Annotated in this window: 211 protein-coding genes (2 of these 211 only partly in view); 124 read left to right on the forward strand and 87 right to left on the reverse strand. The window is 69.9% G+C overall.

All coding sequences use genetic code 11. The features are described 5' to 3' along the window. Nucleotides 1-587, reverse strand: partial view of a M23 family metallopeptidase gene (locus ACU6XJ_RS13875; protein WP_476310742.1) — the 5' portion only. The gene continues 196 nt to the left of window position 1, outside the view; only the first 587 of its 783 coding nucleotides appear in the window; its start codon is at nucleotides 585-587; the stop codon falls past the left edge of the window. Between the two features lie 659 nt (nucleotides 588-1246). Here ACU6XJ_RS13875 and ACU6XJ_RS13880 point away from each other — a divergent pair. The 4 genes from ACU6XJ_RS13880 to sucD all read left to right on the forward strand — a co-directional run bounded on the left by ACU6XJ_RS13880 (nucleotide 1247) and on the right by sucD (nucleotide 5791). Then, nucleotides 1247-3109: a hypothetical protein gene (locus ACU6XJ_RS13880; RefSeq protein WP_476310745.1), complete on the forward strand. Its 1863-nt coding sequence runs from the start codon at nucleotides 1247-1249 to the stop codon at nucleotides 3107-3109. Nucleotides 3110-3155: 46 nt separating this feature from the next. Then, nucleotides 3156-3560, forward strand: coding sequence for a cobalamin B12-binding domain-containing protein (locus tag ACU6XJ_RS13885; RefSeq protein WP_476310748.1), 405 nt, complete (start codon nucleotides 3156-3158; stop codon nucleotides 3558-3560). Nucleotides 3561-3727: 167 nt separating this feature from the next. Continuing rightward, the gene (sucC, locus tag ACU6XJ_RS13890; protein ID WP_476310751.1) at nucleotides 3728-4897 is read left to right on the forward strand and encodes an ADP-forming succinate--CoA ligase subunit beta; all 1170 of its coding nucleotides are present in this window, start codon (nucleotides 3728-3730) and stop codon (nucleotides 4895-4897) included. A 3-nt stretch (nucleotides 4898-4900) separates the two neighbouring features. After that, nucleotides 4901-5791 (forward strand): succinate--CoA ligase subunit alpha, encoded by an 891-nt coding sequence (sucD, locus tag ACU6XJ_RS13895; RefSeq protein ID WP_476310752.1) that lies wholly within the window; start codon nucleotides 4901-4903, stop codon nucleotides 5789-5791. A gap of 56 nt (nucleotides 5792-5847) precedes the next feature. Here the strand turns inward: sucD and ACU6XJ_RS13900 are convergent, their stop codons facing one another. Next, nucleotides 5848-7377 carry an alpha/beta hydrolase gene (locus ACU6XJ_RS13900; RefSeq protein WP_476310755.1) on the reverse strand — a complete coding sequence of 510 codons (1530 nt, stop codon included), beginning with the start codon at nucleotides 7375-7377 and terminating at the stop codon, nucleotides 5848-5850. A 220-nt stretch (nucleotides 7378-7597) separates the two neighbouring features. Between ACU6XJ_RS13900 and ACU6XJ_RS13905 the strand changes: the two genes are divergently transcribed. The 8 genes from ACU6XJ_RS13905 (at nucleotide 7598) to ACU6XJ_RS13940 (ending at nucleotide 19263) form a co-directional block, all read left to right on the forward strand. Next, on the forward strand, nucleotides 7598-8257 hold the full coding sequence (locus ACU6XJ_RS13905) for a DUF5336 domain-containing protein (protein WP_476310757.1): 660 nt from the start codon (nucleotides 7598-7600) through the stop codon (nucleotides 8255-8257). A gap of 74 nt (nucleotides 8258-8331) precedes the next feature. Next, nucleotides 8332-9642 carry a cell division protein PerM gene (locus ACU6XJ_RS13910; protein ID WP_476310760.1) on the forward strand — a complete coding sequence of 437 codons (1311 nt, stop codon included), beginning with the start codon at nucleotides 8332-8334 and terminating at the stop codon, nucleotides 9640-9642. 105 nt (nucleotides 9643-9747) lie between these two features. Then, nucleotides 9748-10389 (forward strand): phosphoribosylglycinamide formyltransferase, encoded by a 642-nt coding sequence (purN, locus tag ACU6XJ_RS13915; RefSeq protein ID WP_476310762.1) that lies wholly within the window; start codon nucleotides 9748-9750, stop codon nucleotides 10387-10389. After that, nucleotides 10386-11999, forward strand: coding sequence for a bifunctional phosphoribosylaminoimidazolecarboxamide formyltransferase/IMP cyclohydrolase (gene purH / locus ACU6XJ_RS13920; RefSeq protein ID WP_476310764.1), 1614 nt, complete (start codon nucleotides 10386-10388; stop codon nucleotides 11997-11999). The genes purN and purH overlap by 4 nt, the downstream gene beginning before the upstream one ends. A gap of 30 nt (nucleotides 12000-12029) precedes the next feature. Further along, the gene (locus tag ACU6XJ_RS13925; protein ID WP_476310765.1) at nucleotides 12030-12824 is read left to right on the forward strand and encodes a class I SAM-dependent methyltransferase; all 795 of its coding nucleotides are present in this window, start codon (nucleotides 12030-12032) and stop codon (nucleotides 12822-12824) included. A 293-nt stretch (nucleotides 12825-13117) separates the two neighbouring features. Further along, entirely contained in the window at nucleotides 13118-13990 is an 873-nt protein-coding gene (locus tag ACU6XJ_RS13930; protein ID WP_476310768.1) for a hypothetical protein, read from the forward strand. A gap of 86 nt (nucleotides 13991-14076) precedes the next feature. After that, nucleotides 14077-15714 carry a DNA polymerase Y family protein gene (locus ACU6XJ_RS13935; RefSeq protein WP_476310771.1) on the forward strand — a complete coding sequence of 546 codons (1638 nt, stop codon included), beginning with the start codon at nucleotides 14077-14079 and terminating at the stop codon, nucleotides 15712-15714. Nucleotides 15715-15897: 183 nt separating this feature from the next. Continuing rightward, nucleotides 15898-19263, forward strand: a complete 3366-nt coding sequence (locus ACU6XJ_RS13940) for an error-prone DNA polymerase (RefSeq protein ID WP_476314006.1) — start codon at nucleotides 15898-15900, stop codon at nucleotides 19261-19263. Nucleotides 19264-19270: 7 nt separating this feature from the next. Here ACU6XJ_RS13940 and ACU6XJ_RS13945 read toward each other — a convergent pair whose 3' ends face one another. Further along, nucleotides 19271-19840, reverse strand: a complete 570-nt coding sequence (locus ACU6XJ_RS13945; protein ID WP_476310772.1) for an NADPH-dependent FMN reductase — start codon at nucleotides 19838-19840, stop codon at nucleotides 19271-19273. 151 nt (nucleotides 19841-19991) lie between these two features. Here ACU6XJ_RS13945 and ACU6XJ_RS13950 point away from each other — a divergent pair, with 151 nt between their 5' ends. Together ACU6XJ_RS13950 and ACU6XJ_RS13955 are read left to right on the forward strand one after the other, a co-directional pair. Further along, nucleotides 19992-20882 carry a M23 family metallopeptidase gene (locus tag ACU6XJ_RS13950; protein WP_476310775.1) on the forward strand — a complete coding sequence of 297 codons (891 nt, stop codon included), beginning with the start codon at nucleotides 19992-19994 and terminating at the stop codon, nucleotides 20880-20882. Between the two features lie 110 nt (nucleotides 20883-20992). Continuing rightward, nucleotides 20993-21643, forward strand: coding sequence for a response regulator (locus tag ACU6XJ_RS13955; RefSeq protein ID WP_476310777.1), 651 nt, complete (start codon nucleotides 20993-20995; stop codon nucleotides 21641-21643). Between the two features lie 300 nt (nucleotides 21644-21943). On the opposite strand, the gene ACU6XJ_RS13960 is transcribed toward ACU6XJ_RS13955, so the two are convergent. Together ACU6XJ_RS13960 and ACU6XJ_RS13965 are read right to left on the reverse strand one after the other, a co-directional pair. Beyond that, nucleotides 21944-26005 carry a HAMP domain-containing protein gene (locus ACU6XJ_RS13960; protein ID WP_476310779.1) on the reverse strand — a complete coding sequence of 1354 codons (4062 nt, stop codon included), beginning with the start codon at nucleotides 26003-26005 and terminating at the stop codon, nucleotides 21944-21946. A gap of 234 nt (nucleotides 26006-26239) precedes the next feature. Continuing rightward, nucleotides 26240-27463 carry a hypothetical protein gene (locus ACU6XJ_RS13965; RefSeq protein WP_476310782.1) on the reverse strand — a complete coding sequence of 408 codons (1224 nt, stop codon included), beginning with the start codon at nucleotides 27461-27463 and terminating at the stop codon, nucleotides 26240-26242. Between the two features lie 240 nt (nucleotides 27464-27703). On the opposite strand from ACU6XJ_RS13965, the gene ACU6XJ_RS13970 reads away from it, so the two are divergent. The 5 genes from ACU6XJ_RS13970 (at nucleotide 27704) to ACU6XJ_RS13990 (ending at nucleotide 32180) form a co-directional block, all read left to right on the forward strand. Further along, nucleotides 27704-28936, forward strand: a complete 1233-nt coding sequence (locus ACU6XJ_RS13970; protein WP_476310784.1) for an MFS transporter — start codon at nucleotides 27704-27706, stop codon at nucleotides 28934-28936. A gap of 10 nt (nucleotides 28937-28946) precedes the next feature. Then, complete coding sequence (locus ACU6XJ_RS13975; RefSeq protein WP_476310786.1) at nucleotides 28947-29936, forward strand: DMT family transporter; 990 nt, start codon at nucleotides 28947-28949, stop codon at nucleotides 29934-29936. Between the two features lie 66 nt (nucleotides 29937-30002). Next, on the forward strand, nucleotides 30003-30857 hold the full coding sequence (locus ACU6XJ_RS13980) for a bifunctional methylenetetrahydrofolate dehydrogenase/methenyltetrahydrofolate cyclohydrolase (RefSeq protein ID WP_476310789.1): 855 nt from the start codon (nucleotides 30003-30005) through the stop codon (nucleotides 30855-30857). A gap of 19 nt (nucleotides 30858-30876) precedes the next feature. Continuing rightward, the gene (locus ACU6XJ_RS13985; RefSeq protein ID WP_476310791.1) at nucleotides 30877-31176 is read left to right on the forward strand and encodes a DUF3017 domain-containing protein; all 300 of its coding nucleotides are present in this window, start codon (nucleotides 30877-30879) and stop codon (nucleotides 31174-31176) included. A 32-nt stretch (nucleotides 31177-31208) separates the two neighbouring features. Then, nucleotides 31209-32180: an endonuclease/exonuclease/phosphatase family protein gene (locus ACU6XJ_RS13990; protein WP_476310792.1), complete on the forward strand. Its 972-nt coding sequence runs from the start codon at nucleotides 31209-31211 to the stop codon at nucleotides 32178-32180. 179 nt (nucleotides 32181-32359) lie between these two features. Here the strand turns inward: ACU6XJ_RS13990 and ACU6XJ_RS13995 are convergent, their stop codons facing one another. The 5 genes from ACU6XJ_RS13995 to ACU6XJ_RS14015 form a co-directional block, all read right to left on the reverse strand. Continuing rightward, entirely contained in the window at nucleotides 32360-32554 is a 195-nt protein-coding gene (locus tag ACU6XJ_RS13995) for a DUF1918 domain-containing protein (protein ID WP_476310794.1), read from the reverse strand. Between the two features lie 69 nt (nucleotides 32555-32623). Further along, nucleotides 32624-33013: a bacteriophage spanin2 family protein gene (locus ACU6XJ_RS14000; protein WP_476310796.1), complete on the reverse strand. Its 390-nt coding sequence runs from the start codon at nucleotides 33011-33013 to the stop codon at nucleotides 32624-32626. A 51-nt stretch (nucleotides 33014-33064) separates the two neighbouring features. Continuing rightward, nucleotides 33065-34063, reverse strand: coding sequence for an ABC transporter ATP-binding protein (locus ACU6XJ_RS14005; protein ID WP_476310798.1), 999 nt, complete (start codon nucleotides 34061-34063; stop codon nucleotides 33065-33067). Next, nucleotides 34060-34866, reverse strand: a complete 807-nt coding sequence (locus ACU6XJ_RS14010) for an ABC transporter permease (RefSeq protein WP_476310800.1) — start codon at nucleotides 34864-34866, stop codon at nucleotides 34060-34062. Before ACU6XJ_RS14010 ends, ACU6XJ_RS14005 begins: the two co-directional genes overlap by 4 nt. Beyond that, complete coding sequence (locus ACU6XJ_RS14015) at nucleotides 34859-35671, reverse strand: ABC transporter permease (RefSeq protein ID WP_476310802.1); 813 nt, start codon at nucleotides 35669-35671, stop codon at nucleotides 34859-34861. Before ACU6XJ_RS14015 ends, ACU6XJ_RS14010 begins: the two co-directional genes overlap by 8 nt. A gap of 89 nt (nucleotides 35672-35760) precedes the next feature. On the opposite strand from ACU6XJ_RS14015, the gene ACU6XJ_RS14020 reads away from it, so the two are divergent. Beyond that, nucleotides 35761-36435, forward strand: a complete 675-nt coding sequence (locus tag ACU6XJ_RS14020) for a spermine/spermidine synthase domain-containing protein (protein WP_476310804.1) — start codon at nucleotides 35761-35763, stop codon at nucleotides 36433-36435. A 14-nt stretch (nucleotides 36436-36449) separates the two neighbouring features. Then, the gene (locus tag ACU6XJ_RS14025) at nucleotides 36450-37331 is read left to right on the forward strand and encodes a Gfo/Idh/MocA family protein (RefSeq protein WP_476310805.1); all 882 of its coding nucleotides are present in this window, start codon (nucleotides 36450-36452) and stop codon (nucleotides 37329-37331) included. Here ACU6XJ_RS14025 and ACU6XJ_RS14030 read toward each other — a convergent pair. Both ACU6XJ_RS14030 and ACU6XJ_RS14035 read right to left on the reverse strand, forming a co-directional pair. Further along, nucleotides 37328-38365 carry an alpha/beta hydrolase gene (locus tag ACU6XJ_RS14030; RefSeq protein WP_476310806.1) on the reverse strand — a complete coding sequence of 346 codons (1038 nt, stop codon included), beginning with the start codon at nucleotides 38363-38365 and terminating at the stop codon, nucleotides 37328-37330. The genes ACU6XJ_RS14025 and ACU6XJ_RS14030 overlap by 4 nt on opposite strands. A 42-nt stretch (nucleotides 38366-38407) precedes the next feature. Next, a complete protein-coding gene (locus ACU6XJ_RS14035; protein WP_476310808.1) occupies nucleotides 38408-39214 on the reverse strand; it encodes a metal-dependent hydrolase in 807 nt (268 codons plus the stop codon). Nucleotides 39215-39453: 239 nt separating this feature from the next. Between ACU6XJ_RS14035 and ACU6XJ_RS14040 the strand changes: the two genes are divergently transcribed. From ACU6XJ_RS14040 to ACU6XJ_RS14055, 4 genes are all read left to right on the forward strand, one after another. Next, entirely contained in the window at nucleotides 39454-40671 is a 1218-nt protein-coding gene (locus tag ACU6XJ_RS14040) for an NADP-dependent isocitrate dehydrogenase (protein ID WP_476310810.1), read from the forward strand. A gap of 187 nt (nucleotides 40672-40858) precedes the next feature. Beyond that, the gene (locus ACU6XJ_RS14045) at nucleotides 40859-41206 is read left to right on the forward strand and encodes an SH3 domain-containing protein (protein ID WP_476310812.1); all 348 of its coding nucleotides are present in this window, start codon (nucleotides 40859-40861) and stop codon (nucleotides 41204-41206) included. A 32-nt stretch (nucleotides 41207-41238) separates the two neighbouring features. After that, a complete protein-coding gene (locus ACU6XJ_RS14050) occupies nucleotides 41239-42042 on the forward strand; it encodes an exodeoxyribonuclease III (protein ID WP_476310814.1) in 804 nt (267 codons plus the stop codon). Nucleotides 42043-42132: 90 nt separating this feature from the next. Further along, on the forward strand, nucleotides 42133-42474 hold the full coding sequence (locus tag ACU6XJ_RS14055; RefSeq protein WP_476310816.1) for a HepT-like ribonuclease domain-containing protein: 342 nt from the start codon (nucleotides 42133-42135) through the stop codon (nucleotides 42472-42474). 7 nt (nucleotides 42475-42481) lie between these two features. Here the strand turns inward: ACU6XJ_RS14055 and ACU6XJ_RS14060 are convergent, their stop codons facing one another. Further along, a complete protein-coding gene (locus tag ACU6XJ_RS14060) occupies nucleotides 42482-43741 on the reverse strand; it encodes an LCP family protein (protein ID WP_476310819.1) in 1260 nt (419 codons plus the stop codon). A 241-nt stretch (nucleotides 43742-43982) separates the two neighbouring features. Further along, the gene (locus tag ACU6XJ_RS14065; protein WP_476310821.1) at nucleotides 43983-45425 is read right to left on the reverse strand and encodes a S8 family peptidase; all 1443 of its coding nucleotides are present in this window, start codon (nucleotides 45423-45425) and stop codon (nucleotides 43983-43985) included. Nucleotides 45426-45647: 222 nt separating this feature from the next. Between ACU6XJ_RS14065 and ACU6XJ_RS14070 the strand changes: the two genes are divergently transcribed. The 4 genes from ACU6XJ_RS14070 to yhjD all read left to right on the forward strand — a co-directional run bounded on the left by ACU6XJ_RS14070 (nucleotide 45648) and on the right by yhjD (nucleotide 50816). After that, the gene (locus tag ACU6XJ_RS14070; RefSeq protein ID WP_476310824.1) at nucleotides 45648-48182 is read left to right on the forward strand and encodes a bifunctional FO biosynthesis protein CofGH; all 2535 of its coding nucleotides are present in this window, start codon (nucleotides 45648-45650) and stop codon (nucleotides 48180-48182) included. Between the two features lie 246 nt (nucleotides 48183-48428). Beyond that, a complete protein-coding gene (locus ACU6XJ_RS14075; protein ID WP_476310827.1) occupies nucleotides 48429-48692 on the forward strand; it encodes a hypothetical protein in 264 nt (87 codons plus the stop codon). Between the two features lie 32 nt (nucleotides 48693-48724). Next, on the forward strand, nucleotides 48725-49759 hold the full coding sequence (gene trpS / locus ACU6XJ_RS14080; RefSeq protein ID WP_476310829.1) for a tryptophan--tRNA ligase: 1035 nt from the start codon (nucleotides 48725-48727) through the stop codon (nucleotides 49757-49759). A gap of 28 nt (nucleotides 49760-49787) precedes the next feature. Next, the gene (gene yhjD, locus ACU6XJ_RS14085; RefSeq protein WP_476310832.1) at nucleotides 49788-50816 is read left to right on the forward strand and encodes an inner membrane protein YhjD; all 1029 of its coding nucleotides are present in this window, start codon (nucleotides 49788-49790) and stop codon (nucleotides 50814-50816) included. Between the two features lie 61 nt (nucleotides 50817-50877). On the opposite strand, the gene ACU6XJ_RS14090 is transcribed toward yhjD, so the two are convergent. Then, on the reverse strand, nucleotides 50878-52170 hold the full coding sequence (locus tag ACU6XJ_RS14090; RefSeq protein WP_476310835.1) for a D-alanyl-D-alanine carboxypeptidase family protein: 1293 nt from the start codon (nucleotides 52168-52170) through the stop codon (nucleotides 50878-50880). A gap of 61 nt (nucleotides 52171-52231) precedes the next feature. Between ACU6XJ_RS14090 and ACU6XJ_RS14095 the strand changes: the two genes are divergently transcribed. After that, nucleotides 52232-52477 carry an SCO4848 family membrane protein gene (locus ACU6XJ_RS14095; protein ID WP_476310837.1) on the forward strand — a complete coding sequence of 82 codons (246 nt, stop codon included), beginning with the start codon at nucleotides 52232-52234 and terminating at the stop codon, nucleotides 52475-52477. A gap of 39 nt (nucleotides 52478-52516) precedes the next feature. Further along, entirely contained in the window at nucleotides 52517-52870 is a 354-nt protein-coding gene (locus tag ACU6XJ_RS14100; protein WP_476310840.1) for a hypothetical protein, read from the forward strand. A gap of 79 nt (nucleotides 52871-52949) precedes the next feature. Here ACU6XJ_RS14100 and ACU6XJ_RS14105 read toward each other — a convergent pair whose 3' ends face one another. The 3 genes from ACU6XJ_RS14105 to ACU6XJ_RS14115 are packed head-to-tail and all read right to left on the reverse strand — an operon-like array spanning nucleotide 52950 to nucleotide 55787. Further along, nucleotides 52950-53297 carry a hypothetical protein gene (locus ACU6XJ_RS14105; RefSeq protein WP_476310842.1) on the reverse strand — a complete coding sequence of 116 codons (348 nt, stop codon included), beginning with the start codon at nucleotides 53295-53297 and terminating at the stop codon, nucleotides 52950-52952. Nucleotides 53298-53305: 8 nt separating this feature from the next. Beyond that, the gene (locus ACU6XJ_RS14110) at nucleotides 53306-55081 is read right to left on the reverse strand and encodes a hypothetical protein (protein WP_476310844.1); all 1776 of its coding nucleotides are present in this window, start codon (nucleotides 55079-55081) and stop codon (nucleotides 53306-53308) included. A 13-nt stretch (nucleotides 55082-55094) separates the two neighbouring features. Next, nucleotides 55095-55787, reverse strand: coding sequence for a hypothetical protein (locus tag ACU6XJ_RS14115; RefSeq protein ID WP_476310846.1), 693 nt, complete (start codon nucleotides 55785-55787; stop codon nucleotides 55095-55097). Between the two features lie 106 nt (nucleotides 55788-55893). Here ACU6XJ_RS14115 and ACU6XJ_RS14120 point away from each other — a divergent pair, with 106 nt between their 5' ends. Next, the gene (locus ACU6XJ_RS14120; protein ID WP_476310848.1) at nucleotides 55894-56769 is read left to right on the forward strand and encodes a tetratricopeptide repeat protein; all 876 of its coding nucleotides are present in this window, start codon (nucleotides 55894-55896) and stop codon (nucleotides 56767-56769) included. A 58-nt stretch (nucleotides 56770-56827) separates the two neighbouring features. Here ACU6XJ_RS14120 and ACU6XJ_RS14125 read toward each other — a convergent pair whose 3' ends face one another. The 4 genes from ACU6XJ_RS14125 to sdhC are packed head-to-tail and all read right to left on the reverse strand — an operon-like array spanning nucleotide 56828 to nucleotide 60225. Next, a complete protein-coding gene (locus tag ACU6XJ_RS14125; protein ID WP_476310851.1) occupies nucleotides 56828-57613 on the reverse strand; it encodes a succinate dehydrogenase iron-sulfur subunit in 786 nt (261 codons plus the stop codon). Continuing rightward, nucleotides 57613-59364, reverse strand: coding sequence for a succinate dehydrogenase flavoprotein subunit (gene sdhA, locus ACU6XJ_RS14130; RefSeq protein ID WP_476310853.1), 1752 nt, complete (start codon nucleotides 59362-59364; stop codon nucleotides 57613-57615). The genes ACU6XJ_RS14125 and sdhA overlap by 1 nt, the downstream gene beginning before the upstream one ends. A gap of 20 nt (nucleotides 59365-59384) precedes the next feature. Further along, nucleotides 59385-59804: a succinate dehydrogenase hydrophobic membrane anchor subunit gene (locus ACU6XJ_RS14135; protein WP_476310856.1), complete on the reverse strand. Its 420-nt coding sequence runs from the start codon at nucleotides 59802-59804 to the stop codon at nucleotides 59385-59387. A 1-nt stretch (nucleotide 59805) separates the two neighbouring features. Next, on the reverse strand, nucleotides 59806-60225 hold the full coding sequence (gene sdhC, locus ACU6XJ_RS14140) for a succinate dehydrogenase, cytochrome b556 subunit (protein ID WP_476310859.1): 420 nt from the start codon (nucleotides 60223-60225) through the stop codon (nucleotides 59806-59808). Between the two features lie 299 nt (nucleotides 60226-60524). Between sdhC and ACU6XJ_RS14145 the strand changes: the two genes are divergently transcribed. The 6 genes from ACU6XJ_RS14145 (at nucleotide 60525) to ACU6XJ_RS14170 (ending at nucleotide 67421) form a co-directional block, all read left to right on the forward strand. Beyond that, nucleotides 60525-61652, forward strand: coding sequence for a BMP family lipoprotein (locus tag ACU6XJ_RS14145; protein ID WP_476310862.1), 1128 nt, complete (start codon nucleotides 60525-60527; stop codon nucleotides 61650-61652). Further along, nucleotides 61645-63216, forward strand: coding sequence for an ABC transporter ATP-binding protein (locus ACU6XJ_RS14150; RefSeq protein ID WP_476310865.1), 1572 nt, complete (start codon nucleotides 61645-61647; stop codon nucleotides 63214-63216). The genes ACU6XJ_RS14145 and ACU6XJ_RS14150 overlap by 8 nt, the downstream gene beginning before the upstream one ends. Next, nucleotides 63209-64258, forward strand: a complete 1050-nt coding sequence (locus ACU6XJ_RS14155; RefSeq protein WP_476310868.1) for an ABC transporter permease — start codon at nucleotides 63209-63211, stop codon at nucleotides 64256-64258. Before ACU6XJ_RS14150 ends, ACU6XJ_RS14155 begins: the two co-directional genes overlap by 8 nt. Before the next feature lie 55 nt (nucleotides 64259-64313). Beyond that, nucleotides 64314-65585 (forward strand): ABC transporter permease, encoded by a 1272-nt coding sequence (locus ACU6XJ_RS14160; protein WP_476314008.1) that lies wholly within the window; start codon nucleotides 64314-64316, stop codon nucleotides 65583-65585. A 111-nt stretch (nucleotides 65586-65696) separates the two neighbouring features. After that, nucleotides 65697-66101 (forward strand): cytidine deaminase, encoded by a 405-nt coding sequence (locus ACU6XJ_RS14165; protein ID WP_476310870.1) that lies wholly within the window; start codon nucleotides 65697-65699, stop codon nucleotides 66099-66101. 24 nt (nucleotides 66102-66125) lie between these two features. Continuing rightward, entirely contained in the window at nucleotides 66126-67421 is a 1296-nt protein-coding gene (locus tag ACU6XJ_RS14170; RefSeq protein WP_476310873.1) for a thymidine phosphorylase, read from the forward strand. 335 nt (nucleotides 67422-67756) lie between these two features. Here ACU6XJ_RS14170 and ACU6XJ_RS14175 read toward each other — a convergent pair whose 3' ends face one another. Beyond that, nucleotides 67757-68872 carry a hypothetical protein gene (locus ACU6XJ_RS14175; RefSeq protein WP_476310876.1) on the reverse strand — a complete coding sequence of 372 codons (1116 nt, stop codon included), beginning with the start codon at nucleotides 68870-68872 and terminating at the stop codon, nucleotides 67757-67759. A 378-nt stretch (nucleotides 68873-69250) separates the two neighbouring features. Between ACU6XJ_RS14175 and ACU6XJ_RS14180 the strand changes: the two genes are divergently transcribed. Continuing rightward, nucleotides 69251-70369, forward strand: a complete 1119-nt coding sequence (locus tag ACU6XJ_RS14180; RefSeq protein ID WP_476310879.1) for an adenosine deaminase — start codon at nucleotides 69251-69253, stop codon at nucleotides 70367-70369. A gap of 69 nt (nucleotides 70370-70438) precedes the next feature. Here the strand turns inward: ACU6XJ_RS14180 and ACU6XJ_RS14185 are convergent, their stop codons facing one another. The 5 genes from ACU6XJ_RS14185 to ACU6XJ_RS14205 all read right to left on the reverse strand — a co-directional run bounded on the left by ACU6XJ_RS14185 (nucleotide 70439) and on the right by ACU6XJ_RS14205 (nucleotide 74197). Beyond that, nucleotides 70439-71692, reverse strand: a complete 1254-nt coding sequence (locus ACU6XJ_RS14185; RefSeq protein ID WP_476310882.1) for a primosomal protein — start codon at nucleotides 71690-71692, stop codon at nucleotides 70439-70441. Between the two features lie 121 nt (nucleotides 71693-71813). Continuing rightward, nucleotides 71814-72290, reverse strand: coding sequence for a YbaB/EbfC family nucleoid-associated protein (locus tag ACU6XJ_RS14190; protein ID WP_476310884.1), 477 nt, complete (start codon nucleotides 72288-72290; stop codon nucleotides 71814-71816). Beyond that, entirely contained in the window at nucleotides 72287-72685 is a 399-nt protein-coding gene (locus tag ACU6XJ_RS14195; protein ID WP_476310887.1) for a YbaB/EbfC family nucleoid-associated protein, read from the reverse strand. Before ACU6XJ_RS14195 ends, ACU6XJ_RS14190 begins: the two co-directional genes overlap by 4 nt. A gap of 5 nt (nucleotides 72686-72690) precedes the next feature. Next, a complete protein-coding gene (locus ACU6XJ_RS14200; protein WP_476310889.1) occupies nucleotides 72691-73839 on the reverse strand; it encodes a C40 family peptidase in 1149 nt (382 codons plus the stop codon). 22 nt (nucleotides 73840-73861) lie between these two features. Next, nucleotides 73862-74197: a type VII secretion target gene (locus ACU6XJ_RS14205; RefSeq protein ID WP_476310892.1), complete on the reverse strand. Its 336-nt coding sequence runs from the start codon at nucleotides 74195-74197 to the stop codon at nucleotides 73862-73864. 284 nt (nucleotides 74198-74481) lie between these two features. Between ACU6XJ_RS14205 and ACU6XJ_RS14210 the strand changes: the two genes are divergently transcribed. Next, nucleotides 74482-74997 (forward strand): SMI1/KNR4 family protein, encoded by a 516-nt coding sequence (locus ACU6XJ_RS14210; RefSeq protein ID WP_476310895.1) that lies wholly within the window; start codon nucleotides 74482-74484, stop codon nucleotides 74995-74997. A 180-nt stretch (nucleotides 74998-75177) separates the two neighbouring features. Here the strand turns inward: ACU6XJ_RS14210 and ACU6XJ_RS14215 are convergent, their stop codons facing one another. The 4 genes from ACU6XJ_RS14215 to ACU6XJ_RS14230 form a co-directional block, all read right to left on the reverse strand. Beyond that, nucleotides 75178-76065, reverse strand: coding sequence for an aldehyde dehydrogenase family protein (locus ACU6XJ_RS14215; protein WP_476314010.1), 888 nt, complete (start codon nucleotides 76063-76065; stop codon nucleotides 75178-75180). After that, a complete protein-coding gene (locus tag ACU6XJ_RS14220) occupies nucleotides 76058-77497 on the reverse strand; it encodes an aldehyde dehydrogenase family protein (RefSeq protein WP_476310898.1) in 1440 nt (479 codons plus the stop codon). Before ACU6XJ_RS14220 ends, ACU6XJ_RS14215 begins: the two co-directional genes overlap by 8 nt. Nucleotides 77498-77505: 8 nt before the next feature. After that, nucleotides 77506-78465: a deoxyribose-phosphate aldolase gene (gene deoC / locus ACU6XJ_RS14225; RefSeq protein ID WP_476310900.1), complete on the reverse strand. Its 960-nt coding sequence runs from the start codon at nucleotides 78463-78465 to the stop codon at nucleotides 77506-77508. Nucleotides 78466-78554: 89 nt separating this feature from the next. Then, nucleotides 78555-79211, reverse strand: a complete 657-nt coding sequence (locus ACU6XJ_RS14230; RefSeq protein ID WP_476310903.1) for a maleylpyruvate isomerase family mycothiol-dependent enzyme — start codon at nucleotides 79209-79211, stop codon at nucleotides 78555-78557. A 152-nt stretch (nucleotides 79212-79363) separates the two neighbouring features. On the opposite strand from ACU6XJ_RS14230, the gene upp reads away from it, so the two are divergent. The 3 genes from upp (at nucleotide 79364) to ACU6XJ_RS14245 (ending at nucleotide 83812) form a co-directional block, all read left to right on the forward strand. Continuing rightward, nucleotides 79364-79987 carry a uracil phosphoribosyltransferase gene (upp, locus tag ACU6XJ_RS14235; protein ID WP_476310907.1) on the forward strand — a complete coding sequence of 208 codons (624 nt, stop codon included), beginning with the start codon at nucleotides 79364-79366 and terminating at the stop codon, nucleotides 79985-79987. A gap of 695 nt (nucleotides 79988-80682) precedes the next feature. Beyond that, nucleotides 80683-82101, forward strand: a complete 1419-nt coding sequence (locus ACU6XJ_RS14240; RefSeq protein ID WP_476310910.1) for a glycoside hydrolase family 18 protein — start codon at nucleotides 80683-80685, stop codon at nucleotides 82099-82101. A 79-nt stretch (nucleotides 82102-82180) separates the two neighbouring features. Continuing rightward, entirely contained in the window at nucleotides 82181-83812 is a 1632-nt protein-coding gene (locus tag ACU6XJ_RS14245) for a glycosyl hydrolase family 18 protein (protein WP_476310912.1), read from the forward strand. 200 nt (nucleotides 83813-84012) lie between these two features. Here ACU6XJ_RS14245 and ACU6XJ_RS14250 read toward each other — a convergent pair whose 3' ends face one another. Then, a complete protein-coding gene (locus ACU6XJ_RS14250) occupies nucleotides 84013-84603 on the reverse strand; it encodes a TetR/AcrR family transcriptional regulator (RefSeq protein WP_476310915.1) in 591 nt (196 codons plus the stop codon). A 135-nt stretch (nucleotides 84604-84738) separates the two neighbouring features. On the opposite strand from ACU6XJ_RS14250, the gene ACU6XJ_RS14255 reads away from it, so the two are divergent. The 3 genes from ACU6XJ_RS14255 to ACU6XJ_RS14265 are packed head-to-tail and all read left to right on the forward strand — an operon-like array spanning nucleotide 84739 to nucleotide 86295. Further along, nucleotides 84739-84945, forward strand: coding sequence for a ribbon-helix-helix protein, CopG family (locus tag ACU6XJ_RS14255; protein WP_476310918.1), 207 nt, complete (start codon nucleotides 84739-84741; stop codon nucleotides 84943-84945). Nucleotides 84946-84952: 7 nt separating this feature from the next. Further along, nucleotides 84953-85339, forward strand: a complete 387-nt coding sequence (locus tag ACU6XJ_RS14260; RefSeq protein ID WP_476310921.1) for a type II toxin-antitoxin system death-on-curing family toxin — start codon at nucleotides 84953-84955, stop codon at nucleotides 85337-85339. Next, nucleotides 85339-86295 carry a threonine ammonia-lyase gene (locus ACU6XJ_RS14265; RefSeq protein WP_476310924.1) on the forward strand — a complete coding sequence of 319 codons (957 nt, stop codon included), beginning with the start codon at nucleotides 85339-85341 and terminating at the stop codon, nucleotides 86293-86295. Before ACU6XJ_RS14260 ends, ACU6XJ_RS14265 begins: the two co-directional genes overlap by 1 nt. A 63-nt stretch (nucleotides 86296-86358) precedes the next feature. Here ACU6XJ_RS14265 and ACU6XJ_RS14270 read toward each other — a convergent pair whose 3' ends face one another. Together ACU6XJ_RS14270 and ACU6XJ_RS14275 are read right to left on the reverse strand one after the other, a co-directional pair. Further along, the gene (locus ACU6XJ_RS14270; protein WP_476310927.1) at nucleotides 86359-87720 is read right to left on the reverse strand and encodes a sensor histidine kinase; all 1362 of its coding nucleotides are present in this window, start codon (nucleotides 87718-87720) and stop codon (nucleotides 86359-86361) included. Next, the gene (locus ACU6XJ_RS14275; protein WP_476310929.1) at nucleotides 87717-88400 is read right to left on the reverse strand and encodes a response regulator transcription factor; all 684 of its coding nucleotides are present in this window, start codon (nucleotides 88398-88400) and stop codon (nucleotides 87717-87719) included. The genes ACU6XJ_RS14270 and ACU6XJ_RS14275 overlap by 4 nt, the downstream gene beginning before the upstream one ends. Before the next feature lie 415 nt (nucleotides 88401-88815). Here ACU6XJ_RS14275 and ACU6XJ_RS14280 point away from each other — a divergent pair, with 415 nt between their 5' ends. From ACU6XJ_RS14280 to ACU6XJ_RS14300, 5 genes are all read left to right on the forward strand, one after another. Continuing rightward, nucleotides 88816-90060 (forward strand): serine hydrolase domain-containing protein, encoded by a 1245-nt coding sequence (locus tag ACU6XJ_RS14280; RefSeq protein ID WP_476310932.1) that lies wholly within the window; start codon nucleotides 88816-88818, stop codon nucleotides 90058-90060. Nucleotides 90061-90113: 53 nt separating this feature from the next. After that, nucleotides 90114-91292 carry a serine hydrolase domain-containing protein gene (locus ACU6XJ_RS14285; RefSeq protein ID WP_476310935.1) on the forward strand — a complete coding sequence of 393 codons (1179 nt, stop codon included), beginning with the start codon at nucleotides 90114-90116 and terminating at the stop codon, nucleotides 91290-91292. A 42-nt stretch (nucleotides 91293-91334) separates the two neighbouring features. Next, entirely contained in the window at nucleotides 91335-91730 is a 396-nt protein-coding gene (locus ACU6XJ_RS14290; RefSeq protein ID WP_476310937.1) for a MerR family transcriptional regulator, read from the forward strand. After that, on the forward strand, nucleotides 91727-92701 hold the full coding sequence (locus ACU6XJ_RS14295; RefSeq protein ID WP_476310940.1) for an aldo/keto reductase: 975 nt from the start codon (nucleotides 91727-91729) through the stop codon (nucleotides 92699-92701). The genes ACU6XJ_RS14290 and ACU6XJ_RS14295 overlap by 4 nt, the downstream gene beginning before the upstream one ends. 94 nt (nucleotides 92702-92795) lie before the next feature. Then, nucleotides 92796-93743: an aldo/keto reductase gene (locus ACU6XJ_RS14300; protein ID WP_476310943.1), complete on the forward strand. Its 948-nt coding sequence runs from the start codon at nucleotides 92796-92798 to the stop codon at nucleotides 93741-93743. Between the two features lie 30 nt (nucleotides 93744-93773). Here the strand turns inward: ACU6XJ_RS14300 and ACU6XJ_RS14305 are convergent, their stop codons facing one another. The 3 genes from ACU6XJ_RS14305 to ACU6XJ_RS14315 all read right to left on the reverse strand — a co-directional run bounded on the left by ACU6XJ_RS14305 (nucleotide 93774) and on the right by ACU6XJ_RS14315 (nucleotide 98952). Next, nucleotides 93774-95393, reverse strand: a complete 1620-nt coding sequence (locus ACU6XJ_RS14305; protein ID WP_476310946.1) for a phospho-sugar mutase — start codon at nucleotides 95391-95393, stop codon at nucleotides 93774-93776. Nucleotides 95394-95395: 2 nt separating this feature from the next. Further along, complete coding sequence (locus ACU6XJ_RS14310) at nucleotides 95396-96193, reverse strand: purine-nucleoside phosphorylase (protein WP_476314012.1); 798 nt, start codon at nucleotides 96191-96193, stop codon at nucleotides 95396-95398. A gap of 92 nt (nucleotides 96194-96285) precedes the next feature. Further along, the gene (locus ACU6XJ_RS14315) at nucleotides 96286-98952 is read right to left on the reverse strand and encodes a serine/threonine-protein kinase (protein WP_476310949.1); all 2667 of its coding nucleotides are present in this window, start codon (nucleotides 98950-98952) and stop codon (nucleotides 96286-96288) included. A gap of 188 nt (nucleotides 98953-99140) precedes the next feature. On the opposite strand from ACU6XJ_RS14315, the gene ACU6XJ_RS14320 reads away from it, so the two are divergent. From ACU6XJ_RS14320 to ACU6XJ_RS14335, 4 genes are all read left to right on the forward strand, one after another. Further along, entirely contained in the window at nucleotides 99141-99410 is a 270-nt protein-coding gene (locus ACU6XJ_RS14320) for a hypothetical protein (RefSeq protein ID WP_476310952.1), read from the forward strand. 167 nt (nucleotides 99411-99577) lie between these two features. Further along, nucleotides 99578-100795: a M20 family metallopeptidase gene (locus ACU6XJ_RS14325; RefSeq protein ID WP_476310955.1), complete on the forward strand. Its 1218-nt coding sequence runs from the start codon at nucleotides 99578-99580 to the stop codon at nucleotides 100793-100795. A 107-nt stretch (nucleotides 100796-100902) separates the two neighbouring features. Then, nucleotides 100903-102147 carry a M20 family metallopeptidase gene (locus ACU6XJ_RS14330; protein ID WP_476314014.1) on the forward strand — a complete coding sequence of 415 codons (1245 nt, stop codon included), beginning with the start codon at nucleotides 100903-100905 and terminating at the stop codon, nucleotides 102145-102147. Between the two features lie 291 nt (nucleotides 102148-102438). Next, nucleotides 102439-103329: a DUF559 domain-containing protein gene (locus ACU6XJ_RS14335; RefSeq protein ID WP_476310958.1), complete on the forward strand. Its 891-nt coding sequence runs from the start codon at nucleotides 102439-102441 to the stop codon at nucleotides 103327-103329. Nucleotides 103330-103693: 364 nt separating this feature from the next. Here the strand turns inward: ACU6XJ_RS14335 and ACU6XJ_RS14340 are convergent, their stop codons facing one another. After that, complete coding sequence (locus ACU6XJ_RS14340; RefSeq protein WP_476310961.1) at nucleotides 103694-104146, reverse strand: gamma-glutamylcyclotransferase family protein; 453 nt, start codon at nucleotides 104144-104146, stop codon at nucleotides 103694-103696. Between the two features lie 197 nt (nucleotides 104147-104343). Here ACU6XJ_RS14340 and ACU6XJ_RS14345 point away from each other — a divergent pair, with 197 nt between their 5' ends. The 3 genes from ACU6XJ_RS14345 (at nucleotide 104344) to ACU6XJ_RS14355 (ending at nucleotide 107390) form a co-directional block, all read left to right on the forward strand. After that, nucleotides 104344-105744 carry an NAD(P)H-quinone dehydrogenase gene (locus ACU6XJ_RS14345; RefSeq protein WP_476310964.1) on the forward strand — a complete coding sequence of 467 codons (1401 nt, stop codon included), beginning with the start codon at nucleotides 104344-104346 and terminating at the stop codon, nucleotides 105742-105744. 382 nt (nucleotides 105745-106126) lie between these two features. Next, nucleotides 106127-106789, forward strand: a complete 663-nt coding sequence (locus ACU6XJ_RS14350; protein WP_476310967.1) for a hypothetical protein — start codon at nucleotides 106127-106129, stop codon at nucleotides 106787-106789. Nucleotides 106790-106802: 13 nt separating this feature from the next. Beyond that, on the forward strand, nucleotides 106803-107390 hold the full coding sequence (locus ACU6XJ_RS14355) for a class F sortase (protein WP_476310969.1): 588 nt from the start codon (nucleotides 106803-106805) through the stop codon (nucleotides 107388-107390). Nucleotides 107391-107678: 288 nt separating this feature from the next. On the opposite strand, the gene glpK is transcribed toward ACU6XJ_RS14355, so the two are convergent. Both glpK and ACU6XJ_RS14365 read right to left on the reverse strand, forming a co-directional pair. Then, a complete protein-coding gene (gene glpK / locus ACU6XJ_RS14360; RefSeq protein ID WP_476310972.1) occupies nucleotides 107679-109187 on the reverse strand; it encodes a glycerol kinase GlpK in 1509 nt (502 codons plus the stop codon). A gap of 12 nt (nucleotides 109188-109199) precedes the next feature. Further along, nucleotides 109200-109940, reverse strand: coding sequence for an MIP/aquaporin family protein (locus tag ACU6XJ_RS14365; protein WP_476310975.1), 741 nt, complete (start codon nucleotides 109938-109940; stop codon nucleotides 109200-109202). A 133-nt stretch (nucleotides 109941-110073) separates the two neighbouring features. Here ACU6XJ_RS14365 and ACU6XJ_RS14370 point away from each other — a divergent pair, with 133 nt between their 5' ends. After that, on the forward strand, nucleotides 110074-111795 hold the full coding sequence (locus ACU6XJ_RS14370) for a glycerol-3-phosphate dehydrogenase/oxidase (RefSeq protein WP_476310979.1): 1722 nt from the start codon (nucleotides 110074-110076) through the stop codon (nucleotides 111793-111795). 384 nt (nucleotides 111796-112179) lie between these two features. Here the strand turns inward: ACU6XJ_RS14370 and ACU6XJ_RS14375 are convergent, their stop codons facing one another. From ACU6XJ_RS14375 to ACU6XJ_RS14435, 13 genes are all read right to left on the reverse strand, one after another. Next, entirely contained in the window at nucleotides 112180-112980 is an 801-nt protein-coding gene (locus tag ACU6XJ_RS14375; protein WP_476310983.1) for an ESX secretion-associated protein EspG, read from the reverse strand. A gap of 25 nt (nucleotides 112981-113005) precedes the next feature. Beyond that, the gene (locus ACU6XJ_RS14380) at nucleotides 113006-114226 is read right to left on the reverse strand and encodes a PPE domain-containing protein (RefSeq protein ID WP_476310986.1); all 1221 of its coding nucleotides are present in this window, start codon (nucleotides 114224-114226) and stop codon (nucleotides 113006-113008) included. Next, complete coding sequence (locus ACU6XJ_RS14385) at nucleotides 114208-114486, reverse strand: hypothetical protein (RefSeq protein WP_476310989.1); 279 nt, start codon at nucleotides 114484-114486, stop codon at nucleotides 114208-114210. Before ACU6XJ_RS14385 ends, ACU6XJ_RS14380 begins: the two co-directional genes overlap by 19 nt. A gap of 204 nt (nucleotides 114487-114690) precedes the next feature. Then, nucleotides 114691-115290, reverse strand: a complete 600-nt coding sequence (locus ACU6XJ_RS14390) for a DUF3558 domain-containing protein (protein WP_476310992.1) — start codon at nucleotides 115288-115290, stop codon at nucleotides 114691-114693. Nucleotides 115291-115342: 52 nt separating this feature from the next. Further along, nucleotides 115343-115888 (reverse strand): GNAT family N-acetyltransferase, encoded by a 546-nt coding sequence (locus tag ACU6XJ_RS14395; protein WP_476310995.1) that lies wholly within the window; start codon nucleotides 115886-115888, stop codon nucleotides 115343-115345. A gap of 6 nt (nucleotides 115889-115894) precedes the next feature. Then, a complete protein-coding gene (locus ACU6XJ_RS14400; RefSeq protein ID WP_476310998.1) occupies nucleotides 115895-117673 on the reverse strand; it encodes an acetyl/propionyl/methylcrotonyl-CoA carboxylase subunit alpha in 1779 nt (592 codons plus the stop codon). Between the two features lie 199 nt (nucleotides 117674-117872). Beyond that, nucleotides 117873-119180 (reverse strand): dicarboxylate/amino acid:cation symporter, encoded by a 1308-nt coding sequence (locus ACU6XJ_RS14405; RefSeq protein ID WP_476311000.1) that lies wholly within the window; start codon nucleotides 119178-119180, stop codon nucleotides 117873-117875. Nucleotides 119181-119389: 209 nt separating this feature from the next. Beyond that, on the reverse strand, nucleotides 119390-120007 hold the full coding sequence (locus ACU6XJ_RS14410; protein WP_476311003.1) for a Maf family protein: 618 nt from the start codon (nucleotides 120005-120007) through the stop codon (nucleotides 119390-119392). A gap of 93 nt (nucleotides 120008-120100) precedes the next feature. Then, nucleotides 120101-121678, reverse strand: coding sequence for a hypothetical protein (locus ACU6XJ_RS14415; RefSeq protein WP_476311006.1), 1578 nt, complete (start codon nucleotides 121676-121678; stop codon nucleotides 120101-120103). A gap of 121 nt (nucleotides 121679-121799) precedes the next feature. Then, nucleotides 121800-123740: a Xaa-Pro dipeptidyl-peptidase gene (locus ACU6XJ_RS14420; protein WP_476311009.1), complete on the reverse strand. Its 1941-nt coding sequence runs from the start codon at nucleotides 123738-123740 to the stop codon at nucleotides 121800-121802. A 128-nt stretch (nucleotides 123741-123868) separates the two neighbouring features. Further along, nucleotides 123869-124084 (reverse strand): acyl-CoA carboxylase subunit epsilon, encoded by a 216-nt coding sequence (locus ACU6XJ_RS14425; RefSeq protein ID WP_476311012.1) that lies wholly within the window; start codon nucleotides 124082-124084, stop codon nucleotides 123869-123871. A gap of 24 nt (nucleotides 124085-124108) precedes the next feature. After that, a complete protein-coding gene (locus ACU6XJ_RS14430) occupies nucleotides 124109-125749 on the reverse strand; it encodes an acyl-CoA carboxylase subunit beta (protein WP_476311014.1) in 1641 nt (546 codons plus the stop codon). A 389-nt stretch (nucleotides 125750-126138) separates the two neighbouring features. After that, the gene (locus ACU6XJ_RS14435) at nucleotides 126139-126669 is read right to left on the reverse strand and encodes a hypothetical protein (RefSeq protein ID WP_476311016.1); all 531 of its coding nucleotides are present in this window, start codon (nucleotides 126667-126669) and stop codon (nucleotides 126139-126141) included. A gap of 126 nt (nucleotides 126670-126795) precedes the next feature. On the opposite strand from ACU6XJ_RS14435, the gene ACU6XJ_RS14440 reads away from it, so the two are divergent. Genes ACU6XJ_RS14440 through ACU6XJ_RS14450 form a run of 3 tightly spaced genes read left to right on the forward strand, consistent with a single transcriptional unit; the run spans nucleotide 126796 to nucleotide 129150 of the window. After that, complete coding sequence (locus tag ACU6XJ_RS14440) at nucleotides 126796-127647, forward strand: biotin--[acetyl-CoA-carboxylase] ligase (protein WP_476311019.1); 852 nt, start codon at nucleotides 126796-126798, stop codon at nucleotides 127645-127647. A gap of 46 nt (nucleotides 127648-127693) precedes the next feature. After that, nucleotides 127694-128212, forward strand: a complete 519-nt coding sequence (locus ACU6XJ_RS14445) for a PH domain-containing protein (RefSeq protein WP_476311022.1) — start codon at nucleotides 127694-127696, stop codon at nucleotides 128210-128212. After that, nucleotides 128212-129150 carry a hydroxymethylglutaryl-CoA lyase gene (locus ACU6XJ_RS14450; RefSeq protein WP_476311024.1) on the forward strand — a complete coding sequence of 313 codons (939 nt, stop codon included), beginning with the start codon at nucleotides 128212-128214 and terminating at the stop codon, nucleotides 129148-129150. The genes ACU6XJ_RS14445 and ACU6XJ_RS14450 overlap by 1 nt, the downstream gene beginning before the upstream one ends. Before the next feature lie 2 nt (nucleotides 129151-129152). On the opposite strand, the gene ACU6XJ_RS14455 is transcribed toward ACU6XJ_RS14450, so the two are convergent. Next, the gene (locus ACU6XJ_RS14455; protein ID WP_476311026.1) at nucleotides 129153-129614 is read right to left on the reverse strand and encodes a MaoC family dehydratase; all 462 of its coding nucleotides are present in this window, start codon (nucleotides 129612-129614) and stop codon (nucleotides 129153-129155) included. A gap of 152 nt (nucleotides 129615-129766) precedes the next feature. On the opposite strand from ACU6XJ_RS14455, the gene ACU6XJ_RS14460 reads away from it, so the two are divergent. From ACU6XJ_RS14460 to ACU6XJ_RS14480, 5 genes are all read left to right on the forward strand, one after another. Further along, nucleotides 129767-130228 carry a YbaB/EbfC family nucleoid-associated protein gene (locus ACU6XJ_RS14460; RefSeq protein WP_476311029.1) on the forward strand — a complete coding sequence of 154 codons (462 nt, stop codon included), beginning with the start codon at nucleotides 129767-129769 and terminating at the stop codon, nucleotides 130226-130228. Then, complete coding sequence (locus ACU6XJ_RS14465) at nucleotides 130225-130554, forward strand: WXG100 family type VII secretion target (RefSeq protein WP_476311031.1); 330 nt, start codon at nucleotides 130225-130227, stop codon at nucleotides 130552-130554. Before ACU6XJ_RS14460 ends, ACU6XJ_RS14465 begins: the two co-directional genes overlap by 4 nt. Beyond that, a complete protein-coding gene (locus ACU6XJ_RS14470; protein WP_476311034.1) occupies nucleotides 130555-132972 on the forward strand; it encodes a glycohydrolase toxin TNT-related protein in 2418 nt (805 codons plus the stop codon). After that, a complete protein-coding gene (locus ACU6XJ_RS14475) occupies nucleotides 132969-133310 on the forward strand; it encodes a hypothetical protein (protein ID WP_476311037.1) in 342 nt (113 codons plus the stop codon). The genes ACU6XJ_RS14470 and ACU6XJ_RS14475 overlap by 4 nt, the downstream gene beginning before the upstream one ends. Before the next feature lie 65 nt (nucleotides 133311-133375). Further along, a complete protein-coding gene (locus tag ACU6XJ_RS14480) occupies nucleotides 133376-134956 on the forward strand; it encodes an acyl-CoA carboxylase subunit beta (protein ID WP_476311040.1) in 1581 nt (526 codons plus the stop codon). Nucleotides 134957-135000: 44 nt separating this feature from the next. On the opposite strand, the gene hisN is transcribed toward ACU6XJ_RS14480, so the two are convergent. Further along, nucleotides 135001-135798, reverse strand: coding sequence for a histidinol-phosphatase (gene hisN / locus ACU6XJ_RS14485; protein ID WP_476311042.1), 798 nt, complete (start codon nucleotides 135796-135798; stop codon nucleotides 135001-135003). An 81-nt stretch (nucleotides 135799-135879) separates the two neighbouring features. Between hisN and ACU6XJ_RS14490 the strand changes: the two genes are divergently transcribed. Together ACU6XJ_RS14490 and ACU6XJ_RS14495 are read left to right on the forward strand one after the other, a co-directional pair. Further along, nucleotides 135880-136554 (forward strand): response regulator transcription factor, encoded by a 675-nt coding sequence (locus ACU6XJ_RS14490; RefSeq protein ID WP_476311045.1) that lies wholly within the window; start codon nucleotides 135880-135882, stop codon nucleotides 136552-136554. A gap of 15 nt (nucleotides 136555-136569) precedes the next feature. Continuing rightward, the gene (locus ACU6XJ_RS14495; RefSeq protein ID WP_476311048.1) at nucleotides 136570-137874 is read left to right on the forward strand and encodes an ATP-binding protein; all 1305 of its coding nucleotides are present in this window, start codon (nucleotides 136570-136572) and stop codon (nucleotides 137872-137874) included. Here the strand turns inward: ACU6XJ_RS14495 and ACU6XJ_RS14500 are convergent, their stop codons facing one another. Beyond that, entirely contained in the window at nucleotides 137875-138414 is a 540-nt protein-coding gene (locus tag ACU6XJ_RS14500) for a GtrA family protein (RefSeq protein ID WP_476311051.1), read from the reverse strand. It abuts the gene before it with no gap. A 110-nt stretch (nucleotides 138415-138524) separates the two neighbouring features. On the opposite strand from ACU6XJ_RS14500, the gene ACU6XJ_RS14505 reads away from it, so the two are divergent. Beyond that, the gene (locus ACU6XJ_RS14505) at nucleotides 138525-139676 is read left to right on the forward strand and encodes an acyl-CoA dehydrogenase family protein (protein WP_476311054.1); all 1152 of its coding nucleotides are present in this window, start codon (nucleotides 138525-138527) and stop codon (nucleotides 139674-139676) included. Nucleotides 139677-139679: 3 nt separating this feature from the next. Here the strand turns inward: ACU6XJ_RS14505 and ACU6XJ_RS14510 are convergent, their stop codons facing one another. Further along, nucleotides 139680-141899, reverse strand: coding sequence for a sigma-70 family RNA polymerase sigma factor (locus ACU6XJ_RS14510; protein WP_476311057.1), 2220 nt, complete (start codon nucleotides 141897-141899; stop codon nucleotides 139680-139682). 199 nt (nucleotides 141900-142098) lie between these two features. Between ACU6XJ_RS14510 and ACU6XJ_RS14515 the strand changes: the two genes are divergently transcribed. The 6 genes from ACU6XJ_RS14515 to ACU6XJ_RS14540 all read left to right on the forward strand — a co-directional run bounded on the left by ACU6XJ_RS14515 (nucleotide 142099) and on the right by ACU6XJ_RS14540 (nucleotide 147212). Then, the gene (locus ACU6XJ_RS14515; RefSeq protein ID WP_476311060.1) at nucleotides 142099-142905 is read left to right on the forward strand and encodes a GGDEF domain-containing protein; all 807 of its coding nucleotides are present in this window, start codon (nucleotides 142099-142101) and stop codon (nucleotides 142903-142905) included. 30 nt (nucleotides 142906-142935) lie between these two features. Further along, a complete protein-coding gene (locus ACU6XJ_RS14520) occupies nucleotides 142936-144126 on the forward strand; it encodes a 5-(carboxyamino)imidazole ribonucleotide synthase (protein ID WP_476311063.1) in 1191 nt (396 codons plus the stop codon). A 14-nt stretch (nucleotides 144127-144140) separates the two neighbouring features. Then, the gene (purE, locus tag ACU6XJ_RS14525; protein WP_476311065.1) at nucleotides 144141-144656 is read left to right on the forward strand and encodes a 5-(carboxyamino)imidazole ribonucleotide mutase; all 516 of its coding nucleotides are present in this window, start codon (nucleotides 144141-144143) and stop codon (nucleotides 144654-144656) included. 153 nt (nucleotides 144657-144809) lie between these two features. Beyond that, entirely contained in the window at nucleotides 144810-145973 is a 1164-nt protein-coding gene (locus tag ACU6XJ_RS14530) for an acyl-CoA dehydrogenase family protein (protein ID WP_476311067.1), read from the forward strand. A 247-nt stretch (nucleotides 145974-146220) separates the two neighbouring features. Further along, the gene (locus tag ACU6XJ_RS14535; RefSeq protein ID WP_476311070.1) at nucleotides 146221-146658 is read left to right on the forward strand and encodes a DoxX family protein; all 438 of its coding nucleotides are present in this window, start codon (nucleotides 146221-146223) and stop codon (nucleotides 146656-146658) included. A gap of 146 nt (nucleotides 146659-146804) precedes the next feature. Then, nucleotides 146805-147212, forward strand: a complete 408-nt coding sequence (locus tag ACU6XJ_RS14540) for a DoxX family protein (protein WP_476311073.1) — start codon at nucleotides 146805-146807, stop codon at nucleotides 147210-147212. On the opposite strand, the gene ACU6XJ_RS14545 is transcribed toward ACU6XJ_RS14540, so the two are convergent. The 3 genes from ACU6XJ_RS14545 to ACU6XJ_RS14555 all read right to left on the reverse strand — a co-directional run bounded on the left by ACU6XJ_RS14545 (nucleotide 147169) and on the right by ACU6XJ_RS14555 (nucleotide 151410). Then, a complete protein-coding gene (locus ACU6XJ_RS14545) occupies nucleotides 147169-147924 on the reverse strand; it encodes a TIGR03089 family protein (RefSeq protein ID WP_476311075.1) in 756 nt (251 codons plus the stop codon). The genes ACU6XJ_RS14540 and ACU6XJ_RS14545 overlap by 44 nt on opposite strands. Nucleotides 147925-147939: 15 nt before the next feature. Further along, entirely contained in the window at nucleotides 147940-149700 is a 1761-nt protein-coding gene (locus ACU6XJ_RS14550; protein ID WP_476311078.1) for an LCP family protein, read from the reverse strand. Nucleotides 149701-149787: 87 nt separating this feature from the next. Next, nucleotides 149788-151410, reverse strand: a complete 1623-nt coding sequence (locus ACU6XJ_RS14555; protein WP_476311081.1) for an LCP family protein — start codon at nucleotides 151408-151410, stop codon at nucleotides 149788-149790. A gap of 196 nt (nucleotides 151411-151606) precedes the next feature. Between ACU6XJ_RS14555 and rfbB the strand changes: the two genes are divergently transcribed. Next, complete coding sequence (gene rfbB, locus ACU6XJ_RS14560; RefSeq protein ID WP_476311083.1) at nucleotides 151607-152590, forward strand: dTDP-glucose 4,6-dehydratase; 984 nt, start codon at nucleotides 151607-151609, stop codon at nucleotides 152588-152590. Further along, nucleotides 152587-153507 (forward strand): dTDP-4-dehydrorhamnose reductase, encoded by a 921-nt coding sequence (gene rfbD, locus ACU6XJ_RS14565; protein WP_476311086.1) that lies wholly within the window; start codon nucleotides 152587-152589, stop codon nucleotides 153505-153507. The genes rfbB and rfbD overlap by 4 nt, the downstream gene beginning before the upstream one ends. On the opposite strand, the gene ACU6XJ_RS14570 is transcribed toward rfbD, so the two are convergent. Then, nucleotides 153499-154134: a TetR/AcrR family transcriptional regulator gene (locus ACU6XJ_RS14570; RefSeq protein ID WP_476311089.1), complete on the reverse strand. Its 636-nt coding sequence runs from the start codon at nucleotides 154132-154134 to the stop codon at nucleotides 153499-153501. The two genes, rfbD and ACU6XJ_RS14570, sit on opposite strands and share 9 nt — an antisense overlap. 125 nt (nucleotides 154135-154259) lie before the next feature. Between ACU6XJ_RS14570 and ACU6XJ_RS14575 the strand changes: the two genes are divergently transcribed. Beyond that, a complete protein-coding gene (locus ACU6XJ_RS14575; RefSeq protein WP_476311092.1) occupies nucleotides 154260-154544 on the forward strand; it encodes a hypothetical protein in 285 nt (94 codons plus the stop codon). Here the strand turns inward: ACU6XJ_RS14575 and ACU6XJ_RS14580 are convergent. From ACU6XJ_RS14580 to ACU6XJ_RS14595, 4 genes are all read right to left on the reverse strand, one after another. Beyond that, nucleotides 154541-155626 carry a glycosyltransferase family 4 protein gene (locus tag ACU6XJ_RS14580; protein ID WP_476311095.1) on the reverse strand — a complete coding sequence of 362 codons (1086 nt, stop codon included), beginning with the start codon at nucleotides 155624-155626 and terminating at the stop codon, nucleotides 154541-154543. The two genes, ACU6XJ_RS14575 and ACU6XJ_RS14580, sit on opposite strands and share 4 nt — an antisense overlap. Continuing rightward, a complete protein-coding gene (locus tag ACU6XJ_RS14585; protein ID WP_476311097.1) occupies nucleotides 155623-158148 on the reverse strand; it encodes a glycosyltransferase in 2526 nt (841 codons plus the stop codon). Before ACU6XJ_RS14585 ends, ACU6XJ_RS14580 begins: the two co-directional genes overlap by 4 nt. Nucleotides 158149-158269: 121 nt before the next feature. After that, the gene (locus tag ACU6XJ_RS14590) at nucleotides 158270-158884 is read right to left on the reverse strand and encodes a hypothetical protein (RefSeq protein WP_476311099.1); all 615 of its coding nucleotides are present in this window, start codon (nucleotides 158882-158884) and stop codon (nucleotides 158270-158272) included. 88 nt (nucleotides 158885-158972) lie between these two features. After that, on the reverse strand, nucleotides 158973-159422 hold the full coding sequence (locus ACU6XJ_RS14595) for a MarR family winged helix-turn-helix transcriptional regulator (protein WP_476311102.1): 450 nt from the start codon (nucleotides 159420-159422) through the stop codon (nucleotides 158973-158975). 65 nt (nucleotides 159423-159487) lie between these two features. On the opposite strand from ACU6XJ_RS14595, the gene ACU6XJ_RS14600 reads away from it, so the two are divergent. Beyond that, nucleotides 159488-160117 carry a maleylpyruvate isomerase family mycothiol-dependent enzyme gene (locus ACU6XJ_RS14600; RefSeq protein ID WP_476311105.1) on the forward strand — a complete coding sequence of 210 codons (630 nt, stop codon included), beginning with the start codon at nucleotides 159488-159490 and terminating at the stop codon, nucleotides 160115-160117. On the opposite strand, the gene ACU6XJ_RS14605 is transcribed toward ACU6XJ_RS14600, so the two are convergent. Beyond that, nucleotides 160107-160739 (reverse strand): glucosaminidase domain-containing protein, encoded by a 633-nt coding sequence (locus tag ACU6XJ_RS14605; protein ID WP_476311108.1) that lies wholly within the window; start codon nucleotides 160737-160739, stop codon nucleotides 160107-160109. The genes ACU6XJ_RS14600 and ACU6XJ_RS14605 overlap by 11 nt on opposite strands. Nucleotides 160740-160881: 142 nt before the next feature. After that, a complete protein-coding gene (locus ACU6XJ_RS14610) occupies nucleotides 160882-161814 on the reverse strand; it encodes a glycosyltransferase (RefSeq protein WP_476311111.1) in 933 nt (310 codons plus the stop codon). 71 nt (nucleotides 161815-161885) lie between these two features. Between ACU6XJ_RS14610 and ACU6XJ_RS14615 the strand changes: the two genes are divergently transcribed. The 3 genes from ACU6XJ_RS14615 (at nucleotide 161886) to ACU6XJ_RS14625 (ending at nucleotide 165235) form a co-directional block, all read left to right on the forward strand. Then, nucleotides 161886-163019, forward strand: a complete 1134-nt coding sequence (locus tag ACU6XJ_RS14615; RefSeq protein ID WP_476311114.1) for a glycosyltransferase family 4 protein — start codon at nucleotides 161886-161888, stop codon at nucleotides 163017-163019. Nucleotides 163020-163211: 192 nt separating this feature from the next. After that, nucleotides 163212-164342: a glycosyltransferase family 4 protein gene (locus ACU6XJ_RS14620; RefSeq protein WP_476314015.1), complete on the forward strand. Its 1131-nt coding sequence runs from the start codon at nucleotides 163212-163214 to the stop codon at nucleotides 164340-164342. 29 nt (nucleotides 164343-164371) lie between these two features. Then, complete coding sequence (locus tag ACU6XJ_RS14625; protein ID WP_476311117.1) at nucleotides 164372-165235, forward strand: glycosyltransferase family 2 protein; 864 nt, start codon at nucleotides 164372-164374, stop codon at nucleotides 165233-165235. A 71-nt stretch (nucleotides 165236-165306) separates the two neighbouring features. Here the strand turns inward: ACU6XJ_RS14625 and ACU6XJ_RS14630 are convergent, their stop codons facing one another. Beyond that, nucleotides 165307-165759 carry a hypothetical protein gene (locus ACU6XJ_RS14630; RefSeq protein WP_476311120.1) on the reverse strand — a complete coding sequence of 151 codons (453 nt, stop codon included), beginning with the start codon at nucleotides 165757-165759 and terminating at the stop codon, nucleotides 165307-165309. A gap of 143 nt (nucleotides 165760-165902) precedes the next feature. Between ACU6XJ_RS14630 and manB the strand changes: the two genes are divergently transcribed. Further along, complete coding sequence (gene manB, locus ACU6XJ_RS14635; protein ID WP_476311123.1) at nucleotides 165903-166985, forward strand: mannose-1-phosphate guanylyltransferase; 1083 nt, start codon at nucleotides 165903-165905, stop codon at nucleotides 166983-166985. A gap of 154 nt (nucleotides 166986-167139) precedes the next feature. Next, nucleotides 167140-168024, forward strand: a complete 885-nt coding sequence (locus ACU6XJ_RS14640; RefSeq protein WP_476314017.1) for a DNA-3-methyladenine glycosylase family protein — start codon at nucleotides 167140-167142, stop codon at nucleotides 168022-168024. Nucleotides 168025-168031: 7 nt separating this feature from the next. Here the strand turns inward: ACU6XJ_RS14640 and ACU6XJ_RS14645 are convergent, their stop codons facing one another. From ACU6XJ_RS14645 to ACU6XJ_RS14660, 4 genes are read right to left on the reverse strand one after another with little or no spacing between them, the layout of a single operon-like run. Beyond that, nucleotides 168032-168571 (reverse strand): NUDIX hydrolase, encoded by a 540-nt coding sequence (locus tag ACU6XJ_RS14645; RefSeq protein WP_476311126.1) that lies wholly within the window; start codon nucleotides 168569-168571, stop codon nucleotides 168032-168034. Beyond that, nucleotides 168568-169953: a coenzyme F420-0:L-glutamate ligase gene (locus tag ACU6XJ_RS14650; protein WP_476311129.1), complete on the reverse strand. Its 1386-nt coding sequence runs from the start codon at nucleotides 169951-169953 to the stop codon at nucleotides 168568-168570. The genes ACU6XJ_RS14645 and ACU6XJ_RS14650 overlap by 4 nt, the downstream gene beginning before the upstream one ends. Beyond that, on the reverse strand, nucleotides 169889-170881 hold the full coding sequence (gene cofD / locus ACU6XJ_RS14655) for a 2-phospho-L-lactate transferase (protein ID WP_476311131.1): 993 nt from the start codon (nucleotides 170879-170881) through the stop codon (nucleotides 169889-169891). The genes ACU6XJ_RS14650 and cofD overlap by 65 nt, the downstream gene beginning before the upstream one ends. 26 nt (nucleotides 170882-170907) lie before the next feature. Next, a complete protein-coding gene (locus tag ACU6XJ_RS14660; protein ID WP_476311134.1) occupies nucleotides 170908-171657 on the reverse strand; it encodes a site-2 protease family protein in 750 nt (249 codons plus the stop codon). Between the two features lie 194 nt (nucleotides 171658-171851). Between ACU6XJ_RS14660 and ACU6XJ_RS14665 the strand changes: the two genes are divergently transcribed. The 5 genes from ACU6XJ_RS14665 to ACU6XJ_RS14685 all read left to right on the forward strand — a co-directional run bounded on the left by ACU6XJ_RS14665 (nucleotide 171852) and on the right by ACU6XJ_RS14685 (nucleotide 177262). Beyond that, nucleotides 171852-172136, forward strand: coding sequence for a WhiB family transcriptional regulator (locus ACU6XJ_RS14665; protein WP_476311136.1), 285 nt, complete (start codon nucleotides 171852-171854; stop codon nucleotides 172134-172136). Nucleotides 172137-172171: 35 nt separating this feature from the next. Beyond that, nucleotides 172172-175606: a glycosyltransferase gene (locus ACU6XJ_RS14670; protein ID WP_476311139.1), complete on the forward strand. Its 3435-nt coding sequence runs from the start codon at nucleotides 172172-172174 to the stop codon at nucleotides 175604-175606. A 26-nt stretch (nucleotides 175607-175632) separates the two neighbouring features. After that, a complete protein-coding gene (locus tag ACU6XJ_RS14675) occupies nucleotides 175633-176292 on the forward strand; it encodes a pentapeptide repeat-containing protein (RefSeq protein ID WP_476311142.1) in 660 nt (219 codons plus the stop codon). A gap of 270 nt (nucleotides 176293-176562) precedes the next feature. Further along, nucleotides 176563-177033 carry a MarR family winged helix-turn-helix transcriptional regulator gene (locus ACU6XJ_RS14680; protein ID WP_476311144.1) on the forward strand — a complete coding sequence of 157 codons (471 nt, stop codon included), beginning with the start codon at nucleotides 176563-176565 and terminating at the stop codon, nucleotides 177031-177033. 22 nt (nucleotides 177034-177055) lie between these two features. After that, on the forward strand, nucleotides 177056-177262 hold the full coding sequence (locus ACU6XJ_RS14685) for a YidH family protein (RefSeq protein ID WP_476311146.1): 207 nt from the start codon (nucleotides 177056-177058) through the stop codon (nucleotides 177260-177262). 55 nt (nucleotides 177263-177317) lie between these two features. On the opposite strand, the gene ACU6XJ_RS14690 is transcribed toward ACU6XJ_RS14685, so the two are convergent. Next, the gene (locus tag ACU6XJ_RS14690) at nucleotides 177318-177791 is read right to left on the reverse strand and encodes a metallopeptidase family protein (protein ID WP_476311149.1); all 474 of its coding nucleotides are present in this window, start codon (nucleotides 177789-177791) and stop codon (nucleotides 177318-177320) included. Nucleotides 177792-177860: 69 nt separating this feature from the next. Between ACU6XJ_RS14690 and ACU6XJ_RS14695 the strand changes: the two genes are divergently transcribed. From ACU6XJ_RS14695 to ACU6XJ_RS14745, 11 genes are all read left to right on the forward strand, one after another. Further along, nucleotides 177861-178280 carry a VOC family protein gene (locus ACU6XJ_RS14695; protein ID WP_476311152.1) on the forward strand — a complete coding sequence of 140 codons (420 nt, stop codon included), beginning with the start codon at nucleotides 177861-177863 and terminating at the stop codon, nucleotides 178278-178280. 96 nt (nucleotides 178281-178376) lie between these two features. Continuing rightward, a complete protein-coding gene (locus ACU6XJ_RS14700; protein WP_476311155.1) occupies nucleotides 178377-178733 on the forward strand; it encodes a DUF3499 domain-containing protein in 357 nt (118 codons plus the stop codon). A gap of 78 nt (nucleotides 178734-178811) precedes the next feature. Next, the gene (locus tag ACU6XJ_RS14705; RefSeq protein ID WP_476314019.1) at nucleotides 178812-180161 is read left to right on the forward strand and encodes a phosphomannomutase/phosphoglucomutase; all 1350 of its coding nucleotides are present in this window, start codon (nucleotides 178812-178814) and stop codon (nucleotides 180159-180161) included. Nucleotides 180162-180174: 13 nt separating this feature from the next. Then, complete coding sequence (locus ACU6XJ_RS14710) at nucleotides 180175-180438, forward strand: Trm112 family protein (protein WP_476311158.1); 264 nt, start codon at nucleotides 180175-180177, stop codon at nucleotides 180436-180438. A gap of 1 nt (nucleotide 180439) precedes the next feature. After that, nucleotides 180440-181531 carry an SIS domain-containing protein gene (locus ACU6XJ_RS14715; protein ID WP_476311160.1) on the forward strand — a complete coding sequence of 364 codons (1092 nt, stop codon included), beginning with the start codon at nucleotides 180440-180442 and terminating at the stop codon, nucleotides 181529-181531. A 139-nt stretch (nucleotides 181532-181670) separates the two neighbouring features. Beyond that, the gene (gene manA / locus ACU6XJ_RS14720; protein ID WP_476311163.1) at nucleotides 181671-182903 is read left to right on the forward strand and encodes a mannose-6-phosphate isomerase, class I; all 1233 of its coding nucleotides are present in this window, start codon (nucleotides 181671-181673) and stop codon (nucleotides 182901-182903) included. 85 nt (nucleotides 182904-182988) lie between these two features. Continuing rightward, the gene (locus ACU6XJ_RS14725) at nucleotides 182989-183906 is read left to right on the forward strand and encodes a cation diffusion facilitator family transporter (protein ID WP_476311166.1); all 918 of its coding nucleotides are present in this window, start codon (nucleotides 182989-182991) and stop codon (nucleotides 183904-183906) included. Between the two features lie 281 nt (nucleotides 183907-184187). After that, nucleotides 184188-185711 (forward strand): amino acid permease, encoded by a 1524-nt coding sequence (locus tag ACU6XJ_RS14730; protein WP_476311169.1) that lies wholly within the window; start codon nucleotides 184188-184190, stop codon nucleotides 185709-185711. Nucleotides 185712-185815: 104 nt separating this feature from the next. Beyond that, entirely contained in the window at nucleotides 185816-187156 is a 1341-nt protein-coding gene (locus ACU6XJ_RS14735) for an acetyl-CoA carboxylase biotin carboxylase subunit (protein ID WP_476311172.1), read from the forward strand. Nucleotides 187157-187233: 77 nt separating this feature from the next. Beyond that, nucleotides 187234-188061, forward strand: coding sequence for a TIGR03619 family F420-dependent LLM class oxidoreductase (locus tag ACU6XJ_RS14740; protein WP_476311175.1), 828 nt, complete (start codon nucleotides 187234-187236; stop codon nucleotides 188059-188061). Between the two features lie 246 nt (nucleotides 188062-188307). Then, entirely contained in the window at nucleotides 188308-188502 is a 195-nt protein-coding gene (locus ACU6XJ_RS14745; protein ID WP_476311178.1) for a type II toxin-antitoxin system VapB family antitoxin, read from the forward strand. Here ACU6XJ_RS14745 and ACU6XJ_RS14750 read toward each other — a convergent pair. Further along, entirely contained in the window at nucleotides 188482-189273 is a 792-nt protein-coding gene (locus ACU6XJ_RS14750) for an SDH family Clp fold serine proteinase (protein WP_476311181.1), read from the reverse strand. The genes ACU6XJ_RS14745 and ACU6XJ_RS14750 overlap by 21 nt on opposite strands. 508 nt (nucleotides 189274-189781) lie before the next feature. Between ACU6XJ_RS14750 and ACU6XJ_RS14755 the strand changes: the two genes are divergently transcribed. Then, nucleotides 189782-191104 (forward strand): glutamate mutase L, encoded by a 1323-nt coding sequence (locus ACU6XJ_RS14755; RefSeq protein WP_476311184.1) that lies wholly within the window; start codon nucleotides 189782-189784, stop codon nucleotides 191102-191104. A gap of 42 nt (nucleotides 191105-191146) precedes the next feature. On the opposite strand, the gene ACU6XJ_RS14760 is transcribed toward ACU6XJ_RS14755, so the two are convergent. After that, entirely contained in the window at nucleotides 191147-193534 is a 2388-nt protein-coding gene (locus ACU6XJ_RS14760) for a hypothetical protein (protein WP_476311187.1), read from the reverse strand. 294 nt (nucleotides 193535-193828) lie between these two features. Here ACU6XJ_RS14760 and ahcY point away from each other — a divergent pair, with 294 nt between their 5' ends. From ahcY to secA, 8 genes are all read left to right on the forward strand, one after another. Then, a complete protein-coding gene (ahcY, locus tag ACU6XJ_RS14765) occupies nucleotides 193829-195304 on the forward strand; it encodes an adenosylhomocysteinase (RefSeq protein WP_476311190.1) in 1476 nt (491 codons plus the stop codon). Nucleotides 195305-195465: 161 nt separating this feature from the next. Further along, nucleotides 195466-196107, forward strand: coding sequence for a dTMP kinase (locus tag ACU6XJ_RS14770; RefSeq protein WP_476311193.1), 642 nt, complete (start codon nucleotides 195466-195468; stop codon nucleotides 196105-196107). Between the two features lie 289 nt (nucleotides 196108-196396). Next, the gene (gene mtrA, locus ACU6XJ_RS14775; protein WP_476311196.1) at nucleotides 196397-197074 is read left to right on the forward strand and encodes an MtrAB system response regulator MtrA; all 678 of its coding nucleotides are present in this window, start codon (nucleotides 196397-196399) and stop codon (nucleotides 197072-197074) included. Nucleotides 197075-197345: 271 nt separating this feature from the next. Continuing rightward, the gene (mtrB, locus tag ACU6XJ_RS14780) at nucleotides 197346-199133 is read left to right on the forward strand and encodes an MtrAB system histidine kinase MtrB (RefSeq protein ID WP_476311199.1); all 1788 of its coding nucleotides are present in this window, start codon (nucleotides 197346-197348) and stop codon (nucleotides 199131-199133) included. After that, nucleotides 199130-200875 carry an LpqB family beta-propeller domain-containing protein gene (locus tag ACU6XJ_RS14785; RefSeq protein ID WP_476311201.1) on the forward strand — a complete coding sequence of 582 codons (1746 nt, stop codon included), beginning with the start codon at nucleotides 199130-199132 and terminating at the stop codon, nucleotides 200873-200875. Before mtrB ends, ACU6XJ_RS14785 begins: the two co-directional genes overlap by 4 nt. 63 nt (nucleotides 200876-200938) lie before the next feature. Beyond that, the gene (locus ACU6XJ_RS14790) at nucleotides 200939-201613 is read left to right on the forward strand and encodes a ComF family protein (RefSeq protein ID WP_476311204.1); all 675 of its coding nucleotides are present in this window, start codon (nucleotides 200939-200941) and stop codon (nucleotides 201611-201613) included. A 498-nt stretch (nucleotides 201614-202111) separates the two neighbouring features. Beyond that, nucleotides 202112-202825: a ribosome hibernation-promoting factor, HPF/YfiA family gene (gene hpf, locus ACU6XJ_RS14795; RefSeq protein ID WP_476311208.1), complete on the forward strand. Its 714-nt coding sequence runs from the start codon at nucleotides 202112-202114 to the stop codon at nucleotides 202823-202825. Between the two features lie 322 nt (nucleotides 202826-203147). After that, nucleotides 203148-206060 carry a preprotein translocase subunit SecA gene (gene secA / locus ACU6XJ_RS14800; RefSeq protein WP_476311211.1) on the forward strand — a complete coding sequence of 971 codons (2913 nt, stop codon included), beginning with the start codon at nucleotides 203148-203150 and terminating at the stop codon, nucleotides 206058-206060. Between the two features lie 63 nt (nucleotides 206061-206123). Here secA and ACU6XJ_RS14805 read toward each other — a convergent pair whose 3' ends face one another. Further along, nucleotides 206124-206576 carry an Rv3235 family protein gene (locus ACU6XJ_RS14805; RefSeq protein WP_476311214.1) on the reverse strand — a complete coding sequence of 151 codons (453 nt, stop codon included), beginning with the start codon at nucleotides 206574-206576 and terminating at the stop codon, nucleotides 206124-206126. A gap of 89 nt (nucleotides 206577-206665) precedes the next feature. Here ACU6XJ_RS14805 and ACU6XJ_RS14810 point away from each other — a divergent pair, with 89 nt between their 5' ends. Beyond that, nucleotides 206666-207079: an HAD-IA family hydrolase gene (locus ACU6XJ_RS14810; RefSeq protein WP_476311217.1), complete on the forward strand. Its 414-nt coding sequence runs from the start codon at nucleotides 206666-206668 to the stop codon at nucleotides 207077-207079. Here the strand turns inward: ACU6XJ_RS14810 and ACU6XJ_RS14815 are convergent. Next, the gene (locus ACU6XJ_RS14815; protein ID WP_476311220.1) at nucleotides 207076-207699 is read right to left on the reverse strand and encodes a hypothetical protein; all 624 of its coding nucleotides are present in this window, start codon (nucleotides 207697-207699) and stop codon (nucleotides 207076-207078) included. The genes ACU6XJ_RS14810 and ACU6XJ_RS14815 overlap by 4 nt on opposite strands. 252 nt (nucleotides 207700-207951) lie before the next feature. Between ACU6XJ_RS14815 and ACU6XJ_RS14820 the strand changes: the two genes are divergently transcribed. Next, on the forward strand, nucleotides 207952-208392 hold the full coding sequence (locus ACU6XJ_RS14820; protein ID WP_476311223.1) for a hypothetical protein: 441 nt from the start codon (nucleotides 207952-207954) through the stop codon (nucleotides 208390-208392). Here ACU6XJ_RS14820 and ACU6XJ_RS14825 read toward each other — a convergent pair. Continuing rightward, nucleotides 208370-209329 (reverse strand): ABC transporter substrate-binding protein, encoded by a 960-nt coding sequence (locus ACU6XJ_RS14825; RefSeq protein ID WP_476311226.1) that lies wholly within the window; start codon nucleotides 209327-209329, stop codon nucleotides 208370-208372. The genes ACU6XJ_RS14820 and ACU6XJ_RS14825 overlap by 23 nt on opposite strands. 84 nt (nucleotides 209330-209413) lie before the next feature. Further along, nucleotides 209414-210190: a TrmH family RNA methyltransferase gene (locus ACU6XJ_RS14830; protein ID WP_476311229.1), complete on the reverse strand. Its 777-nt coding sequence runs from the start codon at nucleotides 210188-210190 to the stop codon at nucleotides 209414-209416. Between the two features lie 42 nt (nucleotides 210191-210232). Here ACU6XJ_RS14830 and ACU6XJ_RS14835 point away from each other — a divergent pair, with 42 nt between their 5' ends. Genes ACU6XJ_RS14835 through ACU6XJ_RS14845 form a run of 3 tightly spaced genes read left to right on the forward strand, consistent with a single transcriptional unit; the run spans nucleotide 210233 to nucleotide 212970 of the window. Then, entirely contained in the window at nucleotides 210233-211642 is a 1410-nt protein-coding gene (locus ACU6XJ_RS14835) for a WS/DGAT/MGAT family O-acyltransferase (protein WP_476311232.1), read from the forward strand. After that, entirely contained in the window at nucleotides 211639-212142 is a 504-nt protein-coding gene (locus ACU6XJ_RS14840) for a DUF6912 family protein (RefSeq protein ID WP_476311235.1), read from the forward strand. The genes ACU6XJ_RS14835 and ACU6XJ_RS14840 overlap by 4 nt, the downstream gene beginning before the upstream one ends. After that, nucleotides 212143-212970, forward strand: a complete 828-nt coding sequence (locus ACU6XJ_RS14845) for an MBL fold metallo-hydrolase (RefSeq protein ID WP_476311238.1) — start codon at nucleotides 212143-212145, stop codon at nucleotides 212968-212970. On the opposite strand, the gene ACU6XJ_RS14850 is transcribed toward ACU6XJ_RS14845, so the two are convergent. Continuing rightward, entirely contained in the window at nucleotides 212967-213545 is a 579-nt protein-coding gene (locus tag ACU6XJ_RS14850; RefSeq protein ID WP_476311240.1) for a tetratricopeptide repeat protein, read from the reverse strand. The genes ACU6XJ_RS14845 and ACU6XJ_RS14850 overlap by 4 nt on opposite strands. Nucleotides 213546-213690: 145 nt before the next feature. Between ACU6XJ_RS14850 and ACU6XJ_RS14855 the strand changes: the two genes are divergently transcribed. The 3 genes from ACU6XJ_RS14855 (at nucleotide 213691) to ACU6XJ_RS14865 (ending at nucleotide 217541) form a co-directional block, all read left to right on the forward strand. After that, a complete protein-coding gene (locus ACU6XJ_RS14855; protein WP_476311242.1) occupies nucleotides 213691-214074 on the forward strand; it encodes a PepSY domain-containing protein in 384 nt (127 codons plus the stop codon). Between the two features lie 187 nt (nucleotides 214075-214261). Then, complete coding sequence (gene pruA, locus ACU6XJ_RS14860; RefSeq protein WP_476311245.1) at nucleotides 214262-215890, forward strand: L-glutamate gamma-semialdehyde dehydrogenase; 1629 nt, start codon at nucleotides 214262-214264, stop codon at nucleotides 215888-215890. 136 nt (nucleotides 215891-216026) lie between these two features. Then, complete coding sequence (locus tag ACU6XJ_RS14865; RefSeq protein ID WP_476311248.1) at nucleotides 216027-217541, forward strand: acyltransferase family protein; 1515 nt, start codon at nucleotides 216027-216029, stop codon at nucleotides 217539-217541. Between the two features lie 4 nt (nucleotides 217542-217545). Here the strand turns inward: ACU6XJ_RS14865 and ACU6XJ_RS14870 are convergent, their stop codons facing one another. The 4 genes from ACU6XJ_RS14870 to aroA form a co-directional block, all read right to left on the reverse strand. Continuing rightward, nucleotides 217546-218301 carry an SCO4651 family lipoprotein gene (locus tag ACU6XJ_RS14870; protein WP_476311249.1) on the reverse strand — a complete coding sequence of 252 codons (756 nt, stop codon included), beginning with the start codon at nucleotides 218299-218301 and terminating at the stop codon, nucleotides 217546-217548. Between the two features lie 193 nt (nucleotides 218302-218494). Beyond that, nucleotides 218495-219097: a hypothetical protein gene (locus tag ACU6XJ_RS14875; protein WP_476311252.1), complete on the reverse strand. Its 603-nt coding sequence runs from the start codon at nucleotides 219095-219097 to the stop codon at nucleotides 218495-218497. 122 nt (nucleotides 219098-219219) lie between these two features. Further along, nucleotides 219220-220236: a ribosome small subunit-dependent GTPase A gene (rsgA, locus tag ACU6XJ_RS14880; protein WP_476311255.1), complete on the reverse strand. Its 1017-nt coding sequence runs from the start codon at nucleotides 220234-220236 to the stop codon at nucleotides 219220-219222. Beyond that, entirely contained in the window at nucleotides 220233-221492 is a 1260-nt protein-coding gene (gene aroA, locus ACU6XJ_RS14885) for a 3-phosphoshikimate 1-carboxyvinyltransferase (protein WP_476311257.1), read from the reverse strand. Before aroA ends, rsgA begins: the two co-directional genes overlap by 4 nt. A gap of 76 nt (nucleotides 221493-221568) precedes the next feature. On the opposite strand from aroA, the gene ACU6XJ_RS14890 reads away from it, so the two are divergent. Together ACU6XJ_RS14890 and ACU6XJ_RS14895 are read left to right on the forward strand one after the other, a co-directional pair. Beyond that, nucleotides 221569-222363, forward strand: a complete 795-nt coding sequence (locus tag ACU6XJ_RS14890) for an SOS response-associated peptidase (RefSeq protein WP_476311260.1) — start codon at nucleotides 221569-221571, stop codon at nucleotides 222361-222363. After that, on the forward strand, nucleotides 222360-222971 hold the full coding sequence (locus ACU6XJ_RS14895) for an alpha/beta hydrolase family protein (RefSeq protein WP_476311263.1): 612 nt from the start codon (nucleotides 222360-222362) through the stop codon (nucleotides 222969-222971). The genes ACU6XJ_RS14890 and ACU6XJ_RS14895 overlap by 4 nt, the downstream gene beginning before the upstream one ends. Before the next feature lie 2 nt (nucleotides 222972-222973). Here ACU6XJ_RS14895 and ybaK read toward each other — a convergent pair whose 3' ends face one another. Further along, the gene (gene ybaK, locus ACU6XJ_RS14900; RefSeq protein ID WP_476311265.1) at nucleotides 222974-223453 is read right to left on the reverse strand and encodes a Cys-tRNA(Pro) deacylase; all 480 of its coding nucleotides are present in this window, start codon (nucleotides 223451-223453) and stop codon (nucleotides 222974-222976) included. Between the two features lie 301 nt (nucleotides 223454-223754). On the opposite strand from ybaK, the gene ACU6XJ_RS14905 reads away from it, so the two are divergent. After that, nucleotides 223755-224372, forward strand: coding sequence for a sigma-70 family RNA polymerase sigma factor (locus ACU6XJ_RS14905; protein ID WP_476311267.1), 618 nt, complete (start codon nucleotides 223755-223757; stop codon nucleotides 224370-224372). Beyond that, nucleotides 224372-224656 carry a mycothiol system anti-sigma-R factor gene (gene rsrA, locus ACU6XJ_RS14910; protein WP_476311270.1) on the forward strand — a complete coding sequence of 95 codons (285 nt, stop codon included), beginning with the start codon at nucleotides 224372-224374 and terminating at the stop codon, nucleotides 224654-224656. Before ACU6XJ_RS14905 ends, rsrA begins: the two co-directional genes overlap by 1 nt. A 61-nt stretch (nucleotides 224657-224717) precedes the next feature. Here rsrA and ACU6XJ_RS14915 read toward each other — a convergent pair whose 3' ends face one another. Then, nucleotides 224718-224792 carry a 50S ribosomal protein bL37 gene (locus ACU6XJ_RS14915; RefSeq protein WP_096498094.1) on the reverse strand — a complete coding sequence of 25 codons (75 nt, stop codon included), beginning with the start codon at nucleotides 224790-224792 and terminating at the stop codon, nucleotides 224718-224720. 231 nt (nucleotides 224793-225023) lie between these two features. On the opposite strand from ACU6XJ_RS14915, the gene ACU6XJ_RS14920 reads away from it, so the two are divergent. Both ACU6XJ_RS14920 and ACU6XJ_RS14925 read left to right on the forward strand, forming a co-directional pair. Beyond that, a complete protein-coding gene (locus ACU6XJ_RS14920) occupies nucleotides 225024-225236 on the forward strand; it encodes a biotin/lipoyl-binding carrier protein (protein WP_476311272.1) in 213 nt (70 codons plus the stop codon). Between the two features lie 258 nt (nucleotides 225237-225494). Beyond that, on the forward strand, nucleotides 225495-226838 hold the 5' portion of the coding sequence (locus tag ACU6XJ_RS14925) for a sensor histidine kinase (protein WP_476311275.1). 147 nt of this gene lie beyond the right edge of the window; 1344 of the gene's 1491 nt are visible here — the first part of the coding sequence; its start codon is at nucleotides 225495-225497; the stop codon falls past the right edge of the window.

Here is a 226838-nt window from a genome sequence, read left to right on the forward strand (position 1 = left end):
CCGTCCTTGTGCTGCATCCGAACCCAGAGCCCGAAGCCGGAGGCCGGTCCGGCCTCGATGATCGTGCCGTCGGTGACCGCGCGGATCGGCGTGCCGATCCGGTTCGCGATGTCGATGCCGTAGTGGTTCGCGCCCCAGCGGATACCGAATCCGGAGGTGAAGGTGCCATCGGCGGGCCGGACGAACAGCGGTCGCCGGGCCTCTGCCTCACGGGCAGCGCGTTCCTTGGCCAACCGCTCCGCCATCGCGATCTTCTCCGCCTCCAGGGCGGGGTCCGCGTTCTTGGCCAGCGGAAGAACTGCGGGGGCGGGGCCTGAGCCGCCGACGCCCATGGCGGCGACAGCTTCACCGCTCGCGGCGAGCCGGGTGACATCGCCGGGGTTCTCGGTGTCCAACGACTGCATGGTTTGACCAGCAGCCACAAATGCGCCGGCAGCTACAGCCGCGACCATGACCCGGCCACGCAACGCCGAGGGCGGCGGCGGGAGCCGGTGGGCGCCACTGGGGCGGTCACCGGCGCGCTGCAGCGCCTCCGTTACGAGACTGGGACTAGGTTCTCGGCCGCCGGGGGAGCGGTGTCGAGACAAAGCCTGCCCTTCCGTCTTCGGGGCGGCCTGATCGGAAACCGAGCGGGGGATCTCGGCTGGGTTGATCGGGGGTCAACCCACTCGTCCTTTGTGACCAGACCGTGACAACGGACCGCTGGACGATAACCAAGAGAGAGCGTCCGAAGCAAACCCCAGTGAGTGGGGTCGCCTGAAAGGGTGTCAAGTTGTTGCTAATGAGCGGCATTTTTCACGCTCTGTGTTATCCGGGACACACCTGCACGCCTGGAGCGGTGTGTCCGGGGTCACGCAACACCCATTTGGGTCCTATCCACATGAGTGATCCGCAAGCAAACGGGTAGCCGGGTGAGCCCCCGCGACCGCATCGTTACGCGGTCGTGCTCACCCGGCACGAAGCGGGCCGGTCCCCGACAGACGGCCGTTTCCTCAGGTCAAGCGGCTGGGCAGTAGCCGCTGCGACCTCATCCGCACTCCCCGACCATTCAGACGCGCCTTCCCCGTGGAGGTTGCTCGCGCCCTCGGATTTCTCCCGGTCGGGGGTGCTCTTCCCCTCACATACCCCGTAACGACGCGGTCCAACCCTGCATTCCGCCCGGCACCCCGCGCGAGGTCGGAAGTTTTTGGCAACCCGGTGCACAACCGAGCTGTGCTGATCCACTCCGGTTGATAGCGTCCCTGCAGTGAACGTGCCGCCCGGTCCCGCAGCAGAGCGCTCGCCCCGGCCGCACGGCAAGGCCGAGAGGCCGGGGCGGGAACGCCGAGACGGGTCCGACCTGGCAACGCCGGAGGCCTCGCCAGGCAGGCCCGCGCTCGGCCTCGGCACGCCGATCGCCTTGGCGGCCGTCGGCGCGGTGTTGTTCGGACTCGCACCCGTGGTCGGCGTGGTGTCACCCGATGTGCGACCGGCGTTCCTGTCCTGGCCGCTGCTGCTCCTGCTCGCCGCGGTGCCCCCGGTGGCCGCGCTGCTGTTGGTGAGGACCGGGCGCCCCCGGGGCGCGGCGGCGGTGCTGCTGGCACCCGCGATGCTCGCGGTCGGCCGCGCCATCGCCGATGTGCAGCTGATCGCGGGCGCGGGCCTGGTCGCCCGCCCGGAGCTGCTCGCCCCCGACACGCTGGTCGACCCGAGCCCCGCCGCGGGCGCCTACCTGCTGTTCGCCTCGCACCTGGCCACCCTGCTGGCCGGGCTGCCCGCCGCCCGCTACCTGGCGGGCTCCGCCGCGCCCCGCAAGACCGACCCGTCCAGCGTCGCCGCCTACGGGCCAGGCAGGCCGTCACCGATGCACTCCCAACTGCTCGGCCTGGTGCTGCTGCTGTCGGTGATCGCCGCGCTGGGCATCGCCGCGACGCCGCTGCGCTCCGACAACCCTTACCTGCTGCCCAGACTGCTGGTGGACGCGCCGCCCTGGGTGCTGGTCGGGGGGTTGCTCGTGGTGGTGGCGCTGCCGATCGCGGCCACCATCTCCATCGGCCTCGGCGACCACGTCGCCGTCGGCGGTGCGTTGTTCGGCCTCGCCGCCGCGATCACCGCGGTGGCGGTGTCCCCGTTGGCCGCCGCCCTGGTCGACGACCAACTGCATGTCAAAGTCGGACCGTGGCTTGCCCTCGGCGCCGCCGCCTGCCTGGTCGTGGTGGCGCTCGGCGCGGGCAGGCTCGACCGGGTCGAGGACCCGACGGACGAGCCCCGTCTGCCGGAGCAGTGGAAGCTGCAGTCCGCCGCGGGCATCGCCTGCCTGGTGGCCGGCGCCGCCGCGCTGGCCGCGTTGATCACGCCGGTGCTGTCGGTGCCGCCGGGAGTGCGGCCCTCGGCTGGCCTGTCGGCCCCCGACCACCTGCTGCTGCCCGCCGGGTTGCTGCTGGCCGTGCTCGGCGCCGCCATGCTGGTGCGCAGGCTGTCCGCGGCCGTGCGCCCGATGGTGGCGGTGGGCTGGGTGACCGCGCTGCTGGCCGCTGCCTCCGCGCTGGACACCGCCTTCAACCCCCTGCAACTGGGCATCCTCCAGCCCGCCGACGTCCTCGCCGCCGACTTCGGCCTCGGCACCTACCTGGCGGGCCTGGCCGCGGTGGCGGCGGTGACGGGCGGGGTGCTGGCCGCGCTCGCGGGCGGCGTCGAACGCGACGACGTGGACCTGACCGACCTCGACACCGACCGGCGGCTGGCCGGTCCCGCCCTGCTCGCCTCGCTGCTCGCGATCGGCGTATTCGCGCTGCCCGTGCTCCACACCGGCGACCGCAACGCCGTCGGCTACGCCTCCACCGGGCTGATCGACGGCTTCCGCATCGCGTCCTGGGGACTGTTCTTCGCCATGATCGCGGTGCTGCTGGCGAGCCTGCTGGCGCCGCTGAGCCGCCCCCGGCGGGCCGCCGCGCTGCTCGCTGGCGCCGCCTGCGTGGTGGGCGTGCGGCTGGCCGAGCTGCCACTGGCCGCGCTGGACGGCTTCGCCGTCAGCGCCGCGACCGGCGCCTGGATCGGCCTCGCCTGCATTCTGGTGCTGGCGGTGGGGATCGTCCTCGCCTTGACCGGTTCGCGGGAGCGGCTCGGCTAGTGTTCCGGACTACCGACAAACAGCCGGAGTTCAAAGGGGAACGCGCATGAGCGGGCGGATCCGCGTTGTTGTGGCCAAACCTGGCCTGGACGGCCACGACCGTGGCGCCAAGGTCGTTGCCAGGGCTCTGCGCGACGCGGGCATGGAGGTCATCTACACCGGCCTGCACCAGTCGCCGGAGCAGGTCGTGGAGACCGTGCTGCAGGAGGACGCCGACGCCGTCGGGCTGTCGGTGCTCTCCGGCGCCCATATGACGCTGTTCACCAAGGTGGTCGAGCTGCTCAGGGAGAAGGACGCCGAGGACGTCGTGGTCTTCGGCGGCGGGATCATCCCGGACGACGACATCCCGAAGCTCGCCGAACTGGGCGTCAACAAGGTTTTCACCCCGGGCGCCACCACCACCGAGATCGTGGACTGGGTCCGCGCCAACGTCGGTGGTGCCGAGGACTGAGCTTTGTGGTGCAGCCCGCAGTGAGAGGGAGCTCACCACGGGCGACGTGCCCCGTGTCCACGCAGGTCGATATGGTCTGGGCTCGTCTGACCGACGTCGTATACGTAGGGCGGAGCTCGACCCTTCTCACGGGACCACCGGGCCGCCCATTCAGATGGAGACTCGCAGTGGACCTGTACGAGTACCAGGCGAAGGATCTTTTCGCCGCCCACGATGTCCCGGTGCTGCCGGGCGATGTGGCAACCACCCCCGCCGAGGCTCGGGAGATCGCCGAGCGACTCGGCCAGACCGTGGTCGTGAAGGCTCAGGTCAAGACCGGTGGGCGGGGCAAGGCGGGCGGCGTGAAGCTCGCCGACTCCCCGGAGGAGACCGAGACCAAGGCCGAGGCCATTCTCGGGCTGGACATCAAGGGGCACATCACCCGCAGGGTGCTGGTGACCCCCGCCTCGGACATCGCCGAGGAGTACTACGTCTCCTTCCTGCTCGACCGCGCCAACCGGACCTTCCTGGCGATGGCCTCGGCCGAGGGCGGCATGGACATCGAGCAGCTGGCCGTCGAGCGGCCGGAGGCGCTGGCCAAGCTCCCGATCGACGCGATCAAGGGCGTCGACGCGGCCAAGGCCAGGGAGATCGCCGAGGCGGGCAACTTCCCCGCCGAGGTCATCGACGACGTGGTCGACGTCATCGTGAAGCTGTGGGCGACCTTCGTGGCAGAGGACGCCACCCTGGTCGAGGTCAACCCGCTGGTGCGCGACCCGCAGGACAAGATCGTCGCGCTGGACGGCAAGGTCACGCTGGACGAGAACGCCTCCTTCCGCCACCCCGAGCACGCGCAGTTCGTGGACAAGGACGCCGAGGACCCGCTCGAGGCCAAGGCCAAGGAGAAGGACCTCAACTACGTCAAGCTCGATGGCCAGGTCGGCATCATCGGCAACGGCGCGGGTCTGGTCATGTCCACGCTGGACGTGGTGGCCTACGCGGGTGAGAAGCACGGCGGCGTCAAGCCCGCCAACTTCCTCGACATCGGCGGCGGCGCCTCCGCCGAGGTGATGGCCAACGGTCTGGACATCATCCTGCACGACCCCGACGTGAAGTCGGTGTTCGTCAACGTCTTCGGTGGCATCACCGCCTGTGACGCGGTGGCTAACGGCATCGTCAAGGCGCTGGAGATCCTCGGCGACGAGGCGGCCAAGCCGCTGGTCGTGCGGCTGGACGGCAACAACGTCGACGAGGGCAGGCGGATTCTCGCCGCGGCCAACCACCCGCTGGTTACCGTGGTGGACACCATGGACAACGCGGCCGACAAGGCCGCTGAGCTTGCAAGCGCAGGGGCGTGAGGCATGGCCATCTTCCTGAACAACAACAGCAAGGTCATCGTCCAGGGCATGACCGGCTCCGAGGGCACCAAGCACACCAAGCGGATGCTGGCCTCGGGCACCAACATCGTCGGCGGCGTGAACCCCCGCAAGGCCGGTGAGAAGGTCGACTTCGACGGCACCGTGCTGCCGGTGTTCGCCAGCGTCTCGGAGGCCATCGAGAGCACCGGCGCCAACGTCACCGTGATCTTCGTGCCGCCGAAGTTCGCCAAGGACGCCGTCATCGAGGCCATCGACTCGGGCATCGAGCTTGCCGTGGTGATCACCGAGGGCATCCCGGTGCACGACAGCGCCTACTTCTGGGCGCACGCCGTGGCCACCGGCAACAAGACCCGGATCATCGGCCCCAACTGTCCCGGCGTGATCAGCCCCGGCGCGTCCAACGCGGGCATCATCCCGGCCGATATCACCGGCGCGGGCAAGATCGGCCTGGTGTCCAAGTCGGGCACGCTGACCTACCAGATGATGTACGAGCTGCGGGACTTCGGCTTCTCCACCGCGGTCGGCATCGGCGGCGACCCGATCATCGGCACCACCCACATCGACTGCCTCCAGGCGTTCCAGGACGACCCGGAGACCGCGGCGATCGTGATGATCGGCGAGATCGGCGGCGACGCCGAAGAGCGGGCCGCGGCCTACATCCAGGAGAACATCACCAAGCCGGTGGTGGGCTACGTCGCGGGCTTCACCGCGCCGGAGGGCAAGACCATGGGCCACGCGGGCGCCATCGTGTCCGGTTCCTCGGGCACCGCGGCCGCCAAGAAGGAGGCCCTGGAGGCCGCGGGCGTGAAGGTCGGCAAGACGCCGTCGGAGACCGCTGCCCTGATGCGAGAGATCATGCAGAACTTGGGCTGACGCTTCAGCTGTGGAAAACCCGTGAGCGGCGTTGGTTGCCGCTCACGGGTTTCTCGTTATCGGCTGAAGCCGCCCACCGGCAGCGGGTACGGCCGGGTCGGCGTCTTCGCGCCGGTGGGCCACACGCCGGGGCAGTGCGTGTGCGGTTTCGGCAGCTTCACCTCGAACAGGTACTTCTCGATCTCCTGCTGCGCGCAGGGGCTCAGCCAGTAGGTGCCGTGGCCGACGCCCTCATACCGCAGCAGTTCGGAGTTGGGCACCTGGGAGTGCGCGGTCTCGCTCCACTCCGACACTGTCGCCGGGTCGTAGCGGCTGCTGCTGAACAGGATCGGTGGCGCGTCGGTGATCTTCAGCGGTCCGTGCGGGTTGTTCGGCTTCTCCGGCCAGCCCTGGCAGGCGGTCACCGCGGACCAGCCCAGCGGGTTCACCTTGGTGTGCGGCGCGAGTTCCGCCGCCGCCTTGCGGTGCGCGGCCAGTTCGTCATAGGTGGGTATCGGCAGGTTCCAGTCCAGGCAGAGCACCGACTGGAAGGCATTGGGCAGCGTCCTGGCCGGGAATCGCAGCTGGAGTTCGAGCAGGCCTGCCAGCGCCAGCGGGGTGTCGCCGACCGCGAGGCCCGCGTAGTACTTGGCCAGCGATGGCCAACTCTGCGCGTCGTAGGAGGCGCTGTGCAGTGAGCTCACCAGCGACTCGGGGGTGATCTTCTGCGTCGGGCGCTGCGGGTTGGTGACCTTGCCCTCGGCGGCCTTGGCCATCAGGTGGTCGAAGCTCTTGCGGGTGTCCTTGCCGTACAGCGCGCAGGTCTCGGTGAGATCGCACCAGGAGACGAACTTCTCGAAGATCTCCTCCAGGCCCACCGTCTCGGTGTCCAGGAACGCCTTGGCGCCCGTGAGGCTGTGGTCCATGTTGCCGTCCAGCACCACCGCCCGCAGGTTGCGGCCGTAGCGCTCGGCGTACTGCTGGCCCATCAGCGTTCCGTAGGAGACCCCGAAGTAGCTGATCTTCTCCTCGCCGAGGCCGCGGCGGATCGCGTCGATGTCGTGCGCCACGCTGATCGTGTCGACGTGCTTGATCAGCTCACCGGCGTGCGTGCGGCAGTTTTCGCCGACGTCGTTGTTGTAGGCGCGCAGCGCGTCGTACTCCGCGGCGTTCTGGGGATTGCGCGGGTGGGGTTTGGTCAGCACGTCCTCGTCGCAGCGCACCGCCTTGCTGGCTCCGACTCCGCGCGGGTCGAAACCCACGATGTCGAAGCGCTCCAGCAGGGCTGGCGAGTACACGCCGTCGGCGGACTTCGCCACCGACACCCCGGAGCCGCCGGGTCCGCCGGGGTTGATCACCAGCGAGCCGATCCGCTTGGCGGGGTCGGTCGCCTTGAACCGGGCCAGCGCGAGGTCGACTGTGGTGCCGTCGGGGGCGTTCCAGTCCACCGGCACGGCGATGGTGGCGCAGTCGGCCTTGGGCTGGTCGGCGCAGGGCTTCCAGTCGATGGTCGCGGTCGGGGGCTGGGCCTGCGCGATACCGTTCCCGGCGAAGGCCACCGTGGCGGCCATCGCGGTGAACACGGCAAGCAGGGGGTGCCGTCTCATCCTCTGGGTTCCTCTGGATTTCGGGGGAAAGCGCTGTGCAGGACCTTCGACGGTAGCCGGCGCCGGGACGGCTGCGAACCGCCGAACGCACTAGGCCATAGGTCGGGGTTGGCGCGCCCTCGGCGAGCGTCGGCGAAGGTGGGACGCTAGTGTCCGCGTCACCCGTATCGGTGGTATCCGCCGCCGTCAGATCCGTCGCCTCCCGAGGAGACCAGCAGCGATGTCAGCCCCGTTCGGTGCGCCGGGCAACCCCCATCAGCCGCCCTCAGGGCCGATCCGGCCAGGTTCGGCCAGAACCGAACTCGACTTCGGCAAGATCCTCACCCTGGTCGCCGTCGGCCTCGCTCTGGTCGTGTACCTCATCTCGTTCTTCGACGACGCGGCCACCGTGTTCTCCGACCACGTCCTGACCAGTCCGATGCTGCTGCTGACGGGTCTGCTGCTGGGCCTGGGCCTGATCCCCAGGGGCCCCGACCTCGGCCACGCCGCGATCGTGACCTCGGCGTTGGGCACGCTGGGCCTGCTGCACTTCGTGATCACCGACTCCAACGTCGGCGGCGTCGTGGTGGTCATCTTCGTCGCCGGTCTGCTGCAGACCGGCGCGCTGGTCGCGGGCCTGCTGATGCGGCTGGGCGTGCTCAAGCCGCCGCAGCGCAAGCCCGCCCCCTACCGCGGCGCCCCCGGGCCGTGGCCGCCCGCGGGCGGGCAGTTCCCGCCGCAGGGCCAGTACCAGGACCCCGGCGCGGCGCCGACCATGCGTTACCCGCAGCCGGGGACGCAGGCCCAGGACTTCCCGCCGCCGCAGAACCCCGGCCAGCAGCCCCCGCCCGGTCAGCAGGGCCAGTACGGCCAGCCGGGCACACCGCCTTCGGGCTACTAGCACCTTCGGGGAGTCGTTCCCCACCGGCGGCGTGGCTGGTCCATTTGGCCTAACGCGGGTGCGAAGGTGGCCGGATGACGGCCTTGGCACCTCCGACCATGGGCGCTGCGCCGCCGGACCTCGCGCTGCGGCGGCTGCCGCTGCTGCTGCCCGCGGCGGCGGGCCTGCCGGTGCTTGTCGCCTACGGCGCGCTGACCGGCATCGTGGCGTTGTTCACCCACCTCGCGGGCGCCAGACCCGCCCCGGAAACGCTGCTGCGCGCGGCCGCCGCCTGCTGGCTTGGCCTGCACCAGGTCCCGCTGGTCATCCGGGACGCGCCGCTGGGTTTCCTGCCGCTGCTGCCGACGCTGCTGGTCTGCCTGCTGACCGCCCGCTGGGCCCTGTCCACCGCCCGCAGGCTCGGGCTGCGCACGGCGGAGCACGCCAGGCTGATCGCCGCGTCCTTCGCGCTCGTGCACGGTGTCTTCGGTGCCGTGGCCGCGTTCCTGTTGAGCAACGACACCGTGTCGGCAGCCCCGCTGGCCGCGTTCCTGGGCTGCGCCCTGCTGGCCGGGGCCGCCGCCTTGGGCGGGGTGTTCCACCGCTGCGGTCTGCTGGCGGCCATCGACGACCGGGTGGACGCGGTCGTGCGGCACGGTATCGCCGCCGGGCTGCTCGCGGTGTTCGCGCTGCTGGCGGTGGGCGCGGCGGTGACGAGCGCGGGGCTGCTGCTGTCGCTGTCCAGGGCCGAGGAGCTGTTCGCGCTGGAGGGCGGTGACCCCGGCGGCCTCATCGGGTTGACGCTGCTGTCGGTGGCGTACCTGCCCAACGCCGTGGTCGCCGGGCTGGCCTTCGCCGCGGGCCCCGGCCTGTCGCTGGGCGGGCTGGTGCTCAACCCGCTGGGCATGACCGGCGCCCCGGTGCCCGCGGTGCCGCTGCTGGCCGCGCTGCCCGAGACGAACGCCGTCTGGTGGCCGGTGGTGTTGCTGCTGCCCGCTGCGGTCGGCGCGCTGGTGGGCTGGGTCTGTCGGCACGCCCACGCCGAGCCGCAGCTTCGGCTTCGCGCGGTGGCGACCGCGGCGGGTTTCGTCGGCGTGGTGGCGTTCCTGCTGGCCGCGTTGGGCGGCGGCCGCTTCGGCGGCGGGCGCTTCGATCCGGTGACATTGCCCACGGGGGTGCTCACGCTGGCGCTGTTCTGCTGGGTCGCCATCCCCGGCGGGCTGGTCGCCTGGTTCACGGGCACCCGCGTTCCGGTGGTGCTGCCGTCCATCCTGGACGACGACGAGGTGGCGGAGTTCCCTGCTGAGGCCGAGGAAACGGCCGATGCGGAGGACGAAACCGATGAGGTGCCCGCCCAGCGGGACGGGGAAACAGCGGACGAACAGGTGGCAACCGATCGGGACTGACCTGCCCGCCGAGATCGTTCACCCACCGCTTACGCTGGGCTGACCGCAGCACATGGTGATCCCGGGAGATCCGACGATGATGTTCGACCCGCCGGCGGGCCGCCGGTGCTGAGCGAGCGGGGCGTACCTCTGGTCCTGTCCAACCCGGCCCGGCTGGTCGTTCTGGTTTCCGGTTCCGGCACCCTGCTGCAAGCCCTGCTCGACGAGACCGCGGACCCCGCGTATCCGGCGACCGTCGTCGCCGTCGGCGCAGACCGGGACGGCATCGAGGGCTTGGCCCGCGCCCAGCGGGCGGGGGTGCCGACCTTCGTGCAGCGCCGCAAGGACCACCCGGACCGGGCGGGCTGGGATGCCGCGCTGACCAAGGCCTGCGCCGAGCACGAGCCCGACCTGGTGGTGTCCGCGGGCTTCATGAAGATCCTCGGTCCGCTGTTCCTGGAGCGCTTCGGCGGCCGGGTGCTCAACACCCACCCCGCGCTGCTGCCGTCCTTCCCCGGTGCCCACGCGGTGCCGGAGGCGCTGGCCTACGGGGTGAAGGTCACCGGCTGCACGGTGCACCTGGTGGACTCCGGTGTGGACACCGGCCCGATCCTGGTGCAGGAGGCCGTGCCGGTGCTGCCCGATGACACCGCCGACAGCCTGCACGAACGCATCAAGACCTCAGAGCGGCGGCTGCTGGTCGCCGTCATCGCCGAGCTGGTCCGCACGGGCTGCACGGTGACCGGACGAAAGGTGAGCATTCCGTGACGCAGTCGATTTCCACCCCGGTCGGCGAGGAGGCTGTCGGTGGCCGGAAGCCGGTGCGACGCGCGTTGATCGGCGTCTCGGACAAGGCGGGTCTCATCGAGCTGGCCAGGGGCCTGCGGGAGGCGGGGGTGGAGATCGTCTCCACCGGCGGCACCGCCGCGGCCATCGCCGAGGCGGGCATCCCGGTCACGCCGGTGGAGCAGGTCACGGGCTTCCCGGAGTGCCTCGACGGCAGGGTCAAGACCCTGCACCCCGGGGTGCACGCTGGGCTGCTCGCCGACGTCCGCCGGGCAGGCCACGCCGAGCAGCTGCGCGACCTCGCGGTGGAGCCCTTCGACCTGCTGGTGGTCAACCTCTACCCGTTCGCCCAGACCGTGGCCTCCGGCGCCGCGCCCGAGGACTGCGTGGAGCAGATCGACATCGGCGGGCCGGCGATGGTGCGCGCCGCCGCCAAGAACCACGCCAACGTCGCGGTGGTCGTGGACCCCGCCCGCTATGACTGGGCGCTGGCCCAGGTGCGCGACGGCGGTTTCACCCTCGCCGACCGGCAGGCGCTCGCGGTGGCCGCGTTCCGGCACACCGCCTCCTACGACATCGCGGTGGCCTCCTGGATGGGCAGCGCGCTGGCAGGCGATGACGAGGGCTCGGGCTTTCCCGGCTGGGTCGGTGCGAGCTGGCAGCGCAAAAGCGTGCTGCGCTACGGCGAGAACCCGCACCAGCGCGCCGCCCTCTACACCGCGGGCGACACCGCGCCCGGTTTGGCCGTGGCCCAGCAGTTGCACGGCAAGGAGATGTCGTACAACAACTACGTGGACGCCGACGCCGCTTGGCGCGCCGCCCACGACCACGAGCTGCCCTGTGTGGCGATCATCAAGCACGCCAACCCCTGCGGCATCGCGGTGTCCGCGGTGGAGGGGCCGGACGCGATCGCGGACGCCCACGCCAGGGCGCACGCCTGTGACCCGGTGAGCGCGTTCGGCGGCGTGATCGCGGTCAACCGCGAGGTCACGGTGCCGATGGCCGAGCAGGTCGCGGAGATCTTCACCGAGGTCGTCGTGGCCCCCTCGTTCGCCGACGGCGCGGTGGACGTGTTGTCCCGCAAGAAGAACATCCGCATCCTGCGGGCCCAGCCGCCCCGCCGCGGTGGCTTGGAGCTGCGCGCGGTGTCCGGCGGCCTGCTTGTGCAGACTGCGGACGCCATCGACGCGGCGGGCGACGACCCGGTCAACTGGACGCTGGCCTGTGGTGAGCCCGCCGACGAGCAGACCCTGTCCGACCTGGCGTTCGCCTGGCGGGCCTGCCGAGCGGTGAAGTCCAACGCCATCCTGCTCGCCGCGGGCGGTGCCACGGTCGGCGTCGGCATGGGCCAGGTCAACCGGGTTGACGCGTCCCGCCTCGCCGTGACCAGGGCGGGTGAGCGGGCCAAGGGCGCGGTGGCGGCCTCGGATGCGTTCTTCCCGTTCCCAGACGGTCTGGAGGTGCTGCTGGAGGCGGGTGTCCGCGCCGTCGTGCAGCCCGGCGGCTCGGTCGGCGACGCCAAGGTGATCGCCGCGGCCGAGGCCGCGGGTGCCACCCTGTACCTCACCGGGACTCGCCACTTCGCACACTAGGTGAAAACGGTTCTCAGGTAGGCTGGCGTCATGAGTCTTGGGGAGCTGTTCACCGCAGGGCGCGCGGGATTCGAGCGGTGGTCGCCGCTGCTCTGGGAGCCGTTGGGCACGGCAACCGTGGAGTTGGCCGCGCCGCGACCGGGCGACCGGGTGCTGGACGCCTGCTGCGGTGCGGGCGGCTCGGCCCTGCCCGCCGCGGTGGCGGTGGGCCCGACGGGTCACGTGGACGCCGTGGACCTCTCCCTCGGGCTGCTGGAGCAGGGCCGGGCGAACGCCGCCGCGCGCGGCCTGACCCGGATCCGCTTCTCCCAGGCCGACGTGACCGCGTGGGCAGACGGCCCGTATGACGTGGTGCAGTGCTGTTACGGCGTGTTCTTCCTGCCCGATATGGACCGCGACACCGCCCGGCTGGCCGGGCTGCTCCGCCCTGGCGGGCGGCTGGCGGTGACGACCTGGTCGGAGCATGCGATCCAGCCGATCCCGGAGATCATGGTGGAGGCGGTGAAGCCGGAACTGCCCGAACCGCCGAAGCCGTTGAGCGCCACCACTCCCGCCCAGCGCGTCAACACCGCCGAGAAGGTGCGCTCCTGGCTGGAGTCCCTCGGCCTGGCCGAGGTGTCCGCACACGAGATCACCAGGCGGGTGCCGGTCGACGCGGACCTGGCGTGGGACCTGATGAGCGGCTCCGCGGGCCGCAGGCTCCTGGACGGTCTGGACGAGCCCGCGCTGCGGCGGTCACGTGCCCGGTTCGAGACGCTGAGCCTCGAACGCGGCGTCACGGTGCTGAACGCGGACTCGATCGTGGGCATCGGCGTACGCCGCTGACGCCTCGGCGATCCGGTCCTCCCGAGGACCCGGATGCCGTGTGCCGCAGGGCGACGGTGACACCGCGTTGGGCGACGGTCCGGCCGGCGAAGCCGCCGTCGTGAAGGTCCACCAACCCTCCTCCCATTCACGCGATAGAGGCACCCCCACCTCTTGACCTCCCCACCCCAATCCGGTTTACTAATCCCATCGAACACAAGTTCGAACAGCGAGGTAACTGGCGTCGGGGCTCAGTTAATTCGCAAGCACTGCCGGCTCCCCACGGCGGTGTCGTGCTCAAGGGTGCGTGCACGATGCGTGGTGGAGGTCAGCCGGTGTCCGGTGTGGTGGTCGCAGCGCTTGCATCGCTGGACGGGGTGGTCAGAGCCAACGGGGTGGCTCCGGCTCCCAGCGATGTAGGCCTGGGAAAGCTGCTGCCGGTACGAGCGGAGTTGGCGACCGTGTTGCCGTGGGGCGGGCTGCGCCGCGGCAACACGGTGGCCGTGCACGGATCGCGCGGGTCCGTCGCACTTCTGCTCGCATTGATGGCAGAGGCCACCGCCTCGGGTTCGTGGGCGGGCGTGGTCGGGATGCCAGGGCTGGGTGTGCTCGCCGCGGCGGAAGCGGGAGCAGCGGCACACCGCCTAGCCCTGGTACCACGGCCGGGAAGCGAACTCATGGCGGTGGCCTCCGCACTGTTGGACGGCATGGATCTGGTCGCGATCGCAGGTATCGACGCTCTCAACGACGCGCAGAAGCGGCGCCTGTCCGCCAGGGCCCGCAACCGAAACTCCGTACTGCTCCCCCTGGGCCGCTGGCCGGGCGCCGACATCGAACTGACCTGCACCGAAGCCGTATGGCGTGGCCTGGGCCCAGGCCACGGCCACCTCCAGGAACGCGAACTGTCCGTGCGCTCCACCGGCCGCGGCCCCGCAGCCCGCCCCCGCCACACCCGCCTCCTACTCCCCGCCCCCGACGGCAAAACCGCCCCGGTGAAAACCGCTGTGGCGGCAGTCCAACGCACCCCCGCGACAGCCGCACGCACCCCCACGACAGCTGATCGCGCCGCTGCGACAGCCACACGCACCCCCGCGACAGCCGAACGCGCCCCTGCGACAGCTGAACGCACCCTTGCGACAGCCGCACGCACGCCTGCGACAGCCGCACGCCCAAGCGTCACAGCATGAACAACCCAGCTACAAGGGGAGGGTGGGGGGAGGGGAGGGGGGAAGCCCCCCACCCCACTACCCGAGCCGGGCGCGGGGTGGTTCGGATGCTGGTGGTGTGGTGTCCGGACTGGCCGGTCGTGGCGGCCTGTACGGCGGCCGATCTGCGGTTGACCTCGCGTGCGGCGGTGTTCCACGCCAATCGGGTGGTGGCCAGTTCGGCGGCGGCTCGGGCGGAGGGGATACGGCGGGGGATGCGTCGGCGGGATGCGCAGTCGCGGTGCCCGGAACTGGTGGTGCTGGACAGCGATCCGGTGCGGGATGCCCGCTGCTTCGAGCCGGTGGTGATGGCCGTGGAGCAACTCGCCCCCGGTGTCGAGGTGGTGCGGCCGGGGCTGGTGGCCGTGCCCGCGAGGGGGCCCGCGCGGTACTTCGGCGGGGAGCGGGCCGCGGCGGAGCGGCTGACCGACCAGGTTTCCGGGGCGGGGGCGGAATGCGCCATCGGCATCGCCGACGGGCTTTTCGCCGCGACGTTGGCCGCGCATCGCGGGACGGTCGTCGCGCCGGGCGGGAGCGCGGAGTTCCTGGCGCCGCTGAGCATCCTGGAACTCGATCAGCCCGCGGAGCGACGGGAGAGCAGAGCCGAACTGGTCGGGCTGCTGCGCAGGCTGGGTCTGCGCACCCTGGGCGCCTTCGCCGCGCTGACCGAGCGGGATGTCTCCTCCCGCTTCGGCGCGGACGCGGTGCTGGCCCACCGGCTGAGCCGCGGCCTGGAGGAGCGGCCGCCCGCGCGGCGCCGCCCGCCGCCCGAGCTGACGGTGAGCCAGGTGCTGGACCCGCCGGTGGACCGCGTCGACGCGGCGGCCTTCGCGGGGCGGGCGATGGCCGACAAGCTGCACTCGGGGCTGGCCCGGCACGGGCTGGCCTGCACCCGGCTGGCCATTTCCGCGCAGACGGAGAACGGGGAGGAACTCGTCAGGGTCTGGCGCTGCGCGGAGCCGCTGACCCCGGCGGGCACCGCCGACCGGGTCCGCTGGCAGTTGGAGGGCTGGCTCAACGGCTCCAGCGTCGCCCGGGCCACCCGAGCGGCCGAGGTGTGTCACGCCTGTCGGCAACACCGGCACTGCCGGTGCGGGCCGCGGGCACCGAGACACCGGCCCGGCACGCCGACGGCGGGCATCACGATGCTCAGCCTGGCGCCGGAAGAGGTGGTCGGCGCGGCCGCGCTGCAACTGGACCTGCTGCGCAGCGGCGGGGACTTCGGGGCAGCCGACGAGCGGGCGGGCCGGGCCATGGTGCGGGTACAGGGGCTGCTCGGGCCGGACGCGGTGCTGACCCCGGTGCTGGGCGGTGGACGCGCGCCGCAGGACCGGGTGCGGCTGGTGCGGTGGGGCGATGAGCTCACCCCACAACGCGATCCCGATGCGCCGTGGCCGGGCAGGCTGCCAGCGCCGTCACCGACGACGCTGCACTCGCCGCCGCGGGACACCACCGTCACCGACGCCGAAGGCAGGTCGGTGACCCTCACGCCCCGGGACGCGGTCAGCGCCCCGCCGCATCAGGTGGCAGGCCTGCCGGTGCTGGCCTGGGCCGGGCCATGGCCGGTGCACGAGCGGTGGTGGAACGACGACCAGCCCGCACACACCCGGTTCCAGGTCGTCCTGGATACCGGTGACGCACAGGGACAACTGGCGTTGCTCCTGTGCTTCGACGGCATCCGCTGGTGGATCGAGGGCGAGTACTGATGCGCATGGGAATCGACCCGGTGGTGCGCTCAGGAGGTCCGGTCGGGTTGCGGAGCCCAGCTGTGGGTCAGGGAGCCTGCGGGTCGTGATGCGCCAAGGAAACCCGACTGCTGAGCGGCGGGCAGAGGGGGAGTGCGTGCTGCGCCGCAGGGCGCCGGTCGGCTGCGGCCGGGGGTGGGGCTGATGGGGTGGAACAACCCGCCGCTGCGTTGGTCGGACTTCGAGGGCAGGCTTTCCGGGCGGCCGCGGGACGTGCGGTTTCCCGGTGATGGCGGGGACAGCCCGGCGTGGACCCGGCGGCGGGACCGCTACCGGCCGATCCGCAGCGAGCGGCACGGGCCGGTGCCGGACAACGGACGCAGCCTGGTCGCCTACGCCGAACTGCACGCGCACTCCAACTTCAGCTTCCTCGACGGGGCGGCGCACCCCGAGGAACTGGTGGAGCACGCCGCCCGGCTGGGGCTCAACGCGATCGCGTTGACCGACCACGACGGCATGTACGGGGTGGTGCGGTTCGCCGAAGCCGCCGCGGAACTCGGGGTGCAGACGATCTTCGGGTCGGAGCTCAGCCTCGGATTGACCGCGCCGCAGACCGGGGTTCCCGATCCGGAAGGCACCCACCTACTGGTGCTGGCGCGCAATCCCGACGGCTACCGCAAGCTCTGCCAGACGATCACCGTGGCGCAGCTCAGGGGCAACGAGAAAGGCAAGCCCGAGTACGAGTTGGAGGAGGTCGGGGCGACCGCGGGGGACGACTGGCTGGTGCTCACCGGCTGCCGCAAGGGGGCGGTGCGGTCCGCGCTGGCCTCGGCCGGACCGGATGCGGCCGCGGTCGAACTGGACCGGCTGGTCGGGTTGTTCGGCGCCGAACATGTCGTCGTCGAGCTCACCGACCACGGGCTGCCCGAGGACACCCGGCGCAACGACCTCCTCGCCGCGCTGGCCGAGGCGGCCGGGCTGTCGACGGTGGCCACCACCGCGGCGCACTACGCCCACCCGGACCAGTTCCGGCTGGCGGGAGCGTTGGCCGCGGTGCGGGCCCGGCGCGGGCTCGACGAACTGGACGGCTGGCTGCCGCCCGGCCCGACCGCCTACCTGCGGTCCGGGGTGGAGATGGCGGCCCGGTTCGCCCGGTATCCCGGCGCGGTGGCCAGGGCCGCGAAGCTCGGCACCCAGTGCGCGTTCAACCTGAAGCTGATGGCGCCCAAGCTGCCCCCGTTCAAGGTTGAGCCCGGCTTCACCGAGGACACCTGGCTGCGGGAGCTGACCTACCGGGGCGCGGCCCGCCGCTACGGCCTGCCCGATGCCAACCCCGCCGCCTACCGGCAGATCGAGCATGAGCTGGAGATCATCGAGAAGCTCGGATTCCCCGGCTACTTCCTGATCATCCACGACATCGTGGCCTTCTGCGAAAAGGAGGACATCCTCTGCCAGGGCCGGGGTTCGGCGGCCAACTCGGCGGTCTGTTACGCGCTGGGCATCACCAAGATCGACGCCGTCAAGTACGAACTGCTCTTCGAGCGCTTCCTGGCCCCGGAGCGGGACGGGCCGCCGGACATCGACCTGGACATCGAGTCCGACCGCCGCGAGGAGGTCATCCAGTACGTCTACCGCGAGTACGAGCGCACCCACGCCGCGCAGGTCGCCAATGTGATCACCTACCGGGCCCGCTCCGCGGTCCGGGACATGGCCAGAGCGCTGGGGTACTCGCCGGGGCAGCAGGACGCGTGGAGCAAGCAGATCGAGCGGTGGGGGCCGGTCGAGTCCACTGTGGAGCAGGACGACAACGACATCCCGCCCGAGGTGGTGCGGCTGGCGCTGGAGTTGGAGGGCTTTCCCCGGCACCTCGGCATCCACTCCGGCGGCATGGTCATCTGCGACCGCCCGGTCAGCGAGGTGTGCCCGGTGGAATGGGCCAGGATGGAGAACCGTTCGGTCCTGCAGTGGGACAAGGACGACTGCGCCTCCATCAACCTGGTCAAGTTCGACCTGCTCGGGCTCGGCATGCTCTCCGCACTGCACTACGCCATCGACCTGGCCGCCGAACACCACGGCGTCGACGTCGACCTGGCCAGGCTGGACCTGGCCGACCCGCAGATCTACGACATGCTGCAGGAGGCCGACACGGTGGGGGTTTTCCAGGTGGAGAGCCGCGCCCAGATGGCCACCCTGCCCCGGTTGCGGCCGCGCGAGTTCTACGACCTCGTGGTGGAGGTGGCGCTGATCCGGCCCGGCCCCATCCAGGGCGGCTCGGTGCACCCCTACATCCGCAGGCGGAACAAACAGGAAGAGGTCACCTACGACCATCCCAAACTGGAACGCGCGCTGAAGAAAACCCTTGGCGTGCCGCTGTTCCAGGAACAGCTGATGCAAATGGCCGTCGAGGTGGCGGGTTTCTCCGCGGCCGAGGCCGACGAACTGCGCAGGGCGATGGGCGCCAAGCGTTCCACCGAACGCATGGAGCGGCTCAAGGGCAGGCTCTTCGAGGGCATGGCTGCCAACGGCATCAACGGCGAACTCGCCGAGCAGATCTTCACCAAGCTGTTGGCCTTCTCCAACTTCGGCTTTCCGGAAAGCCACGCGTTGAGCTTCGCGCTGCTGGTCTACGCCAGTTCGTGGTTCAAGCGGTACTACCCCGCGGCGTTCTGCGCCGCCCTGCTCCGGGCCCAACCCATGGGCTTCTACTCGCCCCAGTCGCTGGTCGCCGACGCCCGCAGGCACGGTGTCACGGTCCGCGGCCCCGACCTCAACGCCAGCCTCGCGCACGCCACGCTGGAACCGGTGGACGCCGGCGCCGCGCCGCGGCCGGACATGCTGGGACCGGATGAGGCCGCGGTGCGGTTGGGGCTCGGCTCGGTGCGGCAGATCGGCGAGACGATGGCCGAGAAGATCGTCGAGGAGCGGCGGCGCAACGGGCCGTTCGCCGACATGGTGGACCTCGGGCGCCGGGTCACCCTCACCACGGCGCAGGTGGAGTCGCTGGCCACCGCGGGCGCGTTCGGCTGCTTCACCGGCCGGGACGGGCGGGCACTGGCCCGCAGGGAAGCGCTGTGGGCGGCAGGTGCGGTGGCGGGCGAGCGACCCGACCGGCTGCCCGGCACCGCGGTGGGCACCAGCGCCCCGATGCTGCCCGGCATGGACGAGGTGGAACTGGCGGTCGCCGATGTGTGGGCCACCGGGGTGTCCCCGGACAGCTTCCCCACCCAGTTCATTCGCGGCCGCTTGGACGCACTCGGCGCGCTGCCCGCGGCGAAGCTGTCCGAGGTGGAGCAGGGCACGCGGGTGCTGGTGGGTGGCGCGATCACCCACCGGCAGCGGCCCGCCACCGCCGGGGGTGTCACGTTCCTCAACCTGGAGGACGAGACCGGCATGATCAACGTGGTGTGCAGTCCGGGCCTGTGGGCCCGCTACCGCCGCGTCGCCCGCTCCAGCCAGGCCATGCTGATCCGGGGCATCGTCGAGAACGCCGAAGGCGTGGTCAGCCTGGTCGCGGACCGCCTCCAACCCCTCGACATGCGAATCCCGTCCACCTCAAGGGACTTCCGCTGATCCGCGCTCAGGCTCCGTAGGGGCGCTTGGCGCGGGCTTCCCGGAGCGCGTCGGCCCACCAGACAAGCTGGTCGAACAGGACCTTGGCGGCACCGTTGGTGCCCTCGGCGTCCACGGCCTTGCCCTCGCCGTCGAACTGGTTCCAGGCGTTGTGGAAGCTCACCGTGTCCCGGACCGTCACCGTGTGCAGTTCGGCGAAGACCTGCCGAAGCTGCTCGACGGCGCGCAGGCCGCCGGAGATGCCGCCGTAGGAGACGAACGCGACCGGCTTGGCACGCCACTCGGCGTTCGCGGAGTCGATCGCGAACTTCAGCGAGGCGGGGAAGCTGTGGTTGTACTCGGGAGTGATCACGACGAAGGCCTCGGCGTGGCCGATGCGCTCGACGAACTGCTGGGTGGCCTCGTTCGGCTGCTTGGCGTGCACGGCGGGCAGCGCCGCCTCGGCGAGGTCGATGGAGTCGAGCACGAGGTCCTCGCGCTCGGCCACCTTGGCCACCACCCAGTCCCTCACGGTCTCGGCGAAGCGGCCCTCACGGGTGCTGCCGACGATGACTGCCACACGGATTGGATCGGACATGTCTCCCCCTGGTCGGGTATCGGTTCTGCTGCACACAACCAGCAGCCCTGCCCGTTGATTTCCGGTTTCACCGGATATGACATAGGCGACGCCATCTCGATCGAGTGATCGCAGGTTGGCAGAAGGGCACCGGACCCGAAACGATCCCCGCGTGCACGTCTACCGGTTTCGACGGCTCGCGGTGATCCTGCTCGCACTGCTGCTCGGTTCGGTGGTGGTCCTCGACGGGGCAGGCGCGCGGCCTGCCGACGACCTCGCGGTGACGGTCGCGGGCGCACTGGCCGACCAGCGCAGGTCGAGCGACGCGGGCCACCCCTTGATCGAGACGATCAGGCACACCGGGAATCTGACCTTCGGCACCGCGACGCTGCCCGTGCCGGACACCGTCCACGAGGCGCCCCGGCTGGTGCTGTTCCTGGCCCGGCACACCGAAAACGGCTGGCAGGTCGGGCTGGAGGGCACACCGCTGTTCACCGAGTGGGCGGCGTCGGTGCTCCCGCCGCAGGAGCGGTCGGCGCTCGCCGAGCCGCCAGGAGCGAGGCTGGAGACGGGCCTGTCCCTGCCGTGGCGCTGGGGTGACCGCTGGTACATGGGCGGCGGGCCGCACGGCAATGCCGATGGCAGCAGGCCGTTCCACTCGTTGGACTTCCACGGCAGCGACAACCGGGTGCTGGCCCCGGCCGCGGGCACCGTTTACCGAAGCTGCCTCAAGGAAGGCAGCGGCGTGATCCGGATCGTGCACGACAACGGCTTGTCCACCACCTACTACCACCTCGTCGCGCTCGCCGACCTCGCCGACGGGGCCCGCATCGAGGCGGGCACCTATCTGGGCCGCACCTCCACCGCGACCCCCTGCGGCGGCGCCGCCAAGGGCGAACACGTGCACTTCACCCTCATGCGCGGCGCCGAATATGTTGGAGTACAGGGGGCTCGGATCGGCGGGTGGACCTTCCACGAAGGCGACCGGGAGTACGAGGGGTACGCCCAGTGGCGCGACCACCGGGTCGGCAGGCGCGGAAAGCTCACCAACCACGGACCCTGACCGGGTACGACTGGAGAGCCGATCAGGCGAATGGAGAACTTCGGCGGTACCCAGACCGGCCGGGGAGTCGACAAGGTGGAGTCATTGCCGTGGCGGGCGGGTGGTGATGGATGGCGGCGGCACGGGTTTTCCTGGTGGACGACCACGAGATCGTGCGGCGCGGCGTGAAGGAGTTCGTCGCGGAGCACGATGATCTGGCGATCGCGGGGGAGGCGGCCTCGGTCGCCGAGGCACTGATGACCATTCCGGGTTCACATTCGGACATCGCCGTGATCGATGTGCGCCTGCCCGATGGGAACGGCGTGGAGCTGTGCCGTGAGCTGCGGTCCCGGCACTCGGAGCTGCGTTGTCTGATGCTGTCCTCGTTCGCCGACGACGAGGCGCTGCTCAACGCGGTGATGGCGGGCGCGGCGGGTTATGTGCTCAAGCATGTGCTCGGCGCCGAGCTGATCACCGCGATCCGGCGGGTGGTGGCGGGCGAGACGCTGATCGACCACCACACGACCTCCGCGCTGATGGACAACCTGCGGGTCAGGGAGGCGGCCGAGCCGCTGCGCAGGCTCACCCCGCAGCAACGCGCGGTGCTGGAGCTCATCGGGGAGGGCCTGACCAACCGGCAGATCGCCGAAAAACTGTTCCTCACCGAGAAGACGGTGAAGAACTACGTCTCCCAGGTGTTGGCGAAACTGGGCATGCAGCGCCGCACCCAGGCCGCCGCGTTCTCGGTCCGCTGGCAGCTGGGCAGGCATCCGGGCCCATAGCTTCTACGCCCAATCCGCCGCTGCGGCAACAGAATCTGAATATTCGGCAATCAGGGTCCAAGGACTCTGTGTCCTCCGCGGTGCGTGCGGTCTCATGGTTGGTGTACAGCCCTGAGGACCACAGGATCGGCACAGCCCGGTGCCGCGGCTCAGTTCCGATGCTGCTACCCGAGCACAAGCGCCCGGCGCACCGCCGGTCCCTTCCATGGGGACGGGTCCGCTCCGCATGTACCCCGAACCGCAGCGCGGAGCGGACCCCACCCGAACGTTGCGACGTCCAACCTCCGAGGGCGGCGAGCACTAGGCCAGGTAGCCGTCCACCAGGCGCAGCAGGTGGTCGATGTCCACCGGCTTGGTCACGTAGTCGGTCGCGCCGCTGGCCAGGGTTCGGTCGCGGTCGCCCTTCATGGCCTTGGCGGTCACCGCGATGATCGGGATGTTCACATAGCCGGGTATTTCCCGCACGGTCAGCATGGTGGCGTTGCCGTCCAACTCCGGCAGCATGATGTCCATCAGCACCAGCGCGATATCGGACTCCTCCTCCAGCATCCTGATCGCGGCCAGCCCGGTTTCGGCGACCAGCACGGTCAGCCCCCGGTCCTCCAGCACGCTGGACAACGCGATGACGTTGCGCACATCGTCGTCCACCACCAGCACCTTCTGCCCGTCGAACCGGATGTCGTTGGGCTCGGGCAGCGGCGCGGGCGCGTTCTCCGCGGCGGTGAGCCCCTGCGGCTGTTCCACCACGGTCGGATAAACCCAACCCGCGCCGAGTTCCCGCGGCGGGCCGCCGACCGGTGTGCGGTGCGGCACCAGCAACGTGAAGGTGCTGCCCACGCCCGGTTCGCTGTGCACGTGTAGTTCGCCGCCGAGCAGCTGGGTGAGGTCACGGCTGATCGACAGCCCCAGCCCGGTGCCGCCGTAGCGACGGCTGGTTGTGCCGTCGGCCTGCTGGAACGCCTCGAAGATGACGTTGAGCTTGTCGGCCCTGATTCCGATCCCGGTGTCCCGCACGTCGAACGCCAGCACCCCGGACACCTCCTGCAGCCACGGCGAGACGGCTTCGGCGGGCGGCACATCGCGGATACGCAACCTGATCCCCCCATTGTCGGTGAACTTCACCGCGTTGGAGAGCAGGTTGCGCAGCACCTGTTCCAGCCGGTGCTTGTCGGTGTGGATGGTGTCCGGCACGCCCGGCAGCCGCTCGATGGTGAAGTCCAGATCCTTCTCGGTGGCCAGCGGCCTGCAGAAGGCCTCGACATGCCGCACGATCTCGTCCAGCGTCAGCGGCACCACGAACAGATCCAGCCTGCCCGCCTCCACCTTGCTCAGGTCCAGGATGTCGTTGATCAGTTGCAACAGGTCGATGCCCGCGGAGTGGATGGTCTGGCAGAACTCCACCTGCTTGGCCGTCAGGTTGCCCTCCACGTTGTCGGCGAGCAGCCTGGCCAGGATCAGCATGCTGTTCAACGGCGTACGCAGCTCGTGGGACATGTTGGCCACGAACTCCGACTTGTAGGTGGAGGCCACCGCCAGCTGCTGGGCGCGGTCCTCCAGCTCCTGGCGGGCCCGCTCGATCTCGGAGTTCTTGTACTCGATGTCCCGCTTCTGCCTGGCCAGCAGCTCCGCCTTCTCGGCGAGGTCGGTGTTGGAGCGCTGCAACTCGTCCTGCTGGGCCTGCAACTGCTCGGAGCGCGCCCGCAGCTCACCGGCGAGCCGCTGCGACTCCGACAGCAGCGCGTCGGTGCGGGCATTGGCCAGGATGATGTTGACGTTGACGCCGATGCTGCCCTTGAGCTGGTCCAACAGATCCCGGTGCAGCTTGGTGAAGGAATTGACGGTGGCCAGTTCGATGACGCCCAACGCGTTGCCCTCGTAGACCAACGGCAACACGATCACCTCCACCGGCGGCGCGGAGCCGAGGCTGGAGGAGATCGTGATGTAGCCGGGTGGTGCGTCGGTGACCAGGATCGTGCGCTTGTCCAGCGCGGCTTGGCCGATCAGCGACCGGCCGAGCGGAATCGTGGTCAGGGTTGAGGCCGGGTCCAGCCCGTAGCTGGCCACAAGCTCCAGCACGCGGTCGCCGTCGGTACGGCGCAGCACGAAGAACGAGCCGTGCTGGGCGGACACCAGCGGCGCGAGCTCGCTCATGATCAGCGAGGCGACGACCGTGAGGTCGCGGTGGCCCTGCATCAGGCTCGCCACCCTGGCCAGGTTCGTCTTCAGCCAGTCCTGCTCCTGGTTGGTGCGGGTGGTGGCCTTGAGGTTGCCGATCATCTGGTTGATGTTGTCCTTGAGCTCGGCCACCTCCCCGGAGGCGTCCACGGTGATCTGCCGGGTGAGATCGCCCGCGGTCACCGCGGTGGCCACCGCGGCGATCGCGCGCACCTGCGTGGTCAGGTTGCCCGCCAACTGGTTCACGCTCTCGGTGAGCCGCTGCCAAGTGCCGGACACGCCCGCGACCTCGGCCTGACCGCCCAGCATCCCCTCGTTGCCCACCTCGCGGGCCACCCTGGTCACCTCGGAGGCGAACGAGGACAGCCGGTCGACCATGGTGTTGATGGTGGTCTTGAGCTCCAGGATCTCGCCGCGGGCGTCCACGTCGATCTTTTTGGACAGGTCGCCCTGGGCGACGGCGGTGGTGACCTGGGCGATGTTGCGGACCTGTGCGGTGAGGTTGTTGGCCATGAAGTTGACCGAGTCGGTGAGGTCCCGCCAGGTGCCCGCCACATTGGGCACCTGGGCCTGACCGCCGAGGTTGCCTTCGGTGCCGACCTCGCGGGCCACCCTGGTGACCTCGCCCGCGAAGGCCGACAGCGTGTCCACCATCCCGTTGAGGGTCGCGGCCAGCGCCATCACCTCGCCCTTGGCCTCCACGGTGATCTTCTTGCTCAGGTCGCCGCCCGCCACCGCGGTGGCCACCGCCGCGATACCGCGCACCTGGTTGGTCAGGTTGTCGGCCATGACGTTGACGTTGTCGGTCAGGTTCTTCCAGGTGCCCGCCACGCCGCGGACCCTGGCCTGGCCGCCCAGCTTGCCGTCGGTGCCGACTTCGCGGGCGACGCGGGTGACCTCGTCGGCGAAGGCGGAGAGCTGGTCGACCATGGTGTTGATGGTGTTCTTGAGTTCCTGGATCTCGCCGCGGGCGTCCACGTTGATCTTCTGCGACAGGTCGCCGCGGGCGACGGCGGTGGTGACCTGGGCGATGTTGCGGACCTGTGCGGTGAGGTTGTTGGCCATGAAGTTGACGGAGTCGGTGAGGTCGCGCCAGGTGCCCGCGACGCCGGGTACCTGGGCTTGGCCGCCGAGGCGGCCGTCGGTGCCGACCTCGCGGGCGACGCGGGTGACCTCGTCGGCGAAGGACGACAGCTGGTCGACCATGGTGTTGACGGTGTCTTTCAGTTCCTGGATCTCGCCCCGGGCGTCCACGTCGATCTTCTTGGACAGGTCGCCCTGCGCCACCGCTGTCGTGACCTGCGCGATGTTGCGGACCTGGCTGGTCAGGTTGTTGGCCATGAAGTTGACGGAGTCGGTGAGGTCGCGCCAGGTGCCCGCGACGCCGGGTACCTGGGCTTGGCCGCCGAGGCGGCCGTCGGTGCCGACCTCGCGGGCGACGCGGGTGACCTCGTCGGCGAAGGACGACAGCTGGTCGACCATGGTGTTGACGGTGTTCTTCAGTTCCAGGATCTCGCCGCGGGCGTCCACGTCGATCTTCTGCGACAGATCGCCCTGGGCCACCGCCGTGGCCACCTGGGCGATGTTGCGGACCTGGCCGGTCAGGTTGTTGGCCATCGAGTTGACCGAGTCGGTGAGATCCCGCCAGGTGCCGGTCACCCCGGGCACCTCCGCCTGACCGCCGAGGCGGCCCTCGGTGCCGACCTCCCGCGCCACCCTCGTCACCTCGGCGGCGAACAGCGACAGCTGCTCCAGCAGGCCGTTGACGGTGCGACCGAGCCGCGCGAACTCACCCCGCAGTGGCTGGCCGTCCACCTCCGCCGAGATGCGCTGCGACAGGTCACCAGCGGCGACCGCCTCCGCGACCCGGCTCAGGTTCGTGATCGGGTGCATGAGCTCGTCGATCAGCCCGTTCACCGCCTCGACGGCAAGCGACCAGCCCACCGGCCAGTCCTCGCCGGACAGGCGCTGGTCCAGCCTGCCGTCCTTGCCGACGGCCTGGCGCAGACGGGTCAATTCCCCGACCAGCCGCTGATTGCGCTCCGCGATGGCGTTGAAAACAGCGGCGATCTGCGCGGGCAAACCCGTTCCGTTAACCGCTAATCGTCGCCGGAAATTGCCGTCGCGTACATCTCGCATTCCGCTGAGGAGCCGGGCGAGAAAGACGTCGTCGGACATGGGGACCATGTCGGGCTCTTTACTGCCGGAGGATTGTCGAACCGTGCTGCCAGGACGACCTTACTGGGCAGAAGATGATCACCGGGATACGAAGAACGGGGCAGCTTGCCTCGGGTGCGGTGGCTCTCCGTGCCCGCCCCACCCGCGTTGTGGCGGGCGTTGCTCTGTTCGGCGGCATGCCCGGGGTGAGAGATGGCGATGTCAGGCAGGCCGAAACTTCCCGGCGCCTATTCCCGGCAGCCGCTAATTGCCGTGCGGGATCGGGGCGAGCAGCAACGCGCCAAGCAGGTAAGCGCTGGCCTCCGCGATTTTCCCGAACGTGACCGAATTGTGCCGCTCACCGCGCTCGGACCAGAACACCGACCAGCCGCCATCGCCGCGGATCAGGCACCAGCACCGCTCGTCCACCTCGTTGATACGGAACGAACCGCCCGGCACGCCAAGCTCGGAAAGCCTGCGGCGCAGCACATCCAGCGCCGCCGTCTCGATCTCGCGCTGCGTCTCGTCGGCGGGCGGCGCCGCCAACGGGGCGCCCACCAGGCTCGGCGCTCCCGGCGCGGAGCCGTTGGTCTCCCGGCCGACCGGCTGCATCTCCCGCTGCGTGGGCTGAGCCAGCTTGGCGGGCGGCACCAGCGTCGCCGCCGCGGCGCGGCGGGTCGGCTCGTCCACCGGGGGAAGCTGGAAGCCCTGCAACCGGGCGTGCTCGACCAGGCCGGGTTCGGGTGCGACGTTGTGCGTCACGAGGTAGTACAGGACCGCGGCGGACCAGATCCAGGTGCCGTCGGTGTGGAAGCTCATCGGCACGGCAGGCGTGCGCTCGGGCGAGAGCTTGTCGGTGTCCATTCCCCTGGAGGAGAACACCACCGGCGCGCGGCTGAGGTACTCCAGCAGCTTCGGGATCTCGTCCTGGCTCACCGGCGGCCGCTCGGCGATCGGCTGCCCGCCGGAGTCCACGCCGTCGAAGACCCGCGCCAGCCGGAACCGGCCGGGGCCCGCCGCGGGCATCCGCGGCTGGGACATGGCGGCGGGCATGGGCGCGCGGGCCCGCTCGCTCATCCACGCCGGGACCTTCTCATCGGGCCGGGGGAAGAACCTCAGCTCGTCGACGAAGGCGATCGGCGGCGGCGGGTTCTGCCAGCGCGGCTCCTCCTCGTAGTCGAAGCCGATGGCGTAGCTGGCGGGCTGCTTGATCAGGTACCTGCTGCGCAGCCAGGTGCCCCGGTCCTCCTCGAACATGCCCGCCCGCAGGCGCCCGAAGAGCTGGGCGCACTCCCTGGGGGCGGTCCAGTTCATCGTGCTGCCGTCGGCGGCGAGCACCTCGGCGCTCATCTCGATGTGCCGACCTGCGGCGCGGTACTCGACGAGTATCCGCTGCCACTCGACCGGCACCACGCGGAGCAGGGTGACGCCGATCTGCTGTATCAGTTTTTCCTGATCAGCTGGCGCCAGCGGGCTCGGACGTGACATGCCTACATCCTCCCCGCCCGGTAAACGATCGATGCCATCGGGGTCGAAAGTATTCGACGCCGGTTGCGGTTGAGTATCCAACGAGTGATTCGCCGGTGGGCGATAGTGACTCAGTGATGCAAATTTCCTTGCTTATCCTCCGTCAGGGGTAATATCTTGAGCCATTCGGCCGGGGTGTCGGCGAACTGGTTGTAAGCGAAACTTCCTTGTTTTGTCAGGGGTGCCGGCCACACTGGGCGGGTGCTGCGTCCCTACCGCCTGCTCTCCGGCGTGCCCCACGGCCTCGCTCTGCTGATCTGGTCCCTCTTCGGACGCCTGCACATGCCGGGCACCGCGCTCGCGGTGACCTTCCTCGTCGCGGGCTGGACGGGCAGCTACGCCAAGGCCGGTCTGGTGGTCGCCGCGCTCACCGTCGGCCAAGGCATCGCCGGGCCGCTGCGCGGCAGGGCCGCGGACCGCACCTCGCCGGTCCGACTGCTGATCATCACCGGCCTGCTCTACGCCGCGGGCCTGGCCACGCTGGCCCTGCTGCCCGCGGGCGCCTTCCCCGCCGCGCCGGTCGTCGCGCTGCTCACCGGCCTGTGCATGCCGCCGGTCACCCAGGTCGCCCGGTCGAGGCTCAGCCGTATCCCGGACCCCGACGCCAGGAACGCGGCGTTCTCCATCGAGGCCACCCTCCAGGAACTGCTGTTCGTCGTCGGACCGGTGCTCGCCGCCATGGCCGCCGCGTTCTCCGGCGGCCGGGCCGCGACACTGGTCTGCGCGGTAATCGCGGCAGGCGGCGTGCTGGGCTTCGCCCGCGCGGTGGCCGCGAGCAACCGCACCGACTGGGTCGGCGTGCCGCACGGCGCGACCGCACCGCAGGGCTCGCCACTGCTCGCCGACCGCCGGTTCCTGGCGATCCTGGCGATGTACGTGCTTGTCGTCGGCTCACTGCACGCGGTGGACCTGAGCCTCATCGCCTGGGCCCGCGACCGCGGCAGCCCGCTGCTCGGCGGCGCCCTCGCCGCGCTGTGGGCGATCACCTCGATGATCGGCGGCCTGGTGGTCGGCGGTCGCAGCGGCCCGCCGCGCCTGTCCCTGCGGCTGGCGCTGGCCGCGGCGGGCTACGCCGCGCTGGCCCTGACCTTCCCGCCGCTGAGCGCCTCACCCCTGTGGCTGGTGTGCGTGGTGCTGGCCCTGGGCGGCACGGCCCTGGCGCCGATGATGGCGGCGGGCTCATCGCGGATGGCCGACCTGGTCTCCCCGGACCGCCGCGCGGAGGCCTACGGCTGGATGGCCACCGCCACCACCGGCGGCGCCGCACTGGCCGCGCCGGTCTCCGGGCGCCTGCTGGACACCGTGGGCCCGGCCGCCTCGGTGGGAATGGCGGCCCTGCTGACGCTGTTGGCGATAGCGGCGGCCCTGATGGCCCGCCCGCGTTCGACGGCCGAACCCGAAGGCGAGACCATCGACACCACCGCCGCCGTCTGAGGAGACCTGCTTGCGCGCCAAGCTGTCGCCACCACCTCGCGATCCCGCGACCCCCGTCAAGCCGCGTCGCGCCGCGATCGGCGCCGGTCTCGGCGTCGCGTTGCTCAGCGGCATGGGGATGGCGACGCAGGCCAGGGTCAACGGTGAACTCGGCGGCAGGCTGGGCGACGGAATCGCGGCCGCGACCATCTCCTTCGGCACCGGACTGGTCGTGGTCGCACTGCTGGTGGCCGCGCTGCCCGGCAGCAGGCGGGGCATGGCGGGCATCCGCGCCGCGCTCCGCGGCGGGTCACTGCGCTGGTGGCAGTGCATCGGCGGGTCCTGCGGGGCGTTCCTGGTGGCCGCCCAGGGCCTCACCGTGCCCGCGCTCGGCGTCGCCGTGTTCACCGTCGCGCTGGTGGGCGGACAGGCCGCGGCGAGCCTCGCGGTGGACCGGGCAGGCGTCGGGCCGGCAGGCCCGCAGCGGATCAGCCCGACCAGGGTCGCGGGCGCCGCCCTCGCGGTGGTCGCCGTCTTCGTCGCGGTCGTCGAGGAGTTGGGCGACCCGGCGGCACTGGGACTCGTCGTGCTGCCCGCCATCGCGGGCGTCGGACTGGCCTGGCAGTCGGCGGTCAACGGCCTGGTCGGCCGGGCGGCCCGCGCCGCGCTCCCGCCCGCGTTGGTGAACTTCGCGGTGGGCACCGCGGTGCTGCTCGTCGTCCTCGCCGTCGTCCTCGCCGTGCGTGGCCTGCCGGAGCGGCTGCCCGACGAGCCGCTGCTCTACATCGGCGGCCTGCTCGGCATCGGGTTCGTTGCGGCAAGCTCGGTCGTCGTGCGGATCACCGGAGTGCTGATGCTGGGGTTGGGCAACGTCGCCGGGATGCTGCTCGGCGCGCTGCTGCTGGATCTGTCGGTGCCCGCCGCGGGCGAGCGTTTGACGGTGTACGGCCTGCTGGGGACGGCCCTGACGCTGGTGGCGGTGGTCATCGCCGCCCTGCCCGCCCTCCGCCGGGCCTCTTGATCGTTGTAGCCGCGTGGAGTCGAGGTCGGCCGGGGCGCCCGGGTGCGACGCTGCCAGAATGTCCGCGTGACAGCGACCATCCTCGACGGCAAGGCCACGCGCAAACAGATCCTCGACGACCTGCGGCAGCGGGTCGCCGCTCTGCGGGAGCGGGGCATCGTGCCCGGGTTGGCCACGGTGCTCGTCGGGGATGACCCCGGCTCACACTCCTACGTGCGCGGCAAGCACGCGGCCTGCGCGAAGGTGGGCATCCACTCCATCCGCCGCGATCTGGCGGCCGATGTGTCGCAGGCCGAGGTGGAAGCGGTCATCGACGAACTGAACGCCGACCCCGCCTGCACCGGCTACATCGTGCAGCTACCGGTGCCGGACCACTTGGACGCGGGCGCGCTGCTGGAGCGCATCGACCCGTCCAAGGACGCCGACGGCCTCCACCCGGTGAACCTCGGCAGGCTGGTGCTCAGCGAGCCCGGCCCGCTGCCCTGCACGCCGCGCGGCATCGTGGAACTGCTGAGCCGCTACGACATCCCGCTGAGCGGCGCCTCGGTGACCGTCGTCGGACGCGGGGTCACCGTGGGCAGGCCGCTGGGTCTGCTGCTCACCCGGCGCAGCGAGAACGCCACGGTCACGCTGTGCCACACCGGAACCAAGGACCTGGCAGCCGAGGTGCGGCGGGCCGACATCGTGGTCGCGGCGGCGGGCAAGGCGGGTCTGATCACCGCGAACATGGTCCGACCCGGAGCGGTCGTACTCGATGTCGGTGTGACCAGGACCGAGCTCGGCCTGGTCGGGGACGTCGCGCCCGAGGTGGCCGAGGTGGCGGGCTGCCTGGCGCCCATGCCCGGCGGCATCGGCCCGATGACGGTCGCGATGCTGCTGACCAACACCGTGGAGGCGGCCGAGCAGGCCGCGCGGGACTGACGAGGAAAAGGCAGGCCAGATGAGCAGGCAGCCGCACAACGGCTCCCCGGCGTCGACGTTCCTGCCGCTGGGAATCGTGCTCGTCGTCGTGGCGGTCGCGTTGCTGCGCATCTGGCAGGCGCACTGGCGCGAGGGCGCCGCGCTGGTGGGCGGCGCCCTGCTGCTCGCCGCTGGCCTGCGGGCGGTGCTGTCACCGGAACAGGCCGGGCTACTCGCCGTGCGCGGCCGCAGTGTGGACGTGCTCAGCTACGGCGGGCTGGGCGCGTTGATTGTCGTTGTCGCCGTGACGATCGAGGGCGGGCCCTTCGACACGGCGTGAGCACGTGCCTGATGGATTGCTGGAGGAAAATCGTGCGAGTGCAGCCGCGGTGGCTGACGAGTGGTGTTGTGTTGGTCATCGGCGTGCTGTTGTTGATACCCGACCTGCTGTGGCTGGACGGGTTCACGCCTTTCGCGCAGGCCATGGCATTTCGCCCGGCGCTGGTCGGGCTGGGTGTGCTGGTCGGCGTCCTGCTGCTGTTCCGCCGGTCGCTTCGGCTGCCCGCGTTGCTGCTGATCGTGCTCTCGCTGCTCGCCGTGCCGCTGGTGGTGCCGCGCACCGCCGCGGTCGCGCAGCAGGCCACCGGCGAGGAGCTCAGCGTGCTCATGGTCAACACCCAGAGCGCGGCCACCGACCCGAAGCAGGTCGCCGAGCTCATCCGCAGGTACCAGCCCGATGTGGTCTCGCTGCCGGAGGCGGGCCGGGAGTACCGGGAGAACATCGAGGTCGAGGGCGATCTGTTCGACCACTACGAGGGTTACTCGGCGCAGTCGGACTACTCGGCGCTGAGCGCCGTCTCGGTCATGGTCAGCACGCGGCTCGGCGAGGTGACCGCGACGCCGGACCACACCGCCAAGTACCCGAGTTGGATTCTCCAGGGCGGCAAGCTGGGCTCGGTGCGCTTCGTCGCCTACCACGCGACCTCGCCCCGCCACCTCAGCCTCCAGCAGTGGCGCCACGATGTCTCGGTGCTGCGCACATGGTGTGCGAGCCAGGACTCCTACATCATCGCCGGGTCGTTCAACGCCACCCTGGACCACCGCCCGTTCCGGCAGGCCGTCGCGGGCTGCGACGACACCGCCGATGTGCTCGGCCAGGGCCTGACCTCCACCTGGCCCGCCGCGCTGCCCCGCTGGCTTGGCAGCCAGATCGAACACGTGCTGTACCGCGGCGACGTGGTCCCCGCTCGGCTTGAGTTCATCGACGTGCCCACCAGCGACCACCGCGGCATCCTCGCCACCTACCACCTCACCGGCGCCACCCCCACCACCCTGGCGAAATAGCGCTTCAGCCGGGCCGCCTGCCGCGCAACAACGGCCGGACTGCCGCGCTGCGCGGGGTCACGACCGGACGGCTCACCGAGCCCGCCGCCCTGGTGCTTTTCCTGGTGTCCGGAAAGGCACGCAACATCCCCGGCGCCGATTACCTCATCGACGGCGGACAAACCAGGACCGCGTGACCGCTAGTCCTCGCTGACCCGGGGCTCGACGATGCAGTCCGGCCCCGGGAACACCAGCGTCTGGTGGCCGTCGGTGAACCGCACGACGTAGGGAGGCGCGCCGTCCTGGCCGCGTACCTCCACGATCTCGCCCTGCCGATCCTTGAGCCCGACGGCCCGGGAATGGATGTGAATGACGTCGCCAACGGCTGCCTGCATGGCCCACCACCTCCGAATTCGAAAGCCTAGGGCCATCGGGCCTGCTCCGCAGACCACCAAATCGGTACCTCAGCCCCCGGTGTTGCCGCAGGCCTCGTTGATGCTGTTGAGCAACTTCGCCTTCTTGTCCAGCCAGTCTGTCGCCGAGGACGGGTCGAGGTCGCTGGGCTGCACCTTGCTCAGCGAGTCCGCCGACTCCTCCAACGACTTCTGCAGGTTGGCGTCCTGCGTCTCCTTGGCCAGGTTCCGCAGCTCCTCCGCCTTCTTGTGCGCCTCGTCGGCGGCGGCCTGCGGGTTGTTCAAGTCGGGGTTGAAGCCCACGGCCTCCAGGGCCTTCAGGCAGGTCGATGCCTTGTCCGCGCCCTGGGCCACCTGGTTGACGGTGTCGCAGCCCGCCAGCACCGCGAGCGTCAGCGGGGCGGCGAGCAGGAGGGCGAGCGGGCGACGGATGGTGCGCATGAAACCCCATTCCACGATTCGGCTCCGGCGGCCGACAGCGCGAGACTATCGCTAACCGGACGAACGCAGTGCGGCGTCACGGAGTTCCCGTCTGCCGTACAACCGGCGGATCACCTCGTCGATCGGCGTTTCCAGCACCGAGAGGTCGTGCACCTCCGCCCGCCGCACGACTTCGGCGATCAGCGCCGCCGCGGTGGTCCGGTCGCGGTCGAACACCAGGTGCTGCCTGCGCCCCTCGGACTCCGCGCGCACCGACACCACGCCGGGCAGCCCCTCCAGCGGCGGGCAGGGACGCAGCAGGTCGACAATCAGCGTCCGCTCGGTCGCGACCTCCGACCGCAGCGTCTCCAGCGGCCCGTCCGCCAGCACCGTGCCGTGGTCGATGATCATCAGCCTGCGGCAGAGCTGCTGGATGTCATCCAGGTCGTGGGTGGTGAGCAGCAGGGTGGTGCCGCGTTCGGAGTTCAGCTCGGCGAGGAACGCCCGCAACCGGGACTTCGACTCCAGATCCAGCCCGATCGTCGGCTCGTCCAGCACCAGCAGTTCGGGGCCGTGCAGCAGCGAGGCGGTCACCTCGCCGCGCATCCGCTGGCCGAGGGAGAGCTGCCGTACCGGCGTCGCCAGGAACTCCGAAAGGCCGAGCAGCTCCACGCATTCGCTCAGCCTTCTCGCGTGGTCCGCGGCGGGCACCCGGTAGACGGTGCGCAGCAGGTCGAAACTGTCCGCCAGCGGCAGGTCCCACCACAGCTGGCTGCGTTGGCCGAACACCACCCCGATCCGCGCCGCGACCTGCTTGCGCTGCCGTGAGGGGTCCAAATTGGACACTCGGACCGAGCCCGCGGTGGGCACCAGGATGCCGGTGAGCATCTTGATGGTGGTGGACTTGCCCGCTCCGTTGGGGCCGACGTAACCAACGGTCTCGCCTGGTTCCACGCGAAACGACACGTCGTCGACGGCCACCACCTCGATGCGCCGCCTGCGGAAACGGCCGGTCTTCCTGCTGACGGTGAAGGTCTTGCGCAGGCCCTGCACGTCGATCAGCGCGCTCATGATCCCGTCCCTCGGTAGTGCCGCACCGCGAACTTCCACAACGCACCGGAGGCCACCGCCGCCGCCAGGGCGACCAGTGGGGAGAGATATCCCGTCCAGAGTGGAAGGCCCAGCGGGTCGGGCCGGTCCAGCAGTGTCAGGGCGGGGTAGTAGGCGACGAAGGCGCCGGGCACGGCGAAGGCCATCAGCCTGCGCAGCCAGCGGGAGAAGACGTTGACCGGGTAGCTGGTGAGCGTGGCCCCGCCGTAGGTGAAGGAGTTGGTCAGCTCCCTGCCGTCGATCACCCAGAAGCACAGGCAGGTCGCGGCCACCCAGATCGAGCTGAACAGCACCGTGCCCGCGACCGGGGTGACCGCGAGCAGCACCACCTTGGCAGGCGACCAGTGGATGTCCATAGTGGACAGCGCGTAGCCCAGGACGGCGAAGCCGGTCGCCGAGCGGGCCAGCCTGCGGAGCTGGATGTCGGTGATGGCCAGCTGCGGCAGGGTGCCGAGCGGGTGCAGCAGCAGGACATCGAACTGCCCGTTGCGGATCAGCTCCGGCAGCTTCTCGATCTGGCCGACGCACAGGTCGGCCAGGCCGAAGGCCGCGCCCGCCAGCGCGTACATCAACAGCACCTCGCCGACCGAGAAGCCGCCCAGCGTGGTGACCCGGCCGAAGATGACCACGATGGTGATCAGCTCCAGCGCCTGGCCGCCCGCCTGGGTCAGGCAGTTCAGGGCGAACGACGTCGGGTAGGCGAGCTGGCTGCGAATCCTGGCCGCGGCCAACCGGTAGTACACCGTCACCACGCCGTCAGCCACCCTGCACCACCAGCCTGTGCTCTGCCCTGCGCAGCACGAGCCGCCCGATGAGCAGCAGCGCGACGGCCCACACGAGTTGGTGGCCGATCAGCTGCGCGGTCGCGCCGCGCTCGGTGAAGATGTCGATCGGCGTCTGCATCAACGCGGGAAACGGCGTCAGGTACAGCATTGTCTGCGCCCAGTCCGGGTAGAACGGCAGCGGCACCACCAGGCCCATCAACGCGCTGGACACCACGGCGTAGACGCCGATCGGGCCGCGCCAGTCCAGCAGCCAGAACGCCGTCGCGTTGAGCATGAGCTGGAGGCTGAAGCCCAGCAGCACGGCCAACAGCAGACTGACCGCGAACAGCGGGTAGGTGACGACCTCGGCGGGCCACCGGAACGGGAACAGCAGCGCGCCGACCGCGACCGGCGGCAGGAAGCGGACCAGGAAGGTGTAGCAGGCCCGGCCGAGGTGGGTCGCCAACTCGGCGAGTTGGAGATCCCACGGCCGGGCGAAGTCGATGGCGATGTCACCGGTGCGTATCCGCTCGGCGAGTGCAACGTCGGGCCAGGCGGGCAGGACGGCGAGCAGACCCTGGCCGAACCAGACGAAGACCGCGATCGACGCGGCGTCGTAGCCCGCCACCTCCCGGCCCGCGGCGAGCACGGCGAGCAGCACGCTGACCCTGATCAGGCCGAAGACGATGTTGGTGACCAGCCCGGCGACCATGGCCTGCCGGTAGGCGGCGTGGCGGCGGAAACCCGCCCCGACAAGCCGCAGGTAGCACGTGGCCGCGGTCGGTTGTCCGGTCGGCACGCGCACGATCACTCACGTTAACCGGCGACGCAACTGTATTTCCAGACATCCGAAATGGGACTGGATATCCGGCTAGACGCCGTTAACCTAGCGGAATGCCATCAATCGATCACTTTCCGTGCAGGCCCGAACTCGTGGACCGGGTGCTCGGCCACTGCGGTGAGCTGGTGCTTCGAAGATCCGGGGAGCACTTCGAGATCGTCGAGAACGGGATGTTCCTGATGGACACCCGCAACGGCGAATCCGAACGGCTGCTGGTGCGCGCCGCCGTCGACCGGCTCCCGCATCGCGGACACGTGGTGATTGGCGGGCTCGGCGTCGGCTTTTCGCTGCGGGAGGCGCTGGCCCATCCGCGGGTGCGGCAGGTGACGGTGGTGGAGCGGGAGCCCGCCGTGATCGAGTGGAACCGCGGGCACCTGGCGGCCGCCAACGGCGGCGCCATGGCCGACCCTCGGGTGCGCATCGTCGGCGCCGACCTGCTCGACTGGCTGGCCGCCGCCCCGCCCGGCTGCGCCGACGCGCTCTGCCTCGACATCGACAACGGTCCGGAGTGGACGGTCACTCCCGGCAACGCGGGCCTCTACGCGGAGCCGATGCTGGCCAGGATCGCCGAGGTCCTCGCCCCCGGCGGTGCGCTCGCGGTGTGGAGCGCCGCCGAGAGCCCCGCGCTCCGCGGCAGGCTGGCCGCCCTGCGGGCGCGGGTGGAGACCCTGCGCATCCCGGTGCAGCGCGGCGAGCCGGACGTGGTCTTCGTGGCCCGGTGGGGCTGATTTAGCGTTCGGGCATGCGCAACATCGCCGTGGTCGGGCTGGGTGACATCGCCCGCAAGGCCTACCTGCCGACGCTGGGTGCCCGCCCCGGTCTCGACCTGCACCTGATGACCCGCAGCCCGCACCGCCTCGCCGAGGTCGCCGACACCTACCGGGTGCCCGCCGACCACCGGTTCACCGACTTGGACGCGCTGCTGGACCGCCCGCTGGACGCCGCGTTCGTGCACGTCCCCACCGACGCGCATACCGAGGTGGTGACCCGCTTCCTCGACGCGGGTGTCCCGGTCTATGTGGACAAGCCGCTCACCGACACCCTGGCGGGCAGCCGGGAACTGGTGGAGCGCGCCGAGCGCGCGGGCGTCGGGCTGATGGTCGGTTTCAACCGGCGGCACGTGCCCGCGTACGCGGCAGCCCTGGACCGGCCGCGCGAGTTGATCCTGATGCAGAAGAACGAAAGCGGCTCGACCGGCGGCGTGCGTGAGATCGTCTACGACGACTTCATCCACGTTGTCGACACCCTGCGCTTCCTGGCGCCCGGCGAGGTCGATCGGGTCGACGTGTCCGGCCGCGTCGAAAACGGCCGCCTGCACCACGTGGTGCTCACCCTGCGCGGCAACGGGTTCACCGCCGTCGGCAGCATGCACCGCCGCAGCGGCTCCAAGGAGGAGCGGCTGGAGGTCGCGGGCGGTGACCGCAAGCTGGAGGTCCACAACCTCACCGAGGTCACCGACCACAGCGGGCACCGCGCCCGATTGCCTGCCGACGGCTGGCAGCCGGTGGCGCGTCAGCGGGGCATCGAGCAGATCTGCACCGCGTTCCTCGCGGGCGACCTGCCCGACCTCCACGACGCGCTGCGCACCCATGAACTGTGCGAGCAGGTGGTGCGGGCGCTCTAGTGCTCAGCCATCCGGCGGCACAGCCATTCGAGGGCGATCGGGTAGCGGTACTCGATCGCCATGTGGCCCGCGTCGAAGAACTCCAGGTGCACGCGGTCCTCCGGCACCCCGGCCGCGAGCACCACCTCGTGGAAGGCCACCGCGCCGGTGTCCAGGTAGAACTCGTCCTTGCTGCCCGCGTCGATCCAGATCGCCACTTGGCCGCGCAGCGCCTCGGCGAACTTCGGCAGGCGGGCCATCACCACCGGGTCCCAGTCCAGCCAGCGCTGCCACACCTCCGGTACCACCCTGCCCAACTCGTCGAAGGGCTGGTGGACCGTGCCGTCCTCGTCGGTCGAGTAGGCGGCGGCCATGCCGTAGAACATGATCAGGTCCATGTCGTCCGGCTTGGACATCGGGATCCGGCTGCGGAAGTCGGCGATGAACTTGTCGAAGGAGCCCTCGTAGTTGTCCCGCAGCACCCTGGCGACCCGCCGGAACTCCGGCTGGAAGCACACGTCGAACAACGCGTCACCGGCATGCGTGGCCAGCGCGCCGAAGAGGTCTGGGCGCAGCATCGGCGTGATCATCGCGCCGTAGCCGCCACTGGACTTGCCCGCGATCGCCCGGTGCTCTGGCCGCGCGCTGGTGCGGTAGCGCGCGTCCACCCACGGCACGATCTCGTCGCACAGGTAGGAGTGGTACTTGCCGGTGCCGGGGGAGTCGACGAACTGGCTCCCGCCGTACGCGGTCCACGCGTCCACGTAGACGATGATCGCCCTCGGTGCGTCGGTGTTGGTGAACACCTGGTCGGCGAGTTCGGGGAACGGCACCCGGAACGGCGTGCGGTTGCGCCACATGCTGATCGTGCCGGTGTAGCCCTGGATCACGTAGACCACCGGAAAGCGGCGGTCCGGTTCGGCGTCATAGCCGGGCGGCAGATACACCCACAGCGGCCGCTGATGCGGATCGCCGAGCGGGTTGTCCCGCAGCCGCGCACTGTCGAAGGTGTGCTCGTCGATACGGCCTGCCAATTCGATTCCCCAGGGCAACATGTCCCATTGCATACCCGCCGACCCGCACCGTGTCCACGCGAATCACCAACCGGGCAGTAGTTCAATCCCCGATAGCTCCAGCAGACCGGTGCGTTCCAGCGTCACCCCCGACATCCACAGTGCCAGCATGGTGATGCCGGGCAGCACGATCATGAGCTCCACCGCGCCGCCGGTGCGCATCCGCAGCAGTTTCGGCGGTGCCACCGGGTACCAGGTGCGGCCCGCGATCGGCATCGGCCACAGCATCGGGCAGCCCTGCTCGGTGATGGCATCGCCCAGGTAGTGCGCGGCGGCTCCGATCATCACGGCGATGCCGCAGGCCGCGGCGTTCTCCGGGGCGGAGACGACCCACTTCCAGCAGGCCAGCGTGAGCACCCCGGAGGCGATGGTGATGGCCAGCGCGTCCCGGTTGGCGTTCCAGTTGTTCATCAGGCCGCGCACGGCGAGCCCGGAGAAGACGAACATCAGCGCGGGCAGCGCCGCCCGGTCGCCCGCCTGCACGATCGCGGTGGTGGACAGCCCGAGCAGCATCGCGAACAGCAGCGTGTGGGTCAGCCCGCGGTGCCCGCCCTCCCGGTTCGGGTCCTTGCCCAGCCTGGTCAGCCGGTAGGTGAACCCGCTGATGCCGTTCAGCGCCGCCGAGAAGCCCTGACTGAACGGGCCGAACGTGCGGGCCACCGTGGACTGCGGGTGGTCGATATCGGGCAGCAGCGCCGCGCCCGAGGCCAGGGTCGCGCCGACCACCCAGGTCTGCGGGCTGAGCTGCCCGATCGGGTGGGACGCGGCCAGCGCGGTCACGGTGGCCCAGGCGGCGAGGCCGCTCATCGCATGCGTCGGTCCGGTCGCCACCGTCAGCCCCCCAAGATCAGGCGATCACCGACGGCGCAGCCTAGGGCAACCGCAGGCGTCCGCCCTGCCTGACACGAGGGGGCGGACGAAGATGTGACGGCCCGGATGCGAGGCTGAGGCGACCCAGCGTGGCGACCGGTGCCGCTGTGTGGTGTGACGGGATGGACATCTCACGGTTACCTGGTCTACCAGTACGCTTGTACCGTTTGCAGAAGGTTGTGAGAGGAGCGCCCGGCCACATGGGCAAGATCAAGGTTCAGGGCACCGTCGTCGAACTCGACGGCGACGAGATGACCCGCATCATCTGGCACTTCATCAAGGACAAGCTGATCCACCCCTACCTCGATGTGAACCTGGAGTACTACGACCTGGGCATCGAGCACCGCGACGCGACCGACGACCAGGTCACCGTGGATGCCGCCAACGCCATCAACAAGCACGGCGTCGGCGTCAAATGCGCCACCATCACCCCGGACGAGGCGCGCGTCGAGGAGTTCGGGCTGAAGAAGATGTGGCGGAGCCCGAACGGGACGATTCGTAACATCCTCGGCGGCGTGATCTTCCGCGAGCCGATCATCATCTCCAACATCCCGCGGCTGGTGCCGGGCTGGACCAAGCCGATCATCGTCGGCCGTCACGCCCACGGCGACCAGTACAAGGCCACCGACTTCAAGGTGCCCGGACCGGGCACGCTGACCGTCACCTTCCAGCCCGCCGACGGCGGCGAGCCGATGGAGTTCGAGGTCGCCCAGTACCCCGAGGGCGGCGGCGTCGCGCTGTCGATGTTCAACTACCGCAAGTCCATCGAGGACTTCGCCCGCGCCTCACTCAGCTACGGCCTGGCGCGCGAGTTCCCGGTGTACATGTCGACCAAGAACACGATCCTCAAGGCCTACGACGGCATGTTCAAGGACGTGTTCCAGGAGATCTTCGACGCCGAGTTCAAGGCCGACTTCGACGCCAAGGGCCTGACGTATGAGCACCGCCTGATCGACGACATGGTCGCCGCCGCGCTGAAGTGGGAGGGCGGCTACGTCTGGGCGTGCAAGAACTACGACGGTGACGTGCAGTCCGACACCGTGGCGCAGGGCTTCGGCTCGCTGGGCCTGATGACCTCGGTGCTGATGACCCCGGACGGCCGGACCGTCGAGGCCGAGGCCGCGCACGGCACGGTGACCCGGCACTACCGCCAGCACCAGGCGGGCAAGCCGACCTCCACCAACCCGATCGCCTCGATCTACGCCTGGACCCGGGGCCTGGCCCACCGCGGCAAGCTGGACAACACCCCCGAGGTGACCGGCTTCGCGCACACCCTGGAGCGGGTGGTCATCGAGACCGTGGAGAGCGGCAAGATGACCAAGGACCTCGCCCTGCTGGTCGGCAAGGACCAGCCGTTCCAGACCACCGAGGAGTTCCTCGCCACCCTGGACGAGAACCTGAAGAAGGCCATGGCCTGAGTACTCACGCAACGATCGGGTGGCCGTCACTGTTGGTGGCGGCCACCCTTCGCGTTTCCAGTCGACCTGTTCGAGTGAGTTTGCAGGTCAGGCCGGGTACAGCGACCCCGATCCACTTCCGTGGGCTGTCCGGGCTCGCTATATCTGGTTGCCGTAACCATTTCGTTATGGATACGGAGCGTGAGTCATGCTGGGCCTGCCACTGCTGCTGCCGAAGTTGGCGGGGCTGATCGCTCGCCCCGTCGTGCTGCTCGTCCTCGGCGGGCTGGCGGTGTTCTACTTCGGCGTGATCGAGCCGGGCCGCGCCGCCAACGAGGTGCGCACCGTCTTCGGCGGCTCCTGCACCTTCACCGTGGACGCCGATGTGCTCAACATCCGTTCCGGCCCGTCGTCGGCGGAGCCGGTGATCGGCAGAATGGGCGAGGGCCAGACCGTCAGCGCCACCGGCACCGTCCAGGGCGATTTCCGGATGCTGTCCGAGGGCTACTGGGCGGCACAGGAATTCCTCCGCCCCGCCGAGGGCAGCTCCTGCTGAGGATCGTCGGACCCCGCCGCTACGCTCGCGGCGTGTTCACCGTGTCGACCGTCAATGCCAATGGCCTGCGCGCCGCCGCCAAAAAGGGCTTCACCGAGTGGCTGGCCACCGGCTCCGCCGATGTGGTCGCGGTGCAGGAGACCCGCGCCGAACTCGACCAGCTGCCCGCCGCCGTCGCACAGCCCGACGGCTGGCACGCGGTGCACGCGCACTGCGAGATCAAGGGCCGCTGCGGCGTCGCCCTCTACAGCAGGCGCCCACCGGAAGCCGTCCGCATCGGCTTCGGCGAGCGCGAGTTCGACAACAGCGGCCGCTACCTGGAGTTCGACCTGCCCGGCCTGACCGTCGGCAGCCTCTACCTCCCCAGCGGTGACGTCGGCACACCCCGCCAGGAGGAGAAGGAGCGCTTCATGGCCGCGTTCCTGCCCTACCTGATCGAACGCCGCGACAAGGCCGCCGTCGAGGGCCGCGAGGTGCTGGTGTGCGGTGACTGGAACATCGCCCACCAGCAGACCGACCTGAAGAACTGGCGCGGCAACCAGAAGGAGTCGGGCTTCCTCCCCGAGGAACGCGCCTGGCTCAGCCGCGTGTACGACGAGGCGGGCTACGTCGACGTCGTCCGCCGCCTGGTCCCCGAGGGCCCCGGCCCGTACACCTGGTGGTCCTACCGGGGCAAGGCCTACGACAACGACTCCGGCTGGCGCATCGACCTCCACGTCGCCACCCCCGGCCTGGCCGCCCAAGCCGTCAGCACCGTGGTCGAACGCGCCGCCACCTACCAGCAACGCTGGTCCGACCACGCCCCGGTCACCGTCACCTACGACCGCCCCGCCTAGCGCGGTTACCCGGCTGTCGAAGATCAGACGGGGGAGGGCGGGTCAGCGCTCGCAGCCGCGAGGCCGTCGAAGAGATCAAGGAGACGTCGCATGCGGCGCGCCCGACGCGCGTACTTGGAAGACGCCAAGAATGCCGCGGAACGGATCATCGCGTTCACCGCGGGCAAGTCGCTCGCCGACTATGAGTCGGATCGCCTGCTCCGATCGGCCGTGGAGCGGTTGTTCACCATCTTTGCGGAGGCGCTGAACCAGCTCTCCCAAATTGATGCCGCGCTCGCCACGCATGTGCCGGAATTGCCGAGGGCCATCGGAAACAAGTTGATCGAGGTCTACCCAGGCGTGGATCACTGTTCTGTGTGGGAGACCGTGCAGCACAGCCTTCCCACGACCCACGCCGCACTGACGCGACTTCTCGCAAGGCTCGAGCGCTGAACCACGATCAGTTTACGCAGGGCACGCCTTCGGCTCTGATCGGGGCCTGGGTCGTCGTAGGTGCAGAGGACGACGTGGGAGTCGGGGTGAGGCGGCGGTCGCGGCCCTGGGGCTTGGTGTCGCCGGGGGCGGCCAACTGGTCGGTGGTGGGTGTCGGGGTGCGCCGGGGGGTGTCCAGCTGCCCGGAGACGAAGTCGCGGACCTGCGTGGGGTCGACCTCCACCACCCAGCCGTTGCCCTCGCCCGCCCAGAGGCCGGTGCGGCCGAAGGGGATGGTGCGGAACTCGATCTTGCCGGTGGACAGGCCCTGTAGGTGCTCGGCGAAGCCCATCAGGTCCCAGTACTGGTCGACCACGACGTAGCGGCGCACCGCGGCGATCAGGTCGCCGACCCGGCCGGGGTTGGACAGCAGGCCGGTGGACAGCACCTTCGAGGCCATGCCCGCCATGAACGCCTGCTGGCGGGCGATGCGGTCGAGGTCGCCGCCGGGCAGGCCGTGCCGCTGGCGGACGAAGGCCAGCGCGTCGCGGCCGGAGACCGACTGGAGGCCTGCCGGGAAGTTGGCGCCGGAGAAGCGGTCTTTGACCGGCTCGCGCAGGCAGACCTGCACGCCGCCGACGGCCTTGGTCATCTCGTAGAAGCCGCCGAGGTTGACCTCGGCGTAGTGGTCGATCGTCACGCCGGTGAGATCCTGGACGGTGCGCAGCAGCGTGGTCCGACCCGCCTGGCGGGCCTTCGCCTGGATCACGCGCTCGTCCTTCTCGCCCTTCGCTCGCAGTCGACCCGCTTCCTGCTGCTGGCCGCGGGCCAGCGCGGAGTTGACCTTGTGCTTGCCCTGGTTGTCGGCGATCTTGACGTAGGAGTCGCGGGGGATCGAGATACCGACGGTCTTCTTCGCCGGGTCGTTGGGGATGTGCAGCAGGATCAGCGTGTCGGTGTTGAGCTCGCCGTCGTTCACGCCCGCCGAGAGCTCCGCCAGCACCTCGCGGGGCAGCGGCTTGCCCTGCGCGTCGGTGCGGGAGTCCATGCCGACCAGCAGGATGTCCGTCGCGCCGTCGGCGGGGAGGTTCGTGCTCGGCCGGGCCGCGGTGGAAGAGCCGATGATGTCGATCCTGGTCAGCTGGCCGTCCAGCTCCCGGTAGGTGGCCCACGCGAAGCCGGTGGCCGACACGACCACCAGGGAGACCGCCGCCAGCAGCGACTGCGCGGTGCGCAGCGCCGCATGGCGGAGTCCGCCTTCTGCGGCCGGTTCGTCAGACCCCTGCACGTCGGATCCCCCCGCGGACGTTGGCAGAAGTTTCCACAGTGGATCTTCTGCCGTTCATGGTTACGTCTCCAACAGGTTAATAACGTCAGGTTGGCTGAACGTTTCGCTTTGCGTTGACGATGTAACAGGGATTACGCAATTCGGCTGTGAGCAAACTCTCATTCGGCCTATTCGGTATAGCTCACACGGATAAGAAATCGGGGCCCGCGAAGATCGCGGACCCCGATTTGCGCGTTCTGCGTTACTTCGTCACGGCGTCCAAGGCGTCGATCAGGCCCGCTCCGTAGAAGCCGCGGCCCGACGGTCCGCCCTCGCAGACCGCATCCTGCTTACCGTCCCCGTCCGTGTCATAGCTGTCCGGGCAGGACAGCGGATCGGCCTGCCTGCGCAGCGCGCTGATCACCCGGTTCGCTCCCCATTCGGGGTGCGTGCTGCGGATGAGGGCGACCACGCCCGCCGCGGCGGGGGAGGCCATCGAGGTGCCCTGCATGTAACCCCACTGACCACCCGGAATCGTGGACAGGATTCGCCCGTTGGTGGCGGGCGGCGCGGGAGTCACCCTGGCGTCGCCGCCCGGGGCGGCCACATCGGCCTGGCCGATGCCGTAGTTCGAGAAGTACGACTTGACCTTGGTCGCGCCCACCGACGAGACGCCGACGACGCCCTCGACCTCGCCCGGCAGCTTCACGCAGCTGTTGTCGGTCTCGCGCCGGATCGGCGTGCTGTTGTTGGGGCTGCCCTCGTCCACGATCGGCTTGGACAGGTCCCAGTTGCTGTTGCCCAGCGCCGCGACGTTCACCACGTCCTTGCCCGCCGCGTAGTGGATCGCCCGGCGCACGCCCTCGGCCGCCGCCCGCTGGTCGGCGTCCGCGGCGCACCACAGGTACCAGGGGTCGACGAAATAGCTGTTGTTCGTGACGTCGAAGCCGTGCTCGGCCGCCCAGACGAACCCGCAGATCGCGTACTCGGGGTAGATGAAGCCCTCGTCGTCGATCAGCTTGACCGCGGCCAGTCGCACGTTGGGCGCGATGCCCACCACGCCAACGCCGTTGCGCGCGGCGGCGATGCTGCCCGCGACATGCGTGCCGTGCGCGCTCGTGGTCGGCGACCACGCCGCCTGGCTGGTGTCGGGAACTCCCTGGTTCTGGCAGCCGACTGATAGCTCGGGGGCCAGGTTCTCCTTCAGATCGGGGTGGTCGGGTTGCACACCGGAGTCGAGCACTCCGACGACCACGTCCCGGCTTCCCCCGGACACCTCATGCGCCTTGTCGGCCTTGACCTGCGGAAGCGCCCACTGCTGCGGCACCAGCGGGTCCTCGCCCGCGAAGGCGGACGGGCCTGCGGCTACCGTGCCCTCAACCTGTTCCTGCTGCGGCTTCGGCGCGATCTCGACCAGATTGCGCGAGGCGCCCGCACCCAGCACCCCCGGTTTGCGGCGCAGCTTGGCGGCGAATGCGGAGTCGGTGGAAGTGGCTACCACGACTCCGATCTGCGGCCAGCTTTTGACGATCTTGCCATTCGTTTGTGTGATCGACTTCTCGGCCCACTTCAGTCCATCGCCCCGCGCGCCGAGCACAATGAAGTGCGCCTCGTTGCCCTCGGCGACCGATGTCGCGGGCGCCGCAGCGATGCCGCAGCAGGCCACCGCTACTGCGAGCAGCGCAGCCCTGAAATTCAGTTGCATCCAGTTCTCCCCGTGGAAATCGCGACGGTGCAGGTGGGCCGCCGCCGTAATACATGAGTGTCGGACGAGCCACCGGCACTCGCACCTCGAAGGCAATCCATGCGAGGGCAGGAATTTTTCCTTCTTGCCTGTTTATCTCCAAGGTGATTGAAAGACTTTCACGAGAGTTGGGTGGCCAACAAGATGCAGGCGACTGCCAACCCATCGCCATACGATGATTCGATGCCAACACAGGTAAGCCCTGCCGCGTTGCGAAGGGCGCTGCGCCGCGCGCGTGACGGCGTGACGCTGAACGCGACAGAGGCCGAGTTGTTGCTTCACGCTCGTGGCGATGACCTCGCCGAGCTGTCCGCCGCCGCACGAGTGGTGCGCGATGCGCACCTCACGGAGGAAGGCAGGCCGGGCATCGTCACCTACAGCCGGAACGTGTTCATCCCGCTGACCAAGCTCTGCCGGGATCGATGCCACTACTGCACCTTTGCCACGGTGCCGCACCGGCTGCCCGCCGCGTACCTGGAACGCGACGAGATCCTCCAGATGGCCCGCGACGGCGCCGCCGCGGGCTGCAAGGAGGCCCTGTTCACCCTCGGCGACCGCCCCGAGGACCGCTGGGCCGCCGCCCGCGACTGGCTGTCCGCCCGCGGCTACGACTCCACCGTGGCCTACCTCCGCTCGGTCGCCATCGCCGTGCTCGAGGAGACCGGTCTGCTGCCGCACCTCAACCCGGGCGTGCTCAGCTGGTCCGAGCTGCAGCGGCTGCGTCCGGTCGGCGCCAGCATGGGCATGATGCTGGAGACCACCTCCACCAGGCTCTGGGCCGAACGCGGCCAACCGCACTTCGGCAGCCCGGACAAGAACCCTGCCGTCCGGCTGCGGGTGCTCACCGACGCGGGCCGGGTGGGCGTCCCGTTCACCACCGGCGTCCTGATCGGCATCGGCGAGACGCTGGCCGAGCGGGCCGAGTCCCTGCTCGCGCTGCGCGGCCTGGCCCGCCAGTACGGCCACATTCAGGAAGTCATCGTGCAGAACTTCCGGGCCAAGCCGAACACCGCCATGCAGGCGTCCCCGGACGCCGAACTGCTCGACCTGGTGGCCACGGTCGCCGTCGCGCGACTGCTGCTGCCACCGGCGGTCAGCGTGCAAGCCCCACCCAACCTCGCGGGCGACACCCCCGGTGCCGACGACGCCGAGGCCCAGGCGATGCTGCTGGACGCCGGACTGGACGACTGGGGCGGGGTCTCCCCGCTCACGCCGGACCACGTCAATCCCGAGCGGCCGTGGCCGCAGATCGACCAGTTGGCGGCGCAGACCGCGCTCGGCGGCTTCCGGCTCCGTGAGCGGCTCACCGTCTACCCGCGCTACGTGCGCCGACCGGAGCAGTGGCTGGACCCCCGGCTGAGCGGCCACGTGCTCGCGCTGGCCGATGAGGCGGGGCTCGCCGACCAAGGGGCCGCGATCGTCGGACGGCCCTGGCAGGAGCCGGACGGCACCGAGTTCGGCTGGGGCCGGGTCGACCTGAACACCGCGGTGGACACCGAGGGTCGCGCCGGCGAGCGCCGGGGCGACTTCGCCACCGTCTACGGCGACTGGGAGTCCCTGCGTGGCCAGCTTCCCGCCGCCGCCCCCGAGCGGCTGGACAGCGATGTGATGGCCGGGCTGCGGCTGGCCGCGGACGACCCGGCGGCGCTGCTGGCCACCGAGAACGCGGGCGCGGCACTGGCCCTGTTCACCGCGGAGGGCTCCGCGCTGGACGAGGTGGTCAAACTCGCCGACCAGCTTCGCGCCGACGTCGTCGGCGACGATGTCACCTACGTGGTGAACAGGAACATCAACTTCACCAACATCTGCTACGTGGGCTGCCGGTTCTGCGCGTTCGCCCAGCGTGAGCGGGATGCCGACGCCTACCGGCTGAGCACCGACCAGGTCGCGCACCGGGCGGTCGAGGCTGCCGAGCTTGGCGCGACCGAGGTGTGCCTGCAGGGCGGCATCGACCCCAAGATGCCGGTCACCGGATACGCCGACATCGTGCGCGCGATCAAGGCCGCGGTGCCCGACCTGCATGTGCACGCGTTCAGCCCGATGGAGATCGTCACCGCGGCCAGCAAGGCGGGAGTGAGCATCGAGGAGTGGCTCACCGAGCTTCGGGACGCGGGCCTCGGCACCATCCCGGGCACCGCCGCGGAAATCCTGGACGACGATGTGCGGTGGGTGCTCACCAAGGGCAAGCTGCCCACGGCCACCTGGATCGAGGTGGTCACCACCGCGCACCGGCTGGGCATCAAGTCCAGCTCCACGATGATGTACGGCCACGTCGACCACCCCGGCCACTGGCTTGCCCACCTCCGCACGCTGGCCAGGGTGCAGGGGGAGACCGGCGGCTTCACCGAGTTCGTGCCGCTGCCCTTCGTGCACCGCAACGCGCCGATCTACCTGGCGGGGCTGGCTCGGCCAGGACCGTCCGACCGGGACAACCGGGCGGTGATCGCGATGGCGCGGCTGCTGCTGCACGGCGCCATCGACAACATCCAGTGCTCCTGGGTGAAGCTCGGGGACGCCGCGACCGCCCGCGCGCTCCAGGGCGGGGCCAACGACCTGGGTGGCACCCTGATGGAGGAAACCATCAGCCGAATGGCCGGGTCCGAACACGGCTCCGCGCGGGTGCCCGCCGAGCTGGAGGCCATCGCACTGTCCATCGGCCGCCCGGCGCGCCGCCGGACGACGACCTACCGCAAGGTTGCCTCGAGTGCTCGGATTTAACCAACATTTCCGCTTGTCGCCCAAGGGAAACGAGTTGACGACAGTCCGTCCACAATAGACCCAGCGGGGTGGGGGCGCGGTACCCCCACCCCGTTTTCGGGCCGTCCCGCGGATCGGTAATCTCTGCCGCCGTGACCGGGTTGTTGCCTGGCGTGAACAACCCTGGCGGGCACTTTGTGTAGTCTTCCGAGACGTTGCACAAGTGCCTTGCCCCCGAACGAGGTACTTGCTCGGCGAGGAGGAGCTGTGATCCGTAATCGATGCGCCGGTGCGCAGCGACGCGCTGGCGTCGCCGCCCTGGTCGCGATGCCGGCAAGCCTGCTCACCGCCTCCCCCGCCATCGCGGCCCCCGAACTCGCCGCCGACCTGGGTCTTGGCTCCGGCATGGTGCTGGGCGGGCCGGTCGGCCTGACCGCCATCGTGCTCGGCGTCAGCGGCATGGTCGCGGGTCTCGTCCGGCGCCGCCGCAGCGTGGTGGAGGAGCGCAAGCGCGCTGAGATACTGCGTTGAGCCGGTCTCCCTTCGGCTGAGACAATCCCGCCGTGCAACCGAACGCAGAGGCAACCCAGGACCGCCGCCCGCGCGTGCTGTCCGGGATCCAGCCCACCAACGACTCCTTCCACCTGGGCAACTACCTCGGTGCGCTCCAGCACTGGGTGGCGCTGCAAGAGGAGTACGAGGCGTTCTACTGCGTGGTCGACCTGCACGCGATCACCGTCGAGCACGACCCCAAGGTCCTGCGGCAGCGCACCAGGGTCTCGGCCGCCCAGATGCTCGCGGCGGGCATCGACCCGGACCGCTCCACGCTGTTCGTGCAGAGCCACGTTCCGGAGCACTCGCAGCTGAACTGGGTGCTGGAATGCCTCACCGGCTTCGGCGAGGCGAGCCGGATGACCCAGTTCAAGGACAAGTCGGCCAAGCAGGGCGCCGACCGGGCCACCGTGGGTCTGTTCACCTACCCGATCCTGCAGGCAGCCGACATCCTGCTCTACCAGGCCAACGCGGTGCCCGTCGGTGAGGACCAGCGCCAGCACATCGAGTTGACCAGGGACCTCGCCCAGCGGTTCAACAAGCGATTCGGCCGGGCCTTCACGGTGCCCGCCCCGCATATCGTCAAGGACACCGCCAAGATCTTCGACCTTCAGGAACCCGGCTCGAAGATGAGTAAGTCCTCCTCCAGCCCGAACGGCATCGTGGACCTGCTGGAGGACTCCAAGGTCTCGGCGAAGAAGATCCGCTCCGCGGTGACCGATACCGAGCGGGAGATCCGCTTCGACCCCGAGCACAAGGCGGGCATCAGCAACCTGCTGACCATCTACTCCGCCCTGACCCGGCGCGCCATCCCCGAGCTTGAGCAGGACTACGCGGGCAAGGGCTACGGCGATTTGAAGAAGGATCTCGCCGAGGTGGTCGCCGAGTTCGTCACCCCGTTGCAGACCAGAGTGCGCTCCTACCTGGACGATCCGGCCGAACTGGACAAGGTGCTCGGCCGCGGTGCGGAACGCGCCCGCGAGGTCGCGGGCCGAACCCTGGCAGGCGTCTACGACAAGGTCGGCTTCCTGCCCGCACACAGCTGATCTCGGCGGGAACCGATAGGTTCTGCGCGTGACAGGGAACAACGGGGCAGCCCCATCGCGGCTCCAGCGGCTGCGGGACAAGAACCCCTGGCTGGATCACCTGATCCGGGCAGCAGGCCGGTACCAGGACCGCTACGGCGACCACTACGCCGCGGCGATCACGTTCTTCAGCGTGCTCTCGCTGGTGCCGATGGTGATGATCGCGTTCTCCATCGCGGGCTTCGTGCTCTACCGCAGGCCCGACCTGATGGTGGAGCTCAAGGAGGAGCTTGCGCTGCTGGCTCCCGGCGGCTTCGGCGAGGACCTCAAGGAATTCGTGGATAAGGCCATCGAGGCCCGCCGCGGCGTCGGCTTCATCGGCTTCGCGGTCGCCCTGTACTCCGGGCTGGGCTGGATGAGCAACCTGCGGGACGCCTTGACCGCCCAGTGGGGCCAGGCCCGCGAGGACCTGCCCTTCCTGCGGACCACGCTGATGGACCTGCTGGCCCTGTTCGGCCTCGGCTTGGCGCTGGTGTTCTCCTTCGGCCTCACCGCGGTGGGTGCGGGCTTCGCGAAGCTGCTGCTGGACTGGACGGGCCTGGAGGACACTCCGCTGGCGCGGGTGACGATCGTGGTGGCCTCGGTGCTGCTGTCGCTGCTGGCCAACTGGCTGGTGTTCCTGTGGGTGCTGTCCCGGCTGCCCCGCAAGCCCGTCACGGTCCGCAGCGCGGCCCGCGGCGCCCTGTTCGGCGCGGTCGGCTTCGAAATCCTCAAGCAGGTCGGCGGCTACTACCTGCGCAGCGTCACAGACTCACCCTCCGGGGCGGTGTTCGGCCCCGTGCTGGGCGGGCTGGTGTTCGTCTACCTGATGTCGAGGTTCCTGCTCTTCGTCACCGCATGGACCGCCACCTCGCGCGACAACCTGGTGCCCGAGCCCATCGCGCCCCCGCCGCCCGCCGTCATCCGCCCGGTGGTGGAGGTCCGCCACGCCCCCGACGCCCGCACCGCCGCGGGCCTGATCGGCGCGGGCGCCGCGGCCGCACTGGCCCTCCGCAGCCTTCTCCGTCGCCGCGCCTGATTTTGGCCGTCAACGACCAGGGCTCCCCGACGCGTCGGGGAGCCCTGGTCGCTGAAACGGGTTACTTGGCGGCGGCCCTGCGGCGGGCGGAGGCGAGGCGCTTCTTGACGCTCAGGGCGCCGACGGCGAGCACCAGCACGCCACCGGCGATGGTCACCGGGACGCCGTAGGTGCCGAAGGTGGTGTGGTTGTCGCCGACGATGGCCTGGTTGGAGGAGTTCGGGTCACGCACGATGGCCTGACCCTCGCCGTCACGGCCGTTGTCGACAAGCTGCCCCACGTTCGGCGTCTTGGGCGGCAGCGCGAAGCCGTAGTCCAGCAGCGCGCCTGCCTGCTGCCAGAGCTTGGCGGGCTTGGGCTCGCTGCGCAGCAGCACCACGATCAGCCGCTGGCCGTCGCGCTGGGCGGCGCCGATGAAGGTGTGCCGGGCGTCGTCGGTGAAGCCGGTCTTGCCGCCGATGGCGCCCTGGTAGTTGCTCAGCAGCTTGTTGTCGTTGTCCAGGTCGAAGCCGGGCCTGCCGCCGTAGCCGGGGAAGGCGATCTTCTGCAAACCGACGGCCCGCTCGAAGTCCTGGTCCTTCATCGCGGCCCGGAAAATCAACGCCATGTCGTAGGCGGAGGTCGTCTGGCCCGCGGCGTCCAGCCCGGACGGCGTGGCCGCCCTGGTGTCCAGCGCGCCGAGTTCCTTCGCGGCCTCGTTCATCTTGCGCACGGTCTCGGCGACGCCGCCAAGCTGACGGGCCAGCGCGTGCGCCGCGTCGTTGCCGGAGTTCATCACCATGGCCTGCACAAGCTGGCGGACGGTGTATTGGCCGTTGGGCCCGACACCGACCTTGGAGCCCTCCTGGTTGGCGTCCTCCTGGGTGCCCGCGACGGTCTTGTCGGGGTCCAGTTCGCGCAGCGCGACCAGCGCGGTCAGCACCTTGATGGTGGATGCGGGCCGCTGGCGCCCGTGGGCGTCCTTGGCGGCCAGCACGGCGCCGCTGTCGAGGTCGGCAACGACCCAGGAGGCGGCGTTGACGGTGCCGGGCACGGGCGGTGCGTTCGGCGGCAGCACAAGGTCACAGCCGCCCAGCTTGTCACCGCCTACCGGCTTGTCCGGCACGGCAGGCGGAGCGGGTGAGGGCTGACCCGGCTTGGGCTGCTCCGAGGTGTCCACCGGCGGTGGCGGCGCGGTCCGAAAGGGGCAGCTTGCGGGCGCAGGGGGCTGCGCGGTCTGCACAGGGTTCTCCTGTGCAGCGGGCAGCCGAATATCGGCTGCCGCCACCACCCCGGGAAGACCGAGGACGGCGGCCAGGACGGTGGCGAGCGCGGCGGTCAGCGCCGCGGCAGGGCGCGGTCTGTTGGGGAGCATCGTGGCCAGGCTAGCCACCCCCGATCGGGCGTACTCAAGCGGTCCGGCAGATACTGCCGCAGTGGTGCTCTCACGTCGATCTTCGCTGTTTCTGCTCGGTTTCGCAGTGTGGAGTTGGGTGATTTGGCCGATGTTCCTGTCCAACATCACCAAAGACCCGCGCTCCTTCGCCCCCGACGGGGCGCCGACCGGCTTTTTCACTGTCCACCTTGTACTCACGCTGCTGTCCCTGATCTTCGGCACGGTGATAGGTACGATCGGCTGGCGAGGTTTCGCGGCGTCCCGCCGCACATCACGTTCCGACTGACACGCCACCACCCACCACCGCACCAAGAAGAGGACGCCCATGGAGTTCGTCCGGTTGCTGCTGGTCTTCCTGCACTTGCTGGGAATGGCCATGCTGGTCGCAATGTTCCTTGTGCAGCGTCGCACCGCGCCGGAGGGCCCGCTCAACAAGGGCTGGCTGCACGCCACCGGCCTGCAGCTTCTCACCGGCGTCGCCCTCTACGTCCTGGCCCCGCTGACGGACCAGGACTACGACCACATGAAGCTGGGCATCAAGATGCTGGTGCTGGTGGCCATCGGCCTGCTCGCCTTCGGCTACGTCAGCAAGCCCAAGATCCCCACCTGGCTCGCCCCCACCCTGGTCGGCCTGACGGTGGTGAACGTCGGCATAGCCGTCTTCTGGACGGGCGCCTGACCTTATTCAGCCGTCAGTATGAGACCTTCGTCATAGCGTCGACGCGACCGCGGCGTACGGGTCTTGCATCGCGGCAGGTTCAGCCGAAGAGGGCCTCGACCAAGGCGGCGATCTGGCTGAGGTTGGCGGAGACCGCCAGCGGGGTGAGGAGTTTGCGCAGGCCCGCGTGGCGCACCTTGGCGGTGGGGCCGTCGTCCTGGCGGACCGCCTCGGTGAGTTCGTCCAGCTCGTAGCGGGCCTGGTCCGCGTCGGTGGGCAGCTTCTCGCGCAGTACCCGCAACTCGTCGATCAGCGTGGCCGCGGTCGCCTCCCGGCCCGCGCCGCCCGTGCTGACGTTGATGACGTGGTTCTCGCCCGAGATCTGTGAGCCCACGATGGAGCCGTGGACCCCGCCGGTGATGCGGTTGGTGAAGCGGCCTTCCGACATGTCGGTCCTCAATTCTTGGCGCCGCCGCCGAGGTTGATGTTGTGTCCGCTGCCGCTGATGCTGCTGCCGATCACGCTGCTGTGCACCGGGCCCTCGATGAAGTTGAACGTCTTGTTGATCTCGGTGGCCTTCTCGCTGAACTCGGCGGCCGAGTAGCCCTTGCCGGTCAGGAAGTCGCCGATGGTGTGGAAGGCGGATTGCTGTAGCAGCTTCAGGTACCGCTTGATGTCCACGAGCTGGAAGTAGTTGTCCACTTCCTCGGCCGCGGCCAGCTCGCGCAGGCTCACCGCGGAGCCGTACTTGGCGGGCACGAGCATGCCCGGCTCATCGCGGATCGGCGTCATGCCGTCGGCCAGTTGACGCCCTCGGCGCGTCACCGACAGGGGCATGTACACCCACTCGCCGAGGCCGCGGAGGATCGTGCGCCACGGCGCCGAGGACATCCCGTCCACCTGCCGGTACTCCGATTTGATCGGCAGCAGCACGTGGGGCTGCCATTCGATGTAGAGGTGCTCCTGGTCCGCGCCGAGGTGGACGTGCACGGTGATGGTCAGCGCCCGGTCCCAGGTCTCCATCTGGTAGCAGCGGTAATAGCGCATCCACTCGAGCGGCTGCTCCGCGATGCGCGCCATCTCCTCGGCGGAGACCCGCTGCACCGGCGGCGCGTCGAGAGTCGGCAGGATCTGGTTGGTCTGCGGATCGTCCAGGTGGTCCAGCAGCGGGTGGATGCCCACGAAGACCCAGTCGCTGGTCGCCAGATCCCGCAGCCTGCTGCTCGGCGACAGGCCCGGCGAGTCACCGAGCTTGGTCAACCCGGCACCGATCCGGTTGTGCAGTTCCGAGAGGGTGAAGGGCTCCGGTTCGACCAGGCTGTCCTCCCGGCCCAGCCGAATGGTGATCGACCACGGCTTGGACGGTCCGCCCGCGCCGACGAACGGGTGGAACCCCCGGTGCACGATCACGTTGGTGCCGTTGTCGTCGAACCGCGCCACCCGATCGAGTTGGTCGCGGAACGCGCCCGTGTTCAGGGTCCGGAAGAACCGGGTGAAGGGCGACGGGTCGTTCGCCGGATCGCGCTGGAAGGCGGCGCGGTGCCGGAAGCAGCGGGTCAGCAGGGTGTGCACGGCGAGTCGGTCGGCGAGCATCACGGCGAGCATCACCAGGCCCAGCCCCAGGTCCCGAAGGGTGAGTTCGGCTTCGGCCTCGAGTACGTCGGAAACGCCGAAGAAGGCGAAGGAGTCGATCCCGTAGTCGAAGACGACGGGGATCGTCAACGCCAGCAAACACGCCACCAGGATGGCCAGCAGGCTCAGAGCTTTGGTGCGGAAGAAGCGGAAGACACCCTGGAGGAAGGCGTGCGCCACCGAACCGCGGCTCCACGAGATCTCGCCGCGCGCCAGCGACCGGACGAACCTGGCCATCGAGATGACCGCCGCGACCCACAGGATCGTCGTCGTCCACGAGACGACCAGTCCCGGGTTGCTCACCACCAGGGCGGTGAGCAGCGCCAGCAGCAGGGCATCGCGGACCCGCCTGCGGGAGCGGGCTGCCACCGCCTCCCGCAGCACGGCGGCCGCGTCGTAGCCGGGCGATGGCGCCACGGCTCGGTAGGGCTCCACCAGTAGCTCTCGGATGGCCATGTCGGCGAAGTCCTGGTCGGAATGCGCCGCCGCCGAGAGGTAGCGGGACGGCTCGTCCCGCTGCCGCGGCGTGTCCGCCACCCGGGTGGTCCACGCCGCAGGAACAGGCGGCGCCCACACCCCGATCTCACCCGTGCTGCTCAACTCTCCCCCTTGTTCACGGCCGTGCGTGTTCGCGCATGACGGTGAATACGCGCTGAATTTCGTTCTCGCTGGTCACAGGCCCGCTCGCGTAAATGAAGTAGACCGTGCCCTGATTCTCCCAGTACAGCGCGGTCAACTTGCGTCTGCCGTTCTTCTCGAACTCGATTTCCCAGGTCGCTGCCGGGTATCCGTGAAATACTGTGGATTCGAGCCGAATGGGCACGGCATCCTCCAGCGCCACATCGCGCTGGATCTGTTGCACGTACTGGTGGACATCGGAGACGAACTCCGGGCGGATGCCGTAGTAGAGCAGAAGGTCGTTGTCCCGGTCGGTCACCTTGAACATGCCGAGGTGGTCGCCCGGCTCGATGGTCCAATCCACCGGCACCACGGTCTGGAAGCCCTCGCGGCTCACCACGGACTGGAACCCCGGCGGCACCGCCGACGGCGGGCTTTCCGCGGTGGACGAGGAGCGGGAGAAGGTCGTGGTGGGCGCGGGAATATAAGACTGGGTCTGCGCACCAAGGTCGTCCCGTGGCGCGGCGTCCACCGGCTCTTCGGCGCCGACATACATGATCAGCACCGCGACCGCCGCGGCCACGGCGAGATATCCGCCCGCGAGCCCCATTCCCAGCTGCCAGGAGTCCCACCGCGCCAGGAAATTGTTTTCCCGGGTGGTATCGGAGCGCGGCCGCGAAGAGTCCACAGATTCCTCCCGATGACGCATTGCGCATACGTTAATGTGTCCGCGTCGCGGCAGGCCAGGGGGGCGACATTTGATTTCAGCGTCAAATAGTTCTGGGGTGCGAATGGTGAAGAACTTGCACAACTGCTGGTCGCCGGAACGTCAGTGGCGGAACCTGTGGCGGAAGTGGGAGCTGGACGAGTCCGCCGGAATTCGCGGCCTGGCCTTCAAGGCGGTCGAGGCGGACGAGCCGAAGGCCGAGGCCGGACCGCAAGGCGACGCGGACCGATTCGCCGCGCTGTCCGCGCTGGCTTCCGCGCGCTGGGACGAGGCCGAGCGGCTCGCGATACGGGGGTCGGACCCGCTGCTCGCGGTGGTGATGGGCGATACCTTCGCGGTGCGCGGGGACTGGAACCGCGCCGCGGCGTGCTACGACTCCGCCGTGGCGGCCCTGCCCGAGCACCCGATCCCACGACTGGGCCTGTCCGTCGCACTGTCGGCGCTGGGCGACACCGGCAGCGCGCGCCGGTTCGCCGCCGAGGTGGGCTCCCACCACCCCGGGCACCCCGCCATCGACTACTACCTGGCGCTGGCGCTGCACCTGAGCACGGTGGCCGTGCGGGCGCGGTCGCGCAACGGCGAGCCGGTCATCACCAGCCCCGCCCAATTGGCGGAGTGCGAACGCGGCGCGGCCTTGATGTTGGAGCTGAACGTCGACGACGCCGAGCTGACCGCCGCCGCGGCGGAGCTGCTCGCGGAGACCCGCGAGGCCCGCAACCCCGTCTGGCGGGTCTACCGCAGAGATCTCCGTCTGGTGGCCCTCTTCACCCTCATGACCGCCCTGATCCCGCTCGGCGCGCTCAACGACAACCTCGGTGTCGTGATCACCTGCGCGTTGGTCGGCGCGGGCCTCGTACTCGGCTACGTGGTCAGCCGCCGACACCGCCGGTGGGAGCTGACCGCCCAGGCCAAGGCCCCGCTGCTCGTCTCCAGCGGCATCTGAGGCAAACACAAGGGCGGCCGGTCCGAAGACCGACCGCCCTTGTACGGGGTTCTCCGGGTCAGGTGCGCTTGAACAGCAGGGCGCGCTTGACCTCTTGGATGGCCTTGGTGACCTGGATGCCGCGGGGGCAGGCATCCGTGCAGTTGAAGGTGGTGCGGCAGCGCCAGACGCCGTCGACGTCGTTGAGGATGTCCAGCCGCTCCTCGGCGCCCTCGTCGCGGGAGTCGAAGATGAAGCGGTGGGCGTTGACGATCGCCGCCGGGCCGAAGTACGTGCCCTCGGTCCAGTACACCGGGCACGAGGTGGTGCAGCAGGCGCACAGGATGCACTTGGTGGTGTCGTCGAAGCGCTCCCGGTCCGCCGCCGACTGCACGCGCTCGCGGGTGGGCTCGTTGCCGTAGGTGATGAGGTACGGCTTGACGGCACGGAACGCCTCGAAGAAGGGCTCCATGTCGACCAGCAGGTCCTTGTTCACCGGCAGGCCCTTGATCGGCTCCACCGTGATGGTGGTGGCCTTGCCCCGCCCGGACAGCAGGTCCTTGATCAGCACCTTGCAGGCCAGCCGGTTCACGCCGTTGATGCGCATGGCGTCCGAACCGCAGATGCCGTGGGCGCAGGAACGGCGGAAGGTCAGCGTGCCGTCCAGGTACCACTTGATGTGGTGCAGCAGGTTCAGCACGCGGTCCGTCGGCAGCGCGGGGACGTCGAAGGAGTCCCAGCGGGGCTCCTCGTCGACCTCCGGGTTGAAGCGGCGGATCTTGACGGTGACGGTCACCGAGCCCTCGGGGGCGGGGGGCACGGAGCCGCGCGAGCCCGAGACGGTCTCGTCCAGAGTTGCGGTCATCAGTACTTACGCTCCATCGGCTTGTAGCGGGTGAACGCCACCGGCTTGTAGTCGAGTCGGATGTCGGCGGTCAGGCCGGTGCCCTGCTTGTAGGCCATGGTGTGCCGCATGAAGTTGACGTCGTCGCGCGCCTGGTAGTCCTCGCGGGCGTGCGCGCCGCGGGACTCCTTGCGGTTGATCGCGCCGACCACCAGCACCTCGGCCAACTCCAGCAGGAAGCCAAGCTCGACGGCCTCCAGCAGGTCGGTGTTGAACCGCTTGCCCTTGTCCTGCACGGACACGTTGGCATACCGCGCCTTGAGCGCCTGCACGTCGTGCAGCGCCTGCTTCAGCGTCTCCTCGGTGCGGTACACCGAGGCGTTGGCGTCCATGGTCTGCTGAAGCTCGGTGCGCAGGTCCACCACCCGCTCGCCGCCGGTGGAGTTGCGCAGCTTCTCCACCAGGTCGATCACCAGCGTCTCGGGGTTCTCCGGAAGCTCGGTGTGCTCGACGGACAGCGCGTACTCGGCACCGGCGATGCCCGCGCGGCGGCCGAAGACGTTGATGTCCAGCAGCGAGTTGGTGCCCAGCCGGTTCGCGCCGTGCACCGAGACGCAGGCGACCTCGCCCGCGGCGTACAGGCCCGGCACCACCGTGTCGTTGTCCCGCAGCACCCGGCCGCGGATGTCGGTCGGCACGCCGCCCATCGCGTAGTGCGCGGTCGGGTACACCGGCACCGGCTCCTTCACCGGGTCGACGCCCAGGTAGGTGCGGGCGAACTCGGTGATGTCGGGCAGCTTGGACTCCAGCACCTCGGCGCCGAGGTGGGTGCAGTCGAGCAGCACGTAGTCCTTGTTCGGGCCCGCGCCGCGGCCCTCGCGGACCTCCAGCGCCATCGACCTGGCCACGATGTCGCGGGGCGCCAGGTCCTTGATGGTGGGCGCGTAGCGCTCCATGAACCGCTCGCCGGAGGCGTTGCGCAGGATCGCGCCCTCGCCGCGGGCGCCCTCGGTGAGCAGGATGCCCAGGCCCGCCAGGCCGGTCGGGTGGAACTGGTAGAACTCCATGTCCTCCAGCGGCAGGCCCTTGCGGAACACGATGCCCATGCCGTCGCCGGTCAGGGTGTGCGCGTTGGAGGTGGTCTTGAAGACCTTGCCGAAGCCGCCGGAGGCGAAGATCACGGCCTTGGCCTGGAAGACGTGGATCTCGCCGGTGGCCAGTTCGTAGGCCACCGCGCCGGTGCAGACCGGGCCGGTGGGCGTCTCGGTCAGGCAGATGTCCAGCACGTAGAACTCGTTGAAGAACTCGATGCCGTGCTTGACGCAGTTCTGGTACAGCGTCTGCAGGATCATGTGGCCGGTGCGGTCGGCCGCGTAACAGGAGCGGCGGACCGCGGCCTCGCCGTGGTTGCGGGTGTGCCCGCCGAACCGACGCTGGTCGATCTTGCCCTCGGGCGTGCGGTTGAACGGCAGGCCCATCTTCTCCAGGTCGAGCACCGCGTCGATGGCCTCCTTGGCCATCACCTCGGCGGCGTCCTGGTCGACCAGGTAGTCACCGCCCTTGACGGTGTCGAAGGTGTGCCACTCCCAGTTGTCCTCCTCGACGTTGGCCAGCGCGGCACACATGCCGCCCTGCGCCGCGCCGGTGTGGGAGCGGGTCGGGTAGAGCTTGGTGAGAACCGCGGTGCGGGCGCGCTGACCGGACTCGATGGCCGCGCGCATCCCGGCGCCGCCAGCGCCGATGATCACCACGTCGTATTTGTGGAACTGCATTGGACAAGCCCCTTAGCGCGCTACGAGCCGATGTTCGGGTTGAAGGTGAAAATGACGAAGGTGCCCAGCGTGATGATCAACACCATCGACACGTAGAGCAGCATCTTCAACCAGAACCGGGTGGCGTCCTTGCGGGCGTAGTCGTTGATGATCGTGCGCAGCCCGTTGCCGCCGTGCAGCTGGGCCAGCCACAACATGGACAGGTCCCAGAACTGCCAGAACGGCGAGGACCAGCGGCCCGCGACGAACGCGAAGTTCACCTTGTGCACGCCGTTGTCGAGGAACAGCATGATCAGGAGGTGGCCCAGCACCAGGAACACCAGCAGCAGGCCCGACAGGCGCATGAACAGCCAGCTGTAGAGCTCGAAGTTGCTACGGCGGGCGGCCGGGCGGCGCGGCGAGCGCGGCGGGGCGATCACGGTGGGTTCGGCGACAGCCATGTCAGTGACCCCCGAGCAACTGTGCGACGGCCTTGCTGATCAGGTAGTAGGAGCCGGGAATCATCACCAGCAACCAAATCGTGATGATTACCCACAGCATCGGGCGCTGGAAACGCGGGCCCTTTTCCCAGAAATCAACGAGCATCACGCGGATGCCGTTGAGCGCGTGGAAGAGGACCGCGGCGACCAGCCCGAGCTCGAAGAGCACGAAGAACGGGTGCTTGTAGGTCTCGATGACTTGGTCGTAGGCGTTCGGCGATACCCGCACCAATGCGGTGTCGAGTACGTGCACGAACAAGAAGAAGAAGGTGAGCACGCCGGTGATGCGGTGTGCGACCCACGACCACATGCCCAGGTCACCACGGTAGAGGCCGCGCGATGCGCGGGGCGGGGATACCGTGGAGGTGGTGGTGCTGGCCATGCTTGAACGGCCTCCAACCTCGCTGGTGGACGATTCACATCTATCTCAGATTCTTGGGATGCTAGACCCGGGCGAATCCATTGACCCACTCGTGGACGCCCTCTGTGACTGACCAGACAACCGCGAGGTTCTTTTCACCGACACCTGTCCCGGCAAGTGAGGATCGCCGCGAACACGCTGCGTGGCATCCGGGGGATCAAGGGACTAATTTGAGGTGTCTGGGCTCACTTTTCGAGGGCAGCCGGCTAATGTGCCCTCCGACACCTTTACCGGCAGGTAGCGCAAGGGAGATGCGTCGGATGCGTGGGAGTGTGATCGCGACAGTGCTGCTGACCGCGGCGCTGTCGTTGGTCGGCTGTGCCAAGGATGGAACCGGCGGGAACCAGGGCCAGAACGGCGGCGGTGAGACCGACTGCAAGCGCAATGCCGCGCCCGCGGCGCCCCCAAGCTCGTCGACCAGCGCCACCACGGGCAACCGTGCCGACGCGAGCGGCCTCAAGGTGGGTCTCGCCTTCGACATCGGCGGCCGGGGTGACGGCTCCTTCAACGACTCCGCGGTCGCGGGTGTCACCAAGGCCAAGGCCGAGCTTGGGCTGACCCAGGTCAAGGAGGTCTCCGCCGCGGCGGGCGAGAACTCCTCCGCGCAGGCCGCCCGGCTGCGCCAGCTTGCCCAGGAGGGCTACAACCCGATCCTGGCGATCGGTTTCGTCTACGCCCAGCCCATCGGCGAGGTGGCCAAGGAGTTCCCCAACACCCGCTTCGCGCTGGTCGACGGCTTCGTCCAGGGTGCGACGAACGTGACGCCGCTGCTGTTCGCCGAGGAGCAGGGCTCCTTCCTGGCGGGCGTTGTCGCGGCCAGCAAGACCAAGAAGTGCCACATCGGCTTCGTGGGCGGCGTGGACATCCCGCTGATCCAGAAGTTCTACGCGGGCTTCGAGCAGGGCGCCAAGGCCGTCGCGCCGGGCATCAAGGTGGACAAGAAGTACCTCACCCCCGCGGGTGACACCAGCGGCTTCAACGACCCGCAGAAGGGCACCGAGGCGGCCAAGGGCCAGCTTGACGCGGGCGCCGACGTGATCTTCCAGGCCGCCGGTGCCTCCGGCAAGGGCGTGTTCTCCGCCGTCAAGCAGAGCGGTGCGATGGCCATCGGCGTCGACGCCGACCAGTACAACCAGCCCGTGGTCGCCGAGTACAAGGACGTGATCATCTCGTCCATGCTCAAAAAGGTCGGCGTCGCCGTCTACGACTACATCGCCGCCGCGGCCCGCGGCGACCTCGGCACGCTGCCCAAGGCCTTCGACCTCAAGGTGGACGGCGTCGGCTACGCCACGTCCGGCGGCAAGATCGACGACCTGGTGCCCGCGCTGGAGGGGTACAAGCACGAGATCGTGACGGGCAAGATCAAGGTAACCGAGCAAGTTGGCTGATGACGCGCACGCCGGTGAGCCCACGGACATCGTGGTGCTCACCGGCATCACCAAGCACTTCCCTGGGGTGGTCGCGAACAGCGACGTGTCGTTGCGGGTGCGCAAAGGCGAGGTCCACGCGCTGTGCGGCGAGAACGGCGCGGGCAAGTCCACTCTGATGAAGATCCTGTACGGCATGCAGCGCCCCGACGCGGGCAGCATCGCCGTGGACGGCGCCGACGTGCGCTTCCGGTCGCCTGCCGATGCCATCAAGGCCGGTATCGGCATGGTGCACCAGCACTTCATGCTCGCCGACAACCTCACCGTGCTGGAGAACGTGGTGCTCGGCACCGCGGGCATCGGCGAGCAGGCCCGGCGGCGCATCGCGGAGCTGTCCGAGCGGACCGGGCTGCGGGTCCGGCCCGACGTGCTCGTCGAGCAGCTTGGCGTTGCCGACCGGCAGCGGGTGGAGATCCTCAAGGTGCTCTACCGGGGCGCCAAGGTGATCATCCTGGACGAGCCGACCGCGGTGCTGGTGCCGCAGGAGGTGGACGAGCTGTTCGACACCCTGCGCGGCATGCGCGAGCAGGGCTTCACCTTCCTGTTCATCTCGCACAAACTCGGCGAGGTCAGGGCCATCGCCGACCAGGTCACCGTGCTCCGCAAGGGCACCACGGTGGGCACCGTCGACCCGGCCGAGGTCAGCGCACGCGACCTGGCGGAGATGATGGTCGGCAGCGAACTGCCCTCGCCGCAGGTCCGCGAGTCCACCGTCACCGACCGCGAGGTGCTGCGCGTCGATGGCCTCGAGGTGCTGTCCGAGCACGCGGGCGATCAGGCCGACCGGCCCGTGCTGGCCGATATCGACCTGGTGGTGCGGGCGGGCGAGATCGTGGGCATCGCGGGCGTCGAGGGCAACGGGCAGACCGAACTGGTCGAGACGTTGATGGGCCTGCGCAAGGTGCACCGCGGCCGCATCACGCTGGACGGCGCCGATGTCACCACCGCCGACACACTGACCAGGCGTGAGGCGGGCATGGGCTACGTGCCCGAGGACCGGCACCGGCACGGGCTGCTGCTCGAGCTTCCGCTGTGGGCCAACCGCATCCTCGGCCACCAGGGCCGACCGCCGGTCTCCCGCGGCGTCTGGCTGGACATCCCTGGCGCTCGCCGCGACACCGAGCGGATCGTCGCCGAGTTCGACGTGCGCACGCCGAGCATCGACGTGGTGGCGGCGGCGCTGTCCGGCGGGAACCAGCAGAAGCTGGTGATCGGCCGCGAGCTTTCCGGTGATCCGAAGCTGTTGATCGCCTCCCATCCCACCCGCGGCGTCGACGTCGGCGCCCAGGGCGCGATCTGGCGGCAGATCGTCCAGGCCCGCGCCGCGGGACTGGCGGTGCTGCTGATCTCGGCGGACCTGGACGAGTTGATCGGCCTGTCCGACACGATCAAGGTGATGCTCGGCGGCAGGCTGGTCGCCGACGCCGACCCCGCGACGGTCACACCCGACGGCCTCGGCTGCGCCATGACCGGTGCCGCGACCTCTCCGGAGGGCGTCACCATGGCAGGGGGAACCGATGCGTAAGTTGCTTCCGCCGCTGCTGGCGATCGTGTTCTCCGCGTTGCTGTGCGGGATCACCCTGATGGTCTCCGGCGGCGATCCGGCCCAGGCCCTGCTGCGGATGATCACGCAGGTGGGCGAGGGCAGCACCGCGGTGGACATCCTCAACGCCGCGGCGATTTACTACCTGGCCGCGCTGGCGGTGGCCATCGGCTTCCAGATGAACCTGCTCAACATCGGCGTGGAAGGCCAGTACCGGCTGGCCGCGGTCAGCGCCGCGGTGGTCGCGGGCTCGGTGAGCCTGCCGTTCGGCCTGCACGCGGTGCTCGCGCTGGTCGTCGCGGCGCTGGTCGGCGCCGCCTGGGCGGGTATCGCCGCGGTGCTCAAGGTGTACCGCAACGTGCACGAGGTGATCTCCACGATCATGCTCAACGCGGTGGCCCTCGGCCTGGCCGCCTACCTGCTGCGCGCCGACGTGTTCGGCAAGCAGAGCGGCAACAACATCGGCACCTCGCCGATCCCCGAGTCCGGCTGGATCCCTGGTATCTCGTTCGGCTCCGCGGGCACCCTGTTCGGCTCGGTGCTGCTGGTCATCGCGATCGGCGTCGGGTACTCGGTGCTGATCAACCGCACCCGCTACGGCTTCGAGTTGCGGGCCTCCGGGGCGTCCCCGACCGCGGCGAGTGCGGGTGGCGTGAATGCCAAGAAGATGGTGATCAGCGCGATGCTGCTGTCCGGCGCGGTGGCCGGGCTGGTCGGCATGCCGGAGATCCTCGGCCGCGACCACAGCTTCTCGCTGACCTTCCCGCAGGGCTACGGCTTCACCGGCATCGCCATCGCCCTGCTCGGCCGCAACCACCCGTTGGGCATCGCCTTCGGCGCCCTGCTGTGGGCCTTCCTGGACCGCAGCAGCATCGCCCTGGAAGGCATCGGCGTGCCCCGCGAGATCGTGATCATCATGCAGGGCTCCATCGTGCTGTCGGTGGTCGTCGCCTACGAGGTCGTCCGCCGCTTCGACCTCACCGCCCAACGCCGCAAGGTCGGCCGGGAGGTGGCCGCCGCATGAGCACGTTCTGCTGGTCGCTCAAGCCGGTTTCCGTTGCGGAGGTGCCATGTCGGTGATGACTCCCGGGCCCGCCGCGACGCCCGCGCCCGCGGGGACCACCCGGCCCGTGCCCGCGGTGCGGCGCAGGTTGCCGGGGTGGGCAAGCGGGCTGATCTGGGTGGCGGTCGCGATCGTGGTCGTGTCGGCCACCTCGTTCCTCACCGACCTGCCGGTGCTGACCTCCTCGGGCACCGTGCAGTCCACGGTGCGGCTCGCGCTGCCAATTCTGCTGGCCGCGCTGGGCGGGCTGTGGGCCGAGCGGGCGGGCGTGATCAACATCGGGCTCGAGGGCATGCTGATCCTCGGCACCTGGGGCGCGGCGTGGGCCGGCTACCAGTGGGGGCCGTGGGCGGGGTTGCTGTCGGCCGCGGTGTTCGGCGCGCTGGGCGGCCTGCTGCACGCGGTGGCCACGGTGACCTTCGGCGTCAACCACATCGTCTCCGGCGTCGCGATCAACCTGCTCGGCGCGGGCGTGACGAAGTACCTGGCCACGGTGGTGTTCGAGCCGGTGTCGCAGAACCCGCGGGAATCGCCCGCGGTGTCGAAGTTCGACACCTACTCGGCTCAGCCGCTGGGTGAGTGGCTGAACTCGCTCGAGGATATGCAGCGGGTCGGCCTGTCCGATGTGGCGGGCATCCTCGGCGGCCTGCTGATCGGCGTGTCGCCGCTGACCATGCTGGCGCTGCTGCTGGTCCCGGTGAGCTACCTGGTGCTGTGGCGGACCGGCTTCGGACTGCGGCTGCGCTCCTGCGGGGAGAACCCCTACGCGGCGGAGTCGCTGGGCGTTCCGGTGTACCGCTACAAGTACCTCGCGGTGACGCTGTCCGGCGCGCTGGCCGGGCTCGGCGGGGCCGCGCTGGTGCTCAACCCCGGCCAGCCCGGCTACCTGGAGGGCCAGACCGGCGGCCGCGGCTACATCGGGCTCGCCGCGATGATCTTCGGCAACTGGCGGCCCGGCGGCTTGCTAGGCGGTGCCACGTTGTTCGGCTACGCCGACGCGCTCCAGCTTCGGCAGGGCGGCGCGACCGTGCACGCCCTGCTCTACGGTGCGTTCCTGCTGCTGCTCGCGGTGGTCGTGCTGCAACTGGTGCGCCGCAAGCGCAAGGCGGCGTTCATCGCGCTGGCCGCGGCCGCGTCGATGTACGCGGTCTACTGGTTCACCGACGAGGTGCCCCAGCAGCTCACCGCCTCGGTTCCGCATGTGGTGACGCTGGTGGTGCTGGCCGCGGCGGCACAGCGATTGCGACCGCCCGCGGCGGACGGCATCAACTTCCGGCGAAGTAGTTGAATTGGGGTGGCCGCGACAATGGGGTGGTTTCCTCCCGAAATTGTCACGGTCACCCCGCAAACCGGTCTTTGTCGTGGCGCCGCGGCGGTAAACGGGCTTAAGGTCTGAAGGGTGTTCGATCCCGCAGCCGTAATCGACTGGGAGAAATTGCGGGCAGCCGCGGCACAGGCCGCGACCCTTGCCTACTGCCCGTATTCCCGCCTGGAAGTCGGCGCCGCCGCATTATGCGACGACGGCCGGATCATCCTCGGCTGCAATGTGGAGAACGCCTCGTTCGGGCTCGGGATGTGCGCGGAATGCACCATGGTCGGCCAGCTTCGGCTGACCGGCGGTGGCAGGCTCGTCGCCGTCGCCTGCCGCGGCAGCGACGATCGGCTGCTCATGCCGTGTGGGCGCTGCCGCCAGGTGCTGTACGAGTTCGGCGGGCCGGACTGCCTGCTGGACACCCCGCGCGGGGTGCTGCCGATGAGCGAGGTCCTCCCCGACGCCTTCGGGCCGGACGACCTGCCCGCCTGAACCTCCCGCCTGATTGGGGAACGGATGCCCACGTTCGCCGCCGTCGACGTCATCGCCGCCAAGCGTGACGGCAACCCGCTGACTCCCGAGCAGATCGACTGGGTCCTCGGCGCCTACACCAGGGGCGAGGTCGCCGACGAGCAGATGTCCGCGCTGGCGATGGCCGTCCTGCTCAACGGCATGGACCGCGAGGAACTCGCCGCCTGGACACAGGCGATGATCGACTCCGGCGAGCGGCTGGACCTGTCCGGTGTGGACCGCCCCACCGTGGACAAGCACTCCACCGGCGGAGTCGGCGACAAGATCACGTTACCGCTCGCGCCGCTGGTCGCCGCCTGCGGCGCGGCCGTGCCGCAGCTTTCCGGCCGCGGCCTCGGCCACACCGGCGGCACCCTGGACAAGCTCGAGTCCATCCCCGGCTGGCGCGGCCGGCTCAGCCTGGCGGAGATCAGGGCCCAACTCGACGATGTCGGCGCGGTGATCTGCGCGCCGACCGACGGTCTCGCCCCCGCCGACCGCAAGCTGTACGCGTTGCGCGACGTCACGGGCACCGTGGAGTCGATCCCGCTGATCGCCAGTTCGATCATGAGCAAGAAGCTGGCCGAGGGTGCGGGCGCGCTGGTGCTGGACGTGAAGTTCGGCAGCGGCGCGTTCATGAAGACCGCGGACCGGGCCCGCGACCTGGCCTCGGCCATGGTGGCCATCGGCGCCGCGCACGGCCTGCCGACCACCGCGCTGCTCACCGACATGTCCACGCCGCTGGGCCGCACGGTGGGCAACGCCCTGGAGGTGGCGGAGTCGGTGGAGGTGCTGCGCGGCGGTGGCCCGGAGGACGTGGTGGCGCTGACGGTCGCGCTGGCCAGGGAGATGCTCGCCGCCGCCGGAGTGTCCGGAGTGGACCCCGCCGAGATGCTGGCCTCGGGTGGGGCCTACGAGACCTGGCGGCGGATGATCTCCGCGCAGGGCGGTGATCCCGAGGCCCCGCTGCCGCGGGCCCGGCACGTCGAGAAGGCGATCTTCGCGCCAGCCGACGGCTGGCTGTCCGCGATGGACGCCCACGCGATCGGCATCGCGGCCTGGCGGCTGGGTGCGGGCCGGGCCCGCAAGGAGGACGCCGTCCAGCCCGGCGCGGGTGTGGTGTGCCTGGTTAAACCCGGCGACCAGGTGGTCAAGGGCGAGCCGATCCTGGAACTGCACACCGACACCCCGCAGGCCATTCCGGGGGCGCTGGACGCGGTGCACGGTCGGATCACCATCACCCCGGACAAGCCCCAACTCGACCACCCGCTCGTCCTGGAGACGCTGCGCACCCAGGATTGATTCCCGCGGACTGTTCCTTTTCGGACCACGATCATTTCGTGATCAAGCAACGATTCGCGCCGCGACGATTGGTGTGAAAGGCCTTCGCCATTCCGGTGATCCCACCGTGATGCCCCGAACCCACGGCCGGCACCACGGCCGAATCGGGTTCACGGAAGGAGCAGGACCCGACTCATCAATTGCACCACGCGCCCTGTGGACAACCTGTGGATAACCGAACGCGGCTCCGCGCTGAACTTCGGTAGCGTTGATTTGGGGGGTCCCCCAACGGCTTGGGACATGACTGAGGGGCACCCGGAAAGTCCCCGGGTGCCCCTCAGCGGTTCAGCGTGGGATCAGGCGCCTTCGATGGCCATGTCCTCGTCCAGCTTCTCGATCTTGTTGCCGTTGACCGTCTTGCGGGTGCGGCGCTGGGCGCGCTGCGGCAGGGTGGTCGGCGGCGGCGGGGCCTGGTGTCCACCGCCACCGAGGATGAGCTCGGCGAAGGTGGCCATGGCCTCGTCCAGCTGGGTGGCGTGCCGGTCCTCGGACTCCTGGTTGGCCTTGCGCACCAACGAGACCAGGCGGTCGGCGTCGGGGCGGTTGGACAGCGAGTTGTCCAGCGCCTTCAGGCCGCTCTGCATCGCGCCCGCGAGGTCGCCGATGCGGGAGCTGAAGCCGTCCTCGACGGTGTCGATCCTGCTGGTGACATCGTTGAGGTTGCCCGCGAGCTGCTCGAGGCGGGCAGCCAGGCTGTCCAGCTTGTCGGTCGGGTCGACGGCGGGACGGCCCGCGAGGTCGTCCAGCTTGCCGTTGGTGCCGTCGCGAACCTCGCCGACCAGCGAGAGCAGCGCGTCGTTGCTCTCGGCCTGCGAGCGCTGCAGCGCCTCGCGGGTGCCGTCGAGGTGCTCGTGCACGCCCTCGTCGACCTCGTCCAGGCGGCCGCGCAGCGCGGTCTCCAGCGCCTCAAGGCGCTCGCGCACCGGTCCGTGCACGGAGGAGGGCAGCGCGTCCATGCGGCCGTCCTGCTTGTCGAGGTGCAGATCGAGGTCGTCAAGGCGCTTGTGGATGTGCGCCAGCTTGTCCTCAAGACCGTCCATGCGGCCCGCGACGCCCTCGAACCGGCCGGACACGCCGTCGAGACGGCCGTCGAGCTGGGCGAAGGGCTTGGCGAGCTTGTCGACCAGGCTGTCGACGGCGCGGTGCAGTTCGGTGATCGCACCGTCCTGCGCCTCGAGCTTGGCCAGGGCCTCGTCGACCCGCTCGGCGAGCACGCCGGTCTCGGTGCGGTCGGGGAGTTCGGAAAGGCGCTTGCGCACTGACCCCAGCGACTCAAGCGGGGACAGCCGTGCGTGGATCTCATCCAACGCATCGAAAACCTGCTGCTGCTCGGACTCGCGGATTTCCGCGGCCCGCAGCAGCATGCTGCGCATGCGGTCGAACGACATCGTGGCAGAGGGGTTCTCGTTCACGGCGGTGACCTTCGTCGAGGGGGAATAGGGAAGACGTCGGGGAGCGTAGCCACCCCCGACCGGACAGCCGGCACGAGCCCCCGGCGCAGAAGCGCCATCGAGGGTGTGCTTAAGCCCTTTTCCGACGTTTCGGTCCGGGGCCGTGGGCGACGCTGAAACTTCCCTTGGAGTTGTACGAGGAAGGTATGCCCTAATTGGGTGAGCAAGCAAGGCAAAGTTGCCACTTTCCGTGACAGAAGTGACGTGACAGTTGGCCCGATTAGGCCACAAGTATGAAGTTTCGCGTCGCTGAGCGCTCGTTATTGATCATAACTAAACATGATCTTCGTTGCGAGCGTTTCGCCGCTCGAGTCGCCCGGACGGATGTACCGTGACTTCATGTCGACTCCGTCTCCGATGCCGCAGACTGCCCCGTTGTCGCTGGAAGACATACGACTCGCGCCGAAGGTGCTCTTGCACGACCACCTCGACGGAGGCCTCCGACCGTCCACTGTGCTCGATCTGGCCGGACAAATCGGTTACGCCGAACTGCCGTACCAGGACCAGGCCGAACTGGGCAACTGGTTCCGCCAAGCAGCGGATTCCGGTTCGCTGGAGTTGTACCTGAAGACCTTCGCGCACACCGTCGCGGTGATGCAGACCAGGCAGGCCCTGGTCAGGGTCGCGGCCGAATGCGCGGAGGACCTCGCCGCCGACGGCGTCGTCTACGCGGAGGTGCGTTTCGCGCCCGAACAGCACACCGAGGGCGGCCTGTCGGTCGACCAGGTGGTGCAGGCCGTGCTGGACGGCTTCCGGCTCGGCACCGAACGCGCGGCGGCCCAGGGGCGCGACATCCGGGTGGGCGCCCTGCTGTGTGCCATGCGGCAGCACGCCAGGGCGACCGAGATCGCCGACCTCGTGGTGCGCTACCGCGACACCGGGGTGGTCGGCTTCGACATCGCGGGCCCGGAGGCGGGCTTCCCGCCCACCCGCAACCTTGACGCCTTCGAGTTCCTGCGTCAGCAGAACGCCCACTTCACCATCCACGCGGGTGAGGCGTTCGGCCTGCCGTCGATCTGGGAGGCCATCCAGCACTGCGGCGCCGAACGGCTGGGCCACGGTGTGCGGATCGCCGACGACATCAAGGTCGCCGACGACGGCAGCGTCCACCTTGGACGGTTGGCGAGCTATGTGCGGGACCGGCGGATCCCGCTGGAGATGTGTCCGTCATCGAACCTGCAGACCGGCGCGGCGAACTCCCTCTCCGACCACCCCATCGGGCTGCTCACCCGGCTGCGCTTCCGCATCACGGTGAACACCGACAACCGCCTGATGAGCGGCTGTTCGGTGTCCAGCGAGTTCGCGGCGCTCTCCGAGGTCTTCGGCTACGACTGGTCCGACCTGCGCTGGTTCACCGTGAACGCGATGAAGTCGGCGTTCATCGGCTTCGACGAACGCCTCGCCCTCATCAACGACGTGATCAAGCCGGGCTACGAGAAACTGATCAACGGCGGGTAGCCGAACAGCGTTGCACCGTCAGCAGCCCGCGACGCACCGCGCGGGCTGCTCCTCGAGTGGGCAGCAGGCTCAGTGCTTGTTGAGGCGGTCTTCGAAGGCGTGGACCAGTTCCTGCCAGCTCGCGACCTCGGACTGGAACGGCGGGCTGGGCGCCAGCCGTGTCGGGTCGGGGCGGAGCACGAAGGACACCAGCCAGCCCAGGCTTTCCGAGGGTTCCAGCGCTTCGCTGACGGAGTTGTCCTCCGCCCAGTCCGCGGCGTCGGTCAGCAACTCGACCGCGAGGTCCAGCTGGTTGGGGTCGACCGAGCCGGGGCCGTCGGCGAGGTCCTCGCCAAGGCCCGCCAGCACGTAGGTGTTCTCCGGGTCGACGTCGATGTCCAACTCGCCGCCGGTGGCCTTGGTGACCACGTCGGGCCAGGTCGACACGGTGAGGAGGTCGTGCTCGATCTCGGAGTCCACCACGAAGCGGGCCAGCGCACGCGGGGAGCCGAAGACCTCGATCTTGCCGTCCGAGCCGAGGAACAGCGGGCGGTCGCCCAGGTAGCAGCGCAGCGTGTAGTACTCGCCGTCGCTGGTGATGACCTTGATCGGGTCGATGCCGACCTCGGCCCAGAAGCCGGTGGGCTCGGCGTCGGAGTCCTCGGCGTCCAACTCGGCTGCCTCGGCTTCGGCGTCGGAACCGGTCTCGGCGTCCTCGATCACCTCGTCCTCGACGCCCGCGGGGAAGGCCTCGGCGACCTCCTGCTCGGCGGTGGCCAGCGCGGTCGCGTCGACCTTCGGGGTGGCGACCATCGAGTCGATCTCGTCCAGCAGCTCATCCCATTTGTCCACGATCACCTGGGACAGCTCGTCCCAGCGGCGCTGGCCGTCGCGGCCGGTGAACGGGAAGGTGCCCTGGTCGAGCACCGCGAAGCCGTCGGCGGAGTCCAGGATCTCGTGGACCTTGTCCAACCCGCACACATCGGCCAGCGAGCGCACCATGGCGATCACGTCGGCGAGCTCGCCGATGGTCCAGGTGTCGGGGTCCTCCGCGGCAAGCTCGGGCACGCCGACGAGGTCGTAGTGGTGATCGTCGTCGGGGATCAGCTCCGGCGCGGGCAGCCCGGGGACCACATGCCAGGCCGGGTGGTCGGCCAGGTCGTGCTCCGGCGTGGTGCGCACGAAGGCGGCGAGATGTGCCGTGTCGGGGAAGCCGAAGAGGTTCTCCTCATCACCGAGGAACGCCTCCCACTCTTCACCCTCCTCCCGCCAGCGCGGCGCCCACAGGGTGACGAGATCCCCCTTGGGCAGGCCAAGCTCGATCGGGACGATGTCCTGCGCCATGCTCACCTCCGGCACATGCGGATGAACCCGGGCGGCAGCCTACGTGGTCATCTTCGCCGCGTCTTTAGTGGGCTGCCTCCGGGCCCTCGCGCAGGAAGGCACGTCTTTCCCGCCAAGTTGATCAGCGGTCGGAGCGCAGCGAGGACGGGTCGAAACCGAACAGGTCGTCATCGTCGTCCTCGATGGGTGGCGGTGCCGCCGCCGGGCGGGGCGCGGTGACGGTCGCGCTGTCCCAGCCCGCGGCCCTGGCGGGCGCGATGCCCGCGGAGGACTCGCTGACCGCCATCGCCTCATCGCCGATGACCAGCGCGAGCACGTTGTAGCCGCGCTGCTTGGCGAACTCCGCCGCCTGCCGGGCGGTATCCACTATGGACTTGCCGAGGGCGCGGGGGTCCTGGTTCAGCGCGGCCGGGTGCAGCCACAGGCCGGTCAGCGCGCCGGTGGGGCCGACCTGCGCGGCCACGGTGCCGTCCTGGCTGCGGGCCTCCCCGGTCACCTCGGCCAGCCGCCGCGGCAGGTCCTTGCTCGCCTGGTAGGCGGCCTCGGCGTCGGTGATCAGCTGCTCGACGGTCCGGCCGGTGTCCACGCTCTCGGTCACCGGTGACGCTCCAACACCGAGCCGTACTCCTCATCGCCATCGTCCTCGCGGTCGGCCGCCGTGACGCCGAGGTCGGCAGCGGCCCGCAAAGCGTCGGAGTCCAGCACCCCGCGCAGCACATCGTGCATGCGGGCGGCGGCGTTCTTCGTGGCCGCCGCAGCGACCCGGACCACCTCGGCGGCCAGCGCCTCCGGTCCGAGCCGCATCGCCGCTGGGTTGATCTGCACGTCACGCAGCACGCCCGCGGCGTCGACCTCCACGGTCAGCGCGCCGTCGGAGGACCGGGCGCGGCCGACGACGGGCCCGCCGCGGTCCAGCCGCTCCTGGACGCGTTGCCGCGTCCGCTCGATCCTGGCCGCGGTCCTGGCGATCTCGTCGCCGATGTGGTCGGTCACACCCATCACCCTGTCGGACGGTAGAAGCCCATGAACGGCATGCCGGAGTTGCTGGTGCGCAGCGGGCCGATCTGCACCGGGTCGCCGGCCTCGATGAGCTGGCCGTTGCCGATGAACATCGCGACGTGGCCCTTCCAGACGATCAGGTCGCCCGGCAGAAGCTGGTCGGCGGAGGGCACCTCGGCGCCGATGGCCTGGGCCGCCGAGTGCCGCGGCAGGTCGAGGCCCGCGTCGGCGTAGGCCCACTTGGTCAGTCCCGAGCAGTCGGTGCCCTGCGGCGGGTTCGACGCTGCCCACACATACGGCGTGCCCAACGCGGTCATCGCCTTGCGCACCGCCGCGGCCGCGATCTCGTTGGGCGCCTGCACCGTGCCGCCGCCTGGGAGGTTGATGTCCACCCCGGAACCGGGCTGGGGCGGGATCGCCACCGGCAGGTGCGGTTTGTGCGCGCCGCCCCCGCCGCCCCCGCCTCCACTGTCGGAGCCTCCACCGCTGCCACCACCGGAACCGCCGCCTGCACCGCCTCCGCTACCGCTGCCCGAGCCGTTGCCGTCGGCGCTCTGGCTGCCGACCACCGCGGGCCCGGCCGGGGCGCCGATGGGCGTCCCGAGGTTCTCCAGGGCGCCCGCGTCCACCACCTGGAGCCCGGCGAGCTTGCCCGCGGCTGCGGTGAGCTGGTCCTTGACCGTGCCGAGGTGTCGGGCGGTCTCGGTGGCCTGCTTGCGCGCCTCGGTCTGGGCCTCGCCGAGCACCTGCGTCCACTGGTCGGTGCCCGCGGCCGCCTCCAGTTTGGGCCGGGCCCAGCCGAGGAAGTTGTTGATCACGCCGTCGATGGTTCGGCGGCCGCCCTCGACGGCGTTCACCGCCTCGGATGCGGCGGACTGGGCGGTGGTGCAGTTGCCGGACAACGCGGTCAGGGCGTTGCCGAGCACGCCGGTCCGCTCCTGGAAGCTGCCCGCGCGGTCGCCGTACCAGTTGTCCAGCGCGCTCTTGGCCGCCGTGTCGTGTTGGCCCTTGAGGTCGGCGAGCTTGCCCGCCGCGGTGCTCAGCGCGGCGGCGGCGCGGCTCGCGCTGCCGAGGTCGCCGTCCAGCCTGGACCGGTGCTCCCGCATCGGGGCGACCATGCCCTCGAGTTCAGCTGCTGCGTTGGCCATCGATCGGTGATCCCCCTGGGCGTCAGTGCGCCTGCGCCGCGCGGTTGAGGTTCCGCGCGTGATCCTGTTCCGCCTGTTCGTAGGCGGTGGCGGCGTTGTTCACCGCGGTGCCGAGGCCCTGCAACCCGGCGGCGGCCGCCTTGATCGCGTTGAGCTGTGCGGTGACGGCCTGGCCGAAGGCGGCGGGCAGGTTGGTCTCGGCGGCCACCTTGCCGAACGCGTCCGCGGCGACCGTGCTCGCGTCCTTCAGCGATGCGGTGCCGACCGAGGCGATCTCACCGCCAAGACCCTGGGCACGATTGGCATAACCGTGCAGAGCCTCGAACTGGACATGAATGCGGTCCTTCGGCTGGGTCATGACGCCGCCTTCCTCCCCGTCCCCCCGTTACGACGCTGCTGGTCCGCCGCCGGTTCCACCAGACTGCCGCATCGGAAGGCCGGGCGGAGGCATAACCACGTCATTTCGACACTATTGCCTTCCTCGGACACCTTGGACCGGTGATCATCAACCATTGAGCGGTACCAAACAGCATTCGCTTTCCTGATACTGGACAAATGGGGGTTATTTGTGATTGGGGGCGTGTGATCGACGGTCTTCGTCGGATCGCGCCCGTTACACACTCCGCTCTGGCTCCGGGAGATGTGAGCGTCCTGGGTGAAGTCGAGCGGGTTCTGGGGGCCGAACTACCGGCCGACCTCCGCGAATTCTGGGCAGTATGCGGAGGAACTCTCGACGGGAGGCGGGCGGAGATCTTTCCGCCCTACTACTCGCCGTACTCGCCCACCGAGGCTCTGGCCTGCCGCAAGCGGCTGACCGGGCCCGGCAGCGATTACGTCGGCGGCGACACGGGCACCAGGCTGGGCTGGCCCAGCGCGCTGATGCCCGTCGCGCACACCGGATGCGGGATCTACCTGGTGCTGGACCTGAGGCAGGGTCCGCGCCGAGGTCGAGTGTTGGAACTGGACTACCGGCTCGGCTCGGTGTCCGCATCCGGCTGGCCGACGCTGGGCTCACTCATCGGCAGCGTCGCCGACGCACTTCAGTACGGAACCGGCGTGGACGGTTACAACGCCATGCCTACAGCGGGCAGCCTTGACTGGGCGCTGGGCGAGTTCTCCCTCCAGGGAGCGTCCACGCTCTGGCACGGCGCCGCGTAATTCACGACGGTGGCTTCAGCGGCCTCGCCCGATGCCCGTCTGCGGCGAGACCGCTGAAGCCCACCATTGTGAAAACTCCCCACACAATTCTTCGCACCCGAGTTGGTCATTTTCCAGGCCCGGGACACTGAGTCCGGAGATGGCGGTGGTGATTTCCGGACTTAGCCGACTAAGTCGGGTTCAGGTGCCGACGGGGTGCCAGACGGTTTTGGTTTCGATGAAGGCGCGGAGGCGGCGGAGGTCGGGTTCGCGGGTCCAGTCGGGTTCGGCTGCCGCGGCGCGCAGGACGCGTTTGACGGTGCCCGCGGCCGCCTGTTCCAGGTCCGCCCGCTGTGACTGCGGGGCGCCGACCAGATCGAGGGCGTTGACCTCGGCGTGGGTGGCCAGCCAGGGCGCCAACTCGGCGGTGCGGCCGGTCAGGATGTTCACCACGCCGCCCGGCACATCCGAGGTGGCCAGCAGTTCCCCGAAGGTGATCGCGGGCAGCGGGCGGTGCTGACTTGCCAGCACAACGCACGTGTTGCCGGTGGCGATGGCGGGCGCGACCACGCTGACCAGGCCGAGCAGACTGGAGGACGCGGGCGCGATCAGGCCCGCCACCCCGGTCGGCTCCGGGACGCTGAAGTTGAAGTAGGGGCCCGCCACCGGATTGGCGCCGCCCAGCACGGTGGCCACCTTGTCGGTCCAGCCCGCGTACCAGACCAGCCGGTCGATGGCGGCGTCCACGGTGGACTGCGCTCTCTTGAGCGGCACGCCCTCGCAGGCAATGACCTCGGCGGCAAGCTGCTCGCGGCGGCCCTCGGCCATCTCGGCGATGCGGTAGATCACCTGGCCGCGGTTGTAGGCGGTGGCGCCCGACCAGCCGGGGAAGGCCTTGGCCGCCGCGGCCACCGCCTCCCGGACGTCCTTGCGGGAGGCCTGCGCGGCATTGGCCAGGAAGGCGCCCCTGGCATCGCTGACCGGGTACGAGCGGCCCGACTCCGAACGCGGGAACGCGCCGCCGATATAGAGCTTGTAGGTCTTGGCCACCCCGACCCGCGAGCCGTTCTCCTGCTGGACGTTAAAAATCAAGGTAGGCCTCCAGACCAGCGCGGCCGCCCTCGCGGCCGAAGCCCGACTCCTTGTAGCCGCCGAAGGGCGCGGCCGGGTCGAAGCGGTTGAACGTGTTCGCCCACACCACACCCGCCCGCAGCTTCTGCGCGGCCCACAGGATGCGGGAGCCCTTCTCGGTCCACACACCAGCCGACAGGCCGTACGGCGTGTTGTTGGCCTTGCTGATCGCCTCGTCCGGTGTGCGGAAGGTGAGCACCGACAGCACCGGTCCGAAGATCTCCTCACGGGCGATCCGCATCGACTGCTGCACGTCGGAGAACACCGTCGGCGCGAAGAAGAAGCCCTTGTCCGGCAGGGGGCACGGGCTGGTCCAGCGCTGGGCGCCCTCACTGTCGCCGGACTCGGCGAGTTCGGTGATCCTGGCCAGCTGCTCGGCGGAGTTGATCGCGCCGACATCGGTGTTCTTGTCCAGCGGGTCGCCGACCCGCAGCGTGGTGATGCGCTGCCGCAGCTTCTCGATCACCTCGTCGGCCACCGACTCCTGCACCAACAGCCGGGAGCCCGCGCAGCAGACATGGCCCTGGTTGAAGAAGATGCCGTTGACGATGCCCTCGATCGTCTGGTCCAGCGGGGCGTCGTCGAAGACGATGTTGGCGGCCTTGCCGCCCAGCTCCAGCGTGAGCCGCTTCGGCGTGCCCGCAACGGCCTGCTGGATCTGCTTGCCCACCTCGGTGGAACCGGTGAAGGCGATCTTGTCGATCTCGTCGGAGTTCACCAGCTCGGCGCCGACGTCGCCCGCCCCCGGCAGCACGTTGACCACGCCCGGCGGCAGGCCCGCCTGCTGCACGATCTCGGCCAGCACCAGCGCGGTCAGCGGAGTGGTCTCCGCGGGCTTGAGGACCACGGTGTTGCCGCAGGCCAGCGCGGGCGCGAGCTTCCAGGCCGCCATCAGCAGCGGGAAGTTCCACGGGATGATCTGCCCGGCGACGCCGATCGGCTTCGGGTGGGGCCCGTAGCCCGCGTGGCCCAGCTTGTCCGCCCAGCCCGCGTGGTGGAAGAAGTGCGCCGCGGCCAGGGGGATGTCCACGTCGCGGGACTCCCTGATCGGCTTGCCGTTGTCCAGGCTCTCCAGCACGGCGAGCTCGCGGCCCCGCTCCTGGATCATCCTGGCGATCCGGAACAGGTACTTGGCCCGTTCCGCGCCCGGCATCCGGCCCCACACCCGGTCATAGGCCCGGCGGGCCGCCCGCACCGCCCTGTCCACATCGGACGGTGAGGCGGTGGAGACCTCGGCGAGCACCTCGCCGGTGGCCGGGTTGATCGTCTTGAGCGGATCGCCCTCGCCGTCGGTGAACTGCCCGTCCACGAACAGCTGGTAGCTCGGCCGCAGCCCGGCCGTCTCCGCCGACTCCGGTGCCGGGGCGTACTCGAACACGTTCTCGGTCATCTCGCCCCCTAATCGATCGCCACGTAGTCGCGGCCGCTGTAGTGCCCGTCCAGTTGGGTCCGCCGCTGCATCAGCAGGTCGTTGAGCAGGCTTGAGGCCCCGAACCGGAAGCCTTGCGGGTCCAGCCAGTCCCGGCCCGCCACCTCGTTCACCGCGACCAGGTAGCGGATCGCTTCCTTGGTGTTGCGGATGCCGCCCGCCGCCTTCACCCCGCGGCGCTCACCGGTTCTGGCCCGCCAATCCCGCACCGCCTGCAACATCACGTGGGTGACGGGCAGGGTGGCCGCGGGGGAGACCTTGCCGGTGGAGGTCTTGATGAAGTCGCCGCCCGCCAGCAGCGCCAGCCAGCTTGCCCGCCGCACGTTGTCGTAGGTGGCGAGCTCGCCGGTTTCCAGGATGACCTTCAGATGCGCCTGTCCGCAGGCCTGCTTGACCTGTGTGATCTCCTCGAACACCTGCCCGTAGCGGCCCGCGAGGAACGCGCCGCGGTCGATCACCATGTCGATCTCGGTGGCGCCCGCTTCCACCGCGAGCCTGGTGTCGGCGAGCTTGATCGCCAGCGAGGAACGCCCCGACGGGAAGGCCGTGGCGACCGCGGCGACTCCGACGCCGCTGCCCGCCAGTTCGGCCGCGGCGACGGCGGCCAGGTCGGGGTAGACGCAGACCGCGGCCACCGCGGGCACATCGGGTTGGCCGGGATCGGGGCGGCGGGCCTTGGCGGCCAGCGTGCGCACCCTGCCCGGCGTGTCCGCGCCCTCCAACGTCGTCAGGTCGACCATGGCGATCGCGGTGTCGATGGCCCAGAGCTTGGCGGCCTTCTTGATGCTGCGGGTGGCAAGGGTCGCCGCCCGCTGTTCGAGACCGACGTGGTCGACGCCGGGCAGCCCGTGCAGGAAACGGCGCAGCGCCGCGTCGTCACGGGTTGCCTCAGCCAACTCCGGCGTCAGCTGTGCGGGCGAAATGGCCATGCCCCCACTCTAGGAGCCCGCACCGGCCGTGACGTCCGCAACACCGTTACCGAAGGTCGAAACCACCTGCTTTCCCCAGCGCCTCAGGTCTAGGGCTCGGTGAGGTCCGAGGTCGGCGGGGAGAAGACCGAGAAGTTGGCGGTGAACGGCACGGCGTCGCCGATCCAGTCCCAGGACTGGATCTGGCCGCGGCTGCGGCGGCCGATCAGCGCCCGCCACAACTCGTAGCCCTGCGTGGTCACCGTGGCCACCGGCTCGCCATGGCCGACCGTCCACTGGCCCGCCTCGGTGACCATCACCAGCGTGCCCGGCGGCTTGAGCTCCATGAACGACTTCGCACCACCCGCCAGCGCGGCCAGCATGGGCTGCCAGCAGTCCTCGGGCACCCTCGGCAGGCCGAACGTGCCGCGCAGGTCGGCCTCGTGCTGGGTCACGTCGTGCACCACCGGGTATGGCTTCGTCAGGATGGCCTCCACCTCGGGCGAGCGCCGCGCCCACTCGGCGAGGTTCTCCTCGACCGGCCGGTCCTGCCGTTCTCCGACGTGACGCGCTGTCCACTCCGGACCCGGCGCGCCGTCAAGTCGCTTGTCCGCCACGTCGGAACACACACCAGCCAAGTGCGCGACCACCTGTCGGACTGTCCACTCTGGACACGCGGCCACCGGCCGGTCGAGCTGCTCCGGTCCGAGGCCGCGCACCAGTTCCGTGATGCGGACTCGTGATTCGCGGTAGATCCGGTCGTACATCCGCCCTCCAGGCTTAGGGTCACCTATCACGGCCGTATAACACTCAATCCCCCTGTTACTCCAGACCGTATTGTGAAAATCGCCTGAACAGCTACCCCTGTGACCGATATAGCGGCTGCACCGGTCACCGCGCATGGCTTAGCGTTGCGGGTATGGACGTGCTCGTAGTCGACCACCCGCTGGCCAGGGCCAGGCTAAGCACTATGCGGGATGCCAGAACCGATAGTGCGACGTTCCGCGCTGCCCTTTCCGAGCTCACGATGATGCTCATCTACGAGGCCACGCGTGGCTGGGCGGTGGCCACCGAGCGCATCCACACGCCGGTCGCCCGCACCCTGCGCTACGACCTCGCCTCGCCGCCGCTGCTGGTGCCGGTGCTGCGTGCGGGTCTCGGCATGGCCAACCAGGCACATGCGCTGATCCCCGAGGCGCAGATGGGGTTCGTCGGGCTGGCCCGCGACGAGCGCACGCTCCAGCCGACGCCGTACATGGAATCCCTGCCGGACGACCTGTCCGAGACGCCGGTCCTGGTGCTTGATCCGATGCTCGCCACCGGCGGGTCCATGGAATACACAATTCGCCTGTTGGCCGCCCGGCATGCCACGGATGTCACCGCGATTTGCGCGGTGGCGGCGCCGGAGGGAATCAAGCGCCTTGAGGAGTCCGGTCTTCCGGTGCGATTGGTCACCGGCAGTGTCGACGACTACCTCAACGAGTCGGGTTTCATCGTTCCCGGCCTCGGCGATGCGGGCGACCGCCAGTACGGGCCGCTTTGATCCCCGCCTGCGGAAGCGTGTGCCGATAATGTGAATTTTATCGGCGTGTCTTTTGTTCGATGGAAATCGATGTCAATTTCCTGATACCGGGCCGGACCGGTGATCCTCGGTCGCGGCACCCTCGCCTGCGTCGAAAGCACAGCGTCACCACTTCGATACGGACCGCATCCAGAGTGATCCCGATCACGTTGGGTGATGGTGAATGCGACACCGCGGCTGCATTTATCGCATCGGCCGGATTATGGCTGGACATCGGGCCCATCGCGTTGGTCCGACCGGCCGCTCTTTTACCGACTTACGTAGGGTCGCGCAGCAGTTGTGTAGGTATCGGGCCCCGAAGCTATCCGGTGAGCGGATAGTGCAGAAGAGTGTTGCAGTGGTCTAGACCTTGACTGTGAATAAGCGGCGAGCAATGTTTCCTCCCACAGGTTCGGCCGCTTTTACGGAGGCCGTGGTGGCTGCGAACAGCTTCTCGCCGGCCGCTCGTTCCGGAGCCCTTTCGGAACAGGCGCCCCGTCATGCCATGGCGCAACCCTGCAGCGCCATGGCGTCGGCGGTGTCACCACGGGACCGCGGTGGTCACGCGTCAGCGCAACGGAAACGCACCTCGGGCGGCGCCCGCGGTCGGCCGGATCTGGAAGGCAGGCACCCCGACTACACCCTCCCTGCACAGGGTTGAGGTCGAAGGAGCAGCAATGCCGAGGTTTCGATGGCAGCTACCCACACTGCTGACAGCGGCGATCCTGCCGCTGGCCATGCTCACCGCGCTACCCGCACAGGCTGAGAACGACCAGGCGACCGCAGCCGGCCCCGCGGCTGCGGCCGATTACAAGAAGATCGGCTACTTCCCCCAGTGGGGCGTCTACGGCCGCAACTTCTTCCCCAAGAACCTGGACACCACGGGCGCGGCGGCCAAGCTGACGCACCTGCTGTACGCGTTCCAGAACATCCACCCCACCGACCACACCTGCTTCGCCACCACCAAGGGCGTGAGCTCCAACCCGCAGGACCCGAACCAGGGTGACGGCGCGGGCGACGCGTGGGCGGACTACCAGAAGGTCTACGACTCGGCCACCTCCGTGGACGGCCAGGCCGACGACCCCGCGGGCAAGCTGCGCGGCAACTACAACCAGTTCCTGAAGCTGAAGAAGAAGCACCCGAACCTGAAGATCCTCGTATCGCTCGGCGGCTGGACGTTCTCCAAGTACTTCTCCGACGCCGCGGCCACCGACGCCAAGCGTAAGAAGTTCGTCTCGTCCTGCATCGACCTCTACATCAAGGGCAACGTGCCGTCCCGCGACGACTGGGGCACCGGCAAGCCCGCGGGCGGCCCCGGCACCGCCAAGGGTGTCTTCGACGGCATCGACATCGACTGGGAGTGGCCGAACGCCGAAGGGCACCCCGGCAACCACTTCAAGCCCGAGGACAAGCGGAACCTGACGCTGTTGCTGCAGGAGTTCCGCACCCAGCTTGACGCGCAGGGCTCGGCCGACGGCAAGAAGTACGAGCTGCACGCCTTCACCCCGGCCGACCCGGCCAAGGCCGAGGCGGGCTGGGAGATGGCCGAGGTCAACAAGTACCTGGACTACTTCAACTTCCAGGGCTACGACTTCCACGGCGCGGGCAGCGACAACAGCTGGGAGCCCAACCAGACCGGGCACGCCAGCAACCTCAAGGTCGACACCGACGACCCGTACACCACCAAGTTCAGCGTGGAGAACGCCCTCAAGATCTATCTCGACGCGGGCATCCCGAAGAACAAGCTGATCCTGGGTCTGCCGTTCTACGGCCGCGGCTGGAAGGAAGTCCAGGACGGCGGCAAGCAAGGCGAATGGCAGAAGGCCAACGGCGCCGCGCCGGGCGACTTCCCCGAGGAGGCGGGCGTCCGCGCCTACAAGAACCTCAAGACGCAGTTCCCGACGGTCATCCACGACGAGCAGTCCATCTCCGCCTTCGCCTTCTCCGGCGGGCAGTGGTGGAGCTTCGACGACGCGTGGGTGATCGGCAAGAAGACCGAGTTCATCAAGGCCCAAGGCATTGGCGGCGCGATGATCTGGGAGATGTCGAGTGACGACGGAACCCTGATGACCGCCGTGGACAACGGTCTGAAGTAACCCCTGCTTGCGGTCGCGACCGTCGTGCGCCACTTCGGTCGCGGCCGCATCCCAACCGGGACTTCGCGAAGGGAATCTCGTGCGTAAACCGATCATGGGCCTGCTGCTGGCCGCGCTCGTCGCGACCGGCCTCTCCGCCCTCCCCGCCAACGCCGAAGCGGGCGTGACCGCGGCGGTGGGCAAGGCACACGACTGGGGCACCGGCTACACCGGCAACGCCACCATCACCAACGGCAGCGGCCAGGCGCTGAGCGGCTGGATCCTGGAGTTCGACCTGTCCGCGGGCACCGTGACCTCCGCCTGGGACGCGGTCATGGCCCGCACCGGCGACCACTACACCTTCACCAACAAGTCCTACAACGCCAGGATCGCACCCGGCGCCAAGGCATCCTTCGGCTTCAACGCCACCGGCTCCGGCGCGGTCGTCAACTGCAAGGTCAACGGCAAGCCCTGCGACGGCAACGGCCCGCGGCCCGGCACCAAGCGGGCGGTCGGCTACTTCACCGCGTGGACGGTGCACGAGCAGGACCCGTACCTGATCAAGAACATCGACACCTCGGGCACCGCGGCCAAGCTCACCCACATCAACTACGCCTTCGCCAACGTCAACGAGCAGGGCCGCTGCTTCGAGGCGAACCAGGCGGGCCAGGCCGACGCCTACGCCGACTATCAGCGCCTCTTCTCCGCGGCCGAGTCCGTCGACGGGGTCGCCGACACCTACGAGCAGCCGCTGGCGGGCCACTTCAACCAGATCCGCAAGCTGAAGAAGAAGCACCCGCACCTGAAGGTGCTGCTGTCGCTCGGCGGCTGGACCTGGTCCAAGTACTTCTCCAACGCGGCGCTGACCCCGGAGTCCCGCAAGGCCTTCGCGGAGTCCTGCATCGACCTGTTCATCAAGGGCAACCTGCCCAAGCTCGGCGAGGAGCCGCAGGGCGGGCCGGGCTCCGGTGCCGGTGTCTTCGACGGCATCGACATCGACTGGGAGTGGCCCGCGTCGGCGGGCGCCGAGGGCAACATCATCCGGCCCGAGGACAAGCAGAACTTCACCCTGCTGCTGGCCGAGCTGCGCCGTCAGCTTGACGAGTACGGCCACGCGGGCGGCAAGCACTACGAGATCACCGCGTTCCTGCCCGCCGCGCCGAGCAAGATCGACGTGGGCATCGAGGTGGAGAAGGTGTTCGGCCAACTCGACTTCGGCACCATCCAGGGCTACGACCTGCACGGCTCCTGGGATCCCACGACCAACCACCAGTCGGCGCTCTACGCACCCGAGGGTGACCCCTCGCCGTACAAGTTCAGCGTGGACGACACCATCCAGGCCTACCTCAAGCGCGGCGCGCCCGCGGATGAGTTGGTGGTCGGCGTCCCGTTCTACGGCCAGGGCTGGACCGGCGTGGTCAACCAGAACAACGGCCTGTTCCAGAAGGCCACCGGTTGCGCACCCGGCCAGGGCGGCGGGGGCTGCGGCTACGGCAACTACGACAAGCTCAAGGCGCTCACCGGGTTCACCGTCCACCGTGACGAGAAAGCCGGTTTCGCCTGGCTGTTCAACGGGACCACCTTCTGGACCTTCGACGATCCCGGCGTGATGAAGCAGAAGACGGCCTACGTCACGAGCAAGGGGCTCGGCGGGGTCATGATCTGGTCGCTGGACGGTGACACCGAAAACGGTGAGCTGATCAGCGCCCTCACCAGCGGGCTGTCCGGTTAGGACAGTTCGAGCGAGGCCCGGGGAGGTAACAAGAGGCGGCCGCCTCCCCGGGTCCTTGCCCATACTTGGTGTCCGAAGTTCGGGAATCAGGGCCACATACCCGGACTCTGGACACCAAGTGGCTATATCGATAGGGGTATGCCCTGGTGACGCGGCCTCTGAGTCCGTGCTCCGGACACCAAGTCCGGTCCGGGCCCTGCCTAGCGGGGTCGCCAGCCGTCGGCCATGGCGTGGAGTGCCCGTTCGTAGATCCGGCCCTGCTCCTCGGGGTCGCCGCCGGTGGCCAGTTCGATGGACACCAGGCCGTGGGCCAAGCCCCAACAGGCCATGGCGATGAGCTCCGGAGTCTCGGCGACAAGCTCCCCGCCCTCGACGGCCCGGCGCACCGCGTCCACCAGCGGCCCCATGGTGCTCGCCGCCAGCTCCGCTTCCTCGGCACTGGGCGTGAATCCCGGGATCGGCTTGGCGAACATCACCGCGTACAGGTGCGGGTTGGCCAGCGCGCTGCGCCGGTAGGCCTGGCCGAGCCGGAACAGGTCCTCCAACGGCCGGTCGGTCGGGCTGACCTCGGCGAGGTGCTCGGCGAAGCGGCGGAACGCCTCCCGGTACAGCGCGCTGACCAGACCGGGTTTGCCGCCGAACAGGGAGTACACCGCGGTGGTGGAGGTGCCGACGTCGGCGGCCAGCTTGCGCAGGCTCAGCGCGTCCGGCCCCTCCCTGGACAGCAGCTCGCCCGCCCGGTCCAGCAGCCGGACCCGCAGCGCCTCGTCATGGGTCTTCGGTCTCGCCACCCCCGCAGGTTATCGCAACACTGTTTTGTTTCCTCGGCGGGCGAGCGGGCGGACACGGTCGTGTCGGAAGGCTGACAGATGTCCTGTGACCTGCGACTCTGGCCGGGATGGTATCACTTTGGTACCATCCATCTCATGGCAATGACCCTCCGACTCACGGACGAAGAGAACCGGCACCTCGACGAGCTGGCGGCGGTCGAGGGCAAATCGAAGCAGGAGATCGTCCGCTCCGCGCTCACCGAGCGCTGGGTGCGGCATCACCGGGAACAACAGCTCAACAGCGCGTTGAACCGCGCCACGCCGCGTTACAGCGTTCTGCTGGACAAGTTCGGCTCGGCATGATGACGGCGTGACCTATCACCTCGACGCGAGCGACATGATCACGATCGCCACCGGAGTCTCCGGTGGCGATCTGGTGATCAGGGACGGCGGTCTGCTCGACTGCGCCGCCTACCGCCCACGGGCCGTTGTCCTCGGCGTGCCCGCCTATCCGACGCTGTGGCTGCAGGCCGCGGCGGTCCTCGAGCTGATCGTGGTGACCAAGCCGCTGGTGCAGCACAACTGGCGGCTGGGCTGGATGGCCATGGTCGTGTTCTGCGATCTGAACGACTACTGGGTGGACGCCGACGACCTTGACGCGCTAGACCTGCTCCGACGGATCAGTCGGGGCGAGTCCGGCCTCAATGACGTCGCGGAGGAAATCCAGAGCTGGGCGGTGCCCAAAGGGGGCGAGTAGTGCAGCTGGTGACCTTGTCCGAGATCAGAGACGCCGCCGAGCGCATACGCAAGGTCGCCATCCGCACTCCGGTCGTGATCCCGGAGCTCGGCGTGCCCGGCTACCCGCTGGTGCTCAAACCCGAGAACCTGCAACTGGGCGGCGCGTTCAAGATCCGCGGCGCCTACAACGCGATCAGCATGCTGCCCGAGGAGGTCCGCCGCCGCGGTGTGGTGGCCTACTCCAGCGGCAACCACGCCAAGGCCGTGGCCATCGCGGCGAAGTTCTTCAAGGCGCCCGCCAGCATCGTGATGCCCGAGGACGCGCCCGCGTTCAAGGTCGAGTCCATCCGCGTGCTGGGCGTGGAGCCGGTGCTGGTGCCCATGGCGCTGCGGGAGACCGCGGCGCAGAAGCTGGCCGCCGAGCTGGGCGCCACCCTCATCCCGCCGTTCGACTCCCCGGACGTCATCGCCGGTCAGGGCACCATCGGCCTGGAGATCGCCGAGGACCTGCCCGCCGCGGCCGCGGTGCTGGTGCCGATCAGCGGCGGCGGGCTGATCTCGGGCATCGCCGCGGCGATGAAGGCCCTGCGCCCGCGCACCAAGATCATCGGTGTGGAGCCGCGGTTCGCCGCCGACGCCAGGGCCAGTTTCCAGGCGGGCAAGCTCATCCGCTGGCCCGCCGAAATGCGCGCCCGCACGATGGCGGACGCGTTGCGCGCGGCGCCGTCGGACCTCACCTTCGCCCACATCCAGGCCTACGTTGACGACATCGTCACGGTGGAGGAGACAGCCATCTACCGCGCCATGCGCGCCATCGCCTTGCACGCCAGGCTGATCGCCGAGCCCGCGGGTGCCTGCGCGGTGGCCGCGGCCCTGGAGTGCACCGACGCCCTGCCCCGCAACGGCCTCACGGTCGCCGTCCTCTCCGGCGGCAACATCGGCCCGGACGCCATCGCCGCCTGCATGACCGTTTAGAGGCCCCGTCAATAGGGGCCAATCTGGCCCCGCGCAGTGGGCATGCCCTATTGACGGAGCCTCTTAGGCGGAGGGAATCGCCAGCCACGCGCGAGTTCCGCCGCCGTGGCGTGGGGTCACGCCCGCGGTGCCGCCGTGTTCGCTGACCACCTTGTGCACGATGGACAGCCCCAGCCCGGAGCCGGGCATGGAGCGGGCCTCGGCGGAGCGGTAGAAGCGCTCGAACACGCGCTTGGCGTCGGCGTGCGCGATGCCGGGGCCTCGGTCCTCGACCCGCACCAGCGCGCGGTCCGCGGCCCGCAACACCGCGACCCGCACCGGCTGTCCCGGCGGACTCCACTTCGCGGCGTTGTCCAGCAGGTTGAGCACCGCCCGCTCCAGCGCCGCCCGCTGGCCGAGCACCGGAGCGGGCTCGGCGGTCAGCTCGAAGCCGACACCGGGACTGCGGGTGCGGGCCCGGCCGACCGCCGCCCCCGCCACCTCCGCCAGGTCCAGCGGCTGGCGGGCCTCGGCGCCGCCCGGCTCGCGGGCCAGGTCCACGATCTCCTCGATGAGCTGGTCCAGCTCGTCGGTCTGGGCCTGCACGTCCTGCAACAGCGTGTCCCGGTCCTCGGCGGACAGCTCCCGCCCCGGTGTGCGCTCGCTGTGCAGCAGCAGTTCGATGTTGGTGCGCAGGCTGGTCAGCGGCGTCCGCAGCTCGTGGCTGGCATCGTCGACAAGCTGCTGCTGGGCACTGCGGGCCGCGGCCAGCGCGGCCAGCATCTCGTTCATGCTGCGGGCCACCCGCACCACCTCGTCGGGCTGCCGCGGCTCGATCGGCACCGCCGCGCTCAGGTCCTGGGTGCTCGCCACGTGTTCGGCCGCCTTGGCCACCCGCTCCACCGGCCGCAGCCCGGCGCGAGTCGTCCTGGCGGCGAACAACGCCGCGCCGCCGACGCCGACCACGTTGAGCGTGCCGAGGATCAGCGCCAGGTTCTCCAGCACATGGCGGGCGTCCAGCAGCGGCTCACCGAACTGGAAGACGCCGCCGCGGCGGGACGGCACGGTCAGCACCCGGTACGGCACGCCGTCGAGTTCGACGTCGTAGCGAGCTTCCGGCCTGCGTCCGGCGAGCACGTCGCGGTCCTCGCCGGTGACCGGCATGGGGGTGCGCTGGAACGGCGGTTTGGCGATCGTGCCGTGCGGCCAGACCGCCTGGGTGCGCAGCTTGTCCTCGCGCGGGTCGGGGTGTGCGGGCAGGCCGAAGGTGGACGGGTCGGCCTCCCGCAGGGGCCCTGCCGCCAGCCGGTCGAGGTCGTGGTCGATCTGGTTGATCAGCTGCGCTCGCAGCAGCAGCCAGGCCGCGACCGACACCCCGACCACCACCACCGCCACCGTCGCGGTGGCCAGCAGGGTCAGCCGTCTGCGCAGGGTCGGGCGCCTCACCCGCGCCGGTCCTCATCGCGCAGCACGTAGCCGACGCCGCGCACGGTGTGCAGCACCCGGGGCGCGCCGCCCGCCTCCAGCTTGCGGCGCAGGTAGCCGATGTAGACGTCCAAGCTGTTGGACTTGGCGCCGAAGTCATACCCCCAGACCTCGGTGAACAGCGTCGCGCGGTCCAGCACCCGGCCGGGATGGCGCAGGAACAGCTCCAGCAGGTTGAACTCGGTGCGCGTGAGGTCGATCGGGGTGCCCGAGCGGCACACCTGCCTTCGCTGCTGGTCCAGCACGAGGTTGCCGAAGGACAGCCGCTCGGGGGGCGTCGTGGTGCAGCGCCGCAGCATGGCCCGCAGCCTCGCCAGCAGTTCGGCCAGCGCGAACGGTTTGACCAGGTAGTCGTCGGCGCCCGCGTCGAGGCCCGCGACCCGGTCGCTGACCCCGCGGCGCGCGGTCAGCAGCAGCACGGGTGTGGTGTCGCCGTTGCTGCGCAGCTGTTTGGTGGTCTGCAGGCCGTCCAGCACCGGCATCATCACGTCGAGCACCACGGCGTCGTGTCGGCTCTCCGCCAGCCGGAGCAATGCCGTCGCGCCATTGTTGGCCACGCTGGTGTCGTAACCCTCGAATCGCAGACAGCGGCTGATGGATTCACGGACCGCCGGTTCGTCGTCGACTATGAGTATCCGCAATTTCCACCTGCTTAATCGCATCGTGATTGCCTGTCGACGAGTCTATGCGCTGCGCCGGCAACAGTGAACACGGACACGATGGCGCTGTGAACAGCGGAAATTTTGTCAGTGCGCTTCGGCAAGGTGATTTGCGGAGTACTTATGCATTTCTTAGGAATCTCAACGGAATGGAGCGCTGTGGTCGGATCTGTCTGAATTGGCGTCAAATTCTCGTCAATATGATCAACGGGCACCGGGGCGTTGGGCGCATGATTGCGAAGGCTCCCGAACGGGTCCGCGCAGCGGCCTTAGCCCGAACGCCCTCGGGGTCCGAAGAGGAATAACCCCTAGTACCCGAGACCGATGCGGCCTCGCAGGCGCGTGGCAAGGATGGATCTCGCCCGGTCACGGGCAGGAGCTCTGGGGAGGAGAATCCGTGAGATCAACCATTCGACGGGTGAGTGCCGCGGTGTTGGCCGCCGCGCTGCTCACCGGCGCCGTCGGCACCGCCGCGATCGCCGCGCCGCAGGCGGCACCCGCCGAGGTCGCCGAGCAGGACCGCGCCGCACTCCGGCAGGCCATGGCAGAACTGGTCGGCGCGGGCGCGGCGGGTGTGCAGGTCCGCCTGCACGACCAGCAGGGCGATTGGAAGGGCAGTTCGGGCACCAAGGAACTGGACACCGACGAGAAGGTGCCCACCAACGGCCACTTCCGCGCGGGCAGCATCACCAAGACGTTCGTCTCCACCGTGATCCTCCAGCTGGTCGCCGAAGGCAAGGTCGAGCTGGACGAGCCCGTGGACGCCTACCTGCCGCGGTTCGGGCTGGACAAGCGGATCACCGTGCGGATGTTGCTCCAGCACACCAGCGGCCTGTTCAACCACACCGGCGAGGTCGCGCCCGACGGCAGCCTGGAGCCGGGCATCCCGCTGGAGGGCAAGGAGTTCGTCGCCCTCCGCTACCACACCTACCAGCCGGACGAGCTGGTCAAGCTGGCGCTGTCCAAACCCGCCCGCTTCGAACCCGGCACGAGCTGGTCCTACTCCAACACCAACTACGTGCTCGCGGGCCTGCTGATCGAGAAGGTCACCGGCACGCCGTACGCCAAGCAGGTCGAGCGCCGCATCATCAGGCCGCTCGGCCTGGACGAGACCACGCTGCCCGGCACCCGCGTGGGCATCCCCAACCCGTACGCCCACGGGTACTTCGTCTACCAGGACGAGGGAAAGCGCAAGATCACCGATATCGCCAGGGTCAACCCGACCTGGGCGGGCGCCGCGGGCGAGATCATCTCCACCACCAAGGACCTCGACCGGTTCAACTCCGCGCTGCTGTCCGGCAGGCTGCTCAAGCCTGCGCAGCTGGCCGAGATGCGGAAGCTGCACCCCGAAGCCGGTTACGGCCTCGGTTTGCAGTCGCTGGACTTCGGCTGCGGTGAGCCCTTGCTCGGCCACACCGGTGGTGTGCACGGCTACGTCTCGTTCATGTTCAGCACCCCCGACCGCGCCAAGCGTTTCGAGGCTTCGGTGACGACGGGCGACGTCGACACCTCTGACCCGGCAGAGGCTCAGAAGCTGTACACGGCCGTGATGAACGTCGCGCAGATCGCGGCCTGCGGCAAGGCCGACCCGGCCGCGCGCACCACGGACCGACTGCCGAACCCGCTACTCGACCGCTTCTGATTCGCACGCTCGGCGGGGTGTGTGCACACACCCCGCCGAGTACTGTCCGCACCATGGCCTACCGGCGGTGGACAGCGGCGGTCCTCATCGGCGCCGCGCTCGCGACTGCGCTCATGGCACCCGCTCAGGCGGCGGAACAGGTCGCCGACCGGGACGCGGTCCGACAGGCCATGAAGAAGCTGATCACCGAGGGCGCGGCGGGCGTCCAGATCCGGATCAACGACGCCGCGGGCGAATGGCTCGGCCAGGACGGCACGGCCGTGCTGGACACCCAGCGGCCGGTGCCTCCCGACGGCAGGTACCGGGTCGGCAGCATCACCAAGACCTTCACCGCCACCGTCGTACTCCAGCTTGTCGACGAGGGCAGGGTCGTCCTGGACTCACCCGTCGAGCGGTACCTGCCGCAGTTCGGGCTGGACAAGCGGATCACCGTGCGGATGCTGCTCCAGCACACCTCCGGGCTGTACAACTACACCGGCTACACGGGCGGCGGTGAGCTGATCCCGCTGGAGGGCCAGGCCTACATCGACCACCGCTTCGACACCTACCAGCCGGAAGACCTCGTGCGGATGGCCGCCGCCAGGCCGCTGCGCTTCACGCCGGGCGCCAAGCACGAGTACTCCAACACCAACTTCCTGGTCGCGGGCCTGCTGGTGCGCACGGTGACCGGGCGGCCGTGGGCGGAGGAGGTCCGCACCCGCATCCTGGAGCCGCTCGGCCTGCGGGAGACCACGCTGCCGGGCGCCTCGATCACGATCCCCGGCCCGCACGCGCACGGCTACTTCAGCTACACCCACGAGGGCCAGTACCGGATCGTGGACGTCGCCGAGCAGAACCCGTCCTGGGCGCAGGCCGCGGGCGAGATCATCTCCACCACCGCCGACACCGACCGCCTCGTCACCGCGCTGTTCGGCGGCAGGCTGCTCAGCCCGGCCGCGCTCGCCGAGATGCGGACGTTCCTGCCCACCGGTGCCCCCGACGCCTACTACGGCCTCGGCCTGCGCGGGCTGGACCTGCCCGCGGAATGCGGCGGCAGGCTCGCGGGCCACACCGGCGCGGTGGCCGGGTACTCCTCGCTGCTGCTCAGCACCCTCGAGGGCAGCAGGCGGGTGCAGATTTCCATCACCCACGGCCGCGCCTACACCGCGGACGCCCTGCGCACCGCTCTGCTCAAGGCCGCGATCTGCCCGACGGCCCCGCCGGGCGTGCTGGAAAGCCTCGAGTTCGAGTAGTTCCTTGACCTGGAGTGCACTCCAGGTCCTACCGTCGACTCCGTGAGCTACTCGATTGCAGAAGCGGCGGAGCGCAGCGGACTCCCCATCGACACGCTCCGCTACTACGAGCGCATCGGCCTGGTCGACCCCCCGGTGCGGGACGCGGGCGGCCGTCGCCGCTACTCCGACGACGATTTGGCCTGGCTGCACTTCCTGACCTGCCTGCGCAAGACCGGCATGCCGATCAAGTCGATGCAGGACTACGCCGACTCCCGTCGCGGTGGCCCGGCCACCGCGACCCACCGCAAGCAGATCCTGATCGACCAGCGCACCGATGTGCTGTCCAGGATCGCCGAACTCCAGGAGTGCCTGGACGTGTTGAACTACAAGATCACCAATTACGAGCAGATCGAACGCGACACCTACGCCGAGGCCGAGCTGGAGACGGCGGTATGACCACGGCACTGGGGGTGGTGCCGCAGGGCCTTGGCTGCATGGGCATGAGCCAGGCCTACGGCTCCAACCGGGACGAGGCGGAGTCGGTGGCGACCATCCACCGGGCGCTGGAGCTGGGCGTGACGCTGCTCGACACGGCCGACCAGTACGGCGGCGGCCACAACGAGGAACTGGTCGGCAGGGCGATCCGGGACCGCCGCGACGGGGTCGTGCTGGCCACCAAGTTCGGGTTCGCCGCCGCCCCGCTCGGCGGCGGCGAGATCGAGATCCGCGGCGATCCCGACTACGTGCGGCAGGCCTGCGACGCCTCGCTGCGCAGGCTCGGCGTGGACCACATCGACCTGTACTACCTGCACCGGCTGGACCGCCGGGTGCCCGTCGAGGACACCGTGGGCGCCATGGCCGACCTGGTGGCCGCGGGCAAGGTGCGCAGGCTCGGGCTGTCCGAGGTGGGTCCGGCCACGCTGCGCCGCGCGGCGGCGGTGCACCCCATCGCCGCGTTGCAGAGCGAGTGGTCGCTGTGGACCAGGGACATCGAGGCCGAGATCGTCCCCACCTGCCGCGAGCTGGGCATCGCGTTGGTGCCGTTCTCGCCGCTGGGCCGCGGTTTCCTCACCGGTCGCCTGACCAGCGCGGATGCTTTGGACGCCGACGATATGCGCCGCGGCCTGCCCCGGTTCGAGGCGGACAACCTCCGGCGCAACCTCCGCATCGTCGATGAGCTGCGCCGCATCGCCGCCGGGCTCGACGCGACCGCGGGGCAGCTGGCGCTGGCCTGGCTGACCGCGCAGGGCCCCGATGTGGTGCCGATCCCCGGCACCCGACGCCGCCGCTACCTGGAGGAGAACGTGGCGGCCACCCGCCTGACGCTCTCGCGGGACACCCTCGCCGAGATCGAGAACGTGCTCTCCGCGAATCCCGTTGCCGGTTCGAGGTATACGGATTCGATGCTCGCCCTTTCCGACAAGTAATTCACGAAGCAGGGAGAAGGAATTGTCCAACGGGACGACTCTGCCCACACGCAAGCTCGCTGACCTGGAAGTTTCCGCTCAGGGCCTGGGTTGTATGGGAATGAGCGAGTTTTACGGCAGCACCGATGAAAGCGAGTCGATCGCCACGATCCACCGTGCCGCTGAACTCGGCGTCACCTTTCTCGACACCGCCGACATCTACGGCCCGCACACCAATGAACAGCTCGTCGGCAGGGCGGTCAAGGGGCGCCGCGACGATTACGTGGTGGCCACCAAGTTCGGTGTCATCCGGGACGGCGCCGCCGCGCCGGACGGCACCGCGGTAGGCGGCATCCGCGGCGACGCCGAGTACATCCGCAAGGCCTGCGACGGGTCGCTGAGCAGGCTGGGCATCGACCACATCGACCTGTACTACCAGCACCGGGTCGACTTCACGGTGCCCATCGAGGAGACCGTCAGCGCGATGGCCGAACTGGTCGCAGCGGGCAAGGTCCGCCACCTCGGGCTGTCCGAGGCGCCCGCGGCCATCATCCGCCGGGCCCACGCCGTGCACCCGATCACCGCGCTGCAAACCGAGTGGTCGCTGTGGTCGCGGGACATCGAGGAGGAGATCCTGCCGACCTGCCGCGAGCTGGGCATCGGCATCGTGCCCTACTCCCCGCTGGGCCGCGGCTTCCTCGCCGGGCGCTTTACCAGCCGCGCGGACCTCGAAGCAGACGACTGGCGCGGCGATCAGGAGCGGTTCAACGAGCACAACTTCGACCGCAACCTCGCCATCGTGGCGGCGTTGAACGCCCTGGCTGCCGAGCGCGGCGTCACCCCGGGTCAGTTGGCACTGGCCTGGGTCCAGCACCAGGGCCAGGACGTGGTGCCGATCCCCGGCACCAAGCGCCGCACCTACCTGGAGCAGAACGCCGCCGCGGCCACCCTCGAGCTGTCGGCGGAGGAACTGGCCACCATCGCCGCCACCGTCCCCACCGAGGGTGCGGCGGGCGGCCGCTATCCGGCCGCGGTCATGGCCGCCTGGGCAGGCCAGTCCTGACCATCGCAGTTGCCGGCCGTAACTGCGCATTCACGAGAGCAGTTCCCCGACCGCGGCTCGCAGGTGTTTGATCCGCCCGCGAGCCGCGGTCTTGGCGCCCGCCAAGTCGTCGACGGGCTGCACTGCCTCCAGGTAGCACTTGAGCTTGGGCTCGGTGCCCGACGGGCGGATCAGCACCCGGATTCCCTCGCCGGTCAGGCGCAGGGTGTTGTCGCGCGGCAGCAGGTCCTCGACGGTCACGGCGGTGCCGCCGAGTGCCGACGGCGGGTCGGCGCGCAGTGCGGCCATCGCCTGCCGGGCCTGCTCGGCGGTGTCGAAGCGGCGGGACACCTGGTCGGTGAGGTGCACGCCGTGGCGGACCATCAGCTCGTCCAAGGCGTCCAGCAGGCCGCGGCCCTCAGCCTTCAGGGTCGCGGCGAGGTCGCAGGCCACCATCGCCGCGGACAGTCCGTCCTTGTCGCGCACGGTGTCCGGGTCGACGCAGTGCCCGATGGCCTCCTCGTAGGCGTAGACCAGCCCGTCGCCCGCGCGGGCCAGCCACTTGAACCCGGTCAGCGTCTCCGCATAGCGGGCACCGTGGGCGGCGGCCACCGCAGACAGCATCGCCGAGGAGACGATCGTGGTGGCCACCAACGGGTCTTGATACTCCATAGTGGACAGCAGGTGGTCGCCGAGCAGCACACCGGTCTCATCGCCTCGCAGCAACCGCCAGCCCGTGCCGTCCGGCACCCCGACGGCACACCGGTCGGCATCCGGGTCCAGCGCGATCGCGAGATCGGCGCCGATGCTCGCCGCGAGCGCCAGCAACTCGTCGGCGGCGCCCGGCTCCTCGGGGTTGGGGAAGCTCACGGTCGGGAAGTCGGGGTCGGGTTCGAACTGGCTGTCCACGACAGCCACCGTGTACCCGGCTTCACGCAGCAGGTCCACCGCGAGCGCGCCGCCGACCCCGTGCAGCGGCGTCAACGCGATCCTCAGGTCCCGCATGGGATTCCTGGCCAGCCGCAACACCCGCTCCCGGTACCGCCGCACGACCTGCTCGTCGGCCGTCTCGTACCGCGCCGACCGCGGCACGTCCGCAGCAGAGGGAACCTTGGTGATCGCCTGTTCGATCGCGGTGTCAGCGGGCGGCACGATCTGGGTGCCGTCACCGAGGTAGAGCTTGTAGCCGTTGTCCGACGGCGGGTTGTGGGAGGCGGTGATCTGCACTCCCGCCACCGCGTTGCGGTCCCGCACCGCGAAGGCCAGCACCGGTGTCGGCAGCGGCCGGGGCAGCATCAGCACCCGGAAACCGGCCCCGGCGAGCACCTCGGCGGCCGCGGCGGCGAACCGCTCCGACCCGTGTCGGGCGTCCCGGCCCACCACCACCGTCCCGCCGCCAAGGCCCTGTGCGACAAGCCAATCCGCGAGACCCGCGGTCGTGCGGACCACCACCGCGGTGTTCATGCCGTTCGGACCCGCCCGCAGCGGACCCCGCAGGCCCGCGGTGCCGAAGCGCAGCGGCCCCGCCATCCGCAGGCCCAACTCCGCCGCCGCGTCGACCTCGCCCGCCAGCGCCGAGGCCAGCACGCCTTGCAGTTCGGCTGCCGTGTCCCGGTCGGGGTCGTCGGCGATCCAGCGCAGCGCGGCGTCGCGGAGCGTCGGGTCGAGCATGCTCAGGACTTCTCGATCAGCCCACGCAGCAACTCGCCGAGCGCGGCGGCGCTGGCGGCGCCCGCGGCGAGCACCTCCTCGTGGTTGAGCGGCTCACCGGTCATGCCCGCGGCCAGGTTGGTGACCATGGACAGCCCGAACACCTCGGCCCCCGCCGCGCGGGCCGCGATGGCCTCCAGCACGGTGGACATGCCCACCAGGTCCGCGCCCATCGTGCGCAGCATGCGGATCTCCGCGGGCGTCTCGAAGTGCGGCCCCGGCAGGCCCGCGTAGACGCCTTCCTCCAACGTCGGGTCGAGTTGCCGGGCCAGACCGCGCAGCCGCGGGGAGTACAGGTCGGTGAGGTCCACGAACCGCGCGCCCACCAGCGGCGACTTGGCGGTCAGGTTGAGGTGGTCGCTGATCAGCACCGGCTGCCCGATCTGCATGCCCTCGCGCAGGCCGCCCGCGGCGTTGGTCAGCAGCACGGTGTGGCAGCCCGCGGCCGTCGCGGTGCGGACCCCGTGCGCCACCTGCGCCACGCCGTGGCCCTCATATCCGTGGGTGCGGCCCAGCATCACCAGCACCGCCTTGCCGCCGATGCGCAGCGACCGGACGGTCCCGCCGTGGCCCGCGGCGGTGGGCGGAGCGAAGCCGCGCAGTTCGGCCATCGGCACCTCGGCCAGCGGCTCGCCCAGCGCGTCCGCGGCGGGCAGCCAGCCGGAGCCGAGCACCACGGCCAACTCGTGGTGGGCGGCGCCGGTCCGTTCGGCCAGCGATGCGGCGGCCGCGCTCGCGGTGGCGGCGGGATCGGCGGGCACCCGGCCCGCCGGATCGAGCAACGCCGGGGCGGGGGTGTCGTTCACGGTCACGACGGAAAGCCTAGGCGCTCGGGTGCGGTATCCGCACCGGATCAGTCGGAGAGGATCAGGCTGTCGGCCATCGGGTTGAACAGCTGGGTGCGGCCCGCCTTCTCCTGATCGCTCGGCACCGTCACCCGCATCACCCACAGGTCCTGGTTGTGCGGGATCAACCAGGCATAGGTGGTGCGCGGCGCCTGAGCCTCGGCGCTGTGCACCTCGCCCGCCGACTTGGGCACCTGCGTGACCACGGTGCGGTAGGTGATCTCCTGCGGCTCCTCCGGACCCTGGCGGGGCAGGTTCGGCAGCGCCACCGGCTTCTCGGCGAAGAACCCGCCCGTCTGGGCGGCCAGCTGGGGGAGCACCTTGAGGTAGGCCGCCAGCCGGTACTGCGGGTAGAAGTCGGCGAACCGCTCGACGGTGAGCAGCCTGCTGCCCTCGGGGGAGACGTACTGCATCAGCGTGCTCGCGCCCACGGGCGACTCCGGCCGCTGCTCGCGGAAGGTCTCCCAGTTGGCGGGCACGTTCACCGTGTACCGGCCGCCCGGTGCGTCCGGCGCGATCGTGGCCACGTCGCTGCGCGACTCCATCGGCGCGGGCGCGTCGGGCCCCGAGCCGGGCGCGGAGGCGTCCACCGTGGGCAGCAACGGCATACCGACGATCATCCTGGTCATCGCGAACCCGGCGAAGGACGCGGCGATGAAGGCCAGCACCGCCAACACGATGAGGATGGTGTTGACCAGCGGCGACCGCCGTTTGCGCACCGGAGGAGGCGGCAGCGGCGGCGGCATCGGGGGCGCGCTCGGCCGGGACTGTGCCCGGGGTCCCGTCGTGAACGGCAGCGGCCCAGGGTCGGCGGCCAGCGGCGTGGAGTCCGCCGCGGCGGGCGGCTTCGGCTCCCGGCCGTGGGTGAGCAGCGCGTCCCCGGCCGTGACCGGCTTGCGGATCATGCCGCGCAGGGTGGGGCTGTTGTCGGCGACCGGCGCGAAGATCTTGCTGCTCGCGTCCGGAACCAGCGGTCGCAGCCGCCGCCGCGCCTCGTCCAGCGGCATCCGCCGGGCCGGGTCCTTGACCATCAGCCCGGCGATGATCGGCCCCAGCGGACCGGCCCCGCCGGGAGTCGGCACGGGACCGCGCACCACCTGGCTCACGGTCTCCAGCGGATCGCCGTCGGCGTCATAGGGCGGCCTGCCCTCCACCGCGGCGAACAGCGTGGCGCCAAGGCCCCAGGCATCCGCCGCGGGCGTGACCCCGCGCCCGGAGGCGACCTCCGGCGCGATGAACGCGGGCGATCCGACCATCAGCCCGGTGCCGGTCAGCGTGAGCTCGGAGACGTTGCGGGCGATGCCGAAGTCGGTGAGCTTGATCCGCCCGTCCGGTGCGACCAACACGTTCCCCGGCTTGACGTCCCGGTGCGTGATGCCCGCCCGGTGCGCCGCCTGCAGCGCCGAGGCCACCGCGTGCCCGATGGTCGCGGCCTGCGCCACGGTCAGCGTGCCCTGCTCGCGCAGCACGTTGGCCAGGCTGCGGGCGGGCATGAGTTCCATGACCACGAACGGGTCGCCGCCCTGGCGGGCCACGTCGAACAGGGTGATCACGTTGGGGTGGGAGAGAACCGCGATGGACCGCGCCTCGCGCATCGTGCGCTCGCGGATGATGTCGGCCTCCTGCCTGGGCAGGCCGGGCGGCAGCAGCACCTCCTTGACCGCGACCGAACGCCCCAGCATCTCGTCGTAGCCCGCCCACACGGTGCCCATGGAGCCGCGGCCCAGCACGCGGTCCAGCCGGTACCGCCCGGCGATGACCCGCGGCGGTCCGGATGGCTCGCTGTTCTGTTCCGCCGCCGTATGCGGCCCGACCGGCTTGGCGAACTTCCTGGTCAGCGGCTCCGACTCGGCAGGCACCGGCTTGTCGAACTTCGTAGTCCGCGGCCCGTCGTCCGATTCCGGGGAGGCGGCCTCCGGTGTCTGCTTGTCACCGGGCTTGCCGAGTTCCGCGGTCTCCGGCTCCTCGGTGTTTTCCGGGGGCACCGGCTTGGCGAACTTCTTGGTCCGCGGCTCACCGTCGGGGTTCGCCTGCTGCGGCTTGTCGAACCTGGCAGTTCGCGGCTCGTCGGGCTCCGCGTGCTCGGCCGGGACCGGCCTGTCGAATGTGGTGGTGTGCGGCTCATCCGGCTCCGCCTGCTCTCGCCGGCTGGGCTGGTCTGGTGTGTCTGCCTGCGAGTCGTCGTCGGGTTCCGCCGCCTGTTCCGTCTTCTCTGGTGCGGCGGGCTTGTCGACCACGGCGGCCCGTGGCTCGTCGGATTGCGCCTGCCCCTCGTCGGGTGTGCCGGTCCGCGGCTCGGCATCCGAGTCCGCCGCCTGTGCCGGTGGGGCGGCCTGGTCGGACTCGTCAGCTGCCGTCGGCGCGTCCGATTCCGCTGTGGCCGTGTCCGGTCCGACCTCCTCGGTCTGCTTCGCCTCGCCCCGCGGTTCCGGCTCGCCCTGTCGAGCGGTCTCCCGCTCCGCGATGGACGCCGCGTCCGACTCGGATGGCTCCGCCTGCTGCTCGGCCGCGTCGTCGGCAGGCTCGTCGGTGACGGCGTTGTCCGAGGTCCGCGCCGTCTGTCCCGGTTCGGCCGGGTGTTCCGCGGCAGGTTCCGACTCGACCGCGGGTTGCTCCGACGGATCGGCCGCGGTCATCGGCTGCTCATCCGGACGCTGCGAACGCGTAGAGGACACCGGCACATTGTCCACCCGCGGGGTTATGTGAACGAAGTCTCCTTCCTCTAGCTAGATCACCACGAGGGGGTGACCTCGTTGGGTGTAACGGGGCACACTTAACCAGGAGAGTCGCTACCGACTGTCGATGGTTGTCCTCCGGAGTGTGTCAATCGGAGGCGTTGGCGAGGAGAAAGCGGATGGTGCGCATGACGCGAGTCGCTGTGGTGGCCGTGATAGCCCTCTTCGGGTTATTGCCGCTGCTCGGGCTCGTGCCATCGGCCCACGCCCAGCCCGTCGCCCCCGCGGCTGTGGTCCAGTGCGACGGCTGCGCCGCCCCGGAGATCCTCGCGGCCGGTCCCAAGCTGCCGCTGGATCAGCCCGATCCCGACAGCGGCCGCAAGACCACCATCGCCGTGATCGCCGCCGTACTGCTCGGCTTGGTCTACCTCGGCAGGCGGCTCCGGAAGAAGGGCTGACCCTCGGCTGGGTTGCCCGCCCGCACCCGAGGTGAGTTCATCGGTCGGCCGACTACTGCCCGGGTGATACCTGATCAGCCGTTCGGCGACGCTCACGACCGGACATCCAGTTCACTGTCGATCTCCGTGCACTGGCAAGGAAGCTATGGGGCAGGATGTAATGACATATGGACGTCAGCGTTGGCAATCGACCAAACGAAGTGTGCCGCTCGGTGCTGGAGCGGCACGCTGAGTCACTGACGGCCCTGTCCAGAAGCATCCACGCCGAGCCGGAACTCGCCTTTATGGAGTATCGAAGCGCCGAAAAGGTGGCTTCGTTCGCAGAGCGTGAGGGTTTCTCGGTTGACCGGGGCGTTGCGGGCTTGGACACTGCGTTCACTGCGACCTACGGCAGTGGTGAGCTCACCATCGGCCTCTGCGCCGAGTACGACGCGTTGCCCGAAGTGGGACACGCCTGCGGCCACAACGTGATTGCGGCCGCCGCGGCCGGTGCTGCGCTCGCCTTGCGGGAGGTGGCCGATGCTGTGGGGGTGCGCGTCAAGCTGATCGGCACGCCCGCGGAGGAAAGCGGTGGCGGCAAGGTGCTCATGTTGGAACGCGGCATCTTCGACGACGTGGCGATGGCACTGATGGTGCATCCCGCGCCCACCGAGGTATGCGCACCGACATCCCTGGCTATCACTGATCTAGAGGTGCGTTACACGGGCAAGGCCTCGCATGCCGCCGCCGCCCCGGAACGAGGCGTCAATGCGGCAGACGCGCTGACAATTGCGCAGGTAGCGATAGGTCTGGCCCGACAGCACCTCGAACACAACCAAATGGTTCACGGTATCGTTACCCACGGCGGGGCCGCGCCCAACATCGTGCCCGCCGATACAAGGGGGGCTTTCTACCTCCGGGCCGCGAACCTCGAATCGCTGGAGAGCCTGGAGCGGAAGATCAGGGGATGCTTCGAAGCCGGTGCCATCGCGACCGGCTGTGCCCACGAGGTCGTCGAGGTGTCGCCGATATACACGGAGCTGAGCCCGGATCCCTGGCTGGCGGACACATATCGCCAGGTGGTGACCGGACTAGGGCGTAATCCGATCAGCACTCAAGAGGAACAGGGTTGGATTGCAGGCAGTACCGACATGGGCAATGTGACACGGGCCCTGCCGGCGATCCATCCGACCATTGCAATTGACTGCGGAGACGCGGTGAACCACCAACCGGAGTTCGCAGCGGCCTGCGCCACGGCGTCGGCCGACAGAGCGGTACTCGATGGTGCGCTGGCAATGGCGTTGACGGCGATTGCGGCTGCCGTCGACGACGCCCAGCGAGCCAGGTTGTTGGCGGCTGCCGCCCGTCGAACCGCCGTGTCAGCCGCGGCAGGAGGTGCGGCGTGACTGTGCTCGACTCACGCCACGATACGCAGGCCGATCCCGACGATCCCTTCCCCGGCGGCCGGTCCGACCGGCTTGGCAGGCTCATCGCCCCGCCCGAGGGGGTCGCGATCAGCCCGCTCGACCGGGCCCCGGTTGCCGGGACCGCCTTCACCATGTCCACTGTGGAGGATATGGGCGCTGGGCTCGGACCGTCGTGGCTGGACGCGTGGCTGGCAGGCCATCTGTCCGACGTGGTCTCCTGGCGACGGCACATCCACGCGAACCCGGAGCTTTCGCACCAGGAGTTCGCCACCACCGAGCTGATCGTCTCGACCCTCACCGAGGCGGGCCTACGCCCCAGGGTGCTGCCCGGCGGCACCGGCGTGCTCTGCGACATCGGCACCGGCCAGCGCTGCGTCGCGCTGCGCGGTGACCTCGACGCGCTGCCGCTGCCGGAGCGTTCCGGCCTCCCGTTCGCGTCCAAGGTGGACGGTGTGGCGCATGCCTGCGGCCACGACGCGCACACCACGGTGGTGCTCGGCGCGGGCCTCGCGCTGGCCACGGTGGCCGACACCCTGCCCGGCCGCGTCCGGCTGGTCTTCCAGCCCGCCGAGGAGGCCATGCCCGGCGGCGCGCTGGACGTGTTGGCCGCGGGCGGTCTCGACGGGGTGGAGCGGATCTTCGGCCTGCACTGCGACCCGCGGCTGCCCGTTGGCCGCGTCGGCACCAGGATCGGCGCGATCACCTCCGCCGCCGACATGATCGAGATCCGGCTGACCTCGCCCGGCGGGCACACCTCCCGCCCGCACCTGACCGCCGACCTGGTCAACGCCCTGGGCACCGTGATCACAGGTCTGCCGCTGCTGCTGTCCCGCCGCGTCGACCCGCGAACCGGCACCGTGCTGGTGTGGGGCGCGGTGCACGCGGGCGATGCCTCCAACGCCATCCCGCAGGACGGCGTGCTGCGCGGCACCCTGCGCACCGGCGACCGCGACACCTGGGCCGAGCTGGAACCGCTGATCAAGGATCTGGTCACCGCCCTGCTCGCCCCCACCGGCGTCGGTTTCGACCTGCACCACCAGCGCGGCGTGCCGCCGGTGGTCAACGAGCGTGACAGCACCTGGCTGCTGCGCAGCGGCGTCGTCGCCGCCCTCGGCGAGGACGCACTGGCGGGCACCGAGCAGTCCTCCGGCGGCGAGGACTTCGGCTGGTACCTCGAACACGTCCCCGGCGCCTTCGGCCGCTTGGGCGTGTGGCCTGGTCAAGGCCCCAAGCGCGACCTCCACCAGCCCACCTTCGAACTGGACGAGCGCGCCCTCCCGGTGGGCATCCGCGTCATGGTCCACGCCGCCCTGGCCTCACTGGCGAGCTGACGTCCTCCCCAGGGCACACCGCCCTGGGGAGCTCGTGGAATCCACGCGGGCCGCGGCCCGACGTGCCGAGCACGGTCGAGAATCCGGCCGCGACTCCCCATGCCGACGACGCCGCGGTCGCTGAAGGCGCTGTGCGGCGTGGCTCGTCTGCGGTTCCGCATTACCACAACTCGCCCCGCCATCATTTCCCACGACGCAGTTTTTGGGCGTGTTGTCCACAGGCGCCCCGCCGATCCACAGATTCACCAACGGCGCCCCCACACCCCGCCGACCCCCGGCATCGTGGACCACATGACAGCGATCTCCCATCCCGCCAAGACCCGGCGACAAGCCGCCACCGACATGGGCGAACACGCCCTGCGCGCAGCACTCCGCGCAGGCCACCTGGTCCAGCCATGGCGAGGCGTGGTGATACCGGCCGACGCCGCGTTGGACCCACGCACCCGCTTCGCCGCGGCCCTGCTCACCGTGAGCCCCGACGCGGCACTCTGCGGCACCAGCGCCCTCACCCTCTACGGCTGCGACGCGATCACCGACCTGGTGGTCGAGATCGCCCTGCGCAGCCCACCCTGGACCCGCAGCAGACCAGGCCTGCGCACCACCCGCCTGCCCTTCACCGACGACGACATCACCGACCTGGCAGGCCTGCCCGTCCTGGCCCTGGACCTCACCCTGTGCGAATTCATGTCCACCGCCTGCCGCAGAGACGCCTTCATCGCCGCCGACCAAGCCCTGAGCCTGCTCCCCGAATCCCGCCGCGACGAACTCCGCACCGCCATCAACACCCGCCTGTCGGCCCGCCACGACCCCCGCGACACCAGACAGGCCGCCACCCTGCTCGACCTGGCCACGGGCCAAGCCGAATCCCCACGCGAAAGCTGGCTCCGCCTGATCATCGCCGACGCAGGCCTACCCCTACCCACCCAGCAATTCCGCATCCACACCCACGACGACAAGGAGATCTACCGCCTGGACGCCGCCTGGGAACACGCCCGACTAGCCATCGAATACGACGGCTACGCCACCCACTGCGACCGCCTCGACCAAGACAAGGCCCGAGACGACGACCTATCCCGCCGAGGCTGGCAAGTCCTCCACTTCACCGCCACCGACTTCCGCCACCCAGCCCGCATGATCGCCGAAATCCGCACCGCCCTCACATCTCGAGGCATAGCCGCCTGACCAACCAACCCAACCGACCGCACCCAAGCCCGGCACACGCCCCGGCCTGATCAGCCCAGCGTGTGCCGGCAGCAACCCAGCCAGTCCCACCGACACCCAACCAACGCACGGTGTCTCATACGGCGGTGTCTCATACGACCGCCTCACTCAGCACGCCCAATTCCAACCACGCGCAATTCCAGCACCGGGAACCACGAAAAAGGGGGAGGGGGGAGGGGAGGGGCGGGGGGGGGAGCCCCCCAGGTTCGCCAGACCGAACTGCAAGGGGCGGGAGGTTTCTCGCTGTGTTCCCCCAGGGCGGCGTGTTGTCGACCTAGGGCGTCATGGTGTTGCCCTGGGGGCGCATGGTGTGGGGTTGGGGAGGTTAGGGGCCGATGCGGCGGCAGGGGCGGGTGCGGAGGTCGTTGACGTAGTCGGCGGGGGCGCCCGCGGCTTCGGCGGCGTCGGCGACCACGCCGACGTATCTGGCGCTGGGGAGGCCGCCCTCATAGGCGTCCAGGACGTAGAGCCAGGCCAGTACGGAGCCTTCGAGGGTTTGCACCCGGAGGCGGATCTTTTTGTACAGGCCCAGCTCGGCGCCTTCCCAGCGGTCGAGGCGGGCCTCGTCGAGTGGGCTGACGTCGTAGAGGACGACGAAGACCTGGCGGCCGGGTTCCTCGACGATGGTGGTGAGGGCGCCCTCCCAGCCGAGGTCCTCGCCGCCGAAGGTCAACCGCCAGTTGACGAGCCAGCCGGTTCCCGCCATCGGGGAACAGGGGGCTCGCTCCTTCATCTGCGCTGGATCCATGTTGGAGCCGTAGGCGGCGTAGAGCGGCACGACCGACAGCCTAGCGACCGACGGCTCACTCGATGGGGCGCACGCGCCATCTGCGGCCCAACCCACGGCGGGCAGCCACCCGATCCGGTCGCATCCGTCACCACGTACGGTAGGAGCGACAGGCGTCGGCGCACCACAGACTGCCGTTTCACCCACCACCGCCCGACGACCCGAAGCAGTGTCGGAGGAGGACACGCGTGACCCGCATTGTGATCATGGGCGGCGGACCAGCCGGATATGAGGCCGCTCTGGTGGCGGCCCAGCACGGGGCGGACGTCACCGTCATCGAGCGGGAGGGCCTCGGCGGCGCCTGCGTGCTGTACGACTGCGTGCCGTCCAAGACCTTCATCGCCTCCTCGGGTGCTCGCGCCGCCTTTCGCAGCGCCGGTGAGCTGGGCATCAAGGCCCAGGCCGACGGCGGGATGGACGTGCCGGTGGTGCACGGCAGGGTCAAGGGGCTGGCGCTGGCGCAGTCCGCCGACGTGCGTGCCCGGTTGCAGCGCGAGGGCGTGCGGCTGATCGCCGGGACGGCCGCATTCTGCACCGACGACCTCGGCGTGGCGCTGCACAACGTGGCGGTGGAGACCACCGACGGCAAGACCGAGGTGCTGCCCGCGGACGTGGTGCTGATCGCCACCGGCGCGACTCCGCGCATCCTTCCCGGCGCCCAGCCCGACGGCGAGCGCATCCTGACCTGGCGGCAGATCTACGACCTCCCTCGGCTGCCCGAGCACCTCGCGGTGATCGGCTCCGGTGTCACCGGTGCCGAGTTCGCCTCCGCCTACACCGAGATGGGCGTGAAGGTCACCGTCGTGTCCAGCCGCGACCGCATCCTGCCGCACGAGGACGCCGACGCGGCCGCCGTGCTGGAGGAGGTCTACGCCGACCGCGGCACCACGGTGGTCAAGCACGCCAGGGCGGAGAAGGTCGAGCGCACCGCCGACGGTGTGCTGATCGCGCTGGCCGACGGCAGGACCATCGAGGCCAGTCACGCGCTGCTCACGGTCGGGTCGGTGCCCAACACCCAGGACATCGGCCTGGAGAAGGTCGGCATCGAGCCCGGCCCCGGTGGGTTCATCCCGGTGGACCGCGTCTCGCGCACCAAGACGGCAGGCATCTACGCGGCGGGCGACTGCACCGGTGTCCTGATGCTGGCCTCGGTCGCGGCCATGCAGGGCCGGATCGCGATGTGGCACGCGCTCGGCGAGGGCGTCAACCCGATCAAGCTCAAGACCGTGGCCGCCAACGTGTTCACCCACCCGGAGATCGCCAACGTCGGCATCAGCCAGCAGGCCATCGACTCCGGCGAAGTACCCGCCCGCACCGTGATGCTGCCGCTGGCCACCAACGCCAGGTCCAAGATGGAGGGCCTGCGGCGCGGCTTCGTAAAGCTGTTCTGCCGCCCGGCAACCGGCGTGGTGATCGGCGGTGTGGTGGTCGCCCCCAGCGCCAGCGAGCTCATCCTGCCCATCGCGGTGGCCGTGCAGAACCAGCTGACCGTGGAGCACATCGCCTACACGTTCTCGGTCTACCCGTCGCTGTCCGGCTCGATCACCGAGGCCGCCCGCCAGCTCATGCGACACGACGACCTGGATTAGCCGGCTATTGCGAAGTAACGTATTCTTACTCCCAGTCCAAGTTGGACAGCGCTCGGTAAGCATGCATATTGCGCTTATTCCAGTTTGGTCTCGATAGCGCCAAGGCAATTGCATCCTTCGGCCTAGTTGCTTTTGGGCCGCCGATGCGCGACTATGGGATAGCGGCGGCTTTGAGCCGCTGGCCAGCGAAGATGGCATCAAATATCGCTGCGGACCGGCTGGGTGTTACACCCTTTCGTGGTGCGAATCATCACCCTCAACTGATTTCCGGTCATCGTGATTTTCAGGCAACCTATAGCCATACTTCGCGTCTTGTCGAAGAGATATAGCTTAGGAGCGCCGGTGTTCCGCCGGTGCCTGAACGAAGAAACTGGGGTTACCAGTGAAGAAGTCTTTGGGGATTTCCTTCGGTGCGGTGCTGGCAAGCGCCGCGCTGACCGCGATGACCGTGCTGCCCGCGCTGGCGGAGGAGACCACAGCTCCCACCACCACGCCGGAGGTCACCACCACCGCCCCGACCAGCAGCCCGGAGCCCACCACCACGGCCCCGACCACCCCGCCCTCGAGCACCAGCTCGGCTCCGACGAGCACCAGCAAGCCGAGCGAGCCGACCTCCTCGCCGACCTCCACCAGCAAGCCGGGCGAGCCCGCCCCTGGTGATGAGGAGGCCGCGGTCGAGGGTGCGGTCGTCACCATCGAAGGCGACGAGTACGCAGTTGTCGGCGCGTACTGCGTCGGCGGAGACCTTGGTGACGTGCAGGGCGACATCATCGCCGGTCAGGGTGAGCTGCCCTGGCTCCAGAGCGATGAGAACCCGAACGCCTACGGCACCGACGTCGAGCTGAAGCAGGGCCTCAAGCCGGGCACCTACCCGATCTCGGTCACCTGCAACGGCAAGACCGTGAACGGTTTCTTCTACCTCGAGGGCAAGTCGCCTGCCCCCGGCAAGGGCAACCTCAAGCCGGAGGACCTGAAGAAGCGTCAGGTCGCGATCAAGCCCAAGGGTGGCGTCGAGACCGGTGTCGGCGGCACCGCCCAGGCCTGAACGGGTCGGGTAGATGCGTAAGTTCGCAGGTTGGGGTGGCCGCCTCGCGGTGGCCACCCTGGCCCTTTCGCTGAGTGTGCTCGCAGGATGCGGCGGTGGCGACTCCGCGTCGCAGCCTGGGCCGACCAGCCAGAGCAGTGTCTCCCAGACCGCGGGCGTTCCGGTTGAAGTCCGAGTGCCGAAGATCGACGCCAAGTCCAGCCTGGTGGCTGTCGGGCTGAACAAGGACCGCACGATGGAGGTTCCGCCTGCCAGCGCGCCGATGCAGGCGGCCTGGTACAAGCTCGGCCCGGTGCCGGGCAAGGCGGGCCCGGCGGTCATCCTGGGGCACGTGGACGGCGACAAGAAGCCGGGCATCTTCTTCAAGCTGCACGAACTCGCCGAGGGCGACGAGATCTTCGTGAAGAACGGTGACGGTAAAGAGCTCAAGTTCGTCGCCTACCGCAAGCAGCAGGTGCCCAAGGAGCAGTTCCCGAGCGATGACGTCTACTCGGACGTGCCGAGCCCGGAGCTGCGGTTGATCACGTGTGGCGGCGTGTTCGACAAGGCTGCCCACAGCTACAAGGACAACGTGATCGTCTTCGCCAAGCTGGCCGCATAGGCAGAGTGAGATGTGCGTACGGGGCGGACCTGGTTGTCCGCCCCGTTTCGTGTGCTGAGCCGATGAGCACGAGTTGCGAATGCTCGCTGTTCCGCGCCCGACGTCCCACCGCTCGATCGACGACGGGCGCCGCTCTACCAGCGACACTGTGGGGCGTCATCCGACCATCGGAACCCCGCGCTGAGATCGACGTCTGCTTCGACTACAGGGCCGGTGGGCTCGCCGCCGTCCCGCTTGCCGCCGAGGCGAACCGGCTCGACTTGCTGCGGCACATGCCGGATCGGCGGATCAGTCCTCGACCCAGTCGAAGGTTCGCGTGACGGCCTTCTGCCACATGGCGTACTGCTTCTCCCGGACCTCGGCGTCCATCTCGGGCTCCCACACCTTGTCCTGGGCCCAGTTGTCCCGGATGTCCTGCTCACCCTTCCAGAATCCGACCGCCAGCCCGGCCGCGTAGGCCGCTCCCAGCGCGGTGGTCTCGTTGACCACCGGCCGGATCACCGGGACGCCGAGGATGTCGGCCTGGAACTGCATGAGCAGGTCGTTGACGACCATGCCGCCGTCGACCTTCAGCGAACGCAGCGGCACGCCGGAGTCGGCGTTCATCGCGTCGATGACCTCCCGGCTCTGGAACGCCGTCGCCTCCAGCACCGCGCGGGCCAGGTGGCCCTTGTTGATGAAGCGGGTCAGGCCGACGATCGCGCCGCGGGCGTCGGAGCGCCAGTGCGGGGCGAACAGGCCGGAGAAGGCGGGCACGAAGTAGCAGCCGCCGTTGTCCTCCACGCTGCGGGCGTCCCGCTCGATGTCGGCGGCCGAGGAGATCATGCCCAGGTTGTCCCGGATCCACTGCACCAGCGAGCCGGTCACCGCGATGGAGCCTTCCAACGCGTACACCGGGGCGTTGGAGCCGATCTGGTAGCAGACGGTGGTGAGCAGGCCGTTGTTGCTCATCACCTTCTCGGAACCCGTGTTGAGCAGCACGAAGTTGCCGGTGCCGTAGGTGTTCTTGGCCTCGCCCACCGCCAGGCATGCCTGGCCGAAGGTGGCGGCCTGCTGGTCGCCGAGGATGCCGCTGATCGGAACACCCGCCAGCGGACCGCGCTCGCGCACCTTGCCGTACTCCTCGGAGGAGGAGCGGATCTCGGGCAGCATCGCCATCGGCACCCCGATCTCGGCGCACAGCTCGGCGTCCCAGCTCAGCGTGTCGAGGTCCATCAGCAGCGTGCGGGAGGCGTTCGTGGGGTCGGTGAGGTGCAGGCCGCCGTCCGGGCCGCCGGTGCAGTTCCACAGCACCCAGCTGTCCATCGTGCCGAAGGCCAGCTCACCGTTCTCGGCGCGCTTGCGGGCGCCGTCGACGTTGTCCAGGATCCAGCGGATCTTGGGTCCGGCGAAGTAGGTCGCCAGCGGCAACCCGGTGCGGGCCCGGTAGCGCTCCTGACCGCCGCCCAGCGCGCCGAGTTCGCGGCAGATCCGGTCGGTGCGGGTGTCCTGCCAGACGATGGCGTTGTGGATCGGCTCACCGGTCTTGCGGTCCCACACCACGGTGGTCTCGCGTTGGTTGGTGATGCCCACCGCGGCGAGGTCGCCCGCGACGAGGTCGTGCTTGGCCAGCGCCCCCGCGCAGACCTGCCGGGTGTTGCGCCAGACCTCGGCAGGGTCGTGTTCAACCCAGCCCGCCTTGGGCATGATCTGACGGTGTTCCCGCTGGTCGACCGAGACGACCTGGCCGGAGTGATCGAAGATCATGCACCGGGTGGAGGTCGTGCCCTGATCGATCGCCGCCACGTAGCGGGACATCTGCGTTGCTCCTTAGTTCGGAAGGACGAGGGAGACCAGGCCTGCGAGTACGCCGCCCGCCAGCGGGCCGAGCACCGGCACCCACGAATATCCCCAATTCGCGGAGCCTTTGCCACGGATAGGCAATATCGCGTAGGCGATGCGGGGGCCGAGATCACGCGCCGGATTGATGGCATATCCCGTCGGCCCGCCGAGTGAGTTGCCAATTCCTACGACCACGAAGGCGACCGCCGCGTATCCCAGTGCGGCATTGCCGAACTGAGGCAGTCCGTCCTTGTCGGGGCCCGCCGCGGGTGAGAGCAGAATCCACAGCACCAGCACGAAGGTGCCGATCACCTCGGTGGTCAGGTTCCAGCCGCGGTGCGGGATGGTCGGGCTGGTTGCGAAGATGCCCAGGGTGTTCTCGGGCTGGTCGTGGGCGTCGAACTGAAGTTTGTAGGTGGCCCAGCACAGTGCGGCGCCCGCGATGCCGCCCAGCAGTTGGGCGATCAGGTAGGCGGGCACGGCGCCCCACCCGAGCTTGCCCGCGACCGCGAGTCCGATGGTCACGGCGGGATTGATATGCGCCCCAGTGGGTTCGGCGAGGCTCGCCGCAGTGAACACCGCGAAACCCCAACCGAAGTTGATCAACAACCAGCCGCCGGCATTGCCGAGGGTGTTTTTCAGAACCACATTTGCGACGACTCCGCAACCCAGGAGAGTCAGCGCGGCGGTTCCCAGGAATTCCCACAGAAAGATTTCGCCGAAACCCATTGCTCTTCCCCTCCCCAGTGGGGCGCGTTGCGGTTCGAGATGTGTTGGGACATTACTTGGCGCACAATTTCCTGTCTAGACGGTGATCCCGCTAGTAGCGTGGAGACACACCGACGTCGCGAAGGGGGAACGGGTGCCCGAGACCACCGAGACCGCGGTGAGTTCAGCCAGGCTGGGCCCTGCCGAACACGCTCAGGCCTGGACGCGGCTGGCAGCCGAGCAGTTCGACGTGGTGGTCATCGGCGGTGGGGTCACCGGGGCGGGCGCCGCGCTCGACGCCGCCACCAGGGGCCTGCGGGTCGCGTTGGTGGAGGCCCGCGACCTGGCCTCCGGCACGTCCAGCCGCTCCAGCAAGCTCTTCCACGGCGGCCTGCGCTACCTCGAGCAGTTGGAGTTCGGCCTGGTGCGCGAGGCGCTGCGCGAGCGCGAGCTGATGCTCACCCGGCTGGCGCCGCACCTGGTCAAGCCCGTGAGCTTCCTCTACCCGCTCACCCACCGCATGTGGGAGCGCCCGTACACCACCGCGGGCATGCTGATGTACGACACGATGGGCGGCGCGCGCTCGGTGCCGCGGCACCGCCAGCTCACCAGGGCGGGTGCCCTGCGGCTGGTGCCCGCGCTGCGCCGCTCCAGCCTGATCGGCGGCATCCAGTACTTCGACGCCCAGGCCGACGACGCCCGGCACACCATGACGGTGGCCCGCACCGCCGCCCACTACGGCGCCGTGGTCCGCACCTCCACCCAGGTCGTCGGCATGACCCGCGAGGCCGACCGCATCCGCGGGGTCCGGGTACGGGATGTGGAGACGGGTGAGGAGATCGAGGTCGAGGCCCACTCGGTGATCAACTGCACCGGCGTGTGGACCGACGAGCTCCAGCGCCTGTCCGGCAGCCGCGGCCGGTTCCGGGTGCGCGCGAGCAAGGGCGTGCACATCGTGGTGCCCAGGGACCGCATCGTCGCCGAGAGCGGCATCATCCTGCGCACCGAGAAGTCGGTGCTGTTCGTGATCCCGTGGCGCAGCCACTGGATCGTCGGCACCACCGACACGGACTGGAACCTGGACCTGGCGCACCCGGCCGCCACCAAGGCCGACATCGACTACATCCTGGAGCACGTCAACACCGTGCTCGCCACCCCGCTGACCCACGACGACATCGAGGGCGTCTACGCGGGCCTGCGCCCGCTGCTGGCGGGCGAGAGCGACGAGACGTCGAAGCTGTCCCGCGAACACGCGGTCGCCAGGGTCGCCCCGGGCCTGGTCGCCATCGCGGGCGGCAAGTACACGACGTACCGGGTGATGGCGGCGGACGCCATCGAGGCCGCCGCCCCCGACCTGCCCGGCCGCATCGCCCCGTCGATCACCGACCGGGTGCCGCTGCTCGGCGCGGACGGCTACCACGCCCTGGTCAACCAGGCCGACCAGCTGGCCACCCGCTACGGCCTGCACCCCTACCGCGTCCGTCAGCTGCTGGACCGCTACGGCTCGCTCATCCACGAGGTGCTGGCCAACGCCAAGGGCCGCCCCGATTTGCTGCGCCCGATCCCTGGCGCGGCGGACTACCTGATGGTGGACGCTTACCACGCGGTCAGTCACGAAGGCGCGCTGCACCTGGAGGACGTGCTGGCCCGCCGAACCCGCATCTCCATCGAGTACCCGCACCGCGGCCTCGAATCGGCCCAACCGGTGGCGGAGCTGATGGCCGAGGTGCTCGGCTGGTCGGAGGACCAGATCAGGGCCGAAGTACAGACCTATACCGCCCGCGTCGAAGCCGAACGGGCCTCCCAGCTCCAACCCAGCGACGCCGCCGCCGAGGCGGAACGCCTGCTCGCCCCCGAAGTCCGCCCCCACCTGTAACCGCGGCATCCGGCGGTTATGCCCCATTCGCCGGCATAGCCGCTCGCACCCGCCGGCATCAGCCACTCGCACCGCGAGGCGGCACGCCCGGCCACCGCTTTCCAGGCGGCTGAGCGTCGAACTCGCTCATCCCTGTGGGCCCCAGGAGATCCGTCTTCGTACTTCCGCTGCTGCTCGCTTGCTCCCGGAATACACCCCCGCCCGCCCGGGGGGCACGCCCCTGGGCCAGCCTATCGATTTCCGATTCCGGTTTGCGGCGCCAAAGTCGGAACTGTGGATGGCTCACGGCGATGTGGATAACTCGCCCGAACTTCGAGCCACACGCGGAGAAGCGGGTGTGAGGTGTGGTAGAGGGACACCGCGTGTGCGGCGGAGAGAGGAACACTAAGCCCGGGTCTCCGCTTCCGTGAGCAGGTCCTCGACGTGTTGGATGAGGCGGCGGTTGTCGGCCGGGGAGATGGTGCTCCACCAGGCGACGTTGGGGGAGCCGCGGCGTAATTGGAGGTAGCGGCCCGCGGGGGTGTCGAAGAAGCCGATCACGTGGTTGGGCCGGTGGCGGCGGCCCCAGCTGTCCTTGGTGGCGGCGCCGAACTGACCGCGGTGGTGGGCGTCCTTGCTCATGGCCACGATGGTGGCGGCGTCCTCGCCGCGGACTCCCCTGGCGCACAACGCGCTGTGGAACGACTGCGGGTTGTCGGCCGCGGCCGACGCCGCGGCGTCGAGGTCGTCACTGGGCAGCGTCACCGAATGGCCGGGGCCCGCAGGCAGCGGCGGCAGCATGCTCACCGCCGCGCGCGCCAAGCCGCCCGTGGAGATCTCCTGGAAACTGAGCTGATCATCCAGCTTCGTGACCAACACCGCGGACTCGCCGCTGGCCGCGGCCAGCAGGCGCACCCGGTGACCGAGCCAGAGGCGCGCGTCGACCTCGCGTTGCGGGGCCGCCAGCAGGTGCAGCATGTCCGCCAGCGCCGGGTCGATGCTGGACGGGCGGCCGAGGCCGCGTTGCTCCAGCGCCGACCAGACATCGCGTTCCAGCTGTCGTCGTTCGGTCCAGGTCCGGCCCGGCGACGGCACCTTGATCACCAGCGGCATCTGTTCCAGCCCGAGGTGCTGCCAGAGCACATCGAACTCCAGAGCCGTGACGGCGATGGGCGCCTTGACCTGAGCGTCCATCAGGTTGACCACGTCTGCGCCTCCGCGGCAACCACGTTCATCGCGGCGGGTCCTCACCGAAGACCGCGGGTGCCACGCGGCCGCCGCCGCCCCAGACGTCGTCCTCTTCCACCAGATAGCTGTTGGCGTGCTGGTCCTCGTCGTCGTCCCGCCGCGCGCTCCGCGCCGCGCCCGCCGGGCCCGGTGCGGCGGGCGGCGTGGCGGCGGACTCCGGGCCCGCGGTCGGGGCCGGTCCGCGCTGCGGGTCGTCCAGACCCGCGCTGTGGGTCGGCGGCAGGTTCGACTCGGCGTGTGCGGACACGGCGCCGGGAGTGTCCTGCTCGTCCGAGATCTTCCTGGTGTCACGGGGAGCACCCGGTTTCGCACCCGCCTGGGCGCCCGCCACCGGTGCGGCGCCCGCCGAACCGGTCGGCCTGCCGTCGGCACCCGTCGGGCCTGCCGGCGGGCCGGGGCGTGCCGAGGCGGCTGCCGAGGACGTACCCGCGCCGCCGCCGGAGCCGGGGGAGCCGGGCGAGTTCGGGCCGCCGGTCACCGGGCGCTGGCCGGTGCCCGCGGTGCCGGAGAGCCTGCCGGGTCCGCGGCGGAAACCGCCTCGGGTCAGGCCGGTCGACCGCGGCGCCTGCTGCGGGACCGCGCCCTGGATGGGGCCCTGCACCGCACTCGCGTCACCGCGGACCGATCCCGAGGTCGAGATCACCACGTCCGGCGGCGGGCTGAAGGTGCCGAGGGCGGAGGTGGCGTGGGTGGTGCTGGCCTCGTAGGTGCGCATCACCTCGAAGGCCCGCTGCTCCGCCGCGTTGCTCGCGGCCTCCTCGCGCTCGTAGTCGGTCTGGCCGCCGAACAGGTGCACCAGGCCCGACTCCAGGGCGGAGGGCTCCTCCGCGTTGACCGGCACCGGGGCGGGCATATCCGCTCTGGCCTTGCCGATGTTGTCGGCCTGGGCCTCGGCGCTGTGCTTCATCGCCTCGGCGCTGGCCTGGGCGTCAGCCGCCCACTGGCCCAACGGGGTCAGGCCGCCGCGGGCGGATTCCGCGGCGGCGCCCTCCCAGACCGAACCGGATTCGGTGATGGCGCGGCTCAAGTCGGAGTCGATCTCCGACAGCACGGTGACAAGCTCCGACCACCTCGTCGCCGAGGCAGCGGAGGCCACCGGACCCGGCCCGGCGTGGATCTGCCGGTACAGCTCCTCGTGGTTGTATCCCTGCCAGCGGTGGTCCCCACCCATGATGATCGGCCCCTTCAGCAGTTCGAACCCCACTTGGCCGTGTTGTCGCCCTCGATGTCCCGGTACTGCACCTCGGCACGTTCGAGGGCCTCGGCGGCCGCCTGCAACTGGTCTCGGTAACCCGACAGCGCGGCGAGGGCACCGTCGGTGCCGTCCACGCTGGCCTGGTTGAAGGTGGTGGCAGCTTCGTTGCTGACCGGGTCGCCCGCCCAGGGGCGAATGCGAAGGTCGTTGATCGCGTGTTCGATCTGCTTGCCCAATTGATCGAGCGAGCCGTGAATTGATCTACGCATGCGTGGAATGGCAGCGGGCTCTACGCGGAGGCGTTGTTGCGCGCCTTCGCCGGGCAATCCGCTCGACTGTGGAAATCCGTCTACGGACTGCTGCCCAGGGGTGGTCTCGAACGGCAAGTTGGGCCTCCCCGACTTTGTGGCACATCCGGAGTCACTTTAGCCATAACAGGTCACGCTGGGGAGTGGGAGGTCACCCGTCTGCAGTCAGCCTTTTTCAATGAGCCTGGTCATCGCGGCCTCAGCTAGTCTCTTTGCGCCTGAACACAACTGATCGAGTGGTTTTGCGGGCTGGTTGCCGTCGTCTCGGTACAGCACGTCGAGGAATTGGCCGTCCGCGGTGTCGACCTCCACGTTGCAGTAGGAGTCCGAGGTCTCCGACCGCACGACGAGGGCGGGGAACCCGGCGATCACCACCGGCTCGGCCTGCACCTGCGCCGTCTCGTCCGTCCAGACCTCCATGCCCTGCACGGTGACCAGCGCCAACCGGGCCGCCACCCGCGCTTCGCTGTTGCGCAGGCTGCAGGTCCTGGCGTCGCCGAAGCCTGCTTCGGTGCCCTTCAACGGCGGTCGGTCCATGCCCAGTTGGGCCCGGTCGGCCTTGGGCAGGATCGTGCAGGGCTCGATGCCTTTGAGGGAAATGACCTTCGGTCGGGGCGGCAGCTCAATCGTCGTCGTGGTGGCGGCCGGGGCCGAGGTTGTGGGACTGCCCGCGGTTTCCTGGTTGGGAAAGCTGCACGCGGATGACAATCCGAGCACGGCCGCGAGCGCGAGCACCCGAAAGGCCGGAAACGGACCACGACTCATGCGCACCACGGTAGTGGACCCGGTTTCGGATGAATGCGACAGTGCGGCGTGATCAAGTTCCGGCCTCTTTCACCCAGACCCAGAGATCTTGTTCAATACCGTCCGCAATCATTGCGGCGGGCTCTCTTCCGTCCAGTCGGAATCCGCATTTTTCGGCCACCCGTTTGGAGGCTTGATTCCTTTCCGCATGACGGTAGGTGATCTTTTTCAGGTCCAACCCGTCGAATCCGAACCCCAGCACGACGCGCAGCGCCTCCACCGCCAAGCCCTTGCCGCGGTGGGCGGGCAGCGTCCAGCAGGCCGCTTCGGCGGTGCCCGCGTCCAAGTCCAGGTGCTTGAGTCCGACCTCGCCGAGCAGCGCTCCGGTCAGCGGCTCGGCCACCGCCCAGGAGCAGCGCTGGTCGTCCTGCCACTGCCTGTTCCGGTGCTCGACGTAGCCGCGGGCCTCATCGAGATCGGGTACGGAATACCCGCGGGTCCAGCGCGTGGTCTCCGGATCGGTGAAGCCTTCGACGATCGCGGGGCGGTCGTCGATGCGGTCATCGGCGCGCAGCTGCCGCAGGTAGTACTCACCCGCGTTGATCTCGACCGGATCCATCCGAGATCAGTCTTTGAGCTCGCAGATCACGCTGCCCTGGGTGATGGGGGTGCCGGGAGCCGCCGACAGGCCGGTGACCGTGCCCGCCTTGTGCGCGATGACGGGGTTTTCCATCTTCATCGCCTCCAGCACGACGATGAGCTCGCCCGCGGCGACCTGCTGCCCGTCCTCCACCGCGACCTTGACGATGGTGCCCTGCATGGGCGCGGTCACCGCGTCCCCGGACACCGCCGCCGCGGCCTTGCCGCCCGCGCGCTTGCGCGGCTTGGCCTTCGCGCCGCCCGCGGCACCGGTGCCGCCGCCGAGCGCGAGGTCGCCGGGCAGGGTCACCTCCAACCGCCTGCCGCCGACCTCCACCACGACGCTCTGCCTGGCCTCGGGCTCTTCGGCCTCGGCGGCGCCGGTGAACGGCTCGACGGTGTTGTCCCACTCGGTCTCGATCCAGCGGGTGTGCACGGTGAAGCCGTCCTCGCCTGCGAACGCGGGGTCGCGCACGATGAGCCGGTGGAAGGGCAGCACGGTGGCCATGCCCTCCACGACCATCTCGTCCAGCGCGCGCCGCGCCCTGGCCAGCGCCTCCTGCCGGTTCTCGCCGGTGACGACCAGCTTGGCCAGCAGGGAGTCGAACTGTCCGCCGATCACGGTGCCGGACTCCACGCCCGCGTCCACCCGGACGCCGGGGCCTGCGGGTGCGGCGAATGTCGTCACGGTGCCGGGGGCGGGCAGGAAGTTGCGGCCCGCGTCCTCGCCGTTGATGCGGAACTCGATGGAGTGGCCGTGCGGCTGGGGGTCGGAGTCGAAGCGCAGCTTCTCGCCCGCCGCGATGCGGAACTGCTCGCGGACCAGGTCGATGCCGGTGGTCTCCTCGGAGACCGGGTGCTCGACCTGGAGCCGGGTGTTGACCTCGAGGAAGGAGATGGTGCCGTCCTGACCTACCAGGAACTCCACCGTGCCCGCGCCGTGGTAGCCGGCCTCCTGGCAGATTGCCCTGGCCGCACCGTGGATGGTCTTGCGCTGGGCGTCGTTGAGGAACGGCGCGGGCGCCTCCTCCACGAGCTTCTGGTGGCGGCGCTGCAGCGAACAATCCCTGGTGCCGACGACGATCACGTTGCCGTGCTGATCGGCCAGCACCTGCGCCTCGACGTGGCGCGGGCGGTCGAGGTAGCGCTCGACGAAACACTCGCCGCGGCCGAACGCGGTGACCGCCTCCCGCACCGCCGAGTCGAACAGCTCGGGGATCTCCTCCTTGGTGCGCGCCACCTTCAGCCCGCGGCCGCCGCCGCCGAACGCGGCCTTGATCGCCACCGGCAGGCCGTTCTCCTCGGCGAAGGCCAGCACCTCGTCGGGCCCCGACACCGGGTCCTTTGTGCCGGGCACCAGCGGGGCGCCCGCGCGGGTGGCGATGTGGCGGGCGGTGACCTTGTCGCCGAGGTCGCGGATGGCCTGCGGGCTGGGCCCGATCCAGGTCAGTCCCGCGTCGATCACGGCCTGGGCGAAGTCGGCGTTCTCGGAGAGGAAGCCGTAGCCGGGGTGGATGGAGTCGGCGCCGGAGCGGCGGGCCGCGTCGAGCACCTTGTCGAAGGAGAGGTAGCTCTCGCCGGGGGTGTTGCCGCCGAGCGCGAACGCCTCGTCGGCCAGCCGCACGAACGGGGCGTCACGGTCTGGGTCGGCGTAGATCGCGACGCTGGCGAGTCCGGCGTCCTTGCACGCCCGGATGACCCTAACGGCGATCTCGCCCCGGTTGGCGATCAGGACCTTCCTCAGCTCGCCTGAGCGCTCGCCCACGTCCCTACCTCCTGTTTTGCGACACAGTCCGGTTCCGTTTGTCACTTATGACGCGTCCCCGCGTTCTGCGAGAGTCTATGGCCGTTCATCGTTCTGACACGCGAGAGACCGGTCACGCCACACAGGCTGCCGCAGGGTTTTCACCACCAGAAGCCCCTTTGGATGGTCCTTGCGGGGACTTCCGGTGGCGAAAGTTCTTTCAGATTAAGGCGGGCTTGGCGCCGCGGGTATCGGGTCGCGCCTTGTCGGCACCGGATTGATCTGTGAGCAGGCCCTCGTTGCGGGCGACCAGGACCGGGACGGTGATCTGGCCCGCCACGTTGGTGGCGGTGCGGATCATGTCCAGGATCGGGTCGATGGCGAAGACCACCGCCACGCCCGCCGCGATGACCTCGGCGGGCAGGCCGACCGAGCTCAGCGTCAAGGTGAGCATGGTGAACCAGCCCGTTGTGCCCGCGGTGGCAAAGGCGCCGAACACCGCGACCGCGGCGATGATGGCGTACTGCCAGATCGACAGCTGCACGCCGAACAGGTTCGCGATGAAGATCGTGGCCACCGCGGGGTAGACCGCGGCGCAGCCGTCCATCTTGGTGGTGGTGCCCAGCGGGACCGCGAAGCCCGCGTAGCCGGGGTCGACGCCGAGGTTCACCGCGGCCTGCCTGCTCAGCGGCAGGGTGGCGCTGGATGAACGCGAAACGAAGGCGAACTGCAGCGCGTTCCAGGACTCGCGGAAGAACCGCAGCGGGCTGATCCCGCCGACGAACCGCAGCAGGATCGGGTACACCACGAACAACACGATCAGCGTGCCCGCGTACACCGCGACCACCAGCGAGGCCAGCGGCCGCAGGAAGTCGACGCCGTAGCTTGCGAAGGCGTTGCCGATCAGTCCCGCGACGCCGATGGGCGCCAACCGGATCAGCCAGCCGAGCACCTTCTGGATGATGTCGAAGACCGCCTGGTTGAACTGGGTGAACGGGCGGGCCTTCTCACCGAGCAGGTAGCTGGCGAAGCCGATCAGCAGCGCGAGGAACACAACCTGCAGGATCTCGCCTTCGGAGAACGCGGCGAAGAAGTTCTCCGGTACCAGGCTTTGCAGGAACGACAGCCAGTCGCCGTGTTCCCTGGTGGCGAGCTTCTTGGTGGCTGCCTCGGTGGGGCTGACCTGTACGCCGCGGCCCGGCGCGCCCAGGATGCCGATGGCCAGTCCGATCAGCACTGCGATGAGCGAGGTAGCGCCGAACCAGAGCAGGGTCTTGCCGCCGACCCTGGCCGCGGTTCGGGCGCCGCCGAGGTTGGCCAGGCTGTTGATGCCCACCACGATCGCGGTGAACACCAGTGGGATGACTGTGAGTTGCAGCAGGTTCGTGAAAACGGTGCCGACCGAACCGAGCGTGGCCGACAGCCCCTGCACGTCGGCGGCCCTGGCGAGCAGGCCGAGGCCGACACCGAGGGCGAGACCGAGCAGAACCTGCACGCCGAACGGGATACGTCTGAGGGCGGTGAGCATATGGGGGTCCCCCTGGAATTTCTTCAGATGCGAGCGCGGCGACGACGAAGGGCCGCGGGGCTCGGGAACGCAGACGTCAGCTGTGGATCAGACGTGCGGACAGATGGCACTGGCCTGCAGTCGCAGGTCGACGTGCAGGCGAGAGGTGAACAACCATCGCGAATTCATGTCGGGACGGTTCAACCCCGACCGCGAGATCAAACTTCCGGCTACCGCCAGAGCGTGACGACATTCACCCCGACGTCGCAGAGCAGCTGTCGGGTCAGCGGCAGGCTGATGCCGATCACGCTGGATGGATCGCCGTCGACGCCCGCAACGAACCAGCCGCCGAGGCCGTCCAGGGTGAAGCCGCCCGCGACCCCCAGCGGTTCGCCGGTGGCCAGGTAGGCCTCCAGCTCCGCGTCGCCGATATCGGTGAAGCGGACCGTCGTGCTCGCGTGGCCATCGGCCTGCTTGCGCAGCTCGCCATCGGCCAGCAGCAGCACGGCGTGGCCGGTGAGCAGGTCGCCGGCGCCGCCCGCCATGCGCTTCCACCGGGCGCGGGCCACCTCGACCGAACCGGGCTTGCCGACGACCTTGCCGTCGATGTGCAGCATCGAGTCGCAGCCCACGATGACCGCGTTCGGGTGCTCGGCGGCCACCCGATCCAGTACGGCTCGCGCCTTGGCCACCGCGAGCGCCGTGACCAGCTCCGCGGGTGTCGGATCGCTCAGGCTCGCGGCCACCGCGTCCTCGTCGACCCCGGAGACGAACACGGCGGCGTCGATCCCGGCCGCGGCGAGCACGGCCCGGCGGGCGGGGGAGGCGGAGGCGAGCACGAACTGCACGGGTGCAGCCTAGTTCGGCCGAGAGCTTCGGCTGCACTGGGACGGGCGCGTCGAGCAGCGGGCGGATCGCGGCGATCGATGCGGCGCCGGTGCCTACTTCTGCAGGTACTTGGTGATCGCGACCTCGGCGAGCCTGTCCAGGATCCGCAGCCGTTCCTCGTTCGAGGTCACGGGAGCGTTGATGCCGCGGGTGGCCGACTCGCTGACCTGCAGCCGCATCACCCCCGGCGCCTTGGCATCCCCGGTGACCGGGACGACCAGCTCCCGGCGCTGGCTGCCGGTGTCGCAGACAGTCACCTCGCGCCCGGCGATCTCCGGTGTGGACTCCACATCGCAGCGGTGCCACACATCGGCGGCGGCCGGGTAGAAGCGCAGCGTGAACTTCAGGCTGAAGTCCTTCACCGCGCCCTGGCAGTGCTCACCGCGGGTGGCGGTGACCGCCTGCCCACCGCCCGCCTCACTGATCAGGTCCCCAAGCAGCTTGCAGGCAAGGTCCGGCGCCTCGGTGGAGTTGTACGCGGCGAGCAGTTGCTTGGCGTCCGGCGGCAGCGGCACCTCCTGCGGCGCCCGGCAGTCCCTCGGGGTGGCCTGCGGGTCGAGCTGGCAGACCGCGGCCATCGGCTCGTCAGGGACGTTGGTCTTGAACCCGAGCGCGGCGGGTGCGGGCGGCGGCGCGGGCGGTCCCGCGGCCAGCGTCTTGATCAGCTTCTCGGCCTGCTGGGCGACCACGGCGCAGGCGTTGGGTTCGTTGTTGCGGCTCAGCTTGACGCGCTGGAACGGACGCTCCGGGCTGCCGCCTGCCACGGCCACGGCGCCCCACTCCAGGTCGCAGCCGCGGTCGCGGCTGATCTGCCGCACGGTGCCGAAGCTCAGCGGGACCGGCTCGCCGGTCGCGGGCTTCTCGGCCAGCGGGTCCAGCCCCGCGACCACGGACAGCTCGGTGTTGGCCCAGTCGGCGCCGTCGGACGGGTCGTGCGTGGTGCACCGGGCGGCGGCGATGGCGTCGCGGCCGTAGCCGAACTGCGGCTGGGTGCTGCTGCCGACCGCCTTGCCCAGCAGGTCGCAGACGTTCCACCGGTTCAACGCCGGCGGCGGTGCCTCGCTGAGGGCTTGGGCGGGGGTGGCCAGCTTGCCCGCCGCCGTCTCACCCGCTGCTCTGGCCACCCGGCAGCCCGTGCCGAGGTCTTCGCCGACCGCCCTGGTGTGGATCTGCACCGCCCGCGAGGCGGTCAGCGGGATGTGCACATCGCAGGTGCGCAGTTCCGGGGAGCGGGCCGTCGGCCCGTCCATCAGCTGGTAGGCGGTCAGCCCGGCCAGCGACACGGGTGCGGCGGCGGCCCGGTTGCGGTGTTCGAAGCTCGCGCTGAGCGAGAGCACCAGTCGGTCGGCGCTGCCGTCGGGCAGCTTCACCGGAAGCTCGCAGCTCTGCGGGCCCGCCGGGTAGGCCGGGCCGGTGGCGACGGCGGCGGCCTGCTTGCCGGTCAGCAGCTTGCACGCGTCCACCGACACCAGCGCCCAGCGCGCGGGCTCCTCCGGGATGTTCGCGATCGGTGCGTAGGTGTTGGCCACCGGCGGCAGTCCCGGCACGGTGGACGAGCCGCAGGACACGGACAGCACGCCCAAGGCCAGTAAGGCAATCAGGCTGAGGGTCCGGGTTGCTGTTCGCGGCACTGAAGCTCTCCCCGATCACGCGTCCGACGTCAGGCAGCCTAGCGCCGGCGGTGCGGGAGTTGGGGCCAGACCCGGAAAAGTCCGGTGCGGGCGTACACCCGCACCGGACATTCCACTGCAATCAGTGCGGAATCAGGTCGGTGAACCGCAGACTGCGGGCTTCCGGTCCCGACGGCACCCGCTCTGGGCGGGCCGACGGCGGCACCGGCGGGCCTGCCTGGACTCCGGAGCCGCCGCCGACGACCGGCAGCGCCACCCTGGTGCTGTCCAGGTGGATCTGCAGCTGTCCCGGCCTGGCCGGACCGGGGATGAACCGGCTGTCGGTGCCGCCGATGATCACGGCGAACTGATGGCCCGCCGGGATCACGTGGTCGGAGGTGGAGATCCGGAACGTGATCGTGTACTTCTGGCCTGCCTGCAACGGGCGGTCCACGTCCAGCGACTCGTAGTTGGCCAGATCCGCCCAGCCGCGGGCGAACACCTCGGCGTCGACGTTGCTGCTGGTCGCCTCGGTGTTCTTGTAGCAGGCGTCGTCCCCGGTGCGGTTCTCGCCGTGGCAGGACTCCGTGTTCAGCGTGCGGATGCCCTCGCCGCTGCCCAGGTAGTTGCGGATGGTGGCCGGGCCGTAGTGCACCAGCGCCACCGACACGTGAGCCGTCGTGGTGCTGGGCGTGACCGCGACGGTGATCGAGCCGGTGCCCGCGATCCGCAGGTCCTTCTCCAGCTTGCCGGTGGAGTACAGCAGCCGGTTCGCCGAGGCCTGGCCGGGGTTCTTGGCCCAGTCGAACTCCGACAGCCTGGTGTTGTCGGTGAACTTCGCGGTACCGGTGCCCGGTGCCTGCGTCGACAGCGAGCCAAGGCCCTCCACGCTTCCCGTGCGGGGGTGGAAGCTGGTCAGCGCGGTGTCCGCGGGCGGCCATTTGGCGTCGTCGGCCCACTTGTCAGGGGCGCGCTCGACGCTGGAGGCGGGCTCGCGGTCGATGCCGTTGTCCACGTTCAGCAGCCAGCGGTCGAACCAGCGGTGCAGGGTCTTGACCCACTCGGTGCGGCGGAAGTCGAACGGGTCGACGTGGCCCGCCTGGGTCAGCCACAGCTTCAGCGGCGTGCCCTGCGCCCGCAGCGCGTCCCACCACTGTCCGAAGTGGATGGTCTTGACGTTGAGGTCGCCCTGGCCGTGCACGACGAACACGCTGGCCTTGACCTTGCTCGCGTCCTTGACGTAGTCGCGCTGCTTCCACATCTGCGTCATGTTGCCGTTGGCGGGCGCACCCGAGGTGAGCTGGTTCTTCACGCCCTGGCAGCCCGCCCGGGGGCTTTCCTCGACCAGGTTGGCCAGGTAGGTCGGCGTGCCGCTGCCGACGCCGTCGCCGCGCTGGTAGTCGTACCAGGAGGAGATCGCGCCGATCGGCACGATGGTCTTCAACTCGGGCACCCCGGTGGCGGCGACGCCGTTGGCGATGGTGCCGTCCCAGGACTTGCCGATCATGCCGACCGAGGGCGCGGCCCAGGTCGCGGTGACCGCGTTGCCGCCGCTGACCTTGTCGTAGCCCTTGGCGCGGCCGCCGATCCAATCGATCACGGCCTTGGCGGAGGCGATCTCCGACGGGCCGCCCACATCTGAGCAGCCGGTGGATTTGTTGGTGCCCGATAGGTCGACCAGCACCACGGCGTAGCCGCGCGGCACGAAGTAGTTGTCGTAGAACAGCGGGAAGCCCTGCGGGCGTCCCTGTGCGTCGTAGGTCTTCTTCTCGCTTTCCAGGCCGCGCCCGCAGCAGGAGTAGTACGGGCTGGCGTCCATGATCGTCGGCACCTTCCCGCCCGTGGCGGGCCGGATGATGTCCGCGGCGACGCGGTCGTTGACGCGGTCGCCGTTGAGGTCGAGTCCGATGTCGACGAACGTCGTCTCCCTGATCGCGTCGGCGAAAGAGAAAGACGGTTGGCTGAGTCCGTCACGGATGTTGGTCGGTGCGGCCGCGGCGGCGGGGGCGGTGAACGCTCCCGCCGCGGTGATTGCCGCGGTGGCCAGTACGGATAGCAGGGTGAACGGCCGTTGTTTTGCCACAATGCCTCCAGCAGGGATCCCTTCTCGGGACGCTAAGCAGGAGGGCTTGCCCGTGGTCAGGTCCGAATGACGCAACTGACCGCCGGATTTTCGGCTTTATGGCGCGTTATTCCCTGAAATGCCGGGTTTCATCGCGGCAGACCGGACGCCCGCCAGGCGCCCGGTCCGGGGTGCAGCGGCGTGCGCAGCAGCGGCGCGCGGTCGGCCCACGCCGACCGCGGCTCGTCCTTCTGCTCCGGAGCACCGCGGCTCGCCAGGCCCGCGACCACCGCGGCGAGCGCCGCCATCTCGGCCTCGTCCGGCGTGCCACGCACCACGCGCAGGTAGGGACGCTCGGCGCTCATCGGATCTCCTTCGCGACCTGGGCCTTACAGCGGGATGTTGCCGTGCTTGCGGGGCGGCAGGGTCTCCCGCTTGTCACGCAGCATGCGCAGCGCGCGGGCCACGTAGCCGCGGGTGTAGGAGGGCGGGATCACCGAGTCCACGTAGCCGCGCTCGGCGGCGATGTAGGGGTTGCAGAGGGTGTCCTCGTACTCCTGCTGCAGCTTCGCGCGCAGCGCCTCGACGTCCTCGCCGTTGTTGACGGCGTTGGCCAGCGTCTTGCGGTGCACGATGTTCGCCGCGCCCTGGGCTCCCATCACCGCGATCTGCGCGGTCGGCCAGGCCAGGTTGATGTCCGCGCCGAGGTGCTTGGAGCCCATCACGTCGTAGGCGCCGCCGTAGGCCTTGCGGGTGATCACGGTGACCAGCGGGACGGTGGCCTCGGCGTAGGCGTAGATCAGCTTGGCGCCGCGCCGGATGATGCCGTTCCACTCCTGGTCGGTGCCCGGCAGGAAGCCCGGCACGTCCACGAAGGTCAGCACCGGGATGTTGAACGCGTCGCAGGTCCGCACGAACCGGGCGGCCTTCTCGCTGGCGTCGATGTCCAGACAGCCTGCGAACTGCGTCGGCTGGTTGGCCACCACGCCGACGCTGCGGCCCTCCACCCGGCCGAAGCCGATCAGGATGTTGGGCGCGAACAGCTCCATGACCTCGAGGAACTCGCCGTCGTCCAGCACGCGGGTGATCACCTCGTGCATGTCGTACGGCTGGTTCGCCGAGTCCGGGATCAGCGTGTCGAGCTCCCGGTCGGACTCCTCGATGGCGTCCGCGAGCGCCCCGTCGCCGGTGTCGGCGGCGTCGAAGACCGGCGCGTCGGAGAGGTTGTTGGACGGCAGGAAGCTGAGCAGCTCCTTGACGTAGGCGATCGCGTCGTCCTCGTCGGAACCCAGGTAGTGCGCGTTGCCGGACTTGGTGTTGTGCGTCCGGCCGCCGCCGAGGTCCTCGAAGCTGACCTCCTCACCGGTGACGGTCTTGATCACGTCCGGGCCGGTGATGAACATGTTGGAGGTCTTGTCGACCATGACCGTGAAGTCGGTGATCGCGGGCGAGTACACGTGCCCGCCCGCGCAGGGCCCCATGATCAGCGAGATCTGCGGGATCACGCCGGAGGCGAGGGTGTTGCGGCGGAAGATCTCGCCGTAGAGGCCGAGGGAGACCACGCCCTCCTGGATGCGCGCGCCACCGCCCTCGTTGATGCCGATAATGGGCCGCCCGGTCTTGATCGCCAGGTCCATCACCTTGACGATCTTCTCGCCGTAGACCTCGCCGAGGCTGCCGCCGAAGACCGTCACGTCCTGGCTGAACACGCAGACCGGCCGCCCGTCCACGGTGCCGTACCCGGTGACCACGCCGTCGCCGTAGGGGCGGGACTTCTCCAGCCCGAAGTTGGTGGAGCGGTGCCGTGCGTGCTCGTCCAGCTCGACGAACGAGCCGGGGTCGAGCAGCATGTCGATCCGCTCGCGAGCCGTCTTCTTGCCCTTGGCGTGCTGCTTCTCCACCGCGCGGGCAGAGCCTGCGTGCACTGCTTCGTCATTGCGCCGGTAGAGGTCGGCGAGCTTGCCCGCTGTGGTGTGGATATCGGGCTCTTCCGCAGGTGGCTGGCCGATCGGCTGGGTGGCACTGCTCATGACGAGGCAGCCTAGCCGGCCTCCGCCACCCTGCTTACCCACCAGTAGTCCACGTCACGCCCAATAGTGCGTTTCCACCCCAACCGTTCGAGTGGAGATGCCAAGTTCCGGCCCCTGGGTAGCGCCGCAGCGGTAGCGTGACCGAGCCAAGGCCCCGTAGGCCGAGGAAGTGAACCCGGTCCCCCTCCGGACGGTCGGCGGCCGGGTTTTGCGCTGTCTGGGGGTCTGCGGCAGAGGCTGCTCTTCTCCCATCCGATCGAGTGGCGACCGGAAACCAAACTGGAGTCCGCCGCAGCTCCCATGTAACCTTAGCTGTGCCGAGGCCACGTAGGCCGAGGAAGTGGACCCGACTCCCAGCGCGGACGCTCTGGCGGTCGGGTTTCGCGTCTTTAGGGCAAGATCTCCGTCGTCTCCTCGAGAAGTCCGGCAGCACGGCGTGACCAGTCCCCTCCTGCGCCCACGCACCATGCCACCGCATCGGGCATCCACAAGATAGGTTCCTCGTGGGGTCGCATGTGTTCATAGGTGATTGGTGAGTACGGGTCTTTAGGCGGCAGCAGCCGACGGATGAGCAGTTGATCGTGATGGTCTTGGCCTTCTCGGCTTTCCAGCACCAATCGCATCACGTCCCGCTTGATCAGTTCTGGCATCAGCGCACGAAGACATGCGTTGCGAGCGGTGTTGCCCGTGCCCGCACTGGTCAGAACCAAGGTACGTGCGGCCAGGGCATGCATGGTCGAGATGATCTGGTGGCGTCGCGAGATGCTTTCGTACCTGAAGTGGATGCGCCGTTGGCGGGGGAGACACAGCGATCTCAGCAGACTGCGAGTGGCCCTAAGGTCGCTGGGCTGCACCAGGGTGGCAGCAAGTAGGTAGGTGCCGTTGCGGCAGGATTCGTCGACGAAGGCGTGGACTGTCACCGAAGCTTCTTCGGCGTCTCCGCGCGGCGGTTTGAGGGGTTGACTCGAACTGGCGTGCGAGTTCGCCCGCCCGGGGTGGTTGCGGGTCGGTGAAAGGCTCTGGAACGTTCCCGTTAGCGTGGTTGTATGGGCAACGAACTGCGGGGACCACTGAGCGTGACGACGTTGCGTGACGAATTGCTCACGCCCGGCGGGCCGCTCGCCGCGCTGGATGTCATCCCCCGGACCGGCTCGACCAACGCCGATCTGGTCGCCGCCGCGCAGGCGGGCGAGGTCGCCGACTACACGGTCCTGGTCGCCGAGGAGCAGACCGACGGCCGCGGTCGCAACCAACGGCACTGGGTCTCGCCCGCGGGGGCCGGGCTGCTGTTCAGCATCTTCCTGCGCCCCACCGGCGTCCCGAACAACCGGCTGAGTTGGCTGCCGCTGCTCGCGGGCACCGCCGTCGCCCACGTTGTCGGAGACCTTGGTCAGGTCAGGGCGCTGATGAAGTGGCCCAACGACCTGCTCGTCGGCCCCACCGGCGCCAAGTGCGGCGGCATCCTCGCCGAACTCGTCGCGGGCGAGCAGCCTGGAGTCGTGCTGGGCATCGGTCTCAACGTCAGCCACACCCCCGACGAACTGCCCACCGGTCCGAACAAGCTCCCCGCGACCTCGCTGGCCGCCCAGAACGCGGCCTGCACCGACCGGCACACGCTGCTCGCGGCGTTGATCCGGGAACTGGTCGAGCGTGATCAGGCGTGGCGCAAGGCAGGCGGCGACCCCCAGCGCTGCGGGCTGCTCACCGCCTACCGCCGCTGCTGCGCCACGATCGGCGTGCGGATCACCGTCGAATTCCCCTCCGGCGAGATGCTGCGCGGCACCGCCACCGATGTCGATCTTGACGGCAGGCTGCTCGTGCGATGTGACGACGGCAAACTACGTGCGGTGTCGGCCGGGGATGTCGTCCATGTTCGGCCCGACGCGGCGGTAAGTTGACAGCGGACGCACAGCAGCGCAGCACGATGGCATACGGAGGAGCGCCGTGGCCTACCCGGACGACCTGCTCGCGCCGGAAGAGCGTGTCGTGATCCACAAGCACCCGCACTGGAAAATGCTGGTCTTCCCGGTGCTGGTGTTCCTGATGACGGCGGGCTTGGTGGCCTACCTCGCCTCGCTGGCGGCGAACCTCTCCTGGCATCTGATCGCCTGGGCCGCGCTGGCTGTGGTCGCGGCGGGGCTGATCTGCTGGCTCACGCTGGCGCCGCTGCTGCGCTGGCGCACCACCCACTTCGTGGTCACCACCCAGCGCGTCATGGTGCGCGAGGGCGTGCTGACCCGCACCGGCATCGACATCCCGCTGTCGCGGATCAACAGCGTCCAATTCCGGCACCGCCTGATCGACCGCATGCTCGGCTGCGGCACGCTGATCATCGAGTCGGCCGCCGACGACCCGCTCGAGTTCGACGACATCCCGCACGTGGAGCGGGTGCACTCGCTGCTCTACCGCGAAGTGAACACCGATCCCAAGGACAACTTCCGCCCCGCCCGCGAGGTGCACTGATGGCACGAACCCCCGGTCTCCCCATGCGTTCCCCGGCCGCGTCCTTGCCGGAGCGGGTCACGATCTGGGAGGTGGGCGCGCGGGACGGGCTGCAGAACGAGCAGGCGGTCGTCCCGTTGGAGACCAAGCTCGCGTTCCTCGACCGTCTCGCCGAGGCGGGCCTACAGGTGCTGGAGGCGACCAGTTTCGTGCACCCCAAGTGGGTGCCGCAGTTGGCCGACGCCGCCGACCTGATGGCCAAGCTGGACCGGCGGGCCGGGGTGAGCTACCCGGTGCTGGTGCCCAATGAGCGCGGCCTGGACCGCGCGTTGGAGGCGGGCGTCGAGCGGATCGCGATCTTCGCCAGCGCCACCGAGACGTTCGCCCGCAAGAACCTCAACCGCGGCCTGTCCGACCAGTTCGCCATGTTCGAGCCGGTGGTCTCCGGTGCGGTGGACGAGGGCGTTGCGGTGCGCGGCTACCTGTCCATGTGCTTCGGCGACCCCTGGGAGGGCCCGGTCGAACCCGATCGCGTGGTCTCCGTCGGCCGAACGCTGCTGGCGATGGGCTGCGACCAGCTTTCCCTTGGCGACACGATCGGCGTCGCCACGCCGGGGCACGTCGAGCGGCTGCTGCAAGCCTTCCTCGACGCCGGTGTCCCGGTGGGCTCCCTCGCGGTGCACTTCCACGACACCTACGGCCAGGCGCTGGCCAACACCTACGCCGCCCTCCGCCAGGGTGTCTCCACAGTGGACTCCTCCGCGGGCGGCCTCGGTGGCTGCCCGTACGCGGAGTCCGCCACCGGCAATCTCGCCACCGAGGACCTCGTCTGGATGCTCGACGGCCTCGGCATCGAACACGGCGTTGACCTTGAGAAGCTGGTCGCTACCAGCGTGTGGATGGCCGAGCGCCTCGGCAGGCCCAGCCCCTCCCGGGTGGTGCGCGCGCTGGCGGGCTGAGGTCAGGCCTGCGCGTCCCTGGTGCCGAACATGCCGACGAACGTGCAGCGCAGGACGCACTTCTCGCCGCGGTGAGCTGTGCCGGTGATCTCCACCAGCCCCAGGCCGGGCCGTGACGCCGAGCGGCGGGCCGAGCGCACCTCCAGCCTGCCGTCGAGCACGTCGCCGGGGTAGACCGGCGCCAGCCAGGCCAGTTCGGAGCAGCCGGGGGAGCCCTGCGAGGTCGAGTCGTGCAGCACCGCGTCCACGTAGGCGCGCATCCACAGGCTGCCGGTGAACCAGCCTGAGGCGCACAGCCCGCCGAGCACCGACTTCTCGGCGACCTCCTCATCGAGGTGGACGGGCTGCGGATCGAAGCGCTCGGAGAACGCCATCATCTCGTCCCGGTCGATGCTGATCTTGCCCAGTTCGATGACCAGCCCTGGCGTCAGGTCCTCGTAGGCCCACTTGGGTGACGAGCTCATGACCGAATCGTAGGCAGCCCGCCGTGTCGTGACTTGTTACCCGGTACACAACCGTCGCACCATCGAATGGGCGAACAACTTTGGTAGCCGGTGGAACCGGGTCTGCGGGGAGGACGTCACAGAGTCGAGGCCGGACTAGGCGGAGGTGGCGGGTGCCGACCGATCATCGAGCACAGGTGGAGCAACTCCTCGCCGACTACCGGCGCAGCCGGGAGCAGCTTGCCGAGGTGCACCGCCGACTCGCCACGCTCACCGAGACGGTCGGCAGCCCCGACGGCTCGGTGCGGGTGACCGTGGGGGCACAGGGCAGGCTCGCCAAGCTGGAGATCACCGAGGACGCCTACCGCCAATTTCGGCCGTCCCGGTTGGCGCAGCTGATCACCGAATTGACGGCCGCCGCGGCGGGCAGGGTGAGCCGACAGGCGCAGGAGGCGCTGGTCCCGCTGCTGCCGCCGGGAAGCGACCCGGAGGCACTGTTGGCGGGCACCGCCGACCTGCGGCCCGCGGAACTCGCGCCGCCCGCGGCGAAGCCCGCTCCCGACGATGACGACGACTACTACGGCGAGCAGAGCTGGCTGGAAGACACCCGACATCCGACCGGGAGGGGCCGATGAGTCAGCCGATCATGCGCAGTGACGGCGAGGCGCTGCGGCAGCGGGCGGCGGAGTTCACCGGCCACGCCGAACGTGCTGAACGCATCGCGGCCGAACTGCGGCAGACGCTGGAGGGCCTCGGCGAATGCTGGGGGCGGGACGCGATCGGCCAGAGTTTCGCCGCGGCCCATGTGGGCAAGTCCGTGGAGAGCGTCAAGGCCGTGAACGCGCTGGCCGAGCAGCTTCGCGATGTCGGCGCACGATTCCGCGCCACCGCGGACAACGTGGACCGGGCCGAAACGGCCTCCGCCGACGCGTTCCGCGCCGTGCACGACGGGAGGCGTTAGATGGGCATCCAGCTGCCACCCGAACTCGCCGGGGTCGCCGCGCAGGCGGGCGTGCGGTGGCCGGAGGCCGACGAGGACGCCATGCGTCAGGCCGCGGCCGCCTGGCGAGACGCGGCCGCCAAGATCGAGAGCCTTGCCCGAGACGCCGACGGCACCGCCACCCAGGCGCTGTCGGCCTTCGACGGCGCGAGCGCGCCCGCCGCCCGCGGCCAGTGGAACAGCTTCATCGCACCGGACACCGGCCACTTGTCCCAGGCCGCGAAGGGCTGCGGCGCCGCCGCCGAACGGCTGGAACACGCCGCCCAGCAGATCGGCGCCGCCAAGGCCCAACTCGTCCAGCAGCTGGTGGACTTCGCCCGCAACGCCGAGGCCATCCAGACCTCCGCGGGAGCGGGCAACACCCAGGCGGCGGGCGGCCTGCAGACCCTGCTCAACGGAACCGCCGCCAACGTCGCCGCGCTGACCGAACGCCTGGGCAAGGCCGTGGACCTCGCCTCCGGCCTGACCATGGACGCGGGCGCGCTGCCGATCGCCGCCAACCCCGGCGCGCAGGGCCACGGGCCGCTCGCCCTGGTCGGTGACCTGGCCCAGGGCACGGTGGGCACCGTGCACGGTGTCGCAGGCCAGGCCACCCACCTCGTCGCGGACACCGCGACGGGCGTGGTCGACACCGCCAATCACGGTGTGGACGCGGCGATCGGCGGCCGTGGTCAGGGCCACGGCGGGAACTCCGTGCTGGACCCCGCCATGACCACGGTCGACACCGCGGTGCGCAGCGCTGACGGCGCGCTGAACCAGGTCACGAACACCGTGGGCACCACTCTGGAGGGCGGGTCGGCGCCGATCGCCGATGTGGTGTCCGGGCACGATCCGGTGGGCCGCGATCTCGGTTCCACCGGTCCGATGCCCGCCCGGGACGTCGGGTTGCCGGGCGATCCCGGTTCGCACCGGGGCGCCGCGGTGCCTTCCGTGTCGGCGGTTCCGGACCGGCCGGACGCACCGGCCGCCGTGCACCAAGCGGGCATCACCCCGGAACCACCGCAGGCCATCCGCCCCGACCTGACGGCTTCACCGACAGGGGCAGCCGCACCCGTCGCCGGCGGACACAGCGCGGGCCAACCCGCCCCGCCCGTGGCCCAGGGACCTGCGGCAGGACCCGTGACCGCGAGCCCCGGCGCCGCGCAGCCGCGTGTGCCCCAGCAGGCGGCAGGTCCGGTGCCTGCCCCCGCGCCGACAGCGGCACAACCCCGGCCTGTGCAACCGGCGCTCGGCCCGCTCGTCGCCTCGGGAGCCACGCAACCGGCTGTGCCCCAACAGCCCGCCGGGCAGGCGGCTCGTCCTGGTCCGGGACCGGCGACCCAGCCCGCGCCAGCCCAGCCCGGTGCAACCGCAGGCCCGGCCACCCAGCCCGCGGCAGGCCACCCTGGCGCGATGACAGGCCCGGCCACCCAACCCGCCGCAGGCCACCCCGGCGCGGCGGCGGGTCCGGCCACCCAGCCCGCACCGGGCCAGCCGGGTGCGGGCGGCGGTGCTTCGGGACGCCCGGCCGCCGACGTGTCGACCGCCTACCACGATGCGTCCGGCTCCCAGGACTCCGGTGTCCTCGGCTCCACCGCCGCGCACCCCGCGCCTGCGGCCACCGAGTCGGCACGCGCGGGACTGGTCGCGGCGGCCATGGAGGACTTCGCCGCCCTCGACGACGGGCCGCCCGACGAGGTGCAGGCGTTTCTGCTGTACCTGTTCCCGATGGGCCACCTGCCGGTCGCCACGACCACACCCGCGCGGCAGTTGCCCGCGCCGGTCACCGAGCAGGAGTTCTCCGTCCAGCTGCGCCGCCCGGTCGACGACCACCCCGACGCCGGCCTGATCAGCACCGACGCGCCGCCCGCCGAAGCGGCCGCGGTGTGCGGGCCCGCGCTGTCGGATCAGGACGAGGCGGTGCTGGCGCTGCTCACCGGATACGACCCACTGGGTGAGGCCTCGGAGTTCGAGTGGCAGCGCAGGTTCCTGGTGCGGCCTGCCGACCCCGAACGGGGCAGGCGGGCGGAGTACGCGTGGCCGCCCGCGGAGCTGTACCCGGAGGGCGGGGTCGCACCGGCCACCGCCACCGTGCTGGAGCCGGGCATCCACCTCGACCGGTTCGGCGACCCCGACGGCAGGCTGCTCGCCGCGGCGGGCATCCCGTTCGCCGCGCGCAGCCTCCCGCCCGATCACCTGCGACGCGGCTACCGGCGCTTCGAGGTGCTGCGGGCGCTGCCCGCCTGGCGAAGCGTCGCCGCGCCCTGGTTCGCCCAGCCCGGCGGCGGTCTTCGGTTCCGCACCACGCACTCGGTGGCCGAGCTTCTCGCCCTGGGCTACCTCGCCGATGTCACGCCGGAACCTGTCCAGGACACGATCGAAGTGGAGCGGTCCTCATGAAGTCGGAGCAGCTGCTGTCCTGGGTGGAGCGTCTCGGCGTGCCTGCGCGGTTGGTGTCGGTCGGCGTCGAGGCCGAGGACACCTGGTGTCTGCTGCACGACGAGGGGCTGGAGACCGGCGAGCCGGGCTGGGAGGTGTTCTGGCGCGAGCAGGGCAACCGGTACGACTGGGCGAAGTTCTCCAGCGAGCAGGTCGCCTGCTTCTACCTCTACGGCCGCCTCGCCTGGAGCCAGGCCGCCCGCGTCGAGGCCACCCCGGTCCCCACTCCGCCTACCGAGCCGAACCCCGCACCCGCCTCGGAACGAGCCCCGGTGACGACTCCGATCCAGCTTCCCTGACCCGGTCTTGTGGATCGGGCCACCGGAGCTACGCACTTCGGGCAGCCGCCCGTACGCTCAACGGCGTGACAGACAGCACGCAGAACAGCAGCCCGGGTGTCACACCCAACGCGCACCTCGACCGACCGGTCGATCACCTAGGCGAGGTCCGCAAGCGCGTCCTGAGCGGCGGCGCGGAGAAGTACCACACGTCCAATGCGGCCAAGGGCAAGATGTTCGCCCGCGACCGGATCGCGCACCTGGTCGACGAGGGCAGCTTCGTCGAGGACGGCCTCTACGCCAACGCGTTGGCCGACGGGCTGCCCGCCGACGGTGTGGTCACCGGCACCGCGACCGTGGACGGGCGCCAGGTGTGCCTGATGGCCAACGACTCGACGGTCAAGGCGGGCTCCTGGGGCGCCCGTACCGTGGAGAAGATCATCAGGATCATCGAGCGCGCCTATGCGACCGGTGTGCCCATGGTCTACCTGGTGGACTCGGCGGGAGCGCGGATCACCGACCAGATCCAACTGTTCCCCGGCCGCCGCGGCGCGGGCAAGATCTTCTACAACCAGGTGAAGGCCTCCGGGTCGATCCCGCAGGTCTGTGCCCTGTTCGGCCCCTCGGCCGCGGGCGGGGCCTACATCCCCGCGTTCTGCGACGTCGTGATCATGGTCGAGGGCAATGCCTCGATGTACCTGGGCAGCGACCGCATGGTGGAGATGGTCACCGGGGAGAAGACCACGCTGGAGGAGATGGGTGGCGCCCGCGTGCACTGCACCGTCTCCGGCGTCGGCCACTTCCTGGCCAAGACCGAGGACGAGGCGCTGCGCACGGTCGGGCAGTACCTGTCCTACCTGCCGTCCAACTGGGAGGGCACCCCGCCCACCGCGGAGCCGCAGGAACCCGGCAAGGGCGACCTGCGCACGCTGGTGCCCGAGGGCGAGCGCCAGGCCTTCGACATGCGCCGCTACATCAAGGCGCTCGTGGACGACGGCTCGTTTTTCGAGATCCACGCCCTGTGGGCCCGCGAGCTCACGGTCGGCTTCGCCCGCCTGAACGGGCAGGTCGTCGGCATCGTCGGCAATAACTCGATGTTCAAGGGCGGGGTGCTGTTCGTGGACTCCGCGGACAAGGCCACCCGGTTCGTGCAGCTGTGCGACGCGTTCAACGTGCCGCTTCTGTTCCTGTCCGACGTGCCCGGCTTCATGGTCGGCACCGCGGTGGAGAAGCAGGGCATCATCCGCCACGGCGCCAAGATGATCACCGCGATCTCCGAGGCCACCGTGCCCAAGATCTGCGTCGTGGTCCGCAAGGCCTACGGCGCGGGCCTCTACGCCATGGCAGGCCCCGGCTTCGAACCGGACGCCACCATCGCGCTGCCCACCGCCAAGATCGCCGTCATGGGCGCCGAGGCCGCCGTCAACGCCGTCTACGCCAACAAGATCGCCGCGATCGAGGACCCCGACGAGCGGGCCGCCTACGTCCAGCAGCGCCGCGAGGAGTACGACGTCGACATCGACATCCTGCGCCTCGCGAGCGAACTGGTGGTGGACTCCATCTGCGAACCGGAGAACCTCCGCGCCGAACTCATCGCCCGCTACCGCGCGGCCCAGGGCCGCAACCGCGACTTCTCCCGCCGCCGCCACGGCATCACCCCGGTCTGAACCTCCGGTTCGGCGCCCTGAACCCGGTTCAGGGCGCCGAGGGGTCAGCGTTCGAGGAGCTTGAGCGCTGCTTCGTGGAGGTGGCCGTTGGAGGACAGCGCGGAGCCGGTGTCATAGCGGGGGGCGCCCGACAGATCGGTGAAGGTGCCGCCCGCCTCTTCGATGAGGATCTGCACCGGCGCGACGTCCCACGGGTTGACGATCGGCTCCACGGCGAGGTCCATGGAGCCTTCGGCGACCAGGCAGTGGTGCCAGAAGTCGCCGAAGGCGCGGCTTTCCCAGCAGGCGTCGGTCAGGGCGAGGTAGGACTCGCGGGAGTGGTACTTCACCCAGGAGCCGAGGTCGGTGGTGGAGACGTAGGCGTCGTCGAGGCTCCGCACCCCGGAGACGCCGATCGGGCGGCGGGCGCCGTCGGGGTCGCGGGTCCAGGCGCCCTCGCCCGCCGCCGCCCACCACCGGCGGCCCAGTGCGGGCGCGCTGACCACGCCCACCGAGGGCCTGCCGTCCACGGCCAGGGCGATCAGGGTGGCCCAGGCGGGGACGCCGCGGAGGAAGTTCTTGGTGCCGTCGATGGGGTCCAGCACCCACAGCCTGCCGGGGGCGCTGACGCTGCCGCCCCGCTCCTCGCCCGCGACCGCGTCCTCGGGGGCACGGCTGCCCAACACTTCTCGGATGGCATCCTCGACGGCGGTGTCCGCATCGGTCACCGGTGTGCGGTCGGGTTTGCGGGTTACCTTGAGGTCAAGGGCTCGGAAGCGGGCCAGCGTGATGGCGTCGGCCACATCGGCGAGGTCAAGGGCGAGTGAAAGATCCTGGGCAAAGCTGTCAGCGGAGTTGGTCACGGACGCGGATGCTGCCACAGAGCCCAATGACTGGGCACAAAGCACAGTTCGGGGCATTTGGTCCGACTTAGTCTGTTCCGTGTGAGTGTGGTCCTACTTGCCGAGGATGACGCCGCGATAGCCGAACCGCTATCGCGGGCACTGCAGCGCGAGGGCTACGTCATCCGAGTCGTCGGCGACGGCCCTGGCGCGTTTCACGCCGCCACCAACGGCGGCGTCGACCTGCTTGTCCTCGACCTTGGCCTGCCAGGGATGGACGGGCTCGACGTCTGCCGCAGGCTGCGTGCCTGCGGTCACGGCCTCCCGGTCCTGATGCTCACCGCCCGCGCCGACGAGGTCGACTTCGTCGTCGGCCTGGACGCCGGTGCCGATGACTACGTCGCAAAGCCGTTCCGGCTGGCCGAGCTCATGGCCCGCATCCGGGCCCTGCTGCGTCGCCGCTCCCCGGAGACCATCGAGGCCAAGGGCGTGCGGATGGACCTCACGGCCCGTCGGGTGCAGGTTGACGGCCACGAGGTGAGCCTGGCGAACAAGGAGTACGAACTGCTCCGCGTGCTGATGTCCCGCGTCGGGCAGGTCGTCACCCGCGAGGAGATCGTCAACGAGGTCTGGCACGGTCCCGACCGGCGCAACTCCAAGACCCTGGACATGCACGTCTCCTGGCTGCGCCGCAAGATCGGCGACAACAGCGCGCGCAACGGCGAACAGCGGATCGCCACCGTTCGGGGACTCGGATTCCGGTTCAACGCGGATTGACCCAATAATCGCCGAGTGCGTCGACGCATACTGCAATCCACGCTGCTAGCGGTCGCTGTGACGGGAATCGCCCTGGGAATCCCGCTCGGCCTGACCGCGATTCGGCTGGTGTCCAGCTTCCACGAGACCCAGCTGACCAACCTCGCGCAGTCCATCGCGACCACGCTGGACCGCCAGCGGGTGCGGGGTCAGCAGCTTGACCTGTCCGACGTACTGGTCGCCGTGCCGCCGCGGGGCCGTCTGACCGTGGTCTGCCCCGATCCGGCCTGTCTGGACGCCGGGATGGTCTCCTACGGCCCCGACCCCGGACCCGACCCGCTGGGCGCCGAGGTGCTGATGCTGCAGAACGGCAGCGTCCGGCTGGAGATCCCGCAGGACCCTGTCTACGCCGAGCAGCTCAAGTGGGCGGGCGTCGTGCTGCTGTTGATCTTCGTCTCGGTGGGTATCGGCATGGTGGTGGCCACCGTGACCGCCAGACGCCTGGCCGAACCGCTCGGCCACGTCGCCGACCGAGCCGCCCGGCTCGGCGGCGGCGACTTCCGCCCCGACCCGCGCCGCCACCATGTGCCCGAACTGGACCGCGTGTGCGAGGTGCTGGACTCATCGGCTTCCGCCCTCGCCCAGCTCATGCAGCGGGAGCGGGAACTGGTGGGTGACGTTTCTCACCAGCTGCGCAGCAGGCTCACCGCCTTGCAGCTTCGGCTGGAGCCGTTGGCCGACCACCCCGACCCCGCGACCGCCGAGGACGCGGGCGCCGCACTGGAACAGGCCGAACGGCTCTCCGGGGTACTGGACGACCTGCTGGCCGCCGCCACCGCGGCCCGCGCGGTGAGCGCCGAGCCGCTGGATGTCTCGGCCGAACTCCGCAGGCTGCTGCCGGAATGGCGGGAGCGTCTGCGGTTGGCGGGCCGTCCGCTGCGGTTCGAGGCGCATGAGGGCCTGCTGGCCAGGGTGACGCCCGCGCGGCTGCGGGAGGCCGTCGGCGCGTTGATGGGCAACGCCATCGAGCACGGCGCGGGCACGGTCACCGTCGGCCTGCGCCGCGGTGAAGGCGCCGCCGCCGACACGGTGGTGGTGGAGGTCAGCGACCGCGGCCCCGGCATTCCCGACGAGCTTGCGGGCTACATCTTCGAACGCGGCTTCTCCGCCAAGGGCTCGACCGGACTCGGCCTCGCGCTGGCCAGGGCACTGATCGAGGCCGACGGCGGTCGCCTCGAGCTGTCCTCCGGCCGCCCGGCCACCTTCGCGATCTTCCTGCGGGTGGCCCGCGCCGAGGACCTCGCGGGCGTCAGCTGGCGAGGCCGACCGACGCCGCGTTGATCAGGCCGCTTTGTCCTTGGGGACCGGGGCCAGGCGCACCTTGCCGGGCCTGGCGTTCTGCTCCGGGAAGACGAACTTCCGGAAGGCCCAGAAGCGGAACACCATGCCGAGCAGCACGCCGATGACCTGACCGCTGACGAAGTCGGCCACCTCCTGGGTGAACAGGCTTGTGCCGTCGATCACCCGCAGGTGCAGCACGTACCGCGACACCGCGAGCGGAAGCACGGTCAGCGCCATCGCGATACCGCTGACCACGAAGAACAACGCGGCCTCGTGCTGGCGCTCGCGTCCGCCTCGAGTGCGGAACGACCATTCCCTGTTCAGGACGTAGGAAACGATCGTCGCGACGAGCACTGCGATGATCCGCGCTGTGAGCGGTTTTGTCTCCAGCACCGTAAGCTTCAACGCGTAGTTGATCACGGTGTCGATCACCCAGGTGGTGCCGCCCACCAGGCCAAACTTGAGAAATTCTCGGTGCTTCAGAGCCCGCTCCCTGAGCGACCCCGGCATCATCGCGAGCACTGCGTCCACAACTGCCACGTGGCGAGTCTACGGATCGGCATCACTCACCCGGCGGAGTGCCCATGAAGGTGGCGTAACAGTGCTGCCTCGTATGACACTGGAAGTAACCGACCTACAGGTGGTGTCACATGCCAGACTTCCGGCTCAATGAAGAGCAGGAAGCCTTCCGCAAAACCGTGGAAGACTTCGCTCGGAGTGTCGTCGCGCCACAAGCGCAGCACTTCGACTCGACCGGTGAGTTCCCCTACGAGATCGTCGCCCAGATGGGGCAGATGGGCCTGTTCGGCCTGCCCTTCCCCGAATCCGCCGGCGGCATGGGCGGGGACTACTTCACGCTCTGCCTCGCCCTGGAAGAGCTGGCCAGGGCCGACTCCTCGGTGGCGATCACGCTGGAGGCGGGCGTCTCGCTCGGCGCCATGCCGATCTACCGCTACGGCACGCCGGAACAGCAGAAGACCTGGCTGCCCGACCTTCTCGCGGGCGAGAAGCTGGCCGCCTTCGGCCTCACCGAACCCGTCGGCGGCACTGATGCCGCGGCCATGCGCACCACGGCTCGCCTGGACGGCGACGAGTGGGTGATCAACGGCGGCAAGTGCTTCATCACCAACGCGGGCACCGACATCACCAGCGCCGTGACGGTGGCGGCCGTGACCGGCAAGCAGGGCGAGCGCAGCGAGATCTCGGCGATCATCGTGCCCATCGGCACCCCTGGGTTCACCGTCGGCGGCAAGTACGCCAAGGTCGGCTGGCGCGCCTCCGACACCCGTGAGTTGTTCTTCGACGACTGCCGGGTGCCAGCGGAGAACCTTCTCGGCGAACGCGGCCGCGGCTTCGCGCAGTTCCTCAACACCCTGGACGAGGGCCGCATCGCCATCGCCGCGCTGTCCGTCGGCCTGGCACAGGGCTGCGTCGACGAGGCCGTCCGATACTCCAAGGAGCGGTCCGCCTTCGGCCACAACATCGGCCACTATCAGGCGATCCAGTTCAAGATCGCCGATATGGAGACGCGCGCCCACCTGGCGCGGCTGGCCTACTACGACGCGGCGGCCCGGCTGGTGGCCGGACAGCCGTTCAAGAAGCAGGCGGCCATGGCCAAGCTGTACGCGTCCACCATCGCGGTGGACAACGCCCGCGACGCCACCCAGATCTTCGGCGGCTACGGCTTCATGGACGAGTACCCGGTGGCCCGGCACTGGCGAGACAGCAAGATCCTGGAGATCGGCGAGGGCACCAGCGAGGTCCAGCGCATGATCATCGCCCGCGACCTCGGCGTCGCCTGACCGCTAGAACAGCAGCCTGCTCCGAGGCCGCTCCGGCAGTTCCTGGCAGGGCCGTCCACCCGATGGGGGCGGCTCGAGGATCGGCAGCCCGGAGCGGCCCGTCGGCACACAGCTTGCCGACGGCCGCGTGGGCGGCGCGGGCGGCACCACCGGAACCGTCGGCGTCGACGACCGTGGCGGCGTGGTCACGGTCGGCGGCACCGGTGTCGGCGTCGGCACCGCACCCGTCGGCGAGGGGGCCGGGCCGGTCGTGGTGGGTTCGGGCGTCGTCGTGCCCGGGGCCTCGGGAGCGGGGACCGGCCAGTCCGGCGGCGTCGGCGGATACGGCGGCGGCACCGGGTGCGGCCGGAACTCGATGGGCACCTCGCGGCTCACCGAGGCCTTCCCCAGACCGGCGGTGACAGCGACGGTCCCGGGTTTACCCCACGGCGAGGTGAACCAGACGTAGCCGCGGAACCGCTCGCCTGGTGCGAGGTTCGCCGAGCAGGTGACGGTCTCGCCGACCCCCTTGCAGGCTGGTGGCAGGCCGATCGCGTTGAGCTCGCGTGGCGCGAGCACGGTCAGCGTGAGCGGGCCGGTGGTGTTCCCGGTGTTGGCGACCGTCAGATCCAGACGGGCGTTCCAGAACCACTCCTGCCACACCTGGGTGTGCAGGTCGATGTTGTCCAGCCGCACGACCTCCACCTTGACCGGCGGCAGGTCCAGCGTGATCTGGGTGCCCGAGTTGACCGTGCCGGTGATCTGCCCGCCCGCGGAGTCCTCGCCTGCGTGCAGCACGAACGGGAACGTCACGCTCTCGCCGGGTTCCAGCCCGCGGATGGTGGCGCAGCTGATCGTCCCGGTACCGCCGGTGCAGCTGATGCCGGGGTCACGCGGCTCGGCGGCGGCCTGCCGCGTCCTGGCGGCGGGGGAGGTCGACGGTCCGGTGGCGGTGACGCCGGGCGGCAGTTGCAGCGCGACGGTGACCGGGTTCGAGACGGTGCCTCCGGTGTTGCGCACGGTGATCGGTAGTTCGGCCGACTCGCCGGGCTGGAGGCTGATCGGCGCGCTCGGCCCGCCTGTCTGGAGCCGAGCGGGCTCCACCACGGGCGGCGGCGGTGTCGGCGCAGGGGACGGGCTGGGGGCGGGTGTCGGTGTCGGCTGGGTCGACGACGGCACAACGGGCGGCGGTGGGGGCTGGGTGGTCGGGGACGGCGGTGGCTGCGGCGAGGGCGCGGGGGCCGTGACGGCGGGCGGAGTGGGTTGCGGCGCGGCGGCGGGCAGCGGGTCCTCCCCGGAAAGCAGGCTCACCGCGACCGCGGCGGCCAGCGCACCGGCCGATGCGGCGGCGGTCAGCCACTGCCGAGGTGCCGAACCGGCCGCTCCCGCGGCCCCGCCCGCGCCTCCTGCCGCTCCCGCCGTTCCTGCCGCCAGGCCGACGGTCGTGGCACTGCCCGAGCACAGCGCCAGGTAGCCGGTCACGCCCGCGCCCAGCACGATCGGCGCGATGATGCCGCGCATGGCGCTGCTCACGTCGGCGAGTTCCGCGGCCAGCGCCCGGCACCGCTCGCACTCGTCCAGATGGTGCTCGACCTGGGTGGCCTCCCGGCGCGACAGCCCGGAACGGGTCCACGCCCCGAGCCGGTCCACGGTGGCCCGGCACCGCTCGCCGGCGCCTTCGGCCACGTACTCCTGCAAGTACTGCTGACGCAGGCCCTCCCTGGCGCGGTAGGCCAGCGCCGAGACGCCGTTGGCCGTCAGGCCGAGGATCGGGGCGATCTCGGCGGGGGACTGGCATTCCACCTCGGTGTGCCAGAGCACCGCCTGCCAGCGTTCCGGGAGGCGGGAGAAGGCCTTGGCGGCCAGCGACCGCTCCAGCCCGGCGATGGCGGTGTCCTTGAACGGCTGGCCGGGGTCGTAGTCGGAGATGTCCTCGGCCAGTTCGACCCTGCGGTCCTTGCGGGTCTTGTCGTAGGCCGTGTGCCGCAGGGCGGTCAGCAGGTAGGCGCGGAAGGAGGTGTCCGGGCCCTTTCCGGCCCGCAGGGTGTCGAGCACCTTCGCGAACGAGTCGGACACCAGGTCGTCGGCCTCGGCGGAGTTGCGGGCCAGTTGCCTGGCGAGGTTGTGGGCGGCGGCGACGTGTCGTTCATACAGCGTGCCGAAGGCCTGAGTGGACCCGCCGCGGACGGCTGCGATCAGCTCGGCATCGCTGGGGCCCTCAAGGTCGGTCGGCGCGCTGGTCATCTGTTTCCCCTCGTCGTGGCGAGGGTGGACACGGCCACGATCACACCTACACGCTCCTGTCAAGCCCTCTCGGCCACCGGCCGATGGCTCAGTGTGGCAAAAATCGAACCGTTTCGTCACCTCCTCCCACCGTCATGGATGACGGTTTCAACAGTCTCGTCAACACAAGGTCGGGTGGACACGAAGACAGGAGGTTCGGGTGGATCGGGCTCCCGAGCGGCTGCTGCCTGCGTGGCGGGAAAGCGGTTTCGCGTTGAAGGCGCGCTGGCGGCGGGCCGCGCTTGCCGCGGGCTGGTCGTTTCCCGGTGACTGGCTGCTGCCGGAGGTCGACGATGTCTGCCACAGCGCTGCCGACCACGATCTGCTGGAGCGGATGTTGCCCCGATTGGGTGGCGCCAGGGCCGAGTCGGGGGCGAGTCTCGCGGAGACGCTGACCGACCTGGCCGCCTTGCACGCGGTGCTGAACGGGGCTCGGGACGGGATCGTCGGCGCCGACCCCGACGCGGTACCGGCCCGCTGGCTGCGGCTGGCCGCGCTCGGCTGGGCCGACGTCGCCGCCAGGCACATGGCCGCCCGCGACGCCACCGACAGCACCACCGGCCTGGCCACCCTGCCCTACCTGCGGACCCGGCTGGAGGAGGTCTACCGCGACGCCGCGGCCCGAGGCTTGCGGGCGCGCGACGAGAACGTGCTGCTGCTGGTCGGCTTGGACGCCTCCGCCGCGATCGGCTGGTCCCGGCTGATCGCCATGGCACTGGTCGGCGACGCGCTGCGGGAGGTCTTCGCGGGCGGCCAGACAGTGGCGCTGCTGTCGCCGTCCACCGCCGCGGTGCTCGACCGGCTGGACGACCGGCTGCCCGCCAGGATGAACGCCGCCCGGCTGCTCTCGCGGCGGCGGCTGCTGATGGACCCGCAGCTCGCCGCGGTCGGCCCGGTCTGCCTCTGGGCCGAGGATCTGCCCGCCACGCACGTCGAAGCCTGCGCATTGCTGTCCGAATTCGGCTGAGCGGGCGGCGGCGATTAGGCTGATCTGCTCGTGGACACTCGGACAGGCACCCCGGTCGTGGGGATGGTGGGCGGCGGCCAGCTCGCCAGGATGACGCATCAGGCCGCGATCCCGCTCGGCCAGACACTCCGGGTGCTCGCCACCTCGCCCGATGAGCCGGCCGCGCTGGTCACACCCGGCGTCGCGCTGGGCCACCACACCGACGTTCAGGCGCTGCGGTCCTTCGCCAAGGGCTGCGATGTGATCACCTTCGACCACGAGCACGTCCCCAACGACCTGCTGCGCGAACTGGTGGCCGAGGGCGTCAAGGTGTTCCCGCCGCCCGAGGCCCTGATCTATGCCCAGGACAAGCTCGCGATGCGCACCAAGCTCGCCGAGCTCGACCTGCCCGTGCCGCCCTTCGCCGAGGTCACCGACGTGGCAGGCGTGCTGCGCTTCGGCGCGGAACACGGCTGGCCCTGTGTCCTGAAGGCGATTCGCGGCGGCTACGACGGACGCGGCGTGTGGATGCTCAACACCCCGCAGAGCGCCGAGCGCACCGTCGCCGAACTGCTCGAGACCGGCACTCCGCTGCTCGTCGAGCAGTGCGTCCCGCTACGCAGCGAAGTCTCGGCGCTGGTGGCTCGCTCCCCCTTCGGCCAGGGCGCGGCATGGCCGTTGGTGGAGACCGTGCAGTCCGAGGGGATCTGCGTCGAGGTCATCGCCCCGGCCCGCAACCTGGGCGGCGCCGACCCCGCCGAGGTCCACGCGATGGCACTGCGCATCGCCGACGAGCTCAAGGTGGTCGGCGTGATGGCCGTCGAGCTGTTCTGCACCGACGGCGGCGTGCTGATCAACGAGTTGGCGATGCGGCCGCACAACTCCGGCCACTGGACCATCGAGGGCGCGGTCACCTCGCAGTTCGAGCAGCACCTGCGGGCCGTGCTGGACTACCCGCTCGGCTCCACCGACGCGCTGGCCCCCTCGGTGGTGATGGCCAATGTGCTCGGCGCCCCCGATCTGCCCGCGATGAGCATCGACGAGCGGCTGCACCACCTCTTCGCCCGCTACCCCGGGGCCAGGGTGCACCTCTACGGCAAGCAGGAGCGGCCCGGCCGCAAGATCGGCCACGTCACGATGCTGGGCGAGCGCGTGCAGGACGTGCGAGAGTGCGCCCGATACGCCGCGCAGTGGCTCTCCCGGGCCGAGTGGCCCGACGGCTTCGACCCCCACCAAGACTGAGGTAGGCAACACAGATGGCGACGCAGGTGGCCCCGCTGGTCGGCGTGATCATGGGCAGCGATTCCGACTGGCCGGTCATGGAACAGGCCGCGCTCGCGCTGCGCGAGTTCGACATCCCGCACGAGGTCAGCGTCGTCTCCGCGCACCGCACGCCGCAGCGCATGCTCGACTACGCCCGCAACGCCGCCGACCGCGGCCTCCGCGTGATCATCGCGGGCGCGGGCGGCGCGGCGCACCTGCCCGGCATGGTCGCCTCGGCCACGGTGCTCCCCGTCATCGGCGTCCCGGTCCCGCTGAAGTACCTCGACGGCATGGACTCCCTGCTCTCGATCGTGCAGATGCCCGCGGGCGTCCCGGTCGCCACGGTGTCCATCGGCGGCGCCCGCAACGCGGGCCTGCTCGCCGCCCGCATCCTCGCCGCGGGCACCGACGACCACGCGGCCACCCTCCGCACCCGCATGGCGGGCTTCCAATCCGACCTGGAAGCCCTTGTCCTCGACAAGGACGCCGCGCTCCAATCGAAGCTCTAACGTCCGAAACACTGTTCTAACGGCGTTATACGAAGCTTTTGGACATCAATTCGGGTGATGAGATGCACATAACGTCCTTCTTGGGAGGGAAGGCGGCTGCGGCTGTCGGAGCTAACATCACCCGGGTACCCGGCGGCTACTCGGAGGTAACAAGTGAACCCGAGCTTCGGCATCTACCAGTTGGCAGAGGAGCACGACGCGTTGCGAGACGCGGTACGCGCCCTCGCCGAGAAGGAGATCGCGCCGTACGCCGCCGAGGTCGATGAGCATGAGCGCTTCCCGGTCGAGGCCAAGAACGCCCTGACCAAGGCCGGTTTCCACGCCCTGCACGTTCCGGACAACTACGACGGCGAGGGCGCGGACTCGATCGCGGCCTGCATCGTGATCGAAGAGGTCGCCCGAGTCTGCGCAAGCTCCTCGCTGATCCCCGCCGTGAACAAGCTGGGCACCATGCCCATCATCCTGTCCGCCTCCGAGGAGCTGAAGAAGCAGGTCCTGCCCTCCATCGCGAGCGGCGAGGCAATGGCCTCCTACGCGTTGTCGGAGCGCGAGGCCGGTTCGGACACCGCGTCCATGAAGACCCGCGCCCACCTCGACGGCGACCACTGGGTCCTCAACGGCACCAAGTGCTGGATCACCAACGCGGGCGAGTCCACCTGGTACACCGTGATGGCCGTGACCGACCCCAAGGCGGAGAAGAAGTCCCAGGGCATCTCCGCGTTCGTCGTCCACAAGGACGACCCCGGCTTCGAGGTCGGCCCCAAGGAGCGCAAGCTCGGCATCAAGGGCTCGCCCACCCGCGAGATCTACTTCCAGAACTGCACGATCCCGGCCGACCGCATCATCGGCGAGCCCGGCACCGGCCTGAAGACCGCGCTGGCCACCCTCGACCACACCCGCCCCACCATCGGCGCCCAGGCCGTCGGCATCGCCCAAGGCGCCCTCGAGGCAGCCACCGCCTACGTCAAGGACCGCAAGCAGTTCGGCAAGGCCATCGCCGACTTCCAGGGCGTCCAGTTCATGCTGGCCGACATGGCCATGAAGGTCGAAGCCGCCCGCCAACTCGTCTACATCGCCGCGGCCCGCGCCGAACGCGGCGAACCCGGCATCGGCTTCGTCACCGCCGCCTCCAAGTGCTTCGCCTCCGACGTCGCCATGGAGGTCACCACCGACGCCGTCCAACTCTTCGGCGGCGCGGGCTACACCCGCGACTTCCCCGTCGAGCGCATGATGCGCGACGCCAAGATCACCCAGATCTACGAGGGCACCAACCAGGTGCAGCGGGTCGTCATGTCCCGGGCGCTGCTGCGGGGCTGATCGTGTCAGTGGGCTGACAGCAGGCGGGTGTCGGCTGTCATGCCATTTCGCAATACTCGGGCAGCGGCTGGAATCGCGCTCGGACCGGGGGTAAGCGTGGTCGCCCGGTGTCGGGCATGTGGTGTGGTTTGCCTGGTCCTGTCAGCACGATTCGGCTCTCGTGACGGTGCCTTGACTTCACTTCGGGAATCCTTGCCGCGGCAAGCTTGTTGGTGTCTGGTGACTGACGCCAGGCCTGACCGGAGGGATGACCCGCGTGTTGACTGTTCCCCATCGTGTTCGCGATCTGATGCTGATCTTGGCCCGCACCGTTGTGGGCATCATGTTCATCGCTCACGGCTATCAAAAGATCTTTGTCACCGGCCTGGACCCCGTCGCCGGGTTCTTCGAGAAGATGGGTATTCCGCTGCCCACGCTGTCGGCGTGGTTCACCGCACTCGTCGAGTTGGTGGGCGGGATCGCCTTTGTGCTCGGAGTGGCCACGCCGGTGTTCGGTGTGCTGTTGGCGCTGGTGATGGCCGGGGCGCTGTACTTCGTGCACGCGGCCAACGGATTCTTCCTGGCAGGCAACGGTTACGAGTATGTGTTGGTGTTGATGTTCGTGTCGTTGGGGCTCGGGTTCGCCACCGCGCACCAGGGGCTGTTCAGCCTGGGGCGTGCCAGGGCTGGGACCGCTGCTTCCTGAGGTGGTTATAGGGCGGCGGCATCGGATGAGTCGATGCCGCCGTTTGCCCCTTGCCACGGCAAGGATTCGGGCATAACTCTTAGGCCCGCCGGGCGGTCCCTGCGCGGGTGCAGATCCGCGACGCCCGGCTTCTGCGGAGGTTTCTCATGCTCGACCGGATTCGCGACCTCGCGCTGCTCGCGGGTCGCCTGGCCATCGGGGCCGTGTTCATCGGCCACGGCTGGCAGAAGTTGACCAACATCGACAACTCGGCGGCGGGGTTTGCCAAGCTGGGCATTCCGATGCCGACCGTGTCGGCGTGGTTCGCCGCGCTGGTGGAGTTCGGCGGTGGGATCGCGTTCGTGCTCGGTCTCGCGCTGCCGCTGTTCGGCGTGCTGCTCGCCATCGTGATGGGTGGCGCTTTCATCTATGTGCATGGCGCCAATGGGTTCTTCCTGAGCACCAAGGGCTATGAGTACGTGCTGGTGTTGTTCGCGGCGAGCTTGGCGTTGGGGTTCAACGGCGGTGCGATCAGCGTGGACCGGCTGGTGTTGAGGCGGCGCGCAGCGGCCTGAGCCCGGGGATCTCGACGCCCAGGCTCGCGGTGGCGCGTTCGTCGGTGGCCAACTTGTCGGTTGCTCCGTCCTGCGGGCACTGCACCAGCGAACCACCGGCCGCGAACACGGCGAGCACGTCGAGCAGGTGACCGTTCAGCGACCAGTCCACTGTGGAGATCACGCGGTCCCCGGCGCGCAGGCCCAGCGCGGCGGCACGATCGCGAAGAGCGGCCGTCAGCTCATCCACAGTGGACTCCGCCGTGGTGCTCAACGCGGGGGTGTCACCGGGGACCGGCTCGTAGGCCACATAGTCGTCGGCGTGCGTGCGGATCTCGCCGACGTAGTCCAGCACGCCCGAGGGCAGGTCGCGGATCGGCATGCCCATCGCGTCCTGGCTCACCCACACCGCGGTGCCCTCTACCTGCTCGGTCGACCCTGCGGGCAGCAGCACGATCGAGTCCTTGGCTGAATCGGTGACGCAGGCGCCGCACCACCACGCGCCCAGCAGCGCGCCCAGCGTCTGCCAGTGCACCGGCAGCAGCACCCCGACGCGGTCGCCGGGCTCGACGTCCATCTCGTCGCGCAGCCAGTTCGCCGACTTGGACGCCCAGTTCATCAGCGTGGTCACCGAAAGCTCGATCCGCGCGGAACCGGCGTCGTACCAGGTCAGCATGGGGCGGGCGGGGCCCGCGGCACGCAGCGGTGCCAGCAGGGCGTCGGTCAGCGACACGGGTGTTCCTCCAGGTCAGTTGATGCAGCGCACGCCGCCTGCGGTGATCGGCTCGTCGGCCGCCCCGGCAACGGTAGGCAGGCCGTCCAGCGCCAGCGCACCGGGCCCGGTCAGGCGGTTGCCCTCGTCCTCGTAGTCGGCGCCGATCAGCACCAGCACGGTGCCCGGCTTCACCGCGGTGTCCTCGGTGACCGGGGCCCCGCCCAGCGCCCTGGCCACCTTCTGGCCGAGGTCACGTTCACCCGGGGCGCTGCGCACCGTGGTCTTGCCGCGAGCCGGTGTGGTGCCCGGCTCCGCGGTGGCGAAGCCCGCGGCCTCCAGGCGCTGCGAGACCCTGGTGGCCAGGCCCCTGCGGTCGGTGCCGTTGCGCACCTCCACGACCGTCTTGGCCCTCGGCCGCGGGGTCGAGGTCTCCGCCTTCGGTGTCACCGAGGTCGCGGGCGCGGCGGTCTGGCCGGACAGCAGCCCCCGCACGAAGGCCTGCACCTGCCCCTTGTCCACCGTGACGATGCTCTGGCCGCGTTCGTTGCGGCCGTCCACATTGGTCACCGGGATGGTCACGAACTGCATGTTGCCGCCCGCCAGCCCGCGCATCTGCTGCGCGAAGCCGAGCAGGTCCCAGCCCTCGTCCAGCACCACCGACTTGCGGCCCGCCGCCATCAGATCCGACATCTTGCCGGTGTCGGTGAGCGTGCCGGTGGACAGCATCTTGTTCACCACCGAGGCCATGAACACCTGCTGGCGGACGATCCGGTCCAGGTCGCCGCGGGGCAGGTTCTTGCGCTGCCGCACGAAGGCCAGCGCGTCCCCGCCGGAGATCGTCTGCACGCCCTTGCGGAAGTTCGCGCCGGAGTCGGAGTCGCTGGTGGCGTTGAGCAGGCACACGTCCACCCCGCCGAGGGCCTCGGTGAGCAGGTAGAACCCGAGCAGGTTGACCTCGGCGTAGTGGTCGATGCGCAGGTCGGTGAGGTCGTGCACCACCTGCACCAGCGCCCGGCGGCCCGCCTGGTCGGACTCCTTCTCGATGGCGACCTTGTCGGTGGCGCCCTCGCGTTCCAGCTTGGCCGCGTGCTTGGACTTGATCGCACCGTACGCCGAGTTGATCTTGTCATCGCGGAAGTCGGGGATGGCCACGTAGGTGTCGCGGGGGATGGAGATCGCGTAGGCCTTCGAGCCGTCCTTGGGCACCCGCAGCACGATGATCGTGTCGGTGTTCAGCCCGGTACTGGCCTCGGTGCGCAGTTCCTTGAGCACGTTCAGCGGCAGCGGGTTGCCCTCGGCGTCGGTGCGGCTGTCGTTGCCGACCAGCAGGATGTCCACCGCCCCGTCGTCCGCCGACGGCGCGTCGGGCACGTCGAGCAGCACGTCGGTGGTGTTCACCGCGGCGGTCTCCAGCGTCGCCCAGCCGAAGGCGGTGGCACTGAGGACGATCACCGACAGCACCGCGACCAGGGTCTTGCCCGCGGTGAGCGCGGCGCGGCCGAAGCGGGGACCCGGCGGTTGCGAGGTCTCTTCGGCGACGGGCTCCATGGGTGGCGGTGGAGGCGGAGGGGTGCGGTCGGTCGGCCCGACGTCCTCGACCTGCGGCGGAGGTGCGGGCGTCGGCCTGCGGGAGGGCCGCATGCGCTTGGTGGTTTCCTCGGCGTCCTTGCGGTTGTCCTGCACCAGCGCGCGCAGCTTCGCCTTGGCCTCGGGGGACAGGCGACCGGTCACCGCGGCGGCGGGATCGGCAGGGCGCGGCCGCGGTGCGTCGGCACGCCGCGGCTCCTCATCCACCTGTGACCTCCCCTGGCCCCACCAGACCTATCACGCAAGGTTAGTCAGCACTGGGCCGTTCGTGCGCCCTTCGGCGCACTTCACCGGCTAATCGACGCAGATCACTCCATCGGCCCTGATCTCGGGCTCCGGGGGTGCCGATGAGGAAGAGGACGGCGGCTGCTGGGGGGCTCCGTCCAGGGACAGCCCGCCAGGGGCGGCGAAGCCGGAGCCGCCGGGGCCGGTGTAGTCGCGGCCGAGGAACACCCGCACCCGTCCGGAGGGGGTGTTGGAGTCCTCCTCGGTCTTGATCCCGCCCAGCGCCTGGGCCACCTTCTTGGCGGCCTCCTCTTCGCCTTCGGCGTAGCGGACGACCGAGGTGGACTTGGTGTCGGCGTTGCTCTCGGTGCCCTTGGCGAAGCCGCTGCGGGCCAACTCCTCCATCACCTTGTTGGCCAGGCCGGGGATGCGGGAGGCGTTGAGCACGTCGACGGTGGTGTTCCGGTTCTCCGACTCACCGGACTCGACCGGCGCCTGGTCGCCGCGGATGAACCGCTGCACCTCGCGCTTGTCGATCTTCAGCACGTCCTCGCCGTCGATGTTCTTCTTGAAGCCCTCGAACGGGATGGTCTTGAACTCGATGTTGCCGCCCGCCATGCCGCGGGCCTGCTTGGCGAAGCCGAGGATGTCCCAGCCCTCGTCCAGGGTGATGGCCCGCTTGAGCGAGTCCATCAGCGCCTGCACCCGCTGCGGGCTGCTCAGCACACCGGTGGACAGCATCTGGTTGGCCAGCGCCGCCATGAACACCTGCTGCCTGCGCACCCGGTCGAAGTCGCCGTTGGGCAGTTCGTACCGCTGTCGGACGAAGGCCAGCGCGTCCCCGCCCTGCAGGCGCTGCTTGCCCGCCGGGAAGTTGGCGCCGGAGCGGAACTCCTTCACCTTGTTCTTCAGGCACACCTCGACGCCGCCGACGGCCTTGGTGATCTCGTAGAAGCCCAGCAGGTTGACCTCGGCGAAGTGGTCGATCTCCACCCCCGCCAGCGACTGCACGGTCTTGACCACCATCCGCCTGCCCTCGGCGGTGGCCTCCTTGTGGATGCGCTCCTTGCTCAGACCCGGCTGTTTGGCCAGTTGGCCCGCCTTGTCGTTCTTGGCGCGCATGAACGCCGAGTTGATCTTGTGTTTGCCGAAGCCGTCCGGCAGATCGACCTCGGAGTCACGCGGGAATGAGAAGGCGGTCGCCTTGCCGCCGTCGTCGTAGACGCGGACCAGGATCAGGGTGTCGGTGAGCTCGCTGTCCTCATAGCCCGCCCGCAGCTCCTGCAAGATCTTCTTGTCCAGCGGCTTGCCCTGGGCGTCGTGGCGGGAGTCCACGCCGACCAGCAGGATGTCCATCGCGCCGTCGTCGTGCTTCTCGCCGGGCGCCTCGTCCTTGCCGAAGATATCGACGGTGTTGAGCTCGGACTGCAGGTCCTCCAGCGTCGCCCACGCGTAGCCGGTGAGGCTCAGGATCAGCACCGAGATCAGGCCCAGCGTCAGTTTCACACCGGTCAGCGCGCCGTGGCGCTGCGGTGCCCGCTGCGGTCCGCGAGCCGACGGGCGCCTGCCGCGGGGGCCGTCGCCCCAGGCGCGGATGGGCTCGGTCGCATCGGCGGGGACACCGGGGCGGGGACGTCTGCCCGGATGCGGACGGCCGGGCGCAGCCCCAGTCCACGGCGGCCTCTTGTCCACGTGCGCGTACCTCCCCAAACGCCGGTCCGACCATCGTTGATGGCTCCCAGGTTAACGGCCGGTGCCGAGAAGGGTGGGAAGTGCCATCCAATGCAGGACGTGGTCGTTCCCCATGGGGTTGCTTCACTGCATGAATCGAGACCTCGGCGCGGCGTGAAAGACTGCGCAGGCGTAACAATCGGCCGAAGGAAGTGCGATGCGAATCCTGATCACCGGTGGTGCCGGCTTCATCGGCTCCCATTACGCGCGGCAGCTTGTGAGCGGGGCTTATCCGGCGTTCGCGGGCGCCGACGTGGTGGTGCTGGACAAGCTCACCTACGCGGGCAACGAGGCCAACCTGGCCCCGGCCGCCTACGGGCTGAAGCTGGTGGCAGGCGACATCTGCGACGCCGCGCTGGTGACCGAGCTCATGGCGGGCACCGACGTTGTGGTGCACTTCGCCGCCGAGTCCCATGTCGACCGCTCGATCAGCGGTGCGGCCGAGTTCGTGCTGACCAACGTGCTGGGCACCCAGACCCTGCTACAGGCCGCGCTGGAGGCGGGCGTGTCGCGGTTCGTGCACGTGTCCACCGATGAGGTGTACGGCACGATCCCGGAGGGCTCCTGGCACGAGGACCACATCCTGGAGCCCAACTCGCCCTACTCGGCCTCCAAGGCGGGCTCGGACCTGCTGGCCCGGTCCTACCACCGCACCCACGGCCTGCCGGTCTGCATCACCCGCTGCTCGAACAACTACGGCCCGTACCAGTTCCCCGAGAAGGTCATCCCGCTGTTCGTGACCAATCTCATGGACGGGCTGAAGGTGCCGCTCTACGGCGACGGCCTCAACGTGCGGGACTGGCTGCACGTCGACGACCACTGCCACGGCATCCAGCTTGTCGCCGAGGCGGGGCGACCGGGCGAGATCTACAACATCGGCGGCGGCACGGAACTGACCAACCGCGAGCTGACCGGCCTGCTGCTGGAGGCCATGGGCCAGGACTGGTCGATGGTCGAGGCGGTCACCGACCGCAAGGGCCACGACCGCCGCTACTCGGTGGACATCTCCAAGATCAGCACGGAGCTTGGCTACCGCCCTCGGGTCTCCTTCGCCGACGGCCTCGCCGAGACCGTGCGGTGGTACCGGGACAACCGCACCTGGTGGGAGCCGCTCAAGCGGCTCGCCGGGAGCGTCCGTTGACCGGTCTCGCGCTCCTGATCCCCGGCGGCCGGGGCCAGCTTGGCACCGACCTCGCCGCGGCCGCGGCGGACCGGGTCGGCGCGGGCTTCGTGCACGCGCCCAGCTCCGCCGAACTCGACCTGACCGTCGCCGACGAGGTCGCCGACGCCGTGGCATCGCTGGCCTCCACCGCCGCCAACGGCGACCTGCGGCCGGTGGTGGTCAACGCCGCGGCCTACACGGCGGTGGACGCGGCCGAAAGCGACGAGGAACGCGCGGCCGCGGTGAACGCCCGCGGCCCCGAACTGCTGGCGCGCGCCTGCGTCGAGCACGGCGTCCCGCTGGTCCACGTCTCCACCGACTACGTCTTCCCCGGCGATGCCGACACCCCGTACGAGCCGGACGACCCCACCGGTCCCCGGTCGGTCTACGGCCGCACCAAGCTTGCGGGCGAGCAGGCCGTGCTCGGCGCGGGCGATGCCTGCTGGATCGTGCGCACGGCCTGGATCTACGGCGCGACCGGCGGCAACTTCGTCAAGACCATCGCCCGGCTGGAGGGCGAGCGGGACACCCTGACCGTGGTGGACGACCAGCGCGGCTGCCCGACCTGGTCGGCCGACCTCGCCGCGGGCCTGCTCGAACTGGCCGGGCGGGTGGCCGCCTCCGCCGGGCCCCGGCAGCGGATCCTGCACTGCACCGGCAGCGGCGAGACCACCTGGCACGGGTTCGCGCGGGCGATCTTCGAGGAGCTGGGCGCCGACCCGGCCCGGGTGCGGCCGTGCACCACGGCGGACTTCCCGCGCCCCGCGCAGCGGCCCGCGTACTCGGTGCTCTCCCAGGCGTCCTGGCGGGACGCGGGCCTGGCCCCGCTGCGGCATTGGCGGGAGGCGCTGCACGCCTACGCCGAGCACGTGCTGGTACCGGGCCGGTCAGCCTAGGTCGGCGTGCCAGGACGGCTGCAGGTTGCGCAGTCCGGCGCTGATGAACGACATCGTCAGCACCGACACCGCGGCGATGGGCGGCGCGTCCTCGGTCATCGACTGCCGCACACCCTGGAGTGCGGCGCCCACCATCAGGGCGGCCAGCACATCGCAGCTTGGTCCTAACTCGCCGTGGCCGCGCTCGGCCATGAAGATCCGCACCCGCGAGGCGGTGAACCTGTTCATGGCCTGCACCAACTCGCGGCGCAGCGGGGCCGCCGCGCCCTCGGCGGTCTCGCCGCCGAATAACAGCCGGAAGCCGTCGGGGCGGGTGCGGGCGTAGGAGAACAGGGTGCCGACGGAGACCTCAAGCTGCTCGTAGACGGTCAGGCCCGCGGCGTCGACGTAGGCACGCTCCAAACGCTGGGTCAGCAGGCGCGACTCGCGGACCAGCACGGCCTCGTACAGCCGGTCCTTGCCGCCGAAGTGCTTGTACAGCGTGGGTTTGGTGGTGTCCGCCTGCTCGGCGATGGCCTCCATGGTGGCCCGGTGGAATCCCCCTCGGCCGAAGACCGTGCGTGCAGCGTCAAGCAGGTGTTCGTCCGTCGGACGAGCACCGGGGCTCCGCTTGCCCCTTCGGGTCATTCCTTGTGGTCCAAATCGGGCATTTCATCCTACGAAGTTTGCTTTACCGGCGAGTAAAGGTGTACTCATACCAGTGAGTAAATCGCGGGTTATGTCGTCACGCAATGACCATGATGTGAGGAACCGTGAGCATTCACCATGCCGAGCGGTTGTACGTCACCCCGATCTTGAGCGTGATCGACAACCGCACCCATCAGGTCACCGACGAGATGCGGTGTGCCCGCCAGCAGACCGGCGTCTACCTCGCGATCTGCGGGGCCGAGGTCGCCGCCGCGCCCATGATCGTCGAAGACGGGCCCAGCTGTGAGCACTGCGTCCGGCTGATGCGCAGCCAGGCCGCCCACCGGTCGCAGGCCGCCGTCCCCGCTCAGGGCGCGTTCCGCCGGATGCTGGACCGGATCTTCGCCTAGCCCTGCCCGCAGGCCCGCTGGTAGGCACCGACCGTTGCCTCGGCGCAGCGCGCCCAGGTGAACCCCGCCGCGTGGTCCTTGCGTTCGGCGACCGCCTGGTCATCGCGCGGCAGCTCAGCGGCCTTCTCCAGCGCGCCGGTCAAAGCCTCGGGATCGCCGACCGGAACGTGGATGGCGTGGCCACCCGCCACCTCGCGCAGCGCGGGCACGTCGGAGCAGACCACCGGGACACCGCAGGCCATGGCCTCCAGCACCGGCAGGCCGAAGCCCTCGTCGCGGGAGGGCAGCACCAGCGCGCTCGCGCCCGCCACCACACTGCGCAGGTCCGCATCGGACAGATAGCCGGTCCGGTGCACGCGGTCGTGGGCACCGGCCACCTGTGGCCCGGCGAGCACCAGCGGGGGCAGTTCCGGCGCCCGCTGATGGGCCTCCAGCAGCGTGGGCAAACCCTTGCGCGGGCCGTCCGAGCCGACGAAGAGCAGGTACTCCGCGGGCAGGTCGAGCCGGGAACGCAGGTCGGCGCTCGGCGGCCGGGCCGTGAACCAGCTGGGGTCGACGCCCAGCGGAGTCACCACCACCCGCTCCTCGGGCACGTTCAGCCGCTCCATCACCACCCGCGCCACCGCCTTGGTCGGCGTGCACACCACGGCCGCGCGCCGCACCGAGCGGGTCACCAACTCGGGCAGGTCGCGCTCCAGCGCGGCCAGTTCCGCAGGCGAGTCCAGGAAAGCCAGGTCGTGCACGGTGAGCACACCCGCGGCACGCAGCGTCGGCGGGAGCACGAAGTTCGTCGCGTGCAGCACGTCGGTGCTGCCCGCCAGCAATTCCACCGGCGGCGCGGGCGCCCGCATCCAGCAGGCCCGCAGCACCCGGGCGGGCACCGGAAGACCGCGGGCCCGCACGCCGTGCGGCACCACCGAGCGCAGCGTCCGCCAGCCGCGCACGGTGAACGCCACCGCGCTCACGTCCAGACCGGGCGTGCCTGCCAGTTCGCCCGCCAGGGCCGCGGTGTACCGGCCGATGCCGGTCCGGTTTCCGAGCAGGGGAGTGCCGTCGAGCATCACGCGCAGTGGGGAGTTCATCGGCGTTCCGTGCCTCCTGGGTGCCTCAGCTTGTCGCCTGCCAGCCGACGCAGCCTGCCCGCGGCCCGTTTGGCCACCTCGGCAGGTCCGCCCGCGTTCAAGTAATCCTTGATCAGATCGAGATCCCTGCGCAGCGCCTGGCCCTTGCCCAGCGCCGGGGTCCGCACCAGCGGCCCGTTCTCCGAAAGCCGGTCGGCGGCCGGGCGGGGGTTGCGGCAGAACTCCACCAGCGGAGCCAGGGTGGCCTCCCAGGCGAAGCGCTCCCGCACCGCACCGATGCGCATCCGGCAGCCCGCCGCGAAGTCCGCGTCGTAGAGCACCCGGCCAAGGGCCGCCGCCAGCGCGGCGGGGTCCTCCGCAGGGACCACGACGCCCAGCCGCTCACGCCGCACCAGGTCGGCGAAGGAGTCGCCGTCGGTGGTGACGATGGGCAGCCCGGCCCAGAGGTAGTCGAGTACCCGCGTCCGGAACGCGAAGGTGGTCTCCACATGCTCATGGTGAGTGGTCACGCCGCAGTCGGCATCCAGAAGCCAGTTCTGCCGCTCGTCATACGGCACCCAGCACTCGTTGAAGAACACGTGCTTTCCGGCCAGGTCCAGCCGCTTGGCCAGGCCTCTTGTCTGCGCGGCGATGCCCATCTCGGGAACATCCGGGTTCGGATGGCGCATGCCGAGGAACAGCAGCCGGGTGTCGTTGTGGTCGGCACGCAGGATGTCCATGGCGCGCACCAGGGTCAGCGGGTCGAACCAGTTGTAGACCCCGCCCGCCCAGAGGATCACCTTGTCGGACTCGCCGATGCCCTCGATGCGGCCGCGGATGCCCAACCCCGTGCGCTGCGGCGGTTTGCCCGCCATCCCGAACGGCACCTCGGCCAGCAGCGACCGTGTGGTCGGATCGGCGTCGTAGAGGTTGGGGGTGAGCCTGCCCAGCGCGGCGAGGTGGCCGAGCCAGAAATGCCGCTGGCGCTCCGATGCGCAGAGGAAGAAGTCGCCGCGCTCCAGCTGCTCGTTGAGCACCCTGGTCACCCCGTCGAGGTCCTTCACGCGGCGCTCGTCGTCGGCGTCCTTGCCCTGTTCCAGCAGTTCGAGGTGCATCGGGTCGTACATATCGCAGACCACGATCTTGGTGGAGCCCGGCTTCTTCAACGACTGCACCATCTCCAGCACGTGGCCCTGCAACACGATCACGTCGGCCCACTCGACCTGCTCCATCAGCTCGCGTGGGCGGCACCGCAGGATGTCGAAGGGCGCTTCGCCTGGAGCGCAATGCTTGTTGACGCTGATCAGGCGCACCTCGTGCTCCCCGGACAGCACGTCGGCCATGTGCCAGGCGCGGATCGCGGGCCCGGCCATCCGCTCGCCGAGCGCGTCGCCGGTGATCACCGCGATCCGCCGCGGCCTGCCGTACACCTCGTCCAGCCCGAACGCCTCCACCAGCGCGTCGTGCGCGGCGAGGTAGCGGGGCAGCGGGTAGGCGGGTTCCAGCGCCTTGCGCATCAGGCTCACCAGGCTGGCGTCGGACCGCACCCGGGCGGCCTGCTCGACTTCGCGGGACGCCTTCAGCGAGGGCAGCAACTCGACGAACTGGTCGATGGCCAACAGCCCGGCCAGCGTCTCCCGCGGTACCGGCACCGGCTCGGCGTCCTCGGCAGGGTCCGCGGGCCTGCGGGTGATCTCCAGCTGGGTGGGGTCGACCTCACCGCGGGCGGTGGCCCTGCGCACGGCCAGCGCCATCGCCGCGGGCAGCACCCGGCCCAGCGTGGCGTCCTCGACGTTCTTGTAGAGGCAGGCCAGCGCGTTGCGCTCGAGCAGGTAGTACTCGCGGGCGGAGTGCACGTCGGCCATGGACGCGTGGTGCCGGTGGTAGGCCAGCGACCGCGGCTCATACCGGACCCGCCAGCCCCGCAGGTTGAGCCGCCAGCCGAGGTCGACGTCCTCGTAGAACATGAAGAACCGCTCGTCGAAGCCGTCCAGCGCGGCGAACAGCTCGGCCCGCACGAACAACGCCGACCCGGTGCCGAACAGGACATCGCGGGGGATGTCGTGACTGCCGTCGTCGGGACGGCCCGCGTGCCGCTTGTAGCCCATCCCGAACCAGGTCAGCCCGCCGTCAACGAAGTCGATGTCGCGGCCGTCCCAGTCCAGCACCTTGCTCGCCACCGCGCCGACGGTCGGCTCGGCGCGCAGCACGCCGACCGCGGCGCGCACCCAGTCCCGGTGCGGCCGGGCGTCGTTGTTGAGGAACGCCAGCACCGCGCCGTCGGCCCGTGCCGCGCCCAGGTTGCAACCACCCGCGAAACCGGAGTTGGTCGGCGACTCCACGAGGACGGCCTGCGGGACCGCGGCCCGGATCTTCGCCGCGCTGCCGTCGCCGGAGGCGTTGTCCACGCAGATCAGCTGCAGCGACTCCGCCGGGTAGTCCAGCTCGTCCCGCAGTGCCCGCAGGCAGGTGATGGTGTCGTCGGCGCCGCGGTAATTGACCACGATCACCGAGACCTTGGGCAGCCCGGCCTGCTCGGCCACGGTCGAACCCCTTCCGGCGTACTTACACGAGGCTGCTCTAACTCTGCCCTATGTGCTGTGGAGCGCGCCGAGAGGGGAATGTGAATCTTGCGTTGCCCCAGCGCCCGAGCGGATCGGGCGGTCAGCGGGGCGTGCTGTCCGTTTCGGTCGCGGCTGCTCGGCGGCGGGCCCTGACGCCCACCGGGAAGGCGGCGGCGGCGATCAAAACGGTGACGGCGCCCGTGGCGGCCGTGAGGTAGCGGCGTTTGACGCTGCGGTCCTGTTCGAACATCGGGCGGACCAGGCCGCGGGGATCGAAGCGGACCGACTCGACCGAGCCGTTGCCCAGTGGGGCGCCGGTGGCGTGGACCTCCAGTGTGCGGCCGTCCTGGCAGGTCACCTGGTGGATGTGCTGCATCGCGCGGGTGCCCTGCTCGGAGCGGTGCCCGTCGACCGTGCAGGTGGTCTGGGTGCCGACGGCGCTGAGCGTCACATCGTTTCCGTTGACGATGCCGAGGATGCACAGGCCCAGCCCGCCCAGCGCGGCGGCGATCACCAGGAAGCCGTTGCGGCTGACCATGCCGACGCCCAGGAAGAACGTGAAGGCGGCGACCACGGCCAGCAGGATGGCGAAAAGCTGGGAGTGCGGGGGCAGCACCACGAGTCCCACCGAGCCGCCGATCAGCAGCAGGCCGAGGACCAGCACGAGAGCCGACAGCGCCAGGTGGGGCGTCCGTCGTCGTCTCGGGCGTGCCATGAGCCCAACGTATGTGCGTCTCGGGCGGTTGTCAGCCAGGCAATGAGCCTCGTCGCAATCCGCCGGAAAGGTGAACCGATCACATAGGTCAGTAGTCGGTGACGATGCGGTGCAGAGTGCGGTGCAGGTCGTCCAGCGCGGGGGCGCCGAGCACCTCCGCCAACCTGCGCTGCACGCCGTCGATCACGCCGAAAGCCGCCTCCAGCGCTTGGTGGCCGCGCTCGGTGAACTTGATCAGCTTTGCCCTGCGGTCGCTCGGGTCGGGCACTCGGTGGAGGTAGCCCAGCTGTTCGAGGTCGTCCACCAACTCGCCCATGGCCTGCGGGGACATCGCCGCCTTCGCCGCGAGCCCGGTCAGCCGGATGCCGTCGGGCTCCATCTGGATGAACACGGCCGCGTGCGCGGGCCGGGCGCGGGGGTCGTGCTCGCGCATGGCGCCGTTGATGACCCCCGCCAGCCGCAGGTACGCCTGGAAGAGCAGAGCCGCCGTGTTGTCCCCGGGGGCGTTAACGGACCGGTCACGGCGGTTGTCTCTCATCGGCCCTCCTCGTACTCTTCAGGAAGCATTATATTCAGGCACCCTGAATAGTTGGGGAGGGCGTCATGGATCGTGACGACGTGTGGCTGGCCATCGACGCGGAGCGCCGGAGCATGGCGGACTTCCTCGACGGGCTCTCCGATCAGGAGTGGGCGACGCCGTCGATGTGCCCTGGCTGGACGGTGCGTGACGTGGCCGCCCACCTCACCCTGGCCCCGCAGGTCACGCTGCTGCGCGCGCTGACCGCGTTGGTGAAGGCCCGTGGCAGCTTCAACCGGATGATCCTGGACACCGCCAAGGAGCAGGCCCGGCTACCGAGAGCGGAGATCACCGCCCAACTCCGCGGCTTCGCGGGCTCGCGCAGGCTGGCGCCGGGCACGACCCACCTGGAACCGCTGATCGACATCCTGGTGCACGGCCAGGACATCGCGCTGGCCATCGGTCGCACCCGGCGGATGCCCACTGCCGCCGCCGCGGTGGCGGCGCGGCGGGTGTGGAGCATGGGTTGGCCGTTCAACGCCCGGCGACGGCTCGCCGGATTGCGGCTGGTCGCCACCGACACCGACTGGACGGCAGGAGAGGGCGCCGAGGTCAGCGGCCCCATCGACGCCCTGCTCCTGCTGGTCACCGGTCGGGACGGTGCGGTGTCCAAGCTCGGCGGGCCGGGAGCGGCCAGGCTCGCGGCTAGCGGTTGAACCGGTACAGGTCGAAGGTGGTCATTATCTTGATCACCTTGTCCGCGTAATGCGGATCAGTGGCATACCGCTTGCTGATCACCCTGATGAACTTGTCCGGATCGTGCGCGTATTGCAATGCTCCCGCATATCCGGGCGTGTTCAGCAGCCTTCCGTAATCACGGAAGGAGTCGTGCGCGTCGCGATAGACCCTGAAGTACGCCTTGGTCTCGTGGCAGTCGGGGGTGCATTCATGTGTCACGTACTCGTGGCAGCCGACCGCGATCGGCCCGGGGTTGTTCGCGCCGAAGCACTTGAAGCCGAAGAAGTTCTTGTCGTTGGTGGTGAGCTTGCTGCGCCCCCAGTTGGATTCGAGCGCCGACTGGCTGATGCCCACCGACGCGGGCACCCGGAACTCGCCCATCACCGCCACCGCGTTGGGTGCGACGCCTGCGATATACCTGGTCTGGAAGTCGGCCAACCGGTCAAGATCCCGGTAGGCCTCGTCGACGACCAACTGTCTGCTCGGCGGTTCGGACTCTAAGCTGTCTGCGACCGCGGCCGGCTGGACGGCAATGGCGACGGCCAGCGCGAGGGCGAAAAAGATTCCGCCGACCGCGGTTCTTCGGATTTGTGTTTGCATTCTCTAGGCATTGCCGGTGTAAGCTGTTTTATGGCGGCTTCGATCGTGCCTGTTTGGCCGAACCAAATGATGCCCACCGTGAGATAAACGAGGTAAACCGAGTTTACTCCACACAATTGGGCAATATTGGCGATACGCAGCGTTATTGCTGCGGGGTGGCCCAGTCCCGCCAAATCCGGTTGCGGTTCACCGTCGAACGTCGATGAATGGCCCGGCGGGCCCGCAGCAGTACCGGCACGGTCACCAGCACGGTGCCCAGCACCCGAGCGCGCAGAGTGACCCGGAAGTTCGGCGCCTTCGGCACTGGGCGTCCGAGCAGGCGGCGCGGCCACAGCGCGAGCGTGATCGCGGCGAACCGGGCCACCTCACGCGCCGCGATTCCCGCGGGCGCGCAGCGCAGCAGCGTCCACAGCCGGTTGCGCTCGTTCCAGCGGTGGAACGGCGCCGAGCCCAGCCCGGTGCTCGCGCCGTGCGCGTGCACCGCGACCGCGGCGGGCACCGACACCACCGTCCACCCGGCCAGCCGCAGCCGCCAGGACACGTCGGCGTCCTCGTAGTAGCAGAAGAACTCGGCGGGCACCCCGCCAACGGCGTGCAGCGCCTCCGTGCGCAGCAGCGCCGCCCCGCCGCAGAACCCGAACACCGCCCCGCCGGTGAGGTCCCGGCCGTGGCCGTCGGGGGTGAGGCCGACGCCGATGGTCTGCACCGTCCCATCCGGTCTGCGCAGCACCGAACCCGCGGCCGCCGCTCTCGGGTCGGCGTCGAGCGCGTCCTCCAGCGCGGCCAGCCAGCCGGGGTTTACCACGGCGTCGTCGTTGAGCCAGCCGACGAACTCGGTGGTCACCTCCGGCAGCGCGGCGGCCAGCCCGCCCGCGTAGCCGCGGTTGCGGTCCAACCGCAGCACCTCGGACACCGCGGAGTGCGCGGCGAGCACCGCCGCGGTGCCGTCGTCGGAGGCGTTGTCCACCACGAGCAGCCGGTGCGGCCGGTGCTGTGCCGCGAGCGCGTCCAAGCAGGCGGCGAGGTGATCCCGCCCCCGCCAGGTCACCACGACCACCGTGCTGCGAACCGACACGCGGAGGAAACTACCCGGCAGAGGTGGTCGGTGTTCTCACGGCGGTCTCCCCGCCCCGGTACGTTCACCCTGTGCCTGAGCTAGTCGTGCTCGCCGAACAGCTTCTCGCGCCGGTGCCCGGCGGTACCGGTCGCTACACCAGGGAACTCGCCGCCGCCCTGGCCATCGCCGCGCCATCGGAGTGGGTGGTGAGCAGCGTCGTGGCCAAACACCCCGACCCCAGCGCCGCGATCATCGCGGGGGTGGAGGGTCCGAGGGTGCTGCCGCTGCCCCGGCAGGCGCTCACGCTGGCCTGGGAGCGCGGGGTGCCGCTGTGGCCGGGCGGCGACACCGTGCACGCCCCGACCCCGCTCGCCCCGCCGGCCAAACGCGGCCGCAGCCTGGTGGTCACCGTGCACGACACGGTGCCGTGGACGCATCCGCAGACACTGTCGGCCCGCGGCGTGCGCTGGCACCGCAGAGCCATCGAGAAGGCCGTGCACGGCGCCCAGGCGGTGGTGGTGCCCACGGCCGCGGTCGCCGCCGAACTGAGCAAGTTCGCGCCGGGCCCGGCGCGGGTGCACGTGATCGGCGAGGGCCCGTCGGAGGCGCTGCTCCAGCCATTGGAGGAGCAGCGCGCCAAGGCCATCGCCGATCGCCTCGGGCTGCCTGAGGAATACGTGTTGATCATCGGCACGATCGAGCCGCGCAAGGGCCACGCGGTGCTCATCGAAGCGATGAGCAGGCCGACCGCGCCCCGGCTGCCGCTGGTACTGGCGGGCGCGCCGGGCTGGGGCGGGGTCGACCCGCTGGCCATCGCCCGCAGCCACGGCTTCCCCGACGACCGTCTCGTCCTGCTCGGCAAGGTCAGCGAGCCCGAGTTGGCGGTGGTGCTCCAGCGGGCGGCGGTGCTGGCCGCGCCCAGCCTCGCCGAGGGCTTCGGCCTGCCGGTCCTGGAGGCCATGGCCGCCGGGGTGCCCGTCGTGCACTCCGACGCCCCCGCGCTGGTCGAGGTGGCCGCGGGCGCGGGCACCGTTGTCGGCCGCAGCGACCCGACCGCCCTGGCCGCCGCCCTGCGCGCCGTCGTGGAGAGCACCGAACGCCGCGCCGCCCTGATCGACGCGGGCCGCCGCCGCGCCGCCCGCTTCAGCTGGGACCAGGCCGCCCGCTCGGTCTGGAAGCTCCACCTCGAGCTCTACCACGCGGTCCGCGGCGGCCTCCGCTAAGCCGGTTTGGTGACCTGAACCCGTCCTGGAGGGGCGCTTTCGCCCGGTTTAGGTCACCAAACCCGTTGTCGGGCGGCAAGCGAATGTCCGACATATGTCTTTCGTGGCCGGGTGTTCATCAGTTTTTCGGTTCGGCACATCTGCGTCTGCGGGTGGTCGTAGTCTGCACGCGTGTCCACTGGCGATCCGAGGGTGTTGGTCGACGCCACCGCTGTGCCCGCCGACCGGGGCGGGGTCGGGCGGTATGTCGACTCCCTTGTCACGGCGCTGGATGACGATGGGGCCCGCATCACCGTGGTGTGCCAGCCGCGGGATGCCGACCTGTACTCCTCGCTCGCCCCCCGCTCCCGGATCGTGGCCGCCGCGGAGTCGGTCGCGACCAGGACCGCGCGGCTGTCCTGGGAGCAGACCACGCTGCCCAGCCTGGCCGCCAAACTGGGCGTGCACGTGCTGCACTCCCCGCACTACACGATGCCGCTGGCCAACCCCGTGGCCTCGGTGGTCACGCTGCACGATGCGACGTTCTTCACCGACTCCGTGCTGCACTCCTCGGTCAAGGCGCGGTTCTTCCGCACCTGGACCAAGCTCTCGCTGGGCCGCGCCTCGGTCTGCGTGGTGCCCAGCCGCGCCACCGCCGCGGAACTGACCAGGGTCGCGGCGGGGGACGCGCGGATGATGCATGTGGCGCACCACGGCGTCGACGTGGAGCGCTTCCACCCGCCGACCCCGGCCGAGGTGGCCGCCGTGCGCCGCACCTTGGACTTGGGGGACCGCCCCTACCTGGCGTTTCTCGGTGCGCTGGAGCCGCGCAAGAACGTGCCCGCGTTGATCCGCGGCTTCGCCAGGGCATGCCGGGGGCGCACCGACTCCCCGGCGCTGGTGCTGGCCGGGCAGCCCGGCTGGGACGGGCAGGTGGAACGCGCCTTGGACGCCGTGCCGCACTGGATCCGGGTGATCAGGGCGGGCTACCTGCCCTACGAACAACTCGCCGGGTTCCTCGGCGGCGCGGAGGTCGTGGCCTACCCGAGCCTCGGCGAGGGCTTCGGACTGCCGGTGCTGGAGGCCATGGCCTGCGGCGCCTGTGTGCTCACCACCCGGCGGCTCAGCCTGCCCGAGGTCGGCGGCGACGCGGTGGCCTACGGCGGCGTCGGCGCCGGTGACATCGCGGTGGCGCTGCGCGAGTTGCTGGATGACCCCGGTCGGCGCAGCGACCTGGCGGAGGCGGCGGTGCGCCGGGCCAAGGAGTTCACCTGGGCGGGCAGCGCGGCCAAGCACCGCGAGGCCTATGCGAGGGCAGCGCTGCTGCACCGCAAGCGCCGCTGACGCGGTGCGGTACGGCACAATGCGTGGCCGTGCAGCCCAAGACGTATGGCGACCAGCTTGGCGTGGTGACGGTGACCTACTCGCCGGGCGAGATGCTGACCCGCTTCCTGGACACCTTGGAGAAGGCCACCGCCAGGCCGTATGAGGTGATCCTCGCCGACAACGGCTCCACCGACGGGGCGCCGCAGCAGGCGGCCAAGCGGGACAACGTGCGACTGGTGCCCACCGGCGGCAACCTCGGCTACGGCACCGCGGCCAACCGCGGGGTCGCCGAGTTCGGCGACGAGGTGGGCTGGATCGTGGTCGCCAACCCCGATATCGAATGGTCCGAGGGCAGCCTGGACACCCTGATCGACGGTGCCGCCGACTGGCCGCGCGGGGGGTCGTTCGGGCCGCTGATCCGCGAGACCACCGGCGAGGTCTACCCGTCGGCCCGGCTGGTGCCCTCGCTGGGCCGCGGTATCGGGCACGCGGTCTTCGGCACCGTGTGGGCGGGCAACCCGTGGACCCGCGCCTACCGGCAGGAAGACGCCGAGTCCGGCACCCGCGCCGTGGGCTGGCTGTCCGGGTCGTGCCTGCTGCTGCGCCGCACCGCCTTCGACTCGGTGGACGGCTTCGACCCCGGCTACTTCATGTACTTCGAGGACGTCGACCTCGGCGAACGGCTGGGCAGGGCGGGCTGGCGCAACGTCTACCTGCCCGCGGCCGAGGTGGTGCACATCGGCGGGCACGCCACCAAGAACGCGAGCGCGCGGATGCTCAAGGCGCACCACGACAGCGCCTACCGCTACCTCGCCGACCGCCACCGCGGCCTGCGGTGGCTGCCGCTGCGGCTCGCGCTGAAGGCCGGACTGAAGCTCCGCTGCTGGTGGGGACTACGCCAAACGAGTTAACTTGCAGGTACTTTGCGACACCCGCGGACCTCAGCCGTACACAGGGCAAGAGCCGCGCGGTTGGCGCGAGCTCAGCTGTCCAGCGCCCGCTCGATCCGCGAGCCGGGCGCGGTATCCGCGTCCAGCGCGTTGGTGATCGGCGATGCGGGTCGCCGCGGCGCGGGGGACGTGTTGAGCGCCTGGTTGACATCCTTCTGCTGCCCCGGCCGTGCCATCGGCTGCGTGGGCTGCTGCCCCTGTGAGACCGCGGGCTGCGGGGCCTGCGCGGGCCTGCCCCAGCCGCTGGGCCGCGGGCCGCGCTGCGGGGGCTCCTGCCGCCTGATGTCGCTCAGCCGCATGCCATGCGGGTCGGTCGGCGGCTCCACCGGCTGGGCCGGACGCGCCGCCGCGGCGATCACCGCACGCGGAATCTCCTGCGTGGACGCGGCATCCATCGGCGACACCGCCACCTCGGGGGTGACCACGTGGGCGCCTCTGGCCCTGGCGCGGGCGAGAGCCTGATCCGCACGCTCGCGAGGGTCCATGACGCAGGCCTCTCTCTCGGTGGCGCTCGTCGGGACTGATGTGATCGTCGGTGTTCACGGTACCGGCGCCCGGAGTGAAAAACTCCTCTGCAACAGTATTCCCCGCGCCGGTGTTCGCGTCAGGTGAAGGAGGAGTAAAGGGTATGTCCGCACACTTGTCGGGCGTCGACGCGGTGGTTTTGGTGGGAGGCAAGGGAACCCGTCTCCGCCCACTGACGCTGTCCGCGCCGAAGCCGATGCTGCCGACCGCCGGTGTCCCCTTCCTGACGCACCTGTTCTCCCGCATCAAGGCCGCGGGCATCACGCATGTCGTGTTGGGCACCTCATACAAGGCCGAGGTCTTCCAGGACTACTTCGGCGACGGCTCCGCGCTCGGCCTCGAGCTTGAGTACGTGATCGAGGAGGTGCCGCTGGACACCGCGGGCGCCATCCGCAACGTCTCCGACAAGCTCCGCGCCGACGATGTGATGATCTTCAACGGGGACATCCTCTCCGGCGTCGACCTGCCCGGCGTGGTGCGGACCCACCGCGAGTCCGCGGCCGATGTGACGCTGCACCTGGTGAAGGTGCCCGACCCGCGCCGCTTCGGCTGCGTGCCCACCGACGCCGACGGGCGGGTGAGCGCGTTCCTGGAGAAGACCAACGATCCGCCGACCGACCAGATCAACGCGGGTTGCTACGTGTTCCGCCGCGAGATCCTGGAGGCCATCCCCACCGGCCGCCCGGTGTCGGTGGAGCGCGAGACGTTCCCCGGCCTGCTCGCCGAGGGCAAGCGGTTGCAGGGACACGTGGACTCCTCCTACTGGCTCGACCTGGGCACGCCCGCCGCGTTCGTACAGGGCAGCGCCGACCTGGTGCGCGGCATCGCGCCCTCCGACGCGCTGCCCGGTCCCGCAGGACAGGCGATCGTGCTTCCCGGCGCCGATGTCGCGGCCGACGCGGTGATCACCAGCGGCACCACGATCGGCGCGAAGTGCCGCGTCGGCGGCGGCTCCCGGCTGGAGGGCTCGGTGCTGTTCGACGAGTCGGTGGTGGAGGACGGCGCCATCGTGGAGCGCAGCGTGATCGGCGCGGGCGCCAGGATCGGGGCGGGCGCGGTCATCCGCGACGCGGTGATCGGCGACGGCGCCGTGGTCGGCGCCCGCTGCGAACTGGTGGACGGCCTTCGCCTGTGGCCCGGCGTCACCCTGCCCGACGGCGGGGTCCGCTTCTCCACCGACGGCTGACCGGGTTCGGGGCGGCTCGGCCCGCGGGTCGTGGGGTGCGCCGGTGACCGTTGCCGCTTCTCCACCGACGTCAGACCCGAGTTCCGGGCGGCTCGCCCGCGGGTCGTAGGGTGCGCCGGTGACCATTGCCGCCGCCGAGCTGACCAGGCGCTGGATGCCGTCCTATCCCTTGGACGTCACCGGTGTGCTCGGCCCGCTGCGGCGCGGCAGGGGCGATCCCACCTGGCAGGTCGACGGCGGCGCCTTGTGGCGCACCGGCACCACGCCGGACGGCGCCGCGACGCTGGCGCTGCGCCGGGAGGCCGATGGCACCGTGCTCGCCTCCGCCTGGGGTGACGGCGCGGCCTGGATGCTGGAGTCGGTGCCTGGGCTGCTCGGCGCGCAGGACGACGACGAGGGCTTCCAGCCGCACCACCCGATCGTCGCCGAGGCCCGCCGGACCATGCCGAACCTGCGGCTCTGCGCCACCGGCCGGGTGTGGGACACGCTGCTCCCGTCCATCCTCGAACAGAAGGTCACCGGCATCGAGGCGCGCCGGTCCTTCCGCGAACTGTGCGCCCGCTTCGGCACGCCCGCGCCCGGCCCCGCACCCGCCAGGATGCGGGTGCCGCCGACTCCGCGGGCCGTGCGGGCGATCCCCGACTGGGAATGGCACCGGGCGGGCGTCGACGGCGCCCGCCGACGGGCGCTGATCGCCGCCGCCCACGTCGCCCACCGGCTGGAGCGCGCCGCCGAACTGCGTGGGGTCCAAGGCTGCGACCTGTTGCGCAAGGTGCCCGGCATCGGCGTCTGGACCGCCGCCGAGGTGGCCCAACGCGTCTGGGGCGACCCGGACGCGGTCAGCGTCGGCGACTTCCACCTGCCGTCGGTGATCGGCCACGCGCTGCTCGGCAGGGCGCTGGACGACGCGGGCATGCTCGCCGAACTCGCGCCCTATGCTCCGCAGCGGCAGCGCGCCGTGCGCTACATCGAGGCCTCGGGCCACCGCCGCCCCCGGTTCGGGCCGCGTTACAGCCCCCGCGACTACCGCAGGCTGTGATCCGCGGTCAGCCGCGGCGCGCCAGCGCCAGGCCGACCAGCTTCGGAATGGTGTCCACATTGGACGGCAATGCGTCCACCGGCCACCACTGCAGGTCGATGGACTCGGGGCTGCGGATGGGCTTGGCGCCGAACGGCGCGCGGACCAGGTACCGCACGTCCAGGTGCCGGGTGGGCTTGCCGAGGGAGCAGGTGATGGGGTGCACGTCCACGTGCAGTAGCTCCGGTTCGATGCGCAGCCCCGGGATGCCGGACTCCTCGATCGCCTCCCGCAGCGCCGCGCCGACCAGCGTCTCGTCGCTGTCCTCGCAGTGGCCGCCAAGCTGGAGCCAGCGGCCCACCCTGGGGTGCATGGTCAGCAGCACGTGCTCGCCCGTCGCGTCCAGCACCACGGCGGACGCGGTGAGGTGCCCCGGCTCGCAGGACCGGTAGCAGGCGTCCTCCCTGGCGGCCAGGAACGCGAGCAGGGCCTGCCGCAGTCCCTCCTGGCCATCGTCGTCCGGTTTCCACGCGTCCAGCGTGCGTACGGCGTCGGCGTGCAGGGTCAACGCTCTACCAGCCCCTCATCCAGGTCGGCGCCCGGTCGCGGGCCCGATCGGCTCCCTGCCGGATGCCCGATGGCAATGGCGCCCAGTGGTTCCCATGAGCTTGGCAGGCCGAGAGTCTCGACAACCACTTGAGGGCAGAAGATGGTGGAGGAGACCCAGCAGGAGCCCAACCCCTCGGCGGCCAGGGCCACCAGCAGGCTGCCGACGCCCGAGCCGCCCGCCACCGTGAACATCGTCCGCTCGGCCTCCGCGCGGCGGGCGTCCGGGTACTCGTGCGCGCCGTCGCGCACCAGGAACGGCAGCACCACCTCCGGCGCCTTCACCAGCAGGTCGCCCCGCCGCAGCCTGCGTTCCACGCGCTCGCCTGCCCAGCCGTCGGCGATCAGGTCCGCCCGCCACTGCTCCCGCATCGCCGCCAGCAACTCGGCCCGCCGCTCCCGCAGCCACACGAACCGCAGCGGCCTGCTGTGGTGCGGGGCGGGCGCGGTCAGCGCCGCCGACACCGCGCGGCGCAGCGCCTCGCCGTCCACCGGCTCCGCGGTGAACTCGCGCACCGAGCGCCGCAGCAGCACGGCCTCCCGCCTGCCCTGTGCCAGCGCCTCGTCCGCGCCAAGCCGGAACACGTCGTCTTCCAGCGGCCTGATCAGGTCGGCGGCGCAGGAGCCGTCCCTTGGCAGGCCTGGCAGGCCGCGGACCACCGCCACCGGGATGCCGCCGGTCTTGCCCTTGACCAGGTCGGCGGCCGCCGCGACCTCGTCCGCCACCGCGGGCGAGGTGACCTTCAGCTCGTGGCCGTGGGAGTCCACCGCCCCCGCGTATCGGTGCAGCACGGGGATTCCCGAGGCGCCGATCGCCGCATCGGTCTGCCCCAGCCGCCACGCGCGACCCATGGTGTCGGTGACCAGCACCGCGACCTCGACACCCAGCAGCGACCGCAGTTCGGCCCGCAGCGCCGCCGCCGAGCCGTCCGGGTCGACCGGCAGCAGCGCGAGCTCGCCTTTGTCCACATTGGACGCGTCAATGCCTGCGGCGGCCTGCACGATGCCCAGCTTGTTCTGCGTGATCAGCGTGTCGCCGATGCGGGCGACCACCCGGTCGGCCTCCTGCCGGACCAACTGCCCGCGCTGCGCCTGCTGATCACCCGTGACCGCGACCAGCCTGCCCTCGACCTTGGACACGACCTTGCTGGTCACCACGACCACGTCCCCGTCGGCCAGCCAGGGCGCCCGCTCCGCGATCGCCGCGGCGAGGTCGTCACCCGGCCGGAACTCCGGCAGGCCGGTCACCGGCAGGATTTCGACCCGCTCGGCGGCGTGGTCAGTCGGTGCCGACACCGGCCAACTCCAGCGCGGCCCGTGCCATCGCGGCCGTGGCGTCCACATCGGACATCAGCAGCGGAACCTCCCGCACCTCGACTCCCGGCACCACCGTGGTGTCACCGGAGTGCACCAGCCAGCCGTCCAGGATGCCCGCGTCCTTCCGCGCCCCGTAGAAGGCGCCGACGGCGGCCGCCGTGGTGTCGACCCCGATCGCCGACAGACAGGCATCCGCCATCCCGCGCAGCGGCTTCCCGCCGACGATGGGGGACAGGCCGACCACCCGCGCCGCGGTGTCCCGCAGCGCGCCGCGCACGCCGGGCACGTTCAGGATCGTGTCCACGCTGACCACTGGGTTGGACGGGGCGACCAGCACCGCGTCGGCCTCGGCGATGACCGGCAGCACGCCGGGCGCGGGCACGGCCTCCTCGGCGCCGACCGAAATGAACGCATGGGCGGGCAGGCCCGCGCGATATCGCACCCACCACTCCTGGAAGTGGATGGCCCGGCGCTCGCCCGCCTCCGGGTCGTCCACCACCACGTGGGTCTCCACCCGGTTGTCGCTGACCGGCAGCAGCCGCAGACCCGGCTGCCAGCGGGCGCACAGGGCCTCGGTGACCGCGGAGAGCGGGTAGCCCGCGCGCAGCATCCGGCTGCGGATCAGGTGGGTGGCGATGTCCAGGTCGCCGAGGCCGAACCAGTCCGGGTCGGCCCCGTACTTGGCCAACTCCTCCTTGATCCGCCAGGTCTCGTGCTGCCGCCCCCAGCCCCGCTCGGTGTCGATGCCACCCGCGAGGGTGTACATGCAGGTGTCCAGATCCGGACAGATCCGCAGCCCGTGCATCCACACGTCGTCGCCGACGTTGACGATCGCGGTGATCTCGTGCGGTCCCTGTTCCGCCGGGGCGCCTACCGCGGGCAGGCCGAGGGCCTGCTTGAGACCCAACAGGAATCGGGCGCCGCCGACCCCGCCGACGAGCACTGCAACCTTCATGCGGTGAATCCTCCCCTAGCGCGCGGCTACTCCCAGAAGCGGAACCGCTCCTGGCCCTCGTAGACCAGGTACGGGTCCCCGCCCGCCGCCATGAACAGCGACAAGGCGGCGCTGCTGAGCGCGTAGAACAGCGGCGGCAGTGCGAACAACAACGCGAACAGCACCAGGAATGCCCAAGGGCGGGCCTTGTCCCCGAACTGCTGCCACTTCGGCGGCAGGTACGGCTCGATCGCGCCGTACCCGTCCATACCGGGTACGGGCAGGATGTTCAGGATGAACGCGAGGAACTGCAGCAGGGCCAGATAGCTCAGCGCCGCCGCGAGGTAGATGTTGGGCTCGCCGTAAAGCACGCCGAGGGCCAGCAGCGTGCCGAGCACCAGGTTGGTCAGCGGGCCTGCCAGCGACACCCAGGACTCGGTGCCCCGGCTGCGCAGCGCGTGCCGGTTGATCCAGACCGCGCCGCCGGGCAGCGGGATGCCGCCGATCAGGATCAGGATGATGGGCAGCAGCAGACTCAGCACCGGATCGGTGTAGCGGCGCGGGTCCAGGGTCAGATATCCCTTGGCGGCAACCGAATGGTCGCCGCCGCGGAACGCGGTGAGCGCGTGTCCGAACTCGTGCAGGCACAGTGATACCGCCCACCCGCCGAGCACGACCAGCACAATGCCCGCGACGCGAGCGGTGTCGGACTCGATCAAGGTGAGCAAACCTGCGGCGACGGTAATAACTAATAGGCCAAGGAAGAGCGGGCTGATGCGGGCGCTGTGTGCTCTCACGGCATCCAGTCTGCCCAGCTAGCCAAGGCTCTTCTCACCCGGGTGGGGGTGTCCACCATCGTGTGTACTCCGCTTGACCCGTCGCGACTACACGGGTGTAATCACAGCAGTGTCATTCGCCGCTGCAGGGGGCGGCGTTTCGCCACAGGGGAGGTGGCGGAGAGGGACACACGGCAACCAAAGGGGGCCACGCCATGGAGCGACTGGACACCCCCGTCCTCGGGTTGAACGTTTTTGACCTGTTCGACGAGGCCGATGAAGAGCAGGAGTGGCAGGAGCGCGCACTGTGCGCTCAAACGGATCCCGAGGCGTTCTTCCCCGAAAAGGGCGGATCGACGCGGGAGGCCAAGCGCATCTGCTCCGGCTGTGAAGTGCGCAGTGAGTGCCTGGAGTACGCGCTGGCCCACGACGAACGGTTCGGCATTTGGGGCGGGCTTTCGGAACGCGAGCGACGCAAACTGAAGAAGCGAGCCGTCTGAACTCATCAGGGCACCAGCAGGGCACGGCACGCACCGTGCCTGTCCTTGCCGTGCTCGTATGCCATGACGGCGGCCGCTGGCTGCGCGAGGCCTTGGCCGCGCTTTCCCGGTCCTCGCTGCGGCCAAGACATGTAATCGCGGTCGACACCGGATCGTCGGACGACACGCCGCAGATTCTCTCGGAAACTCTGCGTGAGTCCGGCGGTCTGGTGGATGAGGTGCTCTCGCTGCCGCGGGACACCGGGTTCGCCGAGGCCGTCCACGCCGGCGTCGACCACGCCGTGGGGCGGTGGGGTGATCCCGGCGGCTGGATCTGGGTGCTGCACGACGATGCGGTGGTCGCACCCGACTGCCTCTCGGCGCTGTTCAGCGCTGCCGACCTCGGCGAGTCCATCGCGCTGCTCGGACCGCTGAGCCTGGACTGGGCCGATCCCCGGCTGGTCGCCGAGGCAGGGCTGTCCATGGACGCCGCGGGCCACCGCCAGACGGGACTCGGCCCGGCCGAGCTTGTCACCGGGCGGGAACAGAACAGCGAGGTACTCGCCGTCGGCTCCGCGGGTGCGTTGATCCGCCGCGAGGTGTGGACCGCGCTGGGCGGCTATGACCGGGCGCTGCCGCTGCTGCGGGAGGACATCGACTTCGGCTGGCGGGTCAACCACGCCGGTCACGTGGTGCTCACCGTGCCCGCCGCCCGCATCCGCCACGCCAATGCCGCTTCGACGGGCGAGCGGAGCCCGGACGCGTTGGGCGGGGACACCCACGAGGGTGCGGCGCGCAGGCATGGGACGCGCACGTTCCTGGTCAACTGCTCGCTGGCGGCGTTCACCGTCGGGGTGCCGCGACTGGTGCTGCTGAGCCTGTTGCGGTCGCTGTGCTTCCTGCTGGTGCGCAGGGTTGTGCTGGCCAGGGCCGAGCTTTCGGTGGTCGGGTATCTGATGGGTGGACGCGCCGAGTTGTTGGAGGCGCGTCGGTTCCGGCGGGAGTCCGTGCCCGGCAGACCCGCGCTGGCGAGAGGCACCAGGGGGCTGCTGACCAGCCGCTGGACCCGGCTGCGCAACGCGGTCTCCGCACTGGCCACGGCTTCCCTGCGGCACCGCATCGCCGAGGCCGCGGCCCGTGAGGAACTCCCGGCAGACCTCGCGCGCTGGGCCGCCCCGGCCGCCACTCGCCCCGACCTAGCCGGATTGCCTGTAGGTGATGCGGGTCCGGGTGCCGGCCTCGCGGGTCGAGCCGAGGCCGGTGCGGAACCGGGCGTCGATCTTGTGGGCCGAGTCGATGCCGGAGCAGAACCGCCTGCCGACCTCGCGAGCCCTGCCGCCGGTGAGGCGCCGCCCGCAGGCGTTCCAAGCTGGACCACGTCTTCAGAGCCCGCCGTGCCGCGGCCGATGCGTCCGCTGCGCGGTCCGGAGGCGCTGCCCGCCGGCGCGCCCGGCGCCCGGCTCGGCGCCAGCCGCCCGCTCACCGCGGGCCTTCGCCGCCCGCAGCGCACCGTGGTGGTCCCGGCGCCCGAACCACGCAGGCCATCGCCCGTGCCCCGCGACGGGTCCCAGCCCCCGCAGCGGGATCTGCTGCTGGTCGAGGTCGACCGGTACCGCCTGCTGCGCGAGGTCCTGCTGGCCCCGCCGCTGCTGCTCACACTCGCCTTGGCGGTGCTGAGCCTGGTCATCCACATCGACCGGCTCGGCCTCGACCTGGCGGGCGGCAGGCTGCTGCCGGTGCCCGGCCTCGGCGCGGTCTGGCGCGAGTACCTGTCCGCCTGGCATCCGGTGGCGGGCGGCACCTCCGCCCAGGCCCCGGCCGCCCTCGGCGTGCTGGGGCTGCTCGGCATCCCCCTCGGCGGCCCGGCGGCGGCGACCTCCCTGCTGCTGCTCGCCGAGCTTCCCCTCGCGGGGCTGTCCGCCTACCTGGCGGCGGCCCGCCTACCGGCCCCGCGTCCGGTCCGGGCGCTGGTAGCCGGCGCCTACGCCCTGCTGCCCGCCGCCGTCAGCGCCGCGGGCCATGGGCAACTCGACGTGGTGGTGGTGCACCTGCTGCTGCCGCCGGTGCTCGCGGGTATCGCCGCCATCCTGTGGCCCGCAAGGGTGGATGGGGCGGCCCGCCCGCTGTTGCCCGCGGCGCTGGCCACCGCGCTGGCCCTTGCCGTGGTCGGCGCGTTCTCACCGCTGACCTACCTGGCGGCGGTGCTGTTGACCATCAGCGGCTTCCTGGCGCTGCCCGGCTCGCACGGCGTGGCGGCCCGCCGTGGGCTGGCGATCTTCGTGGTGGTGCTGCTGCCCGCCGTCCTGCTCATGCCGTGGCCGGTGGCGTTGCTGACCTCTCCCGCGCTGGTGCTGCACGGGGTCGGCGCGGCAGCCGTCGTGCCGACGACGCATTGGACCGGCGCGATCGTGCTGGCCGCCGCCGTGGCCGCGGTGGTGCTGCGCCCCAGCCGTCCGATGCTGATTCCCGCCGCGCTGGTCGTGGCCGGCATCGCGGCGGGCGCCGCGGTGACCCTGCTGCCGCAGGCCCCCGTCGCGGGCGGCGCCGCGGCCACGGCGGGGCTGGGTGTGCCGAACCTGTTGGCGGGGACCGGGATGCTGTGGATCGCGCAGGTGGCGCTGAGCCGCACCCGGTTGCGTCTGCGCCCGGTGCTCGCCGGGGTGCTGGTCGCGGCGCTGGCCGTGCCCGCGGTGTGGCTCGGATCGGCGGGACCGCTGCGCGAGGACGGCGGCCTGACCCTGGCCAACCCGCTGCTCGACGAGGTGGCCAGGACCGGCTCGGCGGTCTTCATCGTCGGCCGCCCCGACCACGCCGAGCCGCCGCGCCTGGTGATCGGGCGGATGCCGCGCTTCGGCGACGACGACCTGCCACCCGCGGCGGGCGCGGTGGCCCGGCTGCGGGACCTGTCCGACCAACTCGCCTCGGGCCGCGCGAGCACCACCGTGTTGGCCGACCTCGCGGCCGCGGGGGTGCGGTATGTGGTGCTGCCGGACGAGCGGTCGGCTGCGCAGTTGCGGACGGCGGGCGGCGACCTCGTGACCGGCGCTCCGTCCGCCTCGGATGGGCGCCCGGTGCTCCGGCTGCTGCTGCCCGCCTCGCCCGCGATGCTGCTGTCGCCCGAACTGGCCCGCCAGGCCCGCACCGGCGGCAGCCCGCCCGCCGAGTTGGAGCCGCAGGGCATCGCCACGGTGGACGCCAGGCTGCCCGCGATCGCGGTGCGCACCTCGGACGGCTCCGACGGCAGGCTGCTGGTGCTGGCCGCCGAGTTCGAACCCGGCTGGCGGGCCACCGTCAACGGCCAACCCGCGGGCCTCACCCAGGCCTGGGGCCATCTGGTCGCGGTGCCGCTGCCCGCCCGCAGCGCCGAGGTCGGAGTCGAGCAGCCCGGCACGCTGCGCTCGGTGCTGCTGCTCGGCCAAGCCGCGGTCCTGCTGTTCACGGTGATCACCGCGGTGCCGTCGCCGAGCCGCCGACGCAGCACCTACTGGTGAGACCGCGGCGCGTACCGTCCGGGGACATGGCCAACCGGGAAGTAGCAGGACACGTTCTCCGCCGCCCATCGCTGCCCGAGCACATGCTGGAGCCCAAGCAACTGGATCTCGGCGGCGCTTTCGAGATCGAGGACGCGCGCAGCGAGCAGGCCGACCAGTCGGGTGTCAGCGGCTCGGGGTCCATCATCCGCGCCGACCTCGACCGGCTGACCGCCTGCGAGCTTCGGCTGGACGAACTCACGCTGTCCGATGTCCGGATCAGCAACGCCGATCTGTCCAACGCCTCCCTGCAGGAGGTCACCGTCCGGCGGGTCGAGCTGCTGACCACCAGGGCCATCGGCATCCAGCTGTCGCTGCGCACGGTCAGCGACGCCTACCTCGCCGATGCCCGGTTCGACTACGGCGTGATCCACATCGGACAGGTCAAGGACGTGATGGTCTTCCACCAGTGCTCCTTCCGCGAGGCATTGGTCCGCGGGAACCTGTCCAACGTGGCCTTCGTGGACTGCGACCTGGCAGGGGTGGAGTTCGCCGCCCAGCGCGCGGACAATTGCGACCTCCGCGGATCACGGCTGGCGGGCACCCGCGGCTTGCGCACTCTCAAGGGCGCGGTGATCACCGCAGGGCAGGCGATCGAGGTGGCCGATCAGCTCGCCGTGGAGCTTGGATTGGTTCTTGACGGGTAGTCACCATCTTGCCCAGTTGCGTCACCATTAGAGTTGGCACATTGGGGTCAATGTCCGCCATTTCGACAACCCTGCGTGTTTTACTTGTACGTAAACCATCGGCCGCGCAACGTTTGGGGTACGCATGGCACGGAAGGGCCCTCCTGCAATGGGCGACTTCCCGCCACGAAACGGCCCGCGGCCGACCTCGGCAAGCCCTGATGCCGACCCGCCACCCGAGGGCATCGGCCTTGTTCAACCGTCAACCTCCTGCAGTTGAAGGGAACCCTGATGCGCCCACTCGTCAAAGCCCTCCCGGTCGCGCTCAATAGAGCGCTGAACGCAGTGCGCCCAGGATTCCGATCGATCTTCTCGGCCTTCGGCCTCACCGAGCCACAGTGGCGGGCCATGCGCGCGCTCTGGGATCACGTCGGTGAACCCGACATGACCCTGTCCGAACTGGCCGGTGCCAGCTTCGTCGACCCTTCGGTGCTGGTGGGCGTGCTCGACCGGCTGGAACGCGATGGGCTGGTCATGCGCACCCGCAGCCAGCAGGACCGGCGCCGGGTGCACATCTCACTTACCGACAAGGGCCTCGCCCTGCGCGACGATGTGGAGCCGCTGGTCGAGGAGGCCTACAACCGCCTGGAGACGCTGCTGGCACCCACCGAGTGGGAGCAGCTTTACGACCTCCTCGACAAGCTGAGGGTGCGTGCGGTCGAGGTCAAGGGCGGCTCGGAGGACAATTGGCTGGCTGACTGAAACAGGCGGGAGGACCGGGCCGATGAAGCGCCGATGGCCTGCGGCCGTCTACCGCGATGGTCAGGAGCCCGATCCCCGTTTCAGCTTCGCCGACGAGCGGACCTTCCTGGCCTGGATCCGCACGGCGCCGGCGCTGGTCGCCGCCGCCGTCGCGGTGGAACTCCTCGCCGCGCATCTGGACGGCTCGCTGCGCCCTGGTGATCGTGCTTTCCCCGGGTTAGCGGCCTAAACAGGGTGATAGCGACGTTATTCCAAGGTTGAGGTCGCTAACGCGAGGACAGGGGTCAGGATTCGCCGTCGATCACGCCGGGGTCAAGGCCGAGGTAGCTGGCGACCTGCTCGACCAGCACGTCGTGCACCAGGTCGGCGAGGTCGGCGCCGTCGCGGGCGCGGGCCTCCAGCGGCCTGCGGTAGAGCACGATGCGGGCCCGCGTCGGCATGCCGCGACGGTCCACGCCCGCGGGCACCAGCCGGGCCAGCGGCACGTTGCCGTCCTCGACCACATCGCTGCCCCAGGTCACGGCGGCCACATCGGTGTTGATCACCTCGGGCACGTCGTCCACCGCGACGTCCAATTGGGCAAGCTCGTTGTGCCACCGCTGCTCGATCGGCTCCAGCGCCTCGAGCACCATCGCGTCGAACCGCTCCGACCGGCTGCGGGCAGCGGGCAGCGTCGACGGAAACAGCTGCCCGCGCAGACCCCGCCCATGCCTGTCCCGACGCCTGCCGACCGCGGGTTTCCTTCGAGCCGTGACCACCCGATGAGAGTACGCCGTCGCACCGACGTCCCTCCCGCCCGACACCGACCGGCAACCTAGGGTGACCGCGTGGAGCAACGACTGAGCATGATCACCCTCGGCGTCGCGGACCTCGACCGCGCCCGAGCGTTCTACGCCAGGCTCGGCTGGGTGGACGCCTCCGGCGAGCCCGACATCGTGATGTTCCAGGCAGCGGGCGTGATCGTCGCGCTGTGGGGCCGCGCCGACCTCGCCGCCGACTCCTGCGCGGCGGACCGGGGTGGCTGGGGCGGCATCACGCTCGCACAGAACCTGCGCTCACCCGAGGAAGTCGACGCGGTGCTCGCGCAAGCCGAGGCCGCGGGCGCGACGATCATGCGGCAGGGCGGGGAGACGTTCTGGGGCGGCTACTCCGGCATCTTCCACGATCCGGACGGACACGCCTGGGAGATCGCCTACGGCTCCGGCTTCACGATCACCGACGACGGTGCCACCCTGCTGCGTGCGTGAGCAAACGCCCGCGAAATCCGCGCTGTCGCAGCGTGTCGGTGAAGTCAACCGGTGTGCCTGCCACTGCTCGGTGATCGAGGGCGCTATCGTCGCACCGTGCGGAGTGTGAGACGGTGCTCGCGAACCGGGTGCGTTAACCCGGCCGTGGCGACGCTTACCTACGCCTACGCGGATTCCACCGCAGTCGTCGGACCATTGGCGAGCTACTCCGAACCGCACAGCTACGACCTGTGCGAGGAGCACGCCATGCGATTGACCGCGCCGCGAGGCTGGGAGGTCGTGCGGCACGAGGGTGAGTTCGTTCCGCCCCAGCCCACCGTCGACGACCTCACCGCCTTGGCGGAGGCCGTCCGGGAGGCCGGTCGCGCCGAGCCGCCGCCTCCACCCGAGACGATCAAGAACACCGGTCGCCGCGGACATCTGCGTGTGCTGCCGGACCCCGACGAACAGTAGGCCGACCGCCGGTCCGCGCCCGCCGGTAGGCTGCGCGCGACAGCCCTTCGGGAAATGCTGATCATGTCGGGAGACGCGGTGCGGGACCTGTCCGCCATCATCAAGGCGTACGACGTTCGTGGCCTGGTAGGCAAGCAACTCAACGCCGAGATCGTGCGGGACATCGGCGGTGCGTTCGCCCGCCTCGTCGGCGGTCCGGCCGTCGTGATCGGCCACGATATGCGCGACTCCTCCCCGGAGCTCGCGCAGGCCTTCGCCGATGGCGTCACGGCCCAGGGCGTCGATGTGATCAACATCGGGCTGGCCTCCACGGACATGCTCTACTTCGCCTCCGGCCACCTCGAGCTGCCCGGCGCGATGTTCACCGCCAGCCACAACCCCGCCCAGTACAACGGCATCAAGCTGTGCCGCGCGGGCGCCGCCCCGGTCGGGCAGGACAGCGGGCTGGCCGAGATCCGGCAGATGGCCGAACAGGGCGTGCCCGCCTTCGACGGCAAGACCGGCAACGTCGGCGAGCAGAACGTGGTCGCCGAGTACGCCAGCTACCTGCACAGCCTGGTCGACCTGAGCGCCAACCGGCGGCTCAAGGTCGTGGTCGACGCGGGCAACGGCATGGGCGGCTACACCGTGCCCAAGGTCTTCGAGGGCCTGCCCTTCGACGTGGTGCCGATGTACTTCGAGCTCGACGGCAACTTCCCCAACCACGAGGCCAACCCGCTCGACCCGAAGAACCTGGTCGACCTGCAGGCCAGGGTCCGCGAGGTCGGCGCCGACGCTGGTGTGGCCTTCGACGGTGACGCCGACCGGTGCTTCCTGGTGGATGAGCGCGGCGAGCCGGTCAGCCCGAGCGCGATCACCGGGCTGGTGGCCGTGCGGGAACTGGCCAAGGAGCCGGGCGGCACGATCATCCACAACCTGATCACGTCCAAGGCGGTGCCGGAGATCGTCGCCGAGCACGGTGGCAAGCCGGTGCGGACCAGGGTCGGGCACTCCTTCATCAAGCAGAGCATGGCCGAGACCGGCGCCATCTTCGGCGGCGAGCACTCCGCGCACTACTACTTCCGCGACTTCTGGCGGGCCGACACCGGCATGCTGGCCGCACTGCACGTGCTGGCCGCCCTCGGCGAGACGAAGGCGCCGCTGTCCGAGCTGATGGCGGAGTACAACCGCTACCAGGCCTCCGGCGAGATCAACTCGACCGTCGAGGATCAGACTGGGAGGATGGCGGCGGTGAAGGCGGCGTTCTCGGGCCGCCCCGATGCCACCACCGACGAGATGGACGGCCTGACCGTCGACCTCGGCAGCGAGGGCTGGTTCAACCTGCGGCCGTCCAACACCGAACCGCTGCTGCGGCTCAACGTCGAGGCGCCGTCCGGGGAAGCCGTGGCCAAGCTGCGGGACGAGGTTCTCGCGATCGTGCGGGCCTGAGCAAGGAGAGACCATGGCTGTTCAGCTCGACAGCACCCTGCTGGAGATCCTTGCCTGCCCGTGCCCCAAGCACGCCGCACTGCAGGTCGGCACCCCCGACGACCCCCGGGCCGACTACCTGAGCTGCACCGCCTGCGGGCTCAGCTTCCCGGTCAGGGACGGGATTCCGGTACTGCTGCTTGACGAGGCGGTGCCATCGGCGGTTGTCTCGACGCACGCTCCCGACACTGAAACCGTTTCTCCTGCCGACAGCGGCGGGACCCCGACGAGCGGGTGATATGACGGTGCTGGATGACAGCCTGCTGGACGAGCCGTCGCGACTGACCGAGACCGACACGGCGGGTCTGCTGCGTTCCGCCGCCAGTGCGGGCGCGCAGTTCCGTGCCACCGGGGAGACCGCGGCCGAAGTCGGCCTGGCCGACCGCCTCGGCGGGCTGCGCCCCCGGGCGCTGGTGCTGCTGGCCAGGCCCGGTGTCGGCCCGGCCGTGATGCAGCTGCTGGCGAGCCTGCTCGGGCCTGCCGCCCCGGTGCCGGTGCTGGTCACCGACGTGGTGCCCAGCTGGGTCGGCGCACTGGACGTGGTCTTCGCCCACACCGACGACGGCCACGATGCCGCGCTGGCCGAGTCCGTGGACCGGGCCGTGCGCCGCGGCGCCCAGGTGGTGCTGACCGCGCCCGCGGACGGGCCGGTGGCCGCCGCCTCCGCGGGCCGCGGGCTGCTACTGGTGCCCCGGGTGCGCACCGCGCCCGGCTTCGACCACCACCGCGCGCTGGCGGCGGGCCTGGTCACCACACAGGCACTCGGCTTCTTCCGCACCGACACCGCCGCCATCGCCGACGAGTTGGACCGCGAGGCCGAGCGCAGCCACCCCATGCACGAGTCCTTCGTGAACCCGGCCAAGGCGCTCGCGCTGCGGCTGGCCGAGCGGACGCCGCTGCTGTGGGGCATGGACCCCGTCGCCACCGCCGTCGCCGCGCACGGCGCGATGATGCTCGCCGCCTTCGCAGGCGTGGTGGCCGATGTCGCGGGCTACCCGCAGGTCGTGCACCGGCCCGCCCTGCACCGGGCGGCGGTCACCGCGACCTCCGGCGCCGACATCTTCTCCGACCCCGAGGACAACGCGGGCCAGGCCAGGGTGCTGCTGATCGGTGTGCGCCGCGGCGTGGCCGAGTCGGCGGCCATCCACGCCGCGGGCCAGGCGCTGCCCGGCGCGGACGTGGTGGTGCCCGCCGAGGAGGTCGACGGGGACGTCGCCCTGCTCGCCGCGCTGCTGAACCTGCGCTTCGACCTCGCCGCCGTGTACCTGGGGCTGGCGACGGGCCTGCTGGGCGGACCCGGACTGCTCGCTCCCGCACCGGCCAACGGTTAACGGGCGTTGGCCACGGCGTCGGGCATCGGCGCTAGGGTGAGGATCAACGCGGCGCCAAAGGTTTGCATCGCACCGGCTTTCGGGGCAGGCGGCGGCCGGCGGATCGCGCCTAGTGCGGAAGAGGAATCGGGAGCTGATTGTGGAGCTGCTGCGAAATGCGGTGCGCCCGTATGCCTGGGGTTCGCGGCACATCATCGCTGAGCTGCTCGGTCGCCCGGTGCCCGCACCGCATCCCGAGGCCGAGCTGTGGCTCGGCGCCCATCCCGCGGACCCTTCGGTGCTGCTGCGTGCCGACGGCACCGAACCCTCGCTCGCCGAGGTGCTCAAGCAGGACCCGGCGGGGCAGCTTGGTTCCGCGGGCGTGCAGCGTTGGGGCGACACCCTGCCGTTCCTGCTCAAGGTGCTGGCCTCCGAGGAGCCGCTGAGCCTGCAGGCCCACCCCTCGCTGGAGCAGGCCGCCCAGGGCTATGCCAGGGAAGAGGCTGCCGGGGTTCCCATCGACGCGGGAAACCGCAACTACAAGGACCCCAACCACAAGCCCGAGCTGATCTGCGCGCTCACCGAGTTCCACGCCCTCGCGGGCTTCCGGGACGCGCACCGCACCGTGGAACTGCTGGAGTCGCTGGCGGTTCCGGAACTCGCCGCCTACGTCGAGTTGTTGGCCAAGCAGCCCGACCCGGAAGGCCTGCGGGCGTTGTTCACTACCTGGATCACGTTGCCGCAGCCCGCACTGGAGCAGTTGATCCCCCGGCTGCTGGAGGGCTGTGTCGAGCACTGCAGGCTGCGCGGGCCGTTCTCGCTGGAGTGCCGCACCACGCTGGAGCTCGCGGAGAACTACCCCGGTGACGCTGGTGTGCTGGCCGCGTTGCTGCTCAACCGCCTGGTGTTGGCGCCCGGCGAGGCGATCTACCTGCCCGCGGGCAACCTGCATGCCTACCTGCACGGCAGCGGAATCGAGATCATGGCCAACTCCGACAACGTGTTGCGAGGCGGTCTGACCCCGAAGTACGTGGACGTTCCGGAGTTACTGCGGGTGCTGGACTTCAGCTGCGGCGACATGCCGGTGCTGCGTGGTGAGCTGGTCGCCGAGTACCTCACCGAATACCGCACCCCCGCGCCCGACTTCACGCTGTCCCGCCTGGACTTTCCGCTCGACGGCGATGCCACGGCCGAGGTGCGGCTGCCCGCGGGCGGTCCGCAGATCCTGCTCTGCACCTCCGGGGCCGTGGAGTGCTCGGCGGCCGACGAGCAGCGGATCTCGCTGAAGCGCGGGAACTCCGTGTGGGTCGCGGCCGGTGATCCACCGGTCACGGTGCGTCCCAGCGGCGTCGACTCCCCGGCCCAGGTCTTCAGAGCCGCAACGGGACTCTAAGCACATTTGCCGGGTAGTGCGCGCGGAGTGCCGCGCCGTCTGGCATGGTTTTGCCGACTCGGTGCACTGAACGTTCGGAGGGGTCGTGGCAGCAGGAGGCGGAACCAAGGCGATTCTGGCGGCATTGTTCGCCAATGCGGGCATCGCCATCGCCAAGTTCGTCGGGTTCCTGATCACGGGATCGTCGTCGATGCTCGCCGAGTCGGTGCACTCGGTGGCCGACACCTCCAACCAGGGCCTGCTGCTCTGGGGGCAGCGGGCGGCGCGGCGGGAACCCTCGCAGCTGCACCAGTTCGGTTACGGCCGCTACCGCTACTTCTACTCGTTCGTGGTGGCGCTGCTGCTGTTCAGCCTCGGCTCCGTGTTCGCCCTGTACGAGGGCATCCACAAGCTGGAGTCGCATGAGCCGCTGACCTCACCGTTGGTCGCGGTGGTCATCCTGGTGGTGGCGATCGGGCTGGAGACCTACAGCTTCCACACCGCCATCAAGGAATCCAGGCTGGTCAAGGGCGACGCCACCTGGTGGCAGTTCATCCGCCAGTCCAAGACCCCTGAGCTGCCGGTGGTGTTGCTGGAGGACGCGGGCGCCCTGTTCGGCCTGGTGCTGGCGCTGTTCGGCGTCGGGCTCAGCGTGCTCACCGGCGACGCGGTGTGGGACGCGATCGGCACCATCAGCATCGGCGTGCTGCTGGGCGTCATCGCGATCATTCTGATCATCGAGATGAAAAGCCTGCTCATCGGCGAAGGCGCCGACCCGAAGGTGCAGGACACCATCGTCGCCGAGCTGGAGTGCGGCAAGGTCGACCGCGTGATCCACATCCGCACCCAGTACCTCGGCCCCGACGAACTGCTGATCGCGGCGAAGATCGCGATGGTGCCCGGTCTGGAGCTGGACCAGATCGCGCAGGCCATCGACGACGCCGAGCTGCGCGTCCGCAGTAAGGTCCCGGCGGCGAAATTGATCTATCTGGAGCCTGACCTTGACCGCGCCGCGGTGAAATAGTTCCCGAGATCGCTGCTCTTCTCGGGTGATCTGAGCACCGGAACGGACCCGCGTTTGTCATGCACGTCCGAAAACGGACAAGTAACGCATTGGTTCCGGTTAAATCACCTGATTGGACAGTCGATCACGAACCGTTATGTGGAACGGGCTTTCCTTACAGTCGTTCGCGACTACTGTGCCCGTGACGTCGACCACGTGGGGCGATCACGATAAAGGGGTCCACAACGCAACCCCTCGGGGCTCACGAGGCCGAGTTTTCACTGCAATACGCGGGAGGGGCTTTGCCAGGGAACGGACTTTGGCGCACCAAGACGGTGGAGCAGTCCATCGCCGACACGGACGAACCGGACACCAGGCTACGCAAGGATCTGAGTGCCTGGGATCTGATCGTCTTCGGCATCGCTGTCTGCATCGGCGCCGGTATCTTCACACTGACCGCGAACGTCGCCGGTAACACGGCGGGCCCCGCGGTCTCGCTGTCCTTCGTGATCGCCGCGGTGGCCTGCGGGTTCGCCGCGCTCTGCTATGCGGAGTTCGCCTCGACCGTGCCGGTCGCGGGCAGCGCCTACACCTACTCCTATGCCACTTTCGGCGAGTTCGTGGCCTGGATCATCGGCTGGGACCTGATCCTGGAGTTCGCGCTGGCCGCCTCGGTGGTGGCCAAGGGGTGGTCGGCCTACCTGGCCGAGGTCATCTCGCTGACCGGCTCCAAGATGACGGTGACATTCCAACTCGGCGGTATCACCGTCGACTGGGGCGCGATGCTGCTGATCGTGGCGCTGTCCACCCTGCTGATCATCGGCACCAAGGTGTCCTCGCTGGTCAGCCAGGTCATCACCGCGATCAAGGTCGGCGTGGTGCTGCTAGTGGTCGTGGTCGGCGCGGCCTACATCGTGCCGAGCAACTACACCCCGTTCATCCCGGAGGCCACCTCCGGCGGAACCACCGGCGGCAGCGGGCTCGACCAGTCGCTGCTGTCGCTGATGCTGGGCTCGACCAGTAGCACCTTCGGCCTCTTCGGTGTGCTGGCAGGCGCCTCGCTGGTGTTCTTCTCGTTCATCGGCTTCGACGTGGTGGCCACCACCGCTGAGGAGACCAAGAATCCCAGCAAGGACGCGCCGCGCGGCATCCTCGGCTCGCTGGCCATCGTGACCGTGCTCTACGTCGCGGTCGCGCTGGTGCTTACCGGCATGAGCAACTACACCCAGCTTCAGACCAAGCCCGACGGCACCACGCCCACGCTGGCCACCGCCTTCGCGCTGAACGGCGTGAACTGGGCCGCCACGGTCATCTCCATCGGTGCCTTGGCCGGTCTGACCACGGTCGTCATGGTGATGCTGCTCGGCCAGAACCGGGTCGGCTTCGCCATGGCCCGCGACGGCCTCGCCCCGCGCTGGCTGGCCAAGACCGGCAGTCGCGGCACGCCGGTCCGGCTCACCGTGATCGTCGGCATCCTGGTCACGCTGGCCGCGGGCGTGGTGCCCTTCGAGGACCTCGCCGAGATGGTCAACGGCGGAACGCTGCTGGCGTTCATCCTGGTCTCCGCGGGTGTGATCATCCTGCGCAAGCGTCGTCCGGACCTGCCGCGCGGGTTCAGGGTGCCGCTGGTGCCGCTGATCCCGATCCTGGCGATCCTGAGCTGCCTGTGGCTGATGGTGAACCTGGCGGCGTGGACCTGGATCCGGCTGCTGATCTGGCTGGCCATCGGCCTCGGGGTGTACTTCCTGTACGGCTGGCGGCACTCCGTGCTGGGCAAGGCGGAGCGCGGCGAGAAGCCCGACCCGGTCGACGTGCCGGTCGGCTGACGGTGTGATCGCAAGCTGGGGGCGTTCCGATGACGGGACGCCCCCAGTTTTTTGGCTGAAGTCGCTCATCACCGGGCAAACCGGCGCTGGGTAAGGTTCCAGCCGTGATTGACTCAGTTCTCGTCGCCAACCGTGGTGAGATCGCCCGCAGGGTGCTGCGAACCGCGCGGCGCCTCGGCATCCGCGGCGTCGCCGTCCACTCCGACGTCGACGCCGACCTGCCCTTCGTGACCGAGGCCGACCAGGCCGTGCTGCTCGGACCGGCGCCCGTCGCCGAGTCCTACCGCAACGCCGAGCGGGTGCTGGCCGCGGCCAAGGAGTCCGGCGCCGCCGCGATCCACCCCGGCTACGGCTTCCTGTCGGAAAACGCCGACTTCGCCCGCGCCGTCTCCGACGCCGGCCTGATCTGGGTCGGCCCGCCCGCCGAAGCGATCGCCGCGATGGGCGACAAGGTCGCCGCCCGCGCCGCCATGGCCGCCGCCGGTGTCCCGGTCGCCCCCGGCTCGCCCGATGCCGTGTCCACCGCGGACGAAGCGGTGGCGGAGGCGGAGCGGATCGGCTTCCCGGTCATGATCAAGGCCGCGGCCGGTGGCGGCGGCATGGGCATGGCGGTGGCCAACGATCTCGACGCGCTGCGCGCCGAGTACGACAAGGTCACCGGTTTCGCCGGACGGCTCTTCGGCGACTCGAGGGTGTTCATCGAGCGCTACTTCCCTCGGGTGCGGCACGTCGAGGTGCAGGTGCTCGGCCTGGCCGACGGCACGGTCATCGCCCTCGGCGAGCGGGACTGCTCGGTGCAGCGGCGCAACCAGAAGGTGGCGGAGGAGACCCCGTCGCCCGCCGTGGACGCCGTGCTGCGTGAGGCGATGTGCGCCGCCGCGATCAAGGCCGCCGAGACCGTGTCGTACCGCAACGCGGGCACCGTGGAGTTCCTGCTCGACCCCGCCACCAAGGAGTTCTTCTTCCTGGAGATGAACACCCGCCTCCAGGTCGAGCACCCCATCACCGAGGCGATCTTCGGTGTCGACCTTGTCGAGGCCCAGCTTCGGGTCGCGGCGGGCGAGGACCCCGGTTTCGACCCGGCGGCGTTGTCCGCGACCGGCCACGCCATCGAGTTGCGCGTCAACGCCGAGGACCCCAAGCGCTTCCTGCCCGGCCCCGGCGCGGTCAGCGAGTGGACCGAGCCGTCCGGCGAGGGTGTGCGGGTCGACTCGGGCTACGCCGCGGGCACCAAGGTCACGCCCGCCTACGACTCGCTGATGGCCAAGCTGGTGGTGCACGGCGCCGACCGAGCGCAGGCGCTGGAGCGCGCCCGCGCCGCCGTTGCCGGGTTCACCATCACCGGACCCAAGTGCAACCTGGCCTTCCACGCCGAACTGCTGGACAACGCCGAGTTCATCGGCGGGGACTACGACACCGGCATCGTCGGCCGCATGCGCGCCTAGCCCGCACGACGTGCGCTCGTAGCCGTCACCGGCGGCGCCGCCCTACGGTGGAGGGCGCTGCCGGTGAGGGAGGTTCGGTGCACTTCGGTGTCTCGACGATGATGGACGGGGCGGGCATCGCGCCCGGCGAACTGGCGGTGGCGCTGGAACAGCGCGGCTTCGAATCGCTGTTCGTCGGTGAGCACAGCCATGTGCCGGTGCACGCCAGACCCAACGGCTCCGACCGCTGGCACCGGTATGCCGACCTGCCCGATCCGCTGGTGCTGCTGTCCTTCGCCGCGGCGGCGACCAGCAGGCTGCGGCTGGGCACCTCGGTGCTGCAACTCGCGCAGCGGGACGCGATCACCACCGCCAAGGCCACCGCGACCCTGGACCGGCTGTCCGGGGGCAGGCTGCTGCTCGGCGTCGGCACCGGCTCGATCCCCGAGGCCCAGCGCAACCACGGCGTGCACCCCGGCGAGTCGGCCGCGGTGCTCGCCGAGCGGGTGCTGGCCATGAAGCGGATCTGGCAGGCCGAGGAGGCGGAGTTCCACGGTGAGCACGTGCGGTTCCGCCCGCTGCGCTCCGGCCCGCGTCCCGCCCAACAGCCGCATCCGCCGATCCTGCTCGGCGGCTCGGGGCGGCACGTCTACCAGCGGGTCGTGGAGTACGCCGACGGCTGGATGCCGCTGTACACAGGTGGTATCGGGCGGCTGATCGCCGGGGTGGCGCGGCTGCGCCGGGTGGCGCAGCGGTACCGGCGACCCGCGCCGCCGGTCACCGTGGTGGCGGTGGAACCGGCTCCGTCGATCGTGGAGCAGCTGGCGGATCTTGGCGTGCAGCGCATCGCGCTTGACCTGCCGCGCGCCGACCGAGCCGAGACCGAACGCCTGCTGGACGGCTACCAGCGGCTGGTCTGCCGTTGAGCGGAATTCGGCCGTTGGTCGCACGGTATTCACCGGTCGGCGGCGTGGAATTTCGGCACCTGGGCAGTTCCGAATGTCTTTCGGCGCCCGCCGTCAACCGTTCGTCGCACATGCAACTGCATCGGCGCGTGCGGTCACGCATGCTCGTTGCGGTGTCACACAGAGGAGCCCGGCGACCTCGGTCCGTGATCATCTTCTCACGGCGGCGTCGCCTCGGGGCATCCGCGATCACACGGAGGGTATGACGTGCGCGTTCATCTCGACATCGACGGAGTGCTGCTGGCCGAGGCCAGCCGACTGGCCGGAACCGCCAACAAGCAGGTCGCCATCGAGACCGCGCTGCGGGAGCTGATCCGGCAGCACAAGATGCGGCGCGTGATGGAGCAGCGCAGCAGACTCAACCTGATCGGAACGCCGATCTCACATGGGACTCGCATCTGAACCAGGCATGCCCAGCGCGGACCCGCCCGCCCGCTGCGGCTTCATGATCCGTACCTGCGAGGCCCGCTCGCCCTCGTACACCGAGAGCAGCGAGATCGGGCCCAGCGCGAAGTAACACGTCCACAGCGCCCAGATCTCCCGCCAGTGGTCCTCCTGCGGGCTCATCGTGCGCACCGGCAGGCCTGCCTCGGCGGCCTCCTCCGGTCCGATCACCGCCGCATGCGAGTGCGGCGCGTGGATCAGCGGTTTCGCGATCTGCCTACACAACCGGACGACCTCGGCGGACGCCCGTTCCGGGTTGCTGCCCACGGCCTTCTTGGCGAGGTCGCCGATCTCGGACAGCGCGGAACGGGCGAACTGGACGGTGGTCATGTCGATGCCCGCCAGCATCGCGACGTGCATGGGATAGGTGTCCGGGCGTTTGGCGACCTCGTCCAGTGCCCGGTCGACGGCCGCGATCAGGTCCTTCGCGCTGACATAGCCTCGCTCGGCGACGAGGACCTGCGGGTCGATGGGCCCCAGGTCGGAGGTGAAGCCCATGACGATCTCGTGTGCGCCCAAGGCCAGGATGGTCGCCGCGCTCTTGGCCGCCTCGGGAACGAGGACGACGAAGCGACGGCAGGACGCCTGGGCCATCCTGGCCAGCCGGACGGCGGCTTCCCCGTCGCCGCCCGGCGAGCACAGCAACAGATGCAGGTCCTGATGGGGCCGAACATCGTGCATGAGTTCAGCGAACAGTGAGATGCTTTCCGGTGTGATCTGATCGATCATGACCACCAGATTGCAGTCATGCCGCTGCCCGTACCGGCGGATCATGGCCTGTCGTGAGAAGCGGCGTTCATGCTGCGCGCGGTACAGCGGGGTATAGGTACCCAGGTAGCTCAGGCCTTGTGGCGAGCTGCCAATCTCGACATGGGTACCGGGCGCTCCGGCTTCGGCTGCATCGTCTGGCGGCCCAGCTCCCACGCCTCCACCGCCCTTGCCGCCCGAGCATCCCAATCCTTTACATCATCGGGCTCCGGGACCACGTTTGACGAGTCTCGGGTCATGGTGTGCCCTCCTTGCCTAGTGAAGAACACCAAGGTACTGGCGAGTTGGTGGTGCGGTGGCCACATCACTCTAATGCGCAATTGAACCGTACGTACGGTGTAGCGCGCCGAGGGCCGAATTTCCAGGGTTTGCGCCTACCAGTCCTGGCGCGATGATGCAATTGGCAGTCATCGCAGCACAGAGGTGCATTGCAACACCGTGATCCGGGCGGCTCGGCTAGGTTCAGCCGGTGCCTGCTGATCGAATCCTCTGTGTCGACGTCGGGTCGACTTGGACGAAGGCCGCCCTCCTCGTCATCCCATCGGGTGACTTGATCGGCACCGCATCGCATCCAACCACTCCGGCCGAGGTCCTTCGCGCTATAGCTGCGGTCACTAACGAACTTTCCGCTACCGGGGTACCCGTTCTGGCGTGCTCATCAGCGGGCGGCGGCCTTCGTCTCGCCGTGGTCGGCCAGGAGCGACTGATCAGCGCCGAGGCCGGCCACCGGGTGGCGCTCTCCGCGGGTGCCAAGGTGGTGAATATCAGCGCGGGCCTCTTGGACGGCGCGGGCATCCGTGCGTTGCGCGCCGCGAAGCCGGATGTGTTGCTGCTGGTCGGCGGCACCGACGGCGGTGACGAGCGGGTGCTGCTGCACAACGCGGGCCGACTGGCCCGCGCCCGGATGCGCTGCCCGATCGTCCTGGCGGGCAATGCGTCGGCACGCGATACCGCGATCGAGTTACTGACCGCCGCCAAACGCACGGTGACCGCCACCGAGAACGTGCTGCCCGATGTCGGCGAACTCGCCCCGGCGGGTGCCCGGCGCGCGATCCGGGAGATGTTCCTGCGGCACGTGATCGGCGGCAAGGGACTTTCGTCCGGTCCTCGTTTCCGGCAATTGGTCCGGACGGTGACTCCGGACGCGGTGCTCACCGGAGTGGCCCAGTTGGCCAGGCTGATTGCCGAGGAGGAGACCGCGGGCGCGGTGCTCGTGGTCGACGTCGGCGGCGCCACCACCGACGTCTACTCTGCGGTGTCCGGCGCCGACGACCAGGCGGGCAGGCACTCCGTCGAACTGCCGCCGGACCGCCGCACCGTTGAAGGCGACCTCGGCATGCGCTTCTCCGCGCCCGGCGTCATCGCCGAAGCCGAGGCCGAACGCCTGCTCACCGAGGGCGAACTGCCCGCCCTGCGCGCCGCCGCCGACCTCCGAGAGTCCACAGTGGACTGGCTGCCACCCGACGCGCGGTCGCGTGCCGAGGAGATGCGCATCGCCGCGCTGGCCACGGTCATCGCCCTGCGCAGGCACATCCGCCTGGTGGACGGCCGCCTCGGCCCTCAAGGCGCGGGTCTGCTCGTGCTCTCCGGCGGGGTCTTCCGCCACGCGGACCCGACCGAGATCGCCGCCGTCGCCGACTACGTCCAAGCGGACCCGGTACTGCGCCCGCTGCTCAAACACGCCTCGATCACCGTCGACACCCGCTACGTCCTGGCACCGGCGGGTCTACTCGCCGACGCGGGCCACCCCGCCCCCGCGTTGGGACTGCTCCGCGAACTGAGACCCGTCTGAAGCTCGTGAGTGGGGAGTTTCCTTCTCACGGGAACTGCACCCTCACGAGCCCTGCGCCGTGGGGTTGGGGTGGGCGCCGAGTTTGAAGGCGCCGTGGCCGTTGGATAGCTGCACTTCGGGCGAGGGACCGCGGACTGGGGTGAGGCCCGCCGCCATCGCGATGGCCCGATCCCATTCCGGGTCGGAGCAATAGTCCGCGTGGCCAAGCACGCCGGGGTTCCAGCGGTGGTTCTCCACCGGCGCGTGCTGCGGGTCCGGCAGCCAGTGGTCGCCGCCGAGGACCAGAGCGCCGGTCGGTCCGCGTTCCGCCGCGGGCAGGGCGCCGACGCCGCCCTCGGTGCCGAGCCCGGCGCGGAAGCCGACGCCGAGCAGTCGCCCGTCGCGGACCTGGCGCCACCAGGTGCTCACCGCGCCGCCCAGCGGATCGGTGCCCCGGCACAGCGACCGCCACCGCCCGCCCAGCGCGTCGGCGAGCGAGACCAGCGAGGAGTGCGGCACCGCGGCCGGGAACGCGCGGGCGTACGCCCACTGCAACTGCGAGCCCACCGTCACCAGCCCGAGCCGCTCCACTTCCGTCGGTGAAAGCTCGCCGACCAAGCGGGCTGCGGCCACCGCGGCGAGCAAACTGCCCTGGCTCTCGCCGACCAGCACGACGCGGGTGGACGGGTTGGCCAGGTGCTCGCGAACTCGCGCGACGAGTTCGGGGATCACCTTCAACGCGTAGCAGGGCGGCACCGCGGGGTGTGTCTCCCGTGGCCAGAACGAGGCGAGGTCGGCCAGCACACCCAGCCTGCGGGCCTGCTCCGGTTTCCGCGCCGCCAGGTAGACCGCGCGCAGCACCGCGGCCGCGGCGCCGGTCAGCGTCGCGATACCCAGCGCCCACAGCGCGCTGCTCCACCCCGGCAGCCGCACGCCCGCCACCCAGCAGACGACCGCGACCAGCGCACCGGTGCCCAGCGTTCCGGCGATCACCACCACCGCGTGGTGCACGTGTCCCCGTTGCAGGCCCGCCCGCCACCAGGCGTTCGCGGCGCGCTGTGCGTCGGCGTCGTTGTCGCCGTGCAGGAGCCGAAGCTCCGGCGGGACGAACCGGCCGCGGCGGCGGGCGACGAACCGCGTCAGCAGCAGGACGGCCACCAGCGGGATCAGCAGCGCCGCCCACAGCACGGTGCTCGCGCCCCACAGCAGGGCGACCCAGCGATAGGCCGCGGGCAGCACCAAGCTGTCGTCGACGGCCTGCCGCACGGTGACCGCCAGCCCGGCGCCGAAGCCGCCGCCCAGCATGCCTGCCAGCACCAGCAGCGGAGCCGCGAGCCAGCCGCCCGCCCAGGGACGCAGGGCCCGCGGCAGACCAGGCTGCCTGGCGAGCACTGCCGCCGGAATGAGCAGGAAGCCGATCAGCAGGCAGCACACCGCGAGCAGCCCGCCGACCGCCGCCAGCGTGGGGTCCGAACCCGGCAGCGGACCCGCGCCGGGCTCGGTCAGGGTGATCACGCTGGCCAGTCCGGCGGCGCCGAGGCTGAGCAGCAACAGCCGGGCAGACCTGCTCAACAGCAGCCGCCTGTGCGGCGAGCGGCCGGTCGGATCGTCCAGCAGCAGCACGGTCAGCACCACGCCGATCAGCAGCCCGACGCAGATCCACCACAGCGTGGCCGTCCCGGGGTCAGCGGGGAGGACCGGTCCGCCGAGGGCGAGCAGCGCGGTGGTCAGCAACGCGGCCGTGGTGTGCAGATCACGCAGACCCGGCGTGTCCGGGTCGGCGATCACGCCCGACCCCGGCAACTCGGCCAGCGGCGTGGTCGCGGTGTCCCTGGACGGCGCGCCGACCTTCCACTCGACGGTGGAGATGCGGTGCATGACCAGGATGGCCAACGCGACCGGCGCGAGACCGACGAGGTTGCGGGCAAGATCAGACGTACGCACCCAGCCCGGCGCCATGGACAGGCAGTCCGAACCGGGCGAAAGGCACTGGGTGGCCAGCAGATCCATGCTCACCACCCCTAGCTGGGTGACGAACAGCAGCGTGAGCAACAGGGCGACCAGCCGCAGCAGCGCACGCAGGACCGCTGAGAGCCCGGGGGAGACCGCCTTCGGCAGCATCCAGTGCGCGACGTTGGCCAGCGAGAACGGGAACAGCAGCGCCCAGATGGACTTGGCGAAGCCGCCCGAGGTCATGCGGCCCCACAGGTAGCCCTCCACGATCCGCGAGACCGGTCGCCCCGCCGCGTACAGCACCGGGCCGGTGGCCGGACGGCGTAGCCGGTCGGCGGGCCGCACGATGCGGCCGACGCCGTCGCCCGCCACGTCCACCGCGACCACGGAATCGGTCAGCTGCTCCCCGGAGGTGCCGAGGATGCCGTGCACGCGCAACTCGACGACCCGGGTGTCCGGTCCGGCCAGCAGCCCGGCCGGGCTCAGAGGCGTCGACACAGTGCTCCTTCGGCATCACTAGTCGTGAGGAATGATCTCCAATTGTGGACATTGCGTGATGCGTCCAGGTCATCAGGGTCCTGACCGGCCCGCCTCACCCATTGATATCAACGCTCGATTCGTCCGCCGGGGTTCATCCGAGCACCACGAGATTGCCCTCTGAGTCGTGGCTCATACCGATTTCTTGCGCTCCTCACGCGCCGATCGTGCAACGGTAGGGTTCAGTTGGGCGCCGGTGAGACACCGGCGTGGATCGTGCCGGGACATGGCCGGGGATAGGACAGGAGCTGCGTGATGACCGCGAGCATCGTCGAGGCGAGGCTGCAGAACCGCAACGGAATCGACTTCGCCGTCGCCGACTTGTCGCTGGCCGAGTTCGGTCGCAAGGAGATCCGGCTCGCCGAGCACGAGATGCCCGGTTTGATGGCGCTGCGCCGGGAGTACGCCGAGGTCTACCCGCTGCGCGGCGCGCGGGTGTCGGGTTCGCTGCACATGACGGTGCAGACCGCGGTGTTGATCGAGACGCTGGTGTCGCTCGGCGCGGAGGTCCGCTGGGCCTCCTGCAACATCTTTTCCACCCAGGACCACGCCGCCGCCGCGGTCGTCGTCGGCCCGCACGGCACCGAGGATGAGCCCAAGGGCGTCCCCTGTTTCGCCTGGAAGGGCGAGACGCTGCCGGAGTACTGGTGGTGCACCGAGCAGATGCTGACCTGGCCGGAGGGCCAGGGCCCCAACATGATCCTGGACGACGGTGGCGATGCCACCATGCTCGTGCACAAGGGCACCGAATACGAGAAGGCAGGCGTCGTGCCCGCCACCGACGAGGACAACTCCGAGGAGTGGAACGTCTTCCTGGAGCTGCTGCAGGCCTCGCTGGCTGCCGACACCGGCAAGTGGACCAAGATCGGTGAGGGCATCCACGGCGTCACCGAGGAGACCACCACCGGCGTGCTGCGCCTGTACCAGCTGGCCGCCGCCAAGGAGCTGCTGTTCCCGGCGATCAACGTCAACGACGCGGTCACCAAGAGCAAGTTCGACAACCGCTATGGCATCCGGCACTCGCTGATCGACGGCATCAACCGCGGCACCGACGTGCTGATGGGCGGCAAGGTCGCCGTGGTCTGCGGCTACGGTGATGTCGGCAAGGGTGCCGCGGAGTCGCTGCGCGGACAGGGCGCCAGGGTGGTCGTCACGGAAATCGACCCGATCTGCGCCCTGCAGGCCGCGATGGACGGCTACGAGGTCGCGACCCTGGAGAACGTGCTGGGCCGGGCCGACATCGTGATCACCACGACGGGCAACAAGGACGTCGTGATGGTCGACCACATGGCGCGGATGAAGCACCAGGCGATCGTGGGCAACATCGGCCACTTCGACAACGAGCTGGACATGGCGGGCCTGGCCCGCTACCCCGGCATCCGCCGGATCAACATCAAGCCGCAGGTCGACGAGTGGGTCTTCCCCGACGGGCACTCCATCATCGTGCTGTCCGAGGGCAGGCTGCTGAACCTGGGCAACGCCACCGGCCACCCCAGCTTCGTCATGTCGAACAGCTTCTCCAACCAGGTGATCGCCCAGATCGAGCTGTTCCAGAACTACAAGAAGTACGACAAGGAAGTCTTCCGCCTGCCCAAGAAGCTGGACGAGAAGGTCGCCCTGATCCACCTCCAGGCGCTGGGCGGCGAGCTCACCAAGCTGTCCAAGGACCAGGCCGAGTACATCGGCGTCGACGTGGAGGGCCCCTTCAAGCCCGACCACTACCGCTACTGATCCGCACCTGAACCACCCGAATCGCCGCACCCACACGGGTGCGGCGATTCGCCTCTTTTCGGGCGGACGTCACCCGATCCGCGTAAGAAGGCGGCTGTTCTGTCCACGCATGAGCCTGGCTCCACGTAGAGCTGTTACCAGCTACTCCGTTACGGTGAGGCGTGGGCAAACTGGTGGTCATCGAGGGCCTGGACGGCGCGGGGAAGCGGACGCTGGCCGACGCGCTCAGCAAGGAGTTGCACGACCAGGGGCGGACCGTGGGGCAGCTGGCCTTTCCGCGGTACGGCAGGGACATCCACGCGGACCTGCTCCGGGAGGCGCTGGACGGCGGGCACGGCGACCTCGGGGATTCGGTTTATGGGATGGCCGCCCTTTACGCACTGGACCGGAGGGGCGCGGGCGAGGAGTTGCTGGCCGCACTCGAGAGCCACGACGTTGTTCTGCTCGACCGCTACATCGCGTCCAACGCCGCCTATGGGGCGGCCCGCCTGCACCAGAACGCCGACGGGGATTTCGTCGCATGGCTCTACCAGCTCGAAATCCGGCGTTTCGCTTTGCCGGTGCCCGATCTCCAGCTCCTGCTGCGGGTGCCTGTTCAGCTGGCGGCGGAGCGGGCCGAGCACCGGGAGAATACGGAGGCCGACCGTATTCGTGACCGATTCGAAACAGACAGTGGTTTGCAGGACCGCTGTGCGGCTGTGTACGAGCAGCTTGCCGCAGGTCAGTGGCTGTCTCCGTGGCTGACGGTGAATGGCGAGAAGAAGGTCGCGGCGGGCGAAATCGTCGCTGCTCTGCCGCGGTAAACCAAATTGAAACCGTCTACATCGTAACGCATTAATCGCTCTGGGTTATTACTGGGGTGAACGGGGTGAGTCTCCTCCAGGGCATGTGTCGTGCGATCGCGAGCCGGACGACGCGGAGGTCGGGGTTCCCCGTGGGGTTGGGCAAATATGAACAACCGCCGCAAACAACAGCGAGGAGAGCGCGGTGGCCAGGCGGGAGATAGCGCGGCAACGACTCGATCTGTCGATTTCGGCCTTTGATCAGCGGGTGGCGCGCGCACAAGCGATGGGTAGTGGGACGATGTTGAGCATGAAGGCACGCGTGCTTGTGGTGGACGACGATCCGGCGCTCGCCGAGATGCTGACGATCGTGCTGCGTAACGAGGGGTTCGACACCGCGGTGGTGGCGGACGGAACCAGGGCGCTTCCCGCGGTGCGGGAACTGAAGCCGGACCTCATTCTGCTCGATCTGATGCTGCCGGGGATGAACGGCATCGATGTATGCAAGGCGATCCGGGGTGAGTCGGGCGTACCGATCGTGATGTTGACGGCCAAGAGTGACACCGTCGACATCGTGCTCGGGCTGGAGTCCGGGGCCGACGACTACGTCGTCAAGCCGTTCAAGCCGAAGGAACTGGTCGCCAGGGTCCGGGCGCGGCTGCGCCGTACCGACGCCGAACCGGCGGAGACGCTCACGATCGGTGATCTCACCATCGACGTCCCCGGCCACGAGGTGCTCCGGGAGGGCAAGAACATCCAGCTGACGCCGCTGGAGTTCGACCTGCTGGTGGCGCTGGCGCGCAAGCCGCGTCAGGTGTTCACCCGCGAGGTGCTGCTTGAGCAGGTGTGGGGCTACCGGCACGCCGCCGACACCAGACTGGTGAACGTGCACGTCCAGCGCCTGCGGTCGAAGGTCGAGCGCGACCCCGAGCACCCCGAGGTCGTTCTCACGGTGCGCGGTGTCGGCTACAAAGCGGGACCGCCGTGAACTGACCGAGACAGCCATGGGCGAGAATCGTCCGCATCTGACGCTGTAGTGTCCCGAGTCGGAAATTCGTCACCACTCTCGACGGCCCAGCTTCCCGCTGGACGCACCGGTGAAAGACCCAAGTACAACCTGGTACGGGGCCTTGCACCGGCACGCCCAGCGGAAACCCGGATCCGCCGATAGCGGCAACGAACATCCGATTCGGGACACTGGTGAGGGTTTGACGGTGGGATTTCTCGGTCGCTGTCGTGCACGCATCCGGCAGGGCCTGGTGCGATTGTCCACCCAGGCCAAGAACGGCTGGGTGGCCTTTGGCGTGCAGTGGAACCACTCGTTGCAGCTGCGGGTCGTGATCAGCACGCTGGCGCTGTCCTCCTCGGTGGTCTTCGTGCTCGGCGTCGTGCTGCAGACCCAGATCACCGAGCGGCTGATCCAGGCCAAGTACGACACCACCCAGCGGCAGGCCGAGGTCGCCGCCGACACGATCGAGCGTGAGCTGGAGGGCGTCGACCCGGCCCAGGACGGCTGGGAGGCGAAGTTCAAGCGTGCCCTCACCAGCCTGAACCGCATCCCGGACGACAGCGGCAAGGGCGGCGGCGCCTACTTCGCGGTGATCGTCAACGGCCGGGCGGGCGGCAATGGGAAGGTCGCCCCCTCCACCTCGCCGGACATCACCAGGCAGATCGACGCCGACCTGCGGGCCATCGTGGAGGGCGGCCGGGTCGCGTCGATGATCGACACGAAGGCCATCGGCTCCGGCGGCGCGCACACCCTGATGGCTTGGGGCAGCCCCGTCCGCACGGCCTCGCATCCCGTGCAGCTGTACCTGTTCTATCCGCTCGGGGACGAACAGCACACGCTCACGATCGTGCAGAGCACGCTGGTGGTCTGCGGAATCGTGCTGCTGCTCCTGTTGGCGGGCATCACCAACCTGGTCATCCGGCAGGTGGTCAGACCGGTGCGGCAGGCCGCCGAGGTGGCCGTGCGGTTCGCCGACGGCCAACTCGACGAGCGCATGTCGGTGGTGGGTGAGGACGATGTCGCCAGACTGGCCGAGTCCTTCAACGAGATGGCCGAGAGCATCCAGAAGCAGATCGTCCAGCTCGAGGAGTTCGGGCAGCTCCAGCGCAGGTTCACCTCCGACGTCAGCCACGAGCTGCGCACCCCGCTGACCACCGTGCGGATGGCCGCGGACGTGCTGCACGCATCCCGCGAGGAGTTCCCGCCCGGCTTGGCCCGCTCCTCCGAGCTGCTGGTGGACGAGTTGGACCGGTTCGAGGACCTGCTCGCCGACCTGCTGGAGATCTCCCGCCTGGACGCCGGAGTCGCCGACCTCGCCGCGGAGCCCATCGACGTCCGCGGGGTCGCCCAGCGCGCCGTCGACTCGGTGCGCGCCATCGCGCAGGAGGCGAACACCGAGGTCGAGGTGCTGATGCCCGACTACGAGGTGATCGTCGAGCTGGACTCCCGCCGCGTCGAGCGGGTGCTGCGCAACCTGCTGGCCAACGCTGTCGACCACAGCGAGGGCCTGCCGGTGACACTGCGGATGGCCGCGAACAGCGAAGCCGTGGCGGTGACCGTGCGGGACCGCGGCGTCGGCCTGCGCCCCGGCGAGGACGAGTTGGTCTTCAACCGCTTCTGGCGGGCCGACCCATCCCGCAACCGCCGCACCGGCGGCACCGGGCTCGGCCTGGCGATCAGCCTGGAGGACACCAGGCTGCACGGGGGCTGGCTGCAGGCGTGGGGCAAGCCGGGCCTTGGCGCCTGCTTCCGGTTGACGCTGCCGAGGCGGCAGGACATCGAACTGCGGGACAGCCCGCTGGCGCTGCCGCCGCCCGAGTCGATCCCGCTGCACCGGCCCGCCCACGAGCCCGCCGAGGCCGCTGTGGTCCCGAAGTGGACCAGCGAGGAGGAGTCGCCCAACGGCACGCAGCCGGTGGCTGCCGAGCAGCCTGCGGCCGACGAGCCGCGGGCGGATGCGGGCAGCCACGCGACGACTCTCGGAGACGTGGGCAGCAGGGCGACGACAGCCGGGGACGCGGACAGGGGGCAGGCGTGAAATCCATCTCGCGAGTCGTGATCACCTCCATCGTGCTGGCCTGCGTGCTGATCTCGGTCGGCTGCGCGGCCATCCCCCAGAAGTCCGCGCCGAAGCCACTGGGCACCCGGCCGAACACCACGAGCACCTCGGCCCTGGCCTCCCCTCCCCAGGACATCGACCCGCTGGACCTGTCCAGGCGGTTCATCCAGGCCAGCGCCGATCCCACCGACGACCACCGCGCGGCGCGGATGTACATGACCAGCGCCGCGGACAGCCGCTGGGACGACAAGCCCTCGTTGACCGTGGTGGGTGACTTCAACACCGTCTATCCCAGCGGAACCGGCAACATCGAGCACCTGACCTCGGTCTCCGTGCAGGTCAGGGCCAACAAGCTGGGCCGGATCAACACCGAGGACCAGTCCTTCGTGCCGGAGGCCGGTGAGCATGCCTTCACCCTGCAACTGGTGAAGGAGCGGGAGACCCGCCAGTGGCGGATCGACGAACTGCCGCCGGGGGTGGTGGTCAGCCGGGACCAGTTCCTGGAGACCTACCAGGCGGTTCGGCTGTACTTCGCCAAACCCGCGAGGGACGGCCTGACCCCCGACGTCCGCTACCTGCCCAAGCACGGGCAGAACCTGGCCGAGCAGGTGATCGAGCTGCTGCTGGCCGGCCCCTCCGAGGCGTTGGAGGGTGCGGCCTTCTCGGCGCTGCCCAAGACCACCCAGCTGGGCAACAACCCCAGCCAGGACTCCGACGGCGCATTGGTCGTCGACCTGGCGAACATGAACGCCGTGCCCTCCGGCGACCAGACGCTGATCGTGGCGCAGGTGGTGTTGTCCCTGCAGCCGGTGAGCACCGGCGCGATCCGGTTGACCCGGGACCGCGACAAGTGGCTGGACGGCAGGGCCACCGAGTTCGAGGACCTGGTGAAGGCGAACACCCCCACCTCCGACTCCGGCCTGATCGCCACCGGCAACCGGCTGCTGCTGATGAAGGACTCGAGCGCGGTGCCCGGTCCACCGGGCACCGGCGAACTGCGAGTGGTCAGCGCGGGGGCGGCCACCGAGGGCACCGGTCTCGCCGTGGTCGCCGAGAACGGCGGCAACCTCGCACTCCACGTTGGCAACGACTCTCGGTCGCTGCGGCCGGTCGACCTCGGCGGCAGGCGCCCGCTCACGCTGACCAGGCCGACCTGGATGCAGGGCGCGGGCGAGGTGTGGACGGTCGCCGACGGCAGCCGGGTGATCCGCGCGCTGCGCGTTGGCAACGGTGAGAGCTGGACGGCACGCCCGGTCGTGGCCACCGAACTGGCCAGGTTCGGCCGGATCACCAACCTCAGGCTGTCCAGGGACGGCGTCCGGGTGGCCGCGGTGGCGGGCGGTTCGCTGGTGGTGGGCGCCCTCGCCGAACGTGGGGGCGAGATGACCATCATCAACACCACGGTGCTGCTGCCGTCCAGCCTGGGCAAGAACGCCGCGGACCTCGACTGGCAGGGCCCCGACTCGCTGGTCGTCGCCGCAACCGGAGGCCCGCAGCTGGTGCTCAAGACCTCCGTCGACGGCTTCCAGCAGGAGGACTACCCGAACACCAACCTCACCCCGGGATTGCGTGCCATCGCGGCCGCTCCCGGTGGCCTGCCCACCGTGGTCGCCGACGGCAACGGGTTGTGGACGGCGGAGAACTCCGGGGTGTCCATCTGGCAGCAGCACCGCCAGAGCCCCAGCGCGGGCACCCCGGTCATCCCGATCTACCCCGGTTGACACCACCCCGCGGAACAAGCCCTGTTCGCCGGTTTTGTCAGGGGACGCCGGCACGCTGGCGGGGTGCTCTCACCTGCCGAGCCGGTCGGCTCACTGCTGGACCTCGTCCTGCCCGTGGACTGCGCAGGCTGCGGTTCGGGTGGCGGCGCGCTGTGCCAGGACTGCCTGCTGCTGTTCGGGGCGTTGTTCCCGGTACGAAGGCCGGTGTTCGCCACCGACATGCCGGGCTACGCGCTGGCCGGATACTCCGGGGTGCCGAGAGACGTGGTGCTGGCCTACAAGGAGCGGCACCGCTACGAACTCGCACCCGCCCTCGGCACGGCACTGGCCACCGCGCTGCTGACGTTGGGCCTGGCGGGCGATGGCAGGCCGCTGTGGCTGGTGCCCGCGCCCTCCCGACGCTGGACCGCGGCCGCCAGGGGCGGTCGGCACATGCTCAGGCTGGCCCGGCACTGCGCCGCCGCGCTTCGCGCCGAAGGCGCCCCGTGTCGAGCGGTGCCGCTGCTCCGGCTGGACTCGGCGGCTCGGGACTCCGTCGGCCTGACGCCCGCGGAGCGCAGCGCCAACCTGGCGGGGCGGGTGCGGGTGGTGCGGAGGTGGCTGCCGCCCGCCGATCACCCGGTCGTGCTGCTCGACGACGTCATCACCACAGGCGCCACGGCGGCCTCCTGCCAGGCCGCGCTGACCGCGGCCTGCGCCGCGCCGCGACTGATGCTGAGCCTGACTGCGACCGCGTGAGCGGACGGCGAGCGCATTCCCGGCAGTCGATCTACCTGCGGATTCTCAGCAAAAGATCAGGTAACGCGGAACCTATAGCTCCAGACGGGTCGTTTTATGGATATGGGTGGTTGGAGGACGCAGTCATCCTCACCGTCCTTGACGGTGAGGGCTAACAGCCTGCCGACTTCGGAACGTATGGCCCTAGTCCATAGGGGTGACGTTTCACAAGCGTCAACTACCCGCTCGGATGGCAATAACGGGTCTGGTGGGCCAGTTGAGACCCGAATTATTACGGACTGTATGCATGTGACATCGCCCACCTCGGGGGCTGTTCTGCACGTGAACGCCAGGCTAACGTGCAGCGCTAACCGCAGCTTCCGGCACGCAGGGAGGAGGGATCAGCCCATGACCCTGGCGCCGGGATGAGGACTCGCAGTCACCGCACTCGTTCCGGTGCGCACCAAGGAAATCCTGCCGACATCGGCTTCATGCTGTGTCAGTTCTAGGAGGTCGTGTATGGAAATCGTCGTCAAGGGTCGCAACGTCGAGGTCCCCGATCATTACCGGGTGCATGTGAGCCAGAAGATGGCCCGCCTCGAACGCTACGACCGCAAAGGCATCCGCTTCGACGTGGAGCTCTACCACGAGCCCAACCGGCGACAGGCAAAGAAGTGCCAGCACGTCGAGATCACTGCCATCGGACGCGGTCCGGTGATCCGAGCGGAGGCTTGTGCCGCGGACTTCTACGCGGCGCTCGACGGAGCGGTTTCAAAGCTGGAGGCCAGGCTGCGCAAGTCGGCCGACCGGCGTCGGGTGCACTATGGGCGGCATAACCCCATCTCCGTGGCCGAGGCGACGGCGCCTGCGGGACTCACCGCGGCATCACACGGAGTGACCAGGGGCAACGGACGGGCACGGGGACGGCGTGCCAAGACCACCGCTGCCATGGAGCCTGCCGCGGTCGCAGTGCTCACCGAGGAACGCACCGAGTACGACTTCGACGTCCCGCAGCAGCGGGCCTACGACGACGTCGAGTTCTATGAACCAGGACGTATCGCGCGGGAGAAGGAGCATCCCGCGAAGCCCATGACGGTCGACCAGGCGCTGTCCGAGATGGAGCGCGTTGGACACGACTTCTATCTGTTCTCCTGTGCCGACAGCGGACGGCCCAGCGTGGTGTACCGGAGGAAGGGATTCGACTACGGCGTCATCCGGCTCGCAGAAGCCTGACGCCACCCCACAACGGCACCAAGACCAGGGTTCGCCAGCCGAATAGGACTCGCGCACTGCCAGACCTGATCCTCGAACCGGTCTTGGTCGGACAAACTGTCACAGTCGGCTCCGCCGGGCTTCCACCGGCGGAGCCGACTTTTGCCTGTTAATACTGTGGTCCCGGTTGCTGGTAGTTTCGGACGCGGCAGCCAGCCAAAGATGGCCGGGCATTTGGGGTATTTGCCGCCGACAGGGTTCCCGGCCCGTGCTGTTGCCTACGATGGCAGCAAGGTGTCCGTCACGGACGCATCACATTTCGACTAGCGAGGTCGACCCAGCGATGGTCCTGTCCCGACTGCTCCGCGCCGGCGAGGGCAAAACGCTCAAGCGCCTGCGCGCGATCGCGAACCACATCAACTCGATCGAGGACGAGTTCCTGAACTTGTCCGACGCGCAGCTGCGGGCCAAGACCGATGAGTTCAAGGCACGATACGCCGACGGCGAGTCCCTGGACGACCTGCTCATCGAGGCCTTCGCCACGGCGCGTGAGGCGGCCAAGCGGGTGCTCGGCCAGCGGCACTACGACGTGCAGCTCATGGGTGGTGCGGCGCTGCACTTCGGCTCCGTCGCCGAGATGCGCACCGGTGAGGGCAAGACCCTGACCTGTGTGCTCCCCGCCTACCTCAACGCGTTGTCCGGTCTCGGCGTCCACGTCGTCACCGTCAACGACTATCTGGCCAAGCGTGACGCCGAGTGGATGGGCCGGGTGCACCGCTTCCTCGGCCTCGAGGTCGGCGTGATCCTCTCCGAGCTCACCCCGCAGCAGCGCCGCGCCGCCTACGGTTCCGACATCACCTACGGCACCAACAACGAGTTCGGCTTCGACTACCTGCGCGACAACATGGCCTGGAGCCTGGACGACTGCGTCCAGCGCGAGTTCTACAACTTCGCCATCGTCGACGAGGTCGACTCCATCCTCATCGATGAGGCCCGCACGCCGCTGATCATCTCCGGCCCCGCGGACCAGTCCTCGCGGTGGTACCAGGAGTTCGCCCGGCTGTCCCCGATGCTGAAGCGGGACAAGCACTACGAGGTCGACGAGCGCAAGCGGACCGTCGGCGTCAGCGAAGAGGGCGTCGCCGTCATCGAGGACCAGCTTGGCATCGAGAACCTCTACGACGCGGCCAACACCCCGCTGGTGGGGTACCTGAACAACGCTCTCAAGGCCAAGGAGCTGTTCAAGAAGGACAAGGACTACATCGTCCGCGACGGCGAGGTCCTGATCGTCGACGAGTTCACCGGCCGTGTGCTGTCGGGCCGCCGCTACAACGAGGGCATGCACCAGGCCATCGAGGCCAAGGAAGGTGTGGAGATCAAGGCCGAGAACCAGACGCTGGCCACGATCACCCTCCAGAACTACTTCCGCCAGTACGACAAGATCGCCGGTATGACCGGTACCGCCGAGACCGAGGCGGCCGAGCTCTACCAGATCTACAAGCTTGGCGTGACGCCGATCCCGCCGAACCGCCCGCCGCAGCGGCTCGACCACCCCGACCTCGTGTACAAGACCGAGGTCGCGAAGTTCCAGGCCGTCGCCGACGACATCGCCGAGCGGCACGCCAAGGGCCAGCCGGTGCTGATCGGCACCACCTCGGTGGAGAAGTCGGAGTACCTGGCGAAGCTGCTGCTCAAGATGGGCGTGCCGCACGAGGTGCTCAACGCCAAGCACCACGACCGGGAAGCCGCCATCGTGGCCCGCGCGGGCCGCAAGGGCGCGGTCACGGTGTCCACCAACATGGCGGGCCGCGGTACCGACATCATGCTGGGCGGCAACCCCGAGTTCGAGGCAGACCTCGAACTGCGCTCCCGCGGCCTCGACCCGGTGGAGACACCGGACGAGTACGAGGCCGAGTACCCGCGCCTGGTCGAGAAGATGCGCATCCAGACCAAGGCCGAGGCCGAGGAGGTCAAGGCGGCGGGCGGCCTGTACGTGCTGGGCACCGAGCGGCACGAGTCGCGCCGTATCGACAACCAGCTTCGCGGCCGCTCCGGCCGTCAGGGCGACCCCGGCGCCTCCCGGTTCTACCTCTCGCTCGGCGACGAGCTCATGCGCCGGTTCAACGCGGCCATGGTCGAGATCGTGATGACCCGGCTGCGGGTGCCCGACGACGTGCCGATCGAGCACAAGATGGTCACCCGCGCCATCCGCAGCGCGCAGACCCAGGTCGAGGGCCAGAACTTCGAGATCCGCAAGAACGTTCTGAAGTACGACGAGGTCATGAACAAGCAGCGCACCGTCATCTACGACGAGCGGCGCCAGGTGCTGGAGGGTGCGGACCTCTCCGGCGAGATCAAGAACATGATTCAGGACGTGGTCACCGCCTACGTGACCGGCGCGACCTCGGACAAGTACGCCGAGGAGTGGGACCTGGCCAAGCTGTGGGCGGCGTTGAAGACGCTGTACCCGGTGCAGGTCCGCTGGCAGGACCTGGTCGAGGACGACGAGGCCATGGAGGAGTTGACCCGCGAGGAACTGCTCGACGCGGTGCTCGAGGACGCCATGCGCGCCTACCACCAGCGTGAGCGGGAGATCGACGGCAAGGTCGGCAAGGGTGCCATGCGCGAACTGGAGCGCAAGGTGATCCTGTCGGTGCTGGACCGCAAGTGGCGTGAGCACCTCTACGAGATGGACTACCTCAAGGAGGGCATCGGCCTGCGGGCCATGGCGCAGCGCGACCCGCTGATCGAGTACCAGCGCGAGGGCTACGACATGTTCGCGGTCATGCTCGACGCGCTCAAGGAGGAGTCGGTCGGGCTGCTGTTCAACGTCAAGGTCGAGGTCGCCGAGCCGGAGGAGCCGGAGACCATCGTCATGCCGCGCATCGACTTCCCGCTCGGCATGCACCGCCCGGACGACTTCCCGGTGGACGACCGGCCGACCACGTTCCTGCCCAGGATCACCGACGACATGCCGCCGCCCGGCGGCGCGGGCGAGCGGCCGCCCGCGGCGTTGCGCGGCCGGACCTACGGGCCGCCGCTGAGCCAGCAGAACCTGACCTACAGCGGTCCCGCCGAGGGCGGTGGCACCCAGACCAGGGGCGCCGCCCAGCGCCGCGCGGGCGCGACCGGCGGCGCGGGTTCGGTCGGCGAGAACACCGTCGTCGGCAGTAACGACGTCTCCCGCAACGCGCCGTGCCCCTGCGGCTCCGGCAAGAAGTTCAAGCGCTGCCACGGCGCCCCCACCGGCAACTGATCCGCGTTGACGAAGGCTCCCGGACCGGTTCCGGGAGCCATCGTCGCGCCACGCCGATCCAGGTCACGCCCACGCCTTGCCGACGACGGCGAACTCGACGCAGCGCCAGGTGTGGCCGCAGGCCTCCAGCCGGGCCGTCAGCGCCTGCGTGCGGGCGCCGCCGGTGATGGTGGCGGCGACCTCGATGACGCCGTCGGCGGGCATACAGACCCGCACGGTGCGCAACTGCCGCGGCGGCAGGTCCTGCGGCCGGTTGCGCACCAGGTGCTCGAGCCGGCGGCAGACGCCACGGCTGAACGCCGCCTCCAGCTGTCGGGTCGGGCGGCGCCCGTTCAGCACCTCCACCAGGCAGGCGGTCATGCGCTGGGCAAGCTGCTGCGCACTGCCGCAGCTGATCGTTTCCCTCGGGCCGGTGAACTCGAAGCACACCGGTTCGGACGGCACCGCCCGCAACGGCGGCCGGGCGGGCTCCGCCTCGGAGTCCAACGGTGGCTCGAGGCGAGGCAACGCGAACATCGACATGCCTGAACAGAGCGGCGGGCAGGCGAATCCGGACCTCTGACGCCCTGCTTTCACCCGATCCGGCACCGCCTAGCCTGGGGGCCGTGGGACTTCAGGGGCTGGTGATGGACTACGGCGGGGTGCTGACCGATCCGGGCGACCGGTCAGAGCCAGGAGAGCCGCCGCTGGTGACGGCGCTGCGCAGGGCCGGTGAGCTGGGTCTGCGCACCGCGGTGCTGTCCAACGCCGAACGGGTGCTGGGCGACCGGCGGGCCTGGGAGGGCCTTGCCCAGGTGGTGCTGATCTCCGGTGAGCTTGGCGTCGGCAAGCCGGACGCGCGGGCCTATGAGGCCGTGGCGGAACGGCTGGGGCTGGCGCCTGCCGACTGCGTGTTCGTGGACGATCTCCCCGGCAATGTGCGCGGGGCGGTGGCCACCGGCATGGTTGGCGTGCTGCACCGGTCGGTCGAGGAGACACTCGCCGAGCTGAAGATCCTCTTCGAGTTGGACCTCGGTTAGCCGAGTTTCGCCACGGCGGCACGGCCCGCGGCGGCCCACCGGGCGTCGTCGGGTTTGACGTCGTCGAGGTGGATCTGGATGAGGTACTGGGTGGTCGCCACGTACATCTCCGAGCCGGGCACCCCCACTTCGTCGATCACCGCGGCGTCGCCGACGCCCACGTTGAAGATCGCGTGGTTGCCGCGGCCCAGCAGCCGCTGCACGACCTCGCTGGGCGGCGGTCCCATGGTGCCGAGCACGTCGATGCGGCCCATCGGGTTCTGCTGGCCCTGCTGGAAGTAGAAGCAGCTTCGGCCCTTGTTCTCATCGGCGCTGCCCAGCACGGTGTTCTCCGCGTTCGACGTCGGCTGCGCGAGCAGCGCACCGAACTCGGCGGCGGTGAGCAGGCATTCGTCCTCGACCACGTTGGGCACCAGCGGACCGGTGCTCGCATGGGGGTTGGGCGAACCGGAACTCGGGCCGGGCAGCGGCAGCGAGGACGGCGGCGTCGAGGGCCGCTGGGTGCCGGTCACCTTCTCGTCACCCGCCACCGGGGAGCCCGCCTCCCACTTTGTGCAGCCCGCCAGCAGCAGGGCACAGAGCACGGCGGCAAGCGGTACCGACAGTCGACGTGCGCCCATGCCGGTGACAGTACCTGTGCTGGTCCGGCCGTTGCGGAAGCGGGCGCCGGGCCTTGTCGGGCCGAGATGAAACCGCGTCCATGAGCACACCCGTTCGGCGCCAGAAACGAACCCGCGCAACATCTACGCTTACCGGCTGTCAACGGGCGTTTCGGATGCGGGTGCGACAGCAGACGCAACGGATCCGCGGTTCTGCGCCTGATCACGACCGCGGGAGGTCGATCACTTGTCGGGCTTTGTCAGGTCGTGGCGATGATGGTGCCCAGCACCGACACCGGTGCGGATGTCGATCCGCTGACCAGTTCCGTCGACAGGGGACTGGCACTGCCCGGTGAGGACTTCGTGCTCACCGTGACCTTCACCAATCCGGACCCCAGCGAGGTCTTCTTCACCTACTTCAGCGTGAACCCCACCTATCAGACGATCACCTACCCTGGCCTGAAGTACGAGTTCCTCGGCTGCGCGGGCGAGGCGGGCTGCGACGCCGAGGGCATGCACTTCACCTCGCCGGTGGCGCCGGGTGCCAGCCGCACCGCGCGGCTGCGTTACCGCGTCTCCCCGGATTCCGCCTGCGGCGGTACGGCCGGTATCGGCTTCTACTTCTACCTGTACCGGGAGTCCGCCCAGGGCGGTACCGGCGGCGTCATCGACGGGCCGCCGCTGGTCGGGATCAGGTGCCCGTCAACGCCGTGACGGTCTGCTTGACCACGGCCTGGCTGGACCGCGGGCCGCCGAAGAACCAGGTGCCCGGCGGCAGCGCTTTGGCGTGACCCGCCTTCACGAAGGGCAGCGCCTGGAACGCGGGCTGGCCGACGGCGCCCGCGAAGTCGGAGTCGGTGGGCGGCGCGGTGTAGAGCAGCCAGGTGTCCGCGCCGATCGAGAACAGGTTCTCCAGCGTGTACTCCTGGTAGCCGAACCCGCGGCTGTCGGTGACGGCCGGGGTGCTGACACCCAGCTTCGCGCCAAGCTGCCCCACCAGCGACTTGTCGCTGAAGATCCGGAACGTGATGTTGGTGGATTGGCTGTAGCCCTGGCTGAACGCCAGCTTCAGTCCGCTCTTGCCCGCGGCGGCCAGCTGCTTGCGGCCCTCCTCGATGGTCGCGTCCAACTCGCCGAGCACCTTCTCGCCCTCGGCCTTCTTGCCGACCGCGGCGGCAAGCTGGGTGAAGTCCGTGCGCATCGAGGTCAGGTGGTCGGGGTCGCGGTACTCGTTGAACACCAGCACGGTCGGCGCGATCTGCTTGAGCTTGTCCAGGATCGCGTCGGCGCGGTTCTTCGGCACCACGATCAGGTCCGGCCGCAGCCCGGCGATCTTCTCCAGGTTGGGCTGCGGGCGGGTGCCGACGTCGGGGACGTCCGCCGACAGCGCGGGCCCCTCCTTGACGAAGGTCTGGTAGCCCTTCACATCGGCCACGCCGACCGGCGTGACGCCCAGCGCCAGCAGGTTCTCGACGTAGCTCCACTCCAGGGCTACGACCCTGGTCGCGGGCTTGCTCAGCGTCTGCTCCCCGCGGGAGTCGGTCACCGCGATCGGCCCGGAGGACTCCGGCTCCCGCGGTGCCTCGCCGCACCCGGCCACCAAGCCCAGCACCAGCGGAACCACCGCCAGCATCCGCACACCGACACGCATCGCAAGCCCCCTATGTGTTAGGCGAACCTAACTACCCTAACCCGATCCGTGCCGCGCCGAGTCCACAATCGTGCGGCGCTGTGATCAAGCGTGCAGCCTGCGGCGGGTGAGTTCGAAGCACAGCACGGCGGCGGCGCTGGCCACGTTCAGCGATTCCACGCCCTCGGCCATCGGGATGGACAGCCAGTGCCGCACATGGTCGGCCACCGCGGCGGAGACGCCCGCCGTCTCACCGCCCAGCACGAACGCGGTCCGCTCCGGCAGCCGGGCGGTGAACACCGTGTCGCGGCCGTCCGCGGCCAGTCCGAACAGCGTGTATCCGTGCTGCCGCAGGGCGGCCGCGGCCTCCGCGGCGGTCGCGCAGCGCAGCAGCGGAGCCCGGAACGCCACCCCGGCCGAGGCCTTCACCACCAGCGGGTCGATGGAGGCGACACCCCGCCGCGGCACCACGATCCCGCCGATACCGGCCGCGGTGGCCGTGCGCAGGATCATCCCGACATTGGCGGGGGTGGTGATGCCGTCCAGCAGCAGCACCGAGGCGGGCGGCCTGCCCGCCAGCGCGGTCGCCAGCGGCCGCATCCGCGGCGCCAGCACGTCGGCCAGCACGCCCTGGTCCTGCTTTCCGTTGCCCGCCAGCACCTTCACCCGGTGCGCGCTGGCGCGCTGCACCTCGACCCCGCGGTCGCGGGCCGCCGACAGGATGTCCGCCGCAGCGGGTCCACGCACGCCCTCGGCCAGGATCACCTTGTCCACCCGCAGCGCGGTGTCGGCGAGCGCCTCCAGCACCGGTTTGCGGCCGTACACGGTGATGAACCGGTCCTTGGGCGATATCTCGTCGGTTCCGGGCTGCCTGCGCTGCATTTGGCCAGCATGCCAGGGCTGTGGTGTGTCAGGATCGGGGCCATGCCCGACCGCCTCTCCGCGCTGGACGCCTCTTTCCTGTACCTGGAGGACCGCACCACGCCGATGCACGTCGGCGGTGTTGCCCTGTACCGCAGGCCACGCAGCGGTTTCGACTACGACCGGCTGGTGGAGCTGATCGAGCAGCGGCTGACGCTGGTGCCGCGGTACCGGCAGCGGGTGCTCAATGTGATCGGGCGGCTGGCGCGTCCGGTGTGGACGGACGATCCGGACTTCGACATCACCTACCACGTACGCCGCTCGGCACTGCCCAAACCGGGCAGCGAGGCCCAACTGCACGACCTGGTGGCCCGGCTGTTCTCCCGGCCGCTGGACCCCAGCCGCCCGCTGTGGGAGGTGTACCTGGTCGAAGGCCTGGCCCGCAACCGCTTCGCGATCATCACCAAGACCCACCAGGCGATGGTGGACGGCATCGGCGCGATCGACATCGGCCAGGTCATGCTGGACATCTCCGCCACCCCGCGCGCCACCCCCGAGGAGCTGTGGATGCCGCGCCCGCAGCCCAGCCAGAGCAGGCTGGTGCTGGACGCGGTTGCCGAGGTGGTGCGCAGCCCCGGCGAGGCCGTGGAGAACACCAAACTGGCCGTGCAGGACGCCGCCGCCACCGCCCGCAACGTGCTGGACGCGCTCGGCGGACTGGCTTCGATCATGCGCACCGCCGCCAGCAAGGCGCCCGGCAGCCCGCTCAACGTCAAGATCACGCCGCAGCGGCGGTTCGCGGTGGCCAGGACCAAGCTCGACGACTACCGCGCGGTCCGCAAGGTGCACGACGCCTCCCGTGTCACGGTGAACGATGTGGTGCTGGCGGTGATCGCCGGTGCGCTGCGAAGCTGGCTGCTGTCCAGAGGCGAGGCGGTGACCTCCTCCACCACGATCCGCGCGTTGGTGCCGGTATCGGTGCGGGAGACCGACGCGGAGAGCTTCGGCCAGTTCGGCGGCCAGGTTTCGGCCTACCTGGTGGACCTGCCGGTGGGCGAGCCGAACCCGGTGGTGCGGCTGCACCACGTCAGCCACGCGATGCGGGCGCACAAGGAATCCGGCCGCTCGGTCGGCGCCGACACCCTGGTCCGGATGTCCGGGTTCGCCCCGCCGACACTGCACGCGCTGGGCGCCAGGGCGGCAAGCTCGTTCGCCAAGCGGATCTTCAACCTGGTGGTGACCAACGTGCCCGGCCCGCAGGTGCCGCTGTACGCGGCGGGCGCGCGGATGGAGGAGATGTTCCCGATCGTTCCACTGGCCAAGAACCAGGCGTTGTCGATCGGCGTAACCTCGTATCACGGTGGGCTCTTCTACGGGCTGAACGCGGACCGCGACGCGATGCCCGACGCCGAGGTGCTGGCGTCGATGGTGGTCGAATCGCTGGAGGAGATGATGGGAACGGTGCAGGCGTGAGGGTCTACCTGCCGGCCACTGTGGACATGCTGCGGGAGTTGGCCGAAAAGGGTGAGCTGGCGGCGGTCAACAACACCGCGTTCGCGCTGACGCCGATGCTGCGCGAGGCCTACGCGGCGGGCGGCACCGAGGAGTTGGAGTACGCCGCGATGCTGGAGGCCAGCCGCGCCTCGCTGCGCCTGCTGGCGCTGGAACTCGCGGTCGGCTCCGACGCCCAGCCGCGCCGCGCGGTGGTGGCCGCCGACGTGGAGGGCGTCCGGCTGCGCCCCGACCTGGACGATGCCGCGGTCCGCCTGCCGGGCCCGGTGCGGTTCAAGGACGTGGCCGCGGTGCACCTGGACACCCCCGAGGCCGAAGAGGCGGTGCGGGCCGCCGCGGAGGTCATCGACGCCGCCGACCTCGGCGACCACGACGCCGAGTTCGTCCTCGGCGAGGCGGAGGACCACGAGCTTGCCTGGTTCGCGCCACAGGAACTGCCGTTCCTGCTGGAGCTCATGTAGATGCGCGTCCACCACCTCAACTGCGGCACGATGCACCCGCCGAGCAGCCGCTTCATCAACGGCGCGGGCCGCGTGTTCGGTCCGGCGCGCATGGTGTGCCACTGCCTGCTGATCGAGGCCGCGGACGGGCTGGTCCTGGTGGACACCGGGCTGGGCCGCGGCGACCTGGCCGACCCCCGCCGTCATCTCGGCGCCGCTTTCCTCAAGGTGGTGCGCCCGGTGCTGTCAGCGGCGGAGACCGCGGTCGAACAGGTGCGGGCGCTGGGCCACGACCCGGCGGACGTCCGCCACATCGTGCTCACCCACCTCGACCTCGACCACGCGGGCGGCCTCGCCGACTTCCCGGCAGCCCAGGTGCATGTGCACGCGCCTGAACTGGCCGCAGCCCAACGCCGCGGGACGCTCTCCGAGCGCGAGCGCTACCGCCCCCACCAGTGGGCGCACGGCCCGAAGTGGGTCGAGCACGCCGCCGACGGCGAGCGCTGGCACGGCCTGCGGGCGATCCGCGAGATTCCGGGCCTGCCGGGTCTGCTGCTGGTGCCGCTGGCCGGGCATACCCGGGGGCACGTCGGCGTCGCGGTGGACACCGGCCGCAAGGACGGCCCACGCTGGCTGCTGCACGCGGGAGACGCCTACTTCTTCCAAGGCCAACTCGCCGCGAAGCCGCACTGCCCACCTGGCCTGCGCGCGTTTCAGGAACTGGTGCAGACCCGGCGCGCGGAACGACTGGACAACCTGGCCCGGCTGCGCGAACTCGCCCTCGCCGGTGAGGTCCGCATCATCTGCGCCCACGACCCGGTCGAGTTCGACCGCGCGGTGACCGCCTAGTCCTCGTCGTCGGGGTCCTCGTCGATGATCTTGCGCGGCGGGTCGGCGGCCATGATGTCCAAGGCGTCCGGCTCGAGCCCGAAGGCGGCCCGCATCCGGCGCCTGCCGGTGGCCGCGTTGGAGGCGTCGTTGTACCGGTCGCCGCGGAGGAAGTCCTCCACCTCGTCCGGGATGCGCTCCAGGCCGATGTTGTACCAGAGCAGCGCCTCCTCGAACCGGCCCCGCTCCTCCAGCAACTCGCCGAGGTGGACGCAGAGCACCGGATGCGGCTCGGCGAGCTTGAGCCGCTCCAACTCGATGAACGCCACCTCCTCCGGCCCCTGGTCCAGATAGATCTCGACCTTCCCCGACGTCACGCCGATCTCATCGAACTCGTCGGTCGGCTCGATCTTGTCCAGCCACTCCAGCGCGCGGTCGAAACTGCCCGCCCGCCGCCAGGCGTCGGCGGTCAGGAACATCAGCTCCGCCCGCGCCTGCTCGTCAAGGCAACGTTGCAGGCTGTACTCGTAGTTGCGGGCAAGGATCGCGGCCTCTCGTACCTCGTCGAAGTCCAGATCGTCCTGCTCTGCGCCCATGTGCAGCACGATATCCACCCGGCCGCCGACCGTCTTTGCCCGGCTCGGGGTTTTCTTAGCGTTGCCCTAACCGAGCGACAGCGCGCCCATAGCCCGCCTGCCGTCAGTCTTTTCAGCGTCAGCGACCGATGAGCAGGAGATGACCATGAACAAGCGCAATATTCTCGCCGCCGCGATCGTCGCGGGCGTCGGGCTGCCGGCGGCGTTCGGTGCGATCGCCGTCGCCGACGACGGTTCGAGCTTCCGGCCGACCGCCCCGACCACCTCCGCCTCGGCCCCCGCGAACCCCGGTGGGCAGCAGCCCGCGATCAGCGCCGACCGGGCGCGGGAGATCGCGTTGCAGCAGGCGCCCGGCGCCACCGTCGAGGAGGTCGACCTCGACCGGGACGACAACCGCCTCGAGTGGGATGTCGAACTGCGCAAGGGCAACACCGAGTGGGACGTCGACATCGACGCCGCCGACGGCAAGGTCCTCTCGATCGACCAGGACAACGACGACGATGACGACGATGACCGCTATGACGACTGACCATTTCCGTCAGGTGTAGGAAAAGGCTCCGGAACAGGCTTGTTCCGGGGCCTTTCCCGTGGTGCTGGTCACCCGTCAGAGGTAGGGGGCACCCGCACAGGCGTGACAGGATGACTGTGAAACCTGGCCACAAGTCGGGTGGAATCCGCAGGTAAAGCAGTCGTTTACGCAGGAGGCGAACCGAAGCATGGACGCCGTCACGTCCGTACCCAGTCCAGTCAACGAGCCGGTCCGCTCCTACGCGCCGGGCAGCCCCGAGGCTGAGTCGCTGCAACGCCGCATCGCCGAGCTGGAGACGGAGCGGCACGAGTTCACCATGACCATCGGCGGTCAGCAGCGGATGGGCGCCGGTGAGCGGATCGACGTGGTGCAGCCGCATGACCACCAGCATGTGCTCGGGGTGACCGGGCAGGCCACCGCGCAGGACACCGCCGACGCCATCCAGGCCGCCAAACAGGCCGCCCCCGGCTGGCGCGACCTGCCGTTCGACGAGCGCGCGGCCGTGCTGCTGCGGGCCGCCGACCTGCTGGCCGGGCCATGGCGGGACACCATCAACGCCGCCACCATGCTGGGCCAGTCCAAGACCGTTCAGCAGGCCGAAATCGACTCCGCCTGCGAGTTCATCGACTTCCTCCGCTTCAACGTGGACTACGCCCGGCAGATCTACGCCGAGCAGCCCAACTCCTCGCCCGGCATGTGGAACCGCTTCGACCACCGCCCGCTGGAGGGCTTCGTCCTGGCGATCACGCCGTTCAACTTCACCGCGATCGCGGGCAACCTGCCGCTGGCGCCCGCGCTGATGGGCAACACCGTGCTGTGGAAGCCCTCGCCCACCCAGCAGTTGGCCGCGCACCACACCATGCGTCTGCTGGAGGCCGCGGGCCTGCCGCCCGGCGTGTTGAACATGGTCACCGGCCACGGCAAGCCGGTCGGCGAGGTCGCGCTGGCCGACCCGGAGTTCGCGGGCCTGCACTTCACCGGCTCCACCGCGACCTTCCGCTCGCTGTACCAGCAGATCGCGGCCAACCTGGAGACCTACCGCGGCTACCCGCGCATCGTGGGCGAGACCGGCGGCAAGGACTTCGTCGTCGCGCACCCGTCGGCCGACCCGGCGGCGCTGGTCACCGGACTGGTCCGGGGCGCGTTCGAGTACCAGGGCCAGAAGTGTTCCGCGGCCTCCCGCGCCTACATCGCGCGCTCGCTGTGGGAGGGCGGCGTCCGCGACCAGCTTGCGGACCTGACCCGCTCCATCACCTACGGCGATGTCACCGACTTCAGCAACTTCGGCGGCGCGGTGATCGACGACCGTGCCTTCGCCAAGCACTCCAAGGCACTGGAGCAGGCCAAGTCCTCGCCCACCCTGGAGGTCCTGGCGGGCGGCACCTGTGACGACTCGGTCGGCTACTTCGTGCAGCCCACCGTGGTGGTCGGCACCGATCCCGGCAACGAGATGTTCTCCACCGAGTACTTCGGCCCGATCCTGGCCGTGCACGTCTACGACGACGCCGACTACTCGAAGATCCTCACCACCGTGGACACCGCCACCCAGTACGCGTTGACCGGCGCGGTGTTCGCCACCGACCGCAACGCCATCGAGGAGGCGCACGCCGCACTGCGCTTCTCGGCGGGCAACTTCTACGTCAACGACAAGCCCACCGGCGCCGTGGTCGGCCAGCAGCCCTTCGGCGGCGCGCGGGCCTCCGGCACCAACGACAAGGCGGGCTCGAAGTTCAACCTGCTGCGCTGGACCAGCCCGCGTTCCATCAAGGAGACCTTCGTGCCTCCGACCGACTACACCTACCCGCACCAGGGCTGATCGACGTTCGGGGAGGCCCACACCGCTCTCGGCGGAGTGGGCCTCCCCGCTTTATGTCTGTATTAGGTGAACCGATCTCGACACTCTCGTTACTCTGTTCGGCAGGCGTTGACCAGGCAGGGGAGAGGGGGTCGCGGTGCAGGACGACCGCACGCGCCCCATACCCCGTGTCCCCGCGGCGGAGAAGATCGAGAAAAAGGCCGAGTCCGAGCCGAAGAAGAGCCGGATCGTCTTCATCGACATGGCCCGCGCCATCGGCGCGCTGATGGTCTTCTACAGCCACGTCTCGCATCTGTGGATGGACAAGCGAGGCGCGGAGTCGGTGGTCGTCGACGTGATCGACGACTTCGCGCAGAAGCCGCTGTACATGTCCTTCCAGGGCATCGGCCAGGTCGCGGTGCCGATCTTCTTCATCATCAGCGGTTTCGTGGTGACACCGCTGGCCATGCGGCAGGGCTCCTGGAAGTTCGGCCTCAACCGCATGCTGCGGGTCTACCCACCGATGATCTTCGTGGTGCTGCTCACCGCCGCGGCCCTGCTGCTCGGCCTCGATCCGCTGTTCACCGGCCAGGACCGCGAGGTCACCGGGCTGACCGTGCTGACCAACGCCACCCTGGTGAACTACCTGCTGGTGCCGCAGGTGGTGCTGGTGGGGGTGGCGTGGACGCTGGTCATCGAGGTCACCTTCTACCTGATGATCATGCTGATGGTGCCGCTGCTGAAGCGGTACCTGTGGCTGGTCATCGCACTCGAACTCGCGTTGGTGCTGGTGGCGCTGATCACCGCGCGGATGTTCGGCCCGAACTACTTCTTGTTCGTGGTGCTGATGTCGTACCTGCCGATCACGTTGATCGGCCAGATCATCTGGGCGGGCTACCACAAGAAGATCCCGCTGTGGCTGGCGTCGCTGTACGGCGTGATCGCCTGGTGCCTCTACGTCTGGGCCGACATCCGCGATATGGGCCGCATCGACGACTCCTACAACATGGCGCTGGCCTTCGCGATCCTGCTGTTCCTGCTGGGTCTGTTCGGCGAGTCCCGGCTCAAGGAGCGGGCGGGCTGGACCGTGTTGTCCGAACGCAGCTACTCGATCTACCTCATGCACGGCCTGGTCGCGTTCCCGACGCTGGACCTGCTGTACCCCGCTGTGCCGTTCGAGATCGCCGTGATCGGCGCGGTGGCGACCACCTTCGCCATGGTGGAGGTCAGCTACCGGCTGGTCGAACGACCCAGCCACCGACTGGCGCGGCACCTCTCGCGCAAGCGCAGGCCCGACGACCGGGCCGTCCCCGCGCCGCCGGTGGACAAGCCGCAGTGGCCATCGCCCGCGGCCACCGGCGAGATCGAACGCATCCGGGTGCCGATCGCCGAACTCGCGGCCACGGTCAAGGCGCCGCCCGCCCCGGGGCCCGCCCGCAACGGGCAGCGGCCCCCGCAGGCGGAACCGGCGATGCCCGCGGGCAGGCCGCTCGGCGAGCGGCGCAACGGCGAACCGCGGCCCGCGGAGCTCACCACCCGTATCGGCCCGCCGCTGCGCCCGCGCGAAGGCACCTACGCCGAGTACCCCTACAGCTCAGCGGTGGCGGCGGAGGCTCCGGCCGAGGTCACCATGGAGATCCGCCGCCGGTTATGGAAAGAGCCCGACGCCTGAGCGGCTACTTGGTCGGCGGAGCGGCGATCTCGCCCGGCTGCGGGAACGCGATCTCCACCGGCTCGCCCCAGGCGGAGTAGGTGGTGGAGAGGCTGGGCTCCTCATCCGGCGCCGAGCCCATCGCCACCTTGCGCGGGAGGTTCTTCGCGTCCAACCAGACCGAGAGGTACGACGTGGACTCGTTGTTGTCGATCATCAGCTGCAACAGCTGCTTCAGCTTCTGGTCGCCGACGGAGTTCAACGACTTCCGGTGTTCGATCCGCAGCGTGTAGGTGTAGCCCTGCTGCCCGTCAACGGTCTCGGTGCCTTTGCGTGAGATCGACTCGGCGGATTTGATCAGCTCAAGCTGCTGGGCCGCGTCGGCCCCGATGCGCATCAGCGTGTCCAGGCCGGTGACCCCGATGCTCACCCACTTCTCGGCCTCCGAGGACTTGACGTACATGGCGTTGGGGCCGATCAGGAAGCTCGCCGTCTTGCCTTGCTCCTGGGCCGACCAGGAGATCTCCGACCCCTGGTCGGTCAGGCGGTACACACCGGTCATCGGGGCTTGCTCGCCCATGTCGAGCTGAAGCTTGGCGGTCTTCGCCTGTCTTACCGCGGCGTCCACGGCCCGGCCGACGTCGGTGGCGCTGATGTAAGGCTGGGTCTTGGTGGGCGTGGTGGTGGTCGTGCTCGGCGCGGGAGTGGCGGCGCCGCCACCGCAGCCCGCCACGGCGGCGGCGGTGAGCAGAGCAAGGGTTACGGCCGTAATGCGGCGCAAGGCAATTCCCCCCAGGGTTGGAAAACACGAACGCGGACAAATCCGCGCGTGACTCTAGACAATGCGCAGCGGCTTGTCTCGTCGTTTCGCCCTGTTGGCTCAGCTCTACTTCGGCGAGCACATTTGTGTGTATTCGCCTTTGTCGGAGATTGTTCCGCCAGGCCTGCCGCGAGCGCAGGCCTGGCGACCGTGCTCAGGCGTTGAGGCCCCAGTCGGCGTAGCTGACCACGGTCGACTGCTTCGGCTGTTCGGCAGGGGCGTCCGGGGTCGAGTTGATCTCGACCTTGCGCGGCAGATTGTTCTTGTCCACCCACAGCGAGGTGAAGAACTCCTTCTTGCCGCTGTCGATCAGCTTCTGCAGAACCGCCTTGGTGCCCGCGTCCTGTACCGCGTTGATCGATTTCTTGAGCACGAATTGCAGCGTGTAGACGTAGATTTGCTCGCCGCCCTGCGATTCGGTGTGCTGCTCCTTGATGGACTCGGCGGTGCGGAACAGCTCAAGCTGCTTGCCGATGTCCGCCGCCAGCCTGGCTTCCGGCGCCCCGCCGAGTTCGACCTCGGTGCCGCCTGCGACCAGGCGGATCCGGCCGGACTGCTTGCCCTGACCTGCCTGCTCGACATCGACCTTGGCGGTCTTCTCCTGCTTGACCGCGACCTCGACCGCGTTGGTCACGTCGGTGGCGCTGCGGTAGGGCTGATTCGTGGTGGGTGCGGAGGACGTGGAACCGACGCCACCGCAGGCGGCGAGAGCCACCGACAATGACGCGGCAAGCGTGACGGCCAGAATTCGGCGCACGACGAAAACCCCCAGGGTCGGGCGAATGAAAGACCTATTCGGAAACGACTGTAATCGGAAGCGGAACCGCTGTCTTCCGATTTTCTACCTGCACAAACAGGGGAACCGCCGTGATCTGCCCGTTATTCCCCGGAATCGTCGGCGCCCGCGCGGGAGAGCAGCAGCCTGCGCAGTGAGGTCAGCCTCCCCGGCGACGCTTCGCCACGGACGACGACGTCGTCGAGCACGCAGTCCGGATCGGCGGGCGGCCCGAGATGGCCGCAGTTCGAGGGGCACTCCTCGGCCGCGGCGTCGAAGTCGTCGAAGCCCGCCAGCAGATCACCCGGGGTGATGTGGGCCAGCCCGAAGGACCGCACGCCCGGCGTGTCCACCACCCAGCCGCCGTCGGGCAGCGGCAGCGCCACGGCCGAACTGGACGTGTGCTTGCCCTTGCCGACCGCGCTGACCGCGCCAACGGCCCGTTCCGCGTCCGGCACCAGCCGGTTGACCAGTGTTGACTTGCCGACACCCGAGTGGCCGATGAACGCCGACACGGTGTCGCGCAGCAACTCGCGCAGTTCCTCGGGCTCCTCGTCGAAGCGGGTCACCACGGTCGACAGCGAGAGATCGGCATAGGCGGCCACCAGTTCGTCGGGTTTGGCCAGGTCCGATTTGGTCAGGCACAGCACCGGTCGCAGCCCGCCCGCGATGGCCGCGACCACGCAGCGGTCGATGAACCCGGTGCGCGGCGGCGGATCGGCCAGCGCGGTGACGATCACCAGCAACTCGGCGTTCGCGACCACGATCCGCTCGTAGGGGTCGGTGTCGTCGGCGGTCCTGCGCAGCACGCTGCCGCGCTCGGCGACGCGCACGATCCTGGCCAGCGTGTCGGTCTTGCCGGAGACGTCGCCGACCAGGTCGACCATGTCGCCCACCACGATCGGGGTGCGGCCAAGCTCGCGGGCGCGCATCGCGACCACCCTGCGCTCGGGGTCGGAGTCCAGCGCGCAGGTCCACCGGCCGCGGTCCACCGCCGTGATCATGGCCGGGCTCGCGTCGGCGTGCTCGGGGCGCAGTTTGCTGCGGGGCCGGGTACCCCGACGCCCCGGCCTGACCCGGATGTCGGACTCGTCGAGGTTGCGCCAGCCCTGTCCGCTCACCCCGGAATCACGTCCTGCCACATGCCGGGGAAGTCCGGCAGCGTCTTGCTGGTGCAGCCGATGTCGTCCACCTCGATGCCCGGTACCACCAGGCCCAACACCGCGCCCGCGGTGGCCATCCGGTGGTCCGCGTAGGCCCGCCAACTCCCGCCGTGCAACGGCCGCGGCACGATCCGCAGCCCGTCCTCGGTCTCGGTGACGTCCCCGCCCAAGCCGTTGATCTCCGCGGCCAGCGCGGCCAGCCGGTCGGTCTCATGCCCGCGCAGATGCGCGATCCCGCGCAGCACGGACGGGCCGTCGGCCAGCGCGCACAGCGCCGCCACGGTCGGCGTCAACTCGCCGACCTTGTGCAGGTCGACGTCCACACCGGACAGTCCAGAGCCGCCCGTGACGGTGAGGCCGCGCTCGTCCAGCCGGACCGCGCAGCCCATCGTGGTGAGGATGCCGCGCATGGCATCTCCCGCCTGCGTGGTGCTCGACGGCCAGTCCGGCACGGTGACCTCGCCTCCGGTCGCCGCGGCCGCGGCCAGGAACACGGTGGCGTTGGACAGGTCCGGCTCGATCAGCCAGTCCCTGGCCCACAGCGGCCCGGGCTCGACGCGCCAGGCGTTCGGCTCGGAGGCGTCCACGGCCACGCCGTGGTGACGCAGCATCTCGATGGTCATCTCGATGTGCGGCAGCGAGGGCACCGGCTTGCCGACGTGCAGGATGGTGACGCCCTTGTCGTAGCGCGCACCGGAAAGCAGCAATCCTGAGACGAACTGCGAGGAGGCGGAGGCGTCGATGGTGACCGTCCCGCCGGGCAGGCCGCCGGTGCCGTGCAGAGTGAATGGCAACGCGGTGCCCGTCACCTCGGCGCCGAGGCCGCGCAGCGCGTCCAGCACGGTGGCCATCGGGCGCTGCCGGGCATAGGGGTCGCCGTCGAAGTCGACCTTGCCCATGGCCAGCGCCGCAGCGGGCGGCAGGAACCGCATGATCGTGCCCGCCAGCCCGCAGTTCACCGCGGCGGGCCCGCGCAGCGGCCGCGGAGTCACCCGCCAGTCGGTGCCGACATCGGTGATCTCGGTGCCCAGCGCACGCAGCGCCTCCGCCATCAGCAGGGTGTCGCGGCTGCGCAGCGGCACCCGCAGCGTCGAAGGGGCATCGGCCAGCGCGGCGAGCACCAGCGCCCGGTTGGTGATCGACTTCGATCCTGGTACCTGCACCGTCGCGCGCACGGGGCTGCCTGCGGTCGGTGCCGACCACGCTCCTGTCATGCCCCGATCATCCCGCAATAGGCCGCGAGTGAGCCATCTGGTGCTCACTGTCGGGGGTCCGTGCCACCATGGGTGGGTGTGCGGGCGATATTCGGCGACGAAGGACCCGGCGAAGCTCGCGGCGGAGTTCGACGCCGTGGACGCGACCGGGGACCATTCAGCACGGGTCGACCACAATGTGGCACCGACGAAACCGGTGCTCACCGTGGTGCAGCGGCACCCACGGGACGCCGAGGGCGTGCCCGACCCGGAGCGCACCGAGCGCAGCATCCGGGTCATGAAGTGGGGCCTGGTGCCCCGATGGGCGAAGGACCCCTCGGTGGGTTCCCGCATGATCAACGCCCGGGCCGAGACCGCGCGGGAGAAGCCCTCCTTCCGAAGCTCGATCCAGCACCACCGCTGCCTGATGCCCGCCGACGGCTGGTACGAGTGGCGGCGGGAGGGCAAGGAGAAGCAGCCCTTCTACATGACCCCGCTGGACGGCTCGAGCATCGCCATGGCGGCCATCTGGTCCACCTGGCGCGACCCCAAGGCCGCCGAGGACGACCCGCCGCTGGTGACCTGCGCGGTGCTCACCACCGAGGCGCTCGGCCCGCTGACCGAGATCCACGATCGGATGCCGCTGCTGCTGTCCGCGGCCCAGTGGGAACGCTGGCTGGACCCGGACGGCAAGGACGTCACCGATCTGCTCACCTCGGGCGTTGACGAGGCGCTGATCAGCGGCCTTGAGTTGCGCCCGGTGTCCAGCGCGGTGAACAACGTCCGCAACAACGGTCCACAGCTGATCGAGCGAATCGACCCCGATGCCGCCCCCGAAGGGCAACAGGCCCTCAACCTCGGGGCACTTTCGGCCGACGCTGAGAACGTATGACTCGTATCGAGGTGCCGACGCCACACGGCCTCGCAGGGGCCGAACTGCATGCCGCCGCGGACACCCGGGCGGCGCTGCTGCTTGGCCACGGCGCGGGTGGCGGCATCGCCGCCCCCGACCTGGTCGCCGCGACCAGGGCCGCCACCGCCGCTGGCGTGAGCGTGGCACTGGTCGAGCAGCCCTATCTGGTCGCGGGCCGCCGTGCCCCGGCTCCCGCGAAGCAGTTGGACACGGCGTGGCTGGCCGTCGCGGAGGAACTGGGCCGCACCTGGTTCGACGAACTGCCCATGGTCTTCGGCGGCCGGTCCTCCGGTGCCAGGGTGGCCTGCCGCACCGCCGAGGCCGGCCAGGCCTGCGCCGTCCTGTGCCTGGCGTTCCCGGTCCACCCGCCTGGCAAGCCCGATAAGAGCCGCCTGCCCGAACTCGACGGCGTCGACGTCCCCGTGCTGGTCGTCCAGGGTGAACGCGACCCCTTCGGCCTGCCCGAGCCTGCCCACCACCGCGAGGTCGTCCTGCTCCCCGGCGACCACAGCCTCAAAGCCGATATCGACACCCTCTACCGCGCCGTCGAGGAGTGGCTCGACCGCATCCTCCGTCCCCTCACCTGATTTCAGGGTGCGGCGATGGGGGCGACCGTGGCGTTGGTGGTGGTGATCAGGTCGACGGGCGAGAGCTCGATCTCCAGGCCTCGCCTGCCCGCGCTGCAATAGACCGTGGGGTGCTCGTGGATCGAGGAGTCGATCACGACGGGAAGGCGTTTGCGCTGGCCGATGGGGGAGATGCCGCCCGCGACGTAGCCGGTGGCGCGCTCGGCGTCGGCGATCTGCGCCATCTTGGCCCGCTTGCCGCCGACGGCCGCGGCCAGCGCCTTGAGGTCGAGTTGGCCCGCGACGGGGACCACACCAACCGTGAGCCTGCCGTCGACCTCGGCCACGAGCGTCTTGAACACCCGCGCCGGTTCGACGGACAGCGCCTCCGCCGCCTCCAAGCCGTAGGAGGAGTGATGCGGATCATGTTCGTAGGCGTGCACCGTGTGCTGGACCTTCTGCCTGCTCAACAGCGTTGTCGCCGGAGTGCCTTTCGCCGCCATGGCGCAGCAGCTTAGGACTGCCGGGAATGCCCGCGGGGGAGGGCGTGTTGTGCGGGACATGCCGAGCGAATTCGCGTGCCAGTTGCTGGAGCGGCCGGAGGACCGGACCGCCGTCGACCCCGCGCCGCAGCAGGGGCTGCGGACCGCGTCGAGTCGCGCCGGACGCGCCTCGCTCACCAGGTCGAATAATCAATTGAGCCGTGCCGTACCCAGCCGCGTATCCTCGGCCTCGACTCGTGCGGTGACCAGCCGAGTCGACCTGGGGGACACCCTCGCCCGCGGGCGGGGAGAAGGGAGCCGGGTGACTGGCAACCAGCACGGCGCGCACACCGAGAACGGCGATGACCGGACGGTGCGGTTCGAGCGGGAAGCGCTTCCCCTGCTCGACCAGCTGTACTCGGCCGCGCTCAGGATGACCCGCAACCCGGCCGATGCCGAGGACCTGGTCCAGGAGACCTACCTCAAGGCCTACGCCGCGTTCGCCTCGTTCACCCAGGGCACGAACATCAAGGCCTGGCTGTATCGCATCCTGACCAACACATACATCAACGGCTACCGCCGCAAGCAGCGGCAGCCGATCCAGCAGCCGACCGAGGAGATCACCGACTGGCAGCTGGCGCAGGCGGAGAACCACACCTCGGTAGGCTTGCGCTCGGCCGAGGTGGAGGCACTGGAGAAGCTGCCGGACAACGACGTCAAGCAGGCGTTGCAGCAGCTTCCCGAGGAGTTCCGGATGGCCGTCTACCTGGCCGATGTGGAAGGCTTCGCCTACAAGGAGATCGCCGAGATCATGGGGACACCCATCGGCACCGTGATGTCCCGGCTGCACCGCGGCCGCAAGCAACTGCGTGACCTGCTCACCGATGTCGCCCGCGACCGTGGTTTCCTGCGTTCCTCGACAGCGGAGGTGACCGGGTAGTGAGTTGCGGCGACCACCACGAGACGGACTGCTCGGAGGTGCTCGAAGAGGTGTGGCTCTTCCTGGACCACGAGTGCGACATGACGCGGCGCGAGACCTTGCAGCGGCATCTCGACGAGTGCAGCCCCTGCCTGTCCCAGTACGGCATCGAGGAGCACCTCAAGACGCTGCTGGCCCGCAAGTGCGGCGGGGACCACGCGCCGGACGACCTGAAGCAGCGGCTCCGCGCGACGATTCGGCAGACGGTGCTGGAGCAGCGCCAACTGGGCGAGCAGCCCAGCTGAACGAGCGAAAACGGCCCTGACGTTCTCGACGTCAGGGCCGTTTCACGTTTCTCGCCGGGACTCAGGCGTTGGGGCGCTTACCGTGGTTGGCGCCGCCCTTTTTCCTGTCCCGCCTCTTGCGTGCCCGCTTCGACACAAGCTTCTCCTCAACCGTTGACGAACCGGCCGGGTGCGAAACCGTCCCGGGCCGTCCTCCAGTCTGACATGCACGGACCGGACAGCTTTCAAGAGCCTGTTTTGGCAGGTTTGGCGAACCGGTGCCCGCCGGGGTTGTGATTGGATTGGTGTCACGACCGGGGCGCTCGGAAGCGGACAGAACCGATGACGCCACACGCCGGAGTCGTGTCGCGTCAAGGAGGACGTTGCGATGGCCGAGGAGATCCGTGCCGAGATGGTGGCGAACGTGTGGAAGGTGGTCGCCACCGACGGTGCAGCCGTTTCCGACGGCGATGAGCTGGTGATCCTCGAATCCATGAAGATGGAGATCCCGGTATACAGCGAGGCCGACGGCACCGTCACCCTCAAGGTCAAAGAAGGTGACGTAGTCCAAGAAGGCGACCTAATCGCTGTTATTTCTTAGTTTCCCGGCTTTGGTGGGGGTCGGGTGGCGGAACCTCAGAGGGCCGCTGGCTCCGGGATCCCCTCCTCATGACCACGCGGTCACCACGGTCGGGGCTGTCCTCGCCAGCGGCCCTCTGAGAACCCGCGGGTGGTTGCGTCTGTTGGGACAACAGCAACAGCGGCTTCGCCGCTAGAAGAGCGGCTGTGGGTTTGGCGCTTGTGAACACGCCTTGAGTGGTGGTCGGCGTCGGGTGGACGGTGCGTGGATGATGGATCCGTGTCCACACTGACCGAGTTGCTGGCCGAACACACCTCGCTGCCGGTGGCGGCGGTGGATCACCTTCAGCTGCTGGTTGCCGAATGGCAGCTGCTGTCCGACCTGGCTTTCGCGGACTTCACCATGTGGGTGCCCCAGGACGATGCCGAGGGCTCGGCTGGGCACTTCCTGTGCGTGGCGCAGGCCCGGCCGCAGACGGCGCCGACCGCGCACTCCTCGGATCTCGTCGGCTCCCAGCTGCGGGCCGATGAGCACCCGCAGCTGTGGCGGGCGCTGGAGGAGCGGCGGATCTGCCGCGAGGAGGATCCCCGCTGGCAGCTTGGGGTGCCGGTGCGGCGGGAGACCATCCCGGTGCGGCTCGGCTCGGATCTGGTGGCCGTGCTGAGCAAGGACACCAACCTCGCGGTGCCCAGGGTGCCAAGTCCGCTGGAGATCTCCTACCTCGGCAGTGCCGCCGACCTGTGCCAGATGATCTGCGACGGCACCTTCCCCGTTCCGGAGCCCACCCCCGGCATCCACACCAGCCCGCGCGTCGGCGACGGCCTGTTGCGGCTGGATGCCACCGGCGCGGTGGTCTTCGCCAGCCCCAACGCCCTGTCGGCCTACCACCGCATGGGCCACTCCTCGGATCTGGTCGGCGTCCAGCTTGGGCCGCTGACCCGCTCGCTGATCTCCGACCCCTTCGATGCCAGCGAGCTTTCCCAGCGGTTCAAGACGGCACTGGACGGCCAGCCCAGCATGCGCATCGAGGTGGAGGCCCGCGGCGCCGCGGTGTTGTTCCGCGCGCTGCCGCTGCGTCCCCGCGGCAAGCCCGCAGGCGCGCTGGTGCTGGTGCGCGATGTGACCGAGGTGCGGCGCCGGGACCGGGCGCTGATGTCCAAGGACGCCACCATCCGCGAGATCCACCACCGCGTGAAGAACAACCTGCAAACCGTGGCCGCGCTGCTGCGGTTGCAGGGCCGCCGCACCAACAGCGTCGAGGCCAGGCACGTGCTGGACGAGTCGGTCCGCAGGGTCACCTCCATCGCGTTGGTGCACGAGACGCTGGCGGGGGCGGTGGACGAGCGGGTCGACCTGGATGAGGTGGTGGACCGCGTGCTGCCCATGATGGGCGATGTGGCGGCCCCGGAGACCCAGGTGAAGGTGCGCCGCGAGGGCAGGCTCGGGGTCGTCGTCGCCGAGATGGCCACCCCGCTGGTCATGGTGTTCACCGAGCTGGTGCAGAACGCCCTGGAGCACGGCTACGCCCCCGGCCAGTCCGGCGAGGTGGTGTTGCGCTCGCAGCGCTCACCGAAGTGGCTGGACGTGGTGATCGCCGACGACGGGATCGGACTGCCGTCGGGC

The organism is Actinorectispora metalli, from assembly GCF_056323685.1.

Coding starts and splice junctions, on each gene's coding strand:
- ACU6XJ_RS14045 (WP_476310812.1), top strand. CDS start 40,859: ATGCTGGGCCTGCCACTGCTGCTGCCGAAGTTGGCGGGGCTGATCGCT.
- ACU6XJ_RS13955 (WP_476310777.1), top strand. CDS start 20,993: ATGGCGGCGGCACGGGTTTTCCTGGTGGACGACCACGAGATCGTGCGG.
- ACU6XJ_RS14320 (WP_476310952.1), top strand. CDS start 99,141: ATGACGCGAGTCGCTGTGGTGGCCGTGATAGCCCTCTTCGGGTTATTG.
- aroA (WP_476311257.1), bottom strand. CDS start 221,492: ATGACAGGAGCGTGGTCGGCACCGACCGCAGGCAGCCCCGTGCGCGCG.
- ACU6XJ_RS14030 (WP_476310806.1), bottom strand. CDS start 38,365: ATGTTGCCCTGGGGAATCGAATTGGCAGGCCGTATCGACGAGCACACC.
- ACU6XJ_RS14640 (WP_476314017.1), top strand. CDS start 167,140: ATGCCGTCCTATCCCTTGGACGTCACCGGTGTGCTCGGCCCGCTGCGG.
- ACU6XJ_RS14650 (WP_476311129.1), bottom strand. CDS start 169,953: ATGTGGACGCCACGGCCGCGATGGCACGGGCCGCGCTGGAGTTGGCCG.
- ACU6XJ_RS14295 (WP_476310940.1), top strand. CDS start 91,727: ATGACCACGGCACTGGGGGTGGTGCCGCAGGGCCTTGGCTGCATGGGC.
- manB (WP_476311123.1), top strand. CDS start 165,903: ATGTCCGCACACTTGTCGGGCGTCGACGCGGTGGTTTTGGTGGGAGGC.
- ACU6XJ_RS14065 (WP_476310821.1), bottom strand. CDS start 45,425: ATGCAACTGAATTTCAGGGCTGCGCTGCTCGCAGTAGCGGTGGCCTGC.
- ACU6XJ_RS14390 (WP_476310992.1), bottom strand. CDS start 115,290: ATGAGTCGTGGTCCGTTTCCGGCCTTTCGGGTGCTCGCGCTCGCGGCC.
- secA (WP_476311211.1), top strand. CDS start 203,148: ATGGTCCTGTCCCGACTGCTCCGCGCCGGCGAGGGCAAAACGCTCAAG.
- upp (WP_476310907.1), top strand. CDS start 79,364: ATGGACGTGCTCGTAGTCGACCACCCGCTGGCCAGGGCCAGGCTAAGC.
- ACU6XJ_RS14205 (WP_476310892.1), bottom strand. CDS start 74,197: ATGACCCAGCCGAAGGACCGCATTCATGTCCAGTTCGAGGCTCTGCAC.
- ACU6XJ_RS14845 (WP_476311238.1), top strand. CDS start 212,143: ATGCGCGTCCACCACCTCAACTGCGGCACGATGCACCCGCCGAGCAGC.
- ACU6XJ_RS14055 (WP_476310816.1), top strand. CDS start 42,133: ATGCGGCGCGCCCGACGCGCGTACTTGGAAGACGCCAAGAATGCCGCG.
- ACU6XJ_RS14540 (WP_476311073.1), top strand. CDS start 146,805: ATGCTCGACCGGATTCGCGACCTCGCGCTGCTCGCGGGTCGCCTGGCC.
- ACU6XJ_RS14850 (WP_476311240.1), bottom strand. CDS start 213,545: ATGGGCGCAGAGCAGGACGATCTGGACTTCGACGAGGTACGAGAGGCC.
- ACU6XJ_RS14830 (WP_476311229.1), bottom strand. CDS start 210,190: ATGCAGCGCAGGCAGCCCGGAACCGACGAGATATCGCCCAAGGACCGG.
- ACU6XJ_RS14125 (WP_476310851.1), bottom strand. CDS start 57,613: ATGACCGCAACTCTGGACGAGACCGTCTCGGGCTCGCGCGGCTCCGTG.
- ACU6XJ_RS14040 (WP_476310810.1), top strand. CDS start 39,454: ATGGGCAAGATCAAGGTTCAGGGCACCGTCGTCGAACTCGACGGCGAC.
- ACU6XJ_RS14475 (WP_476311037.1), top strand. CDS start 132,969: ATGAAGTCGGAGCAGCTGCTGTCCTGGGTGGAGCGTCTCGGCGTGCCT.
- ACU6XJ_RS14100 (WP_476310840.1), top strand. CDS start 52,517: ATGGAGTTCGTCCGGTTGCTGCTGGTCTTCCTGCACTTGCTGGGAATG.
- ACU6XJ_RS14570 (WP_476311089.1), bottom strand. CDS start 154,134: ATGACCCGAAGGGGCAAGCGGAGCCCCGGTGCTCGTCCGACGGACGAA.
- ACU6XJ_RS14715 (WP_476311160.1), top strand. CDS start 180,440: ATGACGGTGCTGGATGACAGCCTGCTGGACGAGCCGTCGCGACTGACC.
- ACU6XJ_RS14505 (WP_476311054.1), top strand. CDS start 138,525: ATGCCAGACTTCCGGCTCAATGAAGAGCAGGAAGCCTTCCGCAAAACC.
- ACU6XJ_RS14510 (WP_476311057.1), bottom strand. CDS start 141,899: ATGACCAGCGCGCCGACCGACCTTGAGGGCCCCAGCGATGCCGAGCTG.
- ACU6XJ_RS14170 (WP_476310873.1), top strand. CDS start 66,126: ATGCCCACGTTCGCCGCCGTCGACGTCATCGCCGCCAAGCGTGACGGC.
- purE (WP_476311065.1), top strand. CDS start 144,141: ATGGCGACGCAGGTGGCCCCGCTGGTCGGCGTGATCATGGGCAGCGAT.
- ACU6XJ_RS14630 (WP_476311120.1), bottom strand. CDS start 165,759: ATGGACCCTCGCGAGCGTGCGGATCAGGCTCTCGCCCGCGCCAGGGCC.
- ACU6XJ_RS13960 (WP_476310779.1), bottom strand. CDS start 26,005: ATGGTCCCCATGTCCGACGACGTCTTTCTCGCCCGGCTCCTCAGCGGA.
- ACU6XJ_RS13935 (WP_476310771.1), top strand. CDS start 14,077: ATGCTGGTGGTGTGGTGTCCGGACTGGCCGGTCGTGGCGGCCTGTACG.
- ACU6XJ_RS14145 (WP_476310862.1), top strand. CDS start 60,525: ATGCGTGGGAGTGTGATCGCGACAGTGCTGCTGACCGCGGCGCTGTCG.
- ACU6XJ_RS14285 (WP_476310935.1), top strand. CDS start 90,114: ATGGCCTACCGGCGGTGGACAGCGGCGGTCCTCATCGGCGCCGCGCTC.
- ACU6XJ_RS14805 (WP_476311214.1), bottom strand. CDS start 206,576: ATGTTCGCGTTGCCTCGCCTCGAGCCACCGTTGGACTCCGAGGCGGAG.
- ACU6XJ_RS14160 (WP_476314008.1), top strand. CDS start 64,314: ATGACTCCCGGGCCCGCCGCGACGCCCGCGCCCGCGGGGACCACCCGG.
- cofD (WP_476311131.1), bottom strand. CDS start 170,881: ATGAAGGTTGCAGTGCTCGTCGGCGGGGTCGGCGGCGCCCGATTCCTG.
- ACU6XJ_RS14590 (WP_476311099.1), bottom strand. CDS start 158,884: ATGGCACGCCCGAGACGACGACGGACGCCCCACCTGGCGCTGTCGGCT.
- ACU6XJ_RS14470 (WP_476311034.1), top strand. CDS start 130,555: ATGGGCATCCAGCTGCCACCCGAACTCGCCGGGGTCGCCGCGCAGGCG.
- ACU6XJ_RS14300 (WP_476310943.1), top strand. CDS start 92,796: ATGGGAATGAGCGAGTTTTACGGCAGCACCGATGAAAGCGAGTCGATC.
- ACU6XJ_RS13930 (WP_476310768.1), top strand. CDS start 13,118: ATGCGTGGTGGAGGTCAGCCGGTGTCCGGTGTGGTGGTCGCAGCGCTT.
- ACU6XJ_RS14465 (WP_476311031.1), top strand. CDS start 130,225: ATGAGTCAGCCGATCATGCGCAGTGACGGCGAGGCGCTGCGGCAGCGG.
- ACU6XJ_RS13925 (WP_476310765.1), top strand. CDS start 12,030: ATGAGTCTTGGGGAGCTGTTCACCGCAGGGCGCGCGGGATTCGAGCGG.
- sdhA (WP_476310853.1), bottom strand. CDS start 59,364: ATGCAGTTCCACAAATACGACGTGGTGATCATCGGCGCTGGCGGCGCC.
- ACU6XJ_RS14405 (WP_476311000.1), bottom strand. CDS start 119,180: ATGCTCACCGCCCTCAGACGTATCCCGTTCGGCGTGCAGGTTCTGCTC.
- ACU6XJ_RS14395 (WP_476310995.1), bottom strand. CDS start 115,888: ATGGATCCGGTCGAGATCAACGCGGGTGAGTACTACCTGCGGCAGCTG.
- ACU6XJ_RS14450 (WP_476311024.1), top strand. CDS start 128,212: ATGGCACGAACCCCCGGTCTCCCCATGCGTTCCCCGGCCGCGTCCTTG.
- ACU6XJ_RS14895 (WP_476311263.1), top strand. CDS start 222,360: ATGACTCGTATCGAGGTGCCGACGCCACACGGCCTCGCAGGGGCCGAA.
- ACU6XJ_RS14430 (WP_476311014.1), bottom strand. CDS start 125,749: ATGAGCAGTGCCACCCAGCCGATCGGCCAGCCACCTGCGGAAGAGCCC.
- ACU6XJ_RS14135 (WP_476310856.1), bottom strand. CDS start 59,804: ATGGCTGTCGCCGAACCCACCGTGATCGCCCCGCCGCGCTCGCCGCGC.
- ybaK (WP_476311265.1), bottom strand. CDS start 223,453: ATGGCGGCGAAAGGCACTCCGGCGACAACGCTGTTGAGCAGGCAGAAG.
- ACU6XJ_RS14535 (WP_476311070.1), top strand. CDS start 146,221: ATGACCCGCGTGTTGACTGTTCCCCATCGTGTTCGCGATCTGATGCTG.
- mtrA (WP_476311196.1), top strand. CDS start 196,397: ATGAAGGCACGCGTGCTTGTGGTGGACGACGATCCGGCGCTCGCCGAG.
- pruA (WP_476311245.1), top strand. CDS start 214,262: ATGGACGCCGTCACGTCCGTACCCAGTCCAGTCAACGAGCCGGTCCGC.
- ACU6XJ_RS13985 (WP_476310791.1), top strand. CDS start 30,877: ATGAGCAGGCAGCCGCACAACGGCTCCCCGGCGTCGACGTTCCTGCCG.
- ACU6XJ_RS14090 (WP_476310835.1), bottom strand. CDS start 52,170: ATGCTCCCCAACAGACCGCGCCCTGCCGCGGCGCTGACCGCCGCGCTC.
- ACU6XJ_RS14580 (WP_476311095.1), bottom strand. CDS start 155,626: ATGAACTCCCCACTGCGCGTGATGCTCGACGGCACTCCCCTGCTCGGA.
- ACU6XJ_RS14600 (WP_476311105.1), top strand. CDS start 159,488: ATGGATCGTGACGACGTGTGGCTGGCCATCGACGCGGAGCGCCGGAGC.
- ACU6XJ_RS14200 (WP_476310889.1), bottom strand. CDS start 73,839: ATGGCCAACGCAGCAGCTGAACTCGAGGGCATGGTCGCCCCGATGCGG.
- ACU6XJ_RS14455 (WP_476311026.1), bottom strand. CDS start 129,614: ATGAGCTCGTCACCCAAGTGGGCCTACGAGGACCTGACGCCAGGGCTG.
- ACU6XJ_RS14000 (WP_476310796.1), bottom strand. CDS start 33,013: ATGCGCACCATCCGTCGCCCGCTCGCCCTCCTGCTCGCCGCCCCGCTG.
- ACU6XJ_RS14220 (WP_476310898.1), bottom strand. CDS start 77,497: ATGACCGAGAACGTGTTCGAGTACGCCCCGGCACCGGAGTCGGCGGAG.
- ACU6XJ_RS13905 (WP_476310757.1), top strand. CDS start 7,598: ATGTCAGCCCCGTTCGGTGCGCCGGGCAACCCCCATCAGCCGCCCTCA.
- ACU6XJ_RS14835 (WP_476311232.1), top strand. CDS start 210,233: ATGCCCGACCGCCTCTCCGCGCTGGACGCCTCTTTCCTGTACCTGGAG.
- ACU6XJ_RS14070 (WP_476310824.1), top strand. CDS start 45,648: ATGCCAACACAGGTAAGCCCTGCCGCGTTGCGAAGGGCGCTGCGCCGC.
- ACU6XJ_RS14440 (WP_476311019.1), top strand. CDS start 126,796: ATGGGCAACGAACTGCGGGGACCACTGAGCGTGACGACGTTGCGTGAC.
- ACU6XJ_RS14605 (WP_476311108.1), bottom strand. CDS start 160,739: ATGCAAACACAAATCCGAAGAACCGCGGTCGGCGGAATCTTTTTCGCC.
- ACU6XJ_RS14385 (WP_476310989.1), bottom strand. CDS start 114,486: ATGCGTAGATCAATTCACGGCTCGCTCGATCAATTGGGCAAGCAGATC.
- ACU6XJ_RS14680 (WP_476311144.1), top strand. CDS start 176,563: ATGCGCCCACTCGTCAAAGCCCTCCCGGTCGCGCTCAATAGAGCGCTG.
- ACU6XJ_RS14365 (WP_476310975.1), bottom strand. CDS start 109,940: ATGGGTTTCGGCGAAATCTTTCTGTGGGAATTCCTGGGAACCGCCGCG.
- ACU6XJ_RS14105 (WP_476310842.1), bottom strand. CDS start 53,297: ATGTCGGAAGGCCGCTTCACCAACCGCATCACCGGCGGGGTCCACGGC.
- ACU6XJ_RS14020 (WP_476310804.1), top strand. CDS start 35,761: ATGCCATCAATCGATCACTTTCCGTGCAGGCCCGAACTCGTGGACCGG.
- ACU6XJ_RS14825 (WP_476311226.1), bottom strand. CDS start 209,329: ATGCGTGTCGGTGTGCGGATGCTGGCGGTGGTTCCGCTGGTGCTGGGC.
- ACU6XJ_RS14820 (WP_476311223.1), top strand. CDS start 207,952: ATGATGGTGCCCAGCACCGACACCGGTGCGGATGTCGATCCGCTGACC.
- ACU6XJ_RS13885 (WP_476310748.1), top strand. CDS start 3,156: ATGAGCGGGCGGATCCGCGTTGTTGTGGCCAAACCTGGCCTGGACGGC.
- ACU6XJ_RS14665 (WP_476311136.1), top strand. CDS start 171,852: ATGGAGCGACTGGACACCCCCGTCCTCGGGTTGAACGTTTTTGACCTG.
- sucD (WP_476310752.1), top strand. CDS start 4,901: ATGGCCATCTTCCTGAACAACAACAGCAAGGTCATCGTCCAGGGCATG.
- ACU6XJ_RS13965 (WP_476310782.1), bottom strand. CDS start 27,463: ATGTCACGTCCGAGCCCGCTGGCGCCAGCTGATCAGGAAAAACTGATA.
- ACU6XJ_RS14595 (WP_476311102.1), bottom strand. CDS start 159,422: ATGAGAGACAACCGCCGTGACCGGTCCGTTAACGCCCCCGGGGACAAC.
- ACU6XJ_RS14335 (WP_476310958.1), top strand. CDS start 102,439: ATGACAGCGATCTCCCATCCCGCCAAGACCCGGCGACAAGCCGCCACC.
- deoC (WP_476310900.1), bottom strand. CDS start 78,465: ATGGCCATTTCGCCCGCACAGCTGACGCCGGAGTTGGCTGAGGCAACC.
- ACU6XJ_RS14005 (WP_476310798.1), bottom strand. CDS start 34,063: ATGAGCGCGCTGATCGACGTGCAGGGCCTGCGCAAGACCTTCACCGTC.
- ACU6XJ_RS14230 (WP_476310903.1), bottom strand. CDS start 79,211: ATGTACGACCGGATCTACCGCGAATCACGAGTCCGCATCACGGAACTG.
- ACU6XJ_RS13910 (WP_476310760.1), top strand. CDS start 8,332: ATGACGGCCTTGGCACCTCCGACCATGGGCGCTGCGCCGCCGGACCTC.
- ACU6XJ_RS13945 (WP_476310772.1), bottom strand. CDS start 19,840: ATGTCCGATCCAATCCGTGTGGCAGTCATCGTCGGCAGCACCCGTGAG.
- ACU6XJ_RS14675 (WP_476311142.1), top strand. CDS start 175,633: ATGGCCAACCGGGAAGTAGCAGGACACGTTCTCCGCCGCCCATCGCTG.
- ACU6XJ_RS14425 (WP_476311012.1), bottom strand. CDS start 124,084: ATGAGCGCCGAGCGTCCCTACCTGCGCGTGGTGCGTGGCACGCCGGAC.
- ACU6XJ_RS14685 (WP_476311146.1), top strand. CDS start 177,056: ATGAAGCGCCGATGGCCTGCGGCCGTCTACCGCGATGGTCAGGAGCCC.
- ACU6XJ_RS14355 (WP_476310969.1), top strand. CDS start 106,803: ATGCGTAAGTTCGCAGGTTGGGGTGGCCGCCTCGCGGTGGCCACCCTG.
- ACU6XJ_RS13900 (WP_476310755.1), bottom strand. CDS start 7,377: ATGAGACGGCACCCCCTGCTTGCCGTGTTCACCGCGATGGCCGCCACG.
- ACU6XJ_RS14240 (WP_476310910.1), top strand. CDS start 80,683: ATGCCGAGGTTTCGATGGCAGCTACCCACACTGCTGACAGCGGCGATC.
- ACU6XJ_RS14255 (WP_476310918.1), top strand. CDS start 84,739: ATGGCAATGACCCTCCGACTCACGGACGAAGAGAACCGGCACCTCGAC.
- sdhC (WP_476310859.1), bottom strand. CDS start 60,225: ATGGCCAGCACCACCACCTCCACGGTATCCCCGCCCCGCGCATCGCGC.
- ACU6XJ_RS14855 (WP_476311242.1), top strand. CDS start 213,691: ATGAACAAGCGCAATATTCTCGCCGCCGCGATCGTCGCGGGCGTCGGG.
- glpK (WP_476310972.1), bottom strand. CDS start 109,187: ATGTCCCGCTACGTGGCGGCGATCGATCAGGGCACGACCTCCACCCGG.
- ahcY (WP_476311190.1), top strand. CDS start 193,829: ATGACCGCGAGCATCGTCGAGGCGAGGCTGCAGAACCGCAACGGAATC.
- ACU6XJ_RS13940 (WP_476314006.1), top strand. CDS start 15,898: ATGGGGTGGAACAACCCGCCGCTGCGTTGGTCGGACTTCGAGGGCAGG.
- ACU6XJ_RS14815 (WP_476311220.1), bottom strand. CDS start 207,699: ATGGGCGCACGTCGACTGTCGGTACCGCTTGCCGCCGTGCTCTGTGCC.
- ACU6XJ_RS14325 (WP_476310955.1), top strand. CDS start 99,578: ATGGACGTCAGCGTTGGCAATCGACCAAACGAAGTGTGCCGCTCGGTG.
- ACU6XJ_RS14920 (WP_476311272.1), top strand. CDS start 225,024: ATGGCCGAGGAGATCCGTGCCGAGATGGTGGCGAACGTGTGGAAGGTG.
- ACU6XJ_RS14750 (WP_476311181.1), bottom strand. CDS start 189,273: ATGATCGATCAGATCACACCGGAAAGCATCTCACTGTTCGCTGAACTC.
- ACU6XJ_RS14710 (WP_476311158.1), top strand. CDS start 180,175: ATGGCTGTTCAGCTCGACAGCACCCTGCTGGAGATCCTTGCCTGCCCG.
- rfbB (WP_476311083.1), top strand. CDS start 151,607: ATGCGAATCCTGATCACCGGTGGTGCCGGCTTCATCGGCTCCCATTAC.
- hpf (WP_476311208.1), top strand. CDS start 202,112: ATGGAAATCGTCGTCAAGGGTCGCAACGTCGAGGTCCCCGATCATTAC.
- ACU6XJ_RS14155 (WP_476310868.1), top strand. CDS start 63,209: ATGCGTAAGTTGCTTCCGCCGCTGCTGGCGATCGTGTTCTCCGCGTTG.
- ACU6XJ_RS14185 (WP_476310882.1), bottom strand. CDS start 71,692: ATGGCGCAGGACATCGTCCCGATCGAGCTTGGCCTGCCCAAGGGGGAT.
- ACU6XJ_RS14180 (WP_476310879.1), top strand. CDS start 69,251: ATGTCGACTCCGTCTCCGATGCCGCAGACTGCCCCGTTGTCGCTGGAA.
- ACU6XJ_RS14025 (WP_476310805.1), top strand. CDS start 36,450: ATGCGCAACATCGCCGTGGTCGGGCTGGGTGACATCGCCCGCAAGGCC.
- ACU6XJ_RS13995 (WP_476310794.1), bottom strand. CDS start 32,554: ATGCAGGCAGCCGTTGGCGACGTCATTCACATCCATTCCCGGGCCGTC.
- ACU6XJ_RS14305 (WP_476310946.1), bottom strand. CDS start 95,393: ATGCTCGACCCGACGCTCCGCGACGCCGCGCTGCGCTGGATCGCCGAC.